The organism is Photobacterium sp. DNB23_23_1 (assembly GCF_052873815.1).
The window spans coordinates 1-225,396 of record NZ_JBNNXT010000002.1 but is presented as its reverse complement, the minus strand read 5'-3'; the positions used below and the strand labels follow the sequence as shown (position 1 = coordinate 225,396).

At 44.9% G+C, this 225,396-nt stretch carries 190 protein-coding genes, 1 tRNA gene, 4 pseudogenes and 1 riboswitch; of the genes and pseudogenes, 101 read left to right on the top strand and 94 right to left on the bottom strand.

The features are described 5' to 3' along the window. Positions 1-282: 282 nt before the first annotated feature. The 3 genes from ACVA53_RS02880 to ACVA53_RS02870 form a co-directional block, all read right to left on the bottom strand. Positions 283-930: a murein L,D-transpeptidase catalytic domain family protein gene (locus ACVA53_RS02880; RefSeq protein WP_255042308.1), complete on the bottom strand. Its 648-nt coding sequence runs from the start codon at positions 928-930 to the stop codon at positions 283-285. A gap of 530 nt (positions 931-1,460) precedes the next feature. Further along, a complete protein-coding gene (locus ACVA53_RS02875) occupies positions 1,461-4,610 on the bottom strand; it encodes a chitinase C-terminal domain-containing protein (RefSeq protein ID WP_446504454.1) in 3,150 nt (1,049 codons plus the stop codon). 477 nt (positions 4,611-5,087) lie between these two features. Further along, complete coding sequence (locus ACVA53_RS02870; RefSeq protein ID WP_255042311.1) at positions 5,088-5,744, bottom strand: YccT family protein; 657 nt, start codon at positions 5,742-5,744, stop codon at positions 5,088-5,090. A gap of 213 nt (positions 5,745-5,957) precedes the next feature. On the opposite strand from ACVA53_RS02870, the gene ACVA53_RS02865 reads away from it, so the two are divergent. Then, on the top strand, positions 5,958-6,719 hold the full coding sequence (locus tag ACVA53_RS02865; RefSeq protein ID WP_255042312.1) for a sulfite exporter TauE/SafE family protein: 762 nt from the start codon (positions 5,958-5,960) through the stop codon (positions 6,717-6,719). 112 nt (positions 6,720-6,831) lie between these two features. Here the strand turns inward: ACVA53_RS02865 and ACVA53_RS02860 are convergent, their stop codons facing one another. Further along, positions 6,832-8,022 carry a class I SAM-dependent methyltransferase gene (locus tag ACVA53_RS02860; protein WP_255042313.1) on the bottom strand — a complete coding sequence of 397 codons (1,191 nt, stop codon included), beginning with the start codon at positions 8,020-8,022 and terminating at the stop codon, positions 6,832-6,834. Between the two features lie 379 nt (positions 8,023-8,401). Between ACVA53_RS02860 and yccX the strand changes: the two genes are divergently transcribed. Next, positions 8,402-8,674 carry an acylphosphatase gene (yccX, locus tag ACVA53_RS02855; protein WP_255042315.1) on the top strand — a complete coding sequence of 91 codons (273 nt, stop codon included), beginning with the start codon at positions 8,402-8,404 and terminating at the stop codon, positions 8,672-8,674. Between the two features lie 97 nt (positions 8,675-8,771). Here the strand turns inward: yccX and tusE are convergent, their stop codons facing one another. The 11 genes and pseudogenes from tusE to ACVA53_RS02800 all read right to left on the bottom strand — a co-directional run bounded on the left by tusE (position 8,772) and on the right by ACVA53_RS02800 (position 24,647). After that, on the bottom strand, positions 8,772-9,101 hold the full coding sequence (tusE, locus tag ACVA53_RS02850) for a sulfurtransferase TusE (protein ID WP_255042317.1): 330 nt from the start codon (positions 9,099-9,101) through the stop codon (positions 8,772-8,774). 117 nt (positions 9,102-9,218) lie between these two features. Next, positions 9,219-9,884 (bottom strand): Bax inhibitor-1/YccA family protein, encoded by a 666-nt coding sequence (locus ACVA53_RS02845; protein WP_255042318.1) that lies wholly within the window; start codon positions 9,882-9,884, stop codon positions 9,219-9,221. 268 nt (positions 9,885-10,152) lie between these two features. Continuing rightward, positions 10,153-10,878, bottom strand: a complete 726-nt coding sequence (locus ACVA53_RS02840) for an amino acid ABC transporter ATP-binding protein (protein WP_446504460.1) — start codon at positions 10,876-10,878, stop codon at positions 10,153-10,155. Between the two features lie 86 nt (positions 10,879-10,964). Then, a complete protein-coding gene (locus ACVA53_RS02835; protein ID WP_446504453.1) occupies positions 10,965-12,062 on the bottom strand; it encodes an amino acid ABC transporter permease in 1,098 nt (365 codons plus the stop codon). 12 nt (positions 12,063-12,074) lie between these two features. Next, entirely contained in the window at positions 12,075-13,241 is a 1,167-nt protein-coding gene (locus ACVA53_RS02830) for an amino acid ABC transporter permease (RefSeq protein WP_255042321.1), read from the bottom strand. A 105-nt stretch (positions 13,242-13,346) separates the two neighbouring features. Beyond that, positions 13,347-14,270: pseudogene (locus ACVA53_RS02825) on the bottom strand (amino acid ABC transporter substrate-binding protein); the annotation flags it as partial. Positions 14,271-14,868: 598 nt separating this feature from the next. Then, entirely contained in the window at positions 14,869-17,241 is a 2,373-nt protein-coding gene (locus tag ACVA53_RS02820; RefSeq protein ID WP_446504452.1) for a cytochrome-c peroxidase, read from the bottom strand. Positions 17,242-17,699: 458 nt separating this feature from the next. Then, positions 17,700-18,923 carry an L-lactate MFS transporter gene (locus tag ACVA53_RS02815; RefSeq protein ID WP_446504451.1) on the bottom strand — a complete coding sequence of 408 codons (1,224 nt, stop codon included), beginning with the start codon at positions 18,921-18,923 and terminating at the stop codon, positions 17,700-17,702. Between the two features lie 332 nt (positions 18,924-19,255). Continuing rightward, on the bottom strand, positions 19,256-19,492 hold the full coding sequence (locus ACVA53_RS02810; protein ID WP_446504450.1) for a YdcH family protein: 237 nt from the start codon (positions 19,490-19,492) through the stop codon (positions 19,256-19,258). 166 nt (positions 19,493-19,658) lie between these two features. Next, the gene (gene gltS, locus ACVA53_RS02805) at positions 19,659-20,882 is read right to left on the bottom strand and encodes a sodium/glutamate symporter (RefSeq protein ID WP_255042327.1); all 1,224 of its coding nucleotides are present in this window, start codon (positions 20,880-20,882) and stop codon (positions 19,659-19,661) included. A 630-nt stretch (positions 20,883-21,512) separates the two neighbouring features. Beyond that, complete coding sequence (locus ACVA53_RS02800) at positions 21,513-24,647, bottom strand: EAL domain-containing protein (RefSeq protein ID WP_446504449.1); 3,135 nt, start codon at positions 24,645-24,647, stop codon at positions 21,513-21,515. Between the two features lie 501 nt (positions 24,648-25,148). Here ACVA53_RS02800 and galE point away from each other — a divergent pair. From galE to galM, 4 genes are all read left to right on the top strand, one after another. Next, the gene (galE, locus tag ACVA53_RS02795) at positions 25,149-26,159 is read left to right on the top strand and encodes a UDP-glucose 4-epimerase GalE (protein WP_446504448.1); all 1,011 of its coding nucleotides are present in this window, start codon (positions 25,149-25,151) and stop codon (positions 26,157-26,159) included. A 105-nt stretch (positions 26,160-26,264) separates the two neighbouring features. After that, entirely contained in the window at positions 26,265-27,338 is a 1,074-nt protein-coding gene (locus tag ACVA53_RS02790; protein ID WP_255042330.1) for a UDP-glucose--hexose-1-phosphate uridylyltransferase, read from the top strand. A gap of 29 nt (positions 27,339-27,367) precedes the next feature. Continuing rightward, positions 27,368-28,531, top strand: coding sequence for a galactokinase (galK, locus tag ACVA53_RS02785; protein WP_446504447.1), 1,164 nt, complete (start codon positions 27,368-27,370; stop codon positions 28,529-28,531). A gap of 28 nt (positions 28,532-28,559) precedes the next feature. Next, on the top strand, positions 28,560-29,645 hold the full coding sequence (gene galM / locus ACVA53_RS02780) for a galactose-1-epimerase (RefSeq protein ID WP_255042332.1): 1,086 nt from the start codon (positions 28,560-28,562) through the stop codon (positions 29,643-29,645). A gap of 463 nt (positions 29,646-30,108) precedes the next feature. Here galM and ACVA53_RS02775 read toward each other — a convergent pair whose 3' ends face one another. Then, positions 30,109-30,297: a hypothetical protein gene (locus tag ACVA53_RS02775; protein ID WP_255042333.1), complete on the bottom strand. Its 189-nt coding sequence runs from the start codon at positions 30,295-30,297 to the stop codon at positions 30,109-30,111. 389 nt (positions 30,298-30,686) lie between these two features. Further along, positions 30,687-31,403, bottom strand: a complete 717-nt coding sequence (locus ACVA53_RS02770; RefSeq protein WP_446504446.1) for a GntR family transcriptional regulator — start codon at positions 31,401-31,403, stop codon at positions 30,687-30,689. A gap of 260 nt (positions 31,404-31,663) precedes the next feature. On the opposite strand from ACVA53_RS02770, the gene ACVA53_RS02765 reads away from it, so the two are divergent. Then, positions 31,664-33,088, top strand: a complete 1,425-nt coding sequence (locus ACVA53_RS02765) for a glycoside hydrolase family 1 protein (RefSeq protein ID WP_446504445.1) — start codon at positions 31,664-31,666, stop codon at positions 33,086-33,088. A 329-nt stretch (positions 33,089-33,417) separates the two neighbouring features. Then, the gene (locus ACVA53_RS02760; RefSeq protein WP_255042337.1) at positions 33,418-33,681 is read left to right on the top strand and encodes a hypothetical protein; all 264 of its coding nucleotides are present in this window, start codon (positions 33,418-33,420) and stop codon (positions 33,679-33,681) included. Between the two features lie 40 nt (positions 33,682-33,721). Here ACVA53_RS02760 and ACVA53_RS02755 read toward each other — a convergent pair whose 3' ends face one another. Together ACVA53_RS02755 and ACVA53_RS02750 are read right to left on the bottom strand one after the other, a co-directional pair. Beyond that, positions 33,722-34,315 carry an HD domain-containing protein gene (locus ACVA53_RS02755; protein ID WP_255042338.1) on the bottom strand — a complete coding sequence of 198 codons (594 nt, stop codon included), beginning with the start codon at positions 34,313-34,315 and terminating at the stop codon, positions 33,722-33,724. A gap of 37 nt (positions 34,316-34,352) precedes the next feature. After that, complete coding sequence (locus ACVA53_RS02750) at positions 34,353-35,351, bottom strand: substrate-binding domain-containing protein (protein ID WP_255042339.1); 999 nt, start codon at positions 35,349-35,351, stop codon at positions 34,353-34,355. Positions 35,352-35,705: 354 nt separating this feature from the next. Here ACVA53_RS02750 and ACVA53_RS02745 point away from each other — a divergent pair, with 354 nt between their 5' ends. Continuing rightward, the gene (locus ACVA53_RS02745; protein ID WP_446504444.1) at positions 35,706-36,986 is read left to right on the top strand and encodes a DUF5666 domain-containing protein; all 1,281 of its coding nucleotides are present in this window, start codon (positions 35,706-35,708) and stop codon (positions 36,984-36,986) included. Positions 36,987-37,131: 145 nt separating this feature from the next. Here ACVA53_RS02745 and artM read toward each other — a convergent pair whose 3' ends face one another. The 5 genes from artM to punC all read right to left on the bottom strand — a co-directional run bounded on the left by artM (position 37,132) and on the right by punC (position 41,649). Beyond that, positions 37,132-37,803, bottom strand: coding sequence for an arginine ABC transporter permease ArtM (gene artM / locus ACVA53_RS02740; RefSeq protein ID WP_255042341.1), 672 nt, complete (start codon positions 37,801-37,803; stop codon positions 37,132-37,134). Further along, on the bottom strand, positions 37,800-38,549 hold the full coding sequence (artQ, locus tag ACVA53_RS02735; RefSeq protein ID WP_255042342.1) for an arginine ABC transporter permease ArtQ: 750 nt from the start codon (positions 38,547-38,549) through the stop codon (positions 37,800-37,802). Before artQ ends, artM begins: the two co-directional genes overlap by 4 nt. Positions 38,550-38,552: 3 nt before the next feature. Next, complete coding sequence (locus ACVA53_RS02730; protein ID WP_255042343.1) at positions 38,553-39,284, bottom strand: lysine/arginine/ornithine ABC transporter substrate-binding protein; 732 nt, start codon at positions 39,282-39,284, stop codon at positions 38,553-38,555. A gap of 95 nt (positions 39,285-39,379) precedes the next feature. Continuing rightward, a complete protein-coding gene (gene artP / locus ACVA53_RS02725) occupies positions 39,380-40,108 on the bottom strand; it encodes an arginine ABC transporter ATP-binding protein ArtP (protein ID WP_255042344.1) in 729 nt (242 codons plus the stop codon). A 332-nt stretch (positions 40,109-40,440) separates the two neighbouring features. Beyond that, positions 40,441-41,649: a purine nucleoside transporter PunC gene (gene punC / locus ACVA53_RS02720; protein ID WP_255042346.1), complete on the bottom strand. Its 1,209-nt coding sequence runs from the start codon at positions 41,647-41,649 to the stop codon at positions 40,441-40,443. Between the two features lie 269 nt (positions 41,650-41,918). On the opposite strand from punC, the gene punR reads away from it, so the two are divergent. Then, on the top strand, positions 41,919-42,821 hold the full coding sequence (punR, locus tag ACVA53_RS02715; RefSeq protein WP_255042347.1) for a DNA-binding transcriptional activator PunR: 903 nt from the start codon (positions 41,919-41,921) through the stop codon (positions 42,819-42,821). Between the two features lie 22 nt (positions 42,822-42,843). Here the strand turns inward: punR and ACVA53_RS02710 are convergent, their stop codons facing one another. From ACVA53_RS02710 to ACVA53_RS02685, 6 genes are all read right to left on the bottom strand, one after another. After that, a complete protein-coding gene (locus ACVA53_RS02710; protein ID WP_255042348.1) occupies positions 42,844-43,041 on the bottom strand; it encodes a DUF2986 domain-containing protein in 198 nt (65 codons plus the stop codon). Positions 43,042-43,176: 135 nt separating this feature from the next. Continuing rightward, a complete protein-coding gene (locus ACVA53_RS02705) occupies positions 43,177-43,809 on the bottom strand; it encodes a hypothetical protein (protein ID WP_255042349.1) in 633 nt (210 codons plus the stop codon). A 408-nt stretch (positions 43,810-44,217) separates the two neighbouring features. Further along, positions 44,218-45,240: a substrate-binding domain-containing protein gene (locus tag ACVA53_RS02700; protein ID WP_255042350.1), complete on the bottom strand. Its 1,023-nt coding sequence runs from the start codon at positions 45,238-45,240 to the stop codon at positions 44,218-44,220. Positions 45,241-45,484: 244 nt separating this feature from the next. Beyond that, on the bottom strand, positions 45,485-48,592 hold the full coding sequence (locus tag ACVA53_RS02695) for a beta-galactosidase (protein WP_255042351.1): 3,108 nt from the start codon (positions 48,590-48,592) through the stop codon (positions 45,485-45,487). A 106-nt stretch (positions 48,593-48,698) separates the two neighbouring features. After that, the gene (locus tag ACVA53_RS02690; RefSeq protein WP_446504443.1) at positions 48,699-49,592 is read right to left on the bottom strand and encodes a MalM family protein; all 894 of its coding nucleotides are present in this window, start codon (positions 49,590-49,592) and stop codon (positions 48,699-48,701) included. A gap of 85 nt (positions 49,593-49,677) precedes the next feature. Further along, the gene (locus tag ACVA53_RS02685) at positions 49,678-50,928 is read right to left on the bottom strand and encodes a carbohydrate porin (protein ID WP_255042353.1); all 1,251 of its coding nucleotides are present in this window, start codon (positions 50,926-50,928) and stop codon (positions 49,678-49,680) included. A 1,029-nt stretch (positions 50,929-51,957) separates the two neighbouring features. Between ACVA53_RS02685 and ACVA53_RS02680 the strand changes: the two genes are divergently transcribed. Then, positions 51,958-52,704 (top strand): MipA/OmpV family protein, encoded by a 747-nt coding sequence (locus ACVA53_RS02680; protein ID WP_446504442.1) that lies wholly within the window; start codon positions 51,958-51,960, stop codon positions 52,702-52,704. Positions 52,705-52,803: 99 nt separating this feature from the next. On the opposite strand, the gene ACVA53_RS02675 is transcribed toward ACVA53_RS02680, so the two are convergent. Beyond that, complete coding sequence (locus ACVA53_RS02675; RefSeq protein WP_446504441.1) at positions 52,804-53,289, bottom strand: VOC family protein; 486 nt, start codon at positions 53,287-53,289, stop codon at positions 52,804-52,806. 266 nt (positions 53,290-53,555) lie between these two features. Here ACVA53_RS02675 and ACVA53_RS02670 point away from each other — a divergent pair, with 266 nt between their 5' ends. The 3 genes from ACVA53_RS02670 (at position 53,556) to melB (ending at position 57,800) form a co-directional block, all read left to right on the top strand. Next, on the top strand, positions 53,556-53,753 hold the full coding sequence (locus ACVA53_RS02670) for a hypothetical protein (protein WP_255042357.1): 198 nt from the start codon (positions 53,556-53,558) through the stop codon (positions 53,751-53,753). Between the two features lie 240 nt (positions 53,754-53,993). Continuing rightward, positions 53,994-56,117, top strand: coding sequence for an alpha-galactosidase (locus tag ACVA53_RS02665; RefSeq protein ID WP_446504440.1), 2,124 nt, complete (start codon positions 53,994-53,996; stop codon positions 56,115-56,117). A gap of 312 nt (positions 56,118-56,429) precedes the next feature. Next, entirely contained in the window at positions 56,430-57,800 is a 1,371-nt protein-coding gene (melB, locus tag ACVA53_RS02660) for a melibiose:sodium transporter MelB (protein WP_446504439.1), read from the top strand. 81 nt (positions 57,801-57,881) lie between these two features. On the opposite strand, the gene ACVA53_RS02655 is transcribed toward melB, so the two are convergent. The 15 genes from ACVA53_RS02655 to ACVA53_RS02585 all read right to left on the bottom strand — a co-directional run bounded on the left by ACVA53_RS02655 (position 57,882) and on the right by ACVA53_RS02585 (position 72,776). Beyond that, positions 57,882-58,493 carry a CDP-alcohol phosphatidyltransferase family protein gene (locus ACVA53_RS02655; protein ID WP_255042361.1) on the bottom strand — a complete coding sequence of 204 codons (612 nt, stop codon included), beginning with the start codon at positions 58,491-58,493 and terminating at the stop codon, positions 57,882-57,884. Further along, positions 58,487-59,146: an ATP-binding cassette domain-containing protein gene (locus ACVA53_RS02650; protein ID WP_446504438.1), complete on the bottom strand. Its 660-nt coding sequence runs from the start codon at positions 59,144-59,146 to the stop codon at positions 58,487-58,489. The genes ACVA53_RS02655 and ACVA53_RS02650 overlap by 7 nt, the downstream gene beginning before the upstream one ends. Further along, positions 59,143-60,873 carry an ABC transporter permease gene (locus ACVA53_RS02645; protein ID WP_446504437.1) on the bottom strand — a complete coding sequence of 577 codons (1,731 nt, stop codon included), beginning with the start codon at positions 60,871-60,873 and terminating at the stop codon, positions 59,143-59,145. The genes ACVA53_RS02650 and ACVA53_RS02645 overlap by 4 nt, the downstream gene beginning before the upstream one ends. A 55-nt stretch (positions 60,874-60,928) precedes the next feature. Beyond that, positions 60,929-62,116, bottom strand: coding sequence for an ABC transporter substrate-binding protein (locus tag ACVA53_RS02640; protein WP_255042364.1), 1,188 nt, complete (start codon positions 62,114-62,116; stop codon positions 60,929-60,931). A gap of 17 nt (positions 62,117-62,133) precedes the next feature. Further along, positions 62,134-64,398 (bottom strand): dihydrolipoyl dehydrogenase, encoded by a 2,265-nt coding sequence (gene lpdA / locus ACVA53_RS02635; protein ID WP_446504436.1) that lies wholly within the window; start codon positions 64,396-64,398, stop codon positions 62,134-62,136. A gap of 12 nt (positions 64,399-64,410) precedes the next feature. Beyond that, positions 64,411-64,998: a carboxymuconolactone decarboxylase family protein gene (locus tag ACVA53_RS02630; protein ID WP_255042366.1), complete on the bottom strand. Its 588-nt coding sequence runs from the start codon at positions 64,996-64,998 to the stop codon at positions 64,411-64,413. A 140-nt stretch (positions 64,999-65,138) separates the two neighbouring features. Then, on the bottom strand, positions 65,139-65,531 hold the full coding sequence (locus ACVA53_RS02625) for a hypothetical protein (protein ID WP_255042367.1): 393 nt from the start codon (positions 65,529-65,531) through the stop codon (positions 65,139-65,141). 221 nt (positions 65,532-65,752) lie between these two features. Next, positions 65,753-66,343, bottom strand: a complete 591-nt coding sequence (locus ACVA53_RS02620) for a TfoX/Sxy family DNA transformation protein (protein ID WP_255042368.1) — start codon at positions 66,341-66,343, stop codon at positions 65,753-65,755. 124 nt (positions 66,344-66,467) lie between these two features. Next, a riboswitch (cyclic di-GMP riboswitch) is annotated at positions 66,468-66,572 on the bottom strand. Positions 66,573-66,775: 203 nt separating this feature from the next. Next, positions 66,776-67,780, bottom strand: a complete 1,005-nt coding sequence (locus tag ACVA53_RS02615; RefSeq protein ID WP_255042369.1) for a substrate-binding domain-containing protein — start codon at positions 67,778-67,780, stop codon at positions 66,776-66,778. 407 nt (positions 67,781-68,187) lie between these two features. After that, positions 68,188-69,015, bottom strand: a complete 828-nt coding sequence (locus tag ACVA53_RS02610) for a heme ABC transporter ATP-binding protein (protein ID WP_446504435.1) — start codon at positions 69,013-69,015, stop codon at positions 68,188-68,190. After that, entirely contained in the window at positions 69,012-70,049 is a 1,038-nt protein-coding gene (locus tag ACVA53_RS02605; protein WP_446504459.1) for a FecCD family ABC transporter permease, read from the bottom strand. Before ACVA53_RS02605 ends, ACVA53_RS02610 begins: the two co-directional genes overlap by 4 nt. Before the next feature lie 34 nt (positions 70,050-70,083). Beyond that, positions 70,084-70,920 carry a heme/hemin ABC transporter substrate-binding protein gene (locus ACVA53_RS02600; RefSeq protein ID WP_255042371.1) on the bottom strand — a complete coding sequence of 279 codons (837 nt, stop codon included), beginning with the start codon at positions 70,918-70,920 and terminating at the stop codon, positions 70,084-70,086. Then, positions 70,917-71,339, bottom strand: a complete 423-nt coding sequence (locus tag ACVA53_RS02595) for an ExbD/TolR family protein (protein WP_255042372.1) — start codon at positions 71,337-71,339, stop codon at positions 70,917-70,919. Before ACVA53_RS02595 ends, ACVA53_RS02600 begins: the two co-directional genes overlap by 4 nt. Then, entirely contained in the window at positions 71,336-72,019 is a 684-nt protein-coding gene (locus ACVA53_RS02590; RefSeq protein ID WP_255042373.1) for a MotA/TolQ/ExbB proton channel family protein, read from the bottom strand. The genes ACVA53_RS02595 and ACVA53_RS02590 overlap by 4 nt, the downstream gene beginning before the upstream one ends. A gap of 19 nt (positions 72,020-72,038) precedes the next feature. After that, positions 72,039-72,776, bottom strand: coding sequence for an energy transducer TonB (locus ACVA53_RS02585; RefSeq protein ID WP_255042374.1), 738 nt, complete (start codon positions 72,774-72,776; stop codon positions 72,039-72,041). A gap of 393 nt (positions 72,777-73,169) precedes the next feature. On the opposite strand from ACVA53_RS02585, the gene hutW reads away from it, so the two are divergent. The 5 genes from hutW (at position 73,170) to ACVA53_RS02560 (ending at position 76,722) form a co-directional block, all read left to right on the top strand. Continuing rightward, positions 73,170-74,555: a heme anaerobic degradation radical SAM methyltransferase ChuW/HutW gene (hutW, locus tag ACVA53_RS02580; protein ID WP_255042375.1), complete on the top strand. Its 1,386-nt coding sequence runs from the start codon at positions 73,170-73,172 to the stop codon at positions 74,553-74,555. A 57-nt stretch (positions 74,556-74,612) separates the two neighbouring features. Continuing rightward, positions 74,613-75,131, top strand: a complete 519-nt coding sequence (hutX, locus tag ACVA53_RS02575) for a heme utilization cystosolic carrier protein HutX (RefSeq protein ID WP_255042376.1) — start codon at positions 74,613-74,615, stop codon at positions 75,129-75,131. A 126-nt stretch (positions 75,132-75,257) separates the two neighbouring features. Then, entirely contained in the window at positions 75,258-75,815 is a 558-nt protein-coding gene (gene hutZ / locus ACVA53_RS02570) for a heme utilization protein HutZ (RefSeq protein WP_255042378.1), read from the top strand. 192 nt (positions 75,816-76,007) lie between these two features. Beyond that, positions 76,008-76,403, top strand: a complete 396-nt coding sequence (locus ACVA53_RS02565; protein WP_255042379.1) for a hypothetical protein — start codon at positions 76,008-76,010, stop codon at positions 76,401-76,403. Positions 76,404-76,554: 151 nt separating this feature from the next. After that, positions 76,555-76,722 carry a hypothetical protein gene (locus tag ACVA53_RS02560; RefSeq protein ID WP_255042381.1) on the top strand — a complete coding sequence of 56 codons (168 nt, stop codon included), beginning with the start codon at positions 76,555-76,557 and terminating at the stop codon, positions 76,720-76,722. Between the two features lie 148 nt (positions 76,723-76,870). On the opposite strand, the gene ACVA53_RS02555 is transcribed toward ACVA53_RS02560, so the two are convergent. From ACVA53_RS02555 to torC, 4 genes are all read right to left on the bottom strand, one after another. Continuing rightward, entirely contained in the window at positions 76,871-77,437 is a 567-nt protein-coding gene (locus ACVA53_RS02555) for a hypothetical protein (protein ID WP_255042383.1), read from the bottom strand. 183 nt (positions 77,438-77,620) lie between these two features. Then, positions 77,621-78,274, bottom strand: coding sequence for a molecular chaperone TorD (torD, locus tag ACVA53_RS02550; protein ID WP_255042385.1), 654 nt, complete (start codon positions 78,272-78,274; stop codon positions 77,621-77,623). A 161-nt stretch (positions 78,275-78,435) separates the two neighbouring features. Continuing rightward, the gene (gene torA, locus ACVA53_RS02545) at positions 78,436-80,967 is read right to left on the bottom strand and encodes a trimethylamine-N-oxide reductase TorA (RefSeq protein ID WP_255042386.1); all 2,532 of its coding nucleotides are present in this window, start codon (positions 80,965-80,967) and stop codon (positions 78,436-78,438) included. A 74-nt stretch (positions 80,968-81,041) separates the two neighbouring features. Next, a complete protein-coding gene (torC, locus tag ACVA53_RS02540) occupies positions 81,042-82,208 on the bottom strand; it encodes a pentaheme c-type cytochrome TorC (RefSeq protein WP_255042388.1) in 1,167 nt (388 codons plus the stop codon). 201 nt (positions 82,209-82,409) lie between these two features. On the opposite strand from torC, the gene torR reads away from it, so the two are divergent. Further along, entirely contained in the window at positions 82,410-83,123 is a 714-nt protein-coding gene (gene torR / locus ACVA53_RS02535; RefSeq protein ID WP_255042389.1) for a two-component system response regulator TorR, read from the top strand. Between the two features lie 473 nt (positions 83,124-83,596). Here torR and panP read toward each other — a convergent pair whose 3' ends face one another. From panP to ACVA53_RS02505, 6 genes are all read right to left on the bottom strand, one after another. Next, on the bottom strand, positions 83,597-85,258 hold the full coding sequence (gene panP, locus ACVA53_RS02530) for a pyridoxal-dependent aspartate 1-decarboxylase PanP (RefSeq protein ID WP_446504434.1): 1,662 nt from the start codon (positions 85,256-85,258) through the stop codon (positions 83,597-83,599). A gap of 75 nt (positions 85,259-85,333) precedes the next feature. Continuing rightward, positions 85,334-86,332: a DUF2860 domain-containing protein gene (locus ACVA53_RS02525; protein ID WP_255042702.1), complete on the bottom strand. Its 999-nt coding sequence runs from the start codon at positions 86,330-86,332 to the stop codon at positions 85,334-85,336. A gap of 158 nt (positions 86,333-86,490) precedes the next feature. Beyond that, entirely contained in the window at positions 86,491-87,006 is a 516-nt protein-coding gene (locus ACVA53_RS02520; protein ID WP_255042704.1) for a hypothetical protein, read from the bottom strand. 222 nt (positions 87,007-87,228) lie between these two features. Continuing rightward, complete coding sequence (locus tag ACVA53_RS02515) at positions 87,229-87,333, bottom strand: MetS family NSS transporter small subunit (RefSeq protein ID WP_255042706.1); 105 nt, start codon at positions 87,331-87,333, stop codon at positions 87,229-87,231. Beyond that, positions 87,330-88,817: a sodium-dependent transporter gene (locus ACVA53_RS02510; RefSeq protein ID WP_255042707.1), complete on the bottom strand. Its 1,488-nt coding sequence runs from the start codon at positions 88,815-88,817 to the stop codon at positions 87,330-87,332. Before ACVA53_RS02510 ends, ACVA53_RS02515 begins: the two co-directional genes overlap by 4 nt. A gap of 389 nt (positions 88,818-89,206) precedes the next feature. Continuing rightward, entirely contained in the window at positions 89,207-89,800 is a 594-nt protein-coding gene (locus ACVA53_RS02505; protein ID WP_255042709.1) for a porin family protein, read from the bottom strand. Between the two features lie 137 nt (positions 89,801-89,937). Between ACVA53_RS02505 and cydH the strand changes: the two genes are divergently transcribed. Together cydH and ACVA53_RS02495 are read left to right on the top strand one after the other, a co-directional pair. Then, positions 89,938-90,027 carry a cytochrome bd-I oxidase subunit CydH gene (gene cydH, locus ACVA53_RS02500; RefSeq protein WP_373689558.1) on the top strand — a complete coding sequence of 30 codons (90 nt, stop codon included), beginning with the start codon at positions 89,938-89,940 and terminating at the stop codon, positions 90,025-90,027. A gap of 98 nt (positions 90,028-90,125) precedes the next feature. Further along, the gene (locus ACVA53_RS02495) at positions 90,126-91,301 is read left to right on the top strand and encodes a patatin-like phospholipase family protein (RefSeq protein ID WP_446504433.1); all 1,176 of its coding nucleotides are present in this window, start codon (positions 90,126-90,128) and stop codon (positions 91,299-91,301) included. Positions 91,302-91,371: 70 nt separating this feature from the next. On the opposite strand, the gene ACVA53_RS02490 is transcribed toward ACVA53_RS02495, so the two are convergent. Then, the gene (locus ACVA53_RS02490) at positions 91,372-92,277 is read right to left on the bottom strand and encodes a manganese-dependent inorganic pyrophosphatase (RefSeq protein ID WP_255042712.1); all 906 of its coding nucleotides are present in this window, start codon (positions 92,275-92,277) and stop codon (positions 91,372-91,374) included. A 185-nt stretch (positions 92,278-92,462) separates the two neighbouring features. Further along, positions 92,463-93,914 (bottom strand): EAL domain-containing protein, encoded by a 1,452-nt coding sequence (locus tag ACVA53_RS02485; RefSeq protein ID WP_255042713.1) that lies wholly within the window; start codon positions 93,912-93,914, stop codon positions 92,463-92,465. Positions 93,915-94,907: 993 nt separating this feature from the next. Between ACVA53_RS02485 and ACVA53_RS02480 the strand changes: the two genes are divergently transcribed. Then, a complete protein-coding gene (locus ACVA53_RS02480; RefSeq protein WP_255042715.1) occupies positions 94,908-95,507 on the top strand; it encodes a GTP cyclohydrolase II in 600 nt (199 codons plus the stop codon). Positions 95,508-95,588: 81 nt separating this feature from the next. On the opposite strand, the gene ACVA53_RS02475 is transcribed toward ACVA53_RS02480, so the two are convergent. Continuing rightward, positions 95,589-95,915, bottom strand: coding sequence for an HI1450 family dsDNA-mimic protein (locus tag ACVA53_RS02475; protein WP_255042716.1), 327 nt, complete (start codon positions 95,913-95,915; stop codon positions 95,589-95,591). Positions 95,916-96,075: 160 nt separating this feature from the next. After that, the gene (efpL, locus tag ACVA53_RS02470) at positions 96,076-96,645 is read right to left on the bottom strand and encodes an elongation factor P-like protein EfpL (RefSeq protein ID WP_255042717.1); all 570 of its coding nucleotides are present in this window, start codon (positions 96,643-96,645) and stop codon (positions 96,076-96,078) included. Positions 96,646-96,930: 285 nt separating this feature from the next. Here efpL and ACVA53_RS02465 point away from each other — a divergent pair, with 285 nt between their 5' ends. Genes ACVA53_RS02465 through cobT form a run of 3 tightly spaced genes read left to right on the top strand, consistent with a single transcriptional unit; the run spans position 96,931 to position 101,152 of the window. After that, positions 96,931-97,701: a nucleotidyltransferase domain-containing protein gene (locus ACVA53_RS02465; RefSeq protein WP_255042719.1), complete on the top strand. Its 771-nt coding sequence runs from the start codon at positions 96,931-96,933 to the stop codon at positions 97,699-97,701. A gap of 15 nt (positions 97,702-97,716) precedes the next feature. Then, positions 97,717-100,101 carry a DNA polymerase II gene (locus ACVA53_RS02460; protein WP_446504432.1) on the top strand — a complete coding sequence of 795 codons (2,385 nt, stop codon included), beginning with the start codon at positions 97,717-97,719 and terminating at the stop codon, positions 100,099-100,101. Positions 100,102-100,123: 22 nt separating this feature from the next. Further along, complete coding sequence (gene cobT, locus ACVA53_RS02455; protein WP_255042722.1) at positions 100,124-101,152, top strand: nicotinate-nucleotide--dimethylbenzimidazole phosphoribosyltransferase; 1,029 nt, start codon at positions 100,124-100,126, stop codon at positions 101,150-101,152. A gap of 64 nt (positions 101,153-101,216) precedes the next feature. Here the strand turns inward: cobT and ACVA53_RS02450 are convergent, their stop codons facing one another. Then, positions 101,217-101,528, bottom strand: a complete 312-nt coding sequence (locus ACVA53_RS02450) for a hypothetical protein (RefSeq protein WP_255042723.1) — start codon at positions 101,526-101,528, stop codon at positions 101,217-101,219. Positions 101,529-101,792: 264 nt separating this feature from the next. Here ACVA53_RS02450 and ACVA53_RS02445 point away from each other — a divergent pair, with 264 nt between their 5' ends. From ACVA53_RS02445 to ACVA53_RS02430, 4 genes are all read left to right on the top strand, one after another. Then, a complete protein-coding gene (locus ACVA53_RS02445) occupies positions 101,793-102,047 on the top strand; it encodes a DUF1289 domain-containing protein (RefSeq protein WP_255042724.1) in 255 nt (84 codons plus the stop codon). Between the two features lie 126 nt (positions 102,048-102,173). Then, positions 102,174-103,580 (top strand): efflux RND transporter periplasmic adaptor subunit, encoded by a 1,407-nt coding sequence (locus ACVA53_RS02440; RefSeq protein WP_446504431.1) that lies wholly within the window; start codon positions 102,174-102,176, stop codon positions 103,578-103,580. Next, a complete protein-coding gene (locus ACVA53_RS02435) occupies positions 103,580-104,281 on the top strand; it encodes an ABC transporter ATP-binding protein (RefSeq protein WP_255042726.1) in 702 nt (233 codons plus the stop codon). The genes ACVA53_RS02440 and ACVA53_RS02435 overlap by 1 nt, the downstream gene beginning before the upstream one ends. After that, positions 104,278-105,504: an ABC transporter permease gene (locus ACVA53_RS02430; protein ID WP_446504430.1), complete on the top strand. Its 1,227-nt coding sequence runs from the start codon at positions 104,278-104,280 to the stop codon at positions 105,502-105,504. The genes ACVA53_RS02435 and ACVA53_RS02430 overlap by 4 nt, the downstream gene beginning before the upstream one ends. Positions 105,505-105,657: 153 nt before the next feature. On the opposite strand, the gene rplY is transcribed toward ACVA53_RS02430, so the two are convergent. Beyond that, positions 105,658-105,936 carry a 50S ribosomal protein L25 gene (gene rplY, locus ACVA53_RS02425; protein WP_255042728.1) on the bottom strand — a complete coding sequence of 93 codons (279 nt, stop codon included), beginning with the start codon at positions 105,934-105,936 and terminating at the stop codon, positions 105,658-105,660. Between the two features lie 288 nt (positions 105,937-106,224). On the opposite strand from rplY, the gene ACVA53_RS02420 reads away from it, so the two are divergent. Next, positions 106,225-108,285, top strand: a complete 2,061-nt coding sequence (locus ACVA53_RS02420; protein WP_446504429.1) for a TonB-dependent hemoglobin/transferrin/lactoferrin family receptor — start codon at positions 106,225-106,227, stop codon at positions 108,283-108,285. Positions 108,286-108,761: 476 nt separating this feature from the next. Continuing rightward, the gene (locus ACVA53_RS02415) at positions 108,762-110,909 is read left to right on the top strand and encodes a TonB-dependent hemoglobin/transferrin/lactoferrin family receptor (protein ID WP_255042730.1); all 2,148 of its coding nucleotides are present in this window, start codon (positions 108,762-108,764) and stop codon (positions 110,907-110,909) included. A 72-nt stretch (positions 110,910-110,981) separates the two neighbouring features. Here the strand turns inward: ACVA53_RS02415 and traF are convergent, their stop codons facing one another. The 3 genes from traF to ACVA53_RS02400 form a co-directional block, all read right to left on the bottom strand. Further along, positions 110,982-112,133: a conjugal transfer protein TraF gene (gene traF / locus ACVA53_RS02410; protein ID WP_255042731.1), complete on the bottom strand. Its 1,152-nt coding sequence runs from the start codon at positions 112,131-112,133 to the stop codon at positions 110,982-110,984. 202 nt (positions 112,134-112,335) lie between these two features. Beyond that, the gene (locus tag ACVA53_RS02405) at positions 112,336-114,081 is read right to left on the bottom strand and encodes a DEAD/DEAH box helicase (RefSeq protein WP_446504428.1); all 1,746 of its coding nucleotides are present in this window, start codon (positions 114,079-114,081) and stop codon (positions 112,336-112,338) included. A gap of 113 nt (positions 114,082-114,194) precedes the next feature. Continuing rightward, a complete protein-coding gene (locus ACVA53_RS02400; protein ID WP_446504427.1) occupies positions 114,195-114,689 on the bottom strand; it encodes a GNAT family N-acetyltransferase in 495 nt (164 codons plus the stop codon). A 300-nt stretch (positions 114,690-114,989) separates the two neighbouring features. Here ACVA53_RS02400 and rsuA point away from each other — a divergent pair, with 300 nt between their 5' ends. The 9 genes from rsuA to ACVA53_RS02355 all read left to right on the top strand — a co-directional run bounded on the left by rsuA (position 114,990) and on the right by ACVA53_RS02355 (position 123,705). Further along, positions 114,990-115,685 carry a 16S rRNA pseudouridine(516) synthase RsuA gene (gene rsuA, locus ACVA53_RS02395; RefSeq protein ID WP_255042735.1) on the top strand — a complete coding sequence of 232 codons (696 nt, stop codon included), beginning with the start codon at positions 114,990-114,992 and terminating at the stop codon, positions 115,683-115,685. 194 nt (positions 115,686-115,879) lie between these two features. Further along, positions 115,880-117,070, top strand: a complete 1,191-nt coding sequence (locus ACVA53_RS02390; protein WP_446504426.1) for a Bcr/CflA family multidrug efflux MFS transporter — start codon at positions 115,880-115,882, stop codon at positions 117,068-117,070. Between the two features lie 9 nt (positions 117,071-117,079). Beyond that, the gene (locus ACVA53_RS02385) at positions 117,080-117,730 is read left to right on the top strand and encodes a DUF2913 family protein (RefSeq protein ID WP_255042737.1); all 651 of its coding nucleotides are present in this window, start codon (positions 117,080-117,082) and stop codon (positions 117,728-117,730) included. Between the two features lie 204 nt (positions 117,731-117,934). Continuing rightward, on the top strand, positions 117,935-119,155 hold the full coding sequence (locus ACVA53_RS02380; protein WP_255042743.1) for an extracellular solute-binding protein: 1,221 nt from the start codon (positions 117,935-117,937) through the stop codon (positions 119,153-119,155). A gap of 63 nt (positions 119,156-119,218) precedes the next feature. Beyond that, positions 119,219-120,088, top strand: a complete 870-nt coding sequence (locus tag ACVA53_RS02375; protein WP_255042744.1) for a carbohydrate ABC transporter permease — start codon at positions 119,219-119,221, stop codon at positions 120,086-120,088. Continuing rightward, entirely contained in the window at positions 120,085-120,897 is an 813-nt protein-coding gene (locus ACVA53_RS02370) for a carbohydrate ABC transporter permease (RefSeq protein WP_255042745.1), read from the top strand. Before ACVA53_RS02375 ends, ACVA53_RS02370 begins: the two co-directional genes overlap by 4 nt. Positions 120,898-120,910: 13 nt before the next feature. Beyond that, positions 120,911-121,951: an ABC transporter ATP-binding protein gene (locus ACVA53_RS02365; RefSeq protein WP_255042781.1), complete on the top strand. Its 1,041-nt coding sequence runs from the start codon at positions 120,911-120,913 to the stop codon at positions 121,949-121,951. Beyond that, on the top strand, positions 121,941-122,708 hold the full coding sequence (locus ACVA53_RS02360; protein ID WP_255042746.1) for an MBL fold metallo-hydrolase: 768 nt from the start codon (positions 121,941-121,943) through the stop codon (positions 122,706-122,708). Before ACVA53_RS02365 ends, ACVA53_RS02360 begins: the two co-directional genes overlap by 11 nt. After that, positions 122,701-123,705, top strand: coding sequence for a LacI family DNA-binding transcriptional regulator (locus tag ACVA53_RS02355; protein WP_255042747.1), 1,005 nt, complete (start codon positions 122,701-122,703; stop codon positions 123,703-123,705). The genes ACVA53_RS02360 and ACVA53_RS02355 overlap by 8 nt, the downstream gene beginning before the upstream one ends. A 13-nt stretch (positions 123,706-123,718) precedes the next feature. Here ACVA53_RS02355 and ACVA53_RS02350 read toward each other — a convergent pair whose 3' ends face one another. Further along, complete coding sequence (locus ACVA53_RS02350) at positions 123,719-125,182, bottom strand: DUF2867 domain-containing protein (RefSeq protein ID WP_255042749.1); 1,464 nt, start codon at positions 125,180-125,182, stop codon at positions 123,719-123,721. A gap of 287 nt (positions 125,183-125,469) precedes the next feature. Here ACVA53_RS02350 and ACVA53_RS02345 point away from each other — a divergent pair, with 287 nt between their 5' ends. The 14 genes from ACVA53_RS02345 to ACVA53_RS02280 all read left to right on the top strand — a co-directional run bounded on the left by ACVA53_RS02345 (position 125,470) and on the right by ACVA53_RS02280 (position 142,930). Beyond that, complete coding sequence (locus ACVA53_RS02345) at positions 125,470-126,141, top strand: ABC transporter ATP-binding protein (protein WP_255042751.1); 672 nt, start codon at positions 125,470-125,472, stop codon at positions 126,139-126,141. Then, positions 126,122-128,587 carry an FtsX-like permease family protein gene (locus ACVA53_RS02340; RefSeq protein WP_446504425.1) on the top strand — a complete coding sequence of 822 codons (2,466 nt, stop codon included), beginning with the start codon at positions 126,122-126,124 and terminating at the stop codon, positions 128,585-128,587. The genes ACVA53_RS02345 and ACVA53_RS02340 overlap by 20 nt, the downstream gene beginning before the upstream one ends. Continuing rightward, positions 128,587-129,690, top strand: coding sequence for a lipocalin-like domain-containing protein (locus tag ACVA53_RS02335; RefSeq protein ID WP_446504424.1), 1,104 nt, complete (start codon positions 128,587-128,589; stop codon positions 129,688-129,690). The genes ACVA53_RS02340 and ACVA53_RS02335 overlap by 1 nt, the downstream gene beginning before the upstream one ends. A 35-nt stretch (positions 129,691-129,725) precedes the next feature. Beyond that, positions 129,726-131,051 (top strand): amidohydrolase, encoded by a 1,326-nt coding sequence (locus ACVA53_RS02330; RefSeq protein ID WP_255042756.1) that lies wholly within the window; start codon positions 129,726-129,728, stop codon positions 131,049-131,051. Positions 131,052-131,160: 109 nt separating this feature from the next. After that, on the top strand, positions 131,161-131,793 hold the full coding sequence (locus tag ACVA53_RS02325; RefSeq protein ID WP_255042758.1) for an HAD family hydrolase: 633 nt from the start codon (positions 131,161-131,163) through the stop codon (positions 131,791-131,793). A 226-nt stretch (positions 131,794-132,019) separates the two neighbouring features. Then, a complete protein-coding gene (locus ACVA53_RS02320) occupies positions 132,020-134,212 on the top strand; it encodes an FUSC family protein (protein ID WP_255042782.1) in 2,193 nt (730 codons plus the stop codon). Then, positions 134,191-135,873, top strand: coding sequence for a TolC family protein (locus ACVA53_RS02315; protein ID WP_446504458.1), 1,683 nt, complete (start codon positions 134,191-134,193; stop codon positions 135,871-135,873). Before ACVA53_RS02320 ends, ACVA53_RS02315 begins: the two co-directional genes overlap by 22 nt. 5 nt (positions 135,874-135,878) lie before the next feature. Then, on the top strand, positions 135,879-136,082 hold the full coding sequence (locus ACVA53_RS02310) for a DUF1656 domain-containing protein (protein ID WP_255042785.1): 204 nt from the start codon (positions 135,879-135,881) through the stop codon (positions 136,080-136,082). Between the two features lie 17 nt (positions 136,083-136,099). Continuing rightward, positions 136,100-136,999 carry an HlyD family secretion protein gene (locus ACVA53_RS02305; protein WP_255042786.1) on the top strand — a complete coding sequence of 300 codons (900 nt, stop codon included), beginning with the start codon at positions 136,100-136,102 and terminating at the stop codon, positions 136,997-136,999. 17 nt (positions 137,000-137,016) lie between these two features. Further along, on the top strand, positions 137,017-137,688 hold the full coding sequence (locus ACVA53_RS02300) for a potassium channel family protein (RefSeq protein WP_255042759.1): 672 nt from the start codon (positions 137,017-137,019) through the stop codon (positions 137,686-137,688). Continuing rightward, complete coding sequence (locus tag ACVA53_RS02295) at positions 137,681-138,811, top strand: AI-2E family transporter (protein ID WP_255042760.1); 1,131 nt, start codon at positions 137,681-137,683, stop codon at positions 138,809-138,811. The genes ACVA53_RS02300 and ACVA53_RS02295 overlap by 8 nt, the downstream gene beginning before the upstream one ends. A 214-nt stretch (positions 138,812-139,025) precedes the next feature. Further along, the gene (locus ACVA53_RS02290; RefSeq protein WP_255042761.1) at positions 139,026-139,976 is read left to right on the top strand and encodes an SDR family oxidoreductase; all 951 of its coding nucleotides are present in this window, start codon (positions 139,026-139,028) and stop codon (positions 139,974-139,976) included. Between the two features lie 301 nt (positions 139,977-140,277). Continuing rightward, on the top strand, positions 140,278-141,411 hold the full coding sequence (locus tag ACVA53_RS02285) for a YcjF family protein (RefSeq protein WP_274129851.1): 1,134 nt from the start codon (positions 140,278-140,280) through the stop codon (positions 141,409-141,411). Beyond that, positions 141,392-142,930 (top strand): GTPase family protein, encoded by a 1,539-nt coding sequence (locus tag ACVA53_RS02280; RefSeq protein WP_446504423.1) that lies wholly within the window; start codon positions 141,392-141,394, stop codon positions 142,928-142,930. Before ACVA53_RS02285 ends, ACVA53_RS02280 begins: the two co-directional genes overlap by 20 nt. Before the next feature lie 42 nt (positions 142,931-142,972). Here ACVA53_RS02280 and cra read toward each other — a convergent pair whose 3' ends face one another. Then, positions 142,973-143,971 (bottom strand): catabolite repressor/activator, encoded by a 999-nt coding sequence (cra, locus tag ACVA53_RS02275; RefSeq protein ID WP_255042768.1) that lies wholly within the window; start codon positions 143,969-143,971, stop codon positions 142,973-142,975. Positions 143,972-144,364: 393 nt separating this feature from the next. On the opposite strand from cra, the gene fruB reads away from it, so the two are divergent. Genes fruB through fruA form a run of 3 tightly spaced genes read left to right on the top strand, consistent with a single transcriptional unit; the run spans position 144,365 to position 148,214 of the window. After that, positions 144,365-145,483 carry a fused PTS fructose transporter subunit IIA/HPr protein gene (fruB, locus tag ACVA53_RS02270; protein WP_255042769.1) on the top strand — a complete coding sequence of 373 codons (1,119 nt, stop codon included), beginning with the start codon at positions 144,365-144,367 and terminating at the stop codon, positions 145,481-145,483. Between the two features lies 1 nt (position 145,484). Then, positions 145,485-146,450, top strand: a complete 966-nt coding sequence (gene pfkB / locus ACVA53_RS02265; RefSeq protein ID WP_255042770.1) for a 1-phosphofructokinase — start codon at positions 145,485-145,487, stop codon at positions 146,448-146,450. Between the two features lie 21 nt (positions 146,451-146,471). Continuing rightward, positions 146,472-148,214, top strand: coding sequence for a PTS fructose transporter subunit IIBC (gene fruA / locus ACVA53_RS02260; RefSeq protein WP_255042771.1), 1,743 nt, complete (start codon positions 146,472-146,474; stop codon positions 148,212-148,214). A 262-nt stretch (positions 148,215-148,476) separates the two neighbouring features. On the opposite strand, the gene ACVA53_RS02255 is transcribed toward fruA, so the two are convergent. Both ACVA53_RS02255 and ppsR read right to left on the bottom strand, forming a co-directional pair. Continuing rightward, positions 148,477-149,157, bottom strand: a complete 681-nt coding sequence (locus tag ACVA53_RS02255) for a hypothetical protein (protein WP_255042773.1) — start codon at positions 149,155-149,157, stop codon at positions 148,477-148,479. A 244-nt stretch (positions 149,158-149,401) separates the two neighbouring features. Further along, the gene (ppsR, locus tag ACVA53_RS02250; protein ID WP_255042774.1) at positions 149,402-150,235 is read right to left on the bottom strand and encodes a posphoenolpyruvate synthetase regulatory kinase/phosphorylase PpsR; all 834 of its coding nucleotides are present in this window, start codon (positions 150,233-150,235) and stop codon (positions 149,402-149,404) included. A 755-nt stretch (positions 150,236-150,990) separates the two neighbouring features. Here ppsR and ppsA point away from each other — a divergent pair. Beyond that, positions 150,991-153,354: a phosphoenolpyruvate synthase gene (gene ppsA, locus ACVA53_RS02245; protein ID WP_255042776.1), complete on the top strand. Its 2,364-nt coding sequence runs from the start codon at positions 150,991-150,993 to the stop codon at positions 153,352-153,354. Positions 153,355-153,419: 65 nt separating this feature from the next. Then, a complete protein-coding gene (locus ACVA53_RS02240) occupies positions 153,420-153,575 on the top strand; it encodes a hypothetical protein (RefSeq protein WP_255042777.1) in 156 nt (51 codons plus the stop codon). An 11-nt stretch (positions 153,576-153,586) separates the two neighbouring features. On the opposite strand, the gene ACVA53_RS02235 is transcribed toward ACVA53_RS02240, so the two are convergent. After that, positions 153,587-155,026, bottom strand: coding sequence for a glyceraldehyde-3-phosphate dehydrogenase (locus ACVA53_RS02235; protein ID WP_255042778.1), 1,440 nt, complete (start codon positions 155,024-155,026; stop codon positions 153,587-153,589). A 461-nt stretch (positions 155,027-155,487) separates the two neighbouring features. On the opposite strand from ACVA53_RS02235, the gene ACVA53_RS02230 reads away from it, so the two are divergent. Next, a complete protein-coding gene (locus tag ACVA53_RS02230) occupies positions 155,488-157,395 on the top strand; it encodes an ATP-binding protein (RefSeq protein WP_255042779.1) in 1,908 nt (635 codons plus the stop codon). 67 nt (positions 157,396-157,462) lie between these two features. Here ACVA53_RS02230 and malZ read toward each other — a convergent pair whose 3' ends face one another. The 3 genes from malZ to ACVA53_RS02215 all read right to left on the bottom strand — a co-directional run bounded on the left by malZ (position 157,463) and on the right by ACVA53_RS02215 (position 161,027). After that, positions 157,463-159,316 carry a maltodextrin glucosidase gene (gene malZ, locus ACVA53_RS02225; RefSeq protein WP_373689560.1) on the bottom strand — a complete coding sequence of 618 codons (1,854 nt, stop codon included), beginning with the start codon at positions 159,314-159,316 and terminating at the stop codon, positions 157,463-157,465. A 136-nt stretch (positions 159,317-159,452) separates the two neighbouring features. Further along, complete coding sequence (locus ACVA53_RS02220) at positions 159,453-159,902, bottom strand: DUF4174 domain-containing protein (RefSeq protein WP_255044942.1); 450 nt, start codon at positions 159,900-159,902, stop codon at positions 159,453-159,455. Positions 159,903-160,103: 201 nt separating this feature from the next. Then, complete coding sequence (locus ACVA53_RS02215) at positions 160,104-161,027, bottom strand: LysR family transcriptional regulator (RefSeq protein WP_255044941.1); 924 nt, start codon at positions 161,025-161,027, stop codon at positions 160,104-160,106. 215 nt (positions 161,028-161,242) lie between these two features. On the opposite strand from ACVA53_RS02215, the gene ACVA53_RS02210 reads away from it, so the two are divergent. Together ACVA53_RS02210 and tdh are read left to right on the top strand one after the other, a co-directional pair. Continuing rightward, complete coding sequence (locus ACVA53_RS02210; RefSeq protein ID WP_255044940.1) at positions 161,243-162,436, top strand: glycine C-acetyltransferase; 1,194 nt, start codon at positions 161,243-161,245, stop codon at positions 162,434-162,436. A gap of 80 nt (positions 162,437-162,516) precedes the next feature. Next, complete coding sequence (gene tdh / locus ACVA53_RS02205; RefSeq protein ID WP_107348794.1) at positions 162,517-163,548, top strand: L-threonine 3-dehydrogenase; 1,032 nt, start codon at positions 162,517-162,519, stop codon at positions 163,546-163,548. A gap of 41 nt (positions 163,549-163,589) precedes the next feature. Here tdh and ACVA53_RS02200 read toward each other — a convergent pair whose 3' ends face one another. Then, positions 163,590-164,573 (bottom strand): phospholipase A, encoded by a 984-nt coding sequence (locus tag ACVA53_RS02200; RefSeq protein WP_446504422.1) that lies wholly within the window; start codon positions 164,571-164,573, stop codon positions 163,590-163,592. A 346-nt stretch (positions 164,574-164,919) separates the two neighbouring features. On the opposite strand from ACVA53_RS02200, the gene ACVA53_RS02195 reads away from it, so the two are divergent. The 13 genes from ACVA53_RS02195 to ACVA53_RS02135 all read left to right on the top strand — a co-directional run bounded on the left by ACVA53_RS02195 (position 164,920) and on the right by ACVA53_RS02135 (position 178,169). Beyond that, complete coding sequence (locus tag ACVA53_RS02195) at positions 164,920-166,515, top strand: ABC-F family ATPase (protein ID WP_255044944.1); 1,596 nt, start codon at positions 164,920-164,922, stop codon at positions 166,513-166,515. Positions 166,516-166,646: 131 nt separating this feature from the next. After that, the gene (locus ACVA53_RS02190) at positions 166,647-167,099 is read left to right on the top strand and encodes a YaiI/YqxD family protein (protein WP_255044932.1); all 453 of its coding nucleotides are present in this window, start codon (positions 166,647-166,649) and stop codon (positions 167,097-167,099) included. A gap of 206 nt (positions 167,100-167,305) precedes the next feature. After that, entirely contained in the window at positions 167,306-168,280 is a 975-nt protein-coding gene (locus tag ACVA53_RS02185; protein ID WP_446504421.1) for a sugar-binding transcriptional regulator, read from the top strand. A gap of 830 nt (positions 168,281-169,110) precedes the next feature. After that, the gene (locus tag ACVA53_RS02180; RefSeq protein WP_446504420.1) at positions 169,111-169,944 is read left to right on the top strand and encodes a sugar phosphate isomerase/epimerase family protein; all 834 of its coding nucleotides are present in this window, start codon (positions 169,111-169,113) and stop codon (positions 169,942-169,944) included. Positions 169,945-170,015: 71 nt separating this feature from the next. Further along, positions 170,016-171,002, top strand: coding sequence for a D-erythronate dehydrogenase (denD, locus tag ACVA53_RS02175; RefSeq protein ID WP_446504419.1), 987 nt, complete (start codon positions 170,016-170,018; stop codon positions 171,000-171,002). Positions 171,003-171,023: 21 nt separating this feature from the next. Then, complete coding sequence (locus ACVA53_RS02170) at positions 171,024-172,022, top strand: TRAP transporter substrate-binding protein (protein WP_446504418.1); 999 nt, start codon at positions 171,024-171,026, stop codon at positions 172,020-172,022. A gap of 131 nt (positions 172,023-172,153) precedes the next feature. Further along, on the top strand, positions 172,154-172,681 hold the full coding sequence (locus tag ACVA53_RS02165) for a TRAP transporter small permease (protein WP_446504417.1): 528 nt from the start codon (positions 172,154-172,156) through the stop codon (positions 172,679-172,681). Beyond that, complete coding sequence (locus tag ACVA53_RS02160; RefSeq protein WP_446504416.1) at positions 172,681-174,003, top strand: TRAP transporter large permease; 1,323 nt, start codon at positions 172,681-172,683, stop codon at positions 174,001-174,003. The genes ACVA53_RS02165 and ACVA53_RS02160 overlap by 1 nt, the downstream gene beginning before the upstream one ends. Positions 174,004-174,351: 348 nt before the next feature. Continuing rightward, the gene (locus tag ACVA53_RS02155; protein ID WP_255043084.1) at positions 174,352-174,819 is read left to right on the top strand and encodes an RpiB/LacA/LacB family sugar-phosphate isomerase; all 468 of its coding nucleotides are present in this window, start codon (positions 174,352-174,354) and stop codon (positions 174,817-174,819) included. A gap of 99 nt (positions 174,820-174,918) precedes the next feature. Then, entirely contained in the window at positions 174,919-175,920 is a 1,002-nt protein-coding gene (locus ACVA53_RS02150; protein WP_255043085.1) for a dihydroxyacetone kinase subunit DhaK, read from the top strand. Positions 175,921-175,923: 3 nt separating this feature from the next. Beyond that, entirely contained in the window at positions 175,924-176,559 is a 636-nt protein-coding gene (gene dhaL / locus ACVA53_RS02145; RefSeq protein WP_255043086.1) for a dihydroxyacetone kinase subunit DhaL, read from the top strand. Beyond that, on the top strand, positions 176,556-177,323 hold the full coding sequence (locus ACVA53_RS02140) for a triose-phosphate isomerase (RefSeq protein WP_446504415.1): 768 nt from the start codon (positions 176,556-176,558) through the stop codon (positions 177,321-177,323). Before dhaL ends, ACVA53_RS02140 begins: the two co-directional genes overlap by 4 nt. 9 nt (positions 177,324-177,332) lie before the next feature. Further along, a complete protein-coding gene (locus tag ACVA53_RS02135) occupies positions 177,333-178,169 on the top strand; it encodes a hypothetical protein (RefSeq protein ID WP_255043089.1) in 837 nt (278 codons plus the stop codon). Between the two features lie 67 nt (positions 178,170-178,236). On the opposite strand, the gene ACVA53_RS02130 is transcribed toward ACVA53_RS02135, so the two are convergent. The 3 genes from ACVA53_RS02130 to ACVA53_RS02120 all read right to left on the bottom strand — a co-directional run bounded on the left by ACVA53_RS02130 (position 178,237) and on the right by ACVA53_RS02120 (position 180,647). Then, positions 178,237-179,331 (bottom strand): ParB/Srx family N-terminal domain-containing protein, encoded by a 1,095-nt coding sequence (locus ACVA53_RS02130; protein WP_446504414.1) that lies wholly within the window; start codon positions 179,329-179,331, stop codon positions 178,237-178,239. 133 nt (positions 179,332-179,464) lie between these two features. Then, positions 179,465-180,145: a DUF3334 family protein gene (locus tag ACVA53_RS02125; RefSeq protein WP_446504413.1), complete on the bottom strand. Its 681-nt coding sequence runs from the start codon at positions 180,143-180,145 to the stop codon at positions 179,465-179,467. A 142-nt stretch (positions 180,146-180,287) separates the two neighbouring features. Continuing rightward, positions 180,288-180,647 carry a glutathione S-transferase N-terminal domain-containing protein gene (locus ACVA53_RS02120; RefSeq protein WP_446504412.1) on the bottom strand — a complete coding sequence of 120 codons (360 nt, stop codon included), beginning with the start codon at positions 180,645-180,647 and terminating at the stop codon, positions 180,288-180,290. 254 nt (positions 180,648-180,901) lie between these two features. On the opposite strand from ACVA53_RS02120, the gene ACVA53_RS02115 reads away from it, so the two are divergent. From ACVA53_RS02115 to ACVA53_RS02085, 7 genes are all read left to right on the top strand, one after another. Beyond that, complete coding sequence (locus ACVA53_RS02115) at positions 180,902-181,903, top strand: response regulator (RefSeq protein WP_446504411.1); 1,002 nt, start codon at positions 180,902-180,904, stop codon at positions 181,901-181,903. Continuing rightward, a complete protein-coding gene (locus tag ACVA53_RS02110) occupies positions 181,900-182,892 on the top strand; it encodes a sensor domain-containing diguanylate cyclase (protein WP_255043095.1) in 993 nt (330 codons plus the stop codon). The genes ACVA53_RS02115 and ACVA53_RS02110 overlap by 4 nt, the downstream gene beginning before the upstream one ends. A 161-nt stretch (positions 182,893-183,053) precedes the next feature. After that, positions 183,054-183,392, top strand: a complete 339-nt coding sequence (locus ACVA53_RS02105) for a DUF3802 family protein (RefSeq protein ID WP_255043096.1) — start codon at positions 183,054-183,056, stop codon at positions 183,390-183,392. Positions 183,393-183,690: 298 nt separating this feature from the next. Further along, complete coding sequence (locus ACVA53_RS02100; RefSeq protein ID WP_446504410.1) at positions 183,691-185,730, top strand: methyl-accepting chemotaxis protein; 2,040 nt, start codon at positions 183,691-183,693, stop codon at positions 185,728-185,730. A gap of 77 nt (positions 185,731-185,807) precedes the next feature. Continuing rightward, complete coding sequence (locus ACVA53_RS02095) at positions 185,808-186,530, top strand: tRNA-uridine aminocarboxypropyltransferase (protein WP_255043098.1); 723 nt, start codon at positions 185,808-185,810, stop codon at positions 186,528-186,530. Positions 186,531-186,717: 187 nt separating this feature from the next. Further along, on the top strand, positions 186,718-187,626 hold the full coding sequence (gene nagK, locus ACVA53_RS02090; protein WP_255043099.1) for an N-acetylglucosamine kinase: 909 nt from the start codon (positions 186,718-186,720) through the stop codon (positions 187,624-187,626). A 145-nt stretch (positions 187,627-187,771) separates the two neighbouring features. Beyond that, a complete protein-coding gene (locus tag ACVA53_RS02085; RefSeq protein ID WP_255043100.1) occupies positions 187,772-189,019 on the top strand; it encodes a DEAD/DEAH box helicase in 1,248 nt (415 codons plus the stop codon). Between the two features lie 128 nt (positions 189,020-189,147). On the opposite strand, the gene ACVA53_RS02080 is transcribed toward ACVA53_RS02085, so the two are convergent. Then, positions 189,148-190,218 (bottom strand): beta-ketoacyl-ACP synthase 3, encoded by a 1,071-nt coding sequence (locus tag ACVA53_RS02080; RefSeq protein ID WP_446504457.1) that lies wholly within the window; start codon positions 190,216-190,218, stop codon positions 189,148-189,150. 190 nt (positions 190,219-190,408) lie between these two features. Between ACVA53_RS02080 and ACVA53_RS02075 the strand changes: the two genes are divergently transcribed. Next, a complete protein-coding gene (locus tag ACVA53_RS02075) occupies positions 190,409-191,389 on the top strand; it encodes a Gfo/Idh/MocA family protein (protein ID WP_255043101.1) in 981 nt (326 codons plus the stop codon). 241 nt (positions 191,390-191,630) lie between these two features. Here ACVA53_RS02075 and ACVA53_RS02070 read toward each other — a convergent pair whose 3' ends face one another. From ACVA53_RS02070 to ACVA53_RS02060, 3 genes are all read right to left on the bottom strand, one after another. Beyond that, entirely contained in the window at positions 191,631-193,001 is a 1,371-nt protein-coding gene (locus ACVA53_RS02070) for an SLC13 family permease (RefSeq protein WP_255043102.1), read from the bottom strand. Positions 193,002-193,543: 542 nt separating this feature from the next. Further along, positions 193,544-194,221 (bottom strand): SanA/YdcF family protein, encoded by a 678-nt coding sequence (locus ACVA53_RS02065; protein ID WP_446504456.1) that lies wholly within the window; start codon positions 194,219-194,221, stop codon positions 193,544-193,546. Positions 194,222-194,533: 312 nt separating this feature from the next. Further along, positions 194,534-194,610, bottom strand: a tRNA-Pro gene (locus tag ACVA53_RS02060). 552 nt (positions 194,611-195,162) lie between these two features. Here ACVA53_RS02060 and ACVA53_RS02055 point away from each other — a divergent pair. From ACVA53_RS02055 to ACVA53_RS02045, 3 genes are all read left to right on the top strand, one after another. Continuing rightward, positions 195,163-195,492 (top strand): hypothetical protein, encoded by a 330-nt coding sequence (locus ACVA53_RS02055; protein ID WP_255043103.1) that lies wholly within the window; start codon positions 195,163-195,165, stop codon positions 195,490-195,492. Positions 195,493-195,819: 327 nt separating this feature from the next. Next, positions 195,820-196,674 (top strand): ABC transporter ATP-binding protein, encoded by an 855-nt coding sequence (locus ACVA53_RS02050; RefSeq protein ID WP_255043104.1) that lies wholly within the window; start codon positions 195,820-195,822, stop codon positions 196,672-196,674. Further along, on the top strand, positions 196,671-197,516 hold the full coding sequence (locus ACVA53_RS02045) for an ABC transporter (protein WP_446504409.1): 846 nt from the start codon (positions 196,671-196,673) through the stop codon (positions 197,514-197,516). Before ACVA53_RS02050 ends, ACVA53_RS02045 begins: the two co-directional genes overlap by 4 nt. An 85-nt stretch (positions 197,517-197,601) precedes the next feature. Here the strand turns inward: ACVA53_RS02045 and ACVA53_RS02040 are convergent, their stop codons facing one another. From ACVA53_RS02040 to ACVA53_RS02025, 4 genes are all read right to left on the bottom strand, one after another. Continuing rightward, positions 197,602-197,805, bottom strand: coding sequence for a helix-turn-helix domain-containing protein (locus ACVA53_RS02040; RefSeq protein WP_255043106.1), 204 nt, complete (start codon positions 197,803-197,805; stop codon positions 197,602-197,604). Positions 197,806-197,912: 107 nt separating this feature from the next. Beyond that, the gene (locus ACVA53_RS02035; protein WP_446504408.1) at positions 197,913-200,747 is read right to left on the bottom strand and encodes an Hsp70 family protein; all 2,835 of its coding nucleotides are present in this window, start codon (positions 200,745-200,747) and stop codon (positions 197,913-197,915) included. Between the two features lie 195 nt (positions 200,748-200,942). Further along, positions 200,943-202,778 carry an Hsp70 family protein gene (locus ACVA53_RS02030; protein ID WP_446504407.1) on the bottom strand — a complete coding sequence of 612 codons (1,836 nt, stop codon included), beginning with the start codon at positions 202,776-202,778 and terminating at the stop codon, positions 200,943-200,945. Next, positions 202,778-203,437 (bottom strand): DUF2760 domain-containing protein, encoded by a 660-nt coding sequence (locus tag ACVA53_RS02025; protein ID WP_446504406.1) that lies wholly within the window; start codon positions 203,435-203,437, stop codon positions 202,778-202,780. The genes ACVA53_RS02030 and ACVA53_RS02025 overlap by 1 nt, the downstream gene beginning before the upstream one ends. A 348-nt stretch (positions 203,438-203,785) precedes the next feature. Here ACVA53_RS02025 and ACVA53_RS02020 point away from each other — a divergent pair, with 348 nt between their 5' ends. Further along, positions 203,786-204,139, top strand: coding sequence for a YajD family HNH nuclease (locus ACVA53_RS02020; RefSeq protein WP_107348817.1), 354 nt, complete (start codon positions 203,786-203,788; stop codon positions 204,137-204,139). Between the two features lie 20 nt (positions 204,140-204,159). Here ACVA53_RS02020 and ACVA53_RS02015 read toward each other — a convergent pair whose 3' ends face one another. Beyond that, complete coding sequence (locus ACVA53_RS02015; RefSeq protein ID WP_255043110.1) at positions 204,160-204,453, bottom strand: winged helix-turn-helix domain-containing protein; 294 nt, start codon at positions 204,451-204,453, stop codon at positions 204,160-204,162. Between the two features lie 206 nt (positions 204,454-204,659). Here ACVA53_RS02015 and ACVA53_RS02010 point away from each other — a divergent pair, with 206 nt between their 5' ends. The 7 genes from ACVA53_RS02010 (at position 204,660) to ACVA53_RS01980 (ending at position 212,637) form a co-directional block, all read left to right on the top strand. Next, a complete protein-coding gene (locus tag ACVA53_RS02010) occupies positions 204,660-204,797 on the top strand; it encodes a periplasmic nitrate reductase, NapE protein (RefSeq protein WP_255043111.1) in 138 nt (45 codons plus the stop codon). Positions 204,798-204,870: 73 nt separating this feature from the next. Beyond that, on the top strand, positions 204,871-207,363 hold the full coding sequence (gene napA / locus ACVA53_RS02005; protein WP_446504405.1) for a nitrate reductase catalytic subunit NapA: 2,493 nt from the start codon (positions 204,871-204,873) through the stop codon (positions 207,361-207,363). Positions 207,364-207,373: 10 nt separating this feature from the next. Next, entirely contained in the window at positions 207,374-207,829 is a 456-nt protein-coding gene (locus tag ACVA53_RS02000) for a nitrate reductase cytochrome c-type subunit (RefSeq protein ID WP_255043113.1), read from the top strand. 12 nt (positions 207,830-207,841) lie between these two features. Next, positions 207,842-208,423 carry a NapC/NirT family cytochrome c gene (locus ACVA53_RS01995; protein WP_255043115.1) on the top strand — a complete coding sequence of 194 codons (582 nt, stop codon included), beginning with the start codon at positions 207,842-207,844 and terminating at the stop codon, positions 208,421-208,423. A gap of 302 nt (positions 208,424-208,725) precedes the next feature. Further along, entirely contained in the window at positions 208,726-209,688 is a 963-nt protein-coding gene (lpxL, locus tag ACVA53_RS01990) for an LpxL/LpxP family Kdo(2)-lipid IV(A) lauroyl/palmitoleoyl acyltransferase (protein ID WP_255043116.1), read from the top strand. A gap of 445 nt (positions 209,689-210,133) precedes the next feature. Continuing rightward, positions 210,134-211,063: an LpxL/LpxP family Kdo(2)-lipid IV(A) lauroyl/palmitoleoyl acyltransferase gene (gene lpxL / locus ACVA53_RS01985; protein ID WP_255043117.1), complete on the top strand. Its 930-nt coding sequence runs from the start codon at positions 210,134-210,136 to the stop codon at positions 211,061-211,063. Between the two features lie 191 nt (positions 211,064-211,254). Beyond that, entirely contained in the window at positions 211,255-212,637 is a 1,383-nt protein-coding gene (locus ACVA53_RS01980; protein ID WP_444964451.1) for an alanine/glycine:cation symporter family protein, read from the top strand. Between the two features lie 122 nt (positions 212,638-212,759). Here ACVA53_RS01980 and ACVA53_RS01975 read toward each other — a convergent pair. Continuing rightward, a pseudogene (locus ACVA53_RS01975) lies at positions 212,760-213,422 on the bottom strand (pirin family protein); the annotation flags it as partial. A 191-nt stretch (positions 213,423-213,613) separates the two neighbouring features. Beyond that, the gene (locus ACVA53_RS01970; RefSeq protein WP_446504404.1) at positions 213,614-214,453 is read right to left on the bottom strand and encodes a pirin family protein; all 840 of its coding nucleotides are present in this window, start codon (positions 214,451-214,453) and stop codon (positions 213,614-213,616) included. A gap of 932 nt (positions 214,454-215,385) precedes the next feature. Between ACVA53_RS01970 and ACVA53_RS01965 the strand changes: the two are divergent. Both ACVA53_RS01965 and ACVA53_RS01960 read left to right on the top strand, forming a co-directional pair. Beyond that, positions 215,386-215,535, top strand: a pseudogene (locus ACVA53_RS01965) (IS1595 family transposase); the annotation flags it as partial. Positions 215,536-215,650: 115 nt separating this feature from the next. Beyond that, on the top strand, positions 215,651-217,126 hold the full coding sequence (locus ACVA53_RS01960) for a sulfatase (RefSeq protein ID WP_446504403.1): 1,476 nt from the start codon (positions 215,651-215,653) through the stop codon (positions 217,124-217,126). A gap of 314 nt (positions 217,127-217,440) precedes the next feature. On the opposite strand, the gene ACVA53_RS01955 is transcribed toward ACVA53_RS01960, so the two are convergent. Beyond that, positions 217,441-217,746 (bottom strand): helix-turn-helix domain-containing protein, encoded by a 306-nt coding sequence (locus tag ACVA53_RS01955; RefSeq protein ID WP_446504402.1) that lies wholly within the window; start codon positions 217,744-217,746, stop codon positions 217,441-217,443. A 101-nt stretch (positions 217,747-217,847) separates the two neighbouring features. Between ACVA53_RS01955 and ACVA53_RS01950 the strand changes: the two genes are divergently transcribed. After that, positions 217,848-218,396, top strand: coding sequence for a hypothetical protein (locus tag ACVA53_RS01950; protein WP_446504401.1), 549 nt, complete (start codon positions 217,848-217,850; stop codon positions 218,394-218,396). Continuing rightward, complete coding sequence (locus tag ACVA53_RS01945; RefSeq protein WP_446504400.1) at positions 218,396-219,781, top strand: DEAD/DEAH box helicase; 1,386 nt, start codon at positions 218,396-218,398, stop codon at positions 219,779-219,781. Before ACVA53_RS01950 ends, ACVA53_RS01945 begins: the two co-directional genes overlap by 1 nt. A 348-nt stretch (positions 219,782-220,129) precedes the next feature. On the opposite strand, the gene ACVA53_RS01940 is transcribed toward ACVA53_RS01945, so the two are convergent. From ACVA53_RS01940 to ACVA53_RS01925, 4 genes are all read right to left on the bottom strand, one after another. Continuing rightward, a complete protein-coding gene (locus ACVA53_RS01940; protein WP_446504399.1) occupies positions 220,130-221,386 on the bottom strand; it encodes a Y-family DNA polymerase in 1,257 nt (418 codons plus the stop codon). Continuing rightward, a complete protein-coding gene (locus tag ACVA53_RS01935) occupies positions 221,386-221,790 on the bottom strand; it encodes a LexA family protein (RefSeq protein ID WP_446504398.1) in 405 nt (134 codons plus the stop codon). Before ACVA53_RS01935 ends, ACVA53_RS01940 begins: the two co-directional genes overlap by 1 nt. 52 nt (positions 221,791-221,842) lie before the next feature. After that, complete coding sequence (locus ACVA53_RS01930; RefSeq protein WP_446504397.1) at positions 221,843-222,415, bottom strand: GNAT family N-acetyltransferase; 573 nt, start codon at positions 222,413-222,415, stop codon at positions 221,843-221,845. Between the two features lie 124 nt (positions 222,416-222,539). Further along, positions 222,540-223,469, bottom strand: coding sequence for an IS1595 family transposase (locus ACVA53_RS01925; protein ID WP_446504396.1), 930 nt, complete (start codon positions 223,467-223,469; stop codon positions 222,540-222,542). A gap of 164 nt (positions 223,470-223,633) precedes the next feature. On the opposite strand from ACVA53_RS01925, the gene ACVA53_RS01920 reads away from it, so the two are divergent. After that, entirely contained in the window at positions 223,634-224,185 is a 552-nt protein-coding gene (locus ACVA53_RS01920) for an SOS response-associated peptidase (RefSeq protein ID WP_446504455.1), read from the top strand. Between the two features lie 338 nt (positions 224,186-224,523). Further along, positions 224,524-225,045 carry a hypothetical protein gene (locus ACVA53_RS01915; protein ID WP_255042244.1) on the top strand — a complete coding sequence of 174 codons (522 nt, stop codon included), beginning with the start codon at positions 224,524-224,526 and terminating at the stop codon, positions 225,043-225,045. Between the two features lie 55 nt (positions 225,046-225,100). Here the strand turns inward: ACVA53_RS01915 and ACVA53_RS01910 are convergent. Continuing rightward, positions 225,101-225,396: pseudogene (locus tag ACVA53_RS01910) on the bottom strand (LysR family transcriptional regulator); the annotation flags it as partial.

Genomic DNA, 225,396 nt, shown 5'->3' with positions numbered 1-225,396 from the left:
AGCCATCTGTCGTCTTTAAAACGATGGTTATGGCTGCTTGATATTAGAGGGTGTCGCACTTCGGAGTTGAATTCGGGCGTTGATAAACGATACTTGAAGCTTAACTTTATGAGAAAGGTTGCTTGAATAAGCAATAAATACATAATGATATATATGAGTGTCAGTTTAATTAAGCATGGGTGTAGATAAAATTAACACCACGCTATATAGCCAATAGCCAGATATAAAAACAGCAGCTTGAATAAGCTGCTGTTTATTAGACAATAATACAGGGGGAGGGAATTAAGCGTGGGCGTAGATAACACTGCCACCCTTGATGATGTCGATAATTTCTCTTGAAAGATTAGTCGGCAATGCCGGACATCCCCAACTGCGGCCTAAATACCCATGGCGATTAATGAAAGACTTGGTTGCGTAATCTGCTCCGTGGATAACGATGTATCGCTTTCTTGCCTTGTCATTGATACCCGGAGTCAACCCATCAAGACGCAGTGAATAGCCATTACCGCCATAATAGGTGGTATCTGTCAGGAAGGTCCCCAGAGACGTTTGGCGAGAGTTCACGGTGTTAGAGAACTTAGTTGCATTTTTACCACCGCTGTTAACGCCATGCGAGACGAAAGTGCGGTATAGCAATTTATTGCTCTTTAGGTCAACAACAAAGAAGCGTTCCTTCGTAGAAGGAAGGCTGTAATCAATGATAGTCAGGACGGACTTTTTACGGCCTTTAGTATTGTAATAAGCCTCGTAGGCTTCCTTAAATACTTGATAATTAATCACTCCATTTAATTTTGCTTTTTTATATACATCTTTAACTAAAATGTCAGCGTGTTGATTATTAGTATGAGGCTGACTTTTTATAACACTGGCAGTCGCCTGTAATGGCAGAATGATTAGTGCCATCACAAATAGTACGGTTAGCTTTTTCATTGTCCCTGTAAAATGTTCATTTTGTCGTTGTGGTTGGTTGAGGCTGACTCTAACACAAAAAAAATGACATTTGATGCTATGGGAAATGGAGGTGATGAGAGTGATTAAAGCAAAAAAATCCTGTTTTATTGTTTGTGCTTGCTTAAAAAATAATTAATTACAAGTAATTAAAAGCGATTGTCATTTTTATATGAAATATTGTCTTAAAGGTAAAAAAATCATCCAAATATATAACTGTTACAATTGTCAATATGATAATGTGTTGTTTGTTATAGCTAAATGCTGTGTCATATTTTGAAAATAAAGAAATGTTTGTTTTTTGACTGTTTGATTGAAAATTGAGCGCTTTATCGCAATTTTTTACTCCTCTCTTTCTCCAAGCAAGCACTTCAAGAAGAAATGTTGCGTTAGAAATATCAGTTTTGTATAAGTTATATGCTTTTTTGAAATGACGATCTGCCTGTTTTTGAGGGTTTTTGGATGAAAAATGCGCAGAGAAGGCCCTGCGCATGATATTTATCGCTTAATGGTTAAATTGTACACACAGTTGACCAGCTGCCGTCGCTCCCCGGTAATGAACCACTCCACCAGTTGGCTTGGTATACCACACCGTTGTGGATGATCTTATCACCTTGGTTTGCATGGCTGGGGTTACCCCCCCAATCAGTCTGTGGCCAGTTAGGGTAAGTGTTGATACCAGTTGTGCTACAGGTTTCGTCGCCACCCCCGTTATTGCCCCCGTCATTACCGCTGCCGATAGTGCCCAGAGGTAAATCAGGCTGCTCAGACTTGAATGCGTAGTCCTTGCCGTTAACGTTAACGCTATAGTTGGCTGGGCCAGAGATTGGTAGGTAGTACACCATATCAAGCTCATAGGTACCGCCTGCAGGAAGGCTCTTCCAAGCCGGCAGGGTGAAGGCGACTCGGTGCATCACGCCGTCGAGGCCACCGATATTATCGGCACGGCTATGGCCTGATGCAATCACAGCCAAGCCACCACCAGATTGATCCTTGGCATTGTCAGGTGCAGATGTTGGGATATCGAACTGGAATTCAGTTCCACCAGGGATATTCTGACCTGTGTTATTGGTAAAGGTCACAGTAGGGTTGATCGGGTAGTTCTGATCGCCGACCTTAAAGCCTGATACATTGACTGCAATATCAAGTGCCTCAGTTGGGATAGCCCCAGTGGCAACTTTGTTGCCATATGGCGTTGCAGACTTGAACTTCTCATAGATGGCTTTAGTCATGGTATTACCCATGTGGTATTCACCATTACCAGTTTTACATGCATTCTCTGTGGTATCGATAGAAGTGCGATTGCCGTTGGCATCGAAAACGTAGCAGTTATAGTCCCCAGCAAGCTCCCAGAACATGATACCGCCGATTTCCTTGTCGATTACATAGTCTGCTTTAACATTGATGGATGCTTTATCTTCTGTTGATAAGAAGACTTTCTTGTCTGCATTCCATAGCCATGGGGCGACGGCAACGTTGTCATAGTGACGGGTATAGTTCCCCGTTAACTGATGGGCCGGGTTGTTGGCAGGGTCTAGGTTGTAAGCTGTGCTATAGCTACCGAAGATACCTTGGGCAAGGTTCATTGCATGCCACATAGGGTTTGAGCCCGCTCCCATTTCATCACCGGCAGCATTTTTGTCATGCCATAGGTTATCAATACCCTCGGCGCCGTAGCCACAGTTATTCTTTTCACCTTCCCCAGTGCCTGGTGCACACTGTGACTGGTTAGGCAGTGCCGCGCGCCCCCATAGCCCATTTTCACCACCGGTTACACCTTGCCAGCCTCGGGTATAGTATGGAACCCCGATGTTGATACGGCCTGCTGGCATAGAACCACGGAAATAGTGGTATGCCCAATCTGTGTTTAGGTAGCCAATACCACCATAAGCGGCAGTGCCATATACGTTCCACTGTGCCAACTCAGAGTCTTTACCCGTGTCAAACAATGCTGCATTGTGACCTACGTGATCGTTCCACGCACCATGCAGGTCGTACGACATAATGTTGATGTAATCGAGGTACTTGGTGACATCAAAGTCTTCCATGCCGCGTAGCAAGTAACCAGACGAAGGTGCAGCAATAGTCAGCATGTAGTGAATGCCGTCCTGCGCAGATGCGTTATCCAGCTTCTGGCGCAATACTTTCATTAGCTCTTGATAAGAAGCCCATAAATACGCACGGCGAGGTTCCATAAAGGTGGTGTCATCAGGGTTACCGGCACCAGCCATAGAGGTAGGGTATTCGTAGTCGATGTCCAGACCGTCGAACTGGTATTGGCGCATCATTTCCACTGCCGATGTGGCAAATTTCTCGATACCTGCATGATTGATAGAACCATCAGCATTGGTGGTCATCGTATAGAAACCACCGTCTGCAACACGATTGTCGTCAGCGCCGAAATGCCCACCGGTTTCAGCCCAGCCACCGATAGAGATCAGGGTCTTAACGTCATGCTTCTTCTTGTAGGTAGCAAGCGCACCAAAGTGTCCTTTGAAGCCTAAGGCTGGGTCAATATCGACGCCCGGCCATTCTTTACCTGTCGCTGGGTTGGTAGGGTCGGCAATATTACCGACGTTCACTTTGCCATCGCTGCCAATGCTGACAAAGGCGTAGTTGATATGGGTAAGTTGATCCCATGGAATATCATTGACTAGGTAGGCTGCTTGCGGATCATCGCCACTGCGCCAGCTTGTGAAGTAGCCGATGACACGACGTGGGTGATCGGCCCCCATTATTTCACGGCCTTGATCATCATAAATTGTACAATACGGGACCGTGACCCCTTCAGTTTTATACAGGCCGTCTGGTCGGCAACTCTGTGTTGTTACCCCTCCATTAACGGCTAGAGATACCAAGCTAGAATCCGACGTTGCGCCAAGATTATCAGTGGCACGGGCTAAAAGGGTGATAGTGCCAGATTGAGTGGGCGTGTAGTCCAGCGTGTAGGGGGAAGTGGCAACGGTGCCGACTAATGAGCCGTTGGCAAAAAAGTCGACCTTCTCAATAGTGCCATCGCTGTCATCAGCTGTAGAGTTAAGGGTAACTGAACCGCCAAACTCGATACTGGATACAGACAGAGAAAGATTGACAGTTGGTTGGCTATTAGCCGTTTCCTGTACAACAACGGCGACGGATGTTTCGGATGATCCGCCTTTGTCATCGGTTACTACTGCCTTGAGTTGTTGGTTACCAGTGACGGCTGTCCAGTTAATTTGATAAGGAGGCTGGAGCGCTGACCCCAGTTTTGATGAGCCCACATAGAAGTCAACGCTTGCGACTGTCCCATCCTTGTCTGTCGCATCAGCCGCGATAGTTACAGTGTCTCCAGCAGTGAATGCTGTGTTAGCGCTAGGAGAGGTGATTGTGACGGTGGGAAGCTGGTTTGTTGCGCCAGTTGAGCAGTCATCGACAAATGACCATTCTTGGTTTGGACCTGAGTGGGCAGAAGGTGCATTCCCCTTTGTCCACCAATTAGCTTTATACACTTTATTTGTTTCTTGAACCTGAGCGCCCCCCGTATAAGCCACGGCGCTATTCCATGTTTCGACGGTTTCACATTCCATTGCTGCATGGGTATTCATCGCCGCCATGCATGAAACGGCGAGGGTACTGAGCTTAAGTGCCCGAGTTATCGCCTGTCCTTGTTTCAGGTGTTCCATTGAATATTTCCTTAATATTGAAACGCGTTAGTTGAATTTGATTACGGCATCTTGGTCTTGTGTTGCGCCGTGAAAAAAGTATAAGAGGAATACCAAGGTTGGCAGGTGATTTTGTTATAAATCACATACTGACTCGCAAAAATATGCTTTTCTTATGTAATTTAAATAGTGTTATTTTGCACCGATAACTAAATTTTTATACCAGGCACGTTAAGACCAACCTACATCAATATTTGATCAGTCTTGCAGGTTAAAATCGCAGTTCTCTGCGTTAGATATTTTGAAATTAGAGCCACTAGTTACTGCAATATCTGCCTTGATAACAACGATTTTTCCAGTGCAAATACTTGATCAACGACTTATCCAGATTGGTATAAAGATTGGCTGATGTGAAGAGGAAATAGGACGGCATGAGGGTCTGTCGATCAGGGGGGAATGAAAAAAGAGCCCGTAGGCTCTTTTTACATCGCTAGGCTCTTATTCTTGATTGATTTTCGCCTTGAAACGCGCTCGTGTCGCTTCGTCAGCCTGTGCATACCAGTAGTCCAGCATGTTTTCGGCCACATTGCGTGTTTGCTGCTGATCGACAGGCGGTTTTGGTGATGTTGATGATGGTGTTGCGGCAGGGAGTGTGACAGGTACTACCGCAGCTGCAGTCGCTGTTGTTGCTACCGCAGCGACTTTGCCTGACTGGTTATAAACAGCAATTTCTTTTTCGAAGTCACGGCCAAGCTGTAGGCCTGATTTAGTGAGTTTGTCCTGCTCAAAGCTGACTTTTTCTCCATTGGCCGCAACCAATGAGAGCTGAGGCGACTTATTGAACTTGCGTGCGTCTTGTGCGGTGCGCAATTTCGGTAGATCAAGCTTTAAGGCTTCATCACTGGCATCAAATTTAACCACGATAACGTCAGACTTATACAGGTAGTCATCGCCATTATTACGGAGTGAGTCAACGTAGGTAAAGGCAAACTGGTTGACACCATTTGGTAGCGTTAACGTGTCGTTACCATCTTGCTCTACGCCATTAACCAGAACAAGATCAGCTTGGTACGGGAGGTCAAGCTTAACGTCAGCAAGTGAAGAGAAGCTGATGCCGCATGCTGCAATAGCCATTAACGCGGTACGAAATTTCATAGCGGTTCCTTGAAAAACAATGTCCGAATAAGATTGTATTTATCGGTATTATCCTAGCAGTTTGTCGCTAGGAAGCTGAATAGGGACTGAACATTGACTTTGATGCCCTGATAATACTCAATAAATTAATCGGTAAATATAACATTTTGTTCGATGTATTGGGTATATTGCTTGTATACAAAAATACGTTACTGCTATGGATAGAACTATACAATGGATATGTCGTTATTGCAGGCTTGCCTGTTGATTGGAACCGGATTCTTGGCTGGGATCATCAATACATTAGCAGGTGGTGGCTCCAACCTTACCTTACCAGCATTAATGGTCATGGGGATGCCAGCTGAAGTGGCCAATGCGACTAACCGGGTAGGGGTTGCGGTGCAAGGCCTTACGGCCTTGCTTGGCTTTCGGCGACACGGCAAGCTGGATACATCAGATACAGGCCCTATCTTATTGCCAACCATTATTGGTGGCTTACTGGGCGCGGTAGGAGCGGCATATGCGCCTTCAACGTGGATCAAGCCGCTACTGCTAGGCACCATGCTAACTATGGCGCTGGTGATTCTACTCCGCCCTTCGATTGTTGCCCCTCCGGCGGGTAGTGAGCCCAAAAAAGTAAGAAATACCCCCAGCTCATGGTGGGGGCTTGGTTTGGCAGGCTTTTATGGTGGTTTTGTGCAAGCGGGTGTTGGTTTTGTCTTATTAGCGGCCCTAGCCGGGACGCTTCGCTATGACCTTGTGCGAGCCAATGCTTTGAAAATGTTGTGTGCCTTAGCTTTTACATCTGTGGCTTTGGTGCTGTTTATTATTGAAGATTTGGTGTTGTGGGGACCGGGATTGATTTTGGCGGGTGGGACAATGGTGGGATCGCATGTTGCTGTGAAAATGGCTATTTCGGCTAGGCCGGAAACACTGAAGTGGTTCTTGTTCTTGATGACCCTTTGCGGCTCAGCTGCGGCAATGCTGACTGGCTAAAAAAGAAGCCAGCATCAGGCTGGCTTCTTTAACGTTTTTTATTTCTAGACGGTTATACCAACCTACATAAATATTTGTTCAACTACTTATCCAGACTGGTATTAGAACGTTGTTACTTCACGTAGCAGGCAAAACCTTTCAGGTAGAAACCTTCTGGGTAAGCACTGTCTAGTGGGTGATCGGCAGCTTGACCGAAGCGCTCAATAAACTGTACCTCACGCTTGGCATCAAGAGCGGCGTCAGCAATGATTTTCTGGAACAGGTTGTTGTCCATCAGACCCGAGCAAGAATACGTCAGCAGGGTACCACCCGGCTTTAGGATCTGCATCGCAAGCATGTTGATGTCTTTGTAGCCACGGCATGCACCGACGAGCTGAGACTTCGACTCGGCAAACTTTGGTGGATCCATGATCACAACATCGAATTTCTCACCGCGTTCGCGGTATTCACGTAGCAACTTGAACACATCAGCATTGAGGAACTCAGCATTATCAAGCGGGTAGCCGTTAGCTTCAGCGTTCATACGAGCAGTGTCTAGTGCCGGCTGGGAGACATCCACATTCACCACATTGCTAGCACCGCCTTTCAGCGCATACAGGCCAAATCCACCGGTGTAACAGAAGCAGTTAAGAACACGCTTGCCGTTGACATACTTAACGGCGGCTTCGCGGCTGTCACGTTGGTCAAGGTAGAAACCTGTTTTGTGGCCACCAACAATATCGACATTGATCTTAACGCCGTTTTCTTCAATGGTGACAAATTTAGGTGGCTCTTCACCAGACAGTACACCAGTACGCTGCTTAAGACCTTCCTTCTTACGCACTGACACGTCTGAACGTTCGTACACACTACATTCTGGGTAGCAGATATTAAGCGCTTCAACCAAGGCGTCTTTCTGTGCTTCGGCACCTGCACTCAACAACTGACACACAAGGTAATCTTGGTAACGGTCAATAGTGATGCCAGGCAGGCCATCAGATTCAGCGGCGATAAGACGGTAACCTGTCAGGCCGTCACGGGCTGCAAGAATGTCACGCAGACCTTGTGCGGATTTTAGGCGGTTGACGAAGAAATCCACATCGATTTGTTCGTTTCGAACAAAAGTCCATACTCGAACACGGATCTGAGATTGCGGAGAAAATGCGCCGCGTGCTAACCACTCACCATTGTGGTCGAAGATATCAACGGTTTCGCCAAGCGATGGTTTACCTTCTACGCGTTGAATGCCACGCGAAAAAACCCAAGGGTGGCGGCGGCGAAGTGATTTTTCACGGCCTTTAACCAGATAAATTGAAGCTGTCATGACTTGCCCAGTATGGAGTAAGGAGTGGGGGCGTATTATGTTGTCGAAACCACATAAAATCAAATTTATATAGCCTATCATTAGGCCTTGCCCGCAGTGCACGGCCCAATGGGCAGGAACTAGGACTTTCAGTCCTCGTCGTCGTGATCCCAGCGCTTCAGCTTGCCTATCATCCAAGTAATTCTTGCTGAACTAAGCACCTTGAAGTTACTTGGGTATATTGCTAAGAGAGATGGGGGAGTGGTTCCTGATTGTTGTGTCGTGATTTCAATACGTTTTTGTTGGTACTCTCAACTAATATTGTTGTTGCGCTTATTGTTTTGTTTGCGGGCGATAACATATTGTTTTCGAGTGGAAAGCAGGAAGCTTGAGGTGATATATGACACAAATTTGTGTAAAGGCGTTAGTTACTGGCATGGTTCAAGGGGTTGGATTCAGGTTTCATACCGCACATGAAGGGCTGAAGTGCGGTTTGACAGGCTATGCCAAGAATTTACCGGACGGCAGTGTTGAGGTCATGGCTTGTGGCTCAGAGGAGCAAGTTAAGCAACTACTTAGCTGGCTTAAAATCGGGCCGAGGACGTCACGTGTAGACTCTCTTAGCTGGGAGCAAATCGACTGGCGACATTATGATGGCTTTGAAATTATGTAACGGGGCGCGAGCCCGGGATATATCACTGCGATGTGCAAGGTAAGTGGTGATAGGCGAGAGGATACCGCTCGCCCATATTAGCTATCACCGTAAGAGCTTAGATACACTTTACAGGCTTTGGTAGGCCGGCCAGCTTCGTTGCTTGTTTTGCTGGCCCTTTCGGGAACAGTTTGTACAAGTAGCGTGAACTGCCTTTTTCTTCGCCGTACTTTTTAGCCATCGCTTTCACCAACATTCTAATCGCCGGTGAGGTATTGAACTCTTGATAGAACTCACGAACAAAACGGACGACTTCCCAATGGGCTTCACTCAGGGTGATTCCTTCTTCTTCAGCCAAGAGAGGAACCAGAGCCTCGCTCCAGTCGTCGGTGTTTTTCAGATAACCGTGGGCATCGGTGTCTATTTGTTTACCTTCAAATTCAAGCATGTTTGCCTCGCATATAGAACGGGCAAAGCATAGTGATATTCAGGTTTGGCTGCAAGGTTACAGCAACAAAAAAAGCGCCATTTGGCGCTTTTTCATTATCTGTGACTGAATCAGAGATTAGTCGTTGCTACCCATGATGCCTAAGATTTGAAGTAGGCTCAGGAATAGGTTGTAGATAGAAACATACAACGTAACAGTCGCAGAGATGTAGTTTGTTTCACCGCCACGAACAATGCTCTGAGTTGTCAGTAGGATAGCTGCTGACGAGAACAGAACAAACATACCGCTGATGGCCAGTGATAGCATTGGCATCTGTAGGAAGATGTTTGCAACAACCATCACGAGGATAGCAACAAAGCCTGCCAGTAGCATGCCGCCTAGGAAGGACAGATCACGCTTAGTGGTCAGTGCATATGCTGAACACGCCATGAAGGTCAGAGCCGTACCGCCTAGAGCAGGGACAATTGCGTGGCCCATGCCGGCACCAATATACATATTGAGGATTGGCCCCAATGTGTAACCCATAAAGCCTGTTAGTGCGAAGGTAAATACAACACCCAAGCTGCTGTTACGGTTTTTTTCTGTCAGGAACATCAGGCCGTAGAAGCCAACCAATGTGATGATTAAGCCAGGGTGAGGCATATTCATCGCCATCGCAAAACCTGCAACGACAGCTGACCATACAAGCGTTAGAGACAGAAGAAAATAAGTGTTACGTAGAACCTTGTTCGTAGAAAGTACGCTTTCGTAAGCTGTGCCACGATTGACCATACGATCGTTCATAAATAGTCCCCTTAGGGTTAGATATGTGATTGCTAATGTAAATGTATATTGGGGCATTTCATCGCTATTGCAAGCCGTTTGTCAAATTAATGTGGCTGTCCCCAAGCAATAATCATTATTGTAACGATATGACCTGAATGATACTTAACAATTCCTTATCTTTGTGGTCAAAGTTGTAAATGAATGTTACGGCACGTGCTTGCTGCGCCTCATTAAGTGTTTGTTTTATCATGTAATCAGGAAGAAAAAGTATCAACCTTTATACGGATTAGTGCAAAATTTGGTTCAAGAATAGTTGGGTCCTGTCTGATTGTGGGTTGTCGAAGAATGCTTGCGGGGTGTTTTCTTCAATAATTTCACCCATATCCATGAAGATAACCCGGTCGGCAACCTGGCGCGCAAACCCCATCTCGTGAGTCACGCAAATCATTGTCATCCCTTCGTTAGCAAGCTCAACCATGACATCAAGTACTTCCCGGACCATTTCCGGGTCTAGGGCTGATGTCGGTTCATCAAACAGCATTACTTGCGGTGTCATGCATAGCGAGCGAGCTATGGCTACGCGTTGTTGCTGGCCACCAGATAGCTGTCCGGGGTATTTGTTGGCTTGCTCTGGTATTTTCACCCGCTCCAGGTATTGCATGGCGATTTTTTCAGCGTCTTTCTGCGGCATTTTCTTTACCCATATGGGGGCCAAGGTGCAGTTTTCGAGCACCGTGAGATGGGGGAAAAGGTTGAAATGCTGAAAGCACATGCCGACTTCTCGACGAACCAATTCGATATTTTTCAGGTCACTGGTGAGTTCGTTGCCGGCTACGATGATAGTCCCTTTTTGGTGCTCTTCAAGGCGATTAATGCAGCGGATCAAGGTGGATTTCCCGGAACCAGAAGGGCCGCATATCACGATCTTTTCACCTTGCTTAACCGTGAGGTTGATGTCTTTCAAAACATGGAATTCGCCATACCATTTGTTGACCGCCTCCATGGTGATCATTGCTGTAGAGCTATTATTGGGGGGGCTCTGGTTAACATTGCCCTTGCTTACCGTGCTGTCTGTCATACTAAATCCTTCTTGATGACTTACCGTTTATGACCGGTATGAAGTTTGTTTTCCAAATATATGCTGTATCTCGACATACCAAAGCAAAACACCCAGAATACGAGTGCAACAAAGATGTAGCTTTCCGTGGCAAAACCCAGCCATCTAGGGTCTGTATTGGCCGCCTGACCGATGCCAAGCACATCAAACATGCCGATAATCAGCACCAAGCTGGTGTCTTTAAACAGTCCGATAAAAGTGTTAACAATGGCAGGAATACTGATCTTGAGTGCTTGAGGTAATACTATCAGGTACATTTTCTTCCAATAGTTTAGACCGAGTGCATCTGCCGCTTCATATTGCCCTGATGAAATGGCTTGCAGGCCGCCGCGAACGACTTCTGCCATGTAGGCAGCACTGAACAAAACAACCCCAATCAGCGCCCGGAACAGTTTGTTGGTCTCTGTTTCGGCGCTGAGGAATAGCGGAAGCATTACGGAAGCCATAAATAGAACGGTGATAAGCGGTACGCCGCGCCATACTTCGATATACACGGTGCAGAGGCTACGGATCACCGGCATATTCGAGCGTCTCCCCAATGCCAGTGCGATACCAATTGGTAACGACACGACAATGCCGACAATGGCAATGATTAACGTGATCAGCAAGCCGCCCCAAAGGTGGGTTTCAACGACCGGTAATCCGAAAATCCCGCCATAGAGTAAACCGGCAATAATGAAAGGGTACATATTGACGAAGAACAACCATATCCATGTGCGACCTGGTGTCTTTTCATAGGCCAGTAGCGTAATCAATATCGCCAGGGTGAAGTAAAAAAGCTGGGGCCGCCAAAGTTCTTCTTGCGGGTAAAAACCAAACATAAACTGTTCGAACCGAACCGAAATAAACACCCAGCAAGCTCCGTTTCGTTGGCAGTCGTCTCGAGTTGTGCCGACCCAATCAGCATTGAGAAAGGCCCAATCAACGATGTTCCAAAGTGCCACGATAGCGAAATAGCCCAGAACAAGCGTTAGGCATGTGTTAATGGCATTGGAAAACAGGTTTTTGTGTAACCAGCCGATGATACCAACAGTGTTGGCCGGTGGAGGTAAGTCTGGGCGAAATTGGTGTTGATGCATTGCCTCGTCCTCCTAGTGCTCGACCAGCGCAACTTTGCGGTTATAGATATTCATTATCAATGAAGTCAGTAGGCTCAGAGCAAGGTAAACGGCCATGGTCATGGCAATGATTTCGATAGCCTGTCCGGTTTGGTTGAGTGTGGTACCAGCAAAAACTGACACGAGATCCGGATAACCGATAGCCATTGCCAAGGAGGAGTTTTTGGTCAAGTTGAGGTATTGGCTGGTCAACGGAGGAATAATAATGCGTAAAGCTTGTGGAATGACCACCAAGCGCAGGTTTTTGCCTTGTGGGAGGCCAAGCGATAAGGCGGCTTCTGTCTGTCCGTGACTGACAGCATTAATACCGGCACGAACTATTTCAGCGATGAAAGATGCAGTGTAGACACTCAAGGCAAGCAATAAAGCGGCTAGCTCGGGAATGATGCTGATCCCCCCTCTGAAGTTAAAGCCTTTCAGTTCAGGGGCCTCCATATGAATGGGTTGTCCACTGGCGAAGTAACCGATTGTCGGGAGGATAACAAGCAGGCTAATTGACACCCAAAGGATCGGTGATTGCTTGCCTGTCGCTTGCTGTTTTCGCTTTGCATAAATTGTGTAGCCAATACTCAGTACTATCGCTGTGAGAAGAGCAAGACCTATCCAGTAGGCATTTTGCTCAAAAACGGGTTTGGAAAAATACAAACCTCGAACATTGAGGTAGACACTTTCGCCGAGGCTAATGCTGTTACGGGGAGAGGGGAGCGCTTGTAATACAGCGAAATACCAAAAGAAGATTTGCAGTAACAGGGGAATATTGCGAAACGTCTCGATATAAACTGCCGCAAAACGGCTAACCAACCAATTGGAAGAAAGCCGAGCGATACCGATAAGGAACCCAATAATAGTGGCAAGAAAAATACCTAATACAGAGACCAGAGCGGTATTGAGCAAGCCGACAAAGAAGGTACGGCCATAACTATAGGTTTCATCGTAATCAATCAGACTCAATCCTATACCGAATCCCGCTTGTTCTGTGAGGAAGCCAAACCCCGTTGCAATCCCACGTTGCTCCAAATTGACCAATGCATTGTTGATTATGGAGTAAATAAAAAAGAACAACGCTGCAGCGGCAAGTGCTTGAAACAACACTGCACGAAAAGTAGGGTTATATATTAGGTTAGATTTGTTCGCTGCCAAAACGTCACATCCTGTGTCGGTGATCCTGTGTCGGAAGGTTTTGAAAGGTGGAGAAGGGATCTCTCCACCTTTGACCGCTAATAACTGTTATTTGAATCAGAGCGGTTAGCGAATGGGTGGAGCATATTGCATACCACCGTCAGTCCATAGCGCGTTAAGTCCGCGTTTAATTTCAAGCGGGGAACTCATGCCGACAGTACGTTCAAAGCTTTCACCGTAGTTGCCGACTTGCTTGATAACCTGATATGCCCAATCATCATTGAGCCCAAGTCCTTTGCCTTTGGGGCCATCGAGACCCATAAGGCGGCGGATATTAGGATCATTTGATTTATTCATATCGTCAATATTGTGGGAGGACACACCTAACTCTTCAGCATGGATCATGGCATTGAGTGTCCACTTCACAATATTAAACCACTGATCATCGCCCTGACGGACTGCCGGGCCTAAAGGTTCTTTTGAGATAATCTCTGGCAGCACGACTGCCGATGATGGATCTTGTAGATTCAAGCGCAGGGCGTAAAGTCCTGATTGATCGGTGGTGAGCACATCACAGCGGCCAGCTTCAAAGCCTTTGACTGTTTGAGCGGCTGTATCGAAGACTACAGGGGTGTACTTCATTTCACGATAGCGAAAGTAATCGGCCAGATTAAGCTCTGTGGTAGTACCAGACTGAACACAGACCGCAGCACCGTCGAGCTCTCTAGCGCTCTCTACCTTGAGCTCTTTTTTGATCATGAATCCTTGGCCGTCGTAATAGTTAACACCAGCAAAGTTTATCCCCAGTGCGGTATCACGATGAAGTGTCCAAGTTGTATTGCGGGATAGCAGGTCTATCTCACCAGACTGAAGGGCTGTGAAACGCTCTTTGGCGGTCAGTGGAATATATTTCACCTTGGTTTTATCACCGAGCGTTGCGGCGGCAACGGCTTGACAAAACTCAACATCAATACCCTCCCATTCGCCTTTTTCATTCGGGTTTGAGAAGCCAGGTAAACCCGTCGTCACACCACATTGGATATAGCCCTGCTTTTGAATTTGGGCGAGTGTGTCAGAACTCGCTGAAGTTGCTGGTGCACTACCATCAGACTTGCCCGCAAGTTGATTTTCAAGTTCAGCAATTTTCGCTTTGAGTTCTTCAGTTCCTGACTCAACGGCAGTAACGGCACCACCTGAAGCTTGAGCCAGCTGCTGCTCAAGTGTTTCGACTTTGTCTTGTAGCGATTGGATCATTTCTTTGTCTTGGCTGCTACCACTGCTATCACAGCCATTAAGAATGAGAGCCAGAGTAGATACTGCCAAGGTAGAGGTAAAGGTTCGCTTCATAATTACGTCCTGTTATTTCTTCTCATGAGACATTGACGCTTCTTATCGCCATTACTAGCAGTTATCTTTAAAAGGGTGCCCCATGATTTAGCAATCTAATAAGCACTTTCTTTCAGCCATAAAAAATAACTGTCTGTTTTTGTGTCACTATTCAGTATAGAAACAGTTTGAAATAGTTCTAGTTAATAAGTCATTAACATTTCAATGGGCAGGATATACGGGGGAGTACGCTCGAAGTGGCTAAAGAATGAAAGCCCCGCACAGGGCGGGGCTTGATGTTATATCTATGTTAATGAGCTACTTAGCGGTAAACATTGATCTCCACGGTTGCTACATTTGACTCATGGCCTTCACTGTCTTTGACGGTGTAAGTCATATTCATGTTGTAGTCGCGAAGCGGTGTGATAGAAATGCTACCATCGCTGTGAATGTAGTAACGGCATTCAGTACGGCTAGGTGCATTGTGAATCACAATACTGCTTGGGTCGATGCCATAGTCACCGGCAACGTCGTTATCCAGTAGCTTGATAACGGTTGTGCGGCCATATTTCGCAGACACGACGTCATCTTTTGCTTCTAGGTAGTTCGGCGCATCGCCACCAGAGTTAACACCATTGAGGAAAGGCTTGATAGGTTCTAGGCCTTTAGCTGGACGGCCATAAGCACCAACCATTGGGATTTCTAGCCAGTCTTCCTCTGCGGTAATGTCGTTGAACTTCTGTACAACTGCGAACTCATCGCCAACCGCGCCATTTGGAATGAACAGCTGAGGGTGGTCGAATGGTGCTTTCTCTTCACGTACACGCTCATCCGTTAGAGACTTCAAGAAGGCAACCAGTGCTTTTTTCTCGTAATCCGTCAAATCGAGGCTTCGAATATCTGGGTCGAGGTTTGAAGAGATGCCATCAAAGCCAGATGAATCACCATTCCCTTCACTGGTACGGTTACCACCACGGTTATAGAACTCAACCACTTGCTCAAGCGTTGCCATACTACCGTTATGCATGAAAGGACCAGTTAACTCTACGTTACGAAGGGTTGGGGTCTTAAATGCACCATGTACGGCGGTACGCTCTTTGCCATTTTCAACACGGCGTGTGATCTTTCTAGTTTGACGGTTTGAATTACATGGATCTTCTTCAAACACCAAAGCCTCAAAGGTACAAGGGTCAACCTCGAAGTTATCTGGTGCATTGTTACCAAGTAACTTGTCGATGTACTGCTCAGTGTGTGAAAGAGGGTTATCCCACGGGTCTCTACCACCTAGACCAATGTCTTCTTTTGTTGGTGTTACACCTATGTTGTAGAAGCCATTGTCATAAAGTGATGTATTCCCGTCGCCCATATGCATTCGCTCTACCAAACCTTCTTCTTGCTCTTCAGCAATCAGGTGGGTCATGGCTTTGGAGAACTCCGGACCACTGTGACAGTTTACACAGCTTCCTTTTCCGACAAACACTTCCATACCATGTTTCTCAAGATCGGTAAGTGCATAGTCATCACCGTCCATATAACGGTCGAAGCGTGAATCATCAGAGATCAAGGTTTTTTCGTAGAGCTGGATAGCCAAGCCCCAGAATAGACTAAAGTTCTCTTCCATCTGGCTGTAGCCATCAAAGTCTTCGTCTGAGCCCCAGTACTCGATGTTGAAGGCATCTTCAATCATCTCGCGGTAGGTGACATGAAGCCCTTTGTTTGGATAGCTAGAGACATAACCCAGTTCACTATCCGTTCTATCAACTTGTTGCAAACCAAGTGCTTTCAAGTGAAGGAGTTTTTTACCCATATCTTTGAAGGCTTTATCGGCACAAGTCATCTCGAAGGCACTGCCCGGAGGACCAACGGCCTGTGATGCCGCACTGGAGTTGATCAGGTCCACTTTTTTCAAGCTGACATAATCAGTGTATGGGTCGTAGTGAACAACCTTAGCATCAACGTTACGACGCCCAAAGGGGTCAACCCCGTTGAAGGTGTTGTTGGCACGACCATCCCAGAAGTTTCGGAAGTTGAAAATGGCATTGATAACGGTCGGCGTGTTACGTGGTTCTACTCGGCGTGTGGTTACACCGCCTACGTGGAAGATGTCTTTAACCGTTTCACAGGATTCTCTACGGTCAGAGAACTTAGGCTCCCCGTAGCTACCGCCATAGAGTTCATCAAATACCGCGGCAAATACGCCTTGTGAGGATACGACATCATCGGTATCGAACAAGACCTCTGAGTCACGATCGTCAGGATCGGCATAGACTCGGAATGGGAAATCTTCAGGTACCAAGGTGTAGTTTGGCCCACCAACCCCGGTTCGTGTAGGATCGAAAATTTCACGTTTGGCCGGGTCAACATTGTTCAGTCCCGGACTGATTTGGTTTTTGGTTCGGTTATCAGCCCCTGCACTGTAGTGACAGCTTGCACACGATTGCCCTTGGCTACCTGCTTGCATGTCCCAGAACAAGGCCTTACCGAGTTTAATTGCCGCTTTTTCATCTTTTACGTATTCATCGAGCCCTGGTACAGGCGCCGGCTTTATGCCTTTTAAAGAGCCTAAGCCTGAAAAATCAGGTGCTTCGACGTCATCTTCGGCATTTACACTGGCGATACCAGATGCCAACCCTAATAATGATGCAGTTACTAAGGCTGTTAGTCGATGACGTTTATATAACGTTTTGTTGTTCATCACTCACCCCTAACGTCCATTGCGAAATGTTGCTTTTATGTACGAGAAGTTCTCGTGCAATAAAGATGGGCGAAATTTGAGGTCTTAATTATCACTTTTGTGAAAACAAGAAAGATCAAAAAAATTGCACTAATACTTTGGAGGAGGTGGAAAGCCATAAATTAGAATAGCGCATAAAAATGATACATTTCTCAAATCTACACAAATGAAACAACAAGGAAGTCCAAGCGATATGTGAATTACTGTAATGAGTAAATTGAGAGGAAAAATATAGTCAATACAGAAAGATATGGTTCAAATAGCTAAATAACTGAACAGAGGTGTTAAGTTTGCACAATTAATATTTTATACAAAGACGTGGAATTAATCTTGAAAGGGGGAATGTGAAATCTTGAATGAGAAGAAAAAAGAAAAAGCACAGCGATGCTGTGCTTATTTATGATCGTATATATAGATTTTTAGGCTTTTGCCAATTTCTTCTCGAGTGCTTCTGCATCAACAGGCTTGGTGATAACAGAAAGCAATACGTTAAATGCCAGCATTACCGCACAGATCGAGTATGCAAGGGTGTAGTTGCCAGAAGCGCCCATAGCGATAGCTGTGATGGCAGAACCGATGAAGCCACTAACACCCCATGCGGTGTATAGCACACCGAAGTTTGCGCCATAGTTTTTCAGGCCGTAGAACTCAGCGGTTAGCGTTGGGAATACCGCAAGTAATGTACCGTAACCAACACCAGCAAGCGCTGCACCAATCATTAGCGTGAAGCTAGAGTCAAAGCTAGCAAACAGTGCCATGTTGATACCCTGCATAATGAAGGCGATAGTCAGTGTACGTAGGCCACCAATTTTGTCAGCCAGCATACCGGCAACAACACGGCCACCTGAGTTGAAGATAGACAGAACAACAACCAGGAAAGCGGCTTCAGTAATGTTTGCCTGCTGTGAAGCAATCAGAGTGATATTACCGATAACCATTAAGCCTGCAGATGACGCAAGAGCGAACATTACCCACAGTGAGTAGAACTGTGGCGTTTTCAGCATTGCACGCCACTGGATGTCTACCGGCTTACCTGCTTTCGCTTTGTAGTTTGCAGGAACCTGTGGTTTGTAGCCTTCAGGCGGGTTGGTGATAGTGCTTGCCAGTGGAACGGCAATAAGCAGGATCGCCACGCCTAGGATCAGGAAGCTGTTGCTGATGCCAAAAGAGTCAATTAGCAGAGATGTTAACGGTGCAAGATATACCGCAGCTAGACCAAAGCCAGCGGCGATTAAACCGTTCACCAAGCCTTTCTTAGAAGGGTGGAACCACTTCATTGCAGAAGGAGCAAGGCATGCATAGCCGAAGCCGATACCGGCACCAGTCATTAGACCGAAAGTGATAAGAAGCAATAGCGGGGTGGTGGCAAAGCTAGAAATGATCATGCCTGAACCGACAAGAACCGTACCCAAGATAAGGATCTTACGCGGGCCCATGCGGTCTTGAAGTACACCAGCTACCAAAAGAGATAGAGCAAAAGTAATTACAGCAACTGAGTATGGCATAGAAGCATCTGCATCCGACCAGCCCATATCTAGAACGAGCGCTTGCTTGAATACACTCCAAGCATACAGGATGCCCATACATAGGTTGATACAGAAGCCTGCCAGCAGGATCTGCTTTGCTTTATCGAATTTAGTCATTGTTTTCTCGTCACTACAAGGGAAACAGTATGGCTTGCATACTGTGCTCAAAATTTTTTTGTCTTTATTAACAAAAGTTGATTGTCACTAAAGGTGCGCGGATTTTAACAATATTTTTTGAATAGGAAACCACTAGAAATATCTAGTTACAAATGTTTCTGTGGTGATTTTATCTGTTTACATGCCGTTAATATTGCTTTTGTCTTTTATTCAATAGCTTATGTACATTTTTGCGAGGCATTTCATATTGACGGGAAAGTGTGAATTTATGTTCACTTCACCGCTTGCAAAGCAGTGAAGTGAACATCATAAACAATGCGAACCATGCAGGATCAGTGTGACAGAATGCTGTAGATTTTATCTTTCAGTTGGACACGTTCTAATTTCAGCTGTGTGAAGTGGCGATCGTCGGTGGGAATGTTGTTGCCTTCAAGGCCTCTAATTTTATGATCTAGTTGGTGGTAACGGTCAGCCATTTGCTTGAAGCCGTTGTCGGATTGTTTTAATTCCTGAATTCTATCTTGATGCTCTGGGTACTCGATAAATAGTGCATGATTTTCACCTAACATAGTAATACTCCCACGCTCTTTACGATCCTACCGAATTTGACGATAGGTACAGATTCAACGTTCATACCACAGAAGCTTGCGGTAAAAAGAGAGGCCGATAAATTAATAATAGCTTGGAGATGCCGAACGGCAAAGCCGGGCCTGTTAGGCCCGGCAAGAAGGGAGTTTACTGAATGAAACTGATATAGGTCTGCAGTACGATCAGGTTGGCAATGTCGATAAAGAAAGCCCCGACAATTGGTACGACCATGAATGCTTGTGGTGATGGACCATTTCGTGAAACAAGCGCACCCATGTTCATTACCGCAGTCGGTGTTGCCCCCATGCCAAAACCACAGTGACCACCCGCAATAACCGCGGCATCATAGGTTTTACCCATCAAACGGAAAGTGACAAAGTAAGCAAACGCTGCCAGCGTGATTGTTTGTACCGATAAAATCACAATCATAGGTAAGGCAAGGCCGAGCAACTCCCACAACTGAAGACTCATTAGCGCCATCGCTAAGAACAGTGACAGCGAAATTGTACCCAGTGCATCGACGGTTTCATTATTGATCTTGTAGACTTTGGTGGTCTCACAAACGTTGGTAATGAAAACACCAATAAAAAGGGCGTATACAAAGTCAGGGATACGTAGCCAGTTGATGCCAAAGCTGTCGACTAGCTCTTTGACGTGCGCAGCGCCGGCAACACAAATTAGCAAGATAAAGAGTACTTCAATAGTGTTCTTGCCGGTAATGCGATCTTCTTCGTTATCACTGTATGTTACTAAGTCAGGATGCTCGATATGGTGTTTTTCACCGGCACCAAATTCAGACTTTAGCGAGAACTTGGAGATTAGACGCTGTGCAATCGGCCCACCGATGATACCACCCATGACCAAACCAAATGTGGCGGCGGCCATAGAGAGCTCGAGGGTATGCAGGCCATAGATATCTGCAAAGGTCTGTGACCAAGCCGCGCCTGTACCGTGTCCGCCCGATAGGGTTATAGAGCCCACCATTAGTCCAATCAGGGGATCGAGACCAAGCATGGTGCTTAGGCTAACACCGACCGCATTTTGGATAATGATGTACAGCGTTGCGATTGCAAGGAATAAGAAAACCCGCGAGCCACCTTTGGCCAACAGCTTAAAGCTTGCCGCCAAGCCAACCGTAGCAAAGAACATCTGCATTAATGTGTCTTTCAGGCTTAGCTTGAAGGTAATGTCGATACCTTGAGCATGTAAAATTGCAATTAGTATGGCAACAATCAACCCGCCAACAATAGGCTCTGGAATATTGTACTTCCGGAATGCCTTCACTTTGCTATTAATGAAGTAGCCAAGAAAAAGCACAATAATCGCAATGAGAAACGACTCAAGTTCGCTTACTTGTATAACTGAATTCATGATTATGTCTTTTCATTGTTTTTTAGGCGTTAATTTTACCCCCTAAAATGGCGACTGCCTATATTGCCATTTCAACTTCAATAGTGTAGACCCGTGGTTGCGGGTTGGTTGTTTATGTTTTGATTTTGGTGTTTATGTATATTAACAAGCAAAGCTATGGTGTGCTTTGTTATTGATGTGTTCTCATTGATGATGTTGGTGCTTCTGTGTTGATAATAAGGTTTAAAAATAAGAAAAGTCTTAAGGCGTAAACATGTCTGCTTTAAAATCAGTAGGCTAATGCTGAAGCGATGAATATCTATACGGAAACGGCGGAATATATAAACTAATAAGTATTGTAATTAATATGTTACACCACTAAATTTGTCGACTGTTTTGTAAGCAAATAGGGTGATTAGGCTTAATAATCACCTCTGTGAGTGCTTTTATATCAATATTTTTTTGAATTTTTTTATCACGGACTCTCTTAAACTACAGCTTTGATTGATTTACTGGGAGTGGTGGTTAATAAAACAGCGTATATAATCAGTGTGAGATCAATTTTTTTGCTGTTTTATCTATATAGCGACCAAGAATTCGAATAATTAGGTGATTGCTGCGTACTAATTACGCTGCAAGCGCCATTCAAGCTTACACAGTACTTTCATTAGTATGAAGATAATGCTGTTCAAACTCATTAACAGGCTGGGGACGGCCGAAGAAGTACCCTTGGAATTCTTCTACTCCGATACTGGTTAAAAAATCACATTGAGCTTGAGTTTCGACACCCTCAGCGACAACTTGCATATCTAGGTTGTGTGCTAGTTCTACAATAGAGCGGGTGATGGCAATGTTATCTTTATTCCAGGGGAGATCTTTAATGAACTCACGATCAATTTTGAGTATGTGGATAGGGAAGCGGCTAAGGTAAGCTAACGAGGAGTAGCCGGTTCCAAAATCATCGATTGCAATCTTTACACCCAGTGCTTCAAGTTTAATTAATTTATCGAGAGCGGTATCGACATCTGACATGATAACGGTCTCGGTGATTTCTACTTCGAGATACTGCGGATCACAACCACTTTGAATGATAGCCTTATCAATAGTCTCGACAATATTAGAGCTTAATAACTGTTGAGCTGAGATATTAATAGCAAAATTAAGATAAATATCATTGGATTGCCACGCTTTTAATTGTCGGCATGCTTTTTTTATCAGGTATTCTCCTGCCTCGATAATGACACCCGAGCGCTCAAGAATAGGAATAATATTAAGCGGCGATTCATGCTCGCCGTATTCATTACGCCAACGCAGCAATGCCTCTACACCGCATACACGATGATCACTGGCATTGACTTTGGGTTGGTAGAAAAACTCATAGCGATCTGAACCGACTGTTCGGCGAAGTTCTGATTCTAATTGAATTTGCAGAATACTGTTAACACCCATTTCTTGTGTGTAGAAGCAAAACTGATTGCGACCTTGTTCTTTCGCTCTGTATAGAGCGATATCTGCATACTTGCTGAGATTTTCAGCCACATCAGAATCATCAGGAAAGACGCTAATTCCGATACTCGCGGTCAAAAATAACTCTTTGCCTTCAATGACCAGTGGGGCAGAGAGATACTTGAGAATGCGAGTGGCTATAGTGGTGACATTCTGTAGTTTGGCACTTTGTGTCAGTAAAATAGCGAACTCATCACCACCGAGCCTTGCAAGGAAATCGGTTTCTCTTAATAGGTGGTGGATACGCTTGGCTGTTGTTTTGATCACTTTATCACCGACAGCGTGACCTAAGGAGTCATTAATCTGCTTGAAGTAATCCAAATCCAATGAGAGAAGGGCGATATTCTCACCTGTAATCTTATTGCATTTCACTGCCGCACAGAGTTGCTGTTGCAGTAAAGTGCGGTTTGGCAATTCAGTTAATAAGTCGTAATGAACCAAGCGATGTAAGCGGTTTTCAAATAAGACACGTTCCGTTATATCCTTACCCGTAGATATATAATGGCTGATCTTTCCGCGACTATTTCGGATTGGTGCAATGGTTTTTTCTTCGTATATGATTTGCTCATCACCCTGCTTATGCGCAATAACCCGCTCAATGACATGACCCTCTTTTAACTGCTTTTGGACATGTTTGACGTCGTTGAGGTTATTGAGTGTGTTTCTCAGCAGTTCGTTGGACTGTTTGCCGATAATATCTTTAGATGTTATCCCGTTATGCTTTTCGAAAGAGCGGTTTACATATTCCACTACGCCTCTGCGGTCTGTAATGATGATGGCATCATTACTTTGCTCAAGTGCCCGCGACATACTCTTGAGTTTTTCTTCCCGTTCAATCCAGTAGGTTACATCTCGTAGGTTTAGTAAAATCTCCCGGCTTGAGCTGTAGGTCGTTTCGGTTGCGATGATTTCTATATGTTTTGTTTTCAGGTTGTTAAACTGCAGCCGGATTTTGATTGTTGGCTGCTTTTTTTCTCTTAGTTGATGGAGTTGCTCTATAATCGCTTCGACTTGCCGCCGGGACTGTGAACCGGGTAGTAGTTTTGTCAAGGTGCAGCCGATCACTTCCTTATTACCTAAGGATAGAATTTGTATGGCTGCGTTATTGGCAGTGACAATTTTCATGTCTTGATCAAGAGTTATTAAACCGTCGGACACATGACGTAATACTGTTGCATACTGCAAGGCTGTATCTTCAATCTTCAGTGTCAACTTACGTTGCGCATTGAGTAATTGAGATAAATGCCAAGCCAGCACCAAGCAGCCTGATACCAGGCTTATGATCAGCCCTGTAAAGATAACCAGCTTTAATATTCGCGTTTGGGTAAAAGCCAGCTCGGTGACCGCGTCTGTCATATTGACGCGTGAAATGATGGTCCATGGTAAATCTGAGCCTTGAAAAGGCAAGGTGAAGCTGTTTTCTCCACTGAAAGCAGAACCTGAAAAAAAACGAGTGAAAGTATAGAGGTGATCATCAATGATGACCTGCCCCGAATCGTTAAGGTTTATGTCTTGCCATAGCTGTGGATAACGGGTGTTGAAATCTTCCTCTTCGGGCTTGTTGATGGAGGGCATGAATTGCCATGCGCTATCAGATGTTGGCCCCAGTAGCCATTGTCCGTGATTATTGACCAACCAGTTTTGAACGTGATCCCAACCGTATTGACCTTTTAGCTCTTCTAGGTAGTCAATCCCTAAGTAATTGAGGGTGATTAGCCAGCTTTGTCCGTTTATTTTGAAATGGCTGACAAAGCGCAACATAGGCTTATGAGGGAGTTCGATTTGACCATTTTCTTGGTTTAAGTCAAATTGGGATGTATAGAATCTGCCTGGCTGGATCCTTAACGCCTGCTTGACATAGTCGCGCTGGCTTTTGTCTTGAAGCTGATTAGAAGGAAGGACTGCTGCAGTCTCACCGACTTTATTGACCCGGATAACTTCTTGGCCCTCGGCATTGAGAAGCCGAACTTGATCGTAATAGTGACGGGTGGTTGATAAGCGCTGGAAGCTGGCTGTTAGAATCTCGTGCTGCCTTTCTATACCTAATGATGTTTCTGAAAGTTCTTTGGCTTTCTCTGTTAAGTACCTCAAATCTTCAATAATTGGGGCGAAATGCAAGCGAGTAATATGGAGTGAAGACTGGTGACGGCTATTTTCACGATCTTGGATACGTTGGTTGAGCTGGTTTAAATCTTCATTGTAGATATAAAAGATAGACGCAGACGTAATAGTCAGTAGGGGAATAAAAAAGAGTAAAAACCGTATTATCGCTGTCTTCATACTTCACCATGACGCATATCAACATGGTTAGTATAGTCTTTTTGTACCTGTTGGTGCATAAGAGTAGGCAAAACTAGACATATTCATCGTAACGCATAGCTTGGATATACAAATTTGTCTGCTGTGTCACTTTTATACGAATAGGACGCTCTCTTTCTCTTGTAGTTAATCGTTTTCACTTATCTTCGATGCCTATTTCGCAGATTGAATCTGATATGGTGCCTAAATATACATTTAAATGCTTGTATTTTAGTCTTTTTCGATTTGCGCCTCACTTATTCTCTGTTTTTTGATAGCTTGGATGCTGACGATAGTGGTGAGATTTTGTGGAAACGTTTACACTGTGTGGGGATGATCACAGATTTCATTTTATGCTTGTTGTTAAAATTGTCCGCAGTTAGGAACAAGACGTTGTGATTTCTGAAGTGACTATTTCTGAAGTGACTATTTCTGAAGTGACTATATCTGAGTGAGTCATTGGCAGTGAATTAGGAGAGAGTGATGAAGGTGTTGGTAACTGGTGGTATGGGCTATATTGGCAGCCATACCTGTGTACAAATGATTGAATCAGGCCTTGAGCCAATCATTCTGGATAACCTTTGCAACAGTAAAGACGCTGTGCTTGAGCGAGTTGAAGCACTGACAGGGGCAAAGCCGGCTTTCTATCATGGTGACATCCGTGACCGTGAGATTTTAGATCAGATCTTCTCTGAGAATGATATTCGCTCTGTTATCCACTTCGCTGGCTTGAAGGCGGTGGGTGAGTCCGTTGAAAAGCCACTTGAATATTACGACAACAATGTTCATGGCACATTGATGCTGGTGGATGCTATGAAACAGGCTGGGGTAAACAGCTTGGTATTTAGCTCATCAGCAACGGTTTATGGTGATCCTAAAGAGATCCCAATCAAAGAAACGACGCCTACAGGTCAAGTGACTAATCCATATGGCCGCAGTAAATATATGGTGGAAGAGTGTCTTCGTGATATTCAGGTCGCCGTTCCACAAATGAGCATAACGCTGTTGCGTTATTTCAACCCTGTTGGTGCTCATCCATCAGGCACTATGGGTGAAGACCCGCAAGGTATCCCTAATAACTTGATGCCGTTTATTGCTCAAGTGGCGGTAGGCCGTCGCGAATACCTTTCTGTCTTTGGCAATGACTACCCAACTCCAGATGGTACCGGAATTCGAGATTATATACATGTTATGGACTTGGCCGATGGTCACATAGCAGCCTTGCGGGCTGTGGGTGAAAAGGCTGGCCTTCATATCTACAACCTCGGCACAGGTAAAGGTAGCAGTGTACTTGAGATGGTTGATGCCTTTAGTCATGCATGCGGCCATGATGTCGCTTATAAAATCTGTCCACGCCGCCCTGGTGACATCGCAGAATGTTGGGCTGATCCAGCAAAAGCACGCGTTGATCTAGGCTGGGAAGCGAAATTTGATGTCACTGCGATGGCTGCTGATACTTGGCGCTGGCAGTCGGAAAACCCGAACGGCTATTAATTAGTCTCTCTATGATTTTGGGGCGCAGGCAGCGCTTTCCCTCCTATGTTTGCCTGTTCCTATTTTTATTTTTTTACAGTTAACCTGTAGTTGCGAGTTTATATAATGTCTGAACAAAAATTTAATCCCGTAGACCACCCTCACCGTCGCTACAATCCTTTGACTGGTCAATATATTCTGGTCTCACCACACCGAGCCAAGCGTCCGTGGCAGGGGGCTGATGAGACCCCAGAGCTAGCGGAAGACAAAACGTATGACAGCGAGTGTTTTCTGTGCCCGACCAATACCCGAGTATCAGGTGACAAAAACCCTGATTATGCTGACACTTATGTGTTCAATAACGACCATGCAGCCTTAACTCAAGATACGCCTGATGCGCCTGAGTCAGGCAATCCTCTGTTTCGCTGTGAAAGTGCACGCGGTTTGAGCCGTGTTATCTGTTTTTCGCCGGATCACAGCAAAACTCTCCCTGAGCTTCCTGTCGGTATGATTCGTAAAGTTATTGATACTTGGAACGATCAAATTGAAGAGTTAGGTGAAAAATACGTTTGGGTACAGGCATTTGAAAACAAAGGCTCAGCAATGGGCTGTTCACAGCCGCATCCACATGGTCAAATTTGGGCAAATAGCTTTTTACCTAATGAAATTGCACGCAAAGACGAAAACTTACGCGCTTATTACCAACAGCAAGGCTCAAACTTGCTAGTGGATTATGCAAAAGCAGAAATGGCTGATGGTTCACGCACAGTGGTTGAAACAGAGCATTGGATTGCTGTTGTACCTTACTGGGCTGCATGGCCATTTGAAACCATGTTGATGCCGAAAACCCATGTTCGTCGTATGAATGATCTCACTGACGAACAACGTGATGATCTGGCTGTGGCGATCAAAAAACTGACCAGTCGCTACGACAACCTGTTCAAGTGCTCCTTCCCTTATTCTATGGGCTGGCATTATGCGCCGTTCTTCAAAGACGGTGATACTTCGACAGATCATTGGCAGTTACATGCGCTGTTCTATCCGCCACTGCTTCGCTCTGCCACCGTGCGTAAGTTTATGGTGGGCTATGAAATGCTTGCTGAAAGTCAGCGTGATCTGACAGCAGAGCAGGCGGCAGACAAACTGTGTGCCCTTAGTGACGTACATTACCGTGAAATGACTACTTCAAATAATAAATAAGTAACCCAACAGAAAGATAGGAATATATTATGTCTAAAACACAACTGCTTATTGACGCTGTTAATACATCATTCTCTTCCGTATTGGGTTACGAGGCGACTCATCTGATCCAAGCGCCGGGCCGTGTAAATTTAATTGGTGAACACACTGATTATAATGACGGTTTTGTACTACCGTGTGCGATCGATTATCAAGCGTTTGTTGCTGCTGCTCGTCGTGATGACAACATCGTACGTGTTGTTTCTGTTGATTATGACAACCAAACCAAAGAGTTTGATCTCACGGCTGATATCACTTTTGATGAAGAGTGCATGTGGATTAACTACATCAAAGGGGTGGTGAAGTGTCTACGCGAGCGTGGTTACGAATTCACAGGTGCAGATATTGCGGTAAGCGGTAATGTTCCACAAGGCGCAGGTTTGAGCTCATCAGCGGCACTGGAAGTGGTCATTGGCCAAACGTTCAAGACTCTATTCGCGCTTGAAATTAGCCAGCAGGAAATTGCACTGAATGGTCAGCAAGCAGAAAACGAATTCGTAGGTTGTAACTGCGGCATCATGGATCAGTTGATTTCTGCCGAAGGTCAACAAAACCATGCCTTGCTAATTGACTGCCGTTCACTAGAAACCAAAGCGGTTTCAATGCCGGAAGATATGGCAGTAGTGATTATCAACTCTAATAAAAAACGTGGTTTGGTCGACAGTGAGTACAATACTCGCCGCGAACAATGTGAAGAAGCGGCACGTATTTTCGGTGTGAAAGCGCTACGTGACGTTACTATCGAGCAGTTCAACGCCCGTGTTGAGGAATTGGATGAAATGGTTGCCAAACGTGCTCGTCACGTGATCACTGAAAACGACCGTACAGAAGAAGCGGCTATCGCTCTAAGCCAAGGCGATATGAAGCGTATGGGTGAGCTAATGGCACAATCTCATGCTTCAATGCGTGATGATTTTGAAATCACTGTCCCTGAAATTGATTTTATTGTTGATATCGTGAAAGAGGTCATTGGCGATCAGGGTGGGGTACGTATGACCGGCGGTGGTTTCGGTGGTTGTATTGTGTCTATTGTGCCACCGGCATTGGTTGATGAAGTGGCAGCCGTACTTGCTGAAAAATATGAAGCGAAGACTGGCCTAAAAGAAACGATTTATGTGTGTAAAGCAAAAGCTGGTGCTGGCGCACTTGCCTAAGTTGAGATAACTCAAATAAGGAATGAATATGACACTACCTCATAAAGTGTTAGCGCTGCATGAAACCATGACCATGGAGGTGGCCTATGATGGCCGCCCTGCCAATCTGTTCACCCTGATCAATGCATCGGGAATGACCGCAACCTTCATGGATATCGGTGCAACTTGGTTAAGTTGTACTGTGCCTGTGAGTGGAGACATCGCTGAGAAGCGCGAAGTTCGTGAAGTGATACTCGGCTGTGCAACCTTGGCCGATCACCAGGCGCAAAGTGCGTACTTGGGAGCCACTGTTGGGCGTTATGCCAACCGAATCGCGAATGGTCAATTCACCATCGAGGGGAAAACAACCCAAGTTACTACCAACCAAGCGGGTAACACCTTGCATGGTGGGCCTGACGGCTTCGATAAACGTCGTTGGAGTGTTATTTCGCACAGCGACTCAAAACTGGAACTAAGCATAGTCTCAGAAGATGGTGATCAAGGCTTTCCTGGCAGATTAGAAGCAAAAGTCACATTTGAACTTACGGCTGATAATACGGTTGCCATTAGCTATCAGGCAAACTGTGATCAACCATGCCCGGTGAACTTGACCAACCATGCTTACTTCAACTTGGCTGGTGAAGCTTCAATTGAAGATTGCTTGCAGCATGAATTAATGATCAAAGCTGACTATTTTGTGCCGACGTCTGAAGTAGGGATCCCGACTGGAGAATTGAAATCGGTTGAACAAACGGGTTTTGATTTTCGTGAAAGTAAGACTATTGGACAAGATTTGCTGAGCGATCCCGAGCAGTTATTAGCAAAAGGGTATGACCATGCCTTCATTTTATCGTCTGAACTAGCAAACGGTATTCAAGATTTTGCCAAGGCTGTTTCACCGGATAAAAAAGTAACAATGACGGTGCAAACGACCAAGCCGGCGGTACAACTCTATACCGGTAATTTTTTGTCCGGTATTAAGGGGACGTCAGGGGTATATGGTATTCATCAAGGTTTTTGCTTAGAGACCGAGTACCTGCCTGATGCACCAAACCACCCAGAGTGGCCGGGAGAGAGCATCTTACGCCCAAATCAAACCTATGCCCATTACACAGGTTACCGTTTTACTTTTTAGTTGTTTTCTTTTGTTTAAATTGGGGTTCGCCTGCTCAAGTGAGTGGGCTTTTTTTGGACATGGAGAGTTAGCGAAGTCGCGATGTACGTCATACGTTCGGCTCAACATTGTGCGATTTTCTTTAGCAAGCGGTATACTCCCGCAAAGATATGTGGGATGTGTAATTGGTTGAAGAATGAAAAAAAATACGATGACTTTTATTGTCACTTTTGTGTCGGTTTTTTGTGCAATAACGGCTAAGAACTTCTGTGTTGGCGCTTTCTTGGGGGCGAAAGAGCTACACTTCCTAGTCGATACATTGATATTACTTGTTATTTATGTCCCTATTTACTTCGTTTTCACGAGGCTAGGAAAGCGATTTATTAGTAATGAATAAGCGAACATTTGGTTGTTAATGGTACAAGCTGGTACTTTTATTTGAGTACCAGCTGTATTAGGTAATAAGTCATTCTCTTGATGGATCTTAACCGCGATTAGCATGATTGAGAAGGTCAATGAGTTCGTTTTCGGTTTTTGGTGTTTTGTCTAATTGTATGTGAGGGGTAGTGCCGCCCCAAAGCATGTAGGCTGTATCGGTGCAGTGGTCATGGTGAAACCATTTTCCGTCTATACAGATGTCGGTATAACATCTTGGGTCTTGAATAAGCTCCATATACGTTCGTCCTTTTTGATTAACATGTATCCAACATACGGCCAACTGATTTGCAATTAATTGATCTTGGTCATTAACGCATAATTTTGGGTATTAAGTGTTTCGCATAATGACTACTAACGCACGAAATAAGAAGCCCAGCAAAATTCAGGGCTTGATTCATTTGGAGGCCAAACCTTAAAGGTTCGTTTGGCGAGAAGGTAAACCAGCCAATAGATTGCTGGAATGTAGCGACTAGGCTGCTCTATCGTCCCTTGAGCATCATGGGCTGAATGTTGGATGTGAGTGGCTATTCGGTAATCTGACGTTTGCTTATCAACATTCGTCGTCTACCTTGAAGTCACGGGGGAAGCGCCTCGTCGTAACAGTACCGTTGGGCGCTATATCAACTACTTCAACTGCAGCGATTTCACATAGGTCGTTGACAGCTTGAAAGATTCGCAAGTGTGTTTGGCAACGGAATACTCAAAAAGTTGTCCGTTATCCAAGTAAGCGCGCTGCGATACGTTCACTAAATGCTCACCTTCAGGAATAATTAACCATTGGCTTTCTTGGTGGTTAGCCTTATCTATAGTTATCGTCAGATTAGCACTGTGGATCCCTTGGTTTAGGGTGTTCGTGATATAGCCATAGATTGAATCTTCAGCTTGCTCCAAAGTTAACCCCTGCACAACGGCAGCTGGCATATAAGTATATTCAATGATGGTTGGCTGGTCATCGATTGAACGTACCCTGGTGATTTCATATAGATGATCACCGATAGCCCCACAAACGAGCTCGGAAGTTTCATGGTTGGCTTCGACAATTCGAAATTGCTTTACCTCCGTAGCGACTTTCTTCCCCGTGCCTTCGTAACGTAACTTGGTTCCTAGTAAGTGGCTGTCTGGTTGTTGTGGCGGTGTGCTTTTAATGAATGAACCGGCCCCTCTTTTTCGTACAACCATTCCTTCTTTCACCAGAATATCCATCGCTTTCTTCAATGTGATTTCACTGCAGTCAAACTCGGCGGCGAGTTTTTTGCCTTCAGGCAGTTTCTCACTAGGGCTGTATTCACCAGATTGAATGCGAGCTTTAAGTTGCTGATAGATAGCCTGATATTTGCTCATTACTGTTCTATATCTGTTTAGGGTGGAAGAGCAGAATACCTTAAATTTGCTTTGATGGCAGCGCCCAAAAACGCACTGAGTGTGATTAACATCTAACTTTGGGTCTCGATTTGGTGTAAAACCATATGGTTTTGTTTAGTGTTTCGCTATCGACGCTGTTTGCAACAAATCGCAAGGGCGTTTTTTTGCATAGTGGATACATTTAACAGTCATGACCTAGGCCACGAAAGTGGATTGCAGGGTAGATCATAGGGTGAAATATGAGTTTTCAAGATGAGTTTTTGTGGGGAAGTGCATCGGCAGCGTACCAGATTGAGGGAGCTGCAAACCTCGATGGAAAGGGGGATTCCATTTGGGACGTGTACTCCCGGGTACCGGGTAACACCTTCAAAAATACCACAGGTGAAGTGGCTATTGATTTCTATCACCGCTTTGAACAAGACATTGCCTTGATGAAGGAAATGGGCCTGCAAGCATACCGTTTTTCGGTGTCTTGGCCGCGTATCATGACTGATGGCCGTTCGGTAAATCCGAAAGGTGTGGAGTTCTATCACAAAGTTATCGATACCCTGATTGCTAATGGCATAACACCAATTTTGACGGTTTACCACTGGGATCTACCTCAGGCGCTACAAGATGATTATCAAGGGTGGGAGAGCCGTGAAATCATTGAAGACTTTACCCGTTACTGCGAGGTCCTATTCCAAGAATATGGTGACAAAGTGCCATATTGGGTCAGCCTTAACGAACAGAACATCTTTACAAGTTTGGGTTACCTGCAAGCAATTCATCCACCGAAAGTGTCTGACTTCCAGCGTTTTATTAATGCTAATCATATAGCCAACCTCGCGAATGCTAGTGCAGTGAAGAAATTCCGTGAAATGGGTATCGAGGCCCAAATTGGTGCTAGCTTTGCCTATAGCCCAGCTTATGCGCAGTCAGCGAAACCTGAAGATGTCATCGCTGCAGAAGATGCACAAGAGTTGCAAGATCTGTTCTGGATGGATGTGTATGCCAAAGGCCGCTATCCGAAAATTGCTTTGAAGCGGTTGGAAACATTGAACATCCATATCGACTTCCAGCCGGGAGATAAAGAGCTGTTAGCGGCGGGTGTATGTGACTTCATGGGCTTGAATTACTATCAGTCTGCGACTTTTGTTGCTGCAGGGAATAAACAAAGCACCGCGCAAACAGGGAATGCTTCTCAAGTATCAGTTGTTTCTGAAATCAGTGACATTCCTACCGATAAGCTATTTGCTCGCGTTGATAATGAATACTTGGATATGACGGATTGGAACTGGGCGATTGACCCAAACGGTCTGCGTGTTGCACTGCGCCGAATTACCTCTCGCTATGAGCTTCCTATTCTCATCAGTGAGAACGGCCTTGGGGCTTTCGATACGTTGACGCAAGAAGGTAAGGTACACGATGATTACCGAATCAACTTTCTTCGTCGCCATGTTGAGGCGATTTCAGATGCTATTGACGATGGCTGTGAGGTTATCGGTTACTGTACATGGTCTTGCCAAGATCTCTTTAGCTGGCTAAATGGTTACGCTAAGCGCTACGGTTTTATTTATGTAGACCGTGACGAAGAGAGCGAGAAAGAACTAAAGCGTTATAAAAAAGACAGTTTCTACTGGTATCAGAAAGTCATCCAGTCCAATGGTAAGCAATTAGATTAGGAAGATATTCTCGCAATAGTCTCGTTATAAACCCATAGTAATTCATGGGTTTTATTATTTCTAATCATTTATTGTTCTAATACGGAATTGATATCGTTGAACGATTGATCGGCTTATATGAGTTGTTATTTATATTTTGTAATTATTACGCATTAAATCAACAGCTATCAGTAAATTACGATGTTATTAAGTTATATGATTCTCAATAGTGAATCATTATCAGGGCGAAAAATCATGTTCGAATAATTCTAACGACATGGTTAATTCTCAATGTTTATTTATCTTAGTGTTCTCGCTAAATTTAACTCCGAACCTAAACGAATCTTCAAATGGAGAAAATGATGCTTAAATTTACAGGTACTATGATGACTGCGGCGGTATTACTAAGCTCACCAGTGATGGCCTATTTAAACCTTGATGTAACACCACAAAACGAGGGAGCCTGGGTAAAAGTGAGTGATAATGGCACCCCAGTTAGTAACGTGACAATTACTACCAATGCGCCTGGTACCGGCTCTTTTACTACTGATGAGCATGGCCGTATTTTTGTTACTATTAATATTACCGTAATAAAAAGGCCGAAAGACAATTAGGTGTCTTTTGGCCTTTTTTATATGCTAGTGATAACAACGGTTAGTTGTCGATCAGCCAGCCATTTTTAACGGCTAAATTTATTTGTTCGCAAGCGTATTGCCATAGTTTAGGCGTCACTTTTTCTAGGTACGCATTACGGTTTAGGACTTGCTGTTTGGTTACTGTGTGCTTTACCCAGCTACCACCACCGTTGGACATGTTCTGGATCAACGGCAAAATGCGATCCATCGCTTTGGCAAAGCGGGCATCAGCGGTTTCAGCTTGTTCAAATTCCAGCCATAGCGATTTCATTTCGTTGAACTGCGCTTCTGGTAGTAGTCCAAACAAACGGTTGGCTGCAGCCACTTCTTTTTCTTCTTGGCCGTCTAGTTCATGTTGCTCGGCAAAAGCAAAAGTATCACCAGCATCAATCTCAACGATGTCATGGATGAGTAGCATCATGACTGCGCGATTCACATCGACAGGCTCTTCGATATAGTCCTTTAGTACTTGTGCCATAAGAGCAATGTGCCAGCTGTGCTCCGCACTGTTTTCCTGGCGATTGTTATCTGGCTTTACCATGGTTTTGCGGTAGACCGCTTTTAGGCGATCCAATTCATTAATAAAAGCCAACTGTTTGTCGAGATTAAGCATACATTCCTCTTATTGCTTTTCGATCGTTGTGATCGCGTTACTTCTGGGTGACGGACAAGCGTCGTACGAGGGTAGGGACAAACATCCGGGTACACGCCTTGTTTTCATCACCTTTGGCCAATGACAACGATAGGTTCGCTGCTTGCTCTGCCATGATGTTGATCGGGTAACGAACTGTGGTTAGTTTCGGGCTCAAATATTTTGCGATGATACCATCATCGAAACCGATCAGAGAGATATCTTGTGGTGGGGTAAGGCCGTTTTCTTCCAGTACCGATAAACACCCTGCGGCCATGTTGTCGTTGTAAGCGGCAACCGCCGTAATTGGCAGATTTTTGGAGAGTAGATTCATCATCGCATGCTCACCACCGGCTTCATCGGGTGAGCTGTATTCAATGTAGCTGTTATCGGTCGGTAGGTTATAAGCCCGCAGTGCATCGAGGTATCCGGCGAGGCGCTGCTCGGTATCTTCAATGTCATGGTTTGAGCAGGCGTAACCGATATGCTGGTGGCCGTTCTTGATCAGGTATTCAGTCGCGAGATATGAGCCCTTATGGTTATCGAGTGCAATACAGCGATGGGCTATTTCAGGAATATAGCGGTTGATAACCACCATTCCCGGCACCTCATTGGCAAAATCAATCAGCTCTTGATTACTCAGGCCTTTGCTGTGAATGATTAGTGATTCACAACGGCTGTTGATGAGTAGTTCAATGGCTTCTTTTTCGGTCGTGGCGTTGTGATAGCCATTGCCGATCAGGGTTTGCTTGCCGTTTTGCCGTGCTATCTGGTCAATGGCTTTTAACATGGAGCCAAAGAAGGGATCAGAGACATCGCCGACAACTACGCCAATTGTATTGGTGGATTGGTTAACCAAGGCTCTGGCATTGGCATTGGGACGATAGCCAAGCTCTTTCATCGCCTGTGTCACTGATGAAATTGAGGCCTTACTGGCCTTGGGTGATTTATTGATCACGCGTGATACCGTTGCAACGGAAACACCGGCCAGTTTGGCCACATCCTTAATCGTAGCCATGGCTACACATCCTAGCTCAAATCAAACTTGCTGCCTATTAAACACCGACTGTGTAACGGGTGCAATCATATTGCAGTGAAAATCAGTGCGACTTACTATATTTATTAAAAATCAAGGAGAAAAGAAGTGTAACCGTTACCAAATGATCGTTTTTGCTGTCTGGCTTTGCTTACATTTTTGGTTTGGATAAGAAGGCAGAGATTATTAGTATTGAGGCAGGTTTTAGGTCGGTGGACTCTATAATTAAAATCAATATGTCGATGGCCAGAAATAAAATAACAAGGCCTGTTGTATGGCTATAAATTCAAACTAAGGAATTATATCCAAGGACAAGAGTTGGTTATAGGTAACTTTATGAGAAGTCTAAGCTTGCTTTCTATAGCGATAGGATTGTCCTTCGGGGTCACAGGTTGTGGTGGTGATTCCGATTCAAGTTCATCTGATAGTGGGAGTGATATCGTTGATAGCTCACCACTTGCACGAACAATCGGTACGGTAGATTCTGTTTCATATCCTGATGAAACCTTCACGATAAATAAACATCAACTTGATGGCTCACAAGCTGCGATTACTTATGATGACAGTAGCTATAGCTTTGATGAGCTTGAGCAAGGGATGCAGGTTGAGGTTGAGTACCAGAATAACCAAGCCCAACAAGTTTATCTGCAACCTGCAGCAACTGGTCAGGTGACAGCTGTTTCTGATAATAGCCTTTCAGTTAATGGTATTAGTTACGACTATCCCGGTGTTGAATTTAATATCGGTGATTGGGTGATGTTGTATGGTCTGGTTGAGCCCGATGATAGTTGGAAGATCACTGCCGTTACTCTTGTTGATCCTCAAACAACGGCTGAAATTGAAGGGGCAATATCTGGGTTGGATACATCTCAAAGTGTGTTCACGCTAGCCACTGTCTCGGTCGATTACGCCAACGCCGCGATTGAAGACAGCAGATCTTTAGCCGATGGACTGTGGGTTGAAGTGTACGGTCAGTTTGACGGAAGTCAGTTTGTTGCTTCAACGATTGATATCCGAGATAGTGATGATGTACGTAATACCGAGCTTGAAGGGATCATTACCTGGGTAAGCCCAGATCTCACTAGCTTTGATATCGGAGGGAATGTCCGAGTTCATACCAATGGCAATACTTCTTTTGATGATGGGACTCGAGCAAACTTGGCCGTTGGCGCAATCGTCGAAGTTGACTTGATCGAGCTTGAGAATAAGCTTTTTGCAACGCGAGTTGATTTCCAAGATCAGGTCAGTGTTCCGGATAACTTGGAATTTAATGTTGAAGGTGAGGCTAGTTATGACGGCACCACGTTACGCATAAATGGCATTACCTTTGTTATTGATGTTAATACGGAATTTGATGATGGTATCAGCCTATCGAATGTCAACGGTCAATGGGTTGAACTCGACGGTAAAGCGACTAATGGTAATCATGTGAAGAGAGTTAGATCTGAGCGAAAAGATAACGAAATTAGCCTTGAGGGCCCAGTAGAAAGCAATTCGATGTGGGGCTACACCTCTTCAGATCAATCACTGGCTCAATTTAATGGGCAATGGGTTGATATTGAGTGTCAGCGGGCATCAGATAATTTCCTCTCACTTTGTCGACTAGACCCTGATTGATAGCCATTTTTGACGTTATTTTAACTCAAACCGGTATAGAAAAGGGGAGCAGCCATTAACTACTCCCCATTCGTTTATATGCATCATCCAGTATTTCAATCCATTGGACAAAAACTAGATATTAAATATGTTTGTCGTAACCTACTTATCGTGCAACTTCAAACGCGAGAGCTTTCTTTTCTACCTGTCTGAAAACGAGTGTAAGCACGCCATTGACTGTTAAATAAAAGGCACCCGCGACGCTAAAGACCATTAATGTATCGTAGGTCTGAGCGTTGATACGCTGTGCATACCCCATGATGTCCATAATGGTGATGGTACTGGCAAGTGATGTGCCCTTGAAGACAAGAATGACTTCGTTGGAATAAGCGGGAATGGCGCGGCGAATCGCATAGGGTAATAGTACCCCCAGCGTTGCTTTGGTATCCATTCCCAAGGCTTTACAGGCTTGCCATTGACCAGAAGGAATCGCATTGAATGCGCCTTTGAACAGTTGGGTACTGTATGCCGCTGTATTAAGTGCGAGTGCAAGCATTGCACAGAACCAAGGCTGGCTTAGCCAGTGCCACAAAATGCTTTCTCGTACCCACTCAAACTGACCTGGTCCGTAGTAAATCAAAAAGATCTGTACCAGCAATGGCGTACCGGTAAATAAAGTAATGATCCCCCGGCTTAGCCAATGAAGGCCTGGTGTTCTCAATATAAGCGTTAAAGTCATCAATAACGCCAATGTACAACCCACGATTAAGGACACGGCTGTTAGCTCAAGACTGACGACTAACCCTTCGAGCAGTTGCCAAACGTGCTGTTCATTCATGCGCTTGCTCCTTTTACTGGATTAGCGGGTGCTGGCTTGTTTTGTACTGATTTACTTTTAACAGATGTGCTTTGTGGTGAGTTGCCATCTTGTACGCTAAATTTTTTATCGAGCTGTTTAACAACGCGTTGAGTGATCAATGTGATGACTAAATAGACGGCTGCTGCACAGGCATACCAAGTAAAACTTTCGTGGGTAGCCGCTGCTGTTAACTGGGCCTGTTTTAGTAGGTCAGTAACACCAATCAAAGAGACCAGCGCTGTGTCTTTGAGCAGCACAAGCCATTGGTTCGTCAATCCAGGAAGGGCATGTCTAACCGCTTGTGGCAGAACAATCTTAAAGAATGCACGTAGTTTGCTGATCCCTAATGCACTTGCCGCTTCGCGCTGACCGCTAGGTACAGCCTTTAGCGCGCCTCGCAATGTCTGGGAGGCATAAGCAGCAAAAATAAGGGATAAGGCAATGACCCCTGACAGAAATGGGCTAACTTCGATGAAATCTCCGGTCAGCAAAAACAATATTTGCGTTGAGCCGAAGAAGATAAACAGTACAACCAATATTTCAGGTAAGCCCCGAAGCACGGTGACCAGCGCGGTAACAGGCCAAGCTATGGCACGAAACCGTGACATTTCACCGCTGGCAAACAATACAGCCAAGACCAACCCAACAGTGACGCTGGCTAGGCTAAGCTGGATAGTCACCCAGCTTGCCTCAAGTAGCGTCAGAGCATAACCTGATAACGCCATAGATTACTCACCAAAGTACTTGTTGAAGATTTCATCGTACTGGCCATTGTTCTTCACGGTTTTCAGTGCCGTGTTCAGTTTGTCCAGCAGTTCTTGGTTGTCTTTATTGATGGCAATACCAAAACCGTTACCGAAGTATTTAGCGCTGGTTACTTGATCACCTACATAAACAAGGCTGTCGTTCTTCTTGAACCATTCAGCCACTACGGCGGTATCACCAAATACAGAGTCGATACGACCATTTTGCATATCGATAAATGCATCCTGGTAGCTTCCATATGGAACGGCGGTGACACCGTCAAGTTGTTCGGTTAAGTAGCTTTGGTGGGTTGAACCATTTTGTACACCGACACGTTTGCCGTTTAGTGCAGCTTGATCTGCAACCTTGCCGTCTAGGGCAACAAAAGCGGCTGAGTTGTCGTAGTAAGCGTTAGTGAAGTTCACTACTTGCTGGCGCTGTTCAGTAATATCAATACCTGAGATGGCTGCATCATAACGACGGAATTTTAGAGCTGGGATCAGGCTATCAAAAGGTTGGTTGTGGAAAGTACATTTTGCCTCAATGACATCACACAGTGCATTGGCCAGATCAACATCAAAGCCTTGAATCTCATTATTCTCGTCAACGTATTCAAATGGGGCATAAGTTGCTTCCATCGCAAACTTAATTTCTTCCTGAGCGGCAGCGTTAGCTGAAACCAAACCAATCAATGTAGCCAATACAATCTTTTTCATCGCGATACTCCGTGCGTCGTTAGGTGCAGCATCAAGTGGGTAGGTGATGCTGAAAATAGGGTATGTTCCCAATGTCTTTGGGTATATAAATCAATTTAGTGGGTGAGGTATTCCGCAAATTCCGGTGTGGCCGGATGGGTAAATGCCTCTTTGGTGCCGTGTTCCACCATGCGGCCTTTTTCAAGGTACAGCACGTGGCTGGCGATTTTCTTGGCGAATTCTACTTCATGGGTTACCACCACTTGGGTGATACCTGTTTCACCAAGATCATTGATGATTTTGACAACCTGATTGGTAATTTCAGGATCGAGTGCGGCAGTTGGCTCATCAAATAACAGCACTTCTGGCTTCATCATCAGGGCGCGGGCAATAGCAACTCGCTGTTGTTGCCCACCCGATAATTGCAAGGGCCAAGCTTCCGCTTTATCTGCCAGCTGTAATTTTGTCAGCAATGTCAGGGCTTCGTCGGTTGCCTGAGTCTTAGAAATCCCTGCAACTTTCATCGGCGCTTCTATCAAGTTTTCCATCACAGTAAGGTGAGGCCATAGGTTGTACTGCTGGAACACCATACCGACTTTACGTCTTAATTTTAGTGCCTGCTTTTCACATATTGACTGGGCAAAATCATAGGCTTCGTTGGCGACCTGTAGCTGACCACTGCTAGCGTTTTCCAGTAAGTTCAGCACTCTTAGTAAAGAGCTTTTGCCTGCGCCACTTGGGCCAAGCAATACCAAGGTTTCCCCTTTGCCACAGGTGAACTCAACATCATGAAGAACCTGGGTATTACCATAGAATTTATTAACACTCTTTACTTGAATACTCATGCTGACTTACTGCATTAAACGTCATTTGATGGTTATATTACCCAGAGTGAGATCTTATGCAAGAAAAATGTATAAAATATTCCGTAGGTTGCATTTTTGTTTGATTTTTGTTCTGTGGTTTGGGTTTTTTGCCATTTAAACCACTGTAAATACACAAATGGTGCGGCAGATGTGAAAGGGACAAGAAAGTGAACAAGAGAGAGGGGAATAATTACGCATTTGTTTGGCGAAAAGAAAAGCGAGAATGTTGATACCCTGCATAAAGCAGCAGATGTAAAAAAGGCCACTTAGAAAGCGGCCTTTGACTGTCTGGGGTTTACCGTGTGATGAAATTATACCGTTTGGGCAATTTCGGCTGTTTCGCGGCGGGCTTTAACGACAAACGTATAACCAATAAGTGCTACAAAACCGGTGATAAACATCGCAATGGTTACCGTTATCAAGCCGTGCATTGCGAATGCTGATACTAAGCCACTTGCTGCGAAACAGACCATTGTTTGCAGGAAGTTAAGTAAGCCTGCTGCTGTCGCACTACAGTTTTTGAAATCTTCCAATGCTTTGCTGATGATAAGCGGGTAAATTGCACCGTTAGCCACCGCTAGGAAACAGAATGGTACAAGGATAGGCCAAATTGTGGTCGGCTCTGTCTGAATCGAGATCATGAACATAATCGTTACGCTGGCAAAGAATAGCTTCAGGATCCACGGAAGCAATTGCTGGCTATCGTATTTGTTCAGTAGGGTACGGCAACCGTAACCACCGATGATGAACGCAACAGTTTGTGGCGCGTAGCTCAGGCCGATATCTGCACCCGAGTAACCCATAGCGGCCATGACAAATGGTGAGCCTGTTAGGTAAGCAAAGAAAGCAGCAGAACACGCAGCAAAAATGATCATGTTACCAATGAATTTTTTTGAACTCAGGATTTGAGCATAGTCACGGCGTAGCTGTACCATTATTTTTTCTTGTTTTTTGTCCAAATTCGCACTTTCAGTTTCCTTAAGCGTCATAATGGACAAAACAGCACCAAAGCCAACCAGAGCAACAAAGATGCTACGCCAGCCAAATTGGTGCTCAAGCATCGCGCCTGCAAGGGGAGCAAGTGCTGGTGATAGGGCAACTAATGGCATGATGGTCGCAAATACACGCTCAGAGACTTTGCCTTCGTAGCGGTCGATAACGACAGCTTGCCAGATCACGGTAGCGCTACATGCGCCTAGTGCCTGTGCAAAGCGAGCTGCCAACATAAGCTCAACATTCGGAGCAAAGGCACAGAATACAGAAGCGATACTGAAGAGCGTCATACCGCCTATTAGCACTTTGATACGACCAATACGATCAGACAGTGGGCCGTAAATAAGCTGGCCGATTGCCATACCTAACAAGAAAATACTGAGTGTTAGGCCAATAAGTGATTGTGATGTATCAAAATCCTCTCGAATTACTTCGAAAGCAGGAAGGTACATGTCAGTTGCTAGGAAGCCCAGCATACTTAAACACGCAAACCACATAGTGGTCATTTTTGAAGGTTGATTTGTCATAGTTTTATTTCATTAGCTGTTTTGTACTTTGCGGCAAGTCTATACATGGTTTTTTATGGTGTGAAACGGTAAAATTTCAACGTTGCTTTCAATAAATTTGATTTGATTGTTTTTGCATCAATGTAGCGTGCTTTACCTTGCGCACAGAGTAAGGTTGAATATTGCACAATTTGTGTTAATTGGGTGCTACTTGTTGTGTTATTGCTGTGAAAATCAGCAACTCTGGCTGCGGTTTTAACGAGCTAGGCACGAACTAAAGGAAGATCCTGATGTTTTCATATAACGACTTACAAGTGATTGATGTGGTTGCTCGGCGCGGAAGTTTTTCGGCTGCTGCTGAAGAATTACACAAAGTGCCCAGTGCAATTAGCTATACCGTCAGGGTGATTGAGGAGCGGTTAGCCGTCGACTTGTTTGTTCGGCTTCACCGGCAAGTGCAGTTAACCCCAGCTGGGGAGTTTTTTGTTGAGGAAGCCAGAGGGCTACTCAAGCAGATGGAGATGCTGAAACTGCAAACCCAGCGTGTTGCCAATGGCTGGTCACAAAGTGTGTCGGTGGCGCTTGATACGGTGGTTCGTGAGAGCCGGGTAAATACACTGGTACGAGATTTCTATCGGCAATTCCCTGATATGGAGTTACATCTGACGATGGAGGTGTTCAACGGCGTATGGGATGCGTTGTCGGATGGCCGGGCAGATATTGCTATCGGCGCAACGGCAGCGGTGCCAGTTAGCGGATATTTTGATTATCGCGACATGGGAGTTTTGGAGTGGCGGTTTGTCGTTAGCCCTGATCATCCTTTGGCTGATATAGACTATCCACTGGAAGCTAAAGAGTTGGTAGAGTATCCGGCTATCTGCCTTGAAGATACGTCACGGGTATTGCCTAAGCGAGTGACGTGGTTGATGGATAACCAGCGTCGGATCATGGTACCGAACTGGCACAGTGCGATGTCATGTTTGAAATCAGGACTTGGGATTTGTGTGGTGCCAGAGCACAAGGCCTTGCCACTTATCGAAAGCGGTGAGTTGGTGGAAAAACAACTCGCAGTAAAGCCACCAGTCAGCCCTTGTTGTTTGGCTTGGAACAAAGAAAGTCAAAACCCAGCGATTGATTGGCTGCTCGATTACCTGGGTGACAGCGAGCAGCTCCATCGCGAATGGATGCGGTAAGCCCATTCTTTGCTGCTGATGATTATTCCGCTGGTTGCTCGCCTTCAGCACTTTCAGTTGGATTCACACCTTGTGCTTGTTCAGCTTGTTGGGCTTCCGCTTCCATCTTGGCGCGTTCGGCCTTGGAGATGTAGCGTGGTTTGTTGCTGCGGTGCAGCTTGGCGTTTGTTTTCTTCTGCCTTTTCTTCAGCGCTTCGTTAATTTTCTTCTTGCGGTTCATGGTTACATACCAAATCGAAATTGGCTGGCAATTCTAGGGGGAATTGCGAAAGAAGTGAAGAAGGGATTACGTTTATGCTGTCGAGAGAGGTGAAACGCCGGACTTTACCGGCGTTTGTGTAGTTTTCGAGAGCTGCTATTCCTCTTCTTCTAGCTCAATCGGTTCTATAGGGCATCCATCTGGAGCTGTTCCGGTTGGTACAGGTTCCTCTTCAGAGAAAAATCCAACGCCAACTTTTGCCGTTTTTGCTTTTTTCAAGCTTATTACAACTTTATCGCCAGGCTGTACATCGGGGACTGAATCACCCTTATCTGTTCGAAGGACAATACCAGCCCCACCGCATCGATTGGCGTCAGTGTCTTCGCTTGTCTCTTCCCAAGCGGCCTCTTCAGCGAGATATTTAAACATGCTTCCTTCGGCGAAAACTTTAATTACAAAGGGGGTATTGAGATCACAAAAGGTTACGTTTACGCCTTCATCGTCAATCGTTTCACAGGATGCTTGATCAACAAGGTCAACGAGTGCGCCGTTGGACTTTTGATTGTATTGATCGTTTACATTGAGACCACCAATTTCAATGATTAGACGTTTTTCACCATCATCCTCATGTCGAATGAGAGCTTCGAAATCCCATTCAAGGTTAGTTTCAGTTGCATAGTTTTTAGGTGTGACATCTGCAAAGTATCTAGTGCTACCAGCCGTTGCTGTGAATGAGAGTGTTGTTAGTAATACCGCAGTTGTTGCTGCCAACTTGAAGTTAGAAGACATAGTTTTCTCCGTGAAATGAAGTTTCTTTATTGATTGGCAACTAAAGAATAAATTGATGTTAGCTTTTGTATTTCTATTTATTGAGAAATTATGTAGCGATCAAATGGGTATATTAAAATATAAATTATTTTGTGATTTTTTATTGCTAAATACAAATTGAGATTGTCTCAAGATACCGTTGTGGAATTAAGCAAAGTTGTGATAGAGGTAATAAATAAATGACAACAAAAAGGTGAATTCACATTGGTTGCGGAAAATTACCTTTGCTTGGGTGGCCAGCTTTCTTAGACAATGGGCATCATAAGGATGGTTGGCTTTACCATATGTATATGTTTGCTAAATAAGGCATGGAAGAGCAATAAAAAAGCCAAACTTTTTTGTCTGGCTCTTATTGTTTAGAACTGTGTTTCACTCATAAGATATGAATTGCAGTGGTGCGACACCGACTGATAAACGACGCACTAATGTCGGGTTATACAATCTTGCTTGAGTCGCATTTTTATTTTCACTCGCTAGTTGTAAAGACAGTTTTGCTGCTTGTTCAGCCATAACTTGGATAGGGTAGCGTATCGTTGTCAGCTTCGGATGGACGTATCGAGCAATATCACCATCATCAAAGCCAATAACCGAAATATCTTCTGGAATGCGCAAGTTATTTTCGTGTAGAACGGATAAACAACCTGCCGCCATGTAGTCGTTATAGGTGGCAACAGCAGTCACGGGGAGGTTTTTCGACAGCAGGTTGGTCATTGCATATTCACCGCCCAGCTCATCCGGTTCACCGTACTCGATATATTCTTCGTTAGGCTCTAAGCCATGATCTTTGAGGGCTTCAAGGTAGCCAGCCTTGCGATCCCTGGCATCTTCTATGTCATGGCTGGAGCACAGGTAACCGATATGCTTGTGACCATGGCGGATCAAATATTCAGTGGCGAGATAAGATCCTTTGCGGTTATCGAGTGAAATACAGCGTGAGGCGATCTCTGGGACAATACGGTTGATCACGACCAGTCCCGGAATTTCTGTGGCTAAGTCTATGAGCTCTTGATCTTCCAATCCTTTACTGTGAATAACTAGTGACTCACAGCGGCTGTTAATGAGAAGGTTTATCGCATTACGCTCTTTGACGGGATCGTGATACCCACTTCCAATTAGAAGTTGTTTTGCATGTTGATTGGCAATGGTATCGATGGCTTTCACCATGGTACCGAAGAAGGGGGCGGAGACATCATTGACGAGCACGCCAATGGTATTGGTTGACTTACTCACGAGTGCTCTGGCATTGGCATTGGGCCTATAGCCAAGTTTTGCCATAGCGGCTTTCACGGCTTTGATTGCCGTTTCACTGGTGTGTGGTGCGTTGTTGATCACTCGTGAAGTCGTGGCGACGGAAACGCCCGCTTCTTTAGCGACATCCTTGATGGTAGCCATAGAGCCCTCTCTCTTTACTGCTGGCTCATTAAACAATGGAAAGGGTGATAAAACAAACCCTCGTCAGTGTTTTTTAACTGGCTGAATTAATAATTGTAAGTTGAGTCACCCTACTAAATCGAAGTCGTTTAATTTATCAGCAAATCAGAGAGTCAGATTAGACGGTGGGCAGATGAAAAGAAAGAGTGCCGCTCTGAGGGGGAAGTCAGCGCGGCACTGCAGAGCTAAAACCTATGTCTAGATTTTAGTGTTTACTTGGCTCTAGAGTCAGGCTGTAAGCGTACTGCTTATCAGTTAGCTTGAACTCCTCATGAACACTTGGGCTCCATGAATCATCACCGCCAACCCCCATATGCTGGTGGTCGATACGCAGGAATAGCTGTTGCTCAGGTTTCAACTCATTGGTGTGTTTTGCTTCAGTCAATTGCTGTTGATTGTATCGACTAACACTGAACTGGAAGTCACCCGAGATGTTTAGACTACCAATGGTAAGTGATTGACAGCCACAACGCAGCCCACTGTCCGTTGGGAAGATATAAGGCGTGTGCATGGCCGTGACTGCTTCAGTGTAATGACCAAAACGTGCTCCAGATAGTCTGTCGGGATAGTTTTCGAATGGACCCAGTCCGCGCCACTCAATGTTCTGCTGTTCATCCTGTAGTGGTAAGGCTAGCTCGATGCCAATACGTGGCATCGGCGGAAGCTCATCAGCAAGGTTGATTGTTACATCAACCTTGGCCTTGCCTTGGCTATCTAGGGTGTAAGTCCAAGCCGTAATGGCTTGGACATTGCCATTGAAGGTATACACAAACGTTGACGTTACCGTGACCTGGTGGTTAAGCGTATTGACCTGGCAATTGACACATTCACGGTTCCACTTACCAATGCCCGCAGCATCCCAGCGGCATACCCAGGCATTTGGGTCAACAAAATCGACTTCACTGACACCGATGTCGTTATCCAAAGGTGCACGGAAGAAGTTATCGACCGGTGAGCTGACGAATTGAGGTTTAGCATCAACGGTCCATTGCTCTAATAAGCCACTCGCTTTATTCCAGCACCAATGGTGTGTTCCATCTTCGGTACTGACTAAAATGGCTTCGCTGTTTTCCGTTGCGACAGGCGCATGACCTTGTGTCAATGAAGGGTAAGCCAACGAATTGCGGTTGATAACTGCAAACTGTTCGCTGGCAATGGTGTGGCCAGCTTCAGCCCATGCGGTTGCTTCAATCAGTTCGATGTCGGTATTTAAATGATAAACTGCCCCCGTGCGAGGTTTAAAATCGACATCCAAGCACAGCGTTCTCTGGCTGTCAGCCGGTACATTAAGCTGTTGTTCACCTGAAGCAATCACCCGCCCATCTTCAAGCAGTGACCATTTTAGCTGTTCGTTATCGGTGGTACGGAACAAGTTTTCGTTGGTTACAGTCAGGGTGTACGCTATGCAGTTAGCCAATTGTTCTTCACTATTTAGCGCGATGGTGATCATGCGCTGGCAGTGCTTGGCTTCTTCCAGTGTTGGATGCGGGGTTCGATCCGGGAACACCAAACCATTGATGCAGAACTGACGGTCATTGATAGTATCGCCAAAGTCACCCCCATAGGCCCAGAAGTGTTCGCCTTGCTCGTCATACTTGCCGATGCCTTGATCAACCCAATCCCAAATAAAGCCACCTTGTAGGCGAGGGTAATCACGGAATGCATCCCAGTATTCGTTGAAGCTACCGAGACTGTTACCCATAGCGTGAGCGTATTCACACAGGATCAATGGACGGTCTTCATTCGGTAACGAAACCCATTTCTTGATTGACCATTTTGGCACGGCTTCATCGGCAATGGTGGTATTAACCCGCGCATACATCGGGGCAATAATATCTGTGGCTGTGGTATCAGAGCCACCACCTTCGTATTGCACTGGGCGGGAAGGGTCAAAGTTCTTCGACCACGCATACATGGCATTATGGTTGCTACCGTGGCCAGACTCGTTACCCAGTGACCAGATAATAATCGATGGATGGTTCTTATCGCGCATGACCATCTGGGTATAGCGACTCATGTAAGCGTGTGCCCACATTGGATCGGCAGACAGGCGATTCATTGGCTCCATGCCGTGGGTTTCAATGTTGGCTTCGTCACACACATACAAGCCATACTGGTCACATAGTTCATACCAACGTGGGTGATTCGGGTAGTGGGCGGTACGAACAGCATTGAAGTTATATTGCTTCATTAGGCAGATATCTTTGATCATGTCTGCCTCAGTCATCACATGACCAAGCTCAGGATGGTGCTCGTGGCGGTTCACACCGCGGATCAGTAGAGGTTTGCCGTTGAGGCAAAGCTGGCCACCGATGGTTTCGACTTTACGGAAACCGACCTGATAGGCTTCACTTTCAATATGGTTTCCATTGGCATCTAGCAGTGATACCACACAGCGGTACAAATTCGGTGTTTCTGCGCTCCATTTATTCGGTTCACGTACTGCCAAGGTTTGAAAAACGACGTCGTTGTAGCTACCACGCTCATCAATGCGGCGATTATTCGGTCGGTCAATGACAGGCTCTGTGATTACTTGTTCGCCGTCAAACAGCTGAACCTGAACATAGTGCTCTGCAGTGGCGTTGATATGAGTAACAACGGCTATGCTGCCATCACGGTAGCAGGCATCTAAATTTGGTGTGATAAAGACATCTTGAATGCTCTGCGAAGGTTTGGTCAGTAGGGTCACATCACGGAAAATACCGCTTAGCCACCACATGTCCTGGTCTTCGAGGTAGCTGCCGTCACTCCAGCGGATCACCATTACCGCAAGGCTGTTTTCACCTGCAACAAGGTACTGGGATAGATCGAACTCGGCAGGTAGCCGGCTGTCTTGGCTGTAACCGACCCAGTGACCGTTACACCATAGGTGGAAGGCTGAATTTACGCCATCAAAGATAATGCGGTGGGTTTCTGATAGTTGATTTTCTTCAACCAAGAAGTTTGTGCGGTAGCAACCTGTTGGATTATCTTTTGGGACGAACGGCGGGTTAACCTCAAACGGGTATTTGACGTTGGCGTAAATCGGTTTGTCATAACCGTGGAGCTGCCAGTTTGAAGGGACTGGAATATTATCCCATTCTTGGTCATTGAAGTTAGGAGCTATGAACTCACCGTTAACGTGTTCTGGGGCGTCAAAAAGTTTGAATTTCCATTCGCCATTCAATGACTGGCGCTGGGCATTTTTCCCATCACGGGCACTGTCGACATCACGGTAGCTAGCTAATGGACTGTGCGCAGACAAACAATGGATGTTCACAGACTGTGGATTTTCCCAGTCTCGGCGCTGAATAATGTTAGTAAATGCCGTCATCGTTATCCTACTTAAAGTGATCTTACTTAATCTTGTTAATTTTAGTCGCGGTGCAGTACGGCTATGGTAGCGGCCACACTGCGATTAATTTGGTGTGCTCTATCTGTTATTGAGTCAAGGTATCCAACAGGTAATCTTTGGCCTGTGAATGTCCTGCTTCTTCAGCAAGGTTTGCCCAATCAACTGCTTGTTTTAGCTTTCCGTCATTCATTGCTTGGTCGATATGCTGTTTAAAATAGTGCCAGTTCTGAGTGTCAGCGTGACTAGCTTGCAGTTGCACAGAAGAGGCCGGTTGTATGTCCTGTTCAACGTTGGTGACAGACAATGCTGCGGTTGTTGATGCCTTTTGTGCCGTCAGGTTTGCTAGCATATCGACGACAGGGTTGCCAAAGTGTTCTTGGGTGGTGATTTCAACGATACCAACTGGAGAAAGTGTTGCGACGAGCGGTAATCGCTTGCTGCCGATGATATGTTGTGATTCAGCAAATTCTTGTTCTGGGTGGATCCGCGTGAGTTGGTTGCCTATTTGGGTGGGATCATTTTGGACCACCATATAAGCCTGTTGATTCAACTGAGTGCTGAGGATGAACTTTCCTTCAATACGTTCAACACCACTTAAGTCGCTAGTGAAATAATGAAAGTCATCGGTGGTGTATTGTTCGACCAAATTCCAGTTCCTGTCATAAATGGCGACAGCTGGTGCGATGACTTCGCTGTCTTTTATCGGGGCTCTGACAGTGAGTAAGAACGGGGAAGCAACTTGCGGCAAGGCATATGCTTGGACCGGAGTCCGAGCTGATGTAAGAGGAAGCGTTTCGCTATTACCATCCAGCGTGACATATTGCTGACTGTCCAGCGCAAGAGGCTGGATAGCCAGTTCAGCGACAGAATCGCAGCAAACCGATTGGCTAAGATCGGTATTGAGTGCTGTGTCTGGAATACTGCTGCAAGCGGTTAGGCTCAGGCCAAGCAGAATGGTCGCCAACTGTTTTCTCTTCATTCTTCGTTCCTCTCAGTGCAGGTCAGGCTGACCTGCACTGTTTTGTCAGATTTCCGTTACCGGACTATTTCCGATACCGAATTCCTTACCACCAAGTTTCGACGTTAAAACCAAAGGTTACTTCGTCAACATTTTGCTTGCCACTCTCACTGCGCATTGCTGCACCGTAGGTCTCGCCACCACGATCCCATTCATCGTTTTTCTCTGAGTAGGTCGCGAAGACGCGGAGAGTAGGGCGAGCCCAGACCCCTTTTCCAGCTTGGAACATTTGGGCTACAGTGACTTTGAACATGTCATTAGTACCAGCGCCATTTTGTGCTTCAACAGTCTCGTAACCCACTTCTAGCGCTGTCGCCATGTATTCAGTCCAGCTGTACTGAGGACGAGCGCCGACACTGAACCACTTTTCACCTTCGTTATTGTCTAGGTTTTTATCTTGATAGGCGATGGAATACATAACCTGGAAGTCTTCGTTGACGTTCAAGTCACCGTGATTGAATAGACGCCAGCTGTAACCATCGTGAACTTCACCTGTACTGTATTTGCGGTTAGAGCCTCCCTCTGCACTCATCAAACCACCGGCTAGGGCATCGGTACCATACTGGAAGGCAAGAGTGTTTGAACCGTAATTCCAAGCTTGGCGATAAAGGGCAGAGAGCATGGCACCAGAGGTTGTGATGTCGGCTTCGTCATGGCTTGAGTTTTGCTCGAAGACATAGTTAAGGCCAAAGGTCAGGTCAGCTGTATCGCTCAGTGCAATATCGCTGATTCGAGCATCAATATTATGCAGGCTGCGACCATCTTCACCATTGGAATTCGGTGCCATCCATGCAATATGACCGTTACCAAAGCCTAGGTCCCAGTCCTCGACACCAATACCGGTACTGGATGTATCCCAATACTTAATATCAATCATGTGCACTTCGTGACGGCGGTAAAAGCGTTCACCTGCCCATACTTTGGCATTAGGCTGTGAAGCGATTAATCCGTGACCCGCAGACCACATTTGGATGATGCTGACATCACCCCAGCTTTCACCACTACCAAGATAAAGGGTGGTGTCAAAATAAGCGTCACCGTGTTGCCAGACATCAGCTTTCAGGCCGGCTTCCCACCAATTCAGCTCGTTACCCAAACGGTAATTACCATAACCTTCACTGGCACGGATCACATCGTTGCGCTCACCTTTGCCATTATTATGATCATCATTGTCTGTGTAGATGTTTCCCCATTTTGCATAACCAAAGTAAGTGATATTTTCCACTGCGGCTTGGCTGGCTAGTGGGGCAAGTACCAAAGCGATACCGACTGCTTTTGCTAGCATCTTTTGTTTCATGAAACGTCTCCATATTATGTTTTTTTATTTATGGGTCCTAACTCGAGGCTGATCCTAACATTGCTCTGGAAACGTTTACAGTGAGGTTTGGCTGATTTTATCAAACAAAGGCAAAACATTTGATGAAACTGTAATTTAGGTCACATAAACGCCGTCTTTTGGCTGCTTTTGAGGGTTTTTTATACGGGTGATGATGTTCGCTGTCCGGAAACGATTACATTTGGTGGGGCTGTGAGGAGAGGAGATAAATAAAAAGCCCAACAAAACATGAGGTTGGGCTTTTTTGATCAATAGAAACTAACTTCTTTTCCAAGCAGTACTGATTGCTCGGTAAGCCAAGTAAAGAAGTTATCTATGAGTGTTTTGAGTTAGGAACCCAAGGATAACGTTTCACTTTTAATCACAATAGCCACAGAATACGTCAGCTGTTAGTGCGAATTCAAGTAATATGTGAAACTCCTCGAGTGTGTGTTTAACTCAAAACACCGCATTTTTACTGGGGTGGTATCGATTTCACCCGCGGCATAAACTTAGCGAATAACCTTAGCTTTTTTCGGGGGGAAGCAGGAACACGCCATTAGGGTTAATCGTCAAGTATGCATGGTCGATGAAGTTGGCATTGAACTGTGCAGAGTTTAGTTGAAGCAATTATTCCCCCGTCAATGTTGCGGTAGACCCACACCATTATCACGCAATCCTAAGCTGAAATGGTTCCCCGGAACCAATGCGAGCTTAATCTTAGTCGTATTAGCAACCTTTTCGGATTCTGCGTTTTCAGCCAGCCTTATACAGATGAAGGTGTGAGAGCTGTCTCTAAAGTTGAATGTTAAATGTGACCATTCAATAAATGCACGTAAAAGAGGGGGTATTTATGGATATATATTTAAAAGTTGTTTTTCTTTTGTATTTAACTTATTGATATTAAATATATTAAGTGATTTCCATTTGAAATAAGTACATTTGTTCATATTTTTTATGCAATAAACACCACATTCAACGTTTCTCTTATTTTTATATAGGAGAAATGGTATGAATAAAACATCGCTATTTTGCGTTTTGGTATTGCTAGCTTCAGCGACTTCTGGACGTGCTTTTTCAGAGGAAGTATTTAATTCTCAAGGAAAATATAAAAACTTCAGTTTTGTTGGGGCTGGCTTGGCCGTGGGAGAGACTGTTTTCTCTGATAAGGGGAGTCGACCCAGTATAAAACCTTATATATTCCATCATAGTGATTATGGTTTTATCGATGGTAGCTTAGCCAACCTAGCGCTCACACCTTGGTTTGGCCTGTCTGGTAATTTACGCTTGTCTGAGGTTTCAGGTGATTTTGACGATATACCCACTGGTATAGATGATCGGGAAAGCAGCGGAGAATTAGGGGTAACCTTGGGTACAGTCGGTGCGAGGTTAACGTATTTGCATGATATTACTGATAAACACAACGGGTATGAGGTTCAGCTTCATTTCGGGCGCGCCTTTGATACTCCCTTGGAAAGACTCACTTTATCTCCTTATGTTGAACTGAATTATCGTGATAACAATCTCTCTGGTTATATCTATAGTGTTTCTGAAAGAGAATCTAACGCTTCTGGGTTTCAACAGTTTAAATCCGGTGATACTTGGGTTTATAAGGGAGGGGTGACTGGGCTATACGATATCAGCCATCATTTATTGGGAGTCTCTAAATTAGAGTTGGAATATCACGACAGTGATAGTCCGCTTGTACAGAATGATCTTGGGTGGAAGTTTAGTGTCGGAGCGGCTTATCGATTTTAATTTTTTTCCAGGCAGAATCCTTTTAGTGCGGCGTCTTGTACCTGAATGCAAAAAAGGATTGGCATTGAGCCAATCCTTTGTTGATATTTTTGTGAACATTTACTCGTAATCAGAAGCGTAAGTTTCTTCGTAAGTGTGTGAGTAAAGTTCAAACAGGTTGCCAAACGGGTCTTCTAGATAAACCATTTTGGCTGGTTTGTTATCATCTTCTGGGTGGTAGCGCATGATGTCCATACGTACTTTACCACCGAATTTTTCTACTTTTTCAATTACAGCTGCAAAGTCGTCGGTTTGCAGACAGAAGTGGAAAATACCAAGTCGAGAGAAATCGACCTCGTGGCGTTCCTGTCGCTCTTTCATCTCAAAAAGTTCGACACCAATACCATCTGTTGTAACGAGGTGGGCAATGTTAAAGCCCTTGAAGCCTTCGCCGAACACAGCGATACACATTCTACCAATAGCGGTTTCCCGCTCTTCAATAACTTTGGTGTTGTTCATTACGACTTTAAGGCCAAGAGCATTGGTATAAAACTCAACAGCTTTATCCATATCGCCGACCATGATACCAACGTGATTCATTTTCATAATTTGCTCCAGACTCAGATGATTGTGAGGTGATTTGTTTCGATGGGGAGAGTATATGGAATTGTTTATATCAATAGAAATTATCAATATTTATAGTAATGATAATTTAAAGTTATTATAAGGTGTTTACTTTAGTGGCTGAGAACTGGATCAGCTTATAATCGGTAATTCATCACATAACCAGCCTATTGCGAGGCCATTGTATGCATAGGTTAGCCAAAAACATCTATTCTTATAGGTGCCTTTTACTTCTGTAGGATCACAGCATGAAAAAGCTAATTGGTTTACTGGTAATGATGTTATTCAGTTTTTCGGTACAAGCTGGGGGAGGTTCTGGTACCGGTGGGATTCCGAGTATCCCTTGTGTGATTGATGGTAAGCTCATCCATAAACATCTTCAAATTACTGAGTGTAACGAACTGAAGAAAGAAGCAACTGATCAGAAAGCGAAAACGGTGTACTAACAACTCATGCGGTATCAATTAAACTCTATCTGTGACGGGGTCACTTTTGCCCCCGTACACCTCCACCTTATCTTCATATCCATTTCTTAACCTGAAACTGTTCTGGTAAAGCACTATCGTGCTTAAATGTTAATTGTTACTTGATTTGGTCTGGAAACGTTTCCATGGTGCGTGCTGGCTCACAGTATCTGCTGAGTATTTCATTATGATCGGATGAAATTTCATGCTTAACGGGAAACCATGACAATGGAAAAGCAAATCATTCGTCTAAGAGGTCAGCAATCTGAAATGATTGTTGAGATTGGAGAAATCGCTGAAGTACTCTACTGGGGCGAGTCTATTTCTGGCTATCCGAAGGGTGCAGCTCTTGCCTTGAAACGGCCTGTACCTTACGGCCGCTTAGATAATGATGTGCCTGTTTCGTTGCATCCTGAATTAGCAAGAGGCGTATTTGGTAGTCCAGCACTGGAAGGTCATCGTAATGGGCAAGACTGGGCTCCCGCATTTACCATCAAGTCTATTTCACACCAAAGCGGTAGCCTTATTATTGAAAGCCACGACTCTATTGCAGGTCTAGCTCTAACGGTGAATCTGGATTTGGATAGCAATGATGTTGTCCAACTTAAGCAAACACTAACAAATATCGGGGAAGGGGAATATCTGGTTAACCGGCTTGCTAATACCTTACCTATTCCTGAGCGGGCCAATGAGCTGCTGACCTACTATGGTCGCTGGGTTAAAGAGTTTCAGCAGGTACGCCAAACGTTATCTCAAGGTGGCTATCAGCAAGAAAACCGCCGTGGTCGTACATCCCATGAACATTACCCGGCACTGATTGCAGGTACTAAAGGTTTTGGAGAGTGTGATGGCGATGTCTGGGGCTTCCACTTTGCGTGGAGCGGTAACCACCGTATGCGTGTTGACGTTAAAGCCGATGGGCGACGTGTTGTGCAAGCTGAAGCTATTTATTTGCCGGGTGAAATCTCTTTGCAACCAGGTGAAAGCTTGGTCACACCTGTATTGTATGCTTCGCACAGTGGAGCGGGTTTGAATAGCATGAGTCAGCAATTCCATGGCCATGTTCGCGAGTCTATCCTTGCGCCGCAAATCAGTGAAAAGCCAAGGCCAATCCACCTTAATACGTGGGAAGGCATATACTTTGACCACGATCCTGCTTATATCAAAGAGATGGCGACAGAGTCAGCCAAAATGGGCGTCGAGCGCTTTATTATCGATGACGGTTGGTTCAAGGGCCGTAATGGTGACAAAGCCGCACTGGGTGATTGGTATCTTGATGAAGCTAAATACCCACAAGGGCTTGAAGGTATTGTCAGCCATGTGAACCAGTTAGGTATGGAGTTTGGTTTGTGGTTTGAGCCCGAGATGATTAACAAGGACTCGGATCTGTATCGTAACCACCCCGACTGGCTGCTGGCTGTTGGCGGTTATGATCAGCCAACGGGCCGTAACCAGTATGCGATTGACTTACAGAATGAAGATGCCTTTGCGTACTTGCTTGAAAGATTGGATCATTTTTTGTCTCGCTACAATATCGCTTACATTAAGTGGGATATGAACCGTGAGATTGTTCAGCCTGCTCATCGGGGACGTGCCGCAGGAAATAACCAAGTGACGCGCTATTATGAACTGGTAGAGCAGATCCGAGAGCGTCATCCTGAGGTTGAAATTGAGTCTTGTGCTGCGGGTGGTGGCCGAATTGACTTTGAGGTACTGAAACGTACCCATCGTTTTTGGACATCAGATAACAATGATGCTCTGGAAAGGCAGCAGATCCAACGAGGGTTCAGCTATTTCTTCCCACCAGAAGTGATGGGTAGTCATATCGGTGCCCGTCATTGTCATAGTACTCGTCGCACCCATGATATCCGCTTTCGTGGCCTGACTGCCTTGTTTGGCCATATGGGGATTGAGCTTGACCCGGTTAAAGAAGGAGCTGAAGAAAAAGTGGGCTTTGAGCGTTATATCAAGCTGCACAAAACTTATCGTTCTTTGCTTCATAGCGGTAAGTCTGTGCGTATTCCGGTTGATGATCATGACGGCCAATTAGCGAAGGCGGTAATCAGTGAGGATGGTAATGAAGCACTGGTTATGGTGGCACAACTTTCGATGCCAACCAATTCACTGAGTGGTGTGCTGCGGATCCCGGGTTTGGATGCAGATAAAGCCTATACTATTTCGGTGATTGATCACCCTGACAACTTCCATGAAGGCTTGGTGAACCAGCAACCGGCGTGGACAAAGCAACCAACGGTGCTAACAGGGGAGTGGTGCCAAAAGATAGGTTTAGCCATGCCTATTCTTGATGCCGAAAGTGCGGTACTTATTAGGTTAGCGGCTGAATAATCATTATATTTCAGCATTAGATTGAATGGATGGGGCCTAGTCACAGGTCCCATCTTTTTTTGATATTTACAGTATGCAGTTTTGTATGATGGCAGAATAAACACATGAAGTGATCAAAATCCCATTTTGTGGTTCTACCCATGGAATGAATGGAAACGTTTCCATGGGTGAGGTTTGGATCACAGTTATCCTCCTGTAGATCCTTAATATACCTTCTGAGCCCAGAGCTTAAAAAAATAAAGATACAATAATTAATTCTGTACGTGCCCTTTTAGTTAGGGAAGGGGTATGGAACAGATTGAAGGATAAAAAATGTCTGACAAAATTACACTACAAACCAAACTATCATATGGTCTGGGTGCACTAGGTAAAGATTTCGCGTGTGCACCGATTTATATTTTCTTGATGTTCTACTTCACCGATGTTGCAGGCTTGTCTGCTGCTTTTGTGGGTACTATCTTCCTTGCTGCCCGTATTCTTGATGCGGTTACTGATCCAATGATGGGGGTGATTGTTGATAACACCCGTTCAAAATTTGGTAAATTCCGCCCGTGGATTGTGATTGGTACATTGCTGAATGCCATCGTATTGGTTGGCCTGTTCAGCACTCACATGTTCGAAGGTCCTGCTCTATACCTTTATGCTGCAGCTGCATACATTCTCTGGGGCCTCACTTACACCATTATGGATATCCCTTACTGGTCAATGATCCCGGCGCTGTCGAGCGAGCGCCAAGAACGTGAAAAGCTGGTTGTATGGCCACGTCTATTTGCCAGCCTTGCATGGTTTATCACCGGTACTTACGGCCTTCACATTGTCGGTGTATTGGGCGACGGTAACCAAGGTGATGGCTTTTTCAATATGGCGATGCTGATTGCAGTACTGTTCGTGATGAGTGCTTTCTTGATTGCGCGGAACGTAAAAGAAAAAGCGGCGCCAGCCAATGTTAAACCTGCAGAAAAATTCAGTTTCAAAGATGTACTGATTATTATTGGTAAAAACGACCAGCTAAAAGCACTGATTGGTACTGTTCTATCATTCCAGATTGCTAACCTGCTTGTTGGTGGCTTTGCTATCTACTACTTCTCTTACGCATTGGGTAATCCAGAATTGTTCCCAGTCTATATGATGGTCGCGGGTGCGGCAGAAGTTGCTGGTGTGTTCTTGTTCCCTCGTATTGCCGCTAAACTTCCACGTAAGCACTTGTGGAAAATGGCATGTGGTTTCCCAATTCTCTCTTGTATCATTTTGTTCGTAATGGCAGTCATGTTCCCTGGCAGTACGCTGCTTATCGGTTTAGCGGGTGCGGCAATTAAGTTCGGTGTGGGTATTGCTAACGCACTACAAACAGTGATGCTTGCCGATGTTGTTGACTACGGTGAGTACAAAACAGGTCGCCGCAGCGAGAGTGTTATCTTCTCTGTGCAGACAATGTTAGTTAAATTCGCCGGTGCGGCTGGTGGCTTTATCGTAGGTGTGGGCTTGTCAGTGGTTGGTTATGTACCAAATGTCGAGCAAACAGCTGATACCATTATGGGTCTGAACTTTATGATGTTTGGTTTACCTGCCATATTGATGGCAGTAAGTGGTATCGTTTACCAACGCTACTACCGCTTGCATGACGGTTTCAACAAAGATGCTGTTGAGAACGATATGGTTGATGCAAAACCAGTCCAAGCGTAATTTATCTAAGCTTCAATTCAGTAGATAAGAAACAGCTACCTTCGGGTAGCTGTTTTTGTTTATGTGTTTGCCCTTCTTGTTTTAGGCTTCTTTAAGGGTTTGATAGCCAGCCCAAATACGGGTCACGGTCGTAATCCAGCACAGTGTACCGAATATCCAGGCAATCAAAGCGAAGTGGGCAGGGAATAGGCAGAACAGTATAAAGCAGGTAATGGTTTCGGTACCTTCAGCTAGACCACCAATATAATATAGCGACTTCTGCTTATAGACTGGACTTTCTATGTTGCGCTTACCGGCCATGATAGCAAAGCTAAGAAAGCTCGAGCCGGTGCCGATAAAAGAGAAAATAAGGAAAGCACCAGCTACCGCATTGGCATCAGGGTTCGCCAAAACAAAGCCGAAGGGCACCATGGAATAAAACAGAAAGTCCAAGGTGATATCGAGAAAACCACCGCAATCGGTAATACCTTGGCGGCGGGCGATTGCTCCATCAAGTCCATCGAAGATACGATTGATGACAATAAAGCCTAAGGCCCAACTATAGGCTTCCAAAGCTAAGGCGGGTAAGGCGAATAAACCAATCACAAAACCGGTTAATGTCACTTGGTTTGCCGTGATACCAAGTTTGTCAGGTAGTGCCGAGAAAGTGGTTAGGGGCCAGCGGATCACTTTGATCGCGTATCTATCTAGCATGGTTGTTGTTCCTGATAAGCGGTTGTCCATGGCCAATTTAATACACGGCCTTGTGGTGGGATATCATCATGATCATGGGTGACCATGATCGCAGGGATCTGGCGGCTGTTGATTTGATCAAAGACAAACTGCCTGAACTCATTTCGCAATGCTTTATCTAGCTTACTGAATGGTTCATCGAGCAGAACAGCATGAGGTTCCGAGAGAAGCATCCGCATCAAGCTGATCCTCGCACGTTGCCCGCCAGAAATTTCACTGGGTTGCTTATTGGCCAATTGAGATAAGCCAATGGTTGTTAGTGTTGATTCGGCCCGCTCAACCCGCTCCTTGCCACGGTAATGGCGGGGAATACCGAACATGAGGTTTTCTAACACGCTTAGATGCGGAAAAAGCAAATCATCTTGAAATAGTAAACCTATCTTACGTTGATCTGGGGCCTGCGCCATCACGCTACGCTCGTTGAGTGCCACCTCGCCGGATAGGGAGAAGTCATTGACGAGGTGTCCGGCAATAGCACTGAGTAAGGTTGATTTCCCGCAACCGCTAGGGCCCATTAAGGTGAAAACTTCACCAGGGCAAACGTCAAAACTGACAGGTGAAAAAAGAGGGGTGTCACCATGTCGGATTGCGAGATTTTTCACAGATAATGTCATCCGTGAGTGTACTCCTTTGATTTATTGGGTATAGAAGGTGTTTGTCGAGAATGTTGACGATAGTGACGCCAACGATTACTCAGGCGATTAGCCACTATCGCGAGAGTAAAGAAAACAAATGGCAGAACGCCTTGAAGTAGACCATAAATTGCCATCACCCTGCGATCTTGACCACTGGCAAGGGCCACAGCTTCGGTCGTTACGGTGCTGATCCTACCTGCCCCGAGCATCTGCGTAGGTAAGTACTGGGCGAGGCTAACACTGATCCCAATGGCAAGGCCAAAGATGATGGCAGGTTGGACTTGCGGACGTTTAACACGCCACCAGGTCTGCCATGCAGTTAGCCCTAAACTTCGGCTACATTGATCCAGGCGAATGTCATAGCTACGCCACGCACCATCCAGCGCCAAGTACATATATGGGAAAACAAAAATGAGGTGACTCCAGATCACCCAAAGCGAATAGTGCTGGCCGGGAACCAAGTAAGTGACTATCTGGATGCCAAACAGCAAAGACAGTTGAGGCGTGACGAGTGGAATAGCGATCAGCCAAGCAGGGATGGCCCTCTGGTATTTCTGGCGGTATTCAAGGCATGCGATCACCAAGAGCAACGCCACGATGCTGGAGATCATCGCCAGCAGCAGGCTGGTTCCCATGAGATCGGCCAATGTCGGGAGCTCTTGCTGCCAAAATCGGCCGCTAAAGCGGCTAGGGATTAAGTCTGGAAAGCGCCATCGTTGAGCAAAAGACCAGACAATCAATAATGGGATGATCAGCACCGGGATCACAATAAACGGGCTATACAAGGCTAAATGACGGGGTGGCTTTCTTGCGACTTGCTGAGATGGTGTCGCCCCATGAGTCAGCCAACTTCGCTTATAGCGCAGGCAAAACCATTCAATAGTACGAATAAAGCCAAGACCTGTGGCTGTGAGCATAACAAGCAGACAAGCACCAGCTGCTGCACGGGGGAGCAGCTGCAGATCGGGTTCGTTAAACCATTGCCATACCAGAACCGACAGGGTAGCAGGGCGTGTTGGCCCCAAGATTAATGCGATGTCCACAACAGATAAGCCATATGCGGCAACGGCAAATAGGGATAACCGTAGCTTGGGAAGCCATTGCGGTAGAATAACCTTGCGCCAAGTTTCTGACTTGCTGTAACCCAAACTGGCTGACACAGCGCTAAGCTGTGTCACGTTGAGCTGTTTGAGGATCGGAATACTCATGATCAGCAAGAATGGGGTTTCCTTGATGGCCAGCGCCAGCATCAGGCCGATCCCATAACTATCTTGAATGAGGTTGTCTTGAATAAGGTGTACTAATACTGTATCTGCGCACCCCAGGGCTTCAAACAGCCTAAAAATCCAACCTGTAGGCGAAAACAGTAAAGCAAAGCCAATGGCAAAGGCAACATGGGGCATGGCAAGCATTGGCGAGAGTGTTCGTTCTAATTTCCGCCAGCGGGTGGTTCCCCAATACCGTTTAAGGATGATGTAGGTGAAATACAAGGCAAGTGCGGTACTGCCTAGCCCAGACAGCAGGCTGAGGCCAATAGACGCATTGAGATTAGGCCATGTTACCACCTCGGCGAATGCATTCAGGTTGACACCTTCAAAGCCCAGCGTAGGAAGCCAAGAAAGTGAAGGGAGGATCAACCCGATAATGCCCGGTAATAAAGGCAAGAAACAAAGAAGAACTGCAACAATAAAAAACAGATGAATCATAAATTACTCGTTGGGTGGGAGTAAGCTCCCACCCTTTAGGCTTAGCCTTTTAATTTTAGCTGCCGTAACGTTTTTGCCATTCCAACTCGATGGCGGTTAACCAGCTTGGATGTGGCTCAGCAATAGATTTAAACAGTGAAAAACCTTGGGTACCACTGTGTGTCAGTGATTCTGGCTTTAGAACCGATGGGTCACCCCAGATTTTGGCATCAGCTTTACGTGCTTGTGCTTCCGGGCTCATCAAGAAATTGATGGTAACCAAGGCACCCGCTTTGGCTTGAGCGTTCCAGGGAATGGCCAAGAAATGAATGTTGGACAATGCACCTTGCTCAAAGGCATACGCTTGTGCTGTTTCTACCAAGTTACCATTCTCAATTGCCGCATTGGCTGCATTGGGATTGAAGGTGATCGCCAGTAGAAGCTGTTGGTCATCAAGCAGTTGGATAGTCTCACTTGTTCCCGATGGGAAACGCTTACCTTGCTGCCAGGCAACAGGGTGGAGCTGGTCTAGGTATCGCCATAACGGTGCGGTGACCTGCTCAAATCGTTGCCGCTCTGCTTGGCTGTCGATGGCTGTGTAAAGCGAATCCGACTTATTGGTCAGTTCCAACAATGCAGCCTTCAGGAAGCTACTACCGTGAAATTCTGGTGGTTGTGGGTAACTTACCTTGCCCGGATACGCTTTGGCTAAACTAAGCAACTCGGCAAAGTTTTTCGGTGGGTTGTTCAGCGTTTCTTTATCATGGATAAAGACCAACTGTCCGACTCCCCAAGGTGCTTCTAATCCTGCCGTTGGTTCAGTGAAGTCTTCATCAATAGGCAAGCGGGTATCAACATATTGCCAATTTGGCAGTTGCTGGGTAAATGGGCCGTAAAGAAGGTTGCTGTGCTTCATGGAACGAAAGTTTTCACCGTTGATCCAAACCAGATCAACGCTGCCACCTTCATTTTTGCCTGCAGCTTTTTCTGCTAACAAGCGCTGGGTTGTTTCGGCGATGTCAGCGACTTTGACATGCTTTAGGCTGACCCCATATTGCACCTGCAGTTGACGACCAGCCCAACGTAGATAGTCATTGATCTCTTGGCTGCCACCCCAGGCATTAAAATAGACCGTTTGTCCATCCGCCAGCTTGACTACCTCATCCCAGCTTTTCTGGAGAGCCTGTTCGGTTGTTGGAGCCGCTTGTGCCGTGCTAAGGCCAGAGGCCAGCAAAAGCGCCAGCCCCAGGAGTGTTTTTTTCATGATGCCTGTTTTCATCCCTATTTTTCGCTCAACGCACCTTCATTGCTGCGCTTTGGTGGTGTTTCAATAGTGTCAACTTGAACACTGTCCGTTGCAGTTACACTTTGCTGGTCAGTGGCTACTTGCTCGTCTTTGCGCATCCAGCGGTGATATTTTTCAACCAGAGTCAGTAGCCCTTGCGGTGCGTTAGCCTGTTTCCAGACACCGGCGGTATATTTTGCCGCTTCGCTCATGGTTGGGTAAGGATGGACTGTACCCAATATTTTGTTGAGCCCCAAACCGTGACGCATTGCCAGCGTAAACTCGGCGAGTAATTCACCGGCATTGTTGCCAACCACAGTTGCACCAAGGATCTTGTCTTTACCTTTAGGTGTGATCACCTTGATAAAACCATGGTCCTCACCATCGGTAATCGCACGATCCAAGTCGTCAATCCCATAGGTAACGATATCAAACTCAATACCTTGTTGCTTAGCTTCTTTTTCATTAATGCCGACACGGGCCACTTCTGGTGAGGTATAGGTTGCCGCTGGCAATACCGAGTAATCGGCTTTGAATTTCTTGAATTGGCCAAAGAGGCCATTCACAGCGGCATACCAAGCTTGGTGGGCGGCTGCATGGGTTAACTGGAATGGGCCAGCGACATCACCAACTGCAAAGATATTTGGGTATTTTGTCTGTAGATACTCATTGACCTCAACGGTTCCGCGCTCAGAGGTGGTGATCCCCAGTTTTTCCAGACCGAAACCCTGTACGTTGGCGACTCGGCCAAGAGCAAGCATTACGGCATCGAATTCAACGGCCTGTGATTCACCGCCAGCGGTTTCAAGTAAAACAGATTGCTGTGGCTGGCCATTTTCATCGGTATGAATCTCGAACTTAACCGCTTTGTAGCCTGTTTTAATGTCTACACCGTCTTTTTCAAGGCTTGATTTAACCAGTGTCGCTGCGTCACTGTCTTCACGGATCAAGAGTTGATCAGCCATTTCGACAAGGGTGACATCACTACCAAGGCGCTGGAAGCTTTGAGCAAGCTCACAGCCAATTGGACCGCCTCCTAACACCAGCAAGCGCTTAGGCTGCTCGGTCAAAGACCAAATAGAGTCAGAAGTGAGGTAATTGACTTTATCTAGGCCCGGGATCCCCGGTACGAGCGGTCGAGCTCCAGTTGCAATCACGATATTACGGGTGGTCATACGCTGGCCATTCACTTCTACTTCCCATGGCGACAGAATAGTGGCTTCACCCGAGACACAGTTTACGCCCAGTTTGCTGTAACGCTCCACGCTGTCATGGGGCTCGATCTTACCTATCACGTTGTGGACGCGAGCCATCACCTTGGCAAAATCGACCTTGGCTTCGCTGGTCTCTATACCAAATTCATTGGCGCGGGTGATTTCTGCCATGGTATGGGCTGCGCGAATAATGGCTTTGGAAGGAACGCAACCGGTGTTAAGGCAGTCACCACCCATTTTATGACGCTCGATAAGTGTCACTTTTGCTTTAACGGCTGCTGCGATGTAAGCGCTAACCAAACCGCCCGCTCCAGCGCCGATCACGACCATGTTTTGATCAAAGTGGCTTGGCTTTTCCCATTCAGCGTAAACTCGACGCTTGTTAACGATTTGCATGACCGCTTTGGCCATAAGCGGGAAAAGGCCCAGTAACGCCAATGAAACGAGAACAGGTGCTGAGATAATGCCACTTAGGCTGTCAATCTGACCAAGCTGAGTACCGGCATTAATGTAGACGGCAGTACCTGCGAGCATTCCCAACTGGCTGACAAGGTAGAACATACGTGTCGATATCGGTGTCAGACCCATAAGTAAGTTAATGATGAAAAACGGGAACACCGGGATCAATCGGAGAGTAAACAGGTAAAACGCACCGTCCTTTTCGACCCCGCGGTTAATGGCCGACAGGCGATGGCCGAATTTAGCCTGTACCCAGTCACGTAGGATATAGCGACTAAACAAGAAGGCGAGGGTGGCGCCAATCGTGCTGGCAAATGAGATCAGCAGCAAGCTCCACCAGAAACCGAACAGTGCAGCACCCAAAAGGGTCATGATAGCGGCCCCCGGCAATGATAGGGCTGTCACCGCTATGTACAGGACAAAATAGATCAGGCTTGATACAAATGGCTTAGCATGGATGGTATCTGTCAGAGCAAGTTGTTGTGCTTTTGCTTGTTCAAGGGTGAAGTATTGACCAAGATCGAATGCGAACCATACAGCAATCAAGGAAACAACAATACTGATCACTAGCAGTTTTTTTCTGTCCATAGTTAGCTCCTGTTATTTGTCCGTCTGTGTAGGGGCATCAGTGGGTTTCTGTTCACTAGGTTGGATTGGCAGTGAACAGAAGCCTTGCTGGGGTACATCTAGTGCGGTGTTAAATTTTGCCGATAGATTCTGAAACGCAATCAATGCGGTTAAATCAACAATAGCATCTTCATCAAGCCATTGTTTTAGCGTTGTGAGCATTTCATCGGTGACGCGCTGACCGGTAATTGTCATCGCTTCTGTGTAGTTCAGCACCGCGCGTTCTTGTGCATCAAAAAGATCACTGTCTTGCCAGTTGGCAAGGGCTTTGATTTTTTCAACTGAATCACAGCGTTCGGCGAGTTTCATGCCATTGGCATCAACACAAAATGCACAGTCGTTTAACTGTGACACCTGGACACAGACTAATGAACGGACTACTGGGCTTAGCGGGGAAGAGCGGCGGTCCAAATAGCCGAAGAAGCCAGCAACGAGCCAAAACAGGGTAGGGCGACGACCCCATAGCTTTGCTGGGTTGAGGATCTTGCCGTAGTGGCGTTTTTGTAGCCATAGCAGTGGCTTGATAAATAGCGAGTAGTTCTCTTTGGCGGAAATGCGCACGGTGACCCCTTGTCTCTTCAATATGCTACTGTGAGCCTATCTAAATGGCGGTAGTAATTATTACCGAAATTATCAGATAGTTATGAGACAAAGACCCTATTAGGAAGCAATTTATTTCACGTGAACGCAGAAAAAAGTGTCTAGTTGACCGATATTTGAACAATTTGAGGCTTGGACTGAGTGATAACCTTGTCCGTAGACGGTTCAGTTAACACAACATAGCTGCATGCCAGTAGAGGAACGAAAGCAAGAAGCATGGTTTTGCCAATGTGGTAATTGCGATACCAATACTTGCGTGCTCTAACTTTTAATAATAACCCCCAGAGCAGCAGGATAGCGTTTAGGCTGGCAATGGATACTAGCAAGGGGTGAATTGATTGATAGGTTGTGATGTTATTCTGTACAAGAATAAAAGCCACTATGGGAGGAAGCAGGCTGAACAAAACAAGTAAGCGCATAATTCGCGGCCACTTGTTAAACTTATCCTTGAACATCTGATCACTTTGTCCTGGAAAAGGTTTGGAACAGTTCATAATTACCCCCCGGAATTAACTTAGCACTTATTTTACTAGTGTCAGTGTGCAATAAAAGGGTGTTGAGTGATTTATAAACAGCATTGTGAGGCGATTCAATTTTTCACGATATTTGACAAAAAGCTGTCATTAGAATGATTGATTATTGACACGTATCATTTGAGCTGTAAATACAAAAAAGAGATCTCAATGATCTCTTTTAATATATGAAATTTGTTGTACTAGCTTAATTTTGCTAGTAATTCTGAGCGGCGATCTTTGGGAATAACCGACCAGTGCTGACCGCTGATTGCCCCTTCAATAGCCCACAATAAATCAATACTGACCGTGCCTTGATGCGTATTTTGTAATGCTTTGAAGGCATTGATAGAACCAGCCTCCAATAACTCGTCAACAGAACAAATACCCGCCTTCTTTAGCATTCTTTCATTGGCCAGGCGAAGGTTAGGCAGGTCTTTTATCCTATCGGGCGATGCCTTCTCTTTAGTTTCTTTATCAACTTTAGCGGCATCAAGAGAGCGGGTTGCTTGTTCGATAATTTTCCCAGATTCATTCCACCATTCTTCAGGAATAGCGTAATGTTTTGTTACAACTGGAAAGCCGCGTTTTTTATATATATATGGCTTAAGCCCTGCTTTTTTAAAATCTTGTTCGTTTTTTGCGTTGGCGCGAAGATGAAGTTTGTCATTCACCACGAGTGCAAACATTGTTTCACCCGCGAAAATTCCAAAACCGCCAAACATAGAGCGAGATTTAACGTTATCGAAACAATTAAATAGGCGTAAAGATTCTTTTAAAATTGGTTTGTCCATGCTTCTTCTCGGTGAAAAATTCCAGGGTCACCTAACAACAGAGCGAGGATTCAAGGATAGCAAATATCAATACATAACACTGTCAGGAAAAAGTAAGACTTTCCTGACATCAGTTGCTATATCCATCGGCAACCCCGCTACCATAAGTTGACTGAGTTATAAAAACCCGACGACTCTTAGGCCGGAAGCTTTGCGTCCCTACCTTTCGGTAGGTTTGCCTTGTTCGTGACAATTTAAGAATATCTCAGATGATATTTTTGAACTTGATCGCAATTTTGAAAATGTGATGTTGATTCCATAAATTGCCGTATTCTTTTTCTTTAAGATGAATGATTTTGTCTCAAAATGATTGCAGGTGCGTGAGTTCATCGAAATGAAAAACGGAGGCGGAAGCCTCCGTTTAAATTTTGAAGAATAAACGCTTCCGGTTACTTAGTTAAGTTTTTTTACCGAGTTGCGGATCACCAGTTCAGGCACCATCTCAAAGACCTGAGTCGCGTGCTCTTTGTCTTTCACGCGATGCATTAGGATTTCTACCGCACTCTTGCCTAAGCGACGCTTCGGTTGGTGAATTGTCGTTAATGGAGGTGAGAAATACGGAGCCAAATCGATGTTGTCATAGCCAATGATAGAGATATCCTCAGGCACGTTAATACCTGCTTGTTGGAAGGTACTGATCATCGCCATTGCCATAATATCGTTGAAGCAGAAAATCGCGGTAGGGCGCTCTTCCATCGCAATGAATTTCTTGGCAGCAACAACAGCAGATTCACACTCGAAGTCACCTTCAATGATCCAATCTTCATTGACGTTTAAATCCGCTTCACCCATGGCTTTTCGAAAACCGTGTAGGCGTTCACGACATGCGGTTTTTTCGCTGTGGCCGGTCAGGCAACCAATGGCTTTATGGCCGTGCTCAATAAAGAACTTAGCCGCAACATAACCGCCAAGTTCGGCGTTATCTTGGATTTGATCGGTATGCGGGCTTTCTGGGCCCCAATCCATGATCACCATAGGGGTCTCTTTCTGGCGTTCGAGCAGTTCCAGCAGTTGTTCATCAAGGTCGGAACACATAACCAGCAGGCCATCGACTCGCTTTTCGGCCAACATACGCAGGTAATCACGCTGTTTTGTAAGGTTACCCTCTGTATTACACAGAATCAGGGTATAACCAGCACCGTAACAGAACTCTTCAACCCCGTGTACGACTTCAGCAAAAAACGGGTTGGTAGACTTAGTTACCAGCATACCGATAGTTTTTGTGGTGTTGCACTTTAGGCTTCGCGCTACGGCGCTAGGCGCATAATTCAGATCTTCAACTGCAGCCAGCACTTTCTTTTGGGTTGCTTCTGCGACGAAGCGCGTTTTGTTAATCACGTGAGAGACGGTGGTTGTAGATACACCAGCCATACGTGCAACATCTTTAATCGTTGCCATAGTTATTCTTCTAATAATAAAGGTCAGAGAACCTTGTAAATTAATACTTTACTCAACAGAACAATAAACTCGTTCACCATCATCTTTTGAGTAGTTCATTGTTCTGTTGGGTACAATCAGCAGAAACGGCAAAAGGCCGCATCACGAATGGGCGGCTTCGTTTCTTTAAGTATGCTGTATGCGTTACATGCCATATCGCATGTGTTGCATTGTTTAATCGCTTGCGTTCACATTTTACTTAGTGTGGCCGAGAGTGCAATGCCTGTTATCTCAAATTGCAAAATTCATCAATTGACTACGCTATTTTGCTTGCATAAACGACAACAGGGCCAAAAATTGGCCCTGTTTTAAATTGCTGTATATTGAATTAATTTAGCGGGTTGATTGCAAATTAGTCATATCCTAAACTAAGCCGCTGCCGCTAACACGATGGGGTAGCCATCGACTGGGTGCTGGGTGATACATACCGGCCAGCCATACACGGATTCAATGGTTTCTGCTGTCAGAGCTTGTTCGGGGGGGCCGTCTGCCTGGATTTTGCCATGGTTAATGATGACTAACCTGTCTGCGTATTGAGCGGCTAAATTAAGGTCGTGGATCACAATGATCACTGCAGCACCAGCCTGCGCCATTTGCTTGGCTACTATCAACGCGTTGTGCTGGTGGGCTAAATCGAGAGCCGATGTGGGCTCATCTAGCATCAATACGCATTGTTCACCCGCTTGGCTTAACTGAGTCAGTACCCTGGCAAAGTGAACTCGCTGTTTTTCACCGCCAGACAGGGTTGGATAGAGCCGGGGAGCGAGATTGGTGACACCGACCATGGCCATTTTCTCATGGGCGATTTGCTGTGCTTGGGCATTGGGGAGTTCTAGCGGCAGAGCACCGAGTTCGACTACTTCTTGAGCTGTAAAGGCAAAAGTTAGCGAACTGTGCTGTGGAAGAACACCGAGGTGGCGCGCAAGCTGTGATGTTGGCCAGTCATGGCGTGGGTAGCCAAAAAAATTAACCTTACCTTCGGCTTCAACTTCTCCGCATAGCACTTTCAATAAGGTACTCTTACCTGCGCCATTTGGCCCCAGCAATGCGGTCAGCTGACCGCTTTTGATCTTGAGTGAAAAATCATCTAACAATACTTTCCCACCAAGGTTAAGTGACAAGCTTTCAGCTTCAATAACGACCTCAGAGGCAGTACTCGTGTCTGTTTGTTGAGATGTATTCGCGTGGTGGCTCATGACAGCTTACCTTTTTGATTGACGAGTAGGTAAATGAAGAATGGGGCACCGAGTAAGGCGGTAATAATACCGACAGGCAATTCAGCGGGTGCAGCAATGACACGGGCTAGCATGTCGGCGATGAGTAGGATCAGGGCGCCTAGCAAGGCTGAAAGCGGTAACAGTGTCTTATGGTTTGGACCTGAAATCATACGGCCAATGTGCGGCACGATAAGTCCCACAAAACCAATTACACCAGTGAGGGAAACGGCAATACCGACACCTGCAGCACACAATAAAATCAACATACGCTTTAGACGCTGCACGTTGACGCCAAGGTGCTTGGCTTCTGCCTCGCCGAGCAAGAAGGCATTGAGTGCGTTGGCGTTGCGGTCAAAAGAAAACATCAGGCCAAGCAAAGTGATGTAGGCAAGGCCAATCCCCGGCCATGTTGCCCCAGCTAATGAGCCCATCGTCCACAATGACAGATCACGAAGTGCTTGGTCATCGGCATAGTAGTTCATCAAGCCCAATGCTGCGCCAGAAAGGGCACCAATTGCCACACCAGCCAACAGCATAATGGTCACCGAGGTGCCATTTTTGTCAGTGCCAAGCTGATACACCACAAATGTACTAACTGCGCCACCAAAGAAGGCGAACACAGGAACGGTGCCCAATGTTAGCAATAATGGAAAGTTGGCGGCTAATGGAGCGAAGATAACGATTGAAAGTGCAGCCCCCAAACTTGCACCACCAGATACTCCAATGATACCAGGATCGGCTAGCGGGTTTCGGAACAGGCCCTGCATGACGGCACCGCACAGCGCTAAAATAGCACCGATGGCCATGCCCAGTAGTGTCCGTGGTAGACGGATTTGGTGGATGACAATTTCGATATGGGCGGGTAAATCCAATGGCAATGGCAATAGTGCTTTAAAACTATCGGCAAAGCTGATGTTCATTGGGCCAACAGCGATGGATGATGTGACAGCCAATACCAGTAATGTGATACCAACAGGAAAGACAATATTGGCGGGAATTCGTTGTAACTGCATCATAGATATACTGCTTAAAATAAACGGCTAACCGTTATTGTTGGTAGAACGCTTTGTTTAGACGTTCTGCTTCACTCAGGCTTTTCAGGCCGAGCCCACCGATAAGTGCCGTTCCATCAATAGTGACAACCGCTTTATTTCGACCTGCTGGCGTCGCTGCCAGTAAAGGCATTTGTTTTAGCAAATCATCAGCTGAGCCGATTTGGCTTAGAGTTCGTGAACTCAGCAAAATAATGTCAGGCTGCATTTCTACCATGGCTTCGAGTGAAATGGGCTTGTAGGATTCAACGGCGCTGGCTGCTGGGTTGATGGCGCCTGCAAGGCGGATCACGCTATCTGCGGTGGTATTTCGGCCTGCGACATTGGCTGGGCGACCTTCGTGGATCATCAGGAACATGACTTTTTTCTTTTCGGTCTGCTGGGCGAGAGTTTGATTGATGGAATCGATCTTTTCCTGTACATGCGCCTGAAGCTTGAGGGCTTCCTTTTCTGTGTGAGTCAATTTGCCGACCTGTTCAATACGAGACAGAAGATCATCGACTGTTTCGCCAGAGTTGACCACATCAACCTCGATACCTGCTTGCTGAATCAGATCCAATGTTGTTCTTGGTCCCATCTCATTGGAACCCAGCAACCGGGTAGGAGTGAGAGCGATTAAACTTTCAGCAGATAGCTGGCGGTGATAACCCAATACCGGCATCTCTTCATTCACAAGATTTTTGCTGGTGACATCAACGGCAACGAGTTGTTCTTGTGCACCCATCGCATTGATGATTTCAGTAATTGCTGCGCCTGCACTGATGATGCGTTCGCTGGCATATGATGAATGTGCAGCGAGAAGTAATGCGGTAGCCAGAGCTATACGCTTCATGATTTATCCTCTTCCATTAATAACTGTGTCGCTTTGATTTCATTCTGCTGAAGAAAAGCGAGGAGTTTTAGCATATTTTCGACCGACCCCGCCTTGTCAGCACCGATAACGACGGGCTTGTCTGGATTGGCTTTGACTTCTTGAGTCAGTGCGGTCTTGAAGGCGTCCCAACTATCAATTTCTTCCCCTTGTAGTGCCCAATAGGGTTCCGTAGAGGTAATGTTGACAGTAATAGGATCTGATTCTGTCTCTTGTAGGGCCTGTGTCTCGGTCTGGGGCAATTCCACCTCGAGAGATTGCAGTTTTACGCTGGCAGTCAGTAGTAGAAAAACCATGACGATAAAAATGATATCGAGTAGAGGAGTTAGATCAGGCTTGAGATCGTCATCGCCAGTCACACCTTGGTGGGTTCGGATCATATTACCGCCTCTGCATTGCCGGTGTTTTCAGTTTTCGGCTGGCAGTTTTGATCGAGTGATAGGCCTTCTAGCCAAAGATTGCAATGGTTGAGGCTATGCTCAAGTTTTGCTGTCACTTTATCCGCCCAAAGGCCAAGTAATTGAGAGCCTGTAATCGCGGGAAGGGCAATAATTAGGCCTGCAGCCGTTGTTCGCATTGCCAAGCCAAGACCATCGGCAAGGTCGTTGGGGGTAACAGCTCCTGAGCTCATGGCGATACCCTTGAACATGTCTATCAGGCCAAGAACCGTGCCGAGTAAGCCAAGTAGAGGGCTGATCACGCCGATAAGGCTTAGAAGGCGTAAGCCGGAACGTAGCTGAGAGCGCTTTTGCTGTAGCCAGATCCCAGCGGCATCTTCACGTAAGGCTTTGGAAAAATGGCGATGCGAGATCAGCATGGACACACCTTTAAATAGCAAAGGGCGTTGGCCTTTTAGTGATGATGCCAGCTCATTGAGCCCAGATTCGTCAGACCGGCACTGTTTTGCAAGCAGTCCGTCAATCTTACCTCTGCCAACGCCGGTACATAACAATACTTGAATGCAGCGCTCAAGAAGGATCATCAATGTTAACGCTGAACAAATCAGCAAAGGTGCCGTCATTAGGCCAAATTGATTTTGTAGGGAGTGAAACATTTCCATGAGTGAATCCAATTAAATGCTAGTCCAACTTGAATCGGACAGGAACTTGTACGCGATGGGCAATAGCTTGACCATCAACAATATGGGATGAGAAACGCCAGCGCTTAATTGCCGCTATCGCAGCGTCGTCAAGGATCTCTGTACCGGAAGATTTAACAAGGTTTTGTTTTACTTGTTTACCGGATTCATCAATCCAAATTTCTACCAACACTTGCCCTTCAAGTCCGCGCCGCTTGGCAATACGCGGGTATTTCACTGGGCTAGGACGAGTTGCAAATGTCGGTGTAGTGACAAGTTGTGGTTCACTGTTAACACCTGATGCCGCTTGAGATTTGACTGCTGGTGCAGCATCAGGGGCTTTGGTGATCTCTTCGGTTGTTTCAGTTTTTTTGACGTCAACCGGTTTTTTAACCTTTTTTGGCTCAACCACTTTCTCAACAGGCTTTTTGGGAGTAGGCTTGCTGGTCTTCTTGATCTCCGCTTTAGGTTCAGGCTGTTTTTTCTTTACCAGTTTTTTCACCGTCGTTTCTTCTTTGACTACTTTTTTCGGTGCTTCAACCGGTGCGGGTGGGGGCGCTTCAGCGGCGTCAGGCTCAGAAGGTTGAGGTGAGGGAGCCGAGACGAGGTTCAGCGATACCTTGGTAGATTCTGTGCCAACAGGCATCGCCATCACCATTCTGTTTGGTATAGCAGAAAGCAATAGGCTGTGGGCAAGTACTGATGCAATACCGGCTATGGCATATCTTTTTGCGTTCACTGTTTAACTCCAACCGTGCAAATTTCTGCTTTATCTGTCTGTTTTCAATGAATAACCACTTATAAAGCAAATTATCATTTAGTTGCCTTAATCAAGAATGGTTCTCATTATCCACGTAATGAAAATAATATCAATTATCATTTGCAATATTATTTAGTGGTGCTTATGATTGCCTGCAAATAAGAGTGGTTATCATTTCACTTGTATAAATAGGGCAAAGCCCAATAGAAAGTAGTTAGGCTCAAGTAACTGTAACTTGAAGTCACTTGGGTATCCCGTTTGCTCAACGTGGTACTAGAACGCGACAGCCAAGTTCTGTTGATCTAGTGAGGAAATCTGGCAGGAATTAGCCTGTTGAGGAGGGGCTAGGAAACTAGCTCGACAAAGAAGTAGATGATTGAAGAACAAGCCTTAGAATCTGCAGTGTTGCCGCCGGATCTACTGACCGAAGAGGTCGTAGGAAAGCACACCCCCGATCCGCTTCGATATGCATTTGCCAACAAGCGCTCGGCGCATGCTGGTGGCATGTCGGCAATGGTTGCTGAGGAGGAGCGACAGAGTCTCGCGAATCAAGCGCTATCAACGGTACCTGAAACCCTAAAAAGCCGTTGTCTATATATCCATATTCCCTTTTGTCGTGTTCGATGCACTTACTGCAACTTCTTTCAGTATGCATCTAGCCAATCGTTGATTGATGACTATTTCGATGCATTGATGGTAGAGCTTAAAGCCAAAGCTTCCATGCCATGGACACAAGCAGCACCATTTCGTGCCGTGTATGTTGGGGGAGGAACACCAACCGATCTAACCGCCGAACAAGTGACCCGCTTAGGGAAAATGGTTAAAGCTCATTTCCCATTGACCACTGACTGTGAAATTACCCTGGAAGGGCGAATTAACCGTTTCGATGATCGCATGTTTGAAGGTGCACTCGAAGGGGGTTTCAACCGTTTCTCATTTGGTGTACAGAGTTTTGATACAACCGTTCGTCGTAAGGCCAAGCGCCTTGATAACCGTGAGCCGGTGTTAGAACGTATTCAGTCTCTCAGTGCGACCAATGCCGCACCGATTGTTATCGACTTACTGTTTGGTCTACCTTATCAAGATATGGCCGTTTGGCAGCAAGATCTTGAGGATTTCCTAGACAGTGGCGCACATGGTGTTGATCTCTATCAGCTGATTGAGATGGGGGGAACCCCGATGAAAGGCATGATTGAGCAAGGTCGCCTTCCAGAGCCTGCTGATACGCCGACTAAAGCCTCCATGTTCGAATATGGCGTAAACTTTATGGCGCAGCACCATCTTCGCCGGTTAAGTGGAAACCATTGGGCTCGTGATAACCGAGAGCGTAGCATTTATAACAGCCTTGCGAAGACGTCCGCTGAAGTATTGCCTTTAGGCGCGGGTGCTGGTGGTAACGTTGGTGGGTTCGGTTTCATGCAGCACAGAACCTTGGATGCTTATATCGAAGCAATTAAAGCTGAGCAGCTTCCGCTAGTCATGATGACTAAGTCAGGCCCTCAGGCTGCATTACATTCTGAAATTAAGGCCAGCTTTGACCGCGGTTTCCTGTCTGCAAAAGATTTCCAGCAAAAGTTTGGTCAAGATATCTTTGGTTTTTGTCAGCCATTGTTTGAAGCGTGGCAAAAGAACGGTTTGGTGCAACTGGAAGGTCGGTACCTCGCGTTGACCTTAGCCGGGACGTTCTGGTCTGTCACCTTGGCCCAGTCGATGATTCAAGTTTTGCAACAGAGTGCAATTAAGCCAGTCGCTGCATAAACGAATTAAATATAACCAATTAAAAGATATGTACATTGATGTACTTGGAGATAAATCGTGTTTGATAAAATTTCATTTGAAGCGCTGAAAGGCCAAGTGGCTGAACAACTTGCCGCTGAACCGAAACTTCACGCAATGGCGATTGCAGACACTTTAGGTGTGACCGAAGGTGAAGTCGTAATGGCCTTTCCTGAAGAGTTGGTGGTTGCATTACCGGGTGAGCATGCAAAAGCAATTTTAGAAGATCTGCCAACATGGGGACCGGTAACGACAATTGTTCACTCAATGGCTTCTATTTTTGAAGTAAAGGCACCATTCCCTAAAGGTAAAGAAGCACGTGGTTACTACAATCTAATGGGTAAAGAGGGTGAATTGCATGGCCACCTTCGCCTAGATCTTGTGACTGATATTGGTTTGGTTAGTAAGCCATTCATGGGGCAGGAAAGCTACTTTATCGGTTTCTTTGCTAAAGGCGGTGAGTGTGTATTCAAAGTGTATCTAGGTCGCGATAATAAACGCCAGTTGTTCCCAGAGCAGATAGAAAAATTCCAAGCACTTAAAACAAAATTTAAATAATAAAACCAATCTGGATAAGTAGTTGTTCAAGTATTTGCGCTGGAAAAATCTTTGTTATCAAGGCATAACCTGCAAGGCTGATCAAATATTTATGTAGGTTGGTATAATATCCTGGAGAAAGTCAGAATGAATGCTGTAAAGCAAGAGCGCCTTCAAAACCGCCTAGGCCCAGAAATCTCAGAGTTCCGCCAATCTTGCCAGACGATTCAGCTGGCGACTGTTGATGCTGATGGTAAACCGAATGTAAGCTACGCACCGTTTGTGTTGCTTGAAGATGGCTACTACGTGCTGATCAGCCAGATTGCCAAGCACGCCCGGAATTTGCTGAAAAATCCTCAGGTTTCTTTGATGATGATTGAAGATGAAGCTTCATCTAAAACCATCTATGCACGTAAGCGTTTAACGTTTGAAGCCAACGTGGTAGTCGTCGAGCGTGAAACTGAAAAGTGGCTCGCAGCGGTGGAACAGCTAAAAGAGCGTTTTGGTGAAATTATTGATGGCCTAAGTGGCTTGGAAGATTTCAAAATGTTCCGGTTTGAGCCAACTCAAGGCTTGTTTGTTAAGGGCTTTGGTCAGGCTTTCCAAGTCAGTGGTGATGATTTGGTGGATTTTGTACATCTACAAGAAGGCCATCGCCGTATTAAAGACGGCAGTGAAGTCACTCAGCCGACAGAAGAGCTATAACGGCCTAAAAAATATTACTTTACAACAGCCTAGGATGCTCACCTAGGCTGTTTTATTTGTACTGTTATTTTAGTGACTATAACAGCCTATAGCGAATAGGCTTGATCGTGATCAGCGTCTTCATTATTCAACTTGATAGCGTAAAAATACGTGTGATAATTAGGTTAAACACAATTATCAATGGATAACGTCATGCCTACTGATCCAAGACGCGAAGTGCGATTTGCGTATATCGCTAGCTTCCTCACCCCGCTGACCTTGATGATTTCAGGCATTGTTGCCGTTATCTACTCGGCTTATAAGCTGAACAAGGGCACTGATGAGCTGAGTTATAGCCACTATTACACCATCATTCGTACCTTCTTCTACTTCTTCACTTTCTTTGTTGTGCTTGGGGTAACGGCAGCGACAACCACAGGTATCATTGCCGGAGCTGAGTACTGGGTCTATAGCCCGATCTTGCACACGATCTTGCAGGTCATCCCCGTTGTTGGTCTTATTATTGCCGCTTTGGCCATTGTTAAATGGTTTGTCCAGCATATTCAGGGCATGAAGCTGTTGAAAGCAAATCAGCCGATGGAGCTGTAGTTGAGCAATATTTGTTTTAAGTTTATCTAAGCCCGCTCTGCGTTAGTGGGCTTTTTTATGCGTTATTGTTTGGCTTGATTAGGTCATGCCTAGGGCGGTTAATGGTTCACTATAATGTATAGGTGATTTGTCGATTTCGTAGGAGAGAACAATGTCTGATAAAAGACAAAGTACACAACAAGTGTCCCAGAAATCATTGAGTATGCATGAAGGTATCGCCGATTGGTGTGATACTTGTGTCTGCGAGGCTGAGCCTTACTGGGTCGAGGTTGCAGAAGAAATGGGCATAAATATGAGTGATTACGAAGATGGTCGTTGAGATAAGTTCGCTGGCCATGGCAGCGTGACAAAACACAGGGATATATGTGTTGAGTTGCGTTTGTTAAAAATGGCAGGCCAAAGTACGAATTGGTCGTATTTGTGCCTGCCATCATGCTGTTTATCGATGAGTCATGCGTTTATACGGCTTACTGAAGAGATTCAAGTAGGGTATTTAGCTCTTTCATCAGGGTTTCAGTTTCAGGGTTATTCGTATTCATTGCGGCAAACGTATCGGCCTGAAGTTTTTCCTGCATAGCCATCAAGGTTTCGTCAGAAAGAATGCTTTCGCGTTGTTCTGCAAGTTGACGTTTAGCGGCGGCAAATTCCTTGATCAATGCTTCACGTTCTTCTTCGCTAGTTTCGGCATTACGGACTTTGTCCTGAATGTCTTGTGCTTGGCTGATGAACTCATCAGGGTTGTAGCCAACTTCTTCCGCTTTTTCCTGATAGGCTGCTTCGAATGCTTTCGCTTGCTCAACAAGCTCAGGGTTCGATTGCAGTGTCTGCTGACGGATACTTGTTAAGTCGCGCTGGATCGCATTGATACGGTGCGTCACTTCTTTTTGGCTCGCAATCGTGTCGGTTGCTGCGTCGCTTGCCTTTGCGGCTGGGTTGAAGGCGAACATAGTTACTAGCATCAGCGGTAGTGCGTATTTCACTATGTTCAATACTGAATTCGGTTGTTGCTGGGTACGTGTTTTGCTGTTTTGCATAAATTAACCTTCATTGGTGGTTATCATCGCTATGACTGCAATGTATAAAAGTGCTTAATGCGGAATGTCAGTATTGTGTCATGTATGCTGGATGAAGACTGAACAGCATAAAAAAGCCGGCAATCCATGTGCCGGCAATAAACGTGAGATAGTGCTTTGATCGCTGGCTGATGCCAGTTCGGGTTATTGTTCTTCGCCTTTTAGGAATTCGGTATCCAAATGGCAGAAAGCGACGAGAACCTCTGTAGCCGCGGCGTAGAAGCCGAATTTATCACGTTGTTTAGCTTCTGCACTAAACGCAGGAAGCCAATTAAGTAGCATGGTATTGATAAAGTCTAACTGAGCCTGCATTACGGGTTCAGCTTGTTCTTTAGAGCCTTGCTGGTTGGCCATGATGATAAGGTTACCCATGAAGTCGAGCTCGATAGCAAGATGATCTGCTGGCTCATTAAACTCTTTGCGCAGGGCAATACCATACTCTTCCATCAGCTTATTCATCTCTTGCGCAGGTTTGTCATTCATCAAACCGCTTTCACCGACATACATGGAGGCATAAGGTAGGGCACCTGATTTTGGCGTGCTTAGGAACAAGCCACAGAAGTCAGCAGCAAGCTCAAGTTGGGCATCTTCACGACTTTCCAAACGCTTGATGGCATCGCGGAAGGCTTCGACAGGCTCCTTAAGATCAGGTGTCATAGCTAGGCCTGATAAGAACGTGACCATGTCGCCACCACGGTACTGTTCGATGTCCTGCTCGGTTAATTCACGAGCGAAAAGGGATGACATCCACCAATAAATTTCTGCGCGCTGTTCGTTGAAAGCAATAAACTCTTTCATGACCACTCCAAATCAAGGTACACGGTGCTGTGCCCACCGTATTAAAAACATATTCAGATAAACTAAATGGTGCATTTATCATACGTGAATAGGTTCTTTTAACTACAAGTAAAAATCAGTCAGAGGCCGAAGCCTCTGACTGTGTATTAGATGATATTAACTTATTCTAGATCCATTGCTGGGAATAGTGGGTTAATGTCAGTCACGGCGGTTGGGCCGTGGAAACCGGTAACGGCTGGAGCAGTCCCTGTGTACTTCTCGATCTCTACCTGTGCTGAGGCTGCAATAGTTGCCTGAGCTAGTTTCGATGAACCGATATCCTGGGTCAGTACGTTTGGATCGCCGTAAGTACAGATAGTGCCAGGTTTACCACCTTCTAATGGGCTGTACCAAGCTCCTTCGTGGATACGACAAACACCTGACATGTAGTCATCAGAAACAACAGCGCCTGCGAGTACTTCACCGCGGTCATTGAACACGCGCACGATATCACCTGATTTGATGCCACGTGCTTTAGCATCTTCCGTGCTGATATAAACCGGTTCGCGATCAGCAACCGCATACGTTGCACGGTGCTCAGTAGAAGAGCATAGCTGCGAGTGCAGGCGATGTTTCGGGTGAGTACTTTGCATGTTCAGAGGGAATTTATCTGAACGTGGACCACCGTGGCTACGCTCGGTCTTTTCGAACCACATTGGGTGGCCCTGACAATCGTCGTAATTCATATCGGCGATGGTCTTACAGTAGATCTCGATAAGACCGGTTGCAGTACCTAGTGGCTCTAGATCAGGTTCGTTACGGAATGATTCGTGACGAACCCACTCAGTGCCTTCAGGGAATTCGATGAAGCTTTCTTCTTCCCAGAACTTCTTGAAGTTGGACATACGTACACCGATACCACGGCCTTGCAGGCGGGCACCGTTGTAGAACTGCTCAATCCATTCCATTTGTGACTTGCCTTCTGTGAAGGCTTCTTCACGATCATAACGGCGGCATAGTTCACGGAAGATGTCGAAATCATCTTTTGCTTCGTACATTGGCTCGACCACTTTCGGTAGGGCAATGATACCGGCGTTGGAGTGGTTACCGTATTGTTCAATATCGTTACGCTCGTGCGTTGTGGTTGCAGGCAGAACGATATCGGCAAAGCGACAGGTCGCAGTCCACTGATGATCAACAGAAACAACCGTTTCCAGTTTACGCCATGTCTTGATCATCTTGTTACGATCTTGGTGGTGATGGAACGGGTTGTTACCACAGAAGATCGCCATTTTCATCTCAGGGAATTTAACCGAATGGCCATTCCACTCAATGGTCTTACCTGGGTTTTCAATACAGTCAACAAAACGCGCAACAGGAATAAAGTTTGAGTAACCTTTGTATGAACCGTTGTGGATCGGGTCAACACCTGTAACACCACTAAAGCCTGACATCAAAGGTCCAGCAGAAGTCACCGAGCCCGCATCGTTGTAGTGCCAGCCAAAGCCAAAACCACCACCTGGTAGACCAATTTGACCCAGCATAGCGGCAACAACAACCAGCATCCACGCATATTGCTCACCGTGCTGCATGCGCTGTAGACACCAGCCACCGATGATCTGGGTACGGCCTGAAGCCATTTGACGAGCAAGTTCACGGATGGTATCAGCGTCGATACCACAAATTTTTGCTGCCCACTCAGGTGTTTTAACAACACCGTCGCTTTCGCCAAGCAGGTATGGCAGGAACTGGTTAAAGCCAGTGGTGTAGTTAGCTAGGAACTCTTTGTTGTACAGGTTTTCAGTGTATAACGTATGCGCAATCGCCAGCATCAAAGGAACATCTGTTTGCGGGTTGACTTTTACCTGGTCACCGCCAACAAATTTCTGAGTGTCAGAAACAACTGGATCAACGTAGATAACTTTGATTTCGTTGTTCTTCACTTTCTCAGCTAGCTGATCAAAGTAAGCATATGGGCTGTGATCTGGAACCAACCAACCAACCTGCAGGTTTTTAATTGGATCTGAACCCCAGATCACAATGGTGTCTGAATGCTCAAGCACTAGCGGCCAAGAGGTTTGCTGTTCGTAGACTTCCATCGCACCGGCAACGTATGGCAGAACAACTTGAGCTGCACCTGTTGAGTAGTCACCCATTTTCGCTAGGAATGTACCGTGCAGGCCGATTGCACGCATCATCATGGTACCCGCAGAGTGCAGTTTACCTACTGACTGCCAGCCTGTGTGCCCAGCGTAAAGTGCGCTTGGACCGTAGTTGTTCTGGACGCGCTCCATCTCATGATAGAAAAAGTCTAATGCCTGAGACCAAGGTACACGTACAAAGCGGTTGTTACCACGCTGGGTTGTGTCCGACTTGTAGCCATGCTTCAGCCAATCAAGGCGTACCATTGGGTACTTAACACGAGCAGGGTTGTAAACGACTTCGCGTACACCGTCGATCATTGTGGTTGGGTGCTTGTCTTTTTCGAACGGTACGGTATCAACCCATACACCGTTTTCAACTTTGGCACGGAATGCACCCCAGTGAGAGCCAGAAAGCACCTCACCAGAGAAGTTTGCTTTGGTATCAGTTGCAGCCATGGCGCTACGTGGAGCCAGTAGGCTAGTACCTACCACCGATGCAGCACTAGCAGCGACCATGCCTGAAAGGAAGCGGCGGCGAGAAACGCCTTTATTTAGAATTTGAGTTGCCATTGAGCAATTCCTTAAATTTGAATTCTTTTGTGCGTGGGAGGGGGGAAGGGATTTCACCCCTCTGCTAACAGGAATTAATGTGCGCCAGCGCCGCCGGTGTCACTACCGTGGTTCTGAAGGTACTTCAGAAGGGTACGCTCTTCAGTTTTGCTGAGACGGTAGTAAGCGCTCATACCGTTTAGGCTTGAGATCCAACCGTTTGCAGTAAAATGGCCAGGCGCCGGTGCCGCATGACAAGCGGTACAAGTAGAGCCGTACATACCTTCTGCATAGTTCCAGATAGGTTGGATGTCATCGATCATGTCATCTTTGGTGATCCAGCCTTCAACAGAAACGTGCTGCCAAACAATGTTGGTTGCGGCATCTGTCTGCTCTTCAATAAGTTGCTCTGAAGCTTTAACATCGCCACGAATTGTCGCTTTGAAAACTCGTTTACCCATGTATTCAGTGAGAACTCGGCCACGACCTTCTTTCTCAAGCCAGCCATCGATCTTCACTTTCATCATGTCACCATCGCGCTCAAGCACGGTAACTTCAGATGCCGGAAGCAGGCTGCCTGAAGCTGTGCTGTTTGCATCTGCAACGGCAAAAATATTTTTCTCACTGAGAGAGTAAAGGGTCTCAGCAATGGCACCTTGAGTGTTCGCTGTGGCTTGAAGCTCTTCGAAGTCTTTCTGGAAGCCGCCGGCCATGTTTGGCAGCTCGTGGGCAATACCTTTGTGACACTCGATACAGTTCATGTCTTCAGCTGCGGCTTTGTTCATCTCGAAAGCGGCTTGAGCAGACTGTTTGGTGTGATCCATTGCATCGTAAGAGTGACAGCTCTTACAGGTTTTGGAGTTCTGGCTCTTCATACGATCCCAAACGGCGGTTGCCAGTTCGAGACGGTGTTCTTCCAGTAATTCAGGGGTATCAATCTTTTTGGTGATGAAGTGGTTGTAGACATCTTTCCATGCGCCAAGTTTACGTTGAAGCTTGCCTGGCAAATCTTTTGGCTGGTGACAGTCGACACACTCGGCACGAACACCAGAGGCGTTCTTGAAGTGGACACTTTGTTTGTATTCTTGGTAGTTCTGTTCCATGGTGTGGCAAGACGTACAGAATTCGGTTGTTGAAGCGAACTCAAAACTTTTATGTACGGTCAAAACGCCCGCCAAAGTAATACCAATACCAACCAAGACCAGCGCAAGAATTGAATACTTGCTGCTAGGCTTAGTCAACATTTGCCAAAGTTTTTTCATAGTGGAAGATTCCAATTTAGAATGAGTGCCTGCCGTAAACTACGGTGACGTATAAATTTTTATGGGGTAATCTTAATTCCACGATGTGAATAAGGTTAACGGCGGCGGTGAACAGGATTTGCTGGATTATGACAAATTGTGAATAGCCGCCTCCTGTGCTAACGTTTTATAGAACAGTAAATAAGACATAAAGAGAAAGAAATGAGTCATCACGTACTTGTAGTAGAGGATGAAATTGTTACCCGCACCAAATTGGTTGGGTACTTTGAGAACGAGGGATATAAAGTCAGTCAGGCCGAAAGTGGCGCGCAGATGCGTGAGGTTATGGCCAGTGAAAAAATCGACCTGGTAATGCTCGACATCAACCTGCCGGGTGAAGATGGCCTAATGCTAACTCGTGAACTCAGAAGCCGTTCAGAAGTCGGTATTATTTTGGTGACAGGGCGTACAGATAGTATTGATCGTATCGTCGGTTTAGAGATGGGGGCCGATGATTATGTAACCAAGCCGTTTGAACTGCGTGAACTGCTAGTACGGGTGAAAAACCTGCTGTGGCGCATATCTCTAGTCGAAAAAGCACGTGATGAAACTATTGTTGAAATGCAGGAAGATAGCATTATTCGTTTTGGTGATTGGCAGTTTGACATCAACAAACGCGCGCTTACGCACAACAGTGTTCCGGTGAAATTAACCAAAGCTGAGTATGAGTTGTTGGTGGCATTTTCTTCACATCCTAACGTGGTGCTAAGCCGAGAACGCATCTTAAATATGCTAAGTCACCGCGTAGAAGCACCGAATGATCGCACCATTGATGTACTCATTCGTCGTATGCGTTCGAAGATGGAAGTTGACCCGAAAAATCCACAGATTTTTGTGACGGTACACGGTGAAGGTTACATGTTTGCGGGTGACTAACTACTTGGCAGTGATGTAATGATGAACTGAAATAATTTGTCATAATTAGGCCGGTATCCATAGGGTACCGGCCTTTTTCATATCATTTAATCGGCAGTTATGTTGATCTTGATCAAGAGTTGTTACGCATGATTAATAGCAAAAAGAGTCTCGAAAATGAAACTCTGGCACTTTACTTTGTGTTAAATGATTGAAAGTTAATTTTTGGTTGCGGGGTGGAGGGTTAACTGTTGATTTCTCAATGTGCTACAGAGGGGGAGCTTGCTTGTTAGAATGACTGTTTGCTTGTTACTTGAGCGGTTGGGCGGTGGTTTATCGAGCAGCTAATTGCTTTGGTTATTGTTCTTGCTGGTGATTGTCTGTTTTTTGCGCGAGTTATGAATAAGTATGAAATCAATTTCCTTTAGTTCAGCAGAAAAAAAGCCTGACTTCAGTCAGGCTTTTCTTCGTTAGCAAGAGTGCTGCATGCTAATTTAGAGTGTGACTTGCTGGTTGAGAATACTTTCGGTTAGCGTGTTGATTTTAGGGAAACTGATCAAGCTCTGCTTCGCGATGTCTTTTTGCTCTTCCAGTACGTCTTTCAGTATTTGCTCTGTTGTTAGCGGGTTAGCCAGCACAACGCGAAAGACGGTTGTAAGCCTGCGATCCCACGCTTCTGGCGTGATACGGGTACGAGATACAAACGACTTACCCGATTCACGTTGACGTTTCTGGATGAACTTGGTCATATCATCAAGGGCCGCCAGTAGCTCTTCACGTTGCTCGGGATCGGCAAGTCGTAGCGCTTCTTGAGTACGAGCAGGGGCATACCGGTAGGTTAGCAGGCATAATTCAGGCTCGGAAATCAGCTCAAAGTCAGGGTGTTGAGCGATCAGCGAGGCAAAGTACTGGGCTTTTTCAATACTGGTATTGATCAGCATTTCATAGCCCGGCCGACTGATGATATTGAGGCTGGCATACAGTAGCATCGCCATCCCGCTTCTTGAGCCTTCCAGTGTATGGCTACCTAAGTCTTTAGAGCCCTTACGCAAGATGTATTCGGCATGATGCTCAATCGCTGTCATTAAGGCCGGGTTTTTAAAGATGACCATCCCCGCGCCCATAGGGACATACAGTTGCTTGTGAGCATCTATGGTCACTGAGTCCGCACGTTCGATCCCCTTTAGCAGTGATCGGTACGTATTGGACATCAGAGTTGCGCCACCCCATGCGGCATCGACATGAAAATGACAGCCATATTCCTGTGCCAGATCAGCCAGAGCCTCAAGCGGGTCGATATTACCTGTTTCCGTTGTACCAGCGACACCGACAATTGCAAAAGGTTTGATGTTTTGCTGCTTAAGCTCATCAAGCTTGGCGCGCATTTGGTCAACACATACCCGGTTGTGGCTATCGGTCTTGATCGGGATCAGGCAGTCTCTGCCAAGACCTAGTACATCGGCGGATTTTTTAAGTGAGTAGTGGCCTCGCTCCGAAACCAGCACGACAAGATCTTCATAGCCATAGTGCTTCATTGCTTTGAATAGACCTTCTTGTGCTACCCCTTTGAACTCACCATCAGGCTTTAACGCACTGTTTCTAGCAACCCAGAGGGCAGTGATGTTGGCGATAGTACCACCGGAACAAAAGGCGCCCAGAGAGTGGTTAGCGCTGTGCATCCACTGCTGATAAAAAGCGTCATCCTCATGGTAAATCAAGTTGTGAAGCATCCCCAGTACCTGCCGCTCCAATGGCGTAAATGCCTTAGAGGTCTCGATTTTCACCAAGTTCTGGTTCAGGCCGATCATAATCTTGGACAACGGCATCAAGAAATAGGGCAGGGCCGAGGTCATATGGCCGATAAATGTCGGTGCAGAGGTATGCACAGATTGGGCCACCAGCTTGTCCAATAGAAAATGGGTATGATCAGACACAAAGCTCGGGTGCTCTGGTATATCTGCAGACGAGAAGTCTTTTTCGATTTCTGCCAGGGGTTTTTCGCGGGCAGCTATATGCGTTTGTAAAAACACATTTAGGTTTTCTGAAATCTCTTTTTCGATCCGACCTAAGGTCGATTCGGGTGCTTCCGGCACTGTAAAAATGCGATGCAACGACTCTTGGGTTGCATCGGCTTTTTTGTGATCCACTACTGCCATAACGATTAATAACTTGTAACTATTTCGGCAAATTGCAGCTAATTTAATGCAATTTTCCGTCGCTGTCGAAAAAAATTAAAACCGGTAGTTCATACCTACGGTGAAAAGTAAGCTTTCTTCATCATAAAAGCTGATGTTTGAATTACTTTGGTTATAGCCTATTAGTGAGACTAAATTCCAGCTTTTCCAGCCCATTGGTTCATCATATTGTGATGCAAGGAAGACCCCCCACTTGTCATCTTGTTGTGTACGCTCAAAAATTGGATTTTGTTCATCAAAGGCAATGTAGTCGTAGCTGAATGTTAGAGCAAAGCTGGCTTTGTTGACGCGCTGAACCACACTAAGCTCTGCACCGAAGCTGTCACTTGCCATTGCGTCGCCTTGCGCATCGTTACGGGTATAACTGATAGCTGAGCGCAAAAATTGCGCTCGGCTAATTGGCATAGAATGGCTTAGTTGGGCATAGTAAATGTCGGATTGACGGTCGAGGGATTGCTTTTGCGCATCAGACAGAGTGGCTTGGCTTGAGCCGCTGGTTTCTTTATCAAGATCCTGATTACCTCCAGAAAGTTCTAACGAGAAATTACTGCCGAGGATTTGATTGTATTGGAAACGTAGCCCTTTGATTTTACTATCTGTTTTCGCTCTAGCTTGGTCTAGTAGGTAAGGGTCTTGCCACGTTTCACTCGTTAGTAAGCCTGGCACATAGCTAAAAACTAATGTCCCGTTGCCATCGAGCTTGTGTTTATAGCCCAATTCTACATGGAAGCGGCCAAACGCCAAGTCAGAGCGACTGGTACCAAAGTAAATTTGTTTGTCTAGTGTTTGGTTGGTATAGCTAATGGTCCCGAGTGGAGCAACAAGAAAGCTACTCTCTTTATCTGCCTTACCATAATCCCCGATGGTACTGTCATCAGTGTTAAATGGAGAGCGGCTTTCCGAATACCCCGTCAAAAGTGATATGTCAGCGTTTAAACCTGCAGACCATCGCTGTGGTTGGTTAGCGTGCGCATAGCTGGATATGCAAACTGCCGGTATGAGAAAAAATAACGCGTTAGCGTGCCGGTTTGTCATATAGGATCCTTCCTAATTAAAGGGATTCATTGCAAAAAGGGTGGGTTGACCGTAGCAAAAAACCGTTAAGCATGTATGAATCTATAAAGCTATGCAATTGAAAAAACATGATATTGCCCAATTAATATACAATATTTATTGGGCCTAAGGCACTACGTTTACTGACACTCCATTTCAGTAAGCGCCGTCATCTTTTCGTTATAGGCATTAAGTGGTTTTTCTATATTACCCGGGTGTGTGAGTAATTCGGCAAAAGCACTTCGCAAGGCATAGTTTTTCGGATGCGGCTTGCTTTGTCTGTCATCGAAGGCCAACTTAGCCGCTTTGCCCAAATCAGAGTTTTGTTCTTCTGATAAGGCTTTCACATCTTGTTGGGTTAGGTTTAACCATGACTCAACTGGAAGAGAAAGGGCTAGTTTGTCCTTGTCGTTGGCGAGATACCAATCAAAGGCATCGCGATTCAATTCAAAGTGATGCTTACGCCCTTCAAGGAACCACTGGCCAACCTCTTTGAGGTCTGGTTCTTTATCAACCGCTAACGTAACTAGGCTTTCATACCAGCTGAGAGAGGCATCAATATACTGGTGGTATTTTTTACTTTCGCAACTTGTCGAAGAAGCAAATGCGATGGAAGGCATAAGTGCTGTTGAGAGTATAAGTGCTGCTAACTTCATTTCTGTTCCTTGATGTTTTGTCTTTCATTGGGCAATGAAAGCTATAGGCGGCCGTATTGTTCTACTGTTTGTTATCTGCCGCTATCTCCTGAATCCTCCGATTGTAGCTACCTGATTGCCATAAGGAAAAGAATTCTTTATCAGAATGGATCATTGTTAACATAATTAGAAGCAAAAAAACAAGGAGGCGATAGCCTCCTTGTTTAAACGTTTAGCGAAAGCTTAATCTCTGCTCTGCTTATTCATCGCGACGGAAATGCAGTATGCTGCGCCGCCCCATGTAATGCCCAAGCCGAAAAGCATCATAATAATTGCGCCCGTTGTCATAGTTTGGCCTCCTGCTGTGGCTGTGGTTTCGATGAAACATTGATAATAACGGCAACAACAAACATTGCTGCAACTAGGCCCCAACCCAACATCAGAAGATCTGAGGTTGCATAGCCGCCATAACCATCGTTGAATGTATTAACGAGGTTGGTACCCAGAATGACAGCCAGCATTGCCGGGCTTAGGAAGCGGATACAGATTTCAAACCACTTACCGATGCTGAATTCAGAGATGCTATTTACGTAGTTGCGGATGTCAGATACTTTCAGCAACCATGCAATGACGACAAGCTCAACAAGGCAGCTAGCCAGAAGTGCAACGTTGTTAATGAAGTAGTCAACCAAATCAAGGAGCAGTAGGCCGCCATTGGTGGCAAAAGCCATCGAAACAACAAAGCCGATACCACATACCAAAGAGGCTGCTAGCTTACGGGTGATTTTCAACTTATCGATGACAGCTGAGGTAACCGCTTCGATAATTGAAATGTGCGAGCTCAAACCTGCCACAACCAAAGCTAAGAAGAACAGTGGACCTAGAATATACGGTGCAGGTAGTAAGTTAATTGCTGCCGGGATGGTGACAAATGCTAAGCCAACACCAGCCGACACCACTTCAGTAATAGGTTTGGCTTGCTCTTGCGCCATATAGCCCAATACACCGAAGATCAATACACCCGCAGTGATAGAGAAACCACAGTTGATGAGCACAGTCATAAAGGCGTTGTTGTTGATATCAGACTTCTCTGGCAGGTAGCTAGAGTAAGCAATCATGATGGCGAAACCGACACTCAGGGTGAAGAAGATCTGACCATATGCCGCAGACCATACCTTGGCATCCAAAATCTTACTGAAGTCTGGCTGGAATAGGTAATTTAGTCCATCTAGAGCACCTGGAAGGAATGCAACGCGGCCAATCAACGCAACGACCATGATAAACAGCAAAGGCATCATGATCTTGCTTGCGCGCTCAATACCACCTTTGACACCAGTAAATATCGCAGTAAAAGTGATCGCCCAAGCAATCGCCATCGGAATTGCAATATGGCTTTGCAGGCTACCCAATTGACTTGGACTGTTGTCGCCTAGTTTCAGATATTCACCAAAGAAGAAGGCATTAGTATCGGTACCCCAGCTTTGGGTGAATGAATAACTCAGATAAGAAATCGCCCAACCAATAATCGCTACGTAGTAAACGGCGATAATGGCCGCGATAAATACCTGGAACCAACCTAGCCACTCAAATTTTAGGCCGAGTTTGGAAAAGGCTCTTGGTGCAGCCCCACGCAGTTTATGACCAAGGCTGAACTCCATAATCATAAAAGGGATACCGGCGGTGAGCATGGCAAAAAGGTAAGGGATAAAAAAGGCGCCACCACCATTTTCGTAAGCCATATAAGGGAAACGCCAGATGTTTCCTAGCCCGATTGCAGAGCCTACTGCCGCTAGGATAAATCCAGCGCGTGAGCCCCATTGTTCACGTTTCATATACATCTCCTTATGTACTGCAAATCACTATCTAGATAGGATTAGTCAGAGAATTATTCCAATTAATATCAATACTTAGCGTGATAATTGAAAGGTAAGACCACGCTGATTGAACGAGATTAACTAGAGTAAATATGTAAAGCAATAGAGCGTAGGGTTGTAAAGGAACGGCGCGGTAGATGTTAATTTTTGGTTTTGCCTTCTTTTCTAGTGAAGAACGCTGTGGTCGGCTTCATGTTGGTAGGAAAAACTAGCGGCAGAGAAAATACGTGGTTGGAAATATTATTTTACAAACCCGTTGATTAAATCTGCAAATTGGTTAATTTGCAGCTAATTCGCACACCAGTGCTTCAATTCACTGGTGTGTCGTCAGTAAATTGGCCTAGAACTCAGAACGCATAGGTAAAGCCAAGGTTTGTTTGGAATTGGGTTAGCCACTCGGAATTGACCTTTATATTACAGGTTTGGTTACCCTCCGGGAGGTTGCAGACGGTTGTGGTATCACTTTCCATGAGGTTAGCAAGCCAACGTCCTTCTAATAGTAATGAGAAGTGTGGCGTGAATTTGTATTCCACTCCACCCAAGAAGCCACCAGAGAAAACAAGATCTTGGTCACTCCAGTCGGCATCGATAATAGTTGTGCCTATGCTCGCGCCCACGAAAGTATCAAAACGCTCAAAGGTATCAAAACGCAGAGAGCTCTGAAAATGTACATAAGTGAATGAACCGGAATTTGAAAAGGTTTCATAGTCAGTCGGCTGGTGACTGACAAATAAACCCACACGCCCCTTGTCTAAGTCTGTTTCTATGGAGATTGCGTAATGAGGATCGTTTTCGGGCTCAATGTTAACCCCGTTATCATCCTTGATTGAGCTGGAAAAAGTGTAGCCAATGTATGGTGTCACATAGATGGTATTGGCAGCTACCGTATGCGATGCCATTAACATACCGGCAAAGATTAATAATAAATGTCTTGTTTTCATACCATTATCCAATAGCGCAAACATAAATTTAAGTGTGACAGCTTTCTTAAATTATTGCTTTTTCATTAGCCAGAATCTTGAACTCTCCCTAAAATAGAGTTAACGGTTTGTTAATTTTTTCTAAGGGAGCGAAATTTATGGACTTCGAATTGAAACTCGCTGTGTTGATTGCCATAAGCATCATGACTGTTATAATTGGCTTTGGTATAGTATCAGTTACTGCGTAAGCTATTAATAATTAGATAAATATAGAACAGGTTAAGTTTTTATCTAGCTAGGGACGGTATACTGCTTTACAAGATTCCTGTAGTACGTGGGTCGGGGCATGACAAATCATTTACCGTTTAGTTTAAAGGCATTCGATTTACCTTTAATTAACAGCTTTTCACATCAGTTACTCAATGCGAAAAAGAAAAAAATCGCGTTAGTTGTGCAGGGAGGAGGGCAACGTGGCATTTTTACGGCCGGGGTATTTGATGCTTTTCTAGAAAGAGGCTTCGATCCATTCGAGCTTTACATCGGCACGTCTGCTGGTGCGCTGAACTTATCGTCATATATTAGCCGTCAACCTCGTTTCGGTTATGATTTCATTGTTAACTACACCACTGACAATGAATTTTTCAACTTATATAAGTATCTTAGCCAACAGAAACCGATGAACCTCGATTGGGCTTTGGAAGCTGTACGGGCTCATGGTTCATTACCGTTAGATGTGACTGCTGCAAGGCAGGTGCTGCGTCATCGACATGCGTTTGCCTGTGCTACCCGTAAAGATACTTTGCAAGATATTTATATACCCATGTACGAGGATAACTGGTGCGATGTATTACGGGCTTCATGTGCAATACCGGTGATTTATAATCAACCAGTTAACTTCGACGACTTGGAATGGGTTGACGGTGGCGTCAGTGCTGCTGTGCCTGTGAAGGAAGCTTGGCAGCGTGGTGCTGACTTAGTGATTGTGGTGAGAACGGAACCTGTGTTATTGCCTCAAGATGAGAGCAGCCGCTTTGATGATTGGCGCGGTAAGGTGGAAATCGCGCTTCCTGATTATATTGATAGGCTGAGTTTGAATGAGTCTTTGGATAAGGTAAAAGCTTTGCACGGAGAGCTGACAACCAAGTTCGAAAGCTGGAAGCTGAATTGGCGTGATAAAGAGCCTGGAGCAGCATCTTCAGGTAAAGGTAAAAGCTGGAGCTTACTCTCGGCTGATAACATAGAGCGATTTCTCGCACTGACAGGTAATAATAAACGGCTCGAGGTGATCGATATGCTTAATCGCTACTATACCACCTATCAGGGGGCACATGAATTTATGCTCTCTCCACCTGAAGGACTGCAAATTATCCAAATTTCGCCAGAAAAAAGTTTGAAGAGCCGAGCTTTGCTAAGCAGTAAGGATGATTTGGAGATAGATTATCGTGAAGGTAAGTTAGTAGGGCGTGAATTTGTGTCTCATTTTGCCGATATATTAAATGAGACCTCGGCATTAAGGCGATAAACGGTGTTGTTCAAGTACAAAAAAGGAACGCCGTAGCGTTCCTTTTTTCATTAGCAAGAAGTACCAGCGATTAAGCAAGTACGTTCTGCAGCCAAGGCCAGCCTTGTTTCTTACGGCTTAGCGTGTTTTCCATCATCAGCATGCCATCTTTAGCATGTGTATCTAGCACTTCGTTCCACTCACCTTTGTAAAGTAGGCGCGTTGTGCTAGTTGTGATGTCAGTCAGCATCAGAGCGGCCATTGCTAGGCCTTCTTCGTCACAACGACGCTGAAGATCAGCTTCAAGCTCAGTAATCATGTCGTTAACTTGCTCAAGAGTTGCAAGTTCGATTTGACCAACAACAACATTACGCTCTTTGAATGGGTATGCTTTAAGGTCTTTTTCTACTAGCTCAGCAGCAGATAGGCCCTGGATGTCAGTTTTAGCGATCAGAAGCTCTTTGATGAACAGGTCTAGATCTACAACACCAGCTAGTGGAGCAAGCTCAGCCACCGCATCTTTGTCTTTTTGAGTGCACGTTGGAGAAGCAAAACCCACAGTATCGCTTAGGATGGCAGACATCATCAGGGTCGCTAGTTCGCGAGTGATTTCTACGTTTTCCATCTTGAATAGGTTGAACATGATGGTACATGTACAACCAACTGGCCAGATCCATGCTTCAAGTGGGTTAACCGTCATCACATCACCTAGGCGGTGGTGGTCAACAATACCTACGATTTCAGCATCTGCGATGTCATCCGGTGCTTGTGCTAGATCAGAGTAATCAACTAGCCAAACTTTCTCGCCAGCGACACCCGTACACATTTCAGGTTGATCAACACCAGCTGTCGTTAGGATATGCTGAGTTTCACGGTTGATTTCACCTTGACGAACAGCTTTAGCTTCAACGCCACGAGCTTTAAGAAGAGCAGCACCAACAAGTGCTGAACAGATGCTATCGCTATCAGGGTTTTTGTGACCAACTACTTGAATCATGTCGTTTCCTTTACTGCGTCAATCACTGCTTGTAAGCAGTAAGACTAATTAATTTATCCTGAGCCTGTTATACGACAGGTGCTTTAGGAATGTAATCGGGCAATTTTAGAGTTTCTGGGAAAAATAACAATTGAAGTTGCGCAAAAAATTCTTGGTTGGTTAATATCGCAGCTAAAATAGCAAGCTCAAACCCTTAGATCTTGTTGTAAATACTGGTGAAATTCGTTGAATGGCATCGGTTTGGCAAAATGGAAACCTTGCATCAGGTGGATATCCCGCTGATGCAGGTATTCAACCTGATCCGCCGTCTCGACACCTTCAGCGATTACTTTTAGCCCAGCGTGTTTGGCAAAAAGGATAATGGAGTCAAGAATATTAGACTTCAAGTCATTGGTACCAATCGTGTCGATAAACATTTTATCGATTTTCAATGTATCGATAGGCAGGTTTTGCAGGTAGCTAAAACCGCCATAGCCGGTACCTGCATCATCGAGTTTGATTGAGATACCAAAATTACTCAGCTGCTGAATAATTGACCGGGCTTTTGCCAAGTTTTTGAACGGGATCCGCTCTGTCACTTCAAACGCCAACCGATGAGCTGGGATTTTCCTTTGTGTGAGTAAGTTGATCGTTGTGGCAAGGAATTCGTCATCTTCCAGTTGCTGTGGCGTAACATTCATGCTGACACAAAAATCGGATTCGGCAATGAGCTCGTCTTGAAATTGGTCAATGATGAGTTCAAGCAGGTAAACCGTCAACTGCTTGATTTGCCCATTGTGCTCTGCAATAGGGATAAATTGATTCGGTGAAATGAGCTCTCCATCAGGTCGTTGCCAGCGGATCAACACCTCGCAGCCGGTCATCTTTCCTGATCGGGTATCAATGATCGGCTGATAAAAAGGGATAAACTCTTTTTTTAGTAAGCCATGCGTGATCATTTCTTTTAGCGTTCGCTCAGGTGTACGGTATAACCCAATCAGCAAGCAGCCAGATAACAGCATAAAAAACAGTAATAGCTGAGTGATAAATTGATCACTGTTTGTCACATAGCTGATCCCATTCGCTGTTGCATAGACATTGAACGCGTAGTTGGGGCCAAAAGCTTTTCTTGCAATGTGGAAATATTGCTTAGCCTCCAGCATAGGATAAACCTGAATTTCCTCGCCATCTCGACTCAAGGTCATTGCTGTACAGTTCTTGCACACTTCACTTTGTGTGAATACATGCTGCACCGGTTCGGTAATTAAGATCAAGCTCGCTTCGGCAAGGCGGTAGTGAATCTTAAGGCGGTGGTTATGATAAGGGGCAACGTTATAACTAAAGTCGACAGTATCATGCCCGAGAACGCTACTGTCCTTGTGATCAAAATCTTTAATGAGCGGAACTTTATCTCCATAAACAGAGCAATGGCCTGTTGCGGTCTGTAGCTCTAGCAGTTGGATGCCAGTTGATTGCTCAATAGTCTCACGTAATAAGGAAATGTCCTGCTGAGTACAGGTAAAGTTAAGCTCAGTTATGAGCTCTTGTAATTCACGCCCAACATCCATGAATCGTTCTTGGTAGAATATATGAATGTTTTCGAGCCGCTTTTCGACTTCACTTTTGAACAAGTAATGGCTAATTGGTTGTGAAGACATAGCAATAGCAGTCGCACCCAGTAAAAATACTAGGATTGGGGATCGCCAACGTAACCAAAGAGTCATGTTCATCAATAGGGTGCGAGTTGTTCAAAAAGGGCGCTATTGAAACATAACTTTATGGTATATAACAGAGGGGAGCATTGAATAACTGCAAAAAAAAGCAACTATCTAAAAAGGTACATTGATAGTTATCTCCAACGTATTGATTAACAATACATCTTTAAATCAACACCATAAAGGTGTATATATGATGCTTCTTTATGGAGGTGGTTAAATGATATTAAGAATGCTCCCTGTCGTTGTGAGTTTTTGGTTACTAGCTGCACATTTTTTACGCTATGGCTCATGGCTACCATGCCTATTGTTAATAGCCTTCCCTTTGGTACTGCTTATTCGCCACCGATGGGTTCCCTACGTGATGTCCATAAGCTTAGGTCTAGTTGCGTTGAAGTGGCTACAAGTTACTTATAGCATGATCACGATCCGTTTGATCATGGGGGATGATTGGTTACGAATGTCGATGATAATGGCGGCGGTCGTGTGCGTTACATTGATGTCTGCGTGTGTATTTCAAAGTCGAAAATCGAAAGACTATTATCGAGTCAATGCCAATTAAACCATAGATAACTTATGGTTTTTTCCTTGTTGGTGTTATGTTATAACATAATAATCCGGGGTGCTATTGTTCTGATTACCAGCAACCTATGCCTTTACGCTGTTTTAGTGCAATAATTTTAGATATCATTACGGTTTATACCCAAGTGACTTCATTAAACCAAATACCTTGAAGTTGCTTGGGTATAACAACCCGAGTGATCAACCCGAGTTAAAGAGTAACGCCTTAGCGATAGTCGTACTGTAGAGTATTCAATTGCTGGGTGTTGTGTAAAGAATAGTTAGTCAAACAGCAAGCCTGTAGCCTTAACCGTGAGGCTTTGTATCGATCTGATTGCCGCTGCTGATTTGTCTGTAGAAGTACTTAGGAACAACATGGTTAAAGTAAGGGCCCGTGTGCCTTTTAAAGTCGGTCAAAGAAGTAATATTCCTGCTGAGCTGCTTTCATTTAACGGGTTAGAGTCAGGCAAAGAGCATGTTGCTGTGATTTTCCAAAATGCCGATCAGCGTTCTATACCACCACTTGTACGCATGCATTCTGAATGCTTGACGGGGGATGTTTTTCATTCATCGCGTTGTGACTGTGGTGAGCAGTTAGATGAAACCATCGAAAAAATGGGTGAGCAGGGTGGTGTCCTATTGTATCTGCGTCAAGAAGGACGCGGGATCGGTCTTTACAACAAGATTGATGCTTATGAATTACAAAGTCAGGGCATGAACACCTACGAAGCAAATAATCACCTTGGATTTAGCGATGATCTTCGAGAATTTTCTGAAGCCGCTTATATGCTGACGGCGTTGGGTTTGAAAGAAATTCGTCTGATCACCAATAATCCGAAAAAGATCCGTGAACTTGAAGCTCTGGGTATTGTGATTTCAGAAGTGGTGGGTACTAAAGCGCACGTCAAAGATGGTAACGAAAACTATCTAAAAACCAAAGCAGCACACGGTAAACACCGCTTCCACTTTGATTAATACCTGCTACCCGGAAGACAAATAAAAAGGCGGAGCCATGAAGATGGCTCCGCCTTTGTTGTATTTCTATGGGGTTCTGGCTTAGTCACGCTTCCACAAAACGTGGCAGAATTTGTTGTCAGGATCACGGCTCACAAGAAGGCGAGCGAAAACATCGTCTAGCTCATCATTTTCTTCATTAACCAGACCAACGCGCACTTCGGCATACACTTCTTTATCAACGTCAAAGCCAACGTGCTCAGCCCAGTCATCTTTAGTTTCAACTAGTTCAGCAGCACCGCGCTCGTCAAATTGCATCGTGAAAAGCAATACGTCGGCAGGCTCTAGGTTATCAGAAGCCATCTCCAGGAAGATGTCATAAGCGGCATCGATAACGTCGTCATAAGAAATTAGGTTTGGTGTGTCCATGAACTCTATCTGTCATTGGTTAATTGAAATGGCAGTATACCCAAGCAATATGCAGGTGCAAGTTTCGACCTTATAGGCCACCAAGCTTGGGCGTTCCCCTTAACAACAAAAAAGGGAAGCGCTCGTTGGGCTTCCCCTTTGGTAATAGTCTAACTATTGTTTAGTCTGCGCGACCCATGAACTTACGTTCTTGAACGTTGACCTTAACCTTTTCACCTGTAGAGATGTATTCAGGTACTTGTACTGATAGGCCAGTTGCAAAGCGTGCTGGCTTAGTACGAGCTGATGCTGACGCACCTTTAATTGAAGGGTCGGTCTCTTCGATAACCAATTCAACGGATGAAGGTAGTTCGAGGCCTGCTGCTTTTTCATTGACCAGAATGACAAGAATACCTTGGGTATCTTCATTGATGAATAGCATTTCATCAGCAATATCTTCAGCGTTGAAGGTGTACTGATCGTAGTTCTCTGTATCCATGAAGATGATGTTTTCACCTTCGGCGTATGAATAAGCGACTGGGTGCTTACTCATCTCAACAGTATCTACCACATCATCAGCCTTTAGGCGTTCGTCAACACGGTGCCCTGTCGCTAGGTCGGTACAACGCATTTTGTAGATTTTTGTACCGCCACGGCCGCCAGGTGTTGTAACTTCAATATCTTTGACTAACAGCGTTTTACCGCCGGTTACAATGACAAAACCTTTCTTTATTTCACTAGCTCTTGGCATGGGATATATCTTTCTGTTGGTAAAAACCGAAAATTACCACGGTTAAGCCTGAACACCAACTATTTCGTGAACCGAAGGGCTAACTTCTTAAGGATGTGTCGAGTGGACGTTGAATTTTGCTATAAATCGTTCAAAAGGCATAGGCTTAGCATCGAGATACTGATAGTTACCCATCACATTTGTACGTTTATTATTCAGTTGGCGTTGGGTTAGATATTGATGGACCGTGATTTGATATAGTTACTGAAATAGTTACGAAGCTAGCAGTAATTTAGAGGAATATCAGTGGCACGAGCTTTACCTGCTTTGGGTTGTCCATCCACATTTCAACCTATGTTTGATCAGATTGTTGATGAGCTGGTTCATCAGCTCAAACGCAGCATACCTGTTCTTCATAGCATCTATATTGCGGGGAGCGTTGCTAGGCTGGAAGCAGTTCCTGGGCAATCTGATTTAAATGTCACCTTAGTGACAACCAACCCGCTGACGGCGTCAGCGCAAGCAATACTTAATAGCATTGTCAGTCGGATAGAGAGCCAATGTCCACAAATTGTCGCTGTTAATATGACGTTATTGGTAAAACATGAGGTGCTTGATATTGCAGCGATCTTTAAATGGGGCTTCTGGCTGAAGCATTGTTGCGTATGTGTGTGTGGTGATGACCTCTCAAGTCGATTTGGTTGCTTTGAGCCAAGCTGGGACATTGGTAAGTCGATGAATGATGACTTACCGATACAGCTTAACGATTACCGTCGTAATATTATGGCTACAAGAGTTGTTTCCCATTACTTATCTTTGTGCCGTGATGTGGCAAAAAAAATGATTTGGTCGTGTTATACCTTGGTCTTTCATCGCTCTGGTAAATTAGCGTTGTCGATAGAGCAAGCCGCTCAGCAATTTCTGAGTTATTACCCTCAGCACAAATTGGCAATTGATCGCCTTTTTATGTTGATCTCAGGTCAGCAAGTCCCTAAAAAAGCCGTATTGTTTATGATTAATGACTTCGGCCAGTGGATAGTGACTGAATTTGATAAGATTGAACGTAAAATTGGTTAATACCATACTAACGAGGTGTTTTTGCAAACTCAGTCAAAAGGCTTTGTACTAACAAGGCAAGGCCGCGATGTTCGTGGTCAAACAGAGATTGTGCTTTGGGTTAGCACCGACAATGGGCCAGCCAGGCTGGTGATCAATAACGCTAAACCGGTGTGCTTTATTCGCCAGCAAGATCAAGTGGTGGCCCAAGGCGAACTTCATAAAGCGGGAATACGCGCTGAGTGGAAGCCATTAGCACTGAAGAACTTTCAGCATGAAGACATGGCAGCATGTTACTGCCATTCGATAAAAGACAGCCTTCAACTACCCCAGATCTTACGTGCGGTTGGGATCGAAGCATTTGAGTCTGATATTCGTTTAGCTGACCGCTATTTGATGGAACGTTTTATTTGTGGTGGCATTGCTTTTTCTGGTAAGCATACGATCAAGACGGGCTTTGATGAGTTCCATCAGGTTAAAGCTAAATCTGCGGAATATAAGCCCCAATTATCGGTTGTGTCGCTGGATATAGAGTGCTCGGAAAAAGGTGTTCTGTATTCGGTTGGTTTACATAGCGATAAAGACAGCCGGGTTATTATGGTCGGGGAGGCATCTTGCGATAAGGATGCACACGACTGGATCCAGTGGGTAGACTCAGAAAAAGCGTTGTTACTCGCCTTGGAAGCATGGTTTCTAGCGTTCGATCCTGACATTGTTATCGGCTGGAACGTCATTGACTTTGATTTTCGCTTGCTGCTTAAACGGGCGGAATGGAATGCGATTACTTTACGCATGGGCAGGGGAAAGCAGCCGCCTCATTGGCGACAGTCAACTCAGAATCCTAACCAAGGCTTTATTTCCATTCCTGGCCGTGTGGTCTTAGACGGCATTGATACTCTGAAGACCGCTACCTACAACTTCCGCTCCTGGTCTTTGGAGTCAGTTTCGCGAGAGTTACTGGGAGAGGGTAAGGCGATACACAATGTCCATGATCGAATGGCCGAAATCAACCAGATGTTCCGTGAGGACAAAGTCTCGCTGGCAAAATACAACCTGCAAGATTGCAAGTTGGTTTCGCGCATTTTCGATCATACTCACTTGCTTGACTTCGCTATCGAGAGAAGCCGTTTGACCGGTGTGGAGCTTGATCGGATTGGCGGCTCGGTAGCGGCGTTTACCAATCTATATTTACCTCAGCTACACCGAGCGGGTTATGTGGCTCCAAGTTTGGATAGCGAAAACTGGATTGCCAGCCCTGGTGGCTATGTCATGGACTCCAAACCCGGTTTGTATGAATCGGTATTGGTGCTGGATTTCAAATCGCTTTACCCTTCTATCATCCGCACCTTTCGTATCGATCCGCTCGGGTTGATTGAAGGCTTATTGCTCGAAGAAGGGAAAGAAGACAATCAAGCCATTGCCGGATTTCGGGGAGGGCGCTTCCATCGGGCCAAACACTTCTTGCCTAAGATGATCGAATCATTATGGGCGGCAAGGGATCAAGCCAAACGTGATGGGGAAAAGGCTTTTTCACAAGCGATTAAAATCATCATGAACTCTTTTTACGGTGTGCTGGGATCCTCTGGTTGCCGTTTCTTTGATCATCGTTTGGCCTCATCGATCACAATGCGCGGGCATGAGATCATGAAAACCACTCGAGAGCTGATTGAAGGTAAAGGGTATGAGGTGATCTATGGTGATACCGACTCGACTTTTGTGTCACTCAAACATGCTCATTCAGCGGAAAAAGCCGATGAAATCGGCTGTCAGCTGGTGGCGTATATTAATCAGTGGTGGACTAAACACTTACAAGACGAGTATGCCGTTGAGTCTGCGCTGGAGCTGGAGTACGAAACCCACTATCACAAATTCTTGATGCCGACGATCCGTGGGCAGGAAACGGGCAGTAAAAAACGTTATGCCGGCTTGGTGATCAGTAATGGGCATGAGGAAATGGTTTACAAAGGGTTAGAGACAGTGCGTACCGACTGGACACGTTTGGCACAGACTTTCCAGCAAACCTTATACCATCAAGTATTTCACGATGAGGAAGTGGAAGAGTACGTCAGGCAGTACGTGGAAGATACCCGATCCGGAAAGTACGATGATGTATTGGTTTACCGCAAGCGGTTACGCCGTAACCTATCTGAGTACCAAAAAAATGTACCGCCACATGTCAGAGCGGCAAGAATGGCTGATGAGGTGAATCAACGTCAAGGTCGATCACTGCAATATCAAAACGGCGGTTGGATTGAGTATGTGATCACCATTAACGGCCCAGAACCAAAAGAAGCCCAGCAAAGCCCGATTGATTACGAGCATTATATTGATAAGCAGCTAAGACCAGTAGCTGATGGTATTTTGCCTTTCATCGGTAAACACTTTGATGATATTACCGCTCCGCAGTTAGGGTTATTTTAAATTTAAACTAAGGATAGAGTAAATGTTTGATACCCGTTTTAGTTCCGAGATCCAAGGGCGTATAGATCAAAAAACTAAACCTCTTGGGGCGCTGGGCCAGTTGGAAAAAGTGGCTTATCAGTTAGCACTTATCCAGAGCCAAGGCAAAGCCCAAGCGATAGACAATATTTCTCTGGATCAGCCAACTGTTTTGGTGTTTGCCGGTGATCACGGTATTGCTGAAGAAGGGGTGAGTATCGCACCGAGTGCCGTTACCCAACAGATGGTCCTTAACTTCTTGGCCGGAGGTGCTGCGATTAATTGTTTCTGCCGTGCTAATGATGTGGCGATAAAAGTGATTGATTGCGGTATTTTGGTACCGGTAGAGCAGGAATCTCCGCAGTTGGTTAAGCAACGCCTTGGTGAACGGACGGGTAATTTAGCCATTGAACCGGCCATGACAGTACAACAAGTGCACCAAGGGTTGGTTTGGGGCCAAGAGGTGGTAGACGGTGTGATCGACCAAGGTTGCAACCTGATCATGTTTGGAGAAATGGGGATAGGTAATACCAGTAGTGCGTCAGCGCTGCTTGCTGCATTTACTGGTGAGTCTGCAGAACGTTGCGTTGGTCTTGGCACGGGTGTGTCTTCGGAGCAATTGGAGAAGAAAAAGCGTTTGGTGAGTCAAGGTGTAGCACGTTGCGGTTCCACCGACCCGAAAACATTGCTTGCCGAGCTCGGAGGGTTTGAAATCGTACAGATGGTGGGTGGTTTCCTTGCCGCGGCCAAGCAGAAAACTCCGGTACTCGTTGATGGTTTTATTGTGACAGTTGCTGCATTACTGGCGACGAAAATAGATCCGTCCTGCCGTGATTATTTGATTTTCGCTCACCAATCCCATGAGTCGGGTCATCAAATTGCACTTGAACAGCTGGATGCCGAGCCGTTGCTGGATCTATCCTTGAGATTAGGTGAGGGGACCGGTGCGGTACTAGCCGTTCCACTGCTTCGAGCTGCTGCAGAGTTTTATAATAATATGGCGAGTTTTGCAGAAGCCGGCGTCACGGTTTAAAACGGAAACAAAAAAACCGCATCAAAATGCGGTTTTTTATTGCTTTGCAAAAAGATCATCGCGATCAACTGAAGTACTCGACATTGGATACAGAAGACTTCATGGCGTGGATAGGGTCAAATTTGATAGCGCCACGGTTAGGGGTGCAAATTTTATACACTCCATCACACTCGAAAATAGCCAGTACAGTTTCTTCGGTTCTGAATACATCAGGAAGCGGCTTGCCGATTTCGCACGTACATTCAGCCCCTTCATGTTGCCATACAAGCTTGTAAATACGTTTGTTTTGCTCGGGGGCAGATACATGGTTAGCGATTGAGTTGAATACTGCTTCTGCTTGCTGCGGGCTAGATGCCGATGGTACAAAGAAATCCATGGTTCCCTCCTGGTTGAACGGCAGTCATTGGAAAAGAACATGCGACTGCGATTTAGATGATGTTATCGCTCCTGATAACGATAAAAGACTAGCAAAATAATTAACAAAAGTACAAGGCTATGAATGGCCATTCACTTTTGGTGATAAATTTCACTTTCTATCCTGATTCATATGATATTTATGTAGGTTGGTATAATTTGGGAAATATGCCAGAAGGGATTATTATCATTAGTAGGTCACTCGCTATTCGTTATGGGGAAAGGAATGGAACAACTCGATTTTTTTACTATTCCCAGCCCATGTGTCGGGGTGTGCCAGGCTAATAACCGTGGTTATTGCAAAGGTTGTTTCCGTAGTCGGGATGAGCGATTTCATTGGCAGCAGTTCACCAATGAACAGAAGCGAAATGTCGTTAGGTTATGTAAGCAGCGTTACCAGAGAGTGATGAGAGCGAAAGCACAGCAAGACCGTCAAGCCGATTCAGACAATAGCCACTCTCCTCAACAAGAACTTTTCTAGCCGTATTTCTCTGTTATACAAATGTTTCTAATGAACAACAGTGGGTAAATCACTGTAAATCCAATTTTCCTATTCACATGCACTTGTTAAGGTTTTCAATAGAATACAATATTGAGGCCTTTCTATATGAAAACTAAGCGCTCTAACATTGCCTTATCTATTGTCGCGTTGGCGGCAGTTGGTACGATATCTTTTTATACATTAGCCCCACATAGTTTCAGTTCGGCCAACCCCTCTCCCCAGACTTTTCGTACCGAGCAAGTCACTTTTGGTAACGTGAGTAATCGCGTCAGTGCTACGGGATCATTGACTGCTGTTAATGATGTGGTTGTTGGTGCTCAGCTATCGGGGCAGATCATTAATATCCATGTTGATTTCAACGATCCTGTTGAAGAAGGTCAATTGCTGGCGGAGATAGATCCCGAGTACTTTGCTGCAAAGGTTGCTCAGGCTCAAGCGCTGCGAGATAAAAGCCAAGCGGATATAGCTGCACAGAAGTTAGTGATAGAACGCGCTAAATTGAATTACCAGCGTTCAGTGCGAGAGCTGGCGAGATCACGTACTTTGTATAAGAACAAGAGTATTTCTGAAGATGCACTCGATGTGATAGAGACAAACTCCCAGATGAGCAAATTGGACTGGGAGCAAAATATTTCCCAACTAGCGATCTTTCAAGCGACTCACGCGGCAAATGAAGCAAGTTTGCAGCAAGCGCAAATTGACCTTGATAGAACGAAAATTGTCGCTCCCATCTCTGGGTTCGTGATCAACCGAACCGTGGAAGCCGGGCAGACTGTTGCATCAAGCTACAACACACCAGAGCTATTTACGTTGGCAAAAGATCTCTCCGAAATGGAGATAGAGGCATACATAGACGAGTCTGACATTGGTCTGGTTAAACTTGAGCAAGATGTACGATTTTCTGTCGATGCCTACCCCGAACGCCAATTCAACGGTCAAGTCAGTCAAATTAGAAAAGCCCCGCAAACCAATAACGGTGTGATCAGTTATATCGTTATTGTGTCGGCCCGCAATGCGGATAACAGCTTGCTACCAGGTATGACCGCGAATTTGGATATATCTATTGATAGTATCCGCAATGCGCAAAGGGTCAGCAATGCCGCGGTAAGAGCTGCCAACCGGTTTGCTTCCAGCGGGCAACAAAAAGGAGCAAGAGGCGACATTGTATCTCGTTTTGAGCACCTTAATCTGACGGAAGAGCAAAAGCAGGCTTTAAGGCAGGCCTTACCATCCACACCGTCAGGGCAAGGAAGTCCTTCGAATACGGCGGTGAGGCAGCAACGCCAGCAACTGCAGAAAGTCTTGTCTTCAGTACTGACGAATGAACAACGTGAGCTGCAACGACGAATCCGCAATGGTGAGGTCAAGGTTGCTCCTCTCTTGGTGCTCAACAATGGCGAGGTGGAGGTGATCCAAGCCCAGTTTGGGGTGAGTGATGATAGTTTCTCTTCAGTGTTGAGCCCGGATATTTCTGATATGAAAATCGTGACTCAAGTGAGGGATAACCGCTAATGGATACCGCTATTGTATGCCGAGAGCTGAGCCATAGCTTTCCTATAGGGGAAGAGCGGTTTCAGGTGCTTGATCGAATCAGTTTCCAAATCGATAAGGGTGAGATGGTCGCTATTATCGGACCTTCTGGATCGGGTAAGTCAACGCTGATGAATGTGATTGGTTGCTTGATGACACCGGAGCAAGGTGAAATCGAAATACTGGGAAAACCAACTCCGGCTATGAAGAAGGAACAACTAGCTGAGATAAGGCAGAATCATATTGGGTTTGTTTTCCAGCAGTTTAATTTGCTGTCCCGAACCAGCGCTTTAGATAACGTCAAAATGCCCTTAATGTATCGAGATGACAAGGTGGGTGATGCTGATGAGAGAGCCAAGCATTGTCTTACCTTGGTGGGCTTGGGAGACAAGCTAGATTCGCACCCCAATCAGCTATCGGGAGGTCAGCAACAGCGAGTCGCGATTGCTAGGGCAATGGTAAATCAACCGGATATTTTATTGGCCGATGAACCAACAGGCGCGCTTGATAGTAAAACCAGTGAAGATATTGTCGAGTTATTCAAAGCGCTTAATCGCAAAGGGCAGACAATCGTTATCATCACTCATGATCATGAAGTCGCTGCTCAGGCCAATCGAATCTTGCATATTAAAGACGGAAAGTTGGTGAAGGACCAGCAAACCCGCCTGGAGGCGATAGCATGACGACCTTGATAACCGCACTGACCTCGTTGAGGACGCATTTACTTCGCTCTATCCTGACGACATTGGGAATTATTATTGGTATCAGCGCTGTCGTTATCATGTTTGCTCTTGGCGAAGGTGCACAGCGTGAGGTTGAAAAGCAAATTGAAAGCCACGGTACCAACCTGTTGATGGTGAGATCGGGCGCAATACGCTCTGGTGGTGCCTCGTCGGCTGCCGGCGCCACAAATCGGCTTTCTATGTCTGATGTTAGTCAAATTAAGGCTGAAATTCCTGAAATACTGGCGGCGGGGGCCAATGTTCAAGGTCAGGCGCAGGTGGTGTTTGGCAACCAGAACTGGAATACCTCAATCCAAGGCACCAATGCCGACTACTTGATTGCCAGTAACTGGAATGTCGCGCAAGGTCGAGCTTTTACCGACGAAGATCTTCGCCGTAATGCGAAGGTGGCATTGATCGGACAAACCGTCGCCAAGGAATTATTTGACCATGCTGATTATGCAATGGATGAAGTGATTCGTATCAACAAGGTACCGCTTCGGATAATTGGTATATTGGAAGAGAAAGGCCAAGATATTCGTGGGCAAGATCAAGATGATTTGATCATCCTACCGTTGACGACAGCGAATAGAAGAGTCATTGGCCGTAATGATAACAGTGCCGATCGGGTGAGTCGAATCACGTTATCGGTCGAGAATGAAAAAGATATGGACATGGTGTCCGAAGAGGTAGAGCGTCTTCTATTGCAAAAACACCGTGTTGCTTCTCACTTGACGAGCCCTTTTACCATCATGAACTTAACAGCCATGCTGCAGACCCGCGCTGAAGCCAATAAAGTGTTTTCTTTGTTGTTATCTGGGGTTGCTGCCGTATCTTTGTTAGTGGGTGGAATCGGTGTGATGAACATTATGTTGGTGAGTGTGACTGAACGTACCCGAGAGATTGGCCTACGCATGGCGGTTGGTGCTAAGCCCAAGCATATTTTGACTCAGTTTTTAATTGAGAGCGTAGTGCTTTGCTTGTTAGGGGCCTTTATTGGAATTGCATTGTCGTTATTGGCTGTCGTCGCGCTTCAGTTTGGCTTGGGTTGGAAAATGGTAGTATCGCCAATGATCATTTTGGTGAGCATTACCGCAACAGCCATGATTGGGGTAGGGTTCGGGTTCTATCCGGCCTTTAAAGCGTCCCAATTAGATCCCATTGAAGCCTTGAGGCATGAATAAAGGGCATGAAAAATTAGCCATGCAGTGTAGCCGTGTTTGATACCAATCTAGGTTGATATTATCGGCTATTGCTATCGAACCTGGCTGAGATGTGACAGATACAAAAAAAAGCGCCCTAGGGCGCTTTTTTTATTGAGTATGAATCAACGGCTATTAAGCGCGTTTGAAGTCCATGTGCTCAACTTTTGGCTTGTACGCGTGACGCTGGATGTCTTGAGGCTTAACAGCAACTTCTTGACCATCGATCACTAGAACTAGACCTTCGTAGAACTCAGGCTTGTCCATTTGGTTGATCACTTCGTCGTGGTTCAACTCGATAGATACAGGAGCTGCTTCGCCACCGTAAACGATTGCTGGGAATTTACCTGCGTGACGTAGGCGGCGGCTCGCACCTTTACCTAGGTCAGTACGTACTACTGCTTCAAATTTCATATTAAATACTCTTTTAAATTAAATTCACTGAGTAATGCGACCTTACTCAATGTCGTAAAAACGAGCGCGAATATTAGCAGCGATACTGCGATGCAGCAAGGATAAAAACACAGTTTATGTTTGTTTATCTGTATTTTAACCGATTGGTATTTTTTTCCTGCTTGGAAAGCTTATTTGAATTTTAAGAATATCGATACAAATCACAATAATAATAATAGTCATTATCGTTTGTGTTTGTATAATGTATCCAATTAGTTGATACATCGATAATTATTTTGAGCAGGGATTATGGAAAATAAGCTTACATTGGTTGCTAGCGCGGTTGTCGTTGCACTTTCTCCCGCTGTGCATGCACAGCAAGACATATCTATTTTTGATGAAATTGTAGTGGCAGAATCACGAGCGGTGAAAACGGAGCAGGACAAAACCCGTTCTATTGAGCGCGTTAACCGTGATCAATTAGATGAAGCCCAGCCCAATTCAGTTGCTGAAGCTGTGAAATACGAACCTAATGTCAGTGTCGCTGGTGCGAATGTTCCTGGAAACCAGTCAGTGAATATCCGAGGTTTACAGGGGAACAAGGTACTTCAGATCATTGATGGTACACGACAGAATATTCAGTATGGACACCGTCCTTCTTATTTCCTTGACCCGGCACTTATCAGTGATATCGAAGTTGTAAAAGGGCCGATCAGCTCCCTTTATGGTTCCGGGGCAATTGGTGGTGTTGTCGTTCAGAATACTCTTACTGCTGATGATATCCTCGATGATGATGGTCTAGGTGGACGTGTGAGAGTGGGGTACCAGGATAATGGGGATGTTTGGAGTAATACCGCAGCAATAGCCAGCAAGAATGGTAATATTGATTGGCTTATCGGTGGTAGCTACCAAGATGCAGGTATTATGGAGCAGGGAGATGGTACCAAGCTTTATGGCAGTGAAGCGACAAACAAGACAGGCTTAGCCAAACTTAATTGGCAAATCAATGAAGCTCACAAAGCGGGAATTAACTTTCGTTATGCCGATCTTGATGGCCGTCCACCAGTTGTTGGCGATTCAAGCGGGCAACTAAATGATCCTGACCTGCTAATTAAGCGACGCACCACAGATCAGTCCGTCGCATTGGATTACGGATTTAATCCGGCCAATGAACTCATTAAACTTGAAGTGGCATTGTTTCATAATGATACAGAAATAGAAGAGTCTGCAGGCGGTCGCGTTGGAGATGATATAAGTAAGATCAAAACAACGGGCTTCTCGGTCACGAATGAGTCTGTTGCCGGTGATTTTAAAATATTCACAGGCTTAGATGGTTATGAAGATAAGTTGAATGCAACGCGTATCTCTACGGATGATAGTCGTCCCACCCCTCCTGATGGCTCTAAAACTACCACGGTTGGAGCGTTTGGTTATGTTAATTACAACGTATTCGAGACGGTGATGTTGGATGCAGGTATCCGCTACGATACCTTTACTTCTGAAGCTGATGGTTTTGATGACAATGACGAGTCGGCGTGGTCACCTTCTGTTGGTGCTCGTTGGCAAGCCCAACCTTGGATGGCTTGGTCTATTCGTTATGATGAAGCGTTCCGTGCGCCTAATACCACAGAGTTGTACATGGATGGTACGCATTTCTCATTCGGGGAAGTTATTCCTGGCATGGGTGAGGTCACAAATAGCTTCACTCCAAATGCAGAACTAAAGCCAGAGAAATCTCAGAATATTGAAATTCGCGGTGAGTTTAATTTCGAACAGCTGTTGGGTGATGATGAGCTAACGATTACTGCGGCTGCTTTTCGAAACAAAGTTGAAGACTTCATCAATTTGGAAGTTGTTGTCCCTGAATTTGGCGATATTATGCAGTGTGTCATGATGAGTGGCTCTGGTGCAGGATGTGCGGGTACCAGCAAGTCGTCAAATATTGATAATGCAGAGCTTGAAGGTTATGAAATTGCTGCCGATTATCGCTACCAAAGCTTGCTGTTAGGCTTATCATATGGCCAAACGCGGGGTAAAAATACCGATACCAATGAGTGGCTGAGCAATATCCCTGCTGACAAGTGGGTTGCACAGGCGGAGTATGGCTTCTGGGATATTGATACTAAGGTCGGAACCCGCGCTATATTTGCCAGTGATCAGAAGCGTACACCTGCCAGTGATTCACAGGGGCCATATAAGGGCTACGAGTTGGTGGATTTTTATGTCAGCTGGGAGCCGACAAGTCAATTAGAAGGTTTAAAGCTTGATTTCGCTGTGAACAATGCATTCGACAAAAATTACCGTACACCTTGGACATCGGTTTATCAGCCTGGCCGCTCTTTCCGTCTAGCGGCGCAATATACTTTCTAATTAACCGAAGATCGGTTTAAGCCATCACCATTAGCCCTGTCTCTTCAGTGCTAGTTATATTGAGTGATGGCTTTTCCGGTTTAGCAATAAGCCCACCAAGAAGACTCTGCTCCAGTACCTCCGCAATAACAGAGTGCAACACAGCCACATAAAGTTTGTTTGCTTCGATCTCTGAATGTATGGACTGGAACCCAACCTTTCTTTGAACGATCTCGTTCTCTGCCTGGCCACGTTAGCTGTTTATTCCTTTTTCGGAGCATGGAAATAGGGTTTCGTCTGCCTCATACCAATCTGGATAAGTATTTGATCAAATATTTATCCAGATTGGTATCAATGCTCCCTTGCTGGAGGCTGGCTTTTTGCTCGCTTGGAGTGGCTAATATTGAAATGACACTGATAATGATAGTAATTCTCGTTTGTATTTGTAATAATCCTTGTCAGTTCATTACCAACTAAAATATCAATAAGCAGGGAATATGAGTTACAAGCTTACTTTTTTGGCAAGTTCAGTGGTTCTTGCGCTTTCACCGGCTCTACACGCACAAGAAGAGTATTCAGTTTTTGATGAAGTGGTTGTTTCGGGCACCCGCTCAGAGCAAAGCATCAAAAACATTCCTTCGTCAGTCTCCAAGGTGTCTTCGGATGATATCGAGCAGAACTTAGCGACAGATGCTAAGCAGGCGCTGAAATATGAGCCGGGTGTTCAGGTAAATGGCCAAGGTCGTTTTGGCATGGAAGATATTACCGTTCGTGGTATGAGTGGTAGCCGAGTGAAAGTGCTGGTTGACGGGGTAGAGCAACCTGCCTCTTACAATCCGGGCGCTGATGTGATGCGTAAAAACGCCAACACGTTTGAAGTTGATACGCTAACAGCCATTGAGGTCAATAAAGGTCCAACATCAACACTTTACGGTAGTGATGCACTTGGTGGCACCGTATTGATGCGAACCAAGAACCCAGAGGATTTATTAGAGGCGGGTGACGATACCCATGTCGGTTTAAAAACGGGTTATGCCAGCGCAAGTGATGAATATAAAGCAACGGTAGAGGTGGCTAACCGTACTGGCGATCTTGAAACCATGCTGATTTACACCTATCGCGATGGTAATGAAACTGAAACCCATGGTGATGGGGCTAACATTACAGGTCCTGAACGTGGTGCAGCAGACCCACTGAGCTTCGAATCGCATAATGTGCTGGGTAAGATATTTTACCAAATTAACGCGGAACATCGTGTTGGCTTAACCGGTGAGTTTTATACTCGCGATCAGAAGGTAACCACACTGAGCCGTGAAGGTTACGATGGTGGTGGCGGCTTCATGCCTGGTTTTGTTTATACCAATGTCAAAGGTGATGATAAGGATGATCGTTTACGACTTGGTTTTGAACATGAATGGTTGGCCGGAATTGCTGCTTTTGACTCACTAGAGTGGAAGCTTAACTGGTCTAAGAGTGAAACAGAGCATAATAACTTCGATCATACTGATACCTACGGCAACCGTAACCGCGCCCGCTCTGGTACTGATGAAAGTTTACAGCTTAATGTTCAAATGCAAAAAGAGCTGCAATTGGCAACAAGTCGTCATGAGTTGATCTACGGTATTGATGCATCAGACGCGTCGTTTGAACTGGATTACACGGATTACTTCTTGGATACAGGAATCAGTAATCCAGGTGCAACAGAAGTCCCTAAGTCTGATGAGGAAAAGTGGGCTGTATTCGTGCAGGACCAGATGTTCTTGATGGATGAGAAGTTGGTGGTGACTGCGGGCCTTCGCTACGACGATTACAAGGCGAAACCGGATTCATCCTCCGGCCTTGAGGAGCATAGCAGCGATGCGTTGACATCACGACTAGGTGCAGTTTATCACTGGAATAATAATTTCAGTACTTACGCCCAGTATAGTGAAGGCTTCCGTTCACCAACAATCTATGAGCTTTATTACGATAAAGATAATGCTGCACATGGTTATAAGATTGTGTCTAACCCAAATCTGAAACCGGAAGAGAGTCAGTCTTATGAAATTGGCCTGCGTGCAAACAATCGCCTTGGCGCCCTTGAGCTAGCAGCATTCTACAACGACTACGACAACTTCATTAAGTCCAAGACTGAGGAAGTTAACGGTATCGATGTAACGACCAATGAGAATATTGATAAAGCGCGTATTTATGGTGCCGAGTTCAAAGGTAGCCTTTGGTTAGATGAAGCTTTTGGCGCGCCAATGGGAACCTATGCTCGCTTGTCGATGGCTTACTTGGATGGTGAAGATAAAGAAACGGGTGACACGCTTGATACAATCGCACCGTTTACGACGGTTGTCGGTGTTGGTTACGATGCACCTTCAGAAAACTGGGGTAGTGCATTGACTGTTACTGCTGTAGCAGCAAAAGACGACTGGGAAGAGGCTGACAACCTAGAGGCACCTAGCTATACCGTTGTTGATCTAACGGGTTACTACCGTCCAATGCAGGATCTAACTCTGCGCGCAGGTTTGTTCAATGCGTTTGATGAGAAGTATTGGCAGTATCAAGACCTAGAAGGAGCTACGGCATCGACCGAAGGTATCGCGCGCCGTACACAACCAGGCCGTAACTGGGGAATTAACCTCGATTATAGCTTCTAATTGGCTTATTAGTTGATAAAGTCTAGCCATGTTGGCTAGACTTTTTATGACTATGCTATCCAATATAATGGATTAAAAGGTAAGCATCATTTGGGCAGAAACGCCGTAATTATCATCCTTACCAATTTGAGCCCCTAAGTCGATACCCAGTAGACCAAATGGACGGAAGCCCAAGCCAAGGGTTGCCATATCATCTGCGTAATCAGTCATGCTATGCATATACCCCATACGTACTTGTGCCCAGCCCCAAGCGTCTAACTCTGCCCCCAAACGAGCATACTGGGTTTTGTAACCGTACTCTTTAAAGTATTTTTTGGCGTTTAGATCAACATCCGCAGCCAAGTTTACCCAACCACGGTCGTGTGCAATGCCCATTACGTACTCAGGGTTAACAATGTACGTAGCATCCATGCCATGTTGAGGGTTGGCTTCAAGAGTATGTTTGATAAGGTTACGACCTGTTAGGCCAACCATTGTTTTGTCGTTGAGTTGGTATGCCGCACCAATATCAATATTGAAAGCCGACTTTTCTATGTATTCATCTGCCCAGTCAAAGTCATCATCATCAAAGTCATCGACTGATTCAATGTAGTTTACGGCGTAGATACGTTGATACTTTGGTGAAACACCAAGGAATAATGGTTTTTCATTTAGTTCAAATTCATGACCAAAGGTAAAACCAACATCGACTGTCGCGCCTCCAATGGCTTGCCCTCGTGAATTTAGTTCCGAGTTTGAAGGGTCGTTTAATGCCAAGTCATTTTCATCAATATCAAATGCCGCAATAACTGACACTTGCGATTTAACGAAAAAGTTTGTACTTAGGTAGCGGTTTGGGATTGCGAAGACCATCCCTAAGTTCACTTCCGCATTTACCGTACCATTGTCCAGATCACGAAGCGCCTCTCGCCACTGCTCAAGAGCTTCCTCGCTTGGGTTTGCACCAAGATTGTCATCCAAGTATTGGAAGTGGTCTAGTTTATCTATTGCGCTGTCACCATCATGAACTCGGGCACCAATCATTGGTAGGATCATGCCGAATGAGTCTTGTTCACCATAAGCAGCACTCAAGGCTGGGTTGTGAAAGCTAGACGTTAGATAGTTCGCTGAGGCGACACCAGTACCTCCCATACCAACGCTGCGGGTGTCAAACGCTGTCATTGCATTGGTAGTTAAAGGTGTGGCGATTGCTAGGAGTGGAAAAATAACCTTATTAAATTTCAATGTTTTGTCCCTGATACATTGTTAGATGTTATTAGTCAGGACATTGTAATGGTTGAATAATTCAGAGCCATTCAAGCTTGTTTTAAAATTGAACAATCAGGCGATATCTCCCATCTAGTTTGTAAGATTATATTGAGATGTGTAACTCAATGAAAAACATGTAACCAGTGGTAAGTTGTTGTACGGGGTAAGCGTATGATAGCTAGGACTTTTGATATTGATCTAAATCGAACAATTTATCGCGAATTGCCCAGAAACGTCCGCTCTTGCGGGCAATAACAATTTCTGGCGGACGGAAACGGTGCTCGTTATTGGCTACTTTGGTCGGCGCTGTATCGGTAAAGGGACGATGGCGATCGGCTAGGTGCGGATTGACGAACTTTTTCGTAAACGTCTCTTTTTGCACTTTGGTTGACAACGGCCATACTTCACTGATTTCTGCCCCTTCGTCGCTGATGTAAATGACCTTAAGTTGGGGTTTGCCATACTTGTTTTTACCTGGCTCAAGGCGGAGGTCGTGGCAGTTCATGATCATCGCATCTTTGAGCTTTAGGGCGTCACGCAGTTTCTTATCGGGGTCAACCATTACCGCATCGCAGACATTGCAGCGTCTTGCGGCGATGTCGTTATCTGCGCCACACTCTTCGCAGTATTTAGCACGGAAACGATATCCGCATTCTTCACGTTCGCCGGTATCGTCGTCTTCGAAGTAGCCTTGGCAGCGGCGACCATAATGCTCGATCAGAAAACCAGCAGGATCGAGCTTGCCCCAGAAGCTGTTTTTGAAACCGCAAGCAGGGCAGGGAACCATAATGACTTCACTGTCGCTGTTCGGTTTGGGATCGCCGACCTCTGGTTGGTAAAGGTCATAACAGTTACCCGCATATTCTAGTACCAAGCAATCTTGTTTGCCTTCGAATAGACGCAGTCCACGGCCAACGATTTGTTGGTACAAACTAATAGATTCTGTCGGGCGTAGTATCGCGATAAGATCGACGTGTGGGGCATCGAAGCCGGTTGTTAATACTGATACATTGACCAAATATTTAATTTCACGGTTCTTGAACTGCTCGATGATACGATCCCGTTCATCTAAGGGGGTATCACCAATGACCAAAGCTGCACTTTCACCCCCAAGATAACCCATGATCTCTTTGGCATGGTTGACGGTAGAGGCAAAAATCATCACTCCTCGACGGTCCTTAGCGTAGTCAATCACCTGATCGATGATCATTGGCGTTGCCCGACCTGACTGTTCAATTACACTGTCGAGATCAGCTTCTTTATAACGGCCATTATTACCGGGTTTTAGCTGGGAGAAGTCATATCCCATTACGGCCATATCCATCATTTTGGGTTCGGTCAAGAAGCCCTCGTCAAGCAGGTAGCGGATTGGCAATTCAAAAATGCAGTCCCTGAAGAAACGGTCTCCCTCAGTACGGACCTGACCTCGGGTGTGGTATTTGTAAATCCATCCCATACCTAAGCGATAAGGCGTCGCGGTTAGACCAAGGATCTTAATGCCGGGGTTGATCTTTTGTACGTGTGAAATCACCCGGCGGTAGGCACTGTTCTCGTCATCGGGCACACGGTGGCATTCGTCAATGACTAATAATGAAAACTCATTGGCAAATTGGTCAAGGCTGTTGGCCATTGATTGAACTGAAGCAAAAACGACTTGTCGATCGGTCTCTTTTCTTCCAAGCCCTGCTGAAAAAATAGAGGCTTTGAGACCATAACTTTCATATTTGCTATGGTTTTGTTCGACCAACTCTTTGACATGGGTAAGCACCAGTACACGTCCACGGGCAATGCGTGCAAGTTCAGCTACGACCAGGCTTTTACCTGCTCCTGTGGGCAGGGCAAGTACGGCCGCAGAGGTGTTCTTTCTAAAGTAATGGATGGTCGCATTGACACTGTCTTGCTGGTATGGGCGGAGCGTATACATAAATGGTGAAAAGCCGGAAGTAGAAAATACTGTGTAAGTGTACAGGTAGGGCGATAGAATGAAAACACCCGCGGGTAAACTGCCCGCGGGGGTTGATGTCTTCAGGCCATAGGTTAAGAGGCTATGTGTAGCGGCATTTCTTCTGCGGTGATGATTTTGGTCATCATGCAGAATTGACGTCGTGGTACAAACTCATGTTTTTCATAGAATTTTCTTGCCCCTTTGTTGCCGATGTTAACTTCAAGCGAAAGGGCGTGAACTCCAGCAGAAGCTGCATGTGCTTCAATTTGCGGAAGTAGCACCGTGCCGATCCCTTGCTGTCGCCATTCCGGCTTGAGATAGAATTGGTCGATCAGGCCGACTCGTCCACCATGCTCCAAACTAAAGCTATAGCTAATGATGATATGGCCAGCAATGAGTTTTTCGCCATCGTTGTCCAACTCGATAAACCAAGCTTGGCCAAGCTCGGGATTTGTTAACAGGTGCTGTATAGCCTGTTGAGTTTGCTCTTTCTTTTTCGGCAGTACTTCATACTCAAAAAGCTCCTCAACTAATGTAAGCAGCATATCCATTGATGTAATACTTGGCGCAACAAGTGAAATATTCATATCGTAACCTTCACAGTTAGTCGGTATAACCAATGCGTAGATGATACTTGTTATACGTAACCATTGCCTGAATACGTTTATTGATTCTTACAGATATATCGAAAAAAGTTCGAGACTTTGAGGTTAGTTACGTTCTGAGATTTTGTACTGAACTTTTGGAATAACATTGTTTCACAAAGTAGAGCACTTTGTGGTTTCGTTGTTCAGATGCTTCTATTTTAGTCCATTACACGCTGAGGGTAATGCCTAACCCTTTTAGAATTGCTATGATACGCGCTTTTGTACCATCTGGAGCCAATAATGAGGCTTGATAAGTTCCTTAGCACGACACTTGGAATTACCCGTAAAGAAGCTGGTAAGCTATTAAAAAACAAACAAATTGAAGTGAACGGTGACATCGTAAAAAACGGTTCTCAGAAAGTGACCGATGATTGCGACGTTCAGTTTGATGGCCGCTCTTTGCGTTTTGATGGTCCACGATATTTCATGCTCAACAAACCTTCGGGCTTTGTTTGTTCCCATGTGGATGATTTCAATCCTACTGTTTTTGTCTTGCTCGATGTTGTGAGCCCGGAAAAACTGCACGTAGCTGGTCGCTTGGATGGCGATACGACAGGGTTGGTACTACTAACAGATGATGGACAGTGGTCGCACCGTATCACGTCTCCTCGCCATGTATGCGAAAAGGTATACTACGTGGAAACGGCTGATCCTATTCCGGAAGAGACAATCAAGCAGTTTGCCGAGGGTGTGCAATTGCGCAGCGAGAAAGATCTTACTCGTCCTGCGAAGCTTGAAATCTTAGATGAAAAAGCGGCGTTGATTACCATCTCTGAAGGTAAATACCATCAGGTGAAGCGTATGTTCGCCGCTGTCGGTAACAAGGTTGAAGCCCTGCACCGTGAGCAAATTGGTAGCGTAGCGTTGGATGAAGATCTCGAACCGGGTGAATACCGCGCCTTGACGGCCGAAGAAGTGGCTTCGTTCACCAAGTAACTACGTGTTTACTTGAATAATTGGAGAGGGATTATGCTAATGATCCCTCTCCTTTTATATTTCTCTTCATACTTTCCCTCTTTGGCAATATGACAGTATAGAAAACGCACTATTTCCCAGAAGGAAAGAGTGTGTTCAGCCAATTCAACGTACAATATAAGTCTTTGACTTTATTTCTGCACAACTGAGAGCACATGACTGCGACAGACAGCCAAAAACTAAGTATTCAACTGATTCTAATTTTAGGGGCAATTGGTGCGCTGACACCGCTGGCCATTGATATGTATCTTCCGGCGATGCCAACCATTGCCAAAGATTTAATGGTAAACCCAGGCTTGGTACAAGCAACGTTAACAGCTTATACCGCTGGTTTTGCAGTCGGCCAGCTGATACATGGCCCACTGGCAGATAGCTATGGTCGTAAACCCATTTTGATTGTCGGCATTATTCTCTTTGCCATAGCTGCTGTTTTCTGCGCTGTTTCCGCAGATATCATTGAGCTGACGTGGATCCGAGCGGCGCAAGGTTTTGCCGGTGCGGCTGCGGCAGTGATTATCCAAGCTTTGGTGCGGGATATGTTTGAGCGAGAAGACTTTGCTCGCATGATGTCGTTCATTACCTTGGTCATGACCGTCGCACCGTTGATTGCGCCGATGTTGGGTGGATATTTGGCGGTATGGTTTGGCTGGCGTTCGATCTTTTGGGTGTTGGCACTGTTAGCTATTATTATCTGTTTGGCAGTAACGGCTAAAATTCCAGAGACACTGCCGAAGGATAAACGCCTGCCATTTCATCTTGGCTCGACGCTGCGTAACTATGCAAGAATGCTCACAACACCTGTGGCTGTAGGCCTTGTTTTCTGTAGCGGCTTCTCGTTTGCCGGTATGTTTACCTTCTTAACTGTTGGTTCATTTATCTACATTGATATCTACCAAGTTAGCACACAGTACTTTGGTCTGTTGTTTGGTCTGAATGTGGTGTGTTTGATCTTGATGACCAGCATCAATGGCCGCTTGGTAAAAAAACTAGGCTCACATTGGATGCTACGTTTTGGCCTGACTGTGCAGTTAATCGCCGGTGTTGGCTTGGTTTGTGGCCAGCTACTTGGCTTGGGCTTGTGGGGGGTAGTGATCCCTGTCATGCTATTTGTCGGAACCATCTCAATTATCGGCAGTAACACCATGGCATGTCTACTTGCTCGCTATCCTCATATGGCGGGTACGGCGTCGTCGCTGGCAGGAACATTGCGTTTTGGTACAGGTACCGTTGTTGGCGGGCTGGTCGCTTTAATGCATAACAATACGCCGTGGCCGATGGCGCTGACTATGGCAGCCTGTGCTGTGCTTTCAGCTTTGTTTTATTGGTTCCTTTCACGAGAGGCATAAAGGTTATCAATGGCTACGTTTTATCAAGAAATTTATAAGGTTGTTTCGCAGGGTCTGCAAGAGTTGGTTGAATCTCAGCAAGCAGGTAAAACCCCAAAAAATCCAGTGAGTGAGACTCTGTATCTCAATGCTTGGGTGACCAAGGTTATCAAGCAGCAGCGTTATGATCATGTCGTTGCCAAGACGTTGATTGCTTGGCAAAAGCAGGCGCGCAGTATGGGTAAAAATGCTCAGCTTAAAAGCCAGTTCGAACAGATCAAAGCTTGCTACGAGGGGATCCCTCATGAAGGAGAGACCGCCAACACGCTGAGCGATGCTCAACTGACAGCATTTTATGAGCAGCTGGAGGAGCAAGACTGGCTGGTTACGACGGAACATGAAGTAAACCGTAAAGTCACCCACCATACTGATGGCCAGGCTTCACTTGTGGTTTGCTCGGCACAGCATGCTGCTGCTTTTGATGAAGCGGGTGAGATGGTGAAACCGTTGTCTTTGTTTGTCCGTGGTGATGTCCGTGTGTTGATTGACTTGGCTTACACGCAAGGCTTATTGCTATACAAAGTGACAGACTATAAATCAATTGTGAAGTACCACGGTGAATACAAGCTGTTCCCGCGTAATGCGGGTACGCACCTGCCAGAGCTACCAACGCAAAAGTAAACGACTACTTTTAATGAAGAACGGGAACCTTATCGGTTCCCGTTTTTGTCTCTGTCTACTGGATAAAAACCTTCACTTTTGCTTCATGTAAGTGACATGTTCAATCGTTAACTTTGTTCACAGATCATTTGCACGCGCGTGCAAACTTTAATGAAAAACACCTATTCACGCCGTTTAGTTGAAAGAGAACAAGGAGCACATTCCATGTTGCAACGTACATTATTGGCGACAGCCATCATCGGAGCATCGTTTACTACTATTGCCGGGGAGCTCGTTATCGCAGGACGCGATAGTAGCTACGGTCAAGCCATGCAGTACATTGTCGATGAATATAAAAAGGACAACCCTGACGCGAAGGTGACGCTGGTACAACGCCCGAGTAATGGGCTGTATGAAAGTGTTGTTTTATCTATGCGTGAAAAAACAGGTAACTACGATGTTATCTTGATGGATGATACTTGGGCGCCAGAGTTTATGACTAACAACTGGTTGGCACCATTATCAGATGCTGTGGCCGATAAAGACTTTGTTCAAGCCCCTTTTGACATTGGCCGTTATCCAGATGCTTCTGGTGATATCTATGCGATGCCAATGGTCGGTAATGTGGCGATGTTTGCGTGGAACCGAGCGACATTTGAATCTCACGATTTGGCTGAACCTAAATCGTGGTCTGATGTGCTTCAAGCGGCAGCCAAAATTGATGAAGCTTCTGATACTAGTGGTGTGGTATTCCGTGGCGTAAAGGGTAACCCGATAGTGACTGGTTTCCTGCCAATTTTGTGGGGCTATGGTGCTGATGTGGTTGATGCTGATGGAAAGGCAACCTTGAATACTCCTGAGGCTAAGCAAGCACTCGAAGCCTTCTTAGCTATGAAGCAATATGCCCCGCGTGGTGTCGATGTCTATAACGCCGATGAAGTACGTGATTCCCTGCAGAAGGGGACCGCGGCTATGGCTATTGAAGTCTGGCCGGCATGGGTACCAAACCTTGATAACCCAGACATGTCTGACGTTGTGGGCGATATGGAAATCATGGCTCCACCTGCAGAGGTTGGTGCCCCATCCCCTATGTTGGGTATTTGGCAGTTGGCCGTACCGGCTGACTCAAAAAACCAGAAAGAAGCTGAAGCTTTCCTCCAGTTTGCAACTAGTCCTGCAATCCAGAAATCCTTGGCGCTTGATTTTGGCATGCCACCAACGCGTGAAAGTGTTTACCTCGATGATGATGTCGTTGATCAGTACCGCTGGTACCCACAACAAGCGAAAGCTTTGACCACAGGTAAAGCACGCCCTCGTATTCAAAACTGGGCCGAAGTAGAAAGTGTGCTGGGAGACTTTTTGCAGATGGCGATGATGGGGCAAATGACCGCAGAGCAGGCATTAAATCAAGCTCAGCGACGTATCGACCGTATCATTAAAGTGTAATTGTTCGCCTATTTTTCGCTGCCTTGGGTAGATGCCTGAGGCAGTGAGTCTTTGGATTTCACTATGTTATTTGAGAACCGTAAACAGTTAGGGCTGCTACTAGCACCGGCCTTGGTTATTTTGGGACTGTTGACTGTATATCCCATTTTGAATGTGATTTATAACGCTTTCGGAGAGGTGGATTACGCAAACCAAACCTATCAATTTGTTGGTTTGGCAAACTTTACCGAATTGCTGGACGATTTTTTCTTTATTTCCGCCATCAAGAATACCTTTATTTTTACCTTGGTCGCTTCCACAGCTCAGGTCTTGTTAGGGCTTTACTTGGCGTTGTTGTTCCAGCGGCAGTTCCCAGGGCGCAAGTATGCTTTGCCCATTATCATCTACCCGATGATGCTATCTACTTTGGTCTGCTCGTCAATTTGGCGCTCATGGTATCACTATGATTTTGGCCTTATTAATAGCGTTCTTGTGGCCGTAGGGCTACCCGCTCAGGAATGGTTGTTTAATCCCGATTTAGCCTTGTTCGCTATCGCCTTGGTTGATACTTGGCAATGGACGCCAATGGCGTTCTTGATCATATTGGCAGGCTTGCAGTCGATCCCTAAAGATATTGGCGAAGCGGCAATGGTCGATGGTGCAAAAGGGTGGCGCAGTTTTGTTTATATTACTTTCCCCTTAGTGCAAAAGCAGTTGATGTTAGCACTATTACTTCGCTCGATTGATACCTTCAAGTTATTCGACAAAGTCTATGTGATGACCGGGGGCGGGCCGGGAAATGCCACCGAGACTTTATCTATGTTCGTCTATAAATATGGATTTAGATTCTTCAATCTTGGCATGGCCAGCGCTGCTGCGTTAGTCATGTTGGCAATCTCAATGGTGATGACCTTATTTTACGCCCGCAAAGCATTGCAAGGAGGCAAGGCATGAGTCGATATATTCATACAACATTGGTTTGGCTGGCGGTCGGGTTATTTCTATTGCCTATTGTTTGGATGTTTGGCACCGCGTTTAAACCCCCTGGTGAAATTTTGCGGTCAGGTGCATCCTTGCTGCCATCCCAGATAAGCTTCGATGCGTTTCGCACGCTTTGGTCGGGGGATGTGCAAACCTTAATTGGTAATACGGTATTGATCTCACTGTCGGCGACGATGGTGTCGGTCATTGTCGCTTTCTTTGCTGCTTATGCGCTGGTGCGTTATCAGTTTCCCGCCAAGCTGGACAATGTTTTCTTGCTACTCGTGCTGATCATCAAAATGATGCCACCGATTGTAGTTGCTATTCCTTTGTATTCACTGATGAATCAACTTGGGCTGCTTAATAGCAAATTAGGCCTAGTATTAGCGTATCAGGTTTATACCTTACCGTTTTGTATTTGGATGTTGTTGGGCTTTATACGTGATATCCCCCTTGAAATTGAAGAGGCAGGGGCAATGGATGGGGCCAACCTATTTAATCGTCTGGCGTATATTGTGTTTCCGCTGTGCGCGCCAGGACTGGTTGCGACAGCGATATTTGCCATGATCCTTGGCTGGAACGAGTTTTTATTTTCGCTGTTGTTCATCCACACGCCGGATAAATTTACCATTCCGCTGTTCATTTCCAACTTCATGACCGAAGACGGTACTGCGTGGGGCGAATTGATGGCGGTCGGAATTGTTTCTTCGCTGCCAATGTTGGCACTGGCTGGCTATATGCAACGTTACTTGTTGCGTGGCTTTTCGATGGGTTTGAAATAAAGAGAACAAGATGATGACTAAATTAGCAATTAACAACCTGACGAAAGCGTACGGTGACAATGTGGTGATACCTAAGGTCGATTTAGATATCCATGATGGCGAATTTGTCGTGTTTGTCGGTCCTTCTGGCTGCGGAAAATCTACCTTACTCCGAATGATTGCTGGCCTGGAATCAATCAGTGGCGGTGAGATTAAGCTCAACGGTAAATGTTTAAACGGTATACACCCATCTGAGCGTGAAGTGGCTATGGTGTTCCAATCCTATGCCCTATATCCGCATATGACGGTAGAGAAGAACATGGGCTTCCCATTAAAAATGGCAGGCACAGACAAAAGCAAGATTGCTGAAAAGGTCAGTGAGACGGCAGGGCACCTTCAACTCGATGCGCTCTTGAAAAGGCTACCCGGAGAATTGTCGGGGGGGCAGCGACAGCGTGTTGCCATTGGTCGAGCTATTGTTCGCGATCCTGAGCTGTTTTTGTTTGATGAACCTTTGTCTAACCTTGATGCAAAATTGCGTGGTGAGATGCGTGTTTATCTTAAGCAACTTCATCAGCAGCTGAATGCAACCATGGTCTATGTTACCCATGATCAGGTAGAAGCCATGACTCTTGCTGATAAAATCGTAGTACTTAACAAAGGAGAAATTGAACAGGTTGGGGCTCCTGAAGAGCTTTACAATCAGCCTGTTAATCGCTTTGTCGCTGCTTTTATAGGTACGCCAGTGATGAACTTTCTACCCGTTGATACCCTGAGTCGTCTAGTGCCGAAAATGCAGGTTTTCGATGGCACGGAAAGTGTCGGAATTAGACCGAATCAAGTGTCAGTATGTCCGCAGGATTATGACTGCGAAATGCTCATCAAAGTCGTAGAGCCATTGGGGCATGCCCGTCTTTATTACGGAGAGCTCGGTGGCGAAACATTTGTTGTTGAGAGTGATCTGAGGTTTGAGCAAGGTGACAAATTACCGCTGAATCTATCACAATCAGTAAGTCACTTTTTTGATCATCAAGAACAACGCATTGAATCGAAGGCCATTGCCAATGCCGCATGATTTTTCATTTTATGTCGTTGGTAGTGGAGATGCTTACGATAGTGAGCGGACTAACGCCAGTTTGCTCGTACAGGAAAGTAGCTATTCGTTGTTGATTGATTGTGGCCCATGGGTACCAAAGGCTTTAATGGGGCATTTAAGCACACCAGAACAGGTAGACTCGATATATATCACCCACAGCCACCCAGATCATTGTGCGGGCTTAACAACGTTGCTCAATTGGATGGATGCAAAAGGTCGAAAAAAACCGATGACTATTGTCGCTCAAAAAGCGCAATGGGAAGTGCTCAAGCCGCTGGTTGATTTTGCATATTGGCCGTTAGATGGGTTAGGTTTTGAGCTTATTTGGCAAGATAGCGGTGAAGTAAACCGTATTGGGCCTTGGTCGGTTAAAACCGCCCCGACGCAACATGCGGTGTCCAACCTTAGTCTGCAGTTAACGAGGTCCGCAGGGCAGAAAATGTTCTATTCCGGTGATGGGAAACTATTGGAACAAGGACGTGTTCTTGCTGCGCAGTCAGATTGGGTTTTTGTAGAATGCGAGACGATAATGGTTCACGACAGCCATGGATCCTGGCAGGAAATTCAGTCTTATACCCGTAAGCGTAATAGTTTATGGTGGCTGTACCATATTGATCCGCAATGTCGGCCAAATTTGGCTGAAAAGGTGGAAAAAACAATGGGGCTGAACATCGCTGAAGATGGCTACTGTTACAAAAAAAGTGAGACTAGGGAGTTTTTAGTTATTCATGAATAAGAAGGTTACAGCTTCAGATGTAGCTGAGCATGTTGGGGTATCGCGTTCGGCGGTATCTCGTGCATTTACCGAAGGGGCCAGCATTAGTGCGTCTAAACGGGATGAGATATTGCTGGCAGCTCAGCAATTAGGCTATCAACCTAACTTTTTTGCCAGAACGCTAAGTACGCCCGCACAGAAAGCCCGTTCTCACTTAGTGGCGATACTGATTAGTGATTTTTCAAATCCTTTTCAATCCTACTTGTTCGAAACGCTTTCGACGGTACTGCAAAAGCACGGTAAGCAGCCAATGTTGCTTAACGTCAAGCAAGCTGAAGACTTGGATGCGGCACTGATGAGGTTATCGGGTTATCAAGTGGATGGGGTGATCGCCGTGATGGGATCGCTACCAATAGAAAGTGTTGCTCAGTGCCAGAAGCTATCTTTACCCTTGGTTACCCTTGGACGTTCAGATCCCGCTGGACAGCACCCTTCCGTGCAAACGGATAATCGGCTGGCGGGTCAACTTGCTGCGCATTACTTTATTGAAAAAGGGTTCTCTCGTGTTGGCTTTGTGGCGGGTAGAGCCGATGGTCAGGCATCTACCGAACGTTTTCAAGGGTTTATCGATACTCTTTATCAGCATGGGATCGATGATGTTGCTCGGCTAGAGGCTGGAAGATATGGCTATAGTGCTGGTTATCAAATTACGCAGAAAGAACAGTCGACATTGCGACTGTTACAGGGAGTGTTTTGTGCCTCAGATGCATTAGCCTTTGGCTTGATGGACTGTTGCCGGCAGGATATCAGTTTGACGATCCCTAACCAGTTGAGTGTCGTAGGCTGTGATAATGTTCCTCAGTCAGACTGGGAGGGTTATCAGTTAACAACGGTTGCTCAGCCCGTTTTGGAGATTGCTGAGCAAGCTTATCGATGTTTGGAAGAAGTATGGCAAGGCAAAGCCGAAGTAAATATGTTAGTTCGGATAAAGCCGACATTAGTACAAAGAAAAAGCTAAACCAAAGCCACTCTTATATTGTCTCGGTTTTCCCTTCTTGTGCTTTAGCTTGGCAGCGCCTGACGAGTGCATGGGTCATACCACGGAAGATAAAAAGATGGGCAGGCATCATGGCAAACCAGTAGAGCAAACCTGAAAAACCTGCTGGGTGCCACCAGGCCCGGATGTCGATTTCGCGGTAGTCACCTTTATCTTCGATAGTAAACTCTAACCGGCCAAGCCCTGGCGCCTTCATACCAAACAGCAGGGATAGAAATTGGTTCGGTACTAAGTTAATCACTTTCCATGAATCAATTTTGTCGCCAAGTTCTAGATTCTCGGGGTCCCTGCGATAGCGTTTGAGGGCATCACCGCCAATAGCGAAATCCATCCATTCCCGTATCCGCCATAAGTAGTTGGCATAGAAGTAACCCTGTTTTCCTCCGACCAGCTGTACTTGCTGCCACAGCTCTTCAGCGGTTGCGTCTGTCTTCAAGCAGTACCCTGCTTGCTTGGGATAATAGCCATAGCCGGGTTGCCAGCGGGCGAGGGCGTCTGGGTCAAAGCCCCATATATCACTTCTGACCACTTCATTTTCATGGCCTAGGCTTTCTTCAACCGCTTCCTCGTAACTCAGTAAATGCTGGGGGATAAGAGATTGAAGTGCAGTGCCATTTGCCTGTAAATCATGCCCGAGCCCCCCTATTAATGCTTTGGCAATATTAGTGGGAACCGAGGTTACTAGATGTAGCCACCTTGCGGCGAACTTGGGTGTAAGGAAAGGAACAGACAAGATACGAGTTTTCTTTCCTATATATTGACCAATAGTTTTTAATTGTTGCGCGTAAGTGATGTTCTCTGTCCCGGCAACATCCATAATTTGATGACGAGTTGGCTTGAAATGAAGTAACTGCACCAGATAGTACAGCAGGTTACGCAATGCAATTGGTGAACTTTTCGAATAAACCCATTTAGGCGTGATGAGAAGTGGAAAATGGAACACAAAATCCCGCATTACTTCGAATGCTGCAGAACCAGGGCCAACGATAATCCCCGCTCGTAATTCTGTAATGGTTTTACCGCTTTCTCTGAGGATATCGCCCGTGGCCTTTCGGGCCTGTAGGTGAGCGGAGGGTTCGCCGTCAGCAGGTTGCAGTGCGCCAAGATAGATTACGCGTTCAACGGAAGAATGCTTTAAGGCGTTACTGAAGTTTTTTGCCGCCTGTAATTCAATATCAATAAAATCATGGCCATGGTTCATACCATGAACAAGGAAAAACACACTGTCTACGCCTTCAAGTAGTTCAGGTAAATTGTTGGCTTCATTGAGATCTAATTGGTGAAGGCTGACGTTTTCTATTTCCTGCCACCCGCGTTTTTCTAACAATTTTAAGTTGCGGCCAGTGGCTCTGATTTTGTAGCCAGTACTAGCCAACTCCGGCACAAGGTGACTTCCTATATAACCTGATGCGCCGACCACTAAAATTGTTTGCTCCATAAATTCCGGCTCCGTGTCGCAAGGTTGCTGGTTATATGTGATATTAGCTCTGGGCTTAACAGCGATTCCCTGCAACTTATTGGTAAGTAGGGTTTACACTAAAATATAACAGTAATTGATATTAAGTAGCGTCTTTTTGTGAGCCTCTTGTAGGTGTTTTGCGGAGAAATGTAGGCTGAATGTAGCGCGTTGGTTGTATTTTATCCCCATATTCTTCAAAGGGCTTTATAGAACAATCAGTTTACTGTAAATTTCAGTTCAAAGATTTCCTACCTCTGAGGATTACAATGTTACGACTGGTCGACCTTTGCAAAGGATATATGGATGGGGATGAATACCATTCGGTTTTGCAAGGTGCTGAGCTGGATTTAAAGCAGGGTGAGCAACTAGCACTGATGGGTGAAAGTGGCTCGGGTAAGAGTACACTACTGAACCTGATTGCTGGTTTAGATTCTGTTGATTCTGGGGAGGTCTGGTTAGGTGATAAACCAATACATATGATCTCAGAGCGTGAGAGAACCGCTTTTCGTCGTAACAACATTGGACTTGTCTTTCAGCAATTCAATCTATTACCCACCTTAAGCACTGCTGACAATATTCGCTTTTGTCGCCAACTTAAGGGGTTGCCAGAAAAGCCTGCACTTTGGCGGCAAATTATCGCGGCGTTAGATTTGATGCCCTTGCTCGGCCGCTACCCTGAAGAAATGTCGGGGGGACAGCAGCAGCGGGCAGCAATTGCTCGTGCACTTTACATGGAACCACAAATATTATTGGCTGATGAGCCGACGGGCAGTTTAGACGAACGAAATGCGTCAGCGGTAATTAACTTATTGAGCAACCTGACTAAGCAGTTGGATTGTACTCTACTACTTGTTACTCACAGTAATCAGGTTGCGGCACATATGAATGGCTGTATTCGCTTGCAAGGAGGGCTGTTGCATGTCAGGCCCCGTAGCTAAAGCGCTCTGGGGGCATTATAAGCGTCACCCACTTCAAATTGTTCTTGTATGGTTGGGTTTAACCCTAGGTATTGCCTTGTTGGTTGGGGTGATGGGGGTCAATCAGCAGGCTCGAGAGAGCTACCGTGATGGTGAGCTCCTTTTCTCGAATCCATTTCCTTATCGTATTCGTCACACTCAACCTGCACTGAGAGTACCGCAGGGGTTTTATATCCAGCTTCGTCGTGAAGGGTTTAGTCAGTGTGTCCCGCTCGATGAACAGCGCATCTCACTAGAAAACGGTCGCAGTGTTGAGCTCGTCGGCATTGACCCTATCGCTTTATTTTCGAGTTTCCGCCGGAATACGGAGGCTGATGCTAAGAACCAAGAGCAAATATTGTCACTGATGCAACCACCGTATCCTGTGCTGGTGGGCGATCAACTTGCCAACTATATGGGATTCGAAGACGGCCAGACATTATTGTTGGAATCCGGTCATACCATAGGGCCGCTGCATGTCTTGAACGAAGAAAGGATTAAAGGCCCTCGGCTTATTGCTGATATGGCCCTGCTTAGGCAGTTGAAGCCAAGTTCGGGACTAAGCTCCATTCTATGTGGTGAACTAGATCCTCAAACTCTCAGTCGGCTCAAAGATAAGCTACCAGCAGCACTGAAGCTTGAAAAACAAGAAACTGAAGGCCTAGAGCCACTGACAGACGCATTCCACTTGAACTTGTTTGCAATGGGAATGCTGGCCTTTGTAGTGGGGCTATTTATTTTCTATCAAGCAATGTCACTGTCCTTTTCTCAGCGCCAGCCATTGGTGGGGATAATGCGGCAAGCGGGGGTATCTTCTGGGCAGTTGGTGCGAGCGCTGAGTGTTGAATTAGTCGTTTGGATAATTGTCGGATTGATCGGTGGTAATCTTCTTGGCTTATTGTTGGCTGAGAAGTTGTTACCGTCCGTAGCGCAAAGCCTTAATGATCTGTACGGGGCAAATGTCAGCCTTGTTGTTCGGTGGCAATGGGAGTGGGGGGCTGCTTCGGTATTGATTGCGGTCGGTGGTTGCTTGCTGGCCTGTGGTTGGCCATTGGTACGCTTAATTAGGACTCAGCCTGCTCGATTGTCGAGTCGGATGTCTATCGTTAGATTCAGTGGCAGAGAGTTTGCGTTGCAAGCGGTGTTCTCATGTATGTTTATCGGTGCTGCTATTGCGGTGTATCAGTTACCGCATGGTCAAAAAGCTGGCTTTGTGTTGATTGCTTGCATTTTGATAGCGTCAGCATTGGTAATGCCATTTCTACTTTGGCAGCTGTTTCGGATCTTGGGTATTGCGGCACGCTCGGCCCGTCTGCGCTGGTTTTTCACCGATGCTGCAGCCAGTCTAAGCTACCGCGGTGTTGCTTCAATGGCGTTTATGTTGGCATTAGCATCAAATATCGGGATGGAAACAATGGTGGGTAGTTTCAGGAATACCACCCAAACTTGGCTAGAACAGCGATTGGCTGCTGATATCTATATTCGTCCTGCAGTTAATATGGCGCCGAGGATGACACAGTGGCTGGAAAATAGGGATGAAGTGAAACAGGTATGGTGGCAGTGGCGTAAGATGTTGCCAACAGATGCAGGGACACTGCAAGTCGTCAGCATTGGTGGCACCGCCGATGAGAAACAGGCTTTGGCCGTTAAAGTGGCAGCCCCTAATTACTGGCAGAAGCTTCATCATGAACGTGCTGTTTTGGTCAGTGAGTCTATGGCGCTGAAGCACAATATCAAGCCGGGCCAAGTACTCGATCTTCCCCCGCCGCTTAACAAGCAGTGGTTAGTCGCAGGGATTTTTTATGACTATGGTAATCCACATGGCCAAATAATCATGTCCCAAAAACGCTGGAAAGCAGTATGGCCGCATAAAGGCCAGGTTAGCTTGGCTATACACCTTGAAGACCACTCCCAGGCTGAGACCATAATCCGCTCGTTGGGAGAGGCCTTCCGCCTGCCGCCAGAGCGGATACGGAACAATAATGAATTGATGTTGCAAGCGATGAACGTATTTGACCGCACGTTCATTGTGACGGCCACTCTGGGTAAGCTTACGTTATTTGTTGCTGTGTGCGGCTTGTTCTTTGCTACGGTGGCGGGTGAAACCTCGCGTCTTCGCCAGTTTGCGTTGCTGCGCTGTATGGGAATGACAGGACGGGAGCTTGCCTTGCTCGGTGGTGGTCAGTTGCTCGTTATTGGGGTGTTGACGGCATTGATTGCTCTGCCTCTGGGGTTGGTATTGGCGCAGCTATTGATTGATGTAGTGCTTAAGTATTCGTTTGGTTGGACTATGCCTATTGAGTACTTCCCAACGAATTATTTGTTCTCTTTGGGCTCAACATTATTGGTGTTGTTGCTTGCCGGAGCTTGGCCTGTTTGGCGCTTGGTGAGGCAGTCGGCCATTATGTCACTGAGGGAGTCGTTCTAATGAAGGGAAGCAAATTTCCTCGATGGTATCTGGTTATTTCGATACTGACGTTGAGCACCGTATTGTTTATGTTGAGCTACGATAGTCCCGAGCAGAGGGAAAGTCCCTCTGTTGCGATGATGTCAGAACAAAACCATGACCAGTTCGCGCAAGTAACGCCGGGTTATCAATTTCAGTTTCCTCGTGACCATTTACCACACCCTGAGTTTAAAACGGAATGGTGGTATTTGACCGCAAACCTCAAGTCAGATGACGGGGAAGAATTTGGCCTTCAGTGGACCTTATTCCGATCCCGAGCGCTTACAGAAAAGGGGCAGGGATGGAAAAGTCCGCAGCGGTATATGGCACATACTGTGGTGACCAGTAAAAATAAAACGTGGTCAGCAGAGCGTTTTGCCCGTGGCGGGATTGGGCAGGCAGGTGTATTGGGTCAGCCTTACCGCGCTTGGTTAGATAACTGGGAGTGGCGATCTTTTTCTGATTCACCATTTCCGGGGGTGCTCACATTTGCTGACCCAAGCGGTATGGCGGGTAAATTAGCCATTCAGCAAAGCGGTGGTATTGTTCTGCAAGGGGATCAAGGCTACAGTAAAAAACATGCGACAGAAGATATAGCATCTTATTACTTCAGCGCACCTTTCTTGAAGGTAGACGGCAGATTGGAGTTGGATGGTAAGCTTTATGAGGTCTCTGGCGATGCGTGGTATGACAGAGAATGGAGTAGTCGTGGCCTTTCTGATAACCAAGAGGGGTGGGATTGGTTCTCTATCCATCTCGATGATGGAAGTGCATTAATGCTGTACCAGATCAGGGAAAAAGATGCACGGCCATACTATTTTGGTTCGTTAAGTTGGCCTGATGGAAGGACAGAGACACTGGCTGCTGAAGATATTCAATTGTCACCGTTTTCATTTACCCACCATGGGGATAAGACGTACCCCGTAGTGTGGAAGATTAAAGTGCCATCCAAGGCTATAGAACTGAAAGTGGATGTGGTCCGAAAGGAGCAGTGGCTTCCCTTCATCTTCTCTTACTGGGAAGGACCGATAACGGTTACAGGTAGTCACACAGGACAAGGATTTATGGAGCTGACGGGATATTGATGCCGTGCCCTGTAAAAAAATATTAGGATGAATAGGTGTTAAGTAACTTGCAATTCGACGAACAAACGCTGTCGCAGCGCTTAATGAATCATCGCCGGGAGTTTCATCGTTACCCAGAAGCCGCGTGGCGTGAATTTTTTACGACAAGTCGTATCGCTAGCCACCTTGAACATTTTGGTTACTCGCTACACTTCAGTGATGAAATCATTAAGCGCTCTTCAATCATGGGGCGTAATGAAGTACTCGTTGCTGAAGCGCAAGAGCGGGCAATTAGCTGGGGGGCAGATATTACTTATCTGGCTCATATGGATGGGATCACCGGTATCGGGGCTGAACTCGACACGGGAAAGCCAGGCCCTGTGATTGCACTTCGTTTTGATATTGATGCCGTTGAAGTGATGGAAAGTGAGGAAGACGCTCATCGACCTCGTTTTCTTGGCTTTGCTTCTCTTGCTACAGGTATTGCCCATGCATGTGGACATGATGCCCATGCCTCTATTGGGTTGGGTGTTGCCGAGGTATTGGCTAAAAATAAGCACCTGCTAAAAGGAAAAATTAAGTTACTGTTTCAGCCTGCCGAAGAAGGTTGTCGTGCGGGTAAGGCTATTGCCGAGAGTGGCTGGCTTGACGATGTCGATTATTTCTTTGCAGCGCATATTGGTATGAACGTGCCCAGTGGTACGCTGGTTTGTGATCCCCAACATTTCTTATGTAGTTCCAAGTTTGATCTTCACTTTATGGGGAAACCGGCTCACGCAGGTATCGAGCCAAACGCGGGACAAAATGCCCTTGCTGCGGCTTGTACGGCAGTTAATCAAATGCTGGCTATTCCACGTCACCGTGACGGTATGACGCGTATTAACGTTGGTCAAATGCATGCAGGCGACGGACGTAATGTGATTCCGGCCAGTGCTGTGTTATTGGGGGAAACTCGTGGTGAGAACCGCGCGCTCAATTCCTATATGTTTCAGCAGGTAGAGAATATTGCCCAAGCGGCGGCCATGATGCACGGGGTCAATGTTAAACTGTGTGCCCAAGGTGAGGCGATTGGCCTTGAGAATGATCCTGAATTGGTTGAGTTGCTCGAGTGTGTTGGCCCTGAGAGTGGATTTACCGAAGTGGTTCGAGAAAAAGACTTTGGTGCCAGTGAAGATGCAGGTTATTTGTTTGATCGTGTGCAGTCTCGCGGGGGTAAGGCGATCTATTGCCTAGTCGGTTCGGATTTAACGGCAGGCCATCACAATGGTGACTTTGATATTGATGAAAGTCGCATGTTACCAGCAGTAAAATTACTGCTTAATGCCGTCAATGCGCTTCAACAATCGCCTTTGATAGAAGAGCCTTCTAATAAAAGCCAGTAATTGATTTAAGCCCCAGCGTAAAACCTGGGGCTTTTTGTTACCCGTGATTCTTGGATGAGCCAGAGGGGGCCACAGGCCTTCTGGTTGAGAACTTTGTCAGGGGGAGAGGATGACAATTGATATATTGATTTTTGATCTAGATGGCACCATAAGCGATCCCAAACAGGGAATCGTACGTTCTATGAACCATGCGTTAGCTGCACATGGCTATCAAACACGAAGTGAAGATGAGATTGCCAGCTATATTGGTCCACCTCTTGATAAAATCTTTATGGAACTTGTTGGTTCAAAGCAGCCATCATTGATTCTTGATCTTGTTGCTACCTTTCGTCAACGTTACGCCGAAGTGGGGTATTCGGAGAATCGACTTTATGCAGGTATGCGCGAAACTCTTGATACATTGAAATCGGAAGGTAAATACCGTCTGGGGGTATGTACCTCCAAGCGGGTTGATTTTGCGAGCAAGATTTTAGTGCTATTTGATCTGCTTGATCATTTTGATTTTGTTGACGGTGGTGATGTAGGCATAGAAAAGTGGCAACAACTAGAAGCACTCAAGGAGCAAGGTGTGATTACAGATCAGTCCTTGATGATCGGTGATCGCTATGTCGATCTTACTGCTGCCCATAAGAATGGCTTAAAGTCAGCAGGTGTTCTCTGGGGTTATGGCTCCCAAGTGGAATTGGAAGCACATTCACCAGCCTATTTATTCTCCAAACCGAAGAATTTAGCGCAGCTGTAAGCGAGTTCTCACTGTTATGATTATTGCTTAAGAGTTCTAACAATTCGATAGATAAGACAATTTTTTGCTACACCTTACAAAAAATATCCTAGCATTGTAGTTATGTCTACACGGGCATAATAACGAATATTAGGGGCATAGGGTGAGCAAAGCGGACACTCAGGTACTTCGTATCAGAGACAAGCTATCGGTTTTCCAGTTGGGAAACTGGTTAATACCTTTTTGTCTGAGTGATAAGTTCAAGTTTGCCTTCCGTGTAGCCACCAGTCTTACATTAGCCTATATGATCCCAATGGCTTTGGGGTGGACACAACCTTCAACCGCTGCAACGACCGTGATGTTGATTGCATCAACAGGTAGTCGTCGTGAATCTATGGCAAAGGGGACATTGCGAGTACTTGGTACTATTGCAGGTGGCATTATTGGCTTGCTGCTCGTGGGGTTCTTTGCCCAAGATCGCTTGCTGTATATGTTGGCGGTTTCTCTTGTTGTGGTGATCGTGTTCTACATCCGATCAGCTTACCTGAATGACCCGACATTGTTTATGCTCACTGGCGTCATGCTTCTGATGATGTATAACGGAGGCGATGCCGAGGGCGCTTTTCTTTACGGTATTGATCGTACTTTTATGACGGTTTTCGGGGTCGTTGTTTATACCCTCGTTGGTGTATTTCTCTTCCCCCCCAAAGTTGAGCAAAATCTTCGTCAGTTAGGCGATAATTTGGCTTCAGCACAAAAAGCCTTGTTTGAAGCGATGAGCTTTCCACCGCAACAAGAGATAAAGGCAGATCAGCCCAAGCCTGAATTATCAGAAGATGATACGACTAGCTCAGAGACCGAAACCGACCAAGAGCAACCCACCTTAGCCGATCTCAGTAAGTCGCTCTTTGCTGCTCAACAGGCCTTCGAAGCGAGATATCAGACTCTCAACAGTGAGTGCAGTGAAGTATCTGCTTATAAAAAAGAGTGGGATGGCACAATCGCGTTGTATGGTCAGATCACAGAATTACTTTTGTTTGCTGCCAAAGATCACTCGCGGTCGGGCGGGCACCCAATAGAATACCTTCGTGACTTTGATAAATTACGCACAGAGGTGATCCAATTATTCGAAAGGCTCCCTGATGCATGGGAAAAACAAGCTGCACATTCTCCCCAGCCGTTGGATCCTGTTGAGTATGATGGAGAAAGGCTGAAACAAGCCAGCCATTTATATCGAGGGGAGGCGGTATCATCGGGTTATTTGTTTAATCAATTGCGAGAGCGGTTAGCCAAGCTTGAAAGCTGTATCAGCAGTATCGATTCATTGACTGGAACCGTCGAATTCGAGTTACCACCATTAAAGGCCAAGCCCAATTTTAATTGGTGGGATGCTGAAAATGCAAAGTCTAGCATTAAGGTATTTGTGACCTATTGGATCGCTGGCGCATTTTGGATTCAGTTTAATCCCCCGGGTGGCTATAACTTTGTCATATTTAGCACACTCTTTGTTTCTATTCTCTCTTTTCTCCCGTTTCACCCCGTGATGCTATTGATATTGTTTACGCTGGGTTTTGTTTTTTCTGTTCCCGCCTATGTTTTCCTTTTACCACAATTAACCCTAGGTGCAGAGCTGGCTTTGTTTATTTTTGCTTATACCTTTGTTGGTTTCTATGTACTCAAGGGTCCGGTGACTATCTTCTTTTTGATAGGTTTGTTTACCCTCGGTATTGATAACAACATGGTGTATCACTTCGGCATTACCCTAACGATTGTCACTTTATTCTACATGACGGTGCTGTCCGTTGTGATCTCATATTATTTACCGTTTTCAAGTCGTCCAGAACACTTGTTGTTGGTGTTCAGGGAACGCTTTTTTCGTCATGCGACCGGCGTGATCCGATTGTTGCAAGTTGATCAACTGTCCCTTGTGCAAAAACTACAGTTGGTTTGGCGTATTACTACGATGGTAGTGGCATTAAAAAAAATGCAGGTGTGGGGAGCGAAATTTAACACTAATCCTTATCCATCACTCACGGCCGAACAGCTTAAGCGTTATATCGAACAATGCGACTTGTTCCACCATCACCTGATGACTTTCATCAAGGCGCGTAAAAAAATGGATGAAAACCCGTTATTGGTGGAAGCAAAAAAAGGCAATAAAGATACGGTGATCCCTGCATTGTCACAGGCATTATGGAAAGTGGAATCAGAGACAATTGATGAACTTAATGCTGATCACTTAAAGCAAGATTATCAAGACTTAGAAGCTCGACTCGATGAGTACTTTTCTCATATTGAATTGGATAAGTACTCTAATTCAGACATTGCCGGGTTTTATATCTTCCTAAACTTGAAGAAAAATATTTTTGAATCATTGCTGAGCTGCAAACAAGTGAGTGATGACGTTGTTTGGGAAGAATTGTCGATGAAGCGGTTTTAGGGGGGCTGAGCGTGGTGAGTAAGATCAGCGTTTGCATAACAGTGTTATCTTTGCTTGTTACGTCAGGCTGTACGGTATTAGGGCCCAAGTTTGAGGGGGTGGCACCAGCTACGTTGCCAACATCATGGTCCACGTCGGATCTTGAGCAGAGCAAAAACAAAACCGCGCGCTGGTGGCAGCAATTTGATGATCCAGTACTCAATGAGCTAGTGGAAAAAGCCAGCCAACAGAACCTCGACTTAGAGGCCGCCGGGCTCAGAATTCTTCAGGCTCGGACCGCAGTGGGTGTCGCGGAATCATTTCAATACCCACAGCGGCAAAATGTATCGGGTAGTGTGGCAAAAATTTACCAAAACGAGAATACTTTTGATAATGCTTCGCTGAGCTTTGATGCCGCTTGGGAGCTGGATGTGTGGGGGCGTTATGCGCTTGGCGTCGAGTCAGCTGAAGCGACCTTATATGCGTCAATCGCTTCCTATCACGATATTTTGGTCACTATTACGTCAGAAGTCGCCAGAAACTATATCAATTATCGGACATTCCAAGAGCGGGTACTGTTATCTGAACGGAATATTGAAATTCAGCGCCGCGTCGAGCGGATCACTGAAATCCAGTATGAGTCGGGGGATGTGACTGAATTAGATGTCCAGCAGGCGAGAACCCAGCTGTATAACACCGAGTCGGCATTACCCAGCCTGAAAATTGGCATGATGCAATCGCGCAATGCCATTGCAGTGCTGCTTGGTATTCTGCCGGACCAGGTGATGGTGCTGTTGGACAGCCCTTGGGTGGATGCCAAAGTGAAAGTCTTCGACAATAAATATGAGGGTACGCGAAATAGCCGGCTAACAAGTGATTACGACCAATATTCTTTGATTCCCGCGACGTTGCCTATCAGTACACAAGTCGATGCCGGTTTAGTGTTACGCCGTCCCGACCTTCAACTTGCCGAGCTACAGGCTCATGCACAAAACAGCCAAATCGGTATAGCTGAAGCCGATTTATACCCCCAATTTTCGTTGTTTGGCGTCATTGGTCTCAATAGTACCGTTCCTGCAGGTAATGATTTTAGCTTTAGTGATTCCCTCAACCTTTCTCTTGGTCCTGCTTTCTCGTGGAATATTTTCCAGTATGGCAGGGTGAAAAACGCTATTCGCGCTCAAGATGCTCGCTTCCAAGAGACACTGACGAACTACAACAAGCAGGTGCTACTGGCGGTGCAGGAAGTGACGAACGCCTTGGAGTCCTATCAGCTCAATCAGTACCAACAGAAACTTGCCTTTCGGTCTGTTGACGCGTCGGTACGCGCTTACAACATCTCGTTGACCCAGTATGAAAATGGCCAAATTAGCTTTGAGCGTTTGCTCAATTCGCTTGAGAAGATGACCCGAAGCGAAGATGCCTATGCGATTGTGAAAGGGAATGTTGCCAATCAAGTGGTGGCACTTTATAAATCACTCGGCGGCGGGTGGGAAGCCGAAACTGGCCGACCATACCTCAATGATGCGTTGCGCTCGCAAATGGAGAGCCGAACAGATTGGGGCGAAATGTTGGATGAAACACAGCTTCCCCTGCTATCGCCCGACCAAGTTCCAAATGCCGTGTCACCGTTTGGCGAGCCGATAGATCCGGCCAAGCAGAGTTACCCTGGAGGCCCATAATGGAAGTGCCGCATGAAATGTCTTGGGGAGATGTGTATTACTCGCCCTTTTTACTTGTCATCATTTTGTCTGTAATCGCGACTTGGATAACGGTAGTCATTTTAAATAAAACCCGTTTATCGCGGCTAATTGCTTATCCATCGGTGACCTTTTTGGCAATAACGGTGCTTTATACCGTTGCTATTGACGCTTACTTTATTCAGTTTTAGGTGTGAATATGAAGAGTATAAAAAAGCTATTCGTTATTGCGCTGAATCTCATCATTATTGGTGGTGCCATTTACTATGGCTATCAAAAATACCAAGAGTACTTCGACAACCCGTGGACCCGTAACGGCCAAGTTCGCGCCAATATTGTCAAGGTGGCGCCTCGGGTTTCAGGGCCTGTGGTTTATGTACCCGTCGTCGATAACCAATTCGTGCGCAAGGGCGAGCTGTTATTTCAAATTGATCCCACGACATATGAAGTTGCGTTATCGCAAGCTGAAGCCTCCCTTGAACGCTCGAAAATAAGTTCGAAAGGAAAGAAAATCGAATTAGATCGCTTGCTCGATATTCAACGCAAAGATAAGGGGGCGGTTTCGTTGAAAGATATCACCCGCCGACAGATATCGTATGAAGAGTCGCTCATCCAAATCAAAGTTTCAGAGCAAAAGTTACGTGCAGCCAAATTGAATATGGAGTTTACCCAAGTATTTGCATCGGTTGATGGCTATGTGTCTAACTTGGATATTCGCGAAGGCACACAAGCGGTTGCCAACCAGCCTTTACTTGCTGTGGTTGATGTGAATAGCTTTTGGGTGTTTGGCTATTTTCGTGAAAACCAGCTATCCAATATCACCATAGGTGATAAGGCAAAAGTGACCTTGATGGCTTATCCAGAAGAGCCGATTGAAGCTGTTGTTGACTCTGTCGGGTGGGGGATAGCCCCACAAAATGGTGCAGTGGGCTATAACTTATTACCAAGCGTGAATCCGGTTTTTCAATGGATCCGCTTAGCACAACGTATCCCGGTAAAAATTACTCTATCGACATTGCCAGAGGGTGTGAACCTGCGCTTCGGCATGACGGCATCGATTATGGTGATGGACGAGCAACAGGATTCAAAAGCAGAGCACACACATTAATCGGATCAGGAGGGGAAATGGGTAAGAAAATCACTGAGAAAAATAATTTTTACTATCTCACGACTGCTTTGATTCTCTTGTTGGTGAGTTCTTCACTTGATCAGGTACTGCATATTACCTGGTTGGATAAAATCATGCAGGGAATTACCTTGCTGACGTTTGCGGTTTGCTTGATGAGTTTGCGGTTTGACTCAGGGTGGTATCGGTTTTTGTTGAGTCTTGCCGTGGTATGGATTGGGCTGGTGATTGTCAAAGAATTGTTTGATTTCAAGCAAACCGATGTTGCTATGCTGGTCTTGATGCTGAGTTTCTTTTTCGGCACGTTCAAATCTATTATGCGACAGATCCTTTTTACCGGCAGTATTGATAACAATAAGGTCGTTGGCTCATTGGCGTTATTTTTACTTCTCGGTTTAATGTGGGCCATTACCTATTTGCTTATTCTCGAATTTTCCCCTGAATCCTTTACGGGTCTTGAGGCCAAAGACTGGGGAGATAATTTTTCCAATGCAGCCTACTTTAGTTTTGTCACTCTTACTACATTGGGCTATGGCGATATTAGCCCTATCTCACCCTTTGCTCAGGTCATTGTGTATTTAGAAGCGACAGCTGGCGTGTTCTACATGGCAATTGTTGTTGCAAGCCTGGTCGGTGCCAGCCAAAACAGTCAGGAAAACAACGATGGATAGACAACTTGAAAAGCAAAATAGCAGTATATTTATCAATAATATGCTGGAGGCATCCATAAGGATCGGGCTATTAGTTATTTTGATCGTGTGGACCTATGACATTATCAAGCCCTTTATTATTCCAGTGCTATGGGGGGCAATCATCGCGGTGGCTTTGATGCCACTTACTCTCAAGTTAGAAGGGGTAATGAAAGGAAGGCGAGGGTTGTCAGCCACTATTCTCGCTGTGATAGGTATTACCATATTGGTCGTGCCACTGATCATTGTAATGGGATCGATTTTCGATGGTGTTGTAGGATTGACCGACTTTTTGCAAAGCGAAACGGTTAAACTGCCGGGACCTCCAGCAAGAGTTGCTGAAATCCCTATGGTGGGAGAAAAGCTGCATAGTACATGGGCTTTGTTTGCTACCAATATGGAACAAGCTCTGATGAAATATTCAGAGGAAATAAAAGCGGCAGTGGGGGCTTTTGCTGGTGCACTCGGTAGTGGCTTAGCAACAGTTGTCATGTTTATCATCTCACTGCTTATTGCTGCAGGCTTTATGGCGCACTCAGAGTCGATGGCAAAAGCGGTTGGGCTTGTCTCCGTTCGGGTTGTTGGTAAACATGGTGAAGAATGGGCAAGTTTGATAGCGGCAACAATCCGAAGTGTTTTGTTGGGGGTCGTAGGTGTTGCCTTCATCCAATCAGTTTTGATTGGTCTCGCTATGTTTGTGTTTAAAATACCAGCGGCAGGGCTTATCACGCTTGTTGTTTTCATTTTAGCCATCGCTCAATTGCCGGCTCTATTGATTGTGTTGCCAGTTATTATCTATGTTTTTTCATATATGGATACCACACCCGCAACCATTTTTACTGTTTGGGTTCTATTAGCGGGGTTGTCTGATAACTTTCTGAAACCGATGTTAATGGGACGAGGAGTAGATATCCCAATGCCCGTCATATTGATTGGCGCTATTGGCGGAATGATTTCAGCTGGTATTATCGGGCTTTTCCTTGGTGCGGTGGTTTTGGCCATTTGGTATGAGTTATTCATTTCTTGGATGAAGATGTCACCGCAAGAGAAGAAAAGTGACAATGAGACAGATGAAGTAGCTAAGGCCCAACCAAATACGGATTAAGCAATAGTATTGTTTACTCGTTGCTGAATTTAACAGCAGAGTATCTGGGGTATATATAGTTGCTGGAATATCGATTGTGTTTTATCACTTTGGTATTCCAGTTTTTCTTTGCTTGTAATTCGAATAATTACTCTATACTTGGTTAGACAAGCACAGTAATGCAGTGTTACTAGCATTGGTCATGGAATGAAGATAATTACAGGGCATTGTGGTAATGAGTAATTTTTTCGATAAAGCAAGACGAGCGATAAACCAGTTGGAAGTGATGGTGAATACTATCTCTATGCCTAAGGTCAAGGCTGATGAGGAGAACCTCAGTATGCCGCTGACTGATCAATCGAGTTCCTTGGTGAATAAGACAGTATTTATCAGTGGTGGCTCTCGTGGGATTGGTTTTGCGATTGCCAAGCGGTGCGCGCAAGAGGGCGCGACGGTAGTCATAGCCGCTAAAACCGCTGAGCCACACCCGATATTACCCGGCACCATATATACTGCAGCAGACGAAATTAATCAGGCGGGTAAGGGGAAGGCTATTCCTGTTGTGCTGGATATCCGTGATGAAGCCGCAATTGCGAGCGCGGTTGAGCAAGTTGTCACGCAAACCGGTGGCATTGATATAGTAATTAATAACGCCAGCAGTATTCATCTACAAAACATGGAAAACACGCCAAGCAAGCGCTTTGATCTGATGTTTTCGATAAATGTGCGCGGGACGTATTTGCTGACTCAAGCGTGCTTGCCGTATTTACGCAAGTCGTCTAATCCGCATATTTTGACTCTCTCCCCGCCGATTGATTTAAGCCCGCAGTGGTTTAAGAACTATGGCGCCTATACCAGTTCAAAATATGGCATGTCGATGATGACCATGACCTTTGCAAATGAGCTCAAAGAATATGGTATTGCAGCCAATTCATTGTGGCCGAAAACCACCATTGCCACTTCAGCAATATCTCATATGAAAAACGGTAAGAAAATTATGGAGCACTCACGCCAACCGACTATCATGGCTGATGCGTGTTATGAGGTTCTCACCCGAGACGCGAAAGAGTGTACGGGGAGGTTTTTTATTGATGAAGAGGTATTGCAGCACCAAGGTGTTACAGATTTCTCGGAATATGCTTGTAAGCCTGGAGCGTCTTTACAGCGGGATTTGTTTTTAAGCTAAGTTTGTAACTTCAATATGAATATAAATACCAAGAACAAATAAAGCAAGCGGCAGAGCCGCTTGTTAAACGTTGTATCGCAAGGCCATTTTAATCTGCATAGTTACGAAAATGAAAATGGCTAAAATATAGAATTTATGATTTATAAGTTAATGAAACACTTTGTTATTATTTCTACAGTGATCATTATATAGGATCAAATCCCCCCTGATTTACCAAGCTTGAGGCTGATGCTTTGACTGTAATTGTGTTTATTACAGATGTGGGTATTATCGGGTGTGTGATGTGGGATTAGAGGTATCGATGCAGCAGTTTTTCAAAAATATTTACCAGTATATCAATCCGGAGAAAGATCCTGACTTGCAAGCAGCGACCCAGCAGTGGGAGGCATCTTTGCCAACATTATGGCTACTGGGTAAAACTGGCGCAGGAAAGTCGACCCTGATAGCAACTGTCACGGATAATGAATTGGTTGAGGTTGGTAATGGCTTTCAACCCTGCACCCAGACAGCGGTTGAATATGCTTTTCCTTCACTGAGCCCAGTGTTGCGTTTTCTCGATACCCGAGGGTTATCAGAAGCTGATTATGATCCTTCTGATGATATTTCTGCCTGCCAGGCGCAAAGTCATGCGCTACTGGTTGTAATGAAAGTTGAAGAGCCGGAACAGAGTGATGTGCTATCAGCGTTGAAAAAAATCCGCAAAGATGGCCGTATTGATAGTCTATTGGTGGTCCATACTGCGTGTTTGTCGATTATCGACCCAGAACAACGGCTTCAAGCTATTCGATATAACCAAACTCAGGTGGAGAAAGTATGGGGTACGACATTGATGTCGGTTAATGTGGACTTCCAGGCCACCGCTCCCGATAGTGCAGCGACCCAAAGTAATGAATGGTTTGGCCTGTCAGCATTGAATGAACAGTTAGCAGACATGCTACCAATTATTCAGTTGATGCAGCAATCACAGCAGCATGGCAATGCTGAGCAAAGTAATTTCCATAAGCTTCAACAAGAAGTTATGTGGTATGCAGGCAGTGCGGCAGCATCTGATGCGCTTCCAGGTGTAGGCTTGGTGTCTGTGCCGGCCATACAAGGGAAAATGCTGCACAGTTTGGCACGTCAATACGGTGTTGAGTGGAACCGAAAGCGTTTTACTGAATTCGCTGGCTTATTAGGAAGTAGCTTTGCTTTGAAGTACGCAACAAAGTTGGGCGTGAGGCAGTTGGCGAAGTTTATTCCGGTATATGGGCAAACGGTAGGGAGTGCGGTTGCTGTTGCTATTAGCTTTGGCCTTACGTATGCGATTGGCCGGGCGGGGTGTAAGTACCTTTATCATATCAGTCGCGGGGAAACGGTTAGTGAGAGTGATATTCGCTTTGTATTTGAACAAGCGCTAAAGCAGGCAAAGGACAGCCATGAAAAAGACAATCAATAGTGTCAGCCTGCTAAGCCGTATCTCCGCTGGGGTGGCACCTTTAGTTTTTGCTTCGTTGATCATACCTTTGTTCGTGTTGGCGGGGTGGGGGTTATTTCGGATTATTCAGGATGATCAATGGTTGTTCTTATCAATTTTGATTGCATCCTCATCGTGTGTTGTTATCGCAGGCGCAATTTGGCTGCGCCAAACGCGCCGCGCGTCGAATAACAACATTGGTATTGAGGGAGAGTATGATGTCGCTCCATCCGGTGAGTGGGGAGAGTTTGACCGTGAAGTTTGGACTGAGCTCAATCCAGCAATAGCCCGCCGCCTCGAACAGGATGATAGTTGGATAGGGCTAAGGGAGCATGCCTTATCGTTGTCGATGGAGGTCGCTAGTCAATATTATCCTGAACGCGATACTCAAGCCTTGTCTTTTACCGCGCCGGAATTTCTGTTGATGTTGGAGAAGGTGAGTCATCGTTACCGCCTCTTTTTACTTAATCATATTCCCTTCGCAGAAACATTGAAGCTGTCCTACTTTCAACAAGGATATCAGCATAAAGAGAAGCTTGGTGCCGCCAAAAAGTTTTATGATGTATACCGGGTATTCAGAGCGATGACGCCAGCAGGCTTGGTGGCAGAGGCGAGGGGGCAACTGCTTGGCCGTTTGTTTGATGAAGTCAGTGAGGAAGTCCAGCACACCTTGAAAAAAGTCCTGTTGCAGGAAGTACTGTCTGTAGCAATCGATCTATACAGTGGTCGCTATAAAGCCGCGGAAGGTGAGTTGAACAACTGTGATACAGCTAGCGAACACTTTGCTGAGGAATTAAAGCCGCTCCGAGTGGCGATTGTCGGTCAGGTCAGTGCGGGGAAATCTTCGCTGGTCAATACGTTTGTGGGTAATATGGTGGCTGAAGTGAGTGCAATCCCTTCAACGGAAAGTATTGTCGTTCACCGCTGTTATGTCGATGGAATAGATATTATTCACTTGGTTGACCTACCGGGTATTGATGGGCAGGTAACCACCAATAAGCTGTTGGTTAAGCAAATGGTACAGAGTGATATTGTCCTTTGGGTATTGAAAGCCAATCAACCAGCGCGAAAGAGTGATGTGATACTTCGCCAGCAGTTTGATGAATACTATCAGCAGGCGGATAATCGCAGTCGCAAAAAGCCACAAGTGATCATGGTGCTTAATCAGGTTGACCGTTTATCTCCGGCCTTAGAGTGGCAGCCGCCTTATGATTTATCAGCGCCGCAATCAGCGAAAGCTAACACGATAAAGGCGGCGCTTGATTTCAATAAGGCGAAAATCATGCCTGATGATGAGGTTGTGGTTGCGATGCCGCCCAATGACCAACCTTATAATATGGATAGCTTGGCAGAGGCGTTATTGAGTGCATTTCAAGATGGGGTGAATACCCAACTCAACCGGCGCCGTATAGAGCATAAGAGTGACGCTTTGACGAAACAGGTAAAGCGGTTGTACCGACTAGGTAAGGTGGCAGTAAAGCGGTATACAGTTAAATCATGATTATTTGGGCCTTGGTCTATTCAACGGGCCCAATCATGATTTTTATCGACGCTTAATTTTTCGAGGGATCACTTCCACCCCAGTACGGTACCGGCCTGCAATAGCATTCAGTGCCAGCTCCAATGCATTGTCAGCAATGAGCTCAAACTGTTGCGGCAATGACTGGATTTTTATCGGTAAGAAATCCAGTAGGCGGTTATCACCAAATGTTGCAAGGTGAGTTTTTTGCATTAATTCCGGATTTGCCAGTAAACAATCGAGCACACCTTCAAATAGGGTGTAGGAGGTGGCCAGAATTGCATCAGGCATACAGCCATTGTCGATCCAGTTTTGTACTTGCTGCTGACCTTGTTGCTGGCTGAAATGGTCGCCATTGGCTATTAGCGTTCTAATTTCAGGTTGGTGTTTTAGGGTGCTGTGCGAACGGATAGCCGAAAGAAAGCCTTGCTCACGCTCTTTTGACACCCCCAACTCTGGTACGGCTCCAACTAAGCCGATTGTTTTAACCTTCTTGTCTAATAGGCTAACAGTGAGATCAAACGCACCATCAAGATCTTCGCTGATCACACTGGCAAATATTTCATCATTCATCGCACGGTCGATAGCGATAACGGGTACGCCGCCTTTTTGAATTCTTTGGTAGAAGTTGTTATCGCTTGGCAGGGCACTCGCCACAATCAACGCATCTATGCGTCGGCTTAACAGTGTTTCAGCTACTTTCATCTCAGTATCAGCGTCATCATCCGAGCAGGAAATGATCAGCTGATAACCGGCCTTTCGTACATTGTGCTCGAGGAGTTTAGCCAACTTGGCATAACTGCTGTTTTCGAGATCAGGGATGATCAAACCGAAAGAACGGCTACTCCCTGCACGGAGGGACGTCGCAGCATGATCAGGCCGGAAGTTGTGTTCATTCACAACAGCCATCACTTTTTGCTGGGTTTTCTCACTGATCCGGTACTTTTGTGCTTTACCGTTTATCACGTAACTGGCGGTGGTACGGGATACTCCGGCAAGTTTTGCTATCTCGTCTAGCTTCATTCTGATTCTTGTTGGTTACAGTTAGCAGGCCTGTTTCATTCTACTGGTTCGTATCACGAACAGAAAGAGGCTGGCTTGTTGAATAATATGCGTGTTCACGCAAACACTTTGGCGTTGCTTATCGATATGACTATGGTTTTGTGCGACGGATCAAAATTTTTGTGACGATCTCTTTGGCACATTTGCAATATTAGCTGAAACCATTCAGCATGTCAGCTGAATGGTTTCAGCAGTGATATAACCTTGAACTAAATTCTGCTGAAATTTTATTTTGACCAAAAGCTGAATCGATTCAGTTAGCAAAATATGAAGTTGGTCATTTAGGTTTATATTTGTGTAGACGGGGAAGAAGACACCGGTCTTCACCAGGTTTAACGAAACTGGAGTAAACACATGCTGTCACTCTCAACAAAAGACATTCAGCTCAATCAATCAGCAACAGATAAGCAGGAAGCGATTAAAGCGATTGCTGCTGGTTTGGAACAGCAAGGCCTAGTTGAAACCGGCTATGTTAACGGCATGCTGGATCGCGAGGCACAGAACTCAACATTTCTTGGTAACGGTATTGCGATTCCTCACGGTACAACAGATACCCGGGGTTTGGTGAAAGAGACTGGAGTTCGCGTCCATCACTTCCCACAGGGGGTTAGCTGGGGTGATGGCAAAACGGTGTATCTTGCGATCGGCATCGCTGCCAAATCTGATGAGCACCTAGGCATCCTTAAGCAGCTCACCAAAGTACTGTCTGCTGATGGCGTTGAGGACAAGCTAAAAACGAGTAATAGCGCAGCAGGCTTGATTGCTATTTTGAATGGTGAAGCTCAGTTAGAAGCAGACTTTGATGAAAGCTATGTCCAACTTGAATTTCCTGCAACCGATCTTGTTCAGCTAACCGCTGTCGCAGCTGGCTTGGTGAAAAACCATCAATCGGCGAGTAACGAGACCGTTGCGGATGCTATTGCCTCTGGCGCTACTCATCTAGGTCAAGGTCTATGGATCGCCAAAAGTAGTAAAGGTGTCAGCCGGACATCACTAGCCTTTGTTACACCAACAACTCAATTTGAAGACGCAGGCTTCCCTGTAAAAGGTCTCTTGTTTGTCGCTGCTTGTAATGGCGCGCATGTCAATAACATGAATTACTTGGCCCAATTGTTATTCACCAATCAAACAGGAAAGTTATTTGCTGCTACTGCCGAACAGGTCGTGACGCTTTTGACGGAAGAAGCTCTTGAGGGTAATACCGAAGTCTTCAAGATCCACAATCCACACGGTTTGCATGCCCGGCCGGGTGCCATGCTGGTAAGCGTTGCCAAGAAATTCAACAGTAATATTTTAGTCTCCAACCTAAATGGTGAAGGTAAAGCTGTTAATGCGAAGAGCCTTATGAAGGTGATTGCGTTAGGCGTTAAACAAGGCCACGAATTACAGTTCACGGCAAAGGGTGATGATGCAGATGAAGCATTAGTCGCAATAGGACAAGCAATTGCCGATGGGCTTGGTGAGGGCAAATAGTATGACTGAATCTCAAAGCATGAATAACAAGCCAAAGGTCGTGACGGTTACGCTTAATCCAGCCTTGGATCTCACCGGTAGTCTCGATGTTCTTAACCCAGGCACAGTGAATTTAGTTAATACCGGTACATTGCACCCAGCAGGGAAGGGCGTGAATGTGGCGAAAGTACTGGCAGAACTGGGTGCGAAAGTTACCGTAACGGGTCTGTTAGGTGCAGATAACCAAGAGCCGTTTTGCCAGTTGTTTGAAGAGCTAGGTGCTAAGGATGCCTTTGTACGGGTGCAGGGTGCCAGCCGAATAAACGTCAAATTGGTAGAGCTAGGTGGTCAGGTTAGTGATATCAACTTCCCGGGTGTAGAAGTGGGTGAAGACGATCTAAAGGCTTTCGAAACGACATTGCACACTTTGGCCGAGAGCCATGATGTGTTCGTGATTGCAGGTAGCCTCCCACGAGGTATTACCCCTGAAAAATGCGCAGAGTGGATCCAATGGTTGCACGATAACGGTAAGCAGGTGTTCTTCGATAGCAGCAAGGCTGCTCTTGCCGCAGGTTTGGATGCTTCGCCATGGCTGGTCAAACCTAATGACGAAGAGCTTGCTGATTGGGCCGGACGTGAACTCGAATCTGAACATGCTTTGCTGGAAGCAGCAGAACAACTTTCCGCAAAAGGCATTACCAACGTGGTTGTTTCATTGGGCGCGGAAGGCGTTATGTGGCTCAACGGCGAAGGTTGGCTTCGCTCCCAGCCACCGAAAATGAATGTAGTGAGCACTGTTGGTGCTGGGGATACATTAGTTGCAGGTTTGTGCTGGGGACAGCTTAACGAGTGGAATAAAAAAGAGACATTGGGCTTTGCCACAGCATTGTCTGCATTGGCTGTCAGCCAAGTAGGCGTTGGTGTTGAAGATATCAACCAAGTGCTGAAAGTAAAAGAAAATGTCCAATTAAATAACGTGAATAGCTGATTCAGATCAGAGGGTGTTGAAATGAAAATTGCAGTAATAACAGCGTGCCCAAGTGGTATTGCAAATAGCATTATTGCCGCTGGCCTAATTGAAAAGGCAGCAGCAGATCTTAAATGGACCGCAGCGGTTGAATGCCAGTCTTCTGTCGTGCCGGTGAAGGCCCTGAGCCAGACCGTTATTGATGACGCTGATTGTATCGTCGTTGCCGCGGATACCGCAGTGGATACGACACGCTTCAAAGGTAAGAAGCTGTCGCAAATCTCAATTGAAGATGTTTTGGCAGATCCGAAAGCGGCGCTTTCTCAGGCTGTCAGTCAAGCATCAGCACTCACAGCGGTAACTGCCGTAAACGAAGAAGTATCGGGCGAGTCGGCTAGCAAGAAAATTGTGGCGATTACCGCTTGTCCAACAGGTGTTGCACATACTTTCATGGCTGCTGAAGCGTTGGAAGAAGAAGGTAAGCGTCAGGGCCACCAAATCAAGGTTGAGACCCGTGGCTCAGTCGGTGCGAAGAACCAACTTACTGCTGAAGAAATTGCTGCAGCGGATTTGGTGATTATTGCTGCTGATATTGAAGTGGATCTTGCTCGCTTTGCTGGTAAGAAGCTGTATAAAACCAGCACTGGTGCAGCTCTGAAGAAAACGACAGAAGAGTTTGAAAAAGCATTCTCAACAGCGATGCCTTATCAGCACCAAGCGGGATCGGCATCTGAAGGTGATGCAAAACAAGAGAAGACCGGTGCCTATAAGCACTTGATGACCGGTGTTTCCCATATGTTGCCATTAGTTGTTGCTGGTGGTCTTTCTATCGCGCTTTCATTTGTATTCGGTATTACCGCCTTTGAACAAGAGGGGACACTGGCTGCTGCTCTGATGACGATTGGTGGTGGCTCGGCATTTGCGCTGATGGTACCGGTACTGGCAGGTTTCATTGCTTTCTCGATTGCTGACCGTCCGGGTCTCGCTCCGGGTTTGATTGGTGGTATGCTAGCAAGCTCCACGGGGGCTGGTTTCCTTGGTGGTATCGTTGCTGGTTTCCTTGCGGGTTACAGTGCTAAATTTATCGCGGATCACGTTAAGTTGCCGCAATCCATGGAAGCGCTGAAACCCATCTTGATCATTCCGTTGCTATCAAGTTTGGTAACCGGTCTTATCATGATTTACGTGGTGGGTGGCCCAGTTTCGACGGCAATGACCAGCCTGACAGACTTCCTCAACAACATGGGCTCAGCGAATGCTGTACTGCTAGGTGTTATTCTAGGCAGTATGATGTGTTTTGACTTGGGTGGCCCGGTTAACAAGGCGGCATACACCTTTGGTGTTGGTTTGCTGGCATCACAAACCTACGCGCCGATGGCGGCAGTTATGGCTGCCGGCATGGTACCAGCAATGGGGATGGGTTTGGCAACGTTCTTGGCTAAACGTAAGTTTAACGCCAGTGAATCTGAAGCAGGTAAAGCTTCTTTCGTGCTGGGGTTATGCTTTATCTCGGAAGGTGCTATTCCATTCGCTGCGCGTGACCCAATGCGTGTTATTCCAAGCTGTATGGTGGGTGGGGCGCTTACGGGCGCGCTGTCTATGCTGTTTGGCGCCAAATTGATGGCTCCGCATGGTGGCTTGTTTGTATTGTTTATCCCAAATGCAATTTCACCTGTATTGATGTATTTGGTTGCGATTGCCGCCGGTACGATTGTGACGGGTGTGACATATGCGTTCTTGAAGAAGTCTGATGAAGAGCTAGTGGCTGTTGCTGAAGCAAAGTAAGCACTCTGTCCGTTAGATAAAGATAGCCCCGGCAAAAATTGCCGGGGCTTATGCCACCGCTGCCTACGGTATTCTTTTGTTTGTCCTAAACTTCTTCGAAGTTACCAGAGTCATCTTTCCATGATATAAGATTTTTTTAGTATCTCTGTTAAGACAGACGTATATATTATGTAGGCAATTCCCTGCGTGTAATACAAAGCGCAATATTATTTTTATATTTACCCTAAATTATAATTGTCATTTTATATTTTTTATATATTTATTATTTTTCTTCTGCTGCTAATAGCACGTTTTCCCCATCAACAATTAATAAATAAGATTTCCCTATATCTAAGTCACAAATGTCGCGTTGGTTTGCTCCTAAATAAAGCTCCCCGCTACAATTGCTTAAAATCATTTGAGAAGAGAAGTTACCTTTCTTAACTTCGGTACTGGACACTGCCGTTGAGATAACTTGTACCCATACATCTTCTACTGTAAAGATGCGAATGCGGTACTTATCTTCAATAGGTGCAGGGTTCTGTACATCCGTTGATAAGGTGAGTTCACCGTTATCATCCCAAGCTATGGCCCAAAGCTTTTCTTTATTATTTAGTAAGATATCATCTTGTTTTGACTCTTTAGCTTGAGTGTTAGTGTCTTGTGTTCCGACATCAATCCTCATTGGTGTGGCGGAAGTCCAACTAATTTTATGGTAATAAGAATCAGAATCTGTAACGGAGTACGTTTTATTGTTTTCATCAAACAAAACGCCACCAACATTTGACTCTTTAATATAAAAGTCAACGTCTTCTCCAGATATATTCACTTGATCAATACCAATTGTTCTAACACTAACATCATCCATTGTGACTGCTGTTGTTTCTGTCGAATCACTTGACGAACCACCACCGCAGGCAAATAGAAATACTGTTGATAATGCTGTAAGCGCAACCCTAATCATTTTGGAACCTCGTTATTATTTTTCTGAAGCTCAAATAAAGCATATTTCAAGAATTGATAATTTTTTGATGAATAATAGGGAGAAAAATAAGAAATTAATAAGTGATTGAATCCTTGTATTTTTTTAGCTCTCAATATTGAGATTTTGCGATGAGATAGTGATAATCATCCTCAGTAACGACGGCGAGTAGTAAAAAACAGAATACTCGCCGATAAACAAACATTGAGACAACCTAAAGGCCGAGTCAGCACATCTTACGCTTAAGGCCGCTAATATCGAGCAAACGAGTGGCTATCTCCTCGACTGAAAGGCGACTGGTATTGAGGTATGGGATAGCCTCGCGGCGGAACATCGCTTCAACTTTGCCCAGCTCGCTTTCACACTGCTCAACACTTGCATAGTGGCTATTGGCGTAACGCTCGTGGCGGATTTCGACTAAGCGCTCTGTGTCGATGGTGAGTCCATAGGTTTTATAACGATAAGGCTCAATGGCTTTGGGGAGGCGGAGTTTACTCATGTCTTCTGCAATGAAGGGATAGTTGACCGCCCTGATCCCAAACTGCATCGCAAGGTAGAGGCAAGTCGGGGTTTTTCCACAGCGTGATACACCAAGAAGAATAACATCGGCTTGCTCTAGATTGTTGAGCGATACGCCGTCATCGTGGGCGAGGGTGTATTCGATAGCCGCAATCCGGTCTTGGTAGCTGTCGGCATCTTTGGCAATGCTATGAGAGCGTTGTAACTGCGGTTGTGGTGCTAGTTGTAAATCTTCACTCAATGGCGCTACCAGCGCATTGAGGACATCGTAAAAGTGGGCGTTACTCTGCTCAATGATCGCTTTTACTTCTGGAAGTACAATCGAGTAGAACACTAACGGTTCAACCCCTGTTTTTTCATAAGCTTGGTTGATCTGTTGCTTCACACTGTTGGCACGTTCAACGCTTTCAACAAAAGGTAGAGTCATCTGTCGCGTTGTGATGTCGAATTGCCCCAGTACGGCGTGGCCAAGGGTTTCCGAGGTAATCGCTGTACCGTCAGAAACATAGAATACGTCACGTAAATTGGTTTTGGATTGCATTAAAATTTTAATCCTTGAAAATATTTTTAGCGGCATGACTAATAGCACTCAATATAATCACCTGTTAGCGAACTTTCTATCTTTTGCATCACACTTTGCTGCGATCTTGTAAACGATAATGTCACATTGGCTTTTATAGGTTTTTACAAAGATTGCTTTTATAACGGAGATAAGGCTCTTGTATGAGCGCAAGTATTGTTGATGTTGCTTGTCTTTTTATTAATCTAAATTCATTGATATTCACTTGGTGAGTTAATTATATTGTTGATTTTAAAGGTTAAAAAATTATTTCACTGCGAGCATCTCAAAGGTCTACCAATATTGAGCCAGATCAAAAACCTGATGAGGTTCAAAATTTTTTGATGTGTTGCTAGATAATTTTTATTAGAGGTGAAAAACTGAAAGCGGAAGTTAAGTGCTACAAAGCATAATTGTTGTGTTATGCACTCCTTCATCAAAGGTGAAAGTGTTTATGTATGCGTGAATATCCAGAGTTATTGCATATACATATACATTTTCAAGCCATTGAAAATGGAAAAATTTGACAGAATTTTTAGCGCTTATATTTATAACAATAACCTTACAAGGTAACTGTACTTTACTGACGTGAACATCCGTTGAAGTACGCTTAAGGAGACATGATTGACGGTTTGCTCGAAAAATTGACATTTTTTGCTTTTTTTTTGCAGCAAAAAGCAATTGTTTACTAAAGGGTTACCTGCTTTAAACTGTTGAATCCAATAAGGAGAATTGCCGTGCAACAGAATGTTGTCTGGTACGATGCTTTGTCAATGAACGATGTTGATAAGGTCGGTGGTAAGAATGCATCTCTTGGCGAGATGGTGGCGAACTTGGCTAATGCGGGGGTAAAAGTACCGAATGGCTATGCAACAACGTCATATGCCTTTAATCAGTTCTTGGAAGCAAACGCACTCAACGAGCGCATTTACCAGCTACTCGACGAGCTCGATGTTGAAGATGTAAATGCCTTGCAGCAAGCGGGCGAGACTATCCGAAATTGGGTCCTTGAAGCACCGTTTCCACAGGAGCTTGAGCAAGATATTCGTGAATGTTACCTAGAGCTGGCTCAGGGGGATGACATGCTGTCGGTGGCTGTTCGCTCTTCAGCAACCGCGGAAGACTTACCCGATGCTTCTTTTGCGGGCCAACAGGAAACCTTTCTCAATGTGCGTGGTATCGATGCGGTAATCGAAGCGGTGAAACATGTGTTTGCATCGTTATTTAATGACCGTGCCATTTCTTATCGCGTTCACCAAGGGTTTGATCACAAAGGGGTTGCTCTGTCAGCGGGGATCCAGCGCATGGTTCGCTCGGATAAAGCGTCATCTGGTGTGATGTTTACCTTGGATACCGAGTCCGGCTTTGACCAAGTGGTATTTATTACCTCTTCTTGGGGTCTTGGTGAGATGGTTGTCCAGGGGGCTGTGAACCCTGACGAATTCTATGTTCACAAACCAACTTTACAGGCCGGTAATCCAGCGGTTGTTCGGCGTACTATTGGCTCAAAATTGCTGAAAATGGTTTATACCGACGATAGGTCTTTAGGCAAGCAGGTTGAAATTCTTGATACCTCGAAACAAGAGCAATCGCAATTCTCCTTAACCGATCAAGAAATTGAATCCTTGGCCAAGCAAGCGCTGATCATCGAGAAACACTATGGTCGACCAATGGATATCGAGTGGGCCAAAGATGGGATCACCGGAGAACTATTGATTGTGCAGGCGCGACCTGAGACGGTACGCTCACGCGATGATGCCACTGTGATGGAGCGTTTCCATCTCAATGGAACGGGTCATGCATTGATTGAGGGCCGAGCGATTGGCCAGCGAATTGGTAGTGGTGAAGTTCGCGTGGTTTCCGACCTGTCACAGATGGATCAGGTACAAGCGGGAGACGTACTGGTTGCTGACATGACGGATCCTGATTGGGAACCCGTGATGAAAAAAGCGGCGGCGATAGTCACTAACCGTGGCGGACGTACTTGCCACGCAGCGATTATTGCTCGTGAGTTAGGTATTCCAGCTGTGGTCGGTTGTGGTAACGCGACTGAGCTGCTGCAAACTGGTCAGCGAGTGACAGTGTCATGTGCTCAAGGTGAAACAGGCTACATCTACGAAGGTGAGTTGGACTTTGAAGTGCGCCGCTCGGCCGTTGATGACCTACCGGACTTGCCACTGAAAGTGATGATGAATGTCGGCAACCCAGATAGAGCCTTTGACTTTGCTTGCATTCCTAACGAAGGGGTTGGTCTAGCAAGGTTGGAGTTTATCATTAACAAAATGATCGGTATCCACCCGAAAGCTTTGCTCAACTACGAACACCAGTCTGATGAGCTGAAAGCGGAAATAGATCAGCGAATCAGCGGTTATCCAGATCCGGTTGAGTTTTATATTCAGAAACTCACAGAGGGGATTTCAACATTGGCGGCGGCCTTCTGGCCAAAACGCGTGATTGTTCGTATGTCTGACTTTAAATCGAATGAATACCGCAATTTGGTGGGTGGTGTGAAATTCGAGCCTACGGAAGAAAACCCGATGATCGGTTTTCGTGGGGCATCGCGTTACATCTCAGAGCAATTTCAAGATTGTTTTGCCCTAGAGTGTGAGGCGATTAAGCGAGTTCGTGAAACCATGGGGCTGAAAAACGTTGAAATCATGATCCCATTTGTCCGCACCGTGAGCGAGGCGGCCTCGGTGATTGATATATTGGCAAAGTACGATCTGCGCCGCGGCGAAAATGGGTTGAAGGTGATCATGATGTGTGAATTGCCTTCCAATGCCATTTTGGCAGAGGATTTCCTCAAGTACTTTGATGGTTTTTCTATTGGCTCCAATGATATGACGCAATTGACCTTGGGACTCGACCGAGACTCTGGTGAAATTGCCCATATGTTTGATGAGCGAAATGAAGCAGTTAAAGCAATGCTGGCGATGGCAATTAAAGCAGCAAATAAAGCTGGTAAGTATGTTGGGATCTGCGGACAAGGACCATCGGATCATGATGATTTAGCCGATTGGTTGATGGAGCAGGGAATCGATTCGGTTTCCCTAAATCCAGATACGGTCGTTGAGACATGGTTACATTTAGGCAATAAGTAATACCAACCTACATAAATACTTGATCAACTACTTATCCAGATTGGTATAAGAGCTAGGCCGTTAAGTTGAAAAAAGCTCGCTGCAAAGGCGAGCTTTTTGTTGGTAGGCAAAAAAAGCCGCCAGAAAATATGGCGGCAAAGTTTGCTAGGAATATTATTATTGTGATGGAAGGGAAATATACCCAAGCGACTAACTTTTCTTCAGCCAACCGCTTGAGGTGATCAGGTTAAACCTATTTCACTTCGGGGTAAGTCTTGTAACGCACGCCCATCATCTGCTCCATGCAGTGGACAACTTGGCAGCTGTAGCCAAATTCATTGTCGTACCAGATGTACAGGACACAGCGTTTATCTTGGGCGATGGTTGCCGCGCCATCAACAACACCAGCATGGCGTGAGCCTACAATGTCGCACGAGACGATTTCTGTTGATTCTGTATAGTCAATTTGGCCTGACAGTGGCGAGTTGAGCGCCATATCTCGCAGGTAGGCATTAAGCTCGTCTTTTTCTGCAACACTATTGAGGTTCAGGTTAGCAACCGCCATCGAAACATTGGGTGTTGGTACCCGAATCGCATTTCCTGTTAATTTTCCTGATAGCTCTGGCAAGGCTTTGGCGACCGCTTTTGCCGCACCGGTAGAAGTCAGCACCATGTTCAGTGATGCTGAACGACCACGACGTTCGCCGCTGTGGAAGTTATCAATGAGATTCTGATCATTGGTAAATGAGTGGACTGTTTCGATATGACCGGAATCAATGCCGTATTTGTCATTGATCGCTTTAAGGATCGGGGTAATGGCGTTGGTTGTACAACTTGCTGCCGAAACGATGGTATCGTCTTCTTGGATCTCTGATTCATTGACGCCGAAAACGACATTTTTCAAATCACCTTTACCCGGGGCCGTAAGCAGTACTTTTTCCGAACCGTTGCAACCTAGGTGCTGGCTTAATCCTTCACGGTCACGCCACATACCTGTGTTGTCTACCACAAGCGCATTGTGAATGCCGAATGTTGTGTAATCGACATCTGCTGGGCTATTGGCATAAATCACTTGGATGTAGTTGCCGTTGACGATAATAGCCTTACGCTTTTCATCGACGGTAATGCTGCCATTAAATGGTCCATGCACTGAGTCACGACGTAGTAGGCTGGCTCGTTTCTCCAAATCACCACCTTTGCCGCCACGGACTACAATCGCTTTAAGGCGAAGTGGGTAGCCTTGACCACTTTTTTCGACCAGTAGACGAGCAAGTAGGCGACCGATACGGCCAAAGCCATAGAGAACAACATCACGGGTTTCGACGGACTGGCTACTATTTAGTGATTCAAGTAATGCCGTTTGCAGGTAATCACTGATATTGGCTTCATCTTCGTTGTTTGACCAGTAGCTGTGCGCAAGCTGGCCTATATCCACACGGCAAGGCGAAAGATCAAGCGTCGAGAGTGCTTGGATCAGAGGCAGTGTTTGTGCTGGGGAAAGCTCAGAGCCTGTGTAGCGGCGGGAAAGACGGTGAGATTTAACGATATCGATGACTGAGGTATTGACGATTTGTTTGCCGAACATGAGGACTTCAACGCCTTTTTGCCGGTATAGCTGACCCAGTAGCGGTGAAATAGATTCGGCATTGGTTTGGCTTGTTTGCCAGTCTAGAAGGTATTTTTCTGGACTCATCGTTAGTTTGGACCTTTCACGTTAGGGAAGAGACCGCAGAGCGGTTTGTAATGTTTTTGTTATAATTTTATGGCGGGAAGTGTAACGTTAGCGCGGTTTTTATCCTAGTAAAATTAACGGCTTGTAAATGTGATCTGCCGCAAGTTGAAACAGTGATGTGACGCAAGATTTTCACTGCTTTGAATCTGTGGCCCGTAAAAAATGATGATACTTATTTTTGGACGTTAACAAATACGCTTAGCAATTTGACTCTCAAATTGAATCTATCGGTTAATGGATGCTTACCACCGTAACTACTCCTTTATAAACAACGGATTACTTCATTGCTAAATTGGTGCGTTTCTTGCCTTTTAAATAAGACGTGGGGTTACTTAATACTCAGAAGGTACGCCGTTGGCTTAGATAGCAAAGAGGGTAGGCCATGAGAACGATGCCGGTTGAACTGGAGGGGAAGCAATAAGATGGCAGAGAGTCGAAGAAAGACAGCGGTCACAATGTGTACAAAAGGTGTATTGGCTCGCAGGCTTTTTGTTGTTATCGGCTTGATTATGCTGGCCTCAATGTTTGTGTCACTGCTTTTTACCTATCAAGAAAATGTAAAACGTGTGACAAAGGAAGTTGAGGTGCTAATGAATACATCTTCACCGCTGGTTATAGATACGTTTTTAAGACCTGATCATGAAAGTTCAATTAAGCTAAACCGTTTTTACTCTAATTATGATGAAATTTCAGCGGTGAGTATTTTTGACCTTGAAGGCCAGTTGACCCATAGCTATCAGAATAGTCTTGCTAGTGATTTTTCGGCTATCGACGTTAAGCAAGCAGGGATATTAAATTCAGGCTTTTATTTCAATATTGTCAGCGATATGTTGTTTGATGGTGAAATTATTGCCCAATATGCCGTGTATTATCGAGGCTCTTATACAGTAAAAGATTTACTGTTCTCTTTATTTCAGCTCTCTCTCCCCTTTATTCTTATGCTGTGCTTTATTCTTTATTACGTTTATACCCGTGTAACTAAACCTATTTCTGTAATCACAGAGCAACTCTCTTTGGTTGGTAAAGGGGAAGTCAGTTTACTCGAATTCACAGAGTCGGATAGTGAGGTAGGGTGTTTAGCGAGAAAAGTACAAGCTTCTGATGCGAAGTTATTTTTTAGAAACAAAAAGTTATTAGAACTCAATCAGGCGTTAGAATCCCAGGCCGAGCAGTTGGATCAAGCTATCAGAGTAAAAAGCGAGTTCATGGCAAATATGAGCCATGAAATCAGAACGCCGATGAATGGCATTATTGGTTTCGTGCAGTGCTTGCAACAGCAAAACTTAGATCAAGAAGCAAGTCAGCAGGTTGAGTACATTAGAGAATCAGCGTGTTCCTTATTAGTCCTTATTAATGAAATTTTGAGTTATTCCAAACTTGAAAACGGCAAGGTTGAAGTATCAGAAACAGTTTTTAATATGAGCCAACTTATCTACTCATGTGTCAAAACCGTTCATTTGGATGCTAAAGCAAAAAAGCTTGATTTGAATATTAGCTTACCGCCTGAAAAAGACTGTTACTTTAACGGCGATGAGCAGCATTTACGTCAAGTTATTACGAATCTATTAGGGAATGCGGTCAAGTTTACTGATCGCGGCTTTGTTAATGTATTGGTAGAGATCTTACAGGATAAACCTCATGAGGCGGAGCTATGCATTCGGGTATGTGATAGTGGTATTGGGATCTCGGCTGATAAAATTGAAAGTATTTTCGAATCATATACTCAAGCAGACGGTTCCATTTCTAGGCGATATGGTGGTACTGGTCTTGGGCTGAGTATTTCAAGTCGGTTATGTGAGTTGATGGGGACCAAACTCAGTGTGATCAGCCAAGAAGGTGAGGGAACGGAATTTTATTTTCGAATATCTATGGAAAAAGCGTTATCAATCAGTGATGTCAATCCGTTGGAGAGGCTAGATAGTACAGAATGCGACTTATCCCAGTTTGCTCATACTCGAATTTTAGTTGCGGAAGATAGCCCCGTGAACCAGCAACTGGTTATCGCTTTTCTTAAGTCTATGGGGTTAACGAACATTGATGTGGTCGAAAATGGTGTTCAAGCTGTCAATTATATGAAAACCTGCACTCCAGATTTGATTTTGATGGATTGCCAAATGCCGGAGATGGGGGGCTTGGAAGCGACGGCGATAATACGCAAGACGAACAATGGCAGTCAGGTTCCTATTATTGCATTAACAGCGAATGTTATGGAAAGTGAAAAGCAGCATTGTTTTGATGCGGGGATGGATGCTTATCTCGCTAAACCCATTATTAAAATTAATTTTTTTAGCACTCTGCTAGGTGTACTCAGCACGAATGCAGTTAGTTAAAAAGCCCTTACTATGAAGTGACAGTAAGGGCTTATTGAATGATGTTATGTAATAGTAAAAGCCGACGTTACAACGTCAGGAGTAGGCCTTCTTTCCCTGCAAGAGTGATGTTTAGCACCCCATCTTTACACTCCCACTCATCGCCGGTGATCAATTCTTTTAGAACGGTATCATCAGCTATGCCTAACTGCCAAACAGAAAGGGTCAGTGCTTTTGATGACTCGCTGTTATTGATCAAAGTCAGCAGTTTTTCATCGCCCAGAGTACGGGCGTAGGCAAGTTGTTGTTGCTCGGCATGCAGCCAATGAAGGCTTCCTTCCTGTAAAGCCAGATGGGACTTACGGTTCGCGATAAGCTTGCTAACAAAGTCGTATGTCGAACTAGGCTCTTCAGTTCGATCCCAGGGGAAGCAACGGCGGTTATCCGGATCATGGCCTCCTTCTAGCGCGACTTCTGTGCCGTAGTAAATGCACGGTGTGCCAACATAGGTAAACAACATCAGTAGAGCCAGTTTCATGGTGTCTTGGTCACCGTTCAATGTCGTCAAAAAGCGCATAGTATCGTGACTGTCCAACTGGTTAAGCTGTGCCAGTTGGTTTTGCCATGGCACTTTACCGCGAACTTCTTCTAGCCAATCAGCAAACTCGGCAGCATCAATTTTACAGTTATGGTAGGCAATATCTTTGTTGGCGAAGAAAGCTCTTACCGGATGTGCAAAGCCGTAGTAGTTCATGGCACCATCTTCTTGATCGCCTTCCAGCCAGCTGGTGGCTTCAAAGAAGTGTTCACCCAAAACATAACAGTCTGGATTGACAGATTTTGCAGCATCTCGGAAGGCTTTGACATAATGGGCATTGTTGGCAGCGCCAACACCTTCACCTAGCATATGGATAACATCAAAACGCCAGCCATCAATATTGTACGGCGGACGAAGCCACTGCTTGATAACGGCATCGTCACCGGCATAGATATAATCTTGGACTTCTGGATTTGAGAAATTGAGCTTTGGTAAGCTATCTATGCCTTTCCACCCAATGTAATGTTCACTGTCACCGTCGAATTGGTAATGACTGCGGAAAGGGGAGTCAGGGTTGCCAAATGCGCCGGGTGTTTCTTGTGTCTTTTGGTAGCGATTAAACCATGGATGGTTGACCGACGTGTGGTTATAAACTGCATCCAGCACGATTTTCATATTGCGCTGGTGGAGGTTTTCAACCATATCAGCAAACTGCGCATTGTTACCCAAGTGCGGGTCGATACGGGTGTAATCAGTGGTATCGTACTTGTGATTGCTCGGTGCTTGGAAAATAGGGTTCAAGTACAGTGACGTAATACCAAGTTTTTCCAGGTAATCCAGCTTATCTTCAACTCCCTTTAGATCACCGCCGAAGAATTCATTCGGCCCGTTGCTGTCATGAGAATCCGATACCGGCGCGCCCCACTTTTTGGCGATAGTTGGTCGTTCATTACCTTTTAGGCAGTACTCGTTATCCACAACGCTGATAGATGGATCGCCATTGTTAAACCTGTCTGGGAATATTTGGTAGAACACCTGACTTTTGACCCACGCTGGAGGTTGGTGCTGGGCGTTATATTTGAAATGTGATTCTCTGCCAGGCATTCGAGGGCTAATCCCTTTACTGTCGAGCCACCATTGGCGACTATTCTGCATAATTTTGAAACAGTAATGGGTTAAGGCTTTATCTTGGTTAAGAGGTATTTGGCCATGCCAGTATTGGAGTCTACCTTCGGCTCTCCCTTTTTCCATGTCTATGAGCAACTCTTCGTTGTCTGGCTCGCAACGAATAAAGATAGTGGAAATCAGCGTGTCAGCTTCACTGGCAAACGTTAGGGTTAAGGCGTGTTCTGAAACCGTTACCCAGTGGGTGTCCTGTCCGTGGTACAAAAAAGGCTTAGTCATCATTGTTATTCCGCCCTCAGAAGTCGATGTTCCTGCTACTTTACTGCTTTTACAAGAAAATAGAATCCTCCTGAAGCAAAAGTTTTAGGCGTAGCAGGGGGCGTAGAATATCACTGAGTTTGGTATTAGGCCGCAGCTAAATAGAGCAGCGGCTGTTCGATGTATATGCAACTTCTTTTTTACGCATTGGCATATTGTCGACCAATTGAGAAATGTGTTGCCAGTTGGTTTGTTCGTTCCAGCGATGCTTTTCCAATCCGTCTTTACCAATCAAAATAGCGGTATGAGAGTCTCGGGATATGTTGTAGAGCTTTTCCAAGCGAACGACATCTTCCGGGCTAAAAACATCGGTAGGCTTATTAAAGCCGTCTTTGGTCATGACCACCACCACGATATCCCGCTCTTGAAGCATGCAGTCATGCATCAGTGATTCTTTGATAAATGTATTTACATGCTGATCTTTTTCGGGGGCAAAATACAAGATGCTACGGTGGTTCCAATGCATGGAGCCTGTAGGGTAGGAAAAGGCGTTAATACTAAAAACAACCATAATTATCGCCAATAGGTTTGTTAACAGCTGGTTCATTGTCGTCTTCCTTCCTGATGCTAAGGTGGAAAGCCGGTGATGGCGCTGTGAAAAGTCAGCGCTGCTGCCAATAACTAACGACATTCTTGTCGGATTGGATCAAAACTGCGAGTGTTGTCTCATTGTTATGCCTTTTAGTATATATGACTCTGAAGATTGTGGTGGTGGCGAATGAGACAGATAAAGCAGGGGTTACCTACTTCAAGACACTGTGTACGTCGCCATGTGCTCGGCGACATAGTCGATAAAGACCCGCAGCCGAGCGGGCATGAACTTAGTTTGGGCAAATTGCAGTGCAATATCGCCTTGGTAGTTACCTTTGATAGTCCAATCTTCCAACACCGGTTTCACGTCACCCTCAGCCAGTGCTTTTTTGATCACAAAGTCTGGGAAAATACCGATACCCAGGCCATCCATTACACCACGCAGACGCATCTGTGAGTGATTGACAGCATAACGGCCCGAGACTGGGATCGTGTGCATCTCCCCATTTTGGACAAAGTCCCAAATATGATCAGTTGGTGTTTCACCAAGGTAAAGACAATCGTGCTGCAACAGATCGGTTGGATGGGTAGGGATGCCTCTTTGGTCGAGGTACTCGGGGCTGGCACATAGGCTCAGGCTCACTTTACCCATTTGCTTGAGCACTAACCCTTCGGTTGGTTTTTCCGTCAGTCGAAAAACCACGTCAATGCCTTCAGATATCAAGTCGATATCGCCATCGCGCGCTTTGAGTTTTAACTCGATTTCCGGGTACTGAGTAAGAAACGGCAATACCATAGGTTGTAAAACAATGCTTAAAAAAGCTTTGGGCGCCGCCACAGTGAGCGAACCTGATGGCGTTTCGTGCTCAGAGATCGTGAACTCGACGGCTTGTTTGGTTGCTTCCAATAAGGTGCCGCATTGGTTGTAGATACCTTTACCCGACTCGGTAATCACCAGTTTTCTGGTGGTACGCTCAAGCAACTTGGTAGATAGGGTTTGCTCCAGTCGGGACAATTGCTTGCTCAGAGCTGAAGGTGTCACTCCCAGCTTTCTTGCTGCTGCAGTGAAACTGCCTTCATCAACAACAATTTTAAATACTGCCAGTTCAGGCATTAAGGCAATAAGTTTATTTGTGTCCATAATTCACGAGACCTTTTCCACGAGAGGGGATAATAGTCCGATTGCGGTTTGATTAGAATGGCTAAAGTTCAAAGATCCTGTGAAATTGCAATAATTGCAGGTAAATCACCTAATCTATAAATGGAAATATTGCTCAAATAGACGGTTTCACCGTGTGTTTGTTCCGGATGTCAATTGGTGGCAGCCGGTTGAACGATATTATTGTGAGGAACATCATGTCTGCCGCATTTTATGATCAAATCAATCAGCAAATCGAAGAAGTAAAAGCTGAAGGTCTGTACAAGTCTGAGCGCATTATCACTTCTCAGCAGAAAGCTGCTGTTTCTATCAGTACTGGCGAAGAAGTGTTGAACTTCTGTGCAAACAACTATCTTGGTCTTGCTAACCATCCTGAGCTTATTGAAGCGGGTAAAGCCGGTATGGATCAGCACGGTTTCGGCATGGCGTCTGTACGTTTTATTTGTGGTACTCAGGACATTCACAAAGAGCTTGAGCAGAAACTATCAACATTCTTGGGTAAAGAAGACACCATTCTTTACACGTCTTGCTTCGATGCCAACGCGGGCTTGTTTGAAACTATTCTTGGCAAAGAAGATGCAATCATTTCTGACTCCCTGAACCATGCGTCAATCATTGATGGTGTTCGTCTATGTAAAGCGATGCGCTTCCGTTACTCGAACAACAACATGGAAGAGCTTGAACAGCAATTGATTGCTGCGAAAGAAGCGGGTGCACGTCATACGCTAATCGTAACTGACGGCGTGTTCTCAATGGACGGCGTTGTGGCTAACCTTCCAGCTATCTGTGATTTAGCAGATAAGTACGGCGCATTGACTATGGTTGATGACTCTCACGCTGTTGGCTTTATGGGTAAAACCGGTGCCGGTACGCACGAGTTCCATAATGTTGTTGACCGTATCGACATCATCACGGGTACGCTAGGTAAAGCAATGGGTGGCGCTTCAGGCGGTTACACATCAGGTAAGAAAGAAGTGATCGACTGGCTACGTCAGCGTTCTCGTCCATACCTGTTCTCTAACTCTGTTGCTCCTGCAATTGTTAATGCGTCTATCCGTGTTATCGATCTACTAAAAGAAAGTGGCGATCTGCGTGACCGCCTATGGTCAAACGCAGAACAATTCCGTACTCGTATGGAAGCTGCTGGCTTCACAATGGGCGGTGCAGATCACGCTATCATCCCAATTATGCTAGGTGATGCAAAAGTTGCCGCTGAGTTCGCTGAGCGTGCGCTTGAGAAGGGTATCTACGTTGTCGGTTTCTCTTTCCCTGTTGTACCAAAGGGTCAGGCACGTATCCGTACTCAAATGTCAGCAGCACACACTCCAGAGCAGCTTGATAAAGCGATCAATGCCTTCATCGAAGTGGGCAAGGACATGGGTATTATTTAATCCCATTATCCAGTAGTTCAAGGGCCAAGGGCTGGCAAAGTACCAGTCCTTTCAAATCTACCCTGCAGTAGGAACATATAATGAAAATCAAAGCACTTTCCAAACTTAAGCCAGAACAAGGCATTTGGATGACTGAAGTGGACAAGCCTGAGCTTGGCCATAATGATCTACTTATTCGCATCAAGAAAACCGCTATCTGTGGTACTGATGTTCATATCTACAACTGGGATGAGTGGTCGCAAAAGACAATTCCTGTTCCTATGGTTGTCGGTCACGAATATGTGGGTGAAGTCGTTGGCATTGGTCAGGAAGTCCGTGGCTTTGAGATTGGCGACCGTGTATCGGGCGAAGGGCATATCACATGTGGTCACTGCCGTAACTGTCGCGGTGGCCGTACCCACCTTTGTCGCAACACTACGGGTGTTGGTGTAAACCGTGAAGGTGCATTTGCTGAATACCTTGTGATCCCTGCGTTCAACGCATTTAAGATCCCTGAAGGCATCTCTGACGACCTAGCGTCTATCTTCGACCCGTTCGGTAACGCTGTTCACACTGCATTGTCTTTTGACCTAGTGGGTGAAGACGTTCTAATCACTGGTGCCGGCCCTATCGGTATCATGGCTGCAGCCGTTGCTAAGCACGTTGGTGCTCGTCACGTTGTTATTACTGACGTGAACGAATACCGCTTGGATCTTGCTCGTCAAATGGGTGTGACCCGCGCTGTTAACGTCGCAGAAGAGAAACTGGAAGATGTGATGGCTGAGTTAGGCATGACAGAAGGTTTCGATGTGGGTCTTGAAATGTCAGGTGTACCATCTGCTTTCAACAGCATGCTAACAAGCATGAACCACGGTGGTAAGATTGCACTGCTGGGCATTCCGCCATCAGACATGGGCATCGACTGGACTCAGGTGATCTTCAAAGGTTTGATCATCAAAGGTATCTATGGTCGTGAAATGTTCGAGACATGGTACAAGATGGCAAGCTTGATCCAGTCTGGTCTTGATCTAACACCAATCATCACTCACCACTATAAGATTGATGACTTCCAGGAAGGCTTTGACATTATGCGTTCAGGTATGTCAGGTAAGGTTATCTTGGATTGGGAATAATCCCTCCTTAATAATGAAAAACGGGCTCTGAGCCCGTTTTTTTATATCCAGTCATAGATTAAAAGACCAAGGCTGAGCCGGTTTGTATAGTGGTCATAGTCGATCAGGCTTTCGCCATAGCCATTGTAATACTGCAGGTACAGCTTGACCGTTTCATAAATAGGGAAAGCCCAACTTAGCTCTACAGCGCCTTTATTATCACTGGTGCGAAAATTGTTGCGGAGCAAGATGCTTATGAGGTGTCCGTCGCTTTTATAACTTAGACGGTAGTTTCCGTAGCCGAGGTACTTGTCGATATCGGGGTTATCATCGTCATTTGCATCCTCAGGAAGTCGGTACCAAGGCTGCAAAGAAAGAAGGAAATTGCCTTTGGTAAGCTCGAATTTGGCATAAATTCGATTCCAACTGCGTGATAAAGGTTCTGAGCGGCCATTAGATTGGTGAATCAAACCTAAGTCAGTTGCAACAAACTTGAAGCCAAGCAGCTCGTAATCAGAATAGTAACTAACGAATACCTCCGGGCTATAGTTGGTCTCCCTAAAAGGAGCAGACTCGTCCGAGTTATAGAGTTGCCACCAAGCAGTTTGGGTATAGCCAAACCATACATCCCAGTTATCTTTGTATAAGTTGTCCCATAACTTAATTTTGCCACTTATCTGAAATTTCACTTCAAGATTGTCTATTTCAGATCCAGGTCTAAGTTGCTGCCATACTTCTTCATTTGGTTTGTCGTTGTAAGAGGCTGGCAATATATAACTGGGTTCATGCGGGGTTAACAGAAATAGCTTTCTTTGATTGAAGTAGCGATTGATGTCAGTGATCGACATCGTATCTAAATTAAAATTGTCATTGTCAGTATTCACCGTTGATGGAAGACTTTCGTTAGTATGATAAACCTCATCGTAGCAGGTTAAACGGGCTGTATTATCCCTAATTTCACTGCAATTTGTGTGGGTGTCATTTGAGGCATGTCCAAAAAAAGGTAGACAAGCCACGAGGGCTAATAAAGGGGGGAACTTAAACATTGCTCATCCTTTAGCAAACTTATTAATAAAACTTAGTTTGAAAAAGAAACCATTACAAAGCGTTTTTATGTCTCATAATACATTAGTTATTATGAACCATCCGCTGAGTCGGTATTACTTCAGCATTGGACTGATTGCAACAAGAGCAACCAAGCCGGCCATCATTGGAATTGAGATACCTGCGATTCGAGCGATAGGCTAATAAGAACAGATACGGGGCGTGGAAGAATGAAATCTACTCGTGATGAAGCTCACAAAACCTGTTATACTTCGGGCACATGGTGAGGAAGTCGTCTTTATGGCGACTTTTTTATTGCTTGATATACATCATTATTGGAACAGTACATTGATTTCTACAGCTAATATCACGATGCAGTTTGGCGACAAGCCACTGTTTGAGAATATCTCAGTTAAATTCGGTGGCGGTAACCGCTATGGCCTTATCGGAGCGAACGGCTGTGGTAAGTCAACGTTCATGAAAATTCTTGGCGGCGAATTAGAGCAGTCAGGCGGTACTGTTTCACTCGATCCAAACGAGCGTATGGCTAAGCTAGGCCAGGATCAGTTTGCTTTCGAAGAATACTCTGTGGTTGATACCGTGATTATGGGTCACAAAGAGCTTTGGAAAGTAAAAGAAGAGCGTGACCGCATTTACGCATTGCCAGAAATGTCTGACGAAGACGGCATGCGTGTTGGTGACCTTGAGACTGAGTTCGCGGAAATGGACGGCTATTCAGCGGAAGCTCGTGCTGGCGAGCTTCTACTTGGCCTTGGTATTCCTGAAGAGCAACATTTCGGCCTAATGAGCGCCGTTGCACCTGGTCTTAAAGTTCGTGTTCTTCTGGCTCAGGTTTTGTTTGCTGATCCTGAAATCATGCTACTTGATGAACCAACGAACAACTTGGATATTCATACCATTAGCTGGTTGGAAGAGATTCTTCTGGCGCGTAACTGCACCATGATTATCATCTCGCACGACCGTCACTTCCTAAACAGTGTTTGTACCCACATGGCTGACCTAGATTACGGTGAACTTCGCCTATTCTCTGGTAACTATGATGAGTATATGATCGCAGCTGAACAAGCACGTGAGCGTCTACATGCAGATAATGCGAAGAAGAAAGCGCAAATGGCTGAACTACAAACGTTCGTAAGCCGTTTCTCTGCTAACGCATCAAAAGCAAAACAAGCGACATCTCGTCAAAAGCAGCTTGATAAGATTCAGCTGGATGAAGTGAAGGCATCTAGCCGCCAATCTCCATTTATCCGTTTCGATCAGGAAAAAGAGCTTTTCCGTAACGCATTGGAAGTAGAAGGCCTGAAGCAGGGCTATGATGATAATATCCTTATCAACGGCGTTAAAATGCTGGTTGAAGTGGGTGAGCGTATTGCTATCATCGGTGAAAATGGTATCGGTAAGTCAACGCTGCTGAACACTCTTGCGGGTGCGATGGAACCGATGGATGGTATGGTTAAGTGGTCAGAAAACAATAACATTGGTTTCTACGCTCAGGATCATAGCGCTGACTTTGCAGAAGATATCACGCTGCTTGAGTGGATGGGTCAGTGGAAGAAAGAAGGCGATGACGAGCAAACCGTTCGTGGTATTCTTGGTCGTATGCTGTTCTCACAAAATGACATTAAGAAGTCTGTAAAAGTGATTTCTGGTGGTGAGCAGGGTCGTATGCTGTTTGGTAAGCTGATTATGCAAAAACCAAACATTCTTCTGATGGATGAACCAACCAACCACATGGATATGGAATCTATCGAAGCATTGAACCTGGCACTTGAAAACTTCAAGGGCACACTGTTGTTCGTATCTCACGACCGTCAGTTTGTTTCTTCGATTGCAACGCGTATTCTTGAAATTACAAAAGATGGCGTAGAAGACTTCCACGGTACCTATGAAGAGTACCTAGCGAAGAAAGGTCTTGTTGGCTAATCAACGATTAGTTGAAGCTTGATTTAAAAAGCCGCCTTTTTATGGCGGCTTTTTGTTATATATAGTGATGAGGCACTATGCCAAGATACATAGGTATTATTGTGCTTTGTTTTTATAAATAAGGAAAAAGTATGAAGATTTGGGTCGATGCCGACGCTTGTCCGAATGTCGTTAAGGAAATTTTGTTCCGTGCTGCTAATCGGGTAGGGGTTGCAGTGACGTTAGTCGCTAACCAGTATATTCGCGTTCCACCATCACCACATATTAAATCAATTCAGGTTGAATCTGGGTTTGATGTAGCTGATAACTACATTGTTCAGCAGTCAGAGCCGGGCGACCTTGTGATTACCGCCGATATCCCACTGGCAGATGAAGTGATCACCAAAGGTGCTCATGCGTTAAATCCACGGGGGGAAATGTACACCAAAGACACTATTAAGCAACGTCTTCAGATGCGTGACTTCATGGAAACGATGCGAAGCTCAGGTGTACAAACCGGTGGCCCTGCGCCACTGAATCAGACAGACAGGCAGAACTTCGGCAATAAGCTTGATGCGTTTTTAGCGAAGAATTTTCGCCGTTAATAACTCGTTTGATAATCGTGGTGAGACAGCCATGTCTCGCCATATTGTCATTAGCAAGAGAGAATAAATTTCATTCTTTTTCAACGTCGTGAGCATCTATTTCTGTTTAAAGTATCGTACAAAATATACGATGCCGAACATATGTTCTAAATATATGAACATATGTATAATGTTGATATAAATTCCGAGTTGATAAAGGATGCACTATGGATTTGAACCTGCCTGTTGATACTGATCTTCTTACTGAAGTCGCAATGGCCTATTATCATAATGGTTCTACACAAGAAGAAATTTCTAAACGGTTTGGCATTTCTCGGATTAAAGTTGGCCGGCTTTTGAAAAAAGCTCGTGAAGAAGGCATTGTTGAAATCACGGTCAAATATCATCCCGTTTTTTCTGCCAACCTTGAAGAAAGGCTTATTGAGCGTTTCGGAATTAAGCGCGCCCTCATCGCGTTAGACCAGCCTCATGAGGATGAGCAACGCAACCTGGTAGCGAGCCTAGTTTCTAGCTATCTGTCGAATACTTTGACCGATGATATGGTGATAACCGTGGGTCAGGGGCGCAATGTTTCTGCCGTAGCTGAACATGTTGGCGTTGCAGCTAAAAGGAATTGTAAATTTGTTTGCGGTATTGGTGGAATTCACCCAAGGGGAGGGCAAACTAATGCTGACCATATTTGCCGTCAGCTTGCGAAGAAATTTGGTGGTAACAGTGAAAGCCTTTACGCGCCAGCCTTCGTTGCCGATCCGGTTATACGTGAAGGCTTGATGGCCAACCCAACGATTAAACAGACACTCGATTTAGCCCGTAAAGCCGACATGGCAATCATAGGTGTCGGTGATATGAGCGAAAATAGCTTTATGGTAGACCTAGGCTGGTTTACTGCTCAGGAAGTTACGGATGCCAGAATGAACCATGGTGTGATTGGTGATATTGCCGGTTATGATTTCTTTGATATTTACGGCAATACCTCTCACAGTATTTTGAGTGACAGGATCATTGGCCTGAAACTGGCTGAGTTCAAAGATGTTCCGGAAGTTATCGCTATTGCTTCTGAAAGCAGCAAGTCATTATCGCTGTTAGGGGCTTTGCGTACTGGAGCTGTTAATGTGTTGGCTACCAGTGTATCTAATGCCATGACAATCCTTAACCTTGATGATGTATACCGCCAGAGATAACCTTATCTCATATACAACCATTAAAGTCTTGGGCCAGTTGCAGATAAGATACTGAGCCCAAACGCTTCTCAGATTAACTCTCATTTTTTGCGATTTTGACTTCTAACTTTAGAACCTCAGTAGTATTTTGTTGATGTAAACTTTCTCAGCATTTGTAAGTGTTGAATTTTATGGGCGATCATGTCTAAATAATTATGCAACTACAGATCTAATTGTGGAAATAACCGTTTCCACCCTTCTATTCTCCCCCTCTAGCTCAAGTCACTCAATAATCAACGCTGTTGATCTCGTTCGTTTTTTAACGATTAGAACAATTTTACCTCTATATATGTAAGCCTTTTTTCTGATTATTTATTTTAAATTCAATAGTTTAACTGTATCTTTTCTGATGTAATTAAAGATAAATGTGAACTATATACGGAAGTAAGCATCAATGTTTTCTTTTACTTCGCATGTTTACTTGTGAGCGTGATGTTTGTCTTGTTATCTGTCTTGTGAATAAAGTTTTAGTGATCAATGCCCCGTAATCATAACTGATTTGTGTGTTTTATACTCAATATGTTGTACTTTTCATATGTAGCATCAGTGAACATAAGAACAGGTGATTGTGGATGCATTATTCGATTTCTAACATAAAAAGCCTAAATAAAGCATTAATTGGCAATGCTTTAATTGTGCTAAATGTTCTGCTGGTGTTCATATGTTATGATGCTTTCTTAGTTTAACTTAATGATTTTTAAGGCAATGTGGTTTATTTAGGCTGTTTTTCTGCTGGTGTATAACGATTCAAGGTTTTTGATTCTAAGACATAATAAGTAAGAGAAGAGTATATGAATATGCGAGATAGATTGACAATTAATACAGCGATATTTGATGGGCATGATTTAGATGAGAGTTTAGGTGTAATCAAAAGCCTAGGTGTTAAAAATGTTGAGCTTGCTTTAAATCAAGGATATGTTGGAACTATCGACGACTATATGTTTTCTGATGAGCATGCGATCGAATTGAAAGAAAAGTTTGAAAAGCATGAGCTAAATAGTTTTGCTTTAGGTTGTACAATGGATTTAGCATCGGATGATGCTATTAATCAGTTTAATAAAAGAATAGCCTTTGCAAATAAACTTGGTATCACTTATCTAAACACATGCACGACTAAAAAATATAAAAGAGAACTACTGGTAAATAATCTAAAAATACTAGTTGAAAATGCTGAAAAAAATGACTGTATAATTTGTTTGGAAAATGGTGGTGACTCAAACTTTGATGCATTCTCAACATTGAGTGACGGTATTGATATTATCAATGAAGTAGGAAGCGACTTTTTAGCCCTAAATTTTGATCCCGGAAATACGAAGTCACTTTTACCAGAAATAGATCCAGTTGAACAAGCAATTAGTTCATTACCTTACTGTAAACATTTTCATGTAAAAGACGTTATTTATAAAAATGAGGAATATAACTTCCCTGCAATTGGTAAAGGCATTATCGATTACTCAAAGATTATAAGTGAAATTAAGAATGGGAACTTATATTTTAGCTTGGAAATACCACTAAGAATGCATAGAGATTCAAAAGCTAACGCTATAAGAAGTCCTGAACTTGTCGAGATAGGAAGAATAAGAGAAACATTAGAAGAATCTATCAACTATATTAATGCAATATAAATTATCTATTTAAATTAACGTGAAAAGTTATAGGTTTTTATTAACCAACCTGTAAATGGAAGGATATAATTATGAAAGATATGAATATCGTAATAACTGGTGGTGCAGGATTTTTAGGTAGTATGTTGACGACTTCTTTACTTCGTGACTATAGTTCAGATATAAAATCTATTACGGTGGTTGATCAGCTACCAGCAAAAAAAAATAATTTAGATACTAAAAAAGTCAAATTTGCTATTGCAGATATTACTGTTCCAGAACAGGTAGAACCTTTAATTACCAAAGAAACGACGCATGTATTTCATCTTGCAGCTATAGTTTCTAGTCATGCAGAAGAAGATTTTGATCTAGGTGTAAAGGTTAACTTACATGCGACACAAATATTACTTGAAAGGTGTAGGCAAGTAAATAAAGATATCAGGTTTGTGTTCTCAAGTTCATTGGCTGTTTTTGGTGGTGATCTTCCAAATAAAATTATGCCTATGACCGCTACCCAACCAAATAATTCATATGGTGCTCAAAAGGCCATGTGTGAGTTATTGATTAATGATTATGGTCGGCGTTCAATTGTTGATGCTGTTGCAGTTAGGTTACCAACAATTTGCATAAGGCCTGGAGTGGCAAATAAAGCGGCATCTTCGTTTGTTAGTGGTATTGTTCGTGAGCCATTAAAAAGAGAAAAAACAAACTGCCCTGTAAATATGAACCTTCCTATTTGGATCTCAAGTCCAGAAACAGTGATTAGTAATATTATTCATGCTGGGATGCTATCAATTGATAAAACTATAAAATTTAGAGTCTTTAATCTACCTGGTATTGCGGTAACCTCTAAAGTGATGATAGATAGTCTAAGTAGTACTGCTGGTAAAGAATATTTGAATTATATTTCAAATGATATAGATCCATTCATTTCAGAATTTATGGATAATTTACCTAAATCTTTTGATAATAGTAAGGAACTATCACTAGGTTTTAACGTTGATAAATGCTTTAAAACGATACTTGAGTCATACGTAAATAAGCATACAGATATTCAACTAGAAGAGCCAGTTCTTTAATATTTATAATGGAGAGTACTAATGAATAAATTTATAAAATTCCTTGTTCCTATTGCTGCACTTTTTAGTTGTATATCCTTTGCCGCTAATACGACACTAAGTGTTGGTCACGGATCGCCGGTGACGAGCCCTCATCATGAAGCATGGAAGTTCTTTAAGGAAAAAGTTGAAAAAGAGTCAAATGGTGAAATAAAAGTCACAATTTTTCCAGCCACACAAATGGGTGAAGAAAGAGAGCTTCTAGAATTAGTGCAAATGGGCACACTTGATATGGTCGGTTCTAATGTTGCTGTATTAGGTGGATGGGATAAAGCGTTTAGTGCATCTGAACTACCTTATGTTTTTCCTAATCGTGAGGTAGCACTGAATGTTTTAAACGGTGACTATGGCCAATTCTTATTTACAAGATTAGATGATCTTGGTATTACAGGATTAGGGTGGTTTGAAAATGGTTTCAGGCACATTACAAATAGTCGCCGTCCAATATATGAACCGTCCGATTTACAGGGCTTAAAAGTTCGAACAATGCAAGTAGATTCACATATGGCAGCCTTTAAAAAGTTAGGGGCAAATCCAACACCAATGGTTTTTGGTGAAGTATACTCAGCTATTCAACAAAAAGTTGTTGATGGGCAAGAAAATCCTTTTTCGCTTATTGTTGGTAATAAGTTCTATGAAGTAGCACCTTATATTAGTCTAACTAATCATGTGTATAGTACACATATAGTAGGTATTAATCCTGTCAAATACAATTCACTACCACAAGAGTACCAACAGTTGATTCAATCAGCAGTTCTTGAAGCTGAGGTTCATCAGCAAGAAGTTATTGCGCAAGAAGAAAAAGAGTACATTAACTTTCTTGAGTCTCAAGGTGCAAAAGTAAATTATCTTACTCGTGAGCAAAACCAAATGTTTATAGATTCTATTAGTGAAATTGAAGATGATCTAAAACAAATGGTTGGTGTCGATGCGTACAATGTTTTGATGAAGAATGTAGAAAAAGAAATGAACAAAAGTTAAATATACATATTTAACGAGTTAACATTTTGCCCTCTTTGCAATAGAGAAAACCTCTTAAGAGGGCAAAAGAAATATCTACATGTTAACTATCTGAGTTTTATTAAAATTAAATATATTCAAGGATGATATTTATGGAAAGGTTAAAATATTTGTATGATAACTTAGAACGCTATTTTCTTATTTCCTCATTATTTATCATGTTTGTTTTGATCATTACTCAGGTTTTCATGAGATATATAATGCAAAGCTCACTGCCATGGTCAGAAGAACTAGTTAGATGGATTTTTGTATGGTTTATATGGGTTGGTATAAGTTATGGTTTTAAGACTAGAAAACATATATCAGTAACGGTTATTGTTGACAAAATACCATTAAAGTATAAAAAAATAGTTCAAATTTTATTTCAAGTTCTCATGTTGATATTCTTTGTTAGGCTTGCTTATCTTGGCTATGGCCAAGCTTCAAGCCCATTCATATCTAAACAAAAATCTTTAGTTTTATATTGGTTTATTGGTGATGAAAAAGTATCAATGTTTTGGTTGTACATTTCGATGGTTATAGGTAGTGCACTTTCAGCAATTAGATTATTAGAAAGTATTTTATTAGATATCCATAGTTTACGGGGTTTTGATAAAAATCAAGCAGAGGAATTAATATAATGTTAACTTTAATGCTTTTTTTAGTATTTATAATAACAGTCATTTTTGGTGTCCCTGTAGGCGTCTGTTTGGGAATGGCTTCTCTTGCAGCGGTTGAGTTAGTTTCTGGTGCTCCAGGTTCTGTTATTATAACAAAAGGTATGATTACTGGTGGTAACAACTTTCCTTTGATTGCTGTTCCTATGTTTATTTTAGCTGGCGACATCATGCAAACTGGTGGGTTGTCAAAGAGAATAATATCTTCTGTTGCTATCCTTGTTGGTAGACTTACGGCTGGACTGACATATGTAAATATACTTGCATCTGCATTTTTTGCTGCGATTTCTGGCTCATCTCCTGCTACTGTTGCCGCAATCGGTGGTAACATGATTCCAGAAATGGAAGTTAGAGGCTATCAACGAAAATTTTCAGCTGCATTGACTGCTGCTTCAGGTATGTTAGGGGTAATGATACCACCTTCGATACCATTCATTATTTATGGTATTACTGCTAATGAGTCTATCGGTGATTTATTTCTAGCCGGCTTAATTCCTGGGCTTATCTTTGCCACAGGATACATTATTGTAGCAAGATATTGCGTTAAGAGGGGGAAAGCTTTCGAAGGTGATGGTGTTACTGATGAGTTCATTCAAGATAATAATTTAAAGGATGAAAGTACTTCCGGTGTAGATAAAAAAGAAAAGAGTAGTTTTTGGGCTTTAATGGTTCCTGTTATTATTTTAGGCGGAATTTATGGAGGTGTTTTCACTCCAACTGAAGCTGCGGCAGTAGCTGTAGGTTATGCATTAATTATTAGCTTGTTTGTATATAAAGAAATAACACTTAAAGATATACCAAGTATACTAACCAAAAGTAGCCTTACTTCTGTTACGTGCTTAGTTATGGTAGTTATGGCTTTTGCCTTTGGTCGCCTTTTAACCATAGAACAGATCCCTAACGCTGTCGCAGGTTTCATTACAGCTATTTCTGATAATAAAATTGTCATTATTTTACTAATTAATGTTCTCCTTATATTAGTTGGTATGTTTATGGACACTACAGCCGCAATAATTATACTAACACCAATATTGCTTCCCATAGCGGTTAAGGTTGGAATAGATCCTATTCACTTTGGTGTCATAATTACATGTAATCTGGCTATAGGATTTTGTACACCCCCTCTAGGTATTAATATTTTTGTTGCGAGTAGTATAAGTGGTTTGAGTATAGAAAAAATAATTGATGCCATCTTGCCTTTCCTAGTTTCAATGTTTATATCTTTAGTTATTGTTAGTTATGCGCCTTCAGTCTCAACCTTTCTTCCCAACTTGATGAGTCGCTAATGTCTTTATATGGATAGTGTTGAGGGGTAGGGTGCGTTTTTAAAATATCATTTATCGACAATGAGGTGATCGGAGCGATCACCTCATTTTTTTCAATACTTACACCATAAATAATTTTGCGGAATGACACGTTATCGTTAACGTATCATGAACTTTTGTTGTGTAGGTTGACATTAGTTGCTTAATTTAAAGGTGCCATGTGTTCTATCCTGCTCGACTCTCTCTGATTCGACTCAAAATAGCGAAATTATGTGATCTTTTCGTTGTGTTCATAATATTTACCTTGTTCATATGTTCACTCCTGCTATTATTCATGTGTACACTATGTGAACAAATGTTGGAGGCGATATGAAAATTGCAATTGGCTGTGATGATGCCGCGACTGAGTTAAAAACAATCATCACACAACACCTTGAATCATTACAAATTGACGTTACTGACTATAACGAAGGTCATGAAGCGTCAGAGCCTTACGCTGATATTGCAGCGCGTGTTGCGCTGGCGGTACGAGACGGTGATCCTGAACGAGGCATTATCTTGTGCGGAACAGGTATTGGTGTTTGCATTATGGCTAATAAGATCAGTGGTATCCGTGCTGCACTTTGCCACGATACGTTTTCTGCCGAACGAGCTCAACTTAGCAACAACGCTCAGATTATTACGATGGGGTCGCGTGTCATCGGCCCGGAATTGGCGAAAAGAATTGTATCTACATGGTTATCTTGTGAATTTGTTGATGGACCGTCGACCCATAAAGTCAATCGAATCGATGAATTGGAACGAGAAAATGCCGTTAACTTAACAGAAAAAGCATGAAGTTAAGTTAGGTTTGATTATGAAATAGGCTGTCACGGTTTTTTGTACATATGAGTGATATTAATCATATGTACAGAGCATAACGATAAGGAAGTAGCAATGCGGAAGCCAAAGAAACTGATCAACGAACCACTAAACGTTGCCAAGGAACAACTTGAAGGATTAGTCGAAGCCACTCATGGCCAGTTGGAATATGTTGAAGGTGTCAGTGCCGTAATTCGTAGCGATATGCCGCAAGGTAAAGTTGCGATCGTCACAGGTGGTGGCAGTGGCCATGAACCACTTTTTGCCGGTTATGTCGGTCATGGCCTTGCAGATGCCGCTGCATTGGGGGATATATTTGCTGCGCCTGCTCCCAATATCATCTTGAAAGCGACAGAAGTCGCTGATCAAGGCAAGGGGGTCATTTATATCTATGGTAATTATGCTGGCGATAATATGAATTTTGATATTGCTGCTGAACTTGCTGATGATGATGATATTCGTACGCACACAGTTCGCGTATGGGACGATATTGCCTCTGCGCCATTAGAGAACATAAAAGAGCGACGTGGTGTTGCGGGTGATGTGTTCGTACTTAAGATTGCTGGTGCAGCCTCTGAGTGTTATGACGACTTCGATAAAGTGGTTGCAGTAACAGAGAAGGCTAGAGATAACACTCGCTCTATCGGGGTTGCACTTTCTGCGGGTTCGGTTCCGCAAACAAATACTTTCACATTTGAACTACCAGCCGATGAGATTGAAATCGGAATGGGCCTCCATGGTGAGCCAGGTGTTGCACGACGTAAAATGAAATCGGCAGATCTTGTTGTCGATGAATTGATGCAACAGCTGCTCGATGATTTACCTTTCTCCTCTGGTGATGAAGTTTGCTTGCTTATTAATAATCTAGGTGCATCAACATATATGGAAATGCTGATCGCCAATCGCCGAGTGGCTGAGATTTGTCGCAATCAGGGTATCAAAGTTTATGACACTCTCATTGGTGGTTATTGTACGTCTCAAGAAATGTCAGGTTTGTCTATTACCATGCTCAAGCTAGACGATGAACTAAAAGCCCTTTATGACCAGCCTTGTCATTCATTTGCTTTAAGGAAATAAGTTATGAACGTGACGCAATTAGTAGAAATGATGAAATTTGTCGCCAGCGAGATGGTGAAAAGTGAACCAATGTTGACTAAGTTCGATCAGGCTATCGGTGATGGTGATCATGGAATTGGTATGGAAAGGGGGTTTGTTGCCGTCGAGGAACTGCTAGCATCTTCACCGGAATACGCTGATGTTTCGGAAGCGTTTAAGGCTATCGGTACAACCATGATGGCATCAATGGGGGGCGCATCAGGCGCTATCTTCGGTACGCTTTTCCGTTCTGGCGCTAAGGCGATTAAAGGCGAGAAGACGCTAACAACACCGGTGCTATTAGCATTCCTGGATGCTGGCTTGGAAGCCATCTACAAGCGTGGCGGCGCGAACCCTGGTGATAAGACCATGATTGATGCCTTGGTTCCTGCGATTGAATCACTGCGCCAGACCCAGCCTGCTGACTTTGAACAAGATCTTCAAAATGCAGCAGATGCCTCTTATCGAGGTATGCTGTCAACCAAAGATATGATTGCGACAACCGGTAAGGCAAAAACGCTGGGTGAGCGTTCCCTTGGTCACCCTGACCCTGGTGCGATGTCAATGTCCTTGATCCTCAAGTTCATGGCTGATCATTGCAATGAGGCTGTGGCAGTATGAAGAAAGTTTGGATTGGTACAAGTTGGAAAATGAACGGTAATGCTGCCCATACGGCAGCTTATCTCGAGACACTGTTAGCAAAGGTTGAGCAGTACACAGATACTATCCAACCCTTTATCATTCCGCCATTCCCATATTTACAACAGGCCAGTCAGCAAGTACAGGGATCGGCAGTAAAACTTGGTTCACAGAACGTGGCCCACCTCCCATCGGGTGCTTTTACTGGTGAAGTCGCTGCACCAATGCTGAAAGAGTTTGGTGTTAGTGTCGTGGAGATGGGTCACTCAGAGCGGCGAAGTTTATTTGGTGAAACAGATGATTTTGTCAATCAAAAAGTCCATCAGGTACTCAACCAGGGTATGCAGCCTTTAGTATGTGTTGGCGATACTGCTGATGAGAAGCGTTGGAGTGTCTCTTCCGAATCAGTTGTAAGGCAAGTTAAAATTGCGCTTCATGGTGTATCAGATGCGGATGTTAGCAAGGTGCTTATCGCCTATGAGCCGGTATGGGCCATTGGTGAGCATGGGGTACCAGCCAGCGCAGAAGAGGCCGCTGTCATTCACACCGAAATTAAGAATAGGCTCGTTGAGCAACGTCCGGGTTTATCACGCGATGCCATCACCGTGATTTATGGCGGAAGTGTCAATCATAGTAACGCCGCGGAGTTGCTGGCTAAGGATGATGTTGACGGTCTCTTTATTGGCCGCTCTGCCTGGCAAGTTGAAGGTTATCTTCAAATTTTAGATATCGCCCACCAGCGATAAGGGGGATGTATGAATACGTTTTGTGTTAGTACAGCGTCGTATTCGGGTTACTCACTACCAGAAGCCCTAGCTTCTATTGAGCGGCTAGGGGAGAGAAATGTTGAGTTTGTGGCAGATCAGCTGTTAGCCCATGGCGAGCTAGATGTGTCAGCTGATTTTGTAAAAGAGGCTTTTCTCACAACAGATCTACATTGTCACTCTGTAGCAATAACCAATGAAACATTAGATTTTAGTGGCCACGCTGAAATTCAATCTTTGGTTACTTTCAGTCAACACGTTGGTGCCAAAGTTTTAGTACTCCCAGTCCCTGCGAATGATGTCATGCCTGATCTACTTGCTAATATTCAGTTCGTTAGCGAGCAATTTCCTAATAGCATTAAAATCTTGCTTGAAAATCGCGGGGATCAAATTGAGTGCGTTGTTCGTGGCGAGCTTGAATTCGAGCGTGTTGTTGCAATGCTGGAGAAAAAGGGGGTGGCCTTTGCTTATAATCCAGCGAATCTATTCTCTAATCAGCCGGGAGTAGATCTATTGCGTCATGCTTATTCATTGGTAAAAAATGCTGATTACCTTGTTGCTCAAGATAGTGTGATCAAAAATCGCCACTACTTACCTGTGCCTGTAGGAAAAGGGATCTGTCGATATGACGAGCTATTTGAACGCTTCCCATCAATGATAGAAAGCCGTTCAATCTCTATTAGGTATCCACATCGGCTTTACCGAAATTGTCATGGTGAGTATGGTTATCGGAACGTGAATATGTCGATTCCTGAGTTGGAAAAGCAGTTAATGCAGTCTATTTCTGATATCCGAATGGATATTAGTGAGAGCAAATTGCGACATTAATACCCATCATCCTCAACACCGGGGATAGTCTACCACTACATTGGTTGTTGACTCCCCGGCGGTTGAGTTACTTATTATTGCTGTCTTTAGGACTATTTTTAAGTTCGGCTTCTTTTATACTTTCGTCACTCTCTTTTTTATCCAGTTCCTCTTTTTCTTTTTGAGCTTCTTGCTCTTCTAGAATGGCTTTAGGCGTCGACTTCTCTTTTTTTGCTATGCGGTATGCCATAGCGAGACCAAAAGAGGAATTTTCATCTGTCACCAGTTCTTCGAGTGCTTTGCTATCTACTTGATCGAATTGTCCCATATCACTGGCTGTGCGATTGGATTTTCCTATTACTTCATCGTCAGGCAGATCAATCATGATGGTGGCCGCCTCTGTAAGAGCGGTGGCATATTCTTCAGGATCGTTGAGGTCATAATCGGAGATTTCCATATGCTGGCGAATTTCAAGAGCCCAATTTAACGCCAGGAATGGAATGGTAGCTGTTTTATTGTCCTTGCCATTGGGTTTTGGTGGCGTATAGCTAATTCCATTGAGAAAATGAACCAATGAGAGGTATTTGTCGTGCTTAAGCTGTTTCATACCTATGTATTCGGGTAGGTCTTTAGTTTTTATTTTTTCGCCTTTCTCATTGACTAACCATACCTCGTTATCATTGTTCATTTCTGCCCAGAAGTCCTCACCAGAGCCGAGTAGGTTATGGTTTACTTTCACCGTAATTGGAACGCTGGTGCCGCCATTTGGCATCCCCCAGAATGTCGACAGCATGGTCAACCCTTCTGTCAGGTAGAGAATACCTTCATCAGGGCCGACGACAACGGCGCTTAGCGCATCTTTGTCCTGCGCCGTCTTACCTGAACATTGATAAGTCTCAGGGTCTGTCGGCATGGAATTTTCATCCCATTTCTGTACCGCTTTAGCACCATTTAACCGACAGAGATCGTTGTACATATTTTTCAAGTCGGCTTTGTAGCGCTGGAGGTTGGCATAGATTTGGTCATAGTCTAGGACTGCTTGGGTTGGTAGCAATTGATCAAGAGTGACAGTAATGGTGTCACCGTTTTCAAGCTCGCTGTAATTGACCTTTTCGGCGTACGTTGGAAAAGGGGTACAAATAATTGCACTAAGAATAAGAGAGCAAAAACGCTGACGATACATAAACACAGCCTCTGACCATTTTTACAACAGTTTAGCAAAGCTAAGCCGATCTATTTGTTTCATCAATGAGTGGGATAGGCACAGCAGGCGAAGTTGCCTGCTGGTATGTCGTCAATAATCTTGAGGGAAGCGGTTATATGCCAAGCTCGTCGAGCAGGTCTAGACCGACCTGAGCGGTTGTTGATACTTGTTTGGACGGTGTACGAGAGTTATGTTGTGTAGCCTCGATGATGAGATCGGGGTCGCACACTTCATGTTGGTCAAACTCTTCCAGCTGGATGAATTCTGTTTTGTCCATGGCCAACTCTAAGTAGAAAATATTGTTCTTCTCGGTTGTGAAGCTTACTCGTCGCGCTTGTGGACGATCAAGATTCGTATCGACTGATAACAGTACTTGTTTGTTCAGAGCCAACATTTTGGGTTGATTCTGGGTAATTGATACCTGTAATTCACGGCGGATTTTTCCGGTAAAATCACCAACAACTTGGTTCATTAGCTCACCAAGTATATCTGCAACCTCGTCTGAAGAGTGGTGGATTGCGAGATCATCCGCCGACATGCCCATTTTCAGCATATAGTCTTGATACAGTTCTAAAGCAGCCTGATGCGAAAAGTTGGTTACAACAAGCCCGGTGAAGCCACCATCAAACAGAACAAAACACCCGATATCAGGCTTTAGGCTCGTTTTATTGATCTTTTGAACCATTGCCGAGTAACTGACTGGGCTATCGGTTGCCGCAGTCAGTACGGAGGAAAAGGACTGGCAAAGTTTTAGGAGGATATCGTCGGTGGTGATGACTTTGGTTTTTTTCATTGAGCTTTCGTGTTCTTAGAGAAAGAACGAAAGTGTGACATTTAAAGCGGAGAGTTGCACTGTAAATGGCTTAAGGATTGACGTAGTTCACTTTTTTACCCATTAGCCATTAATTTTTGTGTTGTTGGAGAATGCAAATCGGTTAAGCGAAGCGCTTTTCTAGATATTGGATAATATCATTTGATTCATACATCCATGTCACTTCACCTGATTTGTTCTCAATACGCAAGCAAGGCACTTTGCGCTTACCACCACCGTTGAGTAATGTCTGCTCGTTGTCTGGTTGTTTTGCATCAACGGTTTCTAGCGGCAGATTCATCTTTTTCGCTGCGCGGCGTACTTTGACACAAAATGGGCAAGATTCGAATTGGTATAGAGCCATTGATTCTAGTTCTTTATTTATTCGTCGCTGATCGTCATGAGCGCGTTGTTGGGGTTTCGGAGAGAAAACAGCGTTGAGCAATAGAATGAGCTTGCCAAGAAGTAGGCGAATAATTTTCATTATAATAATGTCCTTTTGAGATATCGTCCTTTTTATCATACCCGTTAATCAAAATGCAGAAAACCACACGAATGAAGAGGCTAATCTGTAATGCGTTATGATTTCGCTAAATTACTGAATTTATATATATCTATCAATTTTTATAAAGTAGATCCCTGTCACTAAGTGAATAATTTAATTCAGCTAAAAAATTTAAAGTTTAGATAAAAGCGTTATCATTATCGCTGTTGGTTAGCAATCTAGGTTATATCTTTGTGTCGCATAACAAAACAGTATTAATCTGTGATGACTCACGGCTCGTACACAGAGCAATTCAGAAGTTTTTCGGTGAATTCATCGACGTTACGTTGTACTTTGCAGATAACGGGAAACAAGCATTAGATTGTTTGGCTGAGAACGATATTGATGTGATGTTTCTTGATTTGACTATGCCAGTATTGGATGGTTTTGGTGTATTACAGCAACTCCCCGTCAATCAATATCCGACAAAAACGATTGTGCTTTCTGCTGATGTACAGCAACAGGCTATAGAACGTTGTGTTGATGCCGGGGCGAATTACTTTCTGGCTAAACCATTTTCGAAACAACAGCTATCCGCCACCTTAAAGAAACTAGGGGTTGTGCTTAATAATAAAGAGCAGCCCGTGTCTTTAGCCGTCGATCAGAATTCAAACAAAACTCCCGATGAAAGTGATTACCTCTATCAGTTTAAAGAAGTCGCTAACATTGCCTTAGGTAAAGGAGCGGCCATTATTTCTGATCACTGTGGAGAGTTCATCACTATGCCATTGCCTAATGTTGCGATGTTAGGGGCTGGAGATTTGGAAATGATGATCAGCAATCAGATTCAACGCCCAGACTCAACGCCGATTGCACAGCGTTTTGTGGGGGGGGGCATTCATGGTGAAGCATTGGTGTGCCTATATGGTCAAGATATAACTTTGTTTGGCAATCGACTGGGATTTAGCACATTCAACGGCAAACACAGTGAAGTCATGACAGATATTGCTAATTTGATGGTATCTTCCTTTTTGGTTTCCTTGTCTGAGCAGATGAATATCCCTTTTTCTATTCGTCAGCCCATCTGCCTTGAAGAGTATATGGTTAGAGGGTGTAGTGAAACGGCAAATAACGATCTCTTTACCATAGAGTACAGCTATCAATCTGAAAATCTGGATATGGCCTGCGATGTATTGTTTATGATGGAGAATGAATCGACACGAGTTATTAAGCGTTTTATGGAGACCCTATCGTGAATTATCCCGAGAGTTTATCTGATTTTCATCTTACTGTGCAGCTGATAGATAATATCGATGCGGGAGTCGTGATGCTTGATAGGGAGTACCGAGTAATGACTTGGAATACTTTCATGCAGGCTTATAGTGGGATCAGTGCTGATCAAATTATGGGAGAAAGCCTTTTTGAGGCAATGCCGGATTTACCGCAGGAATGGCTACAGAATAAAATCCAGTCCACATTTAAGCTCGGCACGCGCTCATTCAGTTGTTGGGAAGATAGACCTTACATTTTTAACTTCACCAATTTCAGCCCTGTGACGGGAGGAATGGAAGCCATGTACCAAAACATGACGCTGACTCCGCTTAAGGCGCTAGACGGTGAATACCGCCATATGTGTTTAACGATTACCGATGTATCGGATATTGCGAAAAGTAAGACGCATCTAAGGGAAAGCAATGCACAGCTGACTCATTTGAGCATTACAGATAAGCTGACCCAGTTGTATAACCGTGGGTATTGGGATTCATGTTTGGCTAATGAGTTTGACCGTTGCCGCCATACTCAGAGTGCGGCGAGTTTGGTGATGTTCGATATTGATCACTTTAAAAAGGTTAATGATACCTTTGGCCATATCGCCGGTGATGCGGTGATTAAGTCTATATCCAGCTTATTGAAAAAAGCAAAACGTCAATCTGATATTGCGGGTCGATACGGTGGTGAGGAGTTTGGTGTGATCCTCCCTGGAACGACGGCTGATTTAGCTCAGTACTTTACCGACCGATTGCGAAAGCGAATAGAAGAGTCGCTAGTGAAGGTAGATGTCCGAGATATCCGAGTAACTATCAGCTTGGGTGTCTGTGAGTGGGCTCCTTGGATGAGTTCTTACGAACAGTGGCTGGAATGTGCTGATAGTGCTCTGTATCAATCAAAGCGGCAAGGGCGAAACCGCTGTACACTCTACCAGCCAACAACGGAACAATGTGCTGCTATTCGCGAAATGTCGTAGAAAATTAAGGTAAAAATCATAATTCCAGCTATATTATCAGGCTGCTTTGTCATAAGATATTCTACAAAATTTCCTTTAAGCTATTACCGATAACAAGTGTATGCTGCTTAAACGATAATTGTGAATTTTAGTCAAGAATCAATGGAAGAGTAGATAGGATTATGGTTGTAGAATCTGAGGGTTATCACGCGCTTATTGAGTACTTTACAGAACACCTTTCTTTGTTTGAAAATGCAGAAGCAGAAGGGTGTGAAGAGACGGTTGAAGACGTAGTAACAGATATGATCGCAACCAATTTAATGACCGTTTTTTCGCAAAATCCAGATCTCGACGCTGACTTCCGCTTCAAACTAATGCAAGAAGCCGATGCGGTAATGGAAGACTTAAGTGAGGTGCTTGCTGGTGCTTGGAGCCGCTGTCCAACTAATGAGCAAGTACGCTTTCTTGAAGATTATGTTGGGCTGGTCAAAAACCTTTTTGACAGTGCGATAAGCCGATAAGCCGATAAGCCGATAAGCCGATAAGTCTAAAAAAGCAGTGCCTCGCTGCTTTTTTGTGTTTTACGCCGCTGCAATTATATCCCTCCCCAGTATTAAGCGGCCTATACGGTAATGTTTACTGTTATGTCCATTGATTTTATTGACGAAACTGACAATTGAAATCTAACTGTCATATTTGTTAAGTAAGTTTGTCATCGAAATGGTTAACCCCTAGTGACATGAAATTATTACGTTTCTGTTTTGCGGTTGACATATAACACCATGATACTGGCTGAACTCAATCAGGGATATGATCAGAATGAAAAACCAGCTGCGGGGCAAATCGCGTCTCTCCATCGTTGCCTCAATTCAAATTGTCTTTGTGTTGTTGGTCGCAACTGGCGGCTTACTTTCCTACTTTGGGAATAACGGCCTAAAAAATGTCGCACGAGAATTTGAGGTGCTGAGTCATCAAGCGTTACCTGTAACAATGAATAGCAGTGTTATTGTTCGGGCCTCTTTGCAGTCAGCTCAACGACTTGGTGAAATGATCAATAGCTCATCAGTTGAAGAGCTTGATATTGCTCATCAGGCATTCAATGAAGAGCAACAAGTGATGAGCATCGCCTTGAGTGAGCTGCAGCGGTTAGCCGAAGAAAATCAACTCGGTTGGTTGATCAATGATATTCGAACACTGAGTTCTCAAGCTGAGCTGACCGGGGCTGCTGCGGCCACTCTTTACCAATCTCAACAAGATATCTTAGTCAATCAAAGTAAGATTGAGTCAGACAAGGCTATGATGAACTATGCTGTGTCATCGGTAAGGGCAGAGATGAACCGTGTTGGTTCGGAGATCTTTGCCACAAATCTTGACGGCATCAATCATGTCTCCAATTTTGTCAATCATTCGTTGGAAATGGCCAGTCACTTAATGGCGTTGATGATGGAGCGAGATCTGTCGAAGGCCGAAGGGCTTGTTCATAGCCTGCAAAGTACCAATTTATCGGGTATGAATTATGCTTGGCGAGAAATGAACCGCCTTGATGCGAGTCTTTCTGAGTACACCAGTATCGTTGTACCGTTCACCATGGTGAAAGCGTTGTATGAAGATTCTGGTATTGTCGCCTTGCAGCTTGATACCCTGGCCCTGCAGGAAGAGCAAGCTGCCAAAGTACAAAATGCCCAGCAACAAATAGCATCAATGGCTAACCAGATTAATACGCTAACTGATGGTGCCAATAGCTTGGTGGAACAAGGAGAAAACGGAGTTATACAAGCCAGCGAAAATGCGATGACATTGTTCATTACTTTCAGCATCGCGGGCTTGGTGGTTGCTGTGCTTTCCAGTGCTTGGATTAGTCAATCTGTGAAACGTTCACTACAAAAAATTGACCGAGTGGTTGAGGCAACGAGTAAGGGGGATCTAACCGCTAAGGCAACGCAGGATGCACCTAAAGAGTTTGCTGTATTGGGTGGCTTGCTTAATCAATCTAACTTCAACAACAGCCAAACAATCGGCCAGTTGGTCGAGAACAGCCACCAGCTAAGTACGGCCTCGGAAACCAGCCAGAAAGCAGCGTCTCAATCCCGAATTGCGATTAAAGAACAAAGTGACGAGCTGGCAGCTATCGCGACTGCTATCACTCAGCTTGAGGTATCAATTAAAGAAATTGTTGCTAGTACCCAAGAGTCAGAGCATGAAGCCAAGCAAGCTAACGATATGGCCCAGCAGGGGGTGGATATTATCGATGAAAGTACGTCTCGTCTGCGCATGCTGGATGAACGGTTTGCTGTTAACGAAACACGCATGAAAGAATTAGATAGCCACGTTGATAAAATTACCGAAGTCGTGGCGTTGATCAGTGCTATTGCAGACAATACCAATTTACTGGCGTTGAATGCTGCGATAGAAGCAGCCCGTGCGGGTGAACAGGGCAGGGGATTTGCTGTTGTTGCCGATGAAGTTCGTAAACTCGCCAGTGAAACCAATATGCAAACCGCTTCAATCCGAAACACCATTAGCGAGCTTCACCGAGCAGCGAAAGATGTAAACGATGCAATGGTCGTCAGCCGGGAAGAGATGACATCATCAATTGATTTAAGCAGTGAGGTTCAGGCTTCAATCCACCAAATAAAATCAATTGTTGTGAGTATCAGTGACAAGGTCATTGCGATTTCGGCCGCCACGCAGCAGCAAGAAAATGCATCCATTGAAGTAGGATACAGTGTTGAGCAGGTGTCGTTGCAAGCTCAAACCAATAGCCGAGAACTCAAGACGCTGGTGGAACAGGCTGGTAGGGTATCGGATGTTGCGCACAAGCAGCAGGACTTGCTATCTAAGTACCGATTACAGTCCTGAAAGTGAATTTTGAGCTAGCTTGGGTATACAAACGCCAGTAGAATGCTGGCGTTTTTGGTTTTTAGGTGAAGCTTTCTATGCGTATCCATGCTGTTCATAAGTTATATGATGAGCGCCTTGCTCGTTCTACTCGTCCGTTCCTAGCCCGCGGCGGTAAAGTAGAGCGCTGCTTATTCTGTATGTTACGCAAGCATTTGTGTATTTGCTCCAGCAAGCCGGAAATTTCATCCAACGCCGCCTTTTTGTTGGTGATGTATGACGACGAGGTTCTCAAGCCAAGCAACACAGGCCGCTTGATAGCCGACTTGTTTGAAGATACCTATGCCTTCATTTGGTCACGGACTGAGCCGAACTCTGAGATGCTTGCCTTAGTGGAAGACCCACAGTGGCAGCCATATGTCGTTTTTCCTGCTGAGTATGCGGCTCCTGAGCGTGTTGCTGAGCGAGTTGAGATTGAGTCAGATAAGCGACCACTGTTTATCATGCTCGACGGCAGCTGGGCTGAAGCTAAGAAGATGTTTCGCAAGAGCCCTTACTTGAACCAGTTCCCGGTACTGTCTATCAATCCGGAGAAGCCCTCTCGCTACAAGGTACGTGAAGCCTCTAAAGAAAATCAGTTAGGGACCGCTGAAGTCGCAGCTCGTATTGTTGATCTCTATGGTGAGCAGAAAAATGCCGATGTATTGGATTTGTGGTTCGATGTGTTTCGCGAGAGCTACATGATTGGCAAGATGAACCGTGTATTACCAGACGACAATGCAATCAGCCAGTTACATGAGTACATGGGAACCTATGCATAACTGCACGTCGAATGTAAAAGAGTATTGCATTGTCTTCTAATTATGACATTTATTGATGTTTCTTTCAGCAAACGCGATAGGTAGCACCATACCACCCTGCTAAATCTGCACCTCGTCACAGTCTGTAGGTGTAGTTATGTGGATAATTTTTTCAGTTTCGTTTTTTTACTATTTTTTGGAGTGCAGGATGTACTACGGCTTTGATGTGGGTGGAACCAAAATTGAGTTTGGCGCGTTTAACGAAAAACTTGAGCGAGTAGCCACAGAGCGTGTGCCAACCCCGACTGGCGACTATGAGCTGTTAGTTGAGACTATCGCAAGTCTGGTCAATAAATACGATGCAGAGTATGGTTGCGAGGGCACTATCGGTTTAGGTCTACCAGGAATGGAAGATGCCGATGACGGTACTGTTCTCACCGTTAACGTGCCAGCAGCAAAAGGCAAGCCGCTACGTAAAGATCTTGAAGCGAAAATTGGTCGTTCGGTCAAAATTGAAAACGATGCAAACTGCTTCGCACTATCTGAAGCGTGGGATGAAGAGCTACAAGATGAGCCTTCAGTATTAGGCTTGATTTTGGGCACCGGTTTTGGTGGCGGCTTTATTTACGAAGGTAAGGTGTTCTCAGGCCGTAACCATGTTGCAGGTGAAGTAGGCCATACCCGACTCCCACTTGATGCATGGTTCCATTTAGGTGACAATGCGCCACTGCTTGGCTGTGGGTGTGACAAGAAAGGTTGTTTAGATAGTTACTTGTCTGGTCGTGGTTTCGAACTGCTGTATGCGCATTATTACGGTGAAGAAAAGAAAGCGATTGAGATCATCAAAGCCCATGCGGAAGGCGAAGCTAAAGCTGTTGAGCACGTAGAGCGTTTTATGGAGCTACTTGCTATCTGTTTTGCTAACCTATTTACTGCAACCGACCCACATGTTGTAGCACTGGGTGGTGGCCTTTCAAATTTTGAATTGATTTATGAAGAGATGCCTAAGCGCATTCCTAAGTATCTACTGTCTGTGGCGAAGTGCCCTAAGATCATCAAAGCAAAACACGGTGATTCCGGCGGTGTTCGCGGTGCTGCATTCCTGAATATTAAGTAAGATAGATACCCAAGTTAGTTGGGTAAAACGGCCGTTACTATTCGCTAATTCAAAAGCACCGCTCGGCGGTGCTTTTTTATCGTTTCACACTTCACCCGCTTTTTTGTTAAAATCCCGCCTCTTTTGAAAATTGTCGGTATTTTGCATGTCTTTCCAATCGCTGGGGTTGAATCACCAACTCGTCGAAAACGTTTCTTCACTCGGTTTTGAACAGCCAACACCAGTACAGCTTCAGGCTATCCCCGAAATATTAGCAGGTCACGATGTGTTGGCTGGTGCTCAAACGGGGACCGGAAAGACTGCTGCTTTTGGGCTTCCGTTGATCCACCGTTTACTAGAAAGTGATGTTGACACTGAAACTAAGCAGGTTAAAGCGTTGATATTGACACCTACCCGAGAACTCGCACAGCAGGTTTTTGACAGCTTATCGTTATACGCAAAAAATACACCGTTGAAGGTTGCCGTTGCTTATGGTGGAACCAGTATGAAAGTGCAGGTAAAAGCGTTGGAGTCTGGGGTTGATATTCTTGTCGCGACACCAGGGCGACTGCTTGATCATGCACATGTACGTACGGTTGATCTCAGTAAGGTCAGCTACCTGGTTCTGGATGAAGCTGATCGCATGCTGGACATGGGTTTCATTGATGACATCAAGCGTATCCTTAAGCGGATGCGTGTCGATCGCCAGACCGCGTTCTTCTCTGCGACATTTGGTAAACAAGTGAAAAAGCTCGCTTTTGATATTTTGGATGACCCTAAGCTGATCGAAGTAACGCCAAGTAACAGTACGGCGGTTACTGTTGAACAAATGGTATATCCAGTCGACAAACACCGTAAAAGCGAATTGCTGGCTTACCTCATTGGCTCTAGAAACTGGCAGCAAGTGTTAGTGTTTACTAAAACCAGACAGGGATCGGATGCACTTGCCAAAGAGCTTGGCAAAGATGGCATCAAGGCCGTGTCTATCAACGGTGATAAGAGCCAAGGGGCACGCCAGCGTGCTCTGGATGACTTTAAGTCAGGTAAAGCGAGAGTTTTGGTTGCAACGGATGTCGCAGCTCGCGGTATTGATATTGAACAGCTGGAGTATGTCATCAATTATGAGATGCCGTTCAAAGCCGAAGATTATGTACACCGAATCGGCCGTACAGGCCGAGCAGGGCAAACAGGACATGCTATCTCTCTGATGAGCCTTGATGAAGAGTGGGCACTGCGTGCTATTGAAGAGCTACTCGATACAAGATTGCCCCAGCAATGGCTAGAAGGGTATGAACCAGACCCTAGCTACGAGCCGCCTGAAAATCGCCGTCGTGGCCGTTCAAGTGATAAGCGCCGGGCTAAGGCGAAATCCCAAATCCACAAAAACCGGGGTCGTAATCGTACTCGGAATTAGCAATAGTAAGCATGTTTTTGCAACAAAAAAAGCATCACTTATAGTGGTGCTTTTTTGTGTTAGGAAGGGTACTCAATAGGCTAACGGGGTTTCTATATCCTGTACCTTGAGGTAACTTAGGTACAGAGTTACTTTTTGCAGTGTTTGATCGCGTTCTCGAGTAATTCAGTCGCTGTTTGGTGGCAATCTGGTAGCGCTATTTCCGTCTTGTGAACGGGAGTGACACGTTGCCCCCATTTAATGACTGCCGCCCCCCAAGTCAGGCCGGCACCAAATGCGGCCGATAAAATGGTATCGCCAGGTTTTATTCGTCCTTGCTCGACGGCTTCGCATAGTGCGATAGGCACAGTGGCCGCCGATGTATTACCGTATTTATGGATATTGATGAAGGCTTTGTCTTGCGGGATACCTGCATGGTCGCACAGCGCTTCAATTATGCGTTGGTTTGCCTGATGGGGAATGACAATATCAATGTCGTCTTGGGTTAAGTTCGCACGCTGTAACACGGTGTTCGCAGCGGTACCCATGCCACGTACTGCGCGTCGGAAAATTTCCCGGCCAACAAAGTTAAAGGCAAAGTGCCCTGCGTCAGGGTTGAAACGATCCATAGCCGTACCAAATTCAGGGATGGCGAGAACATCTCTTCCTTCAGGGTCACAGCCCAATTGTGCATCAAGCAGTCCTGAATGTTGCGTTGAACGGCTTAAGACTGCAGCTCCCGCTCCGTCACCAAATAATACAGCAGTGTCGCGCTGACTCCAGTCTAGATACCATGAAAGGCGTTCAGCACCAACCACCAGAACATGCTGATAGTTACCAGCCTGAATCATTTTGGTTGCCGTTTCCAGACCATAAAGAAACCCGGTGCAAGCCGCATTCATATCAAAGGCAGCCGCTTTGATTGCCCCCAGATCGAGCTGTACTTTTGAGGCGATATTCGGCACTAAAGTATCAGGAGAGCAAGTTGCAATAATGATTAAATCCAACTCAGATGCATCCACACCAGCGGCTGCAAGCGCCCGAGCGCCAGCAACACGAGCTAGATCTGAGGTATTCACATGGCTTATTCGCCTAGACTCGATACCTGTACGAGTTCGAACCAATTCATCCGATGTTTCAACGAATTGGCTAAGCTCATCATTACTGAGCTGTGTTGGAGGGAGGCATTTGCCCCATCCGGTAATTTCCGCGTAGTACATAGCGTCACTCGTCATTATTATTCGACCTAATCAAAGTAAACCATAACTGACTGTTAACACAAGACATGTAACCTGCTTACATTCAGATGTTGTGGTTATGTCCGCTATGAGTATTTGTTAAACTGCTTATACCCAAGTAACGTGTTGAAGTAGCTTGGGCCTATAGCCAATAACCATAAGGATATAACCAATGATTCGTTTGGGTGTAATCGGTACAAACTGGATTACGGATCGCTTTATCAGCGCGGCATTGTCAACCGGTCACTACCAGTTGACGGCGGTTTATTCCCGAACACTGGACAAAGCGTCGGAGTTCGCCAGTAAATATGGTCAAGTTAAGTGTTATGACTCGCTAGATGATCTGGCAAATAGCGATGTTATTGATGCGGTATACATTGCCAGCCCTAATTCACTGCATGCGCCTCAGGCCAAAGTATTTATTAATGCGGGCAAACATGTGATTGGCGAAAAGCCGTTGGCATCCAATATTACCGAAGTTCAAGAGCTCGTTGCTCTTGCTGCGGAAAAACAAGTGCTATTGTTTGAAGCTATGGTTGCGACATATGTTCCTAACTTTGACGTCATTAAGAAGGCGTTACCAAAATTAGGTCGGCTACGGAAGGTATACTTTTCGTATTGCCAGTATTCATCTCGATACCAAAAGTATCTCAACGGTGAGAACCCTAACACCTTTAACCCGGTATTCTCTAATGGTTCGATAATGGACATCGGGGTTTACCCACTGAGCTGTGCTATTGCGCTTTTTGGTGAACCAGGCAGCATGACGGCACAGGGGTCTTTATTGGACTCAGGTGTTGATGCGCATGGAACTTTGGTGCTGCATTATCAAGACTTCGATGTCACTATTGCCCATTCCAAGGTGAGCGATGGCTTTATTGCAAGTGAGATACAAGGTGAGCAGGGTACGTTGTTGGTGGATTTCATTTCCCAGTGCCGTGGTGTTAAATTGTGCCGCCGAGATGAGCCTGTAGTCGACTTATCCGTTGAGCAAGATGAAAATACGATGCGTTATGAAGCCGAAGAGTTTGCCCGTTTATTTAACGCCAGTATCGTTAGTCACGAGGGGCTAATCCGCAGTCAAATAGTCAGTGCTATTACAACGCAAGCACGTGCAATTATAGGTGTGCGTTTTCCTGCAGATGAACAGTGATACCAACCTACATAAATATTTGATCAGTCTTGCAGGTTAAAATCGCTGTTCTCTGCGTTAGATACTTTGTAATTAGAGCCACTAGTTACAAAATATCTGCCTTGATAACAACGATTTCTCCAGTGCAAATACTTGATCAACGACTTATCCAGATTGGTATAAGATTCGTCGACTAAGTTGGTATACCCATATTTATCGAAAAGGGCGGTCCATTGACCGCCCTTGTTATATTTAGCTTTGATCACCAGAACAGGTAGGCAAGGGAAGAAAGTACCGCGATGCAAAGCACGTTCAAATATATACCAACCTTCATCATGTCGGACTGTTTGATGTGTCCAGAACCAAAAACAATGGCATTTGGAGGCGTCGCAACAGGTAACATGAATGCACAAGAAGCAGCGACGGCGATTAAGGCAGATAGAATAACAGGTGAAACGCCTAGCGCCTCGGCGACCGTTGCAAACACAGGTACTAATAGCGCTGCACTTGCGGTGTTACTGGCGAATTCGGTGAGGAAGACCACGAAGCCTGCAATGACTAAGATAGTGAAGAATAGGCCTGCTTGCTCTAGGAAACCACTTAGGCTGTGTGCCAGGAAGACGCTTGTGCCAGTGGCTTTTAATACGTTACTCAGGCAGATACCACCACCGAACAGAAGCAATACGCCCCAGTCTGTAGATTTCTCGATGTCTTTCCACTGAACCACGCGTGATGCACCAAGCATGACGATGGCTGAAAGGGCAACCAGCGTATCAAAACTTTTAATTCCACCGAGCATACCATTGATCGGTTTGCTGAGAATCCAAAGCATGACTGTGATGCCAAAAATGACTAACGTTGCCAGTTTGCTGTTATTCCATTCGACAGGTTTGTGGTCAAGTTCAAAGGTGTGGTTAAGGTTTGGCTTCAACACAAAGTAAAGCAGGGCAACCGTTATAGGTAACAACACAATAGATACGGGTAAACCAAATGCCATCCACTCCGTAAAGCTCAGGCCAACTTCCGCTGCTGCGATAGCATTAGGAGGGCTACCAACTACCGTAGCTATACCACCGATACTTGCACAGTAGGCAATACCTAGCAGTACGAATACGTAAGTACTGCGTTCACTTTTGGCATTTACTTTATTTAATACGCCAAGGACAAGTGGCAGCATCATGGCTGTCGTGGCTGTGTTACTGATCCACATTGACAGCATGGCTGAAACACCAAATAACATAAATACAGCAACAGACATACGCCCTTGGGCAATAATCAGGACTTTATCCGCAATAGCCTTATCTAATTCTTGTTTATGTAGCGCGGCTGCAAGAGCAAAGCCTCCCAAGAATAGGAAGATAATTGGGTTGGCAAAATTGCTTAAAGCCGCGGGGGTAGGGAATATATCAAAGCCGACGGCAAGGATGGGGACCAAAATTGCAGTAATGCTAACGTGCAGTGCTTCTGTTAGCCAAAGTACTGCAACGAAAGCAAGAATACTAAGGCCAACTACCACGTTTTTCTCAAAAGGTAGGGTGTTCAAAAGTAGAGTAAAGAGGGCTATGTCTGCCAGAAGAATAATACTGTTCCGGTCAAACAGCCACTTGCGTAGTGTCATCGTCAAGGCTGTCATCGTTGTTTCCTTTCATCTGATTATAGTTATCTAGTGCAATCTTTTGGATTAAGCTGACTCGAGATAAATGTTACCGGTTGTTTTTGTTTTGTTAATCGTGATGCGTCAATTTGTTGGTGGTTTGACGTTTTGATTGATTGAAGTGTGAGGCTGTAAAGTGGGAATGAGTATAAAGTTACCCATTTTCTGATGGAGCCACAGCCAGTAAATTGCCATGTTGACGCGGAACTGGCAGTAAGTTGCAGCAGTTTGTGATATTGCTCTAAATGACAAATAGAGGTGGTCTATGCCTATTTTCCTGCTCCTATGCTGGATGTATCATATTCCAACAAACAATGAAGAACAATTGATCCAATCTGGCAGGAAATATGAAACAGCAAGGGATTCAAAAGCGCGTTAGGCAGGATGCCCAGTTACATGTGCGCAATGTCAGGGCAAAATTTATTAAGTCGTTCGATGGACCTTCAAAAGGTAATCAGGCTCAGCCAGCGACCAAGCCATCTATAACAAAGTAAACGAACGAATAATTACTTCACCTGTCGTTACTTCGGAAGGTGAGGACCTTCAATTTCTAGCGGCTCTTTTTCTATAGGTTCTTTAGGGCCGGAAAATTTGGGTTGCATGTCAAGGATATATACATCGATAACAGCCTTGATTCTGGCAAGGACTTCCCGGGTGCGGATCTTTAATCCGGCTAGACCTTTGGGCTCTGGGACAGCAAGGCAAATAGCGTCAATATCATTACGATCTGCAATAAACAATGCTCGTTCACAGTGAAAACGTTGGGTGATAATGACAAAATGATTGGCGTCGAAAACACTCTTTGCCCTTACCACAGAGTCCAACGTACGAAACCCAGCGTAATCCAGTACGATATCTTGATTGGGTATACCGGCTTTAAGTAAGTCACGCTTCATGGTCCACGGCTCATTGTATGAGCGATGGGCATTATCACCACTGAGTAACAAAATATTGATTTTCCCTTCTTTATATAACTGTTGAGCAGCATCTATGCGATACAGGTAATAGGGGTTGAGTGATTTAGCGATATATTTGCTGGTACCTAGTACTAACCCAACAGAGCGGGCAGGAGTGGCTTGAATGTTATCAAAGATACGAGGCGAGGCTTGATCGGAGAACCAGCGGTCGATCAACAAAATAGATGATACGAGTAGAATGCAGAAAATTGAAGCTAAGCGTATGATATTAAATAGCTTCATAGCGATTTGGTTATTAGGGTGATGGATAATGAGGCCAGGCATACTGTATGCTTATGGCTAACGAAAAAATACATGTGTTTGTTAAATCCCTTGTGCTTCTATGAGCGCTTAAAACAATGTAGCGATGCGCCTAATATTTGAAGATACCTTGGCTTGACATAAAAAATCAACGTAAGAGAATTTTACTCGTTATCAGGTAGGGATAGTTTAACCTAATTCATTGAATGTGTTGTGTTAAATCATCGTCAATTACAGGCTTTATTCTGAAACCGCATCGACTGTACCGTGGGCTATGGGAAGAATAAAACATTTTGGTCGGACATACTGGATTCGAACCAGCGACCCCTACTCCCCCAGAGTAGTGCGCTACCAAACTGCGCTAATGTCCGCCAAAAGGCTTTGTATTCATCATGTTAGCAATTGATAAAAGAGATTTTACAGTACAAGTTCTATAAAGTAGTAGGGTAAATGTCCAAAAATAATACCTGCCTCTCATTATTAATTAGAAACTTTACCTATACCTAAGATACTGCAAGGTGTTTGGTTCAGCGATAGTTGCTTGGATGCGAGAATGGATAAATACAAAGACGGCCTATGGATTAATTTGCTAAAGTGTTCTCTCTAGTCCACACTATCAATATGCAGTAAAACCCTGCTTTTTGCTGAATATTTGATAAATTCCTTAAATTTATGTTCACAAGGATCCTAACACGAGGTATTATCAGCGCATCTACCCTTTGTAGTTCCTAACGATTGCCACTCATTGCTTCTGACAACCTATGTGCTGCATTGACTGTGGTCCAATATGAAAAAAATTTCTTGCTCTTGATGCAAGGTAAAATCATTTGAATGTTATTTGCATATCATCATTACATTGCTTGAATAGCCCAATAATTAACGGGTGCCTTAATGCATGATATTCAATTTAAGAGGTAATATTGATGGATAACTTTGCAGCTGCTGAAAAAGCGTTATCAGCAATGCTTAATAGTGTTGAAGCGAAAACTGTAAAAGTTGATACGAAAACAGGTGTTGTAACAAAAGAAGAGCGTGTTGACTATCGACAAGTGCTTATTGATTTCGCTGATGAGGTGCCTGGACGCCAAAAGGCCGTGATTAAACGTATGCCTTTGCACAAAATTAACAACCTTATTGCTGTTCTTCATGAGTTTAAAAATGAGGCCCGTCAAGTTCGAATGATGGAAATTCTGGCTCTCATGGAAAAAGACGGTGTTGAACCGGAAGAGCTTGTTGATAAAATCGAAGAATAAAACCGCCTTTAGAATTCTTATTTGTCGACATTAACTTGCATTCAATTAGAAAGTTGCAGGGTTAATATAACGGCGTCCCAAACATAGTTTTGTTTTGGAAATGCACACTCTGATGTAATGAGAGTGGGTTTCACTATACCTCTTTAATGTGTCGATTGTTTGATTGGCACATTTTCTTTATGCCATATTCCCTCAGCAGTGTACTGTCTTAATGTCAGTAAATTCACACACTCATATCTAACCTTGTAGGTAACAAAGTGTATTAGGGCTATTGTGAACCTGATAGTATGCTTATGTAGTAATAGACAATAAGCGAAAGGTTAAATAGTGGATACGTTGGTAAATGCACACCAGCTTGGAAAAAGCTATGGTAAGTTCCGTGCTTTGATGGGGGTTAGTTTTACAATTGCACCTGGACAGGTATTAGGCATCTTAGGGCATAACGGGGCAGGAAAGTCATCGCTTATTAAATGCTTGCTCGGCGCGCATGAATATGATGGCACATTGAGTGTTTTTGGTCATGAACCAATGAAAGAGCGGGTAGCGATTGTTCGTGACTTAGCTTACCTTTCTGACGTTGCCGTGCTGCCTGAATGGATGACAGTAAAACAAATTGTTAAATACAGTGCGGGAGTCCATCCCAATTTTGATCGTGAATTAGCCACAAAATACCTATCACAGACCGATATCCAATTATCTACGAAGATTGGCCGCCTTTCAAAAGGAATGAAGGTGCAGCTGCATTTGGCATTGATAATGTCTGCCGACGTCCGCTTACTCATTTTGGATGAACCGACTCTTGGCTTGGACTTAATGTTCAGAGAGCGTTTCTATAATCAGTTGGTCGAATGGCTCAACCAAGGTGAGCGTTCAATGATTATTGCTAGCCATGAAGTTGATGAAGTCGCTCATCTTTTAACGGATCTATTAATTTTGAAGAAAGGCAAAACGGTGATGAACGGTGCCGTTGATGAACTTAAAGGTCGTTTTCAAAAAGTCGTCGTTAGCGAAGAAAACAAGCGTAGAGCCGAAGCGGCAAGACCCCTATATATACAACAAGGGGTAAAAGATTCGGTGTATATTTTTGACAATGTAAAAGCCGAAAAGCTATCTGCGATAGGGGAAGTATGTGAACCTTCCTTGTCTGAAGTGTTCATTGCATTGCAGCAGGAGGAAGTATGAGAGCTTGGTTAACACTCCTCGAGAAAGAGCTGATTGAGCACCGTATTGTGATTCGCCTACCACTTCTATTGTTGGCCTTTGCCATCATCAATTTTGTCTTTGTAATTCAAGGTGACAATGTTTCGTTTACTATGCAGTCAAGTGGCCAGGGGGTTATTGACTGGGGGATCGCACAAGGAACGTTTGCTGGATTAGTCGGGAAGCTTAACGAAGTGGTTGCCGGCATTGTGTACCTCGTCTTGTTTTTTATCTATGTTCCGAAAACGTTACGTAAAGAGAAACAAGAAGGTAGTTTGTTATTTTGGCGCTCGATGCCGGTTTCAGATTACCAGGCTATCGCGGTTAAATTGGTTTTTGCACTCGTTGTCATTCCGTTAATTGCTGCAGCCTTAATGATGGCGGCTGATATCATTGTTTGGGTAATGGCGACCTTGTGGCTGCCCCAAGATGTGATGGTGAGCTGGGGGATTTCAGTGGTGAACCTTCTGATCCATGGGGTTGAATTTCTTGGCCGCTTAGCTTTAATGAGTATTGTCCTTTTTCCTATTGGTGTGGGGCTTATGGCTTTGTCGCAGTTAACCCGATACCCGTTGCTGGCAGCGATTCTGACAGTGATCCTATTTAAAGTCGCAATGTATCAGGCTACAGGATCAAGTGAAGCTGGTGCGGTACTATCAGAAATATATGGCCTGCCATTTTCTATACTGACGAGTTCGTCAGCGTATGCAGTCTTCGCTGAATTCGGTTTTGCTTCTCACCTAGTGATGCTCTGTATTGGCATTGGCTTGTACTGGTTGAGTAGCTGGTTAAGAGGACGCGATGATATGTTGCGTATGATGTAGCCGCTTGCCACCAAGTATCAAAAGTCACGTATAAAAAAACGGAGAATGTCACCATTCTCCGTTTTTTTCAATTTGAGCGAATTGACTACGCCGCTACTACCGTATTTAGGTATTCTACTTCACGCTTGTATTTACGTACATTGCGTGAAAGTGTACCTTTAGGTACGTCGAAGCGCTTTTCAGCTTCATAGCTGGATAGGCCTTCGAAGATCACAGCCTCAACGGCAATGCGTTGATTGTCAGATTTAAAAATCCGCTGTGCGATAACTTTGTATTGTGAACGGTTCATGTGTTGTGTACTCGCTAGGCAAAACATTCCCAGAGCAAATCTCTTAGGAATAAAAGTTAGTTCTCATTTATGATTGATGAGATTACCAGCTGAACCCTAACAGAACCTTAATCGATTAAGCGTAATCCTGTTGGTAGTGCATCACCGAATACGCGCTTAGTTTCACTCTCTGTCAAGACCTTGACGGTTGATACCATATCTATCCAACTTTCTGGCGCTTTGCTGGATTTTAGCTTCAAAATAACGTCATTTCGATCGTTTTCGTTAATGTCTAAAGTTCGGTCTCCGGTCATTCTAGACATCATTACAGCGGCAAAAGCGATGTTTGGATCCTTGCGCCAGTCGAAGTCCATCAGCTCTGGTAAGCAGTACGCGACATGTTGAGGAGTGAGCAAATTATGTGCACTACCATAGAAAGGACTACGCGTTGCAATCCGGCCAATAGCCCACCAGTGTGCTTGGGAATATTGCGGTTTCTGTAGGCGGCCGAAAATCCATTCAATAAGCTGGAGTTTTTTGTCGAATGGCAAATTTTCTAAACTCGCAGCCAATCGCACCATATCTTCGTAGCTGCGTTCTTGCAGTTCTTTGGCGAGCTTGCTGTTTCGACTGGCCGCTGGGTTGATATATTTCGCAATGTCTTTGTAAATGACCAATTGCTGTTCTTGGTTTAGGCCTCCGGCGATACGACGCCAGAATGTCCACCAGTCGCTCCACGTTTGTGTGCTAGTGCTGGATTGAACACCGTGTTGGTAAAGCTGCCAAACTTGCTCCATACGCCACTCATCAGACGGGTAGCCAAAGCCAGGACGCATGGTAAAGCCTGTGAGTTTCAGCCAGTTCCTTTCATGGAGATCTGAACGACGGCGACGTTTCTTGCTATCGAGAAGTGAATTCGCTAACTCTCTTAGACAAGGCGTTTCCCAGTTGTCCCGTTTACCAAGTGTTTTCTCAAGTTGGCTACGCAAGGTTTTTATGGTGTTTGGGTTATTGTTCTTGGTACTTCCGCCATAAGCTTGTTTTACCAGCGCGATGGCATCATCCATGCGAGCAGGTAAAGCCGACTCGGCAAGGGTGGCGTTATCTCCTTCACGATGGAGTTTGGCTAAATCTTTACGGATAGCGAATTCTACTTTCCAGCGTTTATTGTCATCATGGTTGCTGACACACTCTAGCTGTAAGGTCCCCACTTCAGTAAGCTGACAGGCAAGGGTGACTTCTTCGCGGTCTTTCTGATTGGCTGCAAGCTCTGCACGATCACGATCACTGTCTAATGTAGCAATGAAAGGCGGGAGCGAAACAAAGCTTTCTTCATCTATGGTAAAGATTTCACCGGCTTGGGTGTGGCTATCGTCAGTGGATGAAACCAGATTAAAGCGTACGGGCTCACCGAGCGTTAGAGCAAACTTGCGGTCTTTTAAACGAATTTCGGTACTTTCATCAATACCTTTGGGCAGCAGACAGAGTCCTTGTTTTTCTCGTCTTTTGCTCTCAAGTACTAAGAAAAATGAACGAGCGGAGCCTCCACCAATTTTAAGCTGTGCACCGTGGCGGGCTTTAGCGTATGCAACAGCTCCATAAGCCACCGCCAGATCGGGGTGCGGATTGTCAAGTTGAGTGACGCTGTCACCTTTCCACTGAGAGAAAGTATCGAGCACGCGATTAGACAATAGAGGACTGTTGAACACACCACCATTAAGCAATACAGCAACAGGGATCGCAGGTTGTTCTGCTGTCGGTGCCTGGGCGGTATTTTTTAGGGATTCTCGGCACACTGAATCATGCAAGGCAATGAATTGGGCAAGGTGTTTGCTGATAGCGGGATCCGCCGCATATGGCAAACCGAACTCGATAACCGCGGCTTGGCGATGACTTGGCTGATCGCTGAAGTCTGTTTGTGGGAAGAAGCCGTCCAGTGCGATTTGATGAACCTCATCGCGAGTCATATCAATACTCTTAGCTCCGCCAATTAAACGAGAGCCACTGCCCAACATCGTTACTTTTGCGGTATTAGGGGCGTTGCCAGATAGCAGTTGCTCTTTGACTTTACGGGTTTGTTGGATGAGCTTAGATAGGCCGGAAGCACTGAGTTTCTTACTGGCACCATGAAGACGCTGTTCAGCAAGATGGGCGAGGGCAAGGTCAATGTTATCCCCACCCAGCATAAGGTGGTCACCCACACCGATCCGATCTAGTGTGAGCTTGTCATCCTTGGTACCAACTTTGATTAAGCTCAGATCGGTGGTACCGCCACCCACATCACAGACCATTAATAACGGAATATCTTTAAGTAGCGCTTCGGCTTGATCTTTGTTTTTAGCATACCAGTCGTAACAGACCGCCTGTGGCTCTTCAAGCAGTAAAATATCGCCAAAGCCAGCCAGTTTGGCGGCTTCCAATGTTAAAGCCCGTGCCCCTTCGTCGAAAGAGGCCGGTACGGTGATCACGACCTCCTGATCTTTTAGCTTGTCACTTGGGTGGTGGTAATCCCATGCTTGGCGAACATGGTTAAGATAACTGGCACTGGCGATGACCGGTGAGACTTTTTCAACACTGTTGTTAGCCGACCAAGGGAGAATAGCTTCGGTTCTGTCGACGCCGGTATGTGATAGCCAGCTTTTAGCACTGACAACTTGGCGACCTTCAACCTTAGCGCCCATTTCCCTAGCAAGCTCACCAACGATAGCATGTTGAATATCACCATCAACAGGCTCGATATCCCATGGCAGTACCATTAAAGATGGGTCAATTTCACCAGTGGCGGGGTGGTAGCGAAATGAAGGAAGCAGAGGTTTACGTGCGACCTCGCCAGGGGCGATAAGTTGGTCTATTTCAAAAATCTCGATTGGGCTCGATTCTAGGTTATCTGAAATCGGCGTGTAGGCAACAACAGTGTGAGTTGTTCCGAGATCAATACCGACAAGGAAGCGAGGAGAGGTCATGCATTACTCCAGACGGGTTGTTTTAATACTTTTTAAGGCTTCTGATAGTATCCCAAAAGGGCATTAAGTGCATTAATGAAGGCTTTATCTTTGGGATCAAATCTTTGATTTCAATAATATATTGTTTTTGCTAGCCAATTGTTCTCATCTAAAAAAAACGGCGCCCTTAGGCGCCGTTGTTATGATAACAATATGTTATTTCTCGCGAACGTCGAATTCGACTTGCCACTTTTGGCCACCATCAGTCGGAATGGCCTCAAGGCAAAATGTACCTAGCTCAGTCACGCGTGAAGCAAGCCGAACCGGTACAATTTCGCCTGCTGTACGGCCATCAGAAACGGGCAGCGTTACCTGAATAGCTGGCAGCTCTTCCAGTTCCTCTGGCTGCCACCAATCAAGGTGGGTACCCGCTGGGTCATCACGGCGAACCGTGGAGCCGAAGAATTTGAATTGCACAGGCTGACCAATGACCAAGCCAAATTCGCGGCTTGGAACCTCGGCATGAGTGCCTTCTTCCATACCGAAAGGGGCAACACAGAGTGCTTCCAGTGGCGGCTCCATACCAGGGATTGCAGGCATGGCACTTTCGATACCCACATAGTAGCTACTAGCGATACCACCACGGATACGAACGCCTTTGCCTTTACGAACAGAACCGTAATAAGACGCACCGCTGGCAACTGCCAAGTCGAGATCGAGGCCTTCAAGCAGTTTTGCTTCCGGGCTGTCAGCCGTTGTTAGCCAGCTGTTGATGATGGAAAGCAAACGTTCAGATAGCAAATCTGACTTCAGTACACCACCGTTGAATAGGATAGCGGTAGGTCGGATAAACCCTTCGTGCAGTTGGTCGTATTTTTCAAACAGTTCATCAACTGCTGAAGATTGACGGCTCAGGAAGCCAGCGACATGGCGAGATACAGCCGCATCTTGAGCATATGGCAGACCCATTTGAGTCAGTGCACCACGCTGCATCTCAACTGGATGCTGCTCAATGGTGTTACGAGGGAAGAAGCCTTCAACTAGCGTTTGCTGTACTTCTTCTTGGGTCAGCTCGGTTTGAAGCGTGCCGCCAAGCAATTTTGAACCGCGGCTAGGTACAACAATGGGTACAGCTTGAAGCTCTGCGTCACCGAGTAGGGCTTCTTTGGCATCACGACAAGCATGGGTGATCGCTTGGATTTGCCATGGCTGAAGTTGCTTGCCTTCTTGTGCCAGCTTCATCTTCAAGCGGTAGGCAAGGGCAAGGTCCATGTTATCACCACCAAGAAGGATATGATCTCCGACCGCAACTCGGTTTAGCGTTAGGTTACCTTCTTCTTCAGTCACTGCAACCAAAGATAAATCAGTGGTACCACCACCGATATCGACAACCAGAATAACGTCACCAACAGAAACTTGATCACGCCAAGTATCGTCGTTGTTTTTTAGCCAGCTGTATACAGCTGCCTGTGGCTCTTCAAGCAATGTCATGTGCTTGAAGCCGACTTCACGAGCTGCTTCTGCCGTTAAATCACGGGCTGCTGGATCGAATGATGCCGGTACGGTAATAGTAACGTCCTGCTCGAACAGCGGCGTATCTGGGTGTTGATGGTTCCATGCATCAGCAAGGTGAGCAAGGTATTGGCGGGTCGCTTCAACCGGTGAAACTTTCGCGACTTCTTCCGGGCTATTTAATGGCAGGAAGGCATCACGACGGTTCACACCACCGTGGCAGAGCCAGCTTTTCGCACTGGCGATTAAGCGAATAGGGGTTTTGCTACCAAGGCCACGGGCCATTGCGCCGACAATCGCATTTGGATGGCCAGACCATGGTAGGGCAGTATCACCCTCTGCAAGCTCAGATTCGTGAGCTTGATACATGAAGGAGGGGAGTTGGCTTTTTTCTTCAACATGGCCAGGGGTGGTAAGTTGAGGAATTGGCATGACGTTGACGCTAGCGTCTTCGTCTTGCAGATCAACATAAGATAATACGCAGTGAGTGGTACCAAGGTCGATACCAACACTATAACGGTGTTCTTGAATTTCTTGCATCACAGTTCTACCTCAGCGGCGGCAACAATTTTTGCATCGTGACCTTCAGCCAGTTTTGGCAGTTTAACGTCGGTCACTTTCCAGCCGCGGTGAATTAGGGTTCCGGTAAAAGGTGCTTCGCCAACAACATTACCTGTAAGACGAACCTCAGAAGCGTTGAAGCCTTTTGGTAATGTAATACGTGTTTCTTCTTCTTCGGCACGTACAGGGGCAAAGCTGAAGTATTCGGATAGTACTTTCTGGCCACCCTCATGAATAACACGGGCAGCAGCACCGATTTCAGCATCGCTGAAACCTTTGAGATCTTCTTGCATGAAGTCAATAAAGCGTGCTTCTTGCTGAAGCAGGGAAAGAAGTTGTAGTGCAGCATCTGGTGTCGATGTTTTAAGCTTAGGTTTGACTTCAACGATCTTTTCTACGATCTTTTCAACTTCAACAACTTTTTCGACCTCGATGATTTTCTCGACAGGTTTTTCAACCTCAACGATTTTTTCGACTTCTTTCTCAACAACTTTCTCGACTTCGACCGGTTTACCTTTCTTCGAGATATAAAGTACCAGCATAACGAGCACTAATCCGCCCAGCCAAGCATGGCCCATATCAATCGTTGTCGGCATTGCCGATAAGTCCACAGTTAGTTCAGAAAAATCAAAAGCCATATGTCGTCTTCTCTATATGAATGAGAGTTTAATTCACAAATTAGGGCAAATATTATCATAATCAAGGTGCATTACACCCAAGGGGGGGATTTTTTTGCCCACTATTAAGCATTTAGCCGTCTTGTCGCTTAATTTAGCACCAATTAACATTGACATTACTCTGTCATTTGGCCATTTGTAAAATGATAAACTGCTTTTACCTGTTATTTTGAACAATCCTATCTTTCATTTTTAGCGCAAAATGTTTCATTCAGTGAGACTATTCATGAATTTCCCATTGTTTTGCAGCACTGGATGGTGAAATCCTTTAAACTAGCGACGTAATCAAAATCAATCCTAGGTGAGAAAATGTCTTCTGATTTTTATGGAACCAGTGCGGCGTATGCTCGGCAAGAGCAAGGCTACCGAGAAAAAGCGCTGAAACTATACCCTTGGGTGTGTGGCCGTTGTAGCCGTGAGTTTGTCTATTCAAACCTGCGTGAACTAACAGTACACCATGTCGATCATGACCATACCAACAATCCAGCAGATGGTAGTAACTGGGAGTTGCTCTGCTTGTTTTGTCATGACCATGAACATGAAAAATATACTGAGCACGACAACCAGATGGGCAGTGTGGTGAAAGCGGGTGAAGATGATCACCAAGCCGCGACGTTTAATCCATTTGCAGATCTTAAAGCGATGATGGATAAGAAAAAGTAACCGCTACCAACTTGCTGTGATTATGGGTAATTCAGAACCGATTTGATTTCAGCAATATTCTCGGCGATCCACAATTTGTTGATCGCCCCCCAGTTTTCTATTTCATATCTTCCACTGCGATTGCGTTCACCTTTTGTTTGCTTGAAAGTACACACAATATCAAGCTCGGTAAGGCTCTTGATCGTATCTTGAGCTGTGCGCCGCGGCATGCCCGTATACTCAAGGATATCTGGTACGGTTGCTATCCCTGAATTAATCAGGTGTGCGACATATAGCCGTCGGTAAAAGCTTGATTTCGTTTTACTGATCGTCACTCCATAACCCCTTTTCAAACAGTGTTTATACCAAACTAAGCAATATTCTGCCTTATCACCCTAGCATCAATATTGTGCGTATTGCACTCAATAATATCCGCACAAAAAATACGAGATTTTCTCAACGAAGGTTTTTATCTCATCAAGTTATCAAATTCTCGGAAGCTAGCTAGAGTTATAAGTATTCAGACTAATTGGAGTTAATGATGAGTGATGCTAACCAGCACCGTTCTGAACTAAAGGCTTTTCTTTTTATTACCATTGTTCTGTTTCCCATTCTTGCTGTTGCCGTTGTCGGCGGCTATGGGTTTATTGTGTGGTTTTTGCAGGTATTAGCAGGCTAGTAAAAATATAAATATCAAAAGCTTGTGATTGTGAGTGTTTTTTACCGTGAAGCAATAGTTGAGTGAGATAGCAATGAAATTTTCTCGGCGTAAGTTTATAAAGGCGCAGGCTGCAGCCAGTGCCGCGGCGGCGGCTGGTATGTCGATACCAGTTGTGGCGAGCAATGTGGTTACCGATTCAGAGAAAACTAATATCACCTGGGAGAAGGCTCCCTGTCGATTTTGTGGGACTGGGTGTTCTGTCAATGTTGGGGTTAAAGATGACAAGGTGGTTGCGACCCATGGTGATATTAAATCGCCTGTAAATCGTGGACTTAATTGTATAAAGGGCTATTTTCTGTCAAAGATAATGTACGGTGATGATCGCCTGACACAGCCGATGTTAAGAATGAAAGATGGGAAGTTTGATAAAGAGGGGGATTTTACTCCCATTAGCTGGGAGCAAGCTTTCGATATCATGGCCGAAAAATGGAAAGCGGTGCTGAAAGAAAAAGGCCCAGAAGCGATTGGCATGTTCGGTTCGGGGCAGTGGACGATTTATGAAGGCTATGCGGCATCCAAACTGATGAAGGCAGGGTTTCGCTCTAATAATATTGACCCCAATGCTCGGCATTGTATGGCCTCGGCGGTAGTCGGTTTCATGCGTACTTTCGGTATTGATGAGCCTATGGGTTGTTATGATGATATTGAAGCTGCCGATGCCTTTGTTCTGTGGGGCTCTAATATGGCAGAAATGCACCCAATACTTTGGACGAGAGTAACAGACCGCCGGCTATCAAATCCTCATGTGAAAGTGTCGGTGTTATCTACTTTTGAACATCGTAGCTTTGAGTTGGCGGATGTTCCGATCGTATTTGAGCCCCAATCTGACCTCGCAATCCTTAACTTCATTGCCAATTACATCATTACAAACGATAAAGTGAATCATAGCTTTGTTGGTAAACATGTGAACTTCCGCCGGGGTGCGACGGATATTGGTTATGGGCTCCGGCCGGAGAATCCCCTTCAGCAAAAGGCGAAAAACCCAGATAGCGGCGATTCTGAGCCGATGACATTTGATGAGTTCAAAGATTTCGTCTCTGAATACACGGTGGAGAAGGCCAGCGAGATGTCGGGCGTTCCACAAAACAGACTGATTGAATTAGCCGAACTCTATGCCGATCCTGATACCAAGGTTATGTCTTTTTGGACGATGGGATTTAACCAACATACACGTGGGGTGTGGTGTAACAACTTGGTTTATAACATCCACTTGCTGACTGGGAAAATTTCTACGCCGGGAAACAGTCCTTTTTCACTTACAGGTCAGCCGTCGGCATGCGGCACTGCGCGTGAGGTTGGTACTTTTTCTCACCGTCTTCCAGCCGATATGGTGGTCAATAATCCTGAGCACCGGAAAATTGCCGAAAAAATATGGAAACTTCCCGACGGGACTATTCCGGGTAAAGTGGGGGCACACGCAGTGCTGCAAAGCAGGATGCTTAAAGATGGAAAAATCAATGCGTATTGGATCCAGGTAAACAATAACCTGCAAGCTGCCGCCAATATCAATGAAGAAACCCTGCCGGGTTACCGAAACCCAGACAACTTTATTGTTGTGTCAGATGCCTACCCTACAGTCACTGCTCAGGCTGCCGATTTGATCTTACCGGCGGCTATGTGGGTAGAAAAGGAAGGAGGGTATGGTAATGCCGAGCGCAGGACTCAGCTTTGGCATCAAATGGTGGATGCGCCGGGGGAGGCAAAATCAGATCTATGGCAGCTAGTTGAGTTTTCAAAACGCTTTAAAACGGATGAAGTTTGGCCAAAAGAGTTGCTGGACTCCAACCCTGGCTATAAAGACAAAACCCTGTTTGATGTGTTGTTTGCCAATGATAAAGTTAATGAATTCCCACTGGAAGATATTGCTGAAGGTCACAGCAATGCCGAGTCGACTGATTATGGCTTTTATATTCAAAAAGGGTTATTTGAGGAATATGCTCAGTTCGGTCGCGGTCATGCTCATGATTTAGCCCCATTTGATGTTTACCATGAAGAGCGAGGCTTACGTTGGCCTGTTGTTGATGGCAAGGAAACCTTGTGGCGATTTAAGGAAGGTTCTGATCCTTACGCGAAACCGGGCAGTGACTTTGATTTTTATGGTAAGCCTGATGGCCGAGCAGTGATATTCGCTCTGCCATATGAGCCACCAGCAGAAAGTCCTGATGAAGAGTATGACTTGTGGCTATCTACAGGCCGTGTTTTGGAGCATTGGCATTCAGGGTCAATGACTCGGCGAGTGCCTGAGTTACACAAATCATACCCTAACGCACAGGTCTTTATGCATCCTGAAGACGCTAAATCACGCGGCATGCGGCGTGGCGATGCGGTAAAAGTGGTTTCACGACGGGGTGAAATTATTACACGGGTGGAAACGCGGGGTAGGAACAAGCCCCCTAAAGGGTTGGTGTATGTCCCGTGGTTTGATGCTAGCCAGCTGATCAACAAGGTTACATTGGATGCCACCGATCCACTTTCTAAGCAAACAGATTTTAAGAAATGTGCTGTTAAAGTGGTAAAGGCATAGGGGTACAACCATGATTAGACTATTTGCTGTACTTTTATTGTTTTTTACCGGACTGGTGATCGCGGCAACTGAGGTTATCAAGGGGGATGAATTGGCAACAACACGTCAATATCCTCTTAATGGAGAACCTGAGCCACCGCAAATGAATAAAACAATTAATAACGACAGGATCCCAAAGCGAAGCTATCCAATGCAACCGCCGTTGATCCCACATAAGATCGATAACTATCAAGTAGATTTGAATGCGAACAAATGTATGGCCTGCCACGCGCGTAGCCGGGTAGAAGATACACAAGCGAGAATGATCAGTGTCACTCACTATATGGATAGAGACGGTAACTTCCTTGCAGAGCTGTCGCCACGGCGTTATTTCTGCGAGCAGTGTCATGTGGTGCAAACCGATGCTAAGCCATTGGTTGGCACATCATTTACCGATCTCGATACGCTGCTCGATCAAGAGAAGTAAGGGAGGAAGCGTATGTGGCAATGGTTAAAAAAGTGGTGGACGCTCATCCGTTCACCCGCGAAGTATTTTAGTCTTGGTTTTTTGACATTAGGAGGCTTCATAGCCGGTGTGATTTTTTGGGGTGCGTTTAATACCGGAATGGAATTTACTAACTCAGAGCCATTTTGTGTTAGTTGCCATGAAGACAACGTGTATCAGGAGATCCAGGGTACTATCCACTTTAATAATCGTACAGGGGTAAGGGCGATTTGTTCAGACTGTCATGTTCCACACGACTGGACAGATAAAATGGCGCGAAAGATGCAGGCTTCAAAGGAAGTATGGGCATGGGTAACAGGGGCGATTTCTACCCCTGAAAAGTTCGAAGCCCGGCGTCTGCATATGGCTGAGCGTGAGTGGACACGGATGAAGAAAAATGACTCCCTGGAATGTCGGAACTGCCATGAGTTCAGCTATATGGATTTCACGCAGCAATCTCAGCGTGCATCGGTACAGCATTCTAGCTCATTAGCTGATGGGTCCAAAACGTGCATAGATTGTCATAAAGGGATCGCGCACCGTCTTCCGGATATGAGGGGAGTCGAGGGCTTTTAGAGTGAAATCTATGTAATAAAAGAGCTTAATTTCATTAATTATACTAAGCGGCTAAAAATGACACACTGATTGAAGTGTTGATATTTAGCCGCTTTCTTTTGCCAATTTGTCAATGAAAAAACATCGTTCACTTTCATTGGTTTATCATAAATTGTCTTTTTTGAATGGGGCGAACATTTAATCGTGAATATAACATAATTTAGCTATGTTTTTGAGTGTGCTCAGCGTATGATTCAACAACATTTACGTTTTTTTATAAGTTGGTAAATTTATTTAGAATTTACCTATTGCGATAATTATTTATGAGCAAATTCGCTGCACCTCGCTTCTCTTGGAAGCTACTTAGCCCTCGTTACTGGCCAACCTTACTGCTGATCTTAGTCATGTATTTACTGAGTTGCCTTCCCTACGTTGTCCAGCGTCGCTTAGGGCAGGGGGTTGGCCGTTTGGCTCTAGGGCTGATGAAAAAGCGCCGTTTTACGATTGAGCGTAACCTTGATCTTTGCTTTCCAGAAATGGCTGAGCGCGAAAAGAAAGATATCATTAAAAAAAATATAGATAATACAGGTTTAGCCTTGTTCGAAACCGGTATGGCATGGTTTTGGTCGGATGCAAGGGTTAAACGCCATGTTCGTATAGAGGGCATGGAGCATATCGAAAAGCTTGAGCAAGAAGGCAAAGGTGCGCTGTTCGTTGCTGTACACTCATTGAATTTAGAACTCGCGGCACGCGCGTTTGGAATTCACAAATCAGGTACCGGGATATACCGCCCGAATAATAACCCTTGTTTTGATTTTGTTCAGTACCGAGGACGAGCCCGCTCCAACCGAACATTGATTGATCGTAAAGATGTCAAAGGGATGTTGAAGGCATTGAGCACAGGATCGCGTGTATGGTATGCACCTGATCATGACTATGGCCGCCGGCGTTCAACGTTTGCTCCTTTGTTTGCTGTTGAGAAAGCCTGTACTACGACAGGAACCAGTTTGTTAGTCGACAACAGTGGCTGCGAAGTCATGACGTTTAGAATGGTTCGCGAAAATAATTCGGGTGATTATGTGATAACTCTAGCGCCGTTGCAGGAAGAGTTCCCGCGTAATGACCCAGAGCAGGCCGCTGCTGTTATTAACAGAGCGGTTGAAAGTGCCATTCTTGCCGCACCTTGTCAGTACATGTGGCTGCACCGTCGTTTTAAAACACGCCCGGAAGGCGAGCCATCTCTATACGGTAAAGAAGCGGTTGAATTACATTCAAGCACAGTGTAACCCTGCGATTCAATATACCCAAGTAGCGTCAAGGTACTTGGGTATAAACCTCTCTTGTTTATTCAAGTCACCACTTTGAGTGGTTTCAGCCATTATAATTAGGTTAGGCTACGCCAGAGCCGATTTCTTTATTTGAATAACACCAAGCTGATTTAATAGCCTTATCATTTCTGCGTCATCCCTGTCGTTTGAGACTAATTCCAATTCGTTATACATACTCTTCCGTGCATTTTTGCATGTCTGTTATCCTTATTGCTTCATCTCTGCCCTTTCGCTTAATGTAAACTGAAAATTAATGGTACAAAACTTCATCCTCTTGCATAGCCAATCGCCACGCAATAGAATGCAGCGTTCGATATAAATTCCGTATATAGTTTTTTCCGGCTTTGGATTGCTTGGAAAAGGTATATATAGGAATAAAAATAGAAATGGGATATCACCGCTTATGAGTAATTTTACAGCGCCTACTTTTACAAAGTCGCTTTTACATCCACGATATTGGTTAACCCTGCTGATGGTCGGAGTGGTGTACCTCATCAGTTGGCTACCGTACTTTATACAATTTCGTATGGGGCAAGCTCTCGGGCGTTTGGCTATGCGTATTATTAAAAAGCGCAAGAAGATCATTGCACGTAACCTTGAGTTGTGTTTTCCAGACATGTCGCAAGATGAGCGCGATGTGTTGATGAAGAAGAACATTGATAATACCGGTTTGGCGATGTTTGAAACGGGTATGGCTTGGTTTTGGCCAGATATTCGCGTTGAACGCCATGTGACTTATGAAGGCATGGAGCATATTCATCAACTTGAAGCTGAAGGCAAAGGGGTGTTACTTGTTGCCGTGCACTCATTGAACCTTGAGCTTGGTGCTCGTGCATTTGGTATGAAAACGCCAGGAGTGGGTGTTTATCGACCAAATAAAAACCCTTGTTTTGATTATTTTCAGTTTACAGGTCGTATCCGCTCCAACAAATACATGATTGACCGTAAAGACGTTAAAGGCATGTTGCGTGCATTACGTAAAGGCGAGCGAGTGTGGTATGCCCCTGATCATGATTATGGTAAGCGACGTTCGACTTTTGCCCCTTTGTTTGCGGTTGAAAACGCATGTACTACAACCGGCACAAGCTTGTTGGTCGATGCGTCGCATTGTGCTGTGGTGCCTTTTGCAATGGTGCGCAATACTGATTCAGGTCGCTATACCCTAAAGGTCTTCCCGCCGTTGGATGCGTTTCCTCATAACGATCCTGATGCCGCTGCTGCTTATGTCAACAAAGCTGTTGAGCGATCTATCATGGAAGCCCCCGACCAATACATGTGGCTGCACCGCCGCTTTAAGACTCGCCCGGAAGGTGAATCATCCTTGTATGATTAAATTTCCTTTCACTAGTTGATGAAAAAAGCTTCCCTGTGAAGCTTTTTTTATACCCCTCATATTCCTCTCACGCTGCAGTGGCTGTTTTAAATTTGTCTGACTCTGAATATTGTTGTTCGCTATTATGTTGAATTTATAGTCAATGACGCCTATGTTTTCTGGACATGTAAATATAAAAAGAGAGCGCAAGGATGGATTCAATAGCGAATTTCGTCTCAGCCATAAATGGCTTTGTGTGGGGAGTCCCCATGCTGGTACTTATCCTAGGGGTGGGTATTTATCTAACACTTGGCTTGAAGTTAATGCCAATTGTGAAAATAGGCGCAGGTTTCAAATTACTCTGGACAGGAAGGATCCCCGAGAAAGAAGAAGAGGCCAAAGGGGAGATAAGCCCATTTAATGCATTAATGACTTCTCTGTCTGCAACTATCGGGACTGGTAATATTGCTGGTGTGGCGACGGCTATATTTTTAGGGGGCCCGGGTGCTTTATTTTGGATGTGGTGTACTGCGCTTGTTGGAATGGCAACGAAGTTTGCCGAAGCGGTATGTGCAGTGAAATACCGTGAAACGGATGCGAATGGCAACCATGTTGGTGGCCCGATGTACTATATCAAAAACGGCTTGAGTAGTAAGTGGGCATGGTTGGGTACGGCATTTGCTATTTTTGGTGCATTAGCTGGGTTTGGTATTGGTAACACCGTTCAGTCTAATTCTGTTGCTGCCGCGGTTGAGTCGAGCTTCGGGATCTCTCCTATAATGTCAGGTTTGATCATGATGATTTTAGTCGGGCTCGTACTGATGGGGGGGATCAAACGTATCGCGGATGTTGCTGGTAAATTGGTTCCATTAATGGCTGGGTTTTACATTGCCTCTGGCTTGGTTGTTCTGATCATAAACATTTCCGACATCCCGGCGGCTTTCGGTTTGATTATTAGTAGTGCCTTTACGCCAGTTGCCGCGCAAGGAGGCTTTGCCGGGGCTGCTGTGTGGGCTGCAATCCGGTTTGGTGTGGCCCGTGGTATTTTCTCAAATGAAGCAGGGTTGGGGAGTGCCCCAATAGCTCATGCTGCGGCTCAAACTAAAAACCCGGTCGCTCAAGGCTTAGTGGCCATGCTCGGTACATTTATTGATACCATTGTTGTTTGTAGTATTACTGGTTTGGCGATTGTCGTATCAGGCAGTTGGCTCAGTGGTGAAACCGGGGCAGCCTTAACATCGATGGCATTTGCCTCTGCATTACCTGGTATTGGTAACTATGTGGTTGCCATAGCACTGTCTATCTTTGCCTTTACAACAATATTGGGCTGGAGCTTTTATAGTGAAAAATGCGTCCAATATTTATTTGGTGTGAAAGCCGTCGTGCCTTTTCGAGTGTTGTGGGTTATTGCAGTGCCGATAGGAGCAACCAGTTCGTTAGAGTTTATCTGGCTACTTGCAGATACACTTAATGCCATGATGGCAATTCCTAACTTGATAGCCCTATCACTGTTAAGTCCTGTGGTGTTCAAGTTGACGAAGGAATATTTTGCCCAACTAGCACAAGAAAACACGAAGGGATCAGATCTTGAATAGGTAATTCAACACTGTCATTTAAAGTGGCGGCTAACATTGATTATCATGATAGCCGCTATTTGTTTTAAAACAGATACGTGCTGTTAAAACGGATAGGGCTTTGGGCATTCGCAAACCAAACCTTAGACTAATGTCCCTTGCTGGTAATCCTGAATTGCTTGCTCAATTTCACCCATGCTGTTCATTACAAAGGGTCCATAGTGCACGACTGGCTCGTTAATAGGATGGCCAGATAACAACAACACCCCAGCTTCATTTTCTGCAGCCATAGCTAAACTTTCCCCGTCTCCAAGCAGCGCTAGGGTACCTTGTTTGACCTTCGTCTGACCCACTTGAATCTCACCATGGTAGACGTAGATCATGGCTTGGAAGTCGGGGGTGAGGCAACTGTTAAAGGTTGCGGCTTTGCTTGTCTGCCAATCAGCAATCGTAACAGGGACACCTGTTTGTTGTAATGGACCGGCAAGTGTCGTTCCCTGGGTTGTTAAGTCACCGGCAATGACGCGGATAAGGCTGCCATCCTCTTGCTGGTATTGGGTGATAACATCAGACTGGAAATCATGATAATCCGCTGGCTGCATTTTCTTGGCTGCTGGCAAGTTAATCCAGATTTGGAATCCGTGTAGCGTGCCATCAGTCATTATCGGCATTTCACTATGGATGACACCTTTACCTGCAGACATCCATTGCGCACCACCATCCCGTAATTCACCTACGTTGCCCATATGGTCTTTATGTTGGAAGTGGCCATTGAGCATATACGTCAGAGTTTCTATACCGCGGTGTTTTCAATAGCTACAAAAAAAATTGTTCATATTATAGTGCTTGATCACGTTCTACGCTGCCGCGTTAAATTTCGCCCTACGATGAGCAAATATGACCGTTCACTTAGTATAAAGTGATTAGAGTTGACTATGCCTATAGAGATCAGGAGTTAATGCTAATTCACCTGACCTCTATAAAATATAGTTGACTGTCATACCAATTGACCTTGCTGGTAGTCTTGTACGGCTTGCTCAATCTCTTCCATGCTATTCATGACAAATGGGCCGTAATGTACCACAGGCTCATTGATAGGGATGCCCGAAAGTAACAGCACACCGCTGTCTTCGGTGTTTGTGATAGCTAGCCCCTCACCGTGGTCTAGTAATGCCAACTGTCCGGTTTTGACGGTTAGCCCTTCCACTTCAATTGCACCTTTGTAGACATAGAGCATCGCTTGGAAGTCGGGATTTAGACAACTGCTAAATTTCGCACCCTTTGAGGCTTGCCAGTCTGCGATTGTGGTTGGAACACCTGTTTGTTGCAATGGCCCTTTGATTGTATCGCCTTGAATAGTGAGATCACCTGAAATTAAACGAACTAGGTTATTTGGGCCGATTGCCTTTTCAGTGATAATCTCAGGCTGAAAGTCAGTGTACTGGGCTCGCTGCATCTTCTTGGCAGCTGGCAAGTTAATCCAGATTTGGAAGCCGTGTAGCGAACCGTCAGTCATCATCGGCATTTCACTGTGGATGACACCTTTACCCGCAGACATCCATTGTGCGCCACCATCCCGTAATTCACCTACGTTGCCCATATGGTCTTTATGTTGGAAATGGCCACTGAGCATATACGTGAGAGTTTCTATGCCGCGATGCGGATGATCTGGAAATCCACCAATGTAGTCATCAGGGCTAATCGATTTCAATTCATCGATCATTAAAAATGGTGAAAAGCTGGTGTTATTAAATCCATGTACACGCTGGATTTTTACCCCATCGCCATCAGATGATGGGTGTGATTGAATGACTTGTTTGATACGCCGGATTGCCATAGTCGCCTCCAAATTACTTTCTTTTCTGTAGTGTAGAAAGCAATGTGCGATGCAAACAGGGGGCAAAAACGAACAGCTTGTTTGAAAAATTTGAATGACTATCAAGTAGGAGAGGCCGAGGGTGGTTGAAAATATGAAAGGCCATCAATCTATAGGTATAGTTTTATATCGTTAGTATGAATAGAGCCTGTCAGTTTCATTGCATCAATGTGACTAGAGCTGACAGGTTGCTCTAACATGCTTCTGCCCCAAGACGTGTTTAGAACACATGAAACCATCATGAGATTTATTTGGGCAACAAGCTGTTGCCCAATTGTCCAATAGCCTGTTGGACAAACTCTGGGACTCAATTGTGCAAGAGGTTCTTGCACAATTGCGAAACAACCTGTTTCGTGAATTATTTTTGCCCCTTTACAAGCTAGCGCAATTATCAGTCACATTTTACGGATTGGGAGTTGACTTACTTTTTCTAGTCAATGTAGTGGATTGAAGGATTTTTAGATAAGAGTATTATTATGGATACACGACCAACGGTGAACACTGATGAATTTCTTAAGATTGTCTCGTCAGAATTAAAATCATTTCCGATAAAAGACCTAGAAATCTGCGATCTATCGAATGAGATAGGGCTAATTGATGCGAAGTTAGCTGGCGCAGATAAGTCTCTCGAAAGTGAATTTAAGGACGGAATCGCACATGGGTTTGATTTAGTGCGGCGAGAGACAAAGAGAAAACGTTCAACCTCTAGCTAGCTCAGATCCGTCCCAAGATTTGTTATATTAATCAATAAAATCATAAGGTTAATTATGATTGACTGTGCTCCAAGGCGTGTTTCAACTGTGTATTTTGCTGATAAAAGTTAGCCAACTTTTCCCTACAAGGGCTAATAATACAACCTCCAAAGAGAAGACCAAATTCGATGATCCATTACAAAGCACCTTCCGAGATATTTTGGAGAGTTCTATTTTAAGTTTAATCGGCGTTTTTATCTTGGAAAGATGTCGGAAGAGTTAATTTATACAAGCATTAAAACAATACCAATGCCTCAACGACTGCTTAAGAAATATGAGGCTCGGTGGTAATCAGATAGTTTTACAAAAAATGCAAAAATCATTGTTAAAATATACATAAATCGATCTTCTTGGTTAGTCCCCCAAATAGCATAATGTCTGATCACAATATTAATAAGGGATAGCAATGATTAATCGAAGAAAATTTATGTTAGGAGCTGCTGGTTTAGTTGCTGGCAGCGCTTTACCTAATACCGCTTGGTTGAATGAGTTAAAAAAAACGCATACAAACATTCTTATGTTTGCAGTTGACGACCTTAATGATTGGATTGGCCCATTAGGTGGCCACCCTCAAACCAAAACCCCTAATATTGATAAACTAGCTTCTAAAGCAGCTGTTTTTACCAATGCACATGCATCTGCACCTCTATGTGGCCCTTCACGAGCAAGTCTAATGACTGGTTTAGCTCCATCAACTACAGGTATTTACGGACAAATAGAAGATGATGATATAAAGAAAGCCAATAATGTTGCAGAAGATTCTATCTTTTTAAGTGAGTATTTCCGTAATCATGGTTATTATACGGCTGGAGTAGGGAAACTATTCCATAAAAAAGTCGCGACTAATAGCTTTGAACAGTACGGAGGAAGGGCCAATGGCTTTGGACCTTATCCAGAAAAAAGAATGAAATGGCACAAAAATGGAACTAGCACCGATTGGGGGGCATTTCCTGAGCATGATGAACAAATGCCAGACTATGATTACGCACAATGGCTAATTCATCAGTTGCAGATGTCGCATGATAGACCATTCTTTTTAGCTGGAGGTTTTATTAGGCCACATGTACCTTGGCATGTTCCACAAAAATGGTTCGACCTGCATCCCGTGGAAGAGTTAGAGCTCCCTCCTTACCTACCAAATGACATGGCTGATATACCTGATATTGCAAAAGAAATTTCAGAATTCACTCAAATGCCAACTACTGAATGGGCTATAGAAAACGATGAATGGCGTAATATTGTTCAAGCTTATTTAGCATGTATTTCATTTGTCGATTCTTGCATTGGTAGCGTGCTAGATGCATTAGAGAATAGTGAGTATGCAGATAATACAGCAATCGTTTTATGGGGGGATCATGGTTATCAGCTAGGTGAAAAGAGTAAGTTTTCGAAAATGGCACTGTGGGAAAGAGCGACTCGTACACCATTAATTATTAAGTTGCCTAAATCATCCAGTAAAAAAATAATTGATCAGCCAGTTAGCTTATTAGATATTTATCCTACTTTACTTAGTATATCTGGTTTACCTTCTAATCCTTCTAATGATGGTAATGATCTTACCCCTCTAATTTCCAACCCTGATACGAATTGGCCTCATGTTGCAATCACGACTTTTGGCCCGAATAATCATGCAGTTAAAAGTGAACGCTATCGTTATATTCGATATGCTGACGATTCTGAAGAATTGTACGACCATACTGTAGATAAAAATGAATGGATGAATCTTGCTGATAATCCAAAATATAAGCAAGTTAAAAATGCATTAATCGCACAGTTGCCAAAGCACAATGCTGATTGGTCACCGGTGTCATTTTATACCGGTAACCCATACTTTAAAGACTTAACAGAGCAAGCTAGAAAAGACCTAACTGAAGGACTATAAATCTGCCCGATTGGTATCGAGCCATGTCTTCTGGATTGATACCAATCTAAGTGAAAATATGATCTAATTGAGGTTGCTATTTCATACAGTCAAATCGCTGTGGGTAGCATCAATAATTTGACTTCAAGAAGTTAGTAATTCAGCAAAAACCTATTTGAGGCTACAACTCGTTTGGTCAATCAACATTTGGTTTTCGATACCATAACTGATCCACAACAAAACTCCTAAAACACTTTTGTCCAGGTGCGTGATAGCTTGATGACAGGCTGCATGTGATGACAGGCTGCACGATCCTAGCTAATTATTCACAAGTTTTACTTCTTTGCCAGTTCTATAAGTAGTTGCTCCTTCTCTTCATCACTCATTTTTTCAATGAAACAAGCCAGTTCTGCACTGAGTTGATCCTCACAGAAAAAGTAGTTCAGTGGTACATCTAACTCTTCCGCCATGCGCTTCAGCGTACTGATATCCGGTACATGACGGCCTTTTTCGTAGTGGTTCATACGTCCGCTAGCTGAGCTTGGTTCCATACCTATTTTCACCCCTAAATCTTTCTGGGTGATTTTGGCTTTTTTACGCGCAGCTTTGAGCCTCTCTGGGATGGGGTTGGTGTTTTGCACTTAGACATTTCTAATCAACCTATAGATAACTTAGATTGTCTAAGTTTTACGGATTTTTGTATACTTAGCAATCCTAAGTTTTTATGTTGGTGAAGTTCCACATGGTTGCGAAGATCAAAATAAATCGCTTTATGTATAACCTATTGATTGAAAAGAAACTGGATGGCTTTTCAGTAACAGAAGCGCGGGATGCGATACTTTATTACGACAGTAGTCTTGAAGATACCAATCAAGCAAGGAAGGTGATTTATCGCCAGATTCTTTTATTCCTGGGAAAAAATTGGTTGCGGGATACAGGAGAAGGGCACAATAAACAGTATTGGGTTACTGATATCTTTAAGCAATTACCTGTTGAGCCGAGAAGCGATAGGAAAGGTACTGATTTAAAAGAGGTAAAAGAATTTAAGCCAGCAACCAAAGAGACCATGGAAATGGATCAGTTGTTTAAGGAAAAGAGTCAATATGAAGGGGAACTATCCATTACGCTTGGTGAAGTGGAAGAGCTTCGGTCTTTGATTGAACGTTTTCCTAAAAAAGCGCGTGAATGGACTCCCTTTCTTAACGAGGCAAAGGAGCGTTCGGCAACCTTGTTAGGCCGAATAAATGCGCTGGAGAAGGTGTTAAAGATCGATACCAAGGCTACGAGCTAATGTTAAGACGTTGGCAGCAGGCTTGCGAAAAGGCGGCAGAAAATAAATATAACTCAGGTGGCTCGCACTTTTTTTGTCAGGCAACACCAGGGGCCGGAAAAACAATCTTTGCGGCAACATTAGCAAAACGTCTGTTAGATCAAAATCTGGTTGATTTGGTCCTTTGCTTCGCTCCATCCCGTTCGGTTTGTGAAGGAATCCAGCATACCTTTTCCTTGATAACTAGGAGTGACTTCAGTGGTGGGTTCGGAGCCATTGGAGGTGTTTATACTTACCAGACTTTGAGCTTTAAAAATGATGATTTTTGGCAACGCTTTAAGCGATATCGCGTGTTTGTTGTCTTCGATGAAATCCATCATTGCGCGGCTGATGAGCATGGTCGTTCAAATATTTGGGGGCAGCAGATTGTGGCAAATATTCAGAAATTGGCAACGTATACCTTGGCACTGTCTGGTACACCGTGGCGAACAGACTCTGTGCCGATTGCTATGGCTCAGTACACTAACTCTGAAGGAAAACTAATTTGTGATTACCAATACAGTTTAAAACAAGCGGTTGATGATTCAGTGTGTCGTCGCCCTCGTATTGTGTTAGCAGACAGCGATCATTTGATAGTGAAGGAGGGCAGCAGTCAACGCTCTTTTTCATCGATTAAATCTCTACTATCAGACTCTACGGCAAGCTACCAATCAGTCATTCATAGTCCAAGAGCGATAGATTATTTGCTCACTGAGAGCTGTAAAAAATTGACGGAGATACGGAAATCAATTCCTAATGCAGGAGGATTAGTTGTAGCGGCCTCCGTGAATCATGCGAAACAGATTAAGAAAGCTTTAGCTGACAATCACGGTCAGAGCGTTGTGATAGCAACCTATCATCATGACAAACCGTTACAGACTATTGAAAAGTTTAAGAGTGCTAATACGCAATGGATAGTCAGTGTTGGGATGATTAGTGAGGGAACAGATATCCCGAGGTTACAGGTATGTTGTCATATGAGTGCCGTTAAAACAGAATTGTACTTTCGTCAGGTATTGGGTCGGATACTTAGGGTTAATGGGAGTGCGAATCAGGAAGCTTGGCTTTATACCTTTGCTGAAGAAAGCCTTGTCTCTTTCGCTGAACGAATTGAGCAAGATATCCCTGAGACCTGTATTAACATTAGACCGCCTTCTACCGAGGGTCATAAACACGAAACAAATTTTGAGCGTGAAAATAAATCACACCAATTTTCGTGTGGATTAGCTGAAGAGTTACTGTCAAATAGTGAGTGGTTGCCTAGGGAAAAAGCCTCTAACAGTTACGCAGGTGTTGAATCTAACGATTTAGCCGAGCTTAAGCTTGGGAGGTTTCGTCAACGGGTGATAGAGGCTTTTTGTTACTAAAGCTAGTTTGTTAAACTATAGCTTCTGTCCAACCCCTTGTTAGAAAGAGCTATTTAGATTGTGGACGTGCTCCGTGTAGCACTGGATTGCCTAACTAAGACGGATAATACTATTGCCGGCATTTCTTCGATATACCGCCAAGCATTAGCCGGCTATACTAGTGCTTTATCTTACAGTCGAGTAGTGTCTTTTCGCTGATTAAACGATGGGAGTTTACAGTGAAGAAACAATGTCCGGAATGTGGATTGTATGACTATCTGCTCAATTCCTGTGGTTTAAGGGGATGTATTTGTAGGCGTTATATTAAGTGCTTAGAACTACGGTCATTAACGCGCAAAGAGGGAGTCTCTAGCACTTAATTTTCGGTAAATCCCGCCATTTAGTGGTGTATTGAGGTGACAGTAGCTCCCGCTTCATTGACCATTTAGGGTTAATCCCTTGAGCAGCTAAAAAAACAGAGCCATTGCCGTATTTCTTGTTTAGGCTGTCGAATACACCCATAAGAGCAGGGTTAGACGGCGATTCATCAAAGAGATCACCTTGGGCGTGCTTACCGCTAACCAGATCGATAAACCCAACGCCAATTTTGTAATAGCGAACCCCTTCAACAAACAAGCTGCTTAGCTGAGCTGTTACTGCTTTGGTGATTACGGTTGTATCGTCTGTGGGGTAGGCAAAGCGGTAAACTTGTTTAAAGCCTTGAGGGCGCTCGTCATACGGGGAGTTAGAAGCAAAGACCATCATTACTTTGACTAGTGACTGCTGTCGCCGTAACTTCTCAGCAGCAATGGCTGCATGTTTGCTAAGTGCCTGGCGTAAATTATCTGGGCAAGTAATGCGCTCACCGACACTACGTGTGCTAAAAATCTGTTTTTTATCCGCCCTTACTTCATCCCAGCCTTTGCAAGGCTCTCCGTTTAACTCTCTAACTGTCCGTTCGACTTCAACATTAAATGATTTTCTGGCTAAGCCGGGCTTCAGACGTGACAGCTGCAGGGCAGTATTGATCCCCATAAACTCAAGGCGCTTGGATATACGAGAGCCAATGCCCCATACATCTGATGTCTTGAGCTGTGAAAGTATTTGTTGGCGTTGTTGAGGATTCTCGATTACACATACTCCTTGATACCCTTGAATCTTTTTGGCTGCATGGTTGGCTACTTTAGCTAAAGTCAGCGTTGAGGAAATACCGACACATACGGGGAGCCGGCACTCACGCCATACCGCACGACGTAATTTTTGGCTGTGAAAAGCGAGATCAGATATGGACTTTTCACAGCGTTTGAATACCAGAAATGACTCATCGATAGAGTAAATATGCTGTTCTGGAGCAAACCTGCCGATTACTTCCATCATCTTCGCGGACAGATCACCGTAGAGTTCGTAGTTGGAAGAGCAGGCAATAACACCTTTGGCTTCGCACAACCCACTCATTTCAAAATAAGCTTTAAATTTCTGCACACCAGCTTCCCGGGCCTGCCGATTTGCCGCCACAATACAGCCATCATTATTGCTAAGCACGACTACTGGCTTACCATGCCAGTCTGGACGAAAAACTTGCTCAGCTGAACAATAAAACGAGTTGGCATCTACAAGGGCAAACATTATTCCTCCAGTAGCCGGCTTGCACGGTGGCAGCGTATCGAGCGGATCACGACTCCCTCTATGGAGAATTGGTCACTTTCTGAAATATATAGGGTTGGGTAGCCAGGAGCTGCTGAAAGTAAGCTGCGACGATGGATATCAAGCAGCTTACAGACAAACTCGCCATTTAAGTTTGCAACGATTACATCATGGTTGTTAGCTTGAACGTGCCTGTCAACGATAAGAATATCTCCGTCATATATCCCGACGCCTTCCATTGAATGGCCTTGCGCTTTTCCAATAAAGGTTGCACTGGGGTGCTCGACCAACAGCTCATCTAAACTCAGTGGTAGTTGTAGGTAGTCTGCCGCAGGACTTTCAAAGCCTGTCACACCGGCACTGGCACAAATTGGAATGATTTTCATAACTACTATACTGTTTACATATGGCTCTGTTGTATTTATGTGTTGTTCTTCTCTACGTTGCAGTAGAGAAGTTACTCTCACTGAATTTTAGCCATTCGCATTTGGTTAATTCCCAAATCTCATGTTCAGAGTAAACAGAATCTACAAATGAAGCAGGCTCAACACCAATAAGAGTTGCTCCAGTATTCTCTTTGATTTTTCTAGATCTGATATTTCCCAAAGCATTTGAAAATATTAACTTTTCAAAGCCTAGTTCATTGAAAGCATAATCATTTATCACGGTTGCAGCTTCAGTCATGATACCTTGCCCCCAGAACTTTCGACCAAGCCAAAAGCCTCTATTTTCAGGTTTGCCATCTCGCCATAGATCAATCGCACCGATAAGTTCATCAGGATTTCTTTTTAAATGCAGCCCCCAAACCCATTTATCCTTACCTTGGCTCGGTATAATCACACATTTAATAAAATCTCTCACACCATCATTTGGGTAAGGCCACGGTACTGCTGAAGATAAATGTCGAATAACTTCATAATCAATAAAGTATCTCTCATATGCAGGTATATCCGATTCTTCTATTGGTTTAAGGAACAAGCGATCTGTTTCAAGGGTCTTAATCTGCGTCATTGATAATCCTTATCAAACAAAAAAATGTATTGGTTTTTATTGCTCGTTTACATTACACGGATTTAAAAAAACAAGTCAAACTCAAAACTTTTTCATTATCAAAAAAGCATTTAATATTAATATCTTAACCAACCGCCTCTTCAAGCCATTGAGATTCTTGGCCGTAACCTTTATCTTGCATCCATATATACCATGCGAGATAGTGAGTAACGTAAGCTGTACCAACCCCACGAAAACGATCTAACCATTCCTTCCAAAGACTGATGAATCCGTTCACATGTTGGATGTGATACACGCCATTTATAATTCGACCATCACTAGCAATTATTCGCTTGTGATCAAGGTTGATTTCTAGGCTTTTAACGATACTCTTGTATGAAACATTACCATCAGTGCAGAGACAGCAACCCTCTGATAGAAGGGGGGTTAGGGCATTTGATAGGTTTTCCTTAGTGTTCTTACTCATGACTTCGTATGTAAATTTATCACCACGCTGGTATGAAATAAGGATTGGGACTAGAGGGACTTTGCCACCACCACGTTTACGAGACTCACGAGGCATTTTACGCTTACCTTTATAGCTTTCTGGCAAGAATGCCTCATCAGCTTCTATGATCCCTGTGAAGCTCGTTGGTTTATTCTTATCAGGCATCTTCAAGAAACGATGTCGCCAAAAGAAAGCTGTTCTTAGGTTAATTTTCAGTATCTTAGCTATCTTGCGAAGTGCGACACCCTCCCACATGAGAGAAACGTACTCCAACCACTTATCTTCTTTTCGCATCCGACAAAGAGGTGTTTTGGTCAATGAGCAGAACGTTCTCTTGCAGCCTTTACAGCGGTAACGTTGGATGCCTTTAGCGGTCACACCATGCTTGCAAAATTCAACGCTATTACAATGAGGACACTCAGATACACACTCTTCACGATCAGCTATCACTTTACCAACTACATCCGAGTCGAGTTTCTTTTTTACTGTCGTATTAAGCCGTTTTGCATCCGTGTAGCTAAGAGAGGGGATAGCCTGTAGAATCTTATCTAACGCTATGTTTTCCATGATAAATGACCTCAGTGCTACTTTTAATCATGCTAGCAATTATAGCCTAGCAACACAGAAGTACAACAGAGCCTTACATATACAGTGGTATTTTGGTCGGGAACGGGAAAAAATTCAATAGGCATCCAGTTTTTTTAGTGCTGACAGAGTATGGGGTGAACACTATGTGCGGTCGGTTTGGTGTGGGCGGTATTAAGTTTAGCCAGATGGTGAGCAATGAGCTCTGTTGTGATTTTAGTACTAATGAGAATATGGACTTACGGCCAACACAAGCTGTGTCTGTTGTCGTGAATACTGATGGAAAACTACAGCAACTAGATACGAAGTGGGGGATTCAGCCTGACTGGGCCAAGAAAATAATAATTAATGCTCAGTCAGAAACTGCCGCTGAAAAGAAGACTTTTAAACAAGCAATGGCTAGTAGGCGTTGTTTAGTACCATGTGCGGGTTGGTATGAGTGGCGGGACGAGGGAGGTTCTAGAAAGCAGAAGTATTATTTTTGCCATCAAGAAGGCCGCCCGATATATATGGGAGGGATCTGGTTTCCATCTGAGGTCCCTCAATTGGTAACGATAACCACGCAACCTTATGAAGTCTGTGAGCCATACCATCACAGGATGCCTTACCTGGTAAGCCATGATGATGCGATGGATTGGTTAACAGGGGAAAGAATAAGCGAGAAGCAGGCTCCTTTAAGGATCACTCCGTCTATGTAGGCTGCCATAAAGTAGTTTTCATTTATACGTTCCCATGTTGTTTTGTTGTTCGGACAATTTAGAGCTGCATGATTAACAGTTATGTCAGATCGAATTTCGTTATCTCGTTTTTGGCAACATCAACATAAGTCTAGAAGTACTGGAAGTTAAACTGAGCTAGGTGCGTGCGTTGTGATAATCGTAACTAGCACCTGCCCCAAAACGGTCTAGGAGGAAATCTAAATACAATTCAATCTTTCATTTTTGAATGAATAAGAATCAAACCTGTCTGTTTTTGAACTCTATAGTGTTTCGTAGAATAGCGCCATCAACTTACTAAAACATAATGAAGGTTTGCTATGAGCACATCACAACTTATTCTTGAACTATCTCTTATCGGCACAATGCTACTCGTTACGGGTGTTTTTTTGGTTTGTAGCTATGACAAAACTGACAGCATAGGAACAAAAATCCAAAAAATACTGACGGGTCTTCTCGGTGCTTTTATGGTGATGGCGGGAACCGTAAAATTTTTCGACCCGTTTACGACGATGTTTGCAAAACAGATTGTACTGAGTGAGCTGCCTTTCCCAACTCTGTCTCGTTGGGCAGGTCAATTAGGTGAGATTTTTGCAGGTATGTTGCTACTTGTGGTGATGATTGGTAATAAGGCACTCGCAACACCGATAAAAGATAGAGCGATGCAGTTCTCAACGCTATTAACCACAGCGATTATGATTGTTGCGGTGTATGTTCACCTGTTGCCAAACGTGCCAGCGGAAGTATTGCCACTTCAGTCTAAACCACCTGTAATGACTCTGATTATTTTGGGGATAGCTTGGTTAAATGCATTTCTATATTTTCGTAAAAATAATCGCTAACAAAACAAACGCCAGATTTGATCATCTAGTCTGGCGTTTTTTTTCATCATAACGATCAATCTCGCTCTGAGTTTATCGAAGCCAAAAACTCAGCTGATTGCCCAAAGCGTTCAAAAATCATGTCTCTAAATGCAACCACTCTGGTCGCTATCAGTTTTCTGTCTGCCCACACCAAGAATGCTTTACCTGTTGGGCATTCAACGTCTGGCAATACCTCTACTAACTCTTTTCTTTTGGCACGCTTTTCAAAGGCTGCTCTTGGCATCATACAGATTGCATGCGCCGGAGCAAACCGGACACCTATTCCGGCATTATCCGGACAGTCATTCCGTTTTAATCCGGACACCCATT

What these genes read in the sequence shown, in the direction of transcription:
- ACVA53_RS02880 (WP_255042308.1), bottom strand. Translation starts at nt 930, where the DNA reads ATGAAAAAGCTAACCGTACTATTTGTGATGGCACTAATCATTCTGCCA.
- ACVA53_RS02875 (WP_446504454.1), bottom strand. Translation starts at nt 4,610, where the DNA reads ATGGAACACCTGAAACAAGGACAGGCGATAACTCGGGCACTTAAGCTC.
- ACVA53_RS02870 (WP_255042311.1), bottom strand. Translation starts at nt 5,744, where the DNA reads ATGAAATTTCGTACCGCGTTAATGGCTATTGCAGCATGCGGCATCAGC.
- ACVA53_RS02865 (WP_255042312.1), top strand. Translation starts at nt 5,958, where the DNA reads ATGGATATGTCGTTATTGCAGGCTTGCCTGTTGATTGGAACCGGATTC.
- ACVA53_RS02860 (WP_255042313.1), bottom strand. Translation starts at nt 8,022, where the DNA reads ATGACAGCTTCAATTTATCTGGTTAAAGGCCGTGAAAAATCACTTCGC.
- yccX (WP_255042315.1), top strand. Translation starts at nt 8,402, where the DNA reads ATGACACAAATTTGTGTAAAGGCGTTAGTTACTGGCATGGTTCAAGGG.
- tusE (WP_255042317.1), bottom strand. Translation starts at nt 9,101, where the DNA reads ATGCTTGAATTTGAAGGTAAACAAATAGACACCGATGCCCACGGTTAT.
- ACVA53_RS02845 (WP_255042318.1), bottom strand. Translation starts at nt 9,884, where the DNA reads ATGAACGATCGTATGGTCAATCGTGGCACAGCTTACGAAAGCGTACTT.
- ACVA53_RS02840 (WP_446504460.1), bottom strand. Translation starts at nt 10,878, where the DNA reads ATGATCACCATGGAGGCGGTCAACAAATGGTATGGCGAATTCCATGTT.
- ACVA53_RS02835 (WP_446504453.1), bottom strand. Translation starts at nt 12,062, where the DNA reads ATGCATCAACACCAATTTCGCCCAGACTTACCTCCACCGGCCAACACT.
- ACVA53_RS02820 (WP_446504452.1), bottom strand. Translation starts at nt 17,241, where the DNA reads ATGAACAACAAAACGTTATATAAACGTCATCGACTAACAGCCTTAGTA.
- ACVA53_RS02815 (WP_446504451.1), bottom strand. Translation starts at nt 18,923, where the DNA reads ATGACTAAATTCGATAAAGCAAAGCAGATCCTGCTGGCAGGCTTCTGT.
- ACVA53_RS02810 (WP_446504450.1), bottom strand. Translation starts at nt 19,492, where the DNA reads ATGTTAGGTGAAAATCATGCACTATTTATCGAGTACCCAGAGCATCAA.
- gltS (WP_255042327.1), bottom strand. Translation starts at nt 20,882, where the DNA reads ATGAATTCAGTTATACAAGTAAGCGAACTTGAGTCGTTTCTCATTGCG.
- ACVA53_RS02800 (WP_446504449.1), bottom strand. Translation starts at nt 24,647, where the DNA reads ATGAAGACAGCGATAATACGGTTTTTACTCTTTTTTATTCCCCTACTG.
- galE (WP_446504448.1), top strand. Translation starts at nt 25,149, where the DNA reads ATGAAGGTGTTGGTAACTGGTGGTATGGGCTATATTGGCAGCCATACC.
- ACVA53_RS02790 (WP_255042330.1), top strand. Translation starts at nt 26,265, where the DNA reads ATGTCTGAACAAAAATTTAATCCCGTAGACCACCCTCACCGTCGCTAC.
- galK (WP_446504447.1), top strand. Translation starts at nt 27,368, where the DNA reads ATGTCTAAAACACAACTGCTTATTGACGCTGTTAATACATCATTCTCT.
- galM (WP_255042332.1), top strand. Translation starts at nt 28,560, where the DNA reads ATGACACTACCTCATAAAGTGTTAGCGCTGCATGAAACCATGACCATG.
- ACVA53_RS02775 (WP_255042333.1), bottom strand. Translation starts at nt 30,297, where the DNA reads ATGGAGCTTATTCAAGACCCAAGATGTTATACCGACATCTGTATAGAC.
- ACVA53_RS02770 (WP_446504446.1), bottom strand. Translation starts at nt 31,403, where the DNA reads ATGAGCAAATATCAGGCTATCTATCAGCAACTTAAAGCTCGCATTCAA.
- ACVA53_RS02765 (WP_446504445.1), top strand. Translation starts at nt 31,664, where the DNA reads ATGAGTTTTCAAGATGAGTTTTTGTGGGGAAGTGCATCGGCAGCGTAC.
- ACVA53_RS02760 (WP_255042337.1), top strand. Translation starts at nt 33,418, where the DNA reads ATGGAGAAAATGATGCTTAAATTTACAGGTACTATGATGACTGCGGCG.
- ACVA53_RS02755 (WP_255042338.1), bottom strand. Translation starts at nt 34,315, where the DNA reads ATGCTTAATCTCGACAAACAGTTGGCTTTTATTAATGAATTGGATCGC.
- ACVA53_RS02750 (WP_255042339.1), bottom strand. Translation starts at nt 35,351, where the DNA reads ATGGCTACGATTAAGGATGTGGCCAAACTGGCCGGTGTTTCCGTTGCA.
- ACVA53_RS02745 (WP_446504444.1), top strand. Translation starts at nt 35,706, where the DNA reads ATGAGAAGTCTAAGCTTGCTTTCTATAGCGATAGGATTGTCCTTCGGG.
- artM (WP_255042341.1), bottom strand. Translation starts at nt 37,803, where the DNA reads ATGAATGAACAGCACGTTTGGCAACTGCTCGAAGGGTTAGTCGTCAGT.
- artQ (WP_255042342.1), bottom strand. Translation starts at nt 38,549, where the DNA reads ATGGCGTTATCAGGTTATGCTCTGACGCTACTTGAGGCAAGCTGGGTG.
- ACVA53_RS02730 (WP_255042343.1), bottom strand. Translation starts at nt 39,284, where the DNA reads ATGAAAAAGATTGTATTGGCTACATTGATTGGTTTGGTTTCAGCTAAC.
- artP (WP_255042344.1), bottom strand. Translation starts at nt 40,108, where the DNA reads ATGAGTATTCAAGTAAAGAGTGTTAATAAATTCTATGGTAATACCCAG.
- punC (WP_255042346.1), bottom strand. Translation starts at nt 41,649, where the DNA reads ATGACAAATCAACCTTCAAAAATGACCACTATGTGGTTTGCGTGTTTA.
- punR (WP_255042347.1), top strand. Translation starts at nt 41,919, where the DNA reads ATGTTTTCATATAACGACTTACAAGTGATTGATGTGGTTGCTCGGCGC.
- ACVA53_RS02710 (WP_255042348.1), bottom strand. Translation starts at nt 43,041, where the DNA reads ATGAACCGCAAGAAGAAAATTAACGAAGCGCTGAAGAAAAGGCAGAAG.
- ACVA53_RS02705 (WP_255042349.1), bottom strand. Translation starts at nt 43,809, where the DNA reads ATGTCTTCTAACTTCAAGTTGGCAGCAACAACTGCGGTATTACTAACA.
- ACVA53_RS02700 (WP_255042350.1), bottom strand. Translation starts at nt 45,240, where the DNA reads ATGGCTACCATCAAGGATGTCGCTAAAGAAGCGGGCGTTTCCGTCGCC.
- ACVA53_RS02695 (WP_255042351.1), bottom strand. Translation starts at nt 48,592, where the DNA reads ATGACGGCATTTACTAACATTATTCAGCGCCGAGACTGGGAAAATCCA.
- ACVA53_RS02690 (WP_446504443.1), bottom strand. Translation starts at nt 49,592, where the DNA reads ATGAAGAGAAAACAGTTGGCGACCATTCTGCTTGGCCTGAGCCTAACC.
- ACVA53_RS02685 (WP_255042353.1), bottom strand. Translation starts at nt 50,928, where the DNA reads ATGAAACAAAAGATGCTAGCAAAAGCAGTCGGTATCGCTTTGGTACTT.
- ACVA53_RS02680 (WP_446504442.1), top strand. Translation starts at nt 51,958, where the DNA reads ATGAATAAAACATCGCTATTTTGCGTTTTGGTATTGCTAGCTTCAGCG.
- ACVA53_RS02675 (WP_446504441.1), bottom strand. Translation starts at nt 53,289, where the DNA reads ATGAAAATGAATCACGTTGGTATCATGGTCGGCGATATGGATAAAGCT.
- ACVA53_RS02670 (WP_255042357.1), top strand. Translation starts at nt 53,556, where the DNA reads ATGAAAAAGCTAATTGGTTTACTGGTAATGATGTTATTCAGTTTTTCG.
- ACVA53_RS02665 (WP_446504440.1), top strand. Translation starts at nt 53,994, where the DNA reads ATGACAATGGAAAAGCAAATCATTCGTCTAAGAGGTCAGCAATCTGAA.
- melB (WP_446504439.1), top strand. Translation starts at nt 56,430, where the DNA reads ATGTCTGACAAAATTACACTACAAACCAAACTATCATATGGTCTGGGT.
- ACVA53_RS02655 (WP_255042361.1), bottom strand. Translation starts at nt 58,493, where the DNA reads ATGCTAGATAGATACGCGATCAAAGTGATCCGCTGGCCCCTAACCACT.
- ACVA53_RS02650 (WP_446504438.1), bottom strand. Translation starts at nt 59,146, where the DNA reads ATGACATTATCTGTGAAAAATCTCGCAATCCGACATGGTGACACCCCT.
- ACVA53_RS02645 (WP_446504437.1), bottom strand. Translation starts at nt 60,873, where the DNA reads ATGATTCATCTGTTTTTTATTGTTGCAGTTCTTCTTTGTTTCTTGCCT.
- ACVA53_RS02640 (WP_255042364.1), bottom strand. Translation starts at nt 62,116, where the DNA reads ATGAAAAAAACACTCCTGGGGCTGGCGCTTTTGCTGGCCTCTGGCCTT.
- lpdA (WP_446504436.1), bottom strand. Translation starts at nt 64,398, where the DNA reads ATGGACAGAAAAAAACTGCTAGTGATCAGTATTGTTGTTTCCTTGATT.
- ACVA53_RS02625 (WP_255042367.1), bottom strand. Translation starts at nt 65,531, where the DNA reads ATGAACTGTTCCAAACCTTTTCCAGGACAAAGTGATCAGATGTTCAAG.
- ACVA53_RS02620 (WP_255042368.1), bottom strand. Translation starts at nt 66,343, where the DNA reads ATGGACAAACCAATTTTAAAAGAATCTTTACGCCTATTTAATTGTTTC.
- ACVA53_RS02615 (WP_255042369.1), bottom strand. Translation starts at nt 67,780, where the DNA reads ATGGCAACGATTAAAGATGTTGCACGTATGGCTGGTGTATCTACAACC.
- ACVA53_RS02610 (WP_446504435.1), bottom strand. Translation starts at nt 69,015, where the DNA reads ATGAGCCACCACGCGAATACATCTCAACAAACAGACACGAGTACTGCC.
- ACVA53_RS02605 (WP_446504459.1), bottom strand. Translation starts at nt 70,049, where the DNA reads ATGCAGTTACAACGAATTCCCGCCAATATTGTCTTTCCTGTTGGTATC.
- ACVA53_RS02600 (WP_255042371.1), bottom strand. Translation starts at nt 70,920, where the DNA reads ATGAAGCGTATAGCTCTGGCTACCGCATTACTTCTCGCTGCACATTCA.
- ACVA53_RS02595 (WP_255042372.1), bottom strand. Translation starts at nt 71,339, where the DNA reads ATGATCCGAACCCACCAAGGTGTGACTGGCGATGACGATCTCAAGCCT.
- ACVA53_RS02590 (WP_255042373.1), bottom strand. Translation starts at nt 72,019, where the DNA reads ATGGAAATGTTTCACTCCCTACAAAATCAATTTGGCCTAATGACGGCA.
- hutW (WP_255042375.1), top strand. Translation starts at nt 73,170, where the DNA reads ATGATTGAAGAACAAGCCTTAGAATCTGCAGTGTTGCCGCCGGATCTA.
- hutZ (WP_255042378.1), top strand. Translation starts at nt 75,258, where the DNA reads ATGAATGCTGTAAAGCAAGAGCGCCTTCAAAACCGCCTAGGCCCAGAA.
- ACVA53_RS02565 (WP_255042379.1), top strand. Translation starts at nt 76,008, where the DNA reads ATGCCTACTGATCCAAGACGCGAAGTGCGATTTGCGTATATCGCTAGC.
- ACVA53_RS02560 (WP_255042381.1), top strand. Translation starts at nt 76,555, where the DNA reads ATGTCTGATAAAAGACAAAGTACACAACAAGTGTCCCAGAAATCATTG.
- ACVA53_RS02555 (WP_255042383.1), bottom strand. Translation starts at nt 77,437, where the DNA reads ATGCAAAACAGCAAAACACGTACCCAGCAACAACCGAATTCAGTATTG.
- torD (WP_255042385.1), bottom strand. Translation starts at nt 78,274, where the DNA reads ATGAAAGAGTTTATTGCTTTCAACGAACAGCGCGCAGAAATTTATTGG.
- torA (WP_255042386.1), bottom strand. Translation starts at nt 80,967, where the DNA reads ATGGCAACTCAAATTCTAAATAAAGGCGTTTCTCGCCGCCGCTTCCTT.
- torC (WP_255042388.1), bottom strand. Translation starts at nt 82,208, where the DNA reads ATGAAAAAACTTTGGCAAATGTTGACTAAGCCTAGCAGCAAGTATTCA.
- torR (WP_255042389.1), top strand. Translation starts at nt 82,410, where the DNA reads ATGAGTCATCACGTACTTGTAGTAGAGGATGAAATTGTTACCCGCACC.
- panP (WP_446504434.1), bottom strand. Translation starts at nt 85,258, where the DNA reads ATGGCAGTAGTGGATCACAAAAAAGCCGATGCAACCCAAGAGTCGTTG.
- ACVA53_RS02525 (WP_255042702.1), bottom strand. Translation starts at nt 86,332, where the DNA reads ATGACAAACCGGCACGCTAACGCGTTATTTTTTCTCATACCGGCAGTT.
- ACVA53_RS02520 (WP_255042704.1), bottom strand. Translation starts at nt 87,006, where the DNA reads ATGAAGTTAGCAGCACTTATACTCTCAACAGCACTTATGCCTTCCATC.
- ACVA53_RS02515 (WP_255042706.1), bottom strand. Translation starts at nt 87,333, where the DNA reads ATGACAACGGGCGCAATTATTATGATGCTTTTCGGCTTGGGCATTACA.
- ACVA53_RS02510 (WP_255042707.1), bottom strand. Translation starts at nt 88,817, where the DNA reads ATGAAACGTGAACAATGGGGCTCACGCGCTGGATTTATCCTAGCGGCA.
- ACVA53_RS02505 (WP_255042709.1), bottom strand. Translation starts at nt 89,800, where the DNA reads ATGAAAACAAGACATTTATTATTAATCTTTGCCGGTATGTTAATGGCA.
- cydH (WP_373689558.1), top strand. Translation starts at nt 89,938, where the DNA reads ATGGACTTCGAATTGAAACTCGCTGTGTTGATTGCCATAAGCATCATG.
- ACVA53_RS02495 (WP_446504433.1), top strand. Translation starts at nt 90,126, where the DNA reads ATGACAAATCATTTACCGTTTAGTTTAAAGGCATTCGATTTACCTTTA.
- ACVA53_RS02490 (WP_255042712.1), bottom strand. Translation starts at nt 92,277, where the DNA reads ATGATTCAAGTAGTTGGTCACAAAAACCCTGATAGCGATAGCATCTGT.
- ACVA53_RS02485 (WP_255042713.1), bottom strand. Translation starts at nt 93,914, where the DNA reads ATGTCTTCACAACCAATTAGCCATTACTTGTTCAAAAGTGAAGTCGAA.
- ACVA53_RS02480 (WP_255042715.1), top strand. Translation starts at nt 94,908, where the DNA reads ATGGTTAAAGTAAGGGCCCGTGTGCCTTTTAAAGTCGGTCAAAGAAGT.
- ACVA53_RS02475 (WP_255042716.1), bottom strand. Translation starts at nt 95,915, where the DNA reads ATGGACACACCAAACCTAATTTCTTATGACGACGTTATCGATGCCGCT.
- efpL (WP_255042717.1), bottom strand. Translation starts at nt 96,645, where the DNA reads ATGCCAAGAGCTAGTGAAATAAAGAAAGGTTTTGTCATTGTAACCGGC.
- cobT (WP_255042722.1), top strand. Translation starts at nt 100,124, where the DNA reads ATGTTTGATACCCGTTTTAGTTCCGAGATCCAAGGGCGTATAGATCAA.
- ACVA53_RS02450 (WP_255042723.1), bottom strand. Translation starts at nt 101,528, where the DNA reads ATGGATTTCTTTGTACCATCGGCATCTAGCCCGCAGCAAGCAGAAGCA.
- ACVA53_RS02445 (WP_255042724.1), top strand. Translation starts at nt 101,793, where the DNA reads ATGGAACAACTCGATTTTTTTACTATTCCCAGCCCATGTGTCGGGGTG.
- ACVA53_RS02440 (WP_446504431.1), top strand. Translation starts at nt 102,174, where the DNA reads ATGAAAACTAAGCGCTCTAACATTGCCTTATCTATTGTCGCGTTGGCG.
- ACVA53_RS02435 (WP_255042726.1), top strand. Translation starts at nt 103,580, where the DNA reads ATGGATACCGCTATTGTATGCCGAGAGCTGAGCCATAGCTTTCCTATA.
- ACVA53_RS02430 (WP_446504430.1), top strand. Translation starts at nt 104,278, where the DNA reads ATGACGACCTTGATAACCGCACTGACCTCGTTGAGGACGCATTTACTT.
- rplY (WP_255042728.1), bottom strand. Translation starts at nt 105,936, where the DNA reads ATGAAATTTGAAGCAGTAGTACGTACTGACCTAGGTAAAGGTGCGAGC.
- ACVA53_RS02420 (WP_446504429.1), top strand. Translation starts at nt 106,225, where the DNA reads ATGGAAAATAAGCTTACATTGGTTGCTAGCGCGGTTGTCGTTGCACTT.
- ACVA53_RS02415 (WP_255042730.1), top strand. Translation starts at nt 108,762, where the DNA reads ATGAGTTACAAGCTTACTTTTTTGGCAAGTTCAGTGGTTCTTGCGCTT.
- ACVA53_RS02405 (WP_446504428.1), bottom strand. Translation starts at nt 114,081, where the DNA reads ATGTATACGCTCCGCCCATACCAGCAAGACAGTGTCAATGCGACCATC.
- ACVA53_RS02400 (WP_446504427.1), bottom strand. Translation starts at nt 114,689, where the DNA reads ATGAATATTTCACTTGTTGCGCCAAGTATTACATCAATGGATATGCTG.
- rsuA (WP_255042735.1), top strand. Translation starts at nt 114,990, where the DNA reads ATGAGGCTTGATAAGTTCCTTAGCACGACACTTGGAATTACCCGTAAA.
- ACVA53_RS02390 (WP_446504426.1), top strand. Translation starts at nt 115,880, where the DNA reads ATGACTGCGACAGACAGCCAAAAACTAAGTATTCAACTGATTCTAATT.
- ACVA53_RS02385 (WP_255042737.1), top strand. Translation starts at nt 117,080, where the DNA reads ATGGCTACGTTTTATCAAGAAATTTATAAGGTTGTTTCGCAGGGTCTG.
- ACVA53_RS02380 (WP_255042743.1), top strand. Translation starts at nt 117,935, where the DNA reads ATGTTGCAACGTACATTATTGGCGACAGCCATCATCGGAGCATCGTTT.
- ACVA53_RS02375 (WP_255042744.1), top strand. Translation starts at nt 119,219, where the DNA reads ATGTTATTTGAGAACCGTAAACAGTTAGGGCTGCTACTAGCACCGGCC.
- ACVA53_RS02370 (WP_255042745.1), top strand. Translation starts at nt 120,085, where the DNA reads ATGAGTCGATATATTCATACAACATTGGTTTGGCTGGCGGTCGGGTTA.
- ACVA53_RS02365 (WP_255042781.1), top strand. Translation starts at nt 120,911, where the DNA reads ATGACTAAATTAGCAATTAACAACCTGACGAAAGCGTACGGTGACAAT.
- ACVA53_RS02360 (WP_255042746.1), top strand. Translation starts at nt 121,941, where the DNA reads ATGCCGCATGATTTTTCATTTTATGTCGTTGGTAGTGGAGATGCTTAC.
- ACVA53_RS02355 (WP_255042747.1), top strand. Translation starts at nt 122,701, where the DNA reads ATGAATAAGAAGGTTACAGCTTCAGATGTAGCTGAGCATGTTGGGGTA.
- ACVA53_RS02350 (WP_255042749.1), bottom strand. Translation starts at nt 125,182, where the DNA reads ATGGAGCAAACAATTTTAGTGGTCGGCGCATCAGGTTATATAGGAAGT.
- ACVA53_RS02345 (WP_255042751.1), top strand. Translation starts at nt 125,470, where the DNA reads ATGTTACGACTGGTCGACCTTTGCAAAGGATATATGGATGGGGATGAA.
- ACVA53_RS02340 (WP_446504425.1), top strand. Translation starts at nt 126,122, where the DNA reads ATGTCAGGCCCCGTAGCTAAAGCGCTCTGGGGGCATTATAAGCGTCAC.
- ACVA53_RS02335 (WP_446504424.1), top strand. Translation starts at nt 128,587, where the DNA reads ATGAAGGGAAGCAAATTTCCTCGATGGTATCTGGTTATTTCGATACTG.
- ACVA53_RS02325 (WP_255042758.1), top strand. Translation starts at nt 131,161, where the DNA reads ATGACAATTGATATATTGATTTTTGATCTAGATGGCACCATAAGCGAT.
- ACVA53_RS02300 (WP_255042759.1), top strand. Translation starts at nt 137,017, where the DNA reads ATGGGTAAGAAAATCACTGAGAAAAATAATTTTTACTATCTCACGACT.
- ACVA53_RS02295 (WP_255042760.1), top strand. Translation starts at nt 137,681, where the DNA reads ATGGATAGACAACTTGAAAAGCAAAATAGCAGTATATTTATCAATAAT.
- ACVA53_RS02290 (WP_255042761.1), top strand. Translation starts at nt 139,026, where the DNA reads ATGAGTAATTTTTTCGATAAAGCAAGACGAGCGATAAACCAGTTGGAA.
- ACVA53_RS02285 (WP_274129851.1), top strand. Translation starts at nt 140,278, where the DNA reads ATGCAGCAGTTTTTCAAAAATATTTACCAGTATATCAATCCGGAGAAA.
- ACVA53_RS02280 (WP_446504423.1), top strand. Translation starts at nt 141,392, where the DNA reads ATGAAAAAGACAATCAATAGTGTCAGCCTGCTAAGCCGTATCTCCGCT.
- cra (WP_255042768.1), bottom strand. Translation starts at nt 143,971, where the DNA reads ATGAAGCTAGACGAGATAGCAAAACTTGCCGGAGTATCCCGTACCACC.
- fruB (WP_255042769.1), top strand. Translation starts at nt 144,365, where the DNA reads ATGCTGTCACTCTCAACAAAAGACATTCAGCTCAATCAATCAGCAACA.
- pfkB (WP_255042770.1), top strand. Translation starts at nt 145,485, where the DNA reads ATGACTGAATCTCAAAGCATGAATAACAAGCCAAAGGTCGTGACGGTT.
- fruA (WP_255042771.1), top strand. Translation starts at nt 146,472, where the DNA reads ATGAAAATTGCAGTAATAACAGCGTGCCCAAGTGGTATTGCAAATAGC.
- ACVA53_RS02255 (WP_255042773.1), bottom strand. Translation starts at nt 149,157, where the DNA reads ATGATTAGGGTTGCGCTTACAGCATTATCAACAGTATTTCTATTTGCC.
- ppsR (WP_255042774.1), bottom strand. Translation starts at nt 150,235, where the DNA reads ATGCAATCCAAAACCAATTTACGTGACGTATTCTATGTTTCTGACGGT.
- ACVA53_RS02235 (WP_255042778.1), bottom strand. Translation starts at nt 155,026, where the DNA reads ATGAGTCCAGAAAAATACCTTCTAGACTGGCAAACAAGCCAAACCAAT.
- ACVA53_RS02230 (WP_255042779.1), top strand. Translation starts at nt 155,488, where the DNA reads ATGGCAGAGAGTCGAAGAAAGACAGCGGTCACAATGTGTACAAAAGGT.
- malZ (WP_373689560.1), bottom strand. Translation starts at nt 159,316, where the DNA reads ATGACTAAGCCTTTTTTGTACCACGGACAGGACACCCACTGGGTAACG.
- ACVA53_RS02220 (WP_255044942.1), bottom strand. Translation starts at nt 159,902, where the DNA reads ATGAACCAGCTGTTAACAAACCTATTGGCGATAATTATGGTTGTTTTT.
- ACVA53_RS02215 (WP_255044941.1), bottom strand. Translation starts at nt 161,027, where the DNA reads ATGGACACAAATAAACTTATTGCCTTAATGCCTGAACTGGCAGTATTT.
- ACVA53_RS02210 (WP_255044940.1), top strand. Translation starts at nt 161,243, where the DNA reads ATGTCTGCCGCATTTTATGATCAAATCAATCAGCAAATCGAAGAAGTA.
- tdh (WP_107348794.1), top strand. Translation starts at nt 162,517, where the DNA reads ATGAAAATCAAAGCACTTTCCAAACTTAAGCCAGAACAAGGCATTTGG.
- ACVA53_RS02200 (WP_446504422.1), bottom strand. Translation starts at nt 164,573, where the DNA reads ATGTTTAAGTTCCCCCCTTTATTAGCCCTCGTGGCTTGTCTACCTTTT.
- ACVA53_RS02190 (WP_255044932.1), top strand. Translation starts at nt 166,647, where the DNA reads ATGAAGATTTGGGTCGATGCCGACGCTTGTCCGAATGTCGTTAAGGAA.
- ACVA53_RS02185 (WP_446504421.1), top strand. Translation starts at nt 167,306, where the DNA reads ATGGATTTGAACCTGCCTGTTGATACTGATCTTCTTACTGAAGTCGCA.
- ACVA53_RS02180 (WP_446504420.1), top strand. Translation starts at nt 169,111, where the DNA reads ATGAATATGCGAGATAGATTGACAATTAATACAGCGATATTTGATGGG.
- denD (WP_446504419.1), top strand. Translation starts at nt 170,016, where the DNA reads ATGAAAGATATGAATATCGTAATAACTGGTGGTGCAGGATTTTTAGGT.
- ACVA53_RS02170 (WP_446504418.1), top strand. Translation starts at nt 171,024, where the DNA reads ATGAATAAATTTATAAAATTCCTTGTTCCTATTGCTGCACTTTTTAGT.
- ACVA53_RS02165 (WP_446504417.1), top strand. Translation starts at nt 172,154, where the DNA reads ATGGAAAGGTTAAAATATTTGTATGATAACTTAGAACGCTATTTTCTT.
- ACVA53_RS02160 (WP_446504416.1), top strand. Translation starts at nt 172,681, where the DNA reads ATGTTAACTTTAATGCTTTTTTTAGTATTTATAATAACAGTCATTTTT.
- ACVA53_RS02155 (WP_255043084.1), top strand. Translation starts at nt 174,352, where the DNA reads ATGAAAATTGCAATTGGCTGTGATGATGCCGCGACTGAGTTAAAAACA.
- ACVA53_RS02150 (WP_255043085.1), top strand. Translation starts at nt 174,919, where the DNA reads ATGCGGAAGCCAAAGAAACTGATCAACGAACCACTAAACGTTGCCAAG.
- dhaL (WP_255043086.1), top strand. Translation starts at nt 175,924, where the DNA reads ATGAACGTGACGCAATTAGTAGAAATGATGAAATTTGTCGCCAGCGAG.
- ACVA53_RS02140 (WP_446504415.1), top strand. Translation starts at nt 176,556, where the DNA reads ATGAAGAAAGTTTGGATTGGTACAAGTTGGAAAATGAACGGTAATGCT.
- ACVA53_RS02135 (WP_255043089.1), top strand. Translation starts at nt 177,333, where the DNA reads ATGAATACGTTTTGTGTTAGTACAGCGTCGTATTCGGGTTACTCACTA.
- ACVA53_RS02130 (WP_446504414.1), bottom strand. Translation starts at nt 179,331, where the DNA reads ATGTATCGTCAGCGTTTTTGCTCTCTTATTCTTAGTGCAATTATTTGT.
- ACVA53_RS02125 (WP_446504413.1), bottom strand. Translation starts at nt 180,145, where the DNA reads ATGAAAAAAACCAAAGTCATCACCACCGACGATATCCTCCTAAAACTT.
- ACVA53_RS02120 (WP_446504412.1), bottom strand. Translation starts at nt 180,647, where the DNA reads ATGAAAATTATTCGCCTACTTCTTGGCAAGCTCATTCTATTGCTCAAC.
- ACVA53_RS02105 (WP_255043096.1), top strand. Translation starts at nt 183,054, where the DNA reads ATGGTTGTAGAATCTGAGGGTTATCACGCGCTTATTGAGTACTTTACA.
- ACVA53_RS02100 (WP_446504410.1), top strand. Translation starts at nt 183,691, where the DNA reads ATGAAAAACCAGCTGCGGGGCAAATCGCGTCTCTCCATCGTTGCCTCA.
- ACVA53_RS02095 (WP_255043098.1), top strand. Translation starts at nt 185,808, where the DNA reads ATGCGTATCCATGCTGTTCATAAGTTATATGATGAGCGCCTTGCTCGT.
- nagK (WP_255043099.1), top strand. Translation starts at nt 186,718, where the DNA reads ATGTACTACGGCTTTGATGTGGGTGGAACCAAAATTGAGTTTGGCGCG.
- ACVA53_RS02085 (WP_255043100.1), top strand. Translation starts at nt 187,772, where the DNA reads ATGTCTTTCCAATCGCTGGGGTTGAATCACCAACTCGTCGAAAACGTT.
- ACVA53_RS02080 (WP_446504457.1), bottom strand. Translation starts at nt 190,218, where the DNA reads ATGTACTACGCGGAAATTACCGGATGGGGCAAATGCCTCCCTCCAACA.
- ACVA53_RS02075 (WP_255043101.1), top strand. Translation starts at nt 190,409, where the DNA reads ATGATTCGTTTGGGTGTAATCGGTACAAACTGGATTACGGATCGCTTT.
- ACVA53_RS02070 (WP_255043102.1), bottom strand. Translation starts at nt 193,001, where the DNA reads ATGACAGCCTTGACGATGACACTACGCAAGTGGCTGTTTGACCGGAAC.
- ACVA53_RS02065 (WP_446504456.1), bottom strand. Translation starts at nt 194,221, where the DNA reads ATGAAGCTATTTAATATCATACGCTTAGCTTCAATTTTCTGCATTCTA.
- ACVA53_RS02055 (WP_255043103.1), top strand. Translation starts at nt 195,163, where the DNA reads ATGGATAACTTTGCAGCTGCTGAAAAAGCGTTATCAGCAATGCTTAAT.
- ACVA53_RS02045 (WP_446504409.1), top strand. Translation starts at nt 196,671, where the DNA reads ATGAGAGCTTGGTTAACACTCCTCGAGAAAGAGCTGATTGAGCACCGT.
- ACVA53_RS02040 (WP_255043106.1), bottom strand. Translation starts at nt 197,805, where the DNA reads ATGAACCGTTCACAATACAAAGTTATCGCACAGCGGATTTTTAAATCT.
- ACVA53_RS02035 (WP_446504408.1), bottom strand. Translation starts at nt 200,747, where the DNA reads ATGACCTCTCCTCGCTTCCTTGTCGGTATTGATCTCGGAACAACTCAC.
- ACVA53_RS02030 (WP_446504407.1), bottom strand. Translation starts at nt 202,778, where the DNA reads ATGCAAGAAATTCAAGAACACCGTTATAGTGTTGGTATCGACCTTGGT.
- ACVA53_RS02025 (WP_446504406.1), bottom strand. Translation starts at nt 203,437, where the DNA reads ATGGCTTTTGATTTTTCTGAACTAACTGTGGACTTATCGGCAATGCCG.
- ACVA53_RS02020 (WP_107348817.1), top strand. Translation starts at nt 203,786, where the DNA reads ATGTCTTCTGATTTTTATGGAACCAGTGCGGCGTATGCTCGGCAAGAG.
- ACVA53_RS02010 (WP_255043111.1), top strand. Translation starts at nt 204,660, where the DNA reads ATGAGTGATGCTAACCAGCACCGTTCTGAACTAAAGGCTTTTCTTTTT.
- napA (WP_446504405.1), top strand. Translation starts at nt 204,871, where the DNA reads ATGAAATTTTCTCGGCGTAAGTTTATAAAGGCGCAGGCTGCAGCCAGT.
- ACVA53_RS02000 (WP_255043113.1), top strand. Translation starts at nt 207,374, where the DNA reads ATGATTAGACTATTTGCTGTACTTTTATTGTTTTTTACCGGACTGGTG.
- ACVA53_RS01995 (WP_255043115.1), top strand. Translation starts at nt 207,842, where the DNA reads ATGTGGCAATGGTTAAAAAAGTGGTGGACGCTCATCCGTTCACCCGCG.
- lpxL (WP_255043116.1), top strand. Translation starts at nt 208,726, where the DNA reads ATGAGCAAATTCGCTGCACCTCGCTTCTCTTGGAAGCTACTTAGCCCT.
- lpxL (WP_255043117.1), top strand. Translation starts at nt 210,134, where the DNA reads ATGAGTAATTTTACAGCGCCTACTTTTACAAAGTCGCTTTTACATCCA.
- ACVA53_RS01980 (WP_444964451.1), top strand. Translation starts at nt 211,255, where the DNA reads ATGGATTCAATAGCGAATTTCGTCTCAGCCATAAATGGCTTTGTGTGG.
- ACVA53_RS01970 (WP_446504404.1), bottom strand. Translation starts at nt 214,453, where the DNA reads ATGGCAATCCGGCGTATCAAACAAGTCATTCAATCACACCCATCATCT.
- ACVA53_RS01960 (WP_446504403.1), top strand. Translation starts at nt 215,651, where the DNA reads ATGATTAATCGAAGAAAATTTATGTTAGGAGCTGCTGGTTTAGTTGCT.
- ACVA53_RS01950 (WP_446504401.1), top strand. Translation starts at nt 217,848, where the DNA reads ATGGTTGCGAAGATCAAAATAAATCGCTTTATGTATAACCTATTGATT.
- ACVA53_RS01945 (WP_446504400.1), top strand. Translation starts at nt 218,396, where the DNA reads ATGTTAAGACGTTGGCAGCAGGCTTGCGAAAAGGCGGCAGAAAATAAA.
- ACVA53_RS01940 (WP_446504399.1), bottom strand. Translation starts at nt 221,386, where the DNA reads ATGTTTGCCCTTGTAGATGCCAACTCGTTTTATTGTTCAGCTGAGCAA.
- ACVA53_RS01935 (WP_446504398.1), bottom strand. Translation starts at nt 221,790, where the DNA reads ATGAAAATCATTCCAATTTGTGCCAGTGCCGGTGTGACAGGCTTTGAA.
- ACVA53_RS01930 (WP_446504397.1), bottom strand. Translation starts at nt 222,415, where the DNA reads ATGACGCAGATTAAGACCCTTGAAACAGATCGCTTGTTCCTTAAACCA.
- ACVA53_RS01925 (WP_446504396.1), bottom strand. Translation starts at nt 223,469, where the DNA reads ATGGAAAACATAGCGTTAGATAAGATTCTACAGGCTATCCCCTCTCTT.
- ACVA53_RS01920 (WP_446504455.1), top strand. Translation starts at nt 223,634, where the DNA reads ATGTGCGGTCGGTTTGGTGTGGGCGGTATTAAGTTTAGCCAGATGGTG.
- ACVA53_RS01915 (WP_255042244.1), top strand. Translation starts at nt 224,524, where the DNA reads ATGAGCACATCACAACTTATTCTTGAACTATCTCTTATCGGCACAATG.